This window comes from Nocardioides palaemonis, from assembly GCF_018275325.1.
GTDB lineage: Bacteria > Actinomycetota > Actinomycetes > Propionibacteriales > Nocardioidaceae > Nocardioides > Nocardioides palaemonis.
Genome location: NZ_JAGVQR010000004.1, coordinates 1 through 227,638, shown reverse-complemented (window position 1 = coordinate 227,638; position 227,638 = coordinate 1). Strand labels below are relative to the sequence as shown.

The window sequence follows — 227,638 nt, the reverse complement described above, 5'->3', positions numbered from 1 at the left end:
ACCGCGGCGCTGGCAGTGTCCGTGCTGGCCCAGCGCCGGTGGTCGCTGCCGCTCGGGGGCGCGGCCTGCGTGCTGGCGACCCTCGGCACGGCCCGGCGGCTCGAGCGCAGCGAGCGGCCGCTGCGGGCGGCCGCGGTGCTGACCCTCGAGGGGGCCGTCGCCACCGCCTGGCAGACCGCGTCCGCGCTCGAGCGGCACTACTGGCCGCTCGCGCTCGCCGCTGCCGCGGTGTCGCGACGGGCCCGGCGCGCGGTCGTCGTCGCGGCCGTCGCCGAGGGGCTGGCCGACCGCCGCCGGGTGACGACCGACCTCGGCCCGGTGGCGTACGTCCTGGTGCACCGCGCCGACGACCTCGCCTACGGGGCCGGGCTGTGGTGGGGGGCGTGGACCGGACGGTCGGTCGCCGCGCTGGTGCCGCAGCTGCGCGGCCACGAGGCTCTGGTGCGGCTGCTGCGTCGCCCGTGGACGCGACGGGCGGCGCCCACCCGCCGCTGACGGTCGGTCCGGCTGGTCCACTGGTCCGGATTCCCTGTTGCGAGCGTCACAGTCGAGTTAGGTTGGCCGCGACCACAGGGGAGCCGCCATGCCGAGCGAGGAGCTGCACGCACGCCGCGTCGACGCGGTGCGCGCCTGGACGAGGTTCGTCTCCGACGGCGACGAGGGCGCGCAGCCGGTCCGCCCGGAGATCCTGCGCAGCTGGCAGCTCTCGGGGGTGGTGTCGCCGGCTGTGACCGAGGCGCCGCTCGCCGACGAGGGCGACACCGCGGAGTACTGGAACGCCTCGCCGCTGCAGGCGGCGGTGTCGCGGGTCCAGGACGAGCTGCGCCGGACCGCGGAGGACGGCGACCTGGTCATCGCGGTCACCGACGAGCAGACCCGCATCCTGTGGACCTACGGCGGCCGGGTGATGCGTCGCAAGGCCGAGACGGTGAACTTCGTGCCGGGCGGTCGGTGGGACGAGCGCAGCGTCGGCACCAACGCGCTCGCCATCGCCGGACGCACCGCGAAGCCCTCCATGGTCTTCAGCGCCGAGCACTACGCCGAGGTCGTCCACAACTGGGTGTGCTGGGCGGCTCCGGTCTTCGACCCGGTCACCGGCCGCAGCCTCGGGGTGATCGACCTGTCGACCACCTGGGACCGCACCCACCCGATCGGGCTGGCGACCGCGCGCGTGATGGCCCGCCTGATCGAGGGTGCGCTGCCCGACGACCGGCGCGCCTGGAGCGACGGGGCGACGGCGCCCGCCGAGCCCGGCCTGACGCTCAGCCTGCTCGGGACCGCGGAGGTCTGGCTCGACGGCCAGCGGCTGCTGCTCAACCGTCGCCAGACCGAGATCCTCGCGCTGCTCGCCCTGCACCCGGGCGGCCTGTCGGTCGAGCACCTCCACGCCCTCCTCTACGGCGACGCGGCGGTGACCACCTCGACGTTGAAGGCGGAGGTGTCCCACCTGCGCTCGGCCCTCGCCGGCCAGCTGTCCTCGCGCCCCTACCGGCTGACCCTCCCGGTCACCACCGACGTCGAGGAGGTGCAGCGGCTGCTGCGCCGTGGCGAGGTACGCGCGGCGGTCCGGGCGTACGGCGGCGACCTGCTGCCGGGGACGGACTCGCCGGCCCTCGTGCAGATGGGCGACTACCTCGCGGTCAGCGTGCGCGAGGCGCTGCTGGCCGACCCCGACCCGGACGCGGTGCTGCGCTACAGCGACCTCGCCCCCTACGACACGGCGGTGGTCGAGGCCTGCCTCGCCGCGATCCCCGTGCACCACCCCGTGCGGCCCCTGCTCAAGGGCAAGCTCGCCAGCGCCCGCTGAGGCCCGGGGCACAAACGGGGTAAATCCGTGGCGATCCCGGTCCGGTCTGGCGCGACCGGCCGCGCGGGAGGACTCTCGGTAGGAGCGCGCTGCGCCGGGGAGGAGGCGCGGCCACGTCCGAGGAGCACGCATGACCAGGACACGTACCGGGGTGGCCGCAGCGGTCGCCTCCGTGATCGCGGGGGGACTGCTCGTCGCCCCCGCCCCGTCCGGCGCCGCACCGGCGACGGACCCCACGACGGTGGCGAGGAAGCTGGTCTCGCCGCTCAGCATGGCGGTGGCGCGCGACGGCACCGCCTACGTCAGCCAGAACTTCGCCGGCCTGCTCACCGCCGTGCCGCCCGGGGGCCGCCCGGAGGTCGTCTTCGCGGCGCCGAAGAAGACCGAGCTCGGCGCCGTGTCGGTGGGTGGCGGCCTGGTCCGCTTCGCCACGACCGCGAAGAAGCACGCCGCCCTCTGGTCGATGCAGCCCGGCGGCAGCCCGACCGAGGTGGCCGACCTCTACCGCTACGAGAAGACGCAGAACCCCGACGCCGACCAGGCCTACGGCTTCACCGACCTCGACCCGGCCTGCCTGGCGCAGGTCCCGGCGGAGGTCCCGGCGGCCTACACCGGGCTCGTGGACTCGCACCCCTACGGCACGGCCGTCCGGCGGGGGACGACCTACGTCGCCGACGCCGCCGCCAACGCGATCCTGGCGGTCAGCCCGCGCGGCAAGGTCTCCACCGTCGCGGTGCTGCCCGCCGTCCCGGTGGTGATCACCGCAGACGCCGCCACGGCCAACGGTCTCCCGGCCTGCACGGTCGGGCACGCGTACGCCTTCGAGCCGGTGCCGACCGACGTCGAGGTCAGGGGCGGCTGGCTCTACGTCAGCCTGCTCCCGGGCGGCCCCGAGGACGGCAGCGCGGGCGCCAACGGCATGGTCGTCAAGGTCAGGGCCAGCAGCGGGAAGGTCCGCACCGTCGCCTCCGGGTTCGCCGGGGCCACCGGCGTCGCGGTCGCGCGCAACGGCGACGTCTACGTCGCCCAGCTGTTCGGCGGCCAGGTCTCGCGGGTCCGCCGCGGGAGCGACACCGCGAAGCCGTTCGCCACGGTGAAGATGCCGGCCGCGGTCGAGTGGGTCGACGGCCAGGTGCTGGTGTCGGCCAACGTCCTCGCCGACGGGCCGAGGGGCAGGGTGCTCGCCTACTGATCCGGGGAGGCGGCGCGGTGGTGCGCGGCGGGCAGGGCCGTGCGCACCACCGCTCCGCTGCCCCCAACCATCGACCAACCAGCGCGACCTACCGTCCGGGTAGGAGTGACACACCTCACACACGCCCGGAGGCGCTAGATGACGAAGATCCACCTGACTGTCGACGGGGCCTCGGTCTCCGACGACGTCGAGCCGCGCATGCTGCTGGTCCAGTACCTGCGCGAGAAGCTCGGCAAGACCGGGACCGTGATCGGCTGCGACACCTCCAACTGCGGGGCGTGCACGGTCCACCTCGACGGCACGAGCGTGAAGTCGTGCAACGTGCTCGCGGTGCAGGCGAACGGCCGCACGGTGACCACGATCGAGGGGCTGGCCGACACCGTCGACTCCGACCTCCACCCGGTGCAGGAGGCGTTCCGCGAGTGCCACGGCCTGCAGTGCGGCTTCTGCACGCCCGGGATGATCATGCAGGCCGTCGACCTGCTCGCGGAGAACCCCGACCCGACCGAGGAGGAGGTGCGGCTCGGCATGGAGGGCAACCTCTGCCGCTGCACCGGCTACCACAACATCGTCAAGAGCGTGCTGCACGCCGCCGGAGGTGCGAAGTGACCGCCACCCAGGAACGTCCGGCCGCCGAGATCGGCCGCGACCGCCGTCGCAAGGAGGACCAGCGGCTGATCACCGGTCGCACCCGCTGGACCGACAACATCACCCTGCCCGGGATGCTGCACCTCGCGATGGTGCGCAGCCCGTTCGCCCACGCCACCATCACGTCGATCGACGTCGAGGCGGCGAAGGCCGCGCCCAACGTCGTCGCCGTGCTCAGCGGCAAGGACTTCGGCGAGGAGCTCGGCGCGTGCATCAACGCGTGGCCGATCACGCCCGACCAGAAGACGCCGGGCCACTCGCCCATGCCGGCCGACCGGGTCGCCTTCGCCGGCGAGATCGTGGCCGTCGTCGTCGCCCGCAGCGCGGCCGAGGCGCGCGACGCCGCCGAGCTCGTCGACGTGGAGTACGAGGAGCAGCCGGCCGTCATCGGCATCAAGAAGGCGCTCGAGGACCAGGTCCTCGCCCACCCCGACCTCGGCACCAACAAGTCCGCCCTGTGGGTGTTCGACTCCGCCGAGGCCGGCACCGGCAGCGACGTGGAGGCGGCCATCGAGGCGGCCCGCTCCGACGGGATCGTGATCGAGCGCGAGTTCCGCCAGCAGCGGCTGATCCCGGCGTTCATGGAGCCGCGCAGCGTCGTCGTCGACCCGACCGGCGAGCAGATGACGATGTGGTCGGCGACCCAGATCCCGCACATCCTGCGCTTCGCGCTGGCCGCGACCACCGGGGTGCCCGAGTCGAAGATCCGGGTGATCGCCCCCGACGTGGGTGGCGGGTTCGGCGGCAAGCTGCAGACCACGCCCGAGGAGTGGATCGCGTGGGCGGTGGCGCGCCGGCTGATGAAGCCGGTGAAGTACACCGAGACCCGCAGCGAGAGCCTGATGGCGGCCCACCACGGCCGTGACCAGGTCCAGACGCTCACGCTCAGCGCCGACAAGGACGGCAAGGTCACGGGCTTCAAGGTGCACCTCGACGCCGACCTCGGCGCCTACATCGCCATCGTCGGCGGCGGCGTCCCGGTGCTCGGTGCGTTCATGTTCAACGCGATCTACAAGTTCCCGGCCTACCGCTTCGAGTGCCAGACGGTGCTCACCAACACCACCTTCACCGACGCCTACCGCGGCGCCGGGCGGCCCGAGGCGACCTACGCCATCGAGCGGATGATGGACGAGCTCGCCGCCGAGGTCGGCGTGGACCCGCTCGAGATCCGTGAGCGGAACTGGATCACCCACGAGGAGTTCCCGTTCACGACCGTCGCCGGCCTGGAGTACGACACCGGCAACTACGAGGCGGCGACCGCCAAGGCGAAGGAGTCCTTCGGCTACGACGCGCTGCGGGCCGAGCAGAAGGAGCGCCGCGAGCGCGGTGACCGGGTCCAGCTCGGGATCGGCGTCTCGACCTTCACCGAGATGTGCGGCCTCGCGCCGAGCCGGGTGCTCGGCAGCCTCGACTACGGCGCCGGTGGCTGGGAGCACGCGAGCGTGCGCCTCACGCCGCTCGGCAAGGTCGAGGTGGTGACCGGGGCCAGCGCCCACGGACAGGGCCACGAGACGGCGTTCAGCCAGATCGTCGCCGACCGGCTCGGCGTCCCGTTCGAGGACGTCGAGGTGCTGCACGGCGACACCCAGACCGCACCCAAGGGGCTCGACACCTACGGCTCGCGCTCCCTGGTCGTCGGTGGTGAGGCGCTGGTGCGAGCGGTCGACAAGGTGATCGACAAGGCCAAGGTCCTCGCCGCCCACCTGCTGGAGGCCAGCGAGGACGACCTGGAGTACTCCGGCGGCCGCTTCACCGTCCGCGGCACCGACCAGGGCACCGCGATCCAGGAGCTCGCGACGGCGGCGTTCGCCGGGCACAACTACCCGGAGGGGATGGAGCTCAACCTCGACGCCGACGCGACCTACGACCCGGTGAACTTCAACTACCCGCACGGCACCCACCTGTGCGCGATGGAGGTCGACACCGAGACCGGTCAGGTGAAGATGCGCAAGTACACCTGCTGCGACGACATCGGCACGATCATCAACCCGCTGATCGTCGCCGGGCAGGTCCACGGCGGGCTCGTGCAGGGCATCGCGCAGGCGCTGTGGGAGGAGGCGGTGCACGACGAGTCGGGCACGCTCGTCAGCGGCTCGTTCGTCGACTACCTCCTGCCGACGGCGGCCGACACGATCTCCTTCGACGTGGTCCACACCGACGACCCGAGCATCTGCACGACCAACTCGCTCGGCACCAAGGGCGTCGGCGAGGCGGGCACCATCGCCTCGACCCCGGCCGTGGTCAACGCGGTGGTCGACGCGGTGCGCCACCTCGGCGTCTCCGACATCCAGATGCCGTGCACGCCCGAGCGGGTCTGGCGCGCCATCCACGCCGGCGACGAGGCCGCACCGACTCCCGAGGCGGCGATGCCTCACTTCGACGAGTCCGAACCCGGACCCGACAGCACGGAAGGGGCCCAGGCATGATCCCGGCGCAGTTCGACTACGTCGCACCCAGCTCGGTCGAGGAGGCGCTCGCCGCCCTCGGCGAGCACGGCGACGACGCGAAGATCCTGGCCGGTGGCCAGAGCCTGCTGCCCGTGCTGCGGATGCGGCTCAACGCACCCGAGGTGGTGATCGACCTCGGCGGCATCTCCTCCCTGCGCGGCATCCGCGACGACGGCGACGCGATCGTGATCGGCGCGATGACCACCCACACCGAGGTCCGCGACGACGCCCTGGTCAAGGAGCACGCCCTGCTGCTGTCGAAGGCCGCAGCCGAGGTGGCCGACTCCCAGATCCGCCACCGCGGCACCTTCGGCGGGGCCCTCGCCCACGCCGACCCGGCCGGTGACCTCGGCGCGCCGGCGCTGGCGCTGGGTGCGCAGTTCGTCGTCGCCGGAGCCGGCGGCACCCGCACGGTGGAGGCCGACGACTTCTTCGTCGACCTCTTCGAGACCGCGATCGGCGACGACGAGATCCTCACCGAGGTCCGCATCCCCAAGCACACCGGCTGGGGCGCTCACTACGAGAAGTTCGTGCGAGTGGCCCACCAGTGGCCGATCGTCGCGGTCGCGGCGACGGTCAAGGGATCGATCGACGAGGCGCGCGTGGGCCTGACCAACATGGGGTCGACGCCCCTGCGGGCCCGCGCCACCGAGGCGGCGCTGGCGGGCGCCAGCGCGACCGAGGACGGCGTACGGGAGGCCGCGCAGCTCGCGGCCGAGGGCACGAACCCGCCGTCGGACCTCAACGGCGCCGCCGACTACCGCCAGCACCTCGCCCGGGTCCTGACCGGCCGCGCGGTGCTGAAGGCTGCGGGGGCGTAGGCGTGGAGCTGTCCCACCGCTTCACCGTCCCCGTCGGCGTCGAGGAGACCTGGGCGCACTTCAACGACATCGCGTCTGTCGCGGAGTGCTTCCCGGGCGCCCAGGTGTCCGAGGCCGACGAGGAGTCGTTCTCGGGGTCGGTCAAGGTCAAGCTCGGGCCGATCGCCCTGCAGTACAACGGCAGCGGCACCTTCGTCGAGAAGGACGCCGCGGCGCACCGGTTCGTGGTCGACGCCAAGGGCAAGGACAAGCGCGGCAACGGCACGGCCGGTGCGAAGGTGACCGTGTCGATGACCGGGTCGGACACCTCGACCGACGTGGCGGTCGAGACCGACCTCGCGATCACCGGCAAGCCGGCGCAGTTCGGGCGCGGTGTCATGCAGGACGTGTCCGACAAGCTGCTCGGGCAGTTCGTCACCTGCCTCGAGCAGCGCCTGGCCGCGCCGGCGCCGCCGCCCGACCCCGAGCCGGCGGCGGTCGCCGACGCCGGTCCGGCAGCAGTCCGGGAGGACGCCCCGCCTCCCTCGAAGCCGGCGGCACCGCCACCCCCGCCGCCCCCACCCCCACGGAGGCGCTCGACCTCGGGAGTGCGGTGCTGCCGGTGCTGCTCAAGTCCTACTGGAAGCAGGCGCTGGCCGCGGTCGTCGGCCTCGCCGTGGTCCGCCGGCTGCTGCGGAGGTAGCGACGCGCGGGCCGCGTGTCAGAACACGTGGAGCGGGCGGAACTGGACCGAGATCCGCGGCCCGGCGTGCGCGACCTTCGGGACCGCGTGCTCCCAGGTGCGCTGGCACGACCCGCCCATCACCACGAGGTCGCCGTGGCCCATCGTGAACGCCATGGAGGCGCCCCCGCCGCGTGGACGCAGCAGCAGCCGGCGGGGGTCGCCGACGCTCACGATCGCGACCATCGTGTCCTGGTGACGCCCGCGCCCGATCGTGTCGCCGTGCCAGGCCACCGAGTCACGGCCGTCGCGGTAGTAGCAGCAGCCGGCGCTCACGAACGGCTCGCCGAGCTCGGGGAGGTAGTGGTCGCTCAGCGCGTCACGCGCCCGTCCGAGCACCGGGTGGGGGAGCGGGTCACCGCCCAGGTAGGTGTGCACCAGGCGCGGGACGTCGACGACGGCGTCGTACATCTCGCGGCGCTCGGCGCGCCACGGCACCTCGGCGACCAGCGCGGCCAGGACCGCGTCGGGGTCGGGCAGCCAGCTGCGCTGCACGTCGACCCACGCGCCGTCGGTGAGGACGTGGCGCTGCGGCGCGAGGGTCGCGGGCGCGGAGTCGTCGGCGGCGAAGAGCGAGCCCTGGAAGTCCACCCGGAGGTCCACAGGTCCAGAGTACCCGATGAGTCGAACGCACGTTCGAAGATCAAGGTACGCTCAAGGCTTCCCCACAGGCTTGGTCAATTGGGTGACGCGGATCGACATGCGTACCTAGCCTGTCTGGCATGGAGCCGGTGGACCTCGTCGTACCGCGTCAGCGGGCGCTCAAGCACGTGCAGGTGCGCGAGCACGTGCGCGGTCTCATCGAGAGCCAGCCGCCCGGGTCGGCCGCCCCGTCCGAGCGCGAGCTCGTCGCCCGTTTCGGCGTCGCCCGGATGACGGTGCGCCAGGCCCTCGACGCGCTCGTCGCCGAGGGCCTGCTGGAGCGGATCCCGGGCCGCGGCACCTTCGTCGCCCAGCCGCCGAAGACCTCCGGCCGGCTGACCTCCTACACCGAGGAGATGCGCCGCCGCGGGATGCTGCCCGAGTCGCAGACCCTCCTCGCGCGGGTCGAGCAGGCAGGGCCGGGCGTGGCCCGTGCCCTCGACATCTCGCCGGGCGACCCGGTCCTGCACTGGCGTCGGCTCCGGCGCGCCGACCAGGAGGTCGTGTGCGTCGAGGACGCCTACCTCAACGAGGTGCTGCTGCCCGGCTTCCTGCAGCACGGCACCCCGACCAGCCTCTACGACGCCCTCGAGGCGCGCGGGCTGCGCCCGACCGACGTCGAGGACGCGATCAGCGCCGACCGCGCGAGCGCGGAGGAGGCGACCATCCTCGGGATCGCCGAGGGCGACCCGGTGCTGCGGCACGCGCGTCGGGCCGTCGCCGACGGGCGCATCGTGGAGGTCTCGCGCACCTGCTACCGCCACGACCGGTTCACCTTCTACCTCCAGCTCGCCGACCGCTGACGCCTCACCCGCGCAGCCCGGCCAGCTCCCGCTCGAGGTTGGTGCGCGCCCGCGCGTCCCACAGGTCGTGCGCCTGACGGGTGCGGAACAGGCGCGGCCGCGCCGCGAGGTCCTCGAGGACCTCGCGCCTGCCGGCGCGGAAGTCGGCGTCGCCCACGTGGGCGAAGTCGGCGCGCACGCCCGCGACGTAGGCGTCGTAGCGCTCCTGCGGTGCGGCGAGGATGCCGAGGTCGGCGTCGCTGAGCGCGCAGCCCTCCGCGTCGTCGTCGTCCGGGCGGTGCTCGGCCGTCATCCGCACCAGGCGGGCGGCCTCCGCCGCGAGAGGCAGGTCCAGGGCGCGCTCGGCCCATCGCGCGGAGCGCTCCTCGTCGTCCGGCGCGCCGTCGTAGACCGCGTCGTGGAACCACGCGGCGAGCGCGACCGGCACGGCCTCGAAGCGCGCGCCGGCGTGGGCGAGGTCCTCGAGCCGGTCGAGGACCTCGGTGAGGTGGACCAGGTCGTGGTAGCCCGGGCGGTCCCACGCCAACAGCAGCTCGTCGCGCAGGTCGTGCCGGTCGGGCAGCGGCCAGCGTGACGTCAGGCTCACGTCTGCTGCGCCTGGAGCTCGCGCGCGTGGGCGTGGCCGGAGGCCATCGCCCAGCGGATGGTGCGGGTGGCGGCCGCGCCCAGCACCCGGTTGGTCACCGGCGGGACCGGCGGCAGCCGCAGCTCGCGCCGGGCCTCGGCGGGCAGCAGGCCGATCGCCGCCGTCGCCAGCGAGAGGTAGCCCGGACGCGCGACGAGCGGCAGGTCGGGGTGGAGCAGCAGGAACCGGATCGCCTCCTGGGCGGCCGGCGTCCCGCGCAGCTCGGGGCCGTACGCCGTGAGCACCGTCCGCAGCTCCTCCTCGGACCGTGGCGCACCGATGACGCCGAGGTGCTCGGCGGCGACGGCGGTCTGGGCGACGTACTCGTCGCGCTCGCGGGCCACCAGCGGGCGGTGGCCGTAGCGGTCGTGGGCGAGCAGGAAGCTCTCGATCTCGGCGGCGTGGACCCAGCCGAGCAGGTGCGGGTCGCTCGCGGCATAGGGCGTCCCGTCCGGCATCGTGCCGGTCACCGACTCGTGCGCCCGCTGGACCGCTCGGATCACCTGCAGGGCGTCCTTCTCGGTGCCGAAGGTCGTCATCGCGATGTAGGTCGAGACCTGCGCGAGCCGGCCCCACATGTCGCCGCGGTAGCCGGAGTGGTCGGCGACGCCCTGCATCGCCGCCGGGTGCAGCGACTGCAACATGATCGCGCGGATGCCGCCGACGAACATCGAGGCGTCGCCGTGGACGCGGGCGATGGGGGAGTCGGGGGCGAACCAGCGGGGGCCCGGAGTGCCGTGGACACGCTCGCGGGCACGGTCGCCGTCGGGCCCGGCCACCTTGCGGAACAGCTCGGCGCCGAGGCGTTCGCGGAGGGTCACGACCTCGAGCGTAGCGAGGCGCCACAACGCGTCACGCCGGCTTTGACTTCGAGTACTCGAAGTTCCTAGCGTCGTACGACGTGACCACGCACGCCGAGCCCCGCAGCTACACGATCCGCGAGACGGCCGCCCTCACCGGGCTGCCGGCGAGCACGCTGCGCTACTACGAGCAGGTCGGGGTGATCCCCCCGATCGGCCGCGGAGCGAGCAGCGGGCACCGCGTCTACGGCGAGGCCGACCTCGACCAGCTGATGTCGGTGTCCTGCCTCGCCGCCACCGGGATGGGGCTCGACGACATGCGCCACTACATGGCCAACGCCCGGCGGGGCGCCGAGGCCGCCGCCGAGCAGCGCGAGCTGCTCGAGCAGCAGCAGCGGCACCTGACGGTCGAGGCGCAGCGGCTCGCCCTGCGGCAGCGCTACGTCGACCTCAAGATCGCCTACTGGCAGGCCGTGGAGGACGGTGACGCCGCTCGCAGCGAGGAGATCTCCGCGCAGGCGCGGGCGCTCGCCGAGGAGCTGCGCGCGGTCACCGACCACTAGCCGGACCACCGTCCGACCCCCGTCCGGGCCACCCGCCCGGACGACCCCGTAGAGAGCAAGGAGAGATCCCCCATGCGCGTGAACGCCTACGCCGCCCCGTCCGCCGGTGCGCCGCTCGAGCCGATCACCATCGAGCGCCGCGAGGTCGGCGCGAACGACGTGCTGATCGACATCGAGTTCGCCGGCATCTGCCACTCCGACATCCACACCGTCAACGGCGACTGGGGCCCGCAGCCCTTCCCCGTCGTGCCCGGCCACGAGATCGTGGGCACCGTCGCCGAGGTCGGCTCCGACGTCACCCGCCACCGGGTGGGCGACCGCGTCGGCGTCGGCTGCATGGTGGGCTCGTGCGGCGAGTGCGACAACTGCCGCGCCGGCGACGAGCAGTACTGCCGCCAGGGCATGGTCGGCACCTACGCCGCCACCGACCGCGACGGCACCACCACCCAGGGCGGCTACTCGCAGAAGGTCGTCGTCGACGCCGACTACGTCCTCTCCGTCCCCGAGGGCCTCGACCCCGCGGCTGCCACCCCGCTGCTGTGCGCCGGCATCACGACGTACTCCCCGCTCAAGCACTGGAACGCCGGCCCCGGCACGAAGGTCGCCGTCGTCGGCCTCGGCGGCCTCGGCCACATGGCGGTCAAGATCGCCCACGCGATGGGCGCGGAGGTCACCGTGCTGTCGCAGTCGCTGAAGAAGCAGGAGGACGGCCTGCGCCTCGGCGCCGACCACTACCACGCGACCTCCGACGAGGGGACCTTCGAGACCCTCGCGAGCTCCTTCGACCTGATCATCAACACGGTCAGCGCGAAGATCGACGTCAGCGCCTACCTCGGCCTGCTCGCCGTCAACGGCGCGATGGTCAACGTCGGCGCTCCCGCCGAGCCGCTCGACGTCAACGTCTTCTCGCTGCTCAGCAACCGGCGCACGTTCGCCGGCTCCATGATCGGCGGCATCGCCGAGACCCAGGAGATGCTCGACTTCTGCGCCGAGCACGGCATCGTCAGCGAGATCGAGCTGATCCGCGCCGAGCAGGTCAACGAGGCCTACGAGCGGGTGCTCGCCTCCGACGTGCGCTACCGCTTCGTGATCGACAGCAGCACCCTCGCCTGATCCGGTCCGTCGTCACGCCGGGGACTGCAGGTCCCCGGCGTCGACGATCCGGTAGGCGTAGCCCTGCTCGGCGAGGAAGCGCTGGCGGTTCTGCGCGAAGTCGGCGTCGACGGTGTCACGCGAGACGATCGTGTAGAAGTGGGCGCTGCGGCCCTCGGTCTTCGGGCGCAGCAGCCGGCCCAGCCGCTGGGCCTCCTCCTGGCGCGACCCGAAGGACCCGCTGACCTGGATGGCCACCTCGGCCGAGGGCAGGTCGATCGAGAAGTTGGCCACCTTGCTGACGACGAGCAGCCCGATCTCGCCGGAGCGGAACGCGTCGAAGAGCCGCTGGCGCTCCTTGACCGTCGTCTCGCCCTTGATCACCGGTGCGTCGAGCATCGCGCCGATCTCGTCGAGCTGGTCGATGTACTGCCCGATCACCAGCGTCGGCTGGCCGGCGTGCTGCTGGACCAGGTCGCGCACCACGTCGATCTTGGCGTGCGTGCACGACGCGAGCCGGTAGCGGGTGTCGGGATCGCTGGTGGCGTAGGCCAGCCGCTCGCCCTCGGGCAGCGTCACCCGGACCTCCACGCAGTCGGCGGGCGCGATGTAGCCCTGCGCCTCGATGTCCTTCCACGGTGCGTCGTAGCGCTTCGGCCCGATCAGCGAGAACACCTCGCCCTCGCGGCCGTCCTCGCGCACCAGGGTCGCGGTGAGGCCGAGCCGGCGGCGCGCCTGCAGGTCGGCGGTCATTCGGAAGATCGGGGCCGGCAGCAGGTGCACCTCGTCGTAGACGATGAGGCCCCAGTCGCGGGCGTCGAGCAGCTCGAGGTGCGGGTAGACGCCCTTCCGCTTCAGCGTCAGCACCTGGTAGGTCGCGATGGTGACCGGCCGGATCTCCTTGACGGCCCCGGAGTACTCGCCGATCTCGTCGGGCGTGAGGGACGTGCGCCGGACCAGCTCGTCCTTCCACTGCCGGGCGCTGACCGTGTTGGTCACCAGGATCAGCGTGGTCGCGCGGGCGTGCGCCATCGACGCGGCGCCGACGATCGTCTTGCCCGCGCCGCACGGCAGCACCACGACGCCCGACCCGCCGTCGAAGAAGGACTGGGCGGCGTCGCGCTGGTAGGGGCGGAGGGCCCAGCCGTCCTCGGCGAGGTCGATCGCGTGCGCCTCGCCGTCGACGTAGCCGGCGAAGTCCTCGGCCGGCCAGCCGAGCTTGAGCAGCGCCTGCTTGAGGTTGCCGCGCTCGCTGGGGTGCACCGCGACGGTGTCGTCGTCGAGGCGGGCGCCGACCATGCCGGCGACCTTCTTGGCGCGCAGCACCTCCTCGAGCACCGGGCGGTCTACCGACGACAGGACCAGGCCGTGGACGGGGTGCTTCTCCAGGCGCAGCCGGCCGTAGCGGCCCATGGTCTCGGCGACGTCGACCAGCAGCGCGTGCGGGACGGCGTACCGGCTCCACGTCAGCAGCGCGTCGACGACCTGCTCGGCGTCGTGCCCGGCGGCGCGGGCGTTCCAGAGGCCGAGCGGGGTCAGGCGGTAGGTGTGGATGTGCTCCGGGGAGCGCTCGAGCTCGGCGAAGGGCGCGATCGCCTTGCGAGCCTCGGCGGCCGACGGGTGGTCGACCTCGAGCAGGAGCGTCTTGTCGGACTGGACGATCAGGGGGCCGTCGTTCACTGCGCCGCCGCCGCGGGGGTGTCGTCCTCGGGCTGCTCGCGCACGGCCTTCTGCCGCGCCCGGAACGCCGCCACGTTGGCGCGCGAGGAGCAGCGGTCGGAGCAGTAGCGGCGCGACTGGTTGGGCGAGGTGTCGACGAAGACGTGGTCGCACCGCGGCTCCGAGCAGGTGCCGAGCCGGGTCGCGCCGAGGTCGCACACCAGCGTGGCGAGCCCCATCAGCGCCTCGCCGATGAGCAGCTCGGCGACCGAGGCGGCGCGGTTGGCGACGTGCATGTGGAGGTTGGCCGGGTCGTGGTCGGAGATCATCGGCGTCACCGGGTGCCGGGCCAGCAGGTCGTTGAGCTGGCTCACGACCCGTCGTACGTCGTCGGCCTGGGAGGCCTCGAACACCGGCCGGAGCTCGGCCCGGAACGACTCCAGCGCGGCCACGTCGGTCGCCACGACCGAGCGGTGCAGCCACGAGCGGTCCGCGAGGTGCTCACGCAGGGCGGCCTCGTCGGCCAGCTCGGCGTTGACGAGCGCGGCGGAGCGCTCGGCGTAGCGGAGGAAGTCCATCTGACCATTCTACGAACCGGGTCCGCACCGGCTCGGCTCACGCCCGGCGCACGCCGGTGATGCGGTGGACCGCGAACTCGCGCAGGTCGTCGGAGCGGTGGTCGAAGGCGGAGAGCCGACCACCGTCGAGGCGCCGCGGCTCGACGACCCGCTCGCCCGTGGCGCCGTGGTTGTCGACGTAGCCGATCACCACGGTCGTCCCCGACTCGATCGCCTCCCGCAGCGCGGCGAGCGCTCCCGACGGTGTGGTCGTGGCGGCGGTGGGAGGTCGCGACGACTCGGCGCGGTCGCCCGCCCGGATCGCCGTCGCCACGGCCTGCACCTGGGCGACCTGACGGGCCTCGACCGCACCGGCGGGCCGGCGGCCGCGCCGCGAGCGGGCCCGCTGGAGGTCGGGACGGCTGACCCGGACCGTCCCGTCGGCGGCCTCCACCACCGGCGCCGCACCCAGCTCGCGCAGGCGCGGCAGCAGCACGTCGAGGGGCGACGTCGCGATGGCGACGGTGGGGGCGAGCAGGCGCAGCCCGAGCGTGCGGGCCCGCGGGTCGTGCACCAGGGCGGCGAGCGCCGCCTCGTCGTCGGCGCGCAGGAACGCCTCGGCGTGGCCGACACGGACGCTGCCGAAGGTCCGCGACACGTCGTCGACGAGGAAGTCGAGCGGCTGGGGCACCGGCGTCCGGGAGACCGAGCCGAGGAACTCCCGCACCTCGGCGGCCGACCAGCCGGCGTCGAAGGCACGCCGCAGCGAGCCGGCGCTGAAGCGGTAGACGGTCGCACCGCCGCGCGACTCGACGTCGGCGAGGAGGTGCAGCCGGCGGGCGACCTCGGTCTCCAGTGGGCCGGGCGCGACGGCGGTCAGGTCGGCCTGGAGGAGCACGTGGTCGACGGGCTGGGGGAGGTGGTCGTCGATCGCCGCCGCGGCGCCGGGGAGGTCGCCCGCCGCGACCAGCCGTCCGCTCGGCGGCAGGCCGCCCGCGCCTCCGACGCCGAGCACCGCCGCCTCGGCCAGGGCGGCCGCGACCAGGTCGGTGAAGGCCGTCGGCCGGCGCGGACGCAGCCACTCCACCCGCCGCACCAGCGACGCCGTCCCGGTCCCTGCAGCGAGCACCTCGCCGTCGGCCGTCTCGGCCCACACCCGCAGCGCGAGCCGCCGGGCCTCCTCGGCGAGGCCGCTGGAGAGCTCGGGGGACAGCGCGTTCCACGTCTTCCCGGCGGCGTCGCGGCTGCCGACGAGCGACGGCACCCGGCTGCTCGAGAGCCAGCCGCCCACGAGCCGCGCCCAGCGCTCGGACATCGGCTTGCCGGACCACACGTCGTACTCGTCGGTCGGGAGCCAGGCCGGCGAGCCGTCGGGCTGGGTGCCCTCCGCGACGAGGCCGGACGCCAGCGCCACCTCGACGAGCAGCGCGGCCTCGCCCTCGTCGACGTGCAGGTCGCGCGCCACCTCCTTGAGGTCGCGCACTGCGAGCCCGCCGCTGCGCAGCACGCCCGGCGGGTGCACCCCCCACTGGTCGAGCAGCAGCTCGACGCGTCGTACGACGTCGAACGCCGCGCCCGCGGCGGTCCGCGCCACCAGGTCGGGGTCGCGGCTCGACGTGGCCAGCCCGGGCACGTCGTCGACCGGCTCGGTCGTCGTGCGGCCGCCGCGCAGCGCCAGGCCGACCTCGCCGGGCAGGACGACCGTCGAGCCCTCGCGCGGCACCAGCAGCCGGCGGGCGAGGAGCTCCTCGGCGGGGGACGACGCGTCGGCCGGGGTGACGGTCCGGCGGGCGGCACCGGTCGTCCCCTCGCCGCCGTGGGCGTCGACGTGGCGCAGCAGCGCCTGGGCGGCCGGGCTCAGCTCGTCGACGAGGGTGGCGACGACCTCCGGGGACGCGGGCTCCGGGCTGCTCGGGCGCAGGCCGCTGAGGGGTCCGGGGGCGCCCCGCATCGCGTCCGCGACGCCGGTCAGCGCGCGTACGCCCCCGGGCGCCTCCCAGGCGAGCGCGAGGTCGAGCAGGTGCTGCAGCGCGGCGGCGGTCCGGTCGGGGTCGGCGTGCACGACCTCGACAAGTCGCTCCGGGGTGGTTTGACCCACGACGACGAGGGCATCAAGCACGGAGAGCTCGAGGCGGTCGAGTCCGTCGAGGGCGCGATGAATCGACGAGCGCGTGGCGGCCCGCGAGGCCAGCTGCGCCGAATCCTGAGGGGCGGGAGTGGCGAGATCCGGACGGGCCCCGAGCAGGGCGACGAGACGCTCGTCCGGCCAGCCGCGGAGCTGGTCGGCGAGGGTGCGTGCGGGTGTCGCCCGTCGTTGGCTGGACATCCCTCTTACGCTACTCGCCTGGTCGGCACCCCCGCCGACCAACTGGGCACGGGGCAGCGAAGAGGGCCGGGCATGAAGAACGTCGACCTGCACCACGGGGCGTCGAGCGACGTCGGACTGGTGCGCACGGTCAACGAGGACTCCTACCTGGTCGCCCCGCCCGTCTTCGTCGTTGCCGACGGCATGGGCGGTCACTCCGGTGGCGACGTCGCCAGCCAGATGGTGGTGGAGGAGTTCCAGCGGCTCGCGGGTGACTACGACCCGGCGCGCGGCGCCGAGCAGGTGGCCGACACGTTCGCCCGCGCGCAGGCGCGCATCGTCGACTTCGGCGACGCCCACCGGGCCCATTCGCCGGGGTGGCACGCCGGCACGACGGCCGTCGTCGCGGTGCTGGTCGACGACCATGGCGTCACCAAGTGGCTGCTGGCCAACCTCGGCGACTCGCGGATCTACCGCATCACCGAGGGACGCCTCGAGCAGGTCAGCGTCGACCACTCGGTCGTGCAGGAGCTGATCGACGCCGGCGAGATCACCGTCGAGGAGGCCGCGGTCCACCCCGAGCGCCACGTCATCACCCGGGCGCTCGGCAGCCCGGAGGGCATCCAGCCCGACTTCTTCCTGCTCCCGCTCGGCTCGGTCGAGCGCCTCCTGCTGTGCAGCGACGGCGTCACCGGGATGATCGAGGACAAGGAGATCGAGGAGATCCTCGAGAGCGTCCCCGACCCGCGCGACGCGGCCGACCGGCTGGTCCGGGCGGCCGTGGCCGCCGGGGGTCGCGACAACGCCACGGCGATCGTCGTCGATGTGGTGGGATTGGTGAAGGACGCCACCTACGACTCGCAGCGCCAGCTGCAGAGTCTCGAATCCAAGCTGGGGGGACGACAGTGAGCGCAGAGGCCAGCGCAGCGGCCAGGTTCGCGACGGGGGACTGGTACGCCGTGGTCGGCGAGCAGGTCGCCGTCCTGCTGCCGAGCAGCCAGCGCGGCCGGGTGGCCGCGCTCTGGGAGCTCGCCGACGGTGGCGCCGACGCCGTCGCGCTCCTCGACGCGCTGCTCGCCGGCGGTCTCTCCTCCCTCGACCACTTCGCGCTCGTCGCCCACGGCGGCCAGGCCACGCGGGTCATCCTGCGCGGCGCCCCGACCGCCAGCGTGGCGTCGGCCGCCGGCCGGGCGGAGCTCCGGGCCGAGCCCGGCACCACCTGGCACGAGCAGGTCCTCACCGGCGAGGTGTCGGTGCACGTCGCGCTGGCCGGCGAGGGACCCGTCGAGCACACCCTGACGCCCGGCATCGCCCGGGTGTCGGCCGTCGAGCTCGGTCCGGCGTCCGCGGACGTGGACGACGTACGCCCCGAAGCGGCGGCCGAGCCGACGCCCGAGCCCGCCGCCGCGCCTGTTCCCGTTCCCGAGCCCGCCGCCGCGCCCGTTCCCGAGCCGGAGCCTGCCCCGGAGCCCGCCCCCGAGCCCGCGCCGGAGCCCGCGCCGGAGCCCGTCGCGCAGCCGATGTCCTTCGGCCAGCCCGAGGAGGACCCGACCCCCACCGGCGAGACCCCGGCCGTCGCCGACGACTGGGACCGCGACGGCCAGACGGTGGCCGGAGCGCCGACGCCCGACTTCGCGCGCCCCCCGATCCCCGGCCAGGAGATCGGGCCCGACGTCGTGTCCGCACCGGTCGCCTCGCTGGTCTTCTCGACCGGTGACGTCGTCGCGGTCGACCGGACCGTGCTGGTCGGCCGTGCGCCCGAGGCCCGCCGGTTCGCCTCCCACGACCAGCCCCACGTCGTGACCGTCGCGAGCCCGCACCAGGAGATCTCCTCCACCCACCTCGAGATCCGCCCCGGCGCCGGTGCCGACCACGGCTCCGCGATCGCGACCGACCTCGGCTCCACCAACGGCACCGTGCTCGCCCAGCCGGGCCTCGAGCCCGAGGAGCTGACCGCCGGGATCGCCGTCAGCCTGATCCCCGGCGCCGTCCTCGACCTGGGCGACGGCGTCACCATCCAGGTGACCAACCCCTGAGCGCCACCGTGACCCAGCACCAGCAGCAGCACCAGCCACCGCGCCCCGAGCCCACCGTCACCTACCCGGTCGCCGCGCTCGAGCGCCGCTTCACGGCGTTCGCCCTCGACCGCATCCTCGCGTGGGGGCTCCTGGTCGTCGTCGGCGTCGTCACCGTGATGGTCGTGGACGACGACCCGTGGGTCGTCGCCGGTGTCGTCGCGGGGGCCACCGTCCTGCTCTGGCTGGTCCTCGCGGTCGTGCTGGGCGTGGGCGGCACCTCGCCGGGCAAGGCGATGGCCGGCCTGCGGGTGGTCCACCACGGCACCGGCACCCCGATCGGCGTGGGGCCGGCCCTGGTCCGCTCGCTGGTCCTGGGCGCGGCGGGCCTGCCGACGTTCGGCCTCGGGGTGGCCACCCTGGCGTGGACGGCCGTGGAGGACAGGGGTCGGCAGCGCCGCGGGTGGCACGACCACCTGACCCACACCGTCGTGGTCGACGTGCGACCCGTCGTGGAGGCCGCCGCCGACGCGGTCGACGACGCGCCGCGCCACATCGTCAACCTCACCGCCATGCGCCTGATCCCCGCCCCGCCCGTCGAGGCGGTGCGCACCCCCGAGCGCTCCGAGCACTCGATGCGTCGCCAGCCGCTCCCGCCGGAGGTCACCGCGCCACCCGCGCCGGCGGCCGTCCCCGTCGCCCCGGGGCCGCCGGTCCAGCCGCCGGTCCAGCCGCCCGCCCAGCCGCCGATGCGGCAACCGGTCCAGCAGCCCGTCCAGCAGGCGCCCGCACCGCCGTCGGCCGCGGTCACCCAGCAGCGCCAGCCGATGGCGCCGCGCCACGCCGCCCCGCCGCCCGGGCATCCGGCCCGGTGGCGGGTCCACTTCGACAACGGCGAGAGCTTCGTGATCGCCGGGCTCGCGCTGGTCGGGCGCCGTCCGGAGGCCCGTACCGGCGAGCAGGTCGCCCACCTGGTGCCGCTCGCGTCGGCCGACATGTCGGTGTCGAAGACCCACGCCCAGTTCGGCCCGGCACCCGACGGCACGATCGTGGTGATGGACCGCGGGTCGACCAACGGGACGGTCCTGGTGCGCCAGGGCGTCTCGCGCCAGCTCGCGCCGGGCAAGCCCGCGACGCTCCTCGAGGGCGACACCGTCGTCTACGGCGACCGCGAGATGACGATCTCCCGCGAGGCCTGACCGGCGCGTGCGGTCCGGCGGCGCGGGCGGCAGGATGGGCCGCGTGCCGACCTTCCTCGACCTGCTCTACGACGAGGCGCCGCTGAGCGACTTCGACGCGCACCTCGCCCGGGTCGAGCGGGGACTCGGCGGCGACGCCGCGGCGGAGGTGCGTGCGGAGTACGACGTCGCGCTGCGGCTGCGGGACCTGATCGCGCGGATGCGGTCGCGGGAGGCCGAGCTGTCCGCGCTCTACGAGACCGCGTCCGACCTCACCGCCATCCGCGACGTCGACACCATCCTGGCCGCGATCGTGCGCCGGGCGCGCCAGCTCCTGCACTGCGACATGACCTACCTCTCGCTCAACGACGAGGGCGACGGCGCGTCCTACATGAAGGTCACCGACGGTGCCCTCACCCAGGAGTTCCGGACGCTGCGCCTGCCGCTCGGCACCGGGCTGCTCGGCCTGGTCGCCCAGACCGGTGCGGCGTACTTCACCGAGGACTACGCCCGCGACGAGCGGTTCCTCCACCAGGGCTACATCGACGACGCGGTGGCCGGCGAGCAGATCCGCGCGATCCTCGGGGTGCCGCTGGTGCTCGACGGCGTCGTGATCGGTGCGTTGCTGGCGGTGCACCGGTCGGTCCGCCGGTTCCCGCAGTCCGAGGTCAGCCTGCTGACGTCGTTCGCCGCGCACGCGGTGGTGGCGCTCGAGAACGCCCGGCTCTTCGCCGAGCTCGACGAGGCCAACCGCTCCCTGACCCGGCACACCGAGGCCGTCGACGCCGCCGCGCTGGCCCACGACCGGCTCACCGACCTGCTGGTCGGCGGGGGAGGCGTCGCGGAGGTCGCCGACGTGCTGTCCGGCGTGCTGGGCGGTGCGGTGTCGATCTGGACCCCGTCGGGGGAGCTGCAGGCGGGCGAGGACGGCGGGGTCGACTGGGCGGGGGCGGTTCCCACCGCCCTGGCGTCGGGCCGCAGCGTGGTCGTCGGGTCGGGGCTGGTGGCCGCCGCCCAGGCCGGCAGCGAGCACGTCGCGACGCTCGTCCTGCGGCGCGACGAGCCGCTCGACCTCGCTGGCCGGCGCACCCTCGAGCGCGGGGCGCTGGTCACGGCGCTGGTGCTGCTGTTCGCCCGATCGGTGTCCGACGCCGAGGAGCGCCTCGGCGGCCAGCTGCTGGTCGACCTGCTCGAGGGCGACGCCGCCGACCGGAGCCGGCTGCGCGACCGGGTGCGGCGCCACGGCGCCAGCGTCGACGGTCCGGTCGTCGTGGCGGCGGCCGCGGTCGACGGGGTCGACCGGCACCGCGCCAGCCGGGCGGTGCTCGGCCTCGCCCGGCGGCTGTCGGGCCTGGCCGGCGAGCACCGCGGCGCGGTCGTCCTGGTCGTGCCGGGCGACGACCCGCAGCGCGTCGGAGCCGAGCTCCAGTCGGTCGTCGCGGCGAGCGGCGGCTCCGCGACCGTCGGCGTCGCGACCACCACCGACGCACTGCAGGACGACCGCCTGGCCCGTGCGCACGGCGAGGCGCTGCGCTGCCTGGACACCCTCGTCCGCCTCGGTCGCCGCGGCGAGGTCAGCGACCCGGCCGGGCTGGGCGTGGCCCGCCTGCTCCTCGGCGACAACGACCCCGAGCACGTCGCGTCGTTCATCGACGCCGCCGTCGGGCCGGTCCGCGACTGGGACGAGCGCCGCGGCACCGCCCTGCTCGCCACCCTCGAGGCGTGGTTCGCCGCGGGCGGCCGGCTCAAGGAGACCGCCGCGGCGCTGCACCTGCACCCCAACACCGTCACGCAGCGCCTCGAGCGGGTGGGGGAGCTGCTCGGGCCGGGCTGGCGCGAGCCCGCCCGGGCGCTCGACGTCCAGCTCGCGCTGCGGCTGGCCCGACTCCAGCGCCCCTGACGCCACCGCACTGACCCCACCGCCCTGACACCCCACCGCCCTGACACCCCACCGCCCCTGACACCCCGCCCCCCGGCCCGCCCGGGGGTAGTCCAGTGCCGAACGGTCGTCAGACAGCCCGTCCAGCAGCGGTTCGCCACTGGACTACCCCGGCGGGGCGGACGTGAAGTGGGCCCATGACACACGTCTGGCCGTCAAGTGTGTGGTGTGAGCCCATGTGCCGTGCGTCACGTCCGTCCCTACGGTGAACCCATGACCACCGTCACCCCCTCCGTCCGTCCCACGCTCGAGGGACGCCGCGCGCTCGTGACCGGCGCCGCCAGCGGCATCGGCGCGGCCGTGGCGGCCCGACTGGCCGCCGACGGCGCCGAGGTCCACCTGCTCGACCGCGACGAGGAGGGGGTGGCCAAGGTCGCCGCCCAGGTCCACGGCACGCCCCACGTCGTCGACCTCACCGACCCGGCCGCGATCGCGGGCCTCGACCTCGACGTCGACGTCCTCGTCAACAACGCCGGCGTCCAGCACGTCGCACCGGTCGAGGAGTTCGACCCCGAGCGCTTCCGCACCATCCACGCGCTGATGCTGCACGCGCCGTTCCTGCTCGCCCAGCGCGTGCTGCCCGGCATGTACGACCGCGGCTGGGGTCGGCTGGTCCACGTCTCGAGCGTCCACGGCCACCGCGCCTCGGCCTTCAAGTCCGCCTACGTGAGCGCCAAGCACGGCCTCGAGGGGCTGTCCAAGGTGATCGCCCTCGAGGGCGCGGACAGGGGCGTCACCAGCAACACCGTGTGCCCCGGCTACGTCCGCACCCCGCTCGTCGAGGGGCAGATCGCCGACCAGGCGCGCGCCCACGGCGTGCCCGACGACGAGGTGGTCGACACCGTCCTGCTCGCCCGCACCCCGGTCAAGCGGCTCGTGGAGCCCGAGGAGGTCGCCGACGCGGTCGCCTTCCTCTGCGGCCCCGCCGCCACCTCGGTGACCGGCACCTCGCTCCTCCTCGACGGCGGCTGGACCGCCGCCTGACGGCACCCGGCCGTCCACCAGACCCCGTCACCCGACCCGAGAAACCCGACGCCCCGGCGTCACCGATGAAAGGCACGCCATGACCACCGAGACCTCGACCCCGACCGGGGAGACGTCCCCCGGAGCAGATCCCGGCCGGACCAGCATCGTGAAGGTGGTGTTCGCCTCCCTCATCGGCACGGCCGTCGAGTGGTACGACTTCTTCCTCTACGGCTCCGCCGCGGCGCTGGTGTTCGGCACCCTCTTCTTCCCCGAGAGCGAGCCCGCCACCGCGACGCTGCTGGCCTTCGGCACCTACGCGCTGGGCTTCGTGGCCCGCCCCCTCGGCGGCGTGGTCTTCGGCCACTTCGGCGACAGGGTCGGCCGCAAGAAGATGCTGGTCTTCTCGCTCTTCCTGATGGGGCTGTCCACCTTCGCGATCGGCCTGCTCCCCACCTACGCCTCGATCGGCGTCGCGGCCCCGCTGCTCCTGCTGACCTGCCGGCTGCTCCAAGGCTTCGCCGTCGGCGGCGAGTGGGGCGGCGCGGTCCTGATGGCCGCCGAGCACGGCGACGACTCCCAGCGCGGCTTCTGGTCCTCGTGGCCGCAGGCGGGCGTCGCGCTCGGCAACCTGCTCGCGACCGGCGTGCTGTGGGTCCTGGCCGCCGTGCAGCCGGACGACGCGTTCAACGCGTGGGGCTGGCGCATCCCGTTCCTGCTGAGCGCTGTCCTCGTCGCGGTCGGCCTCTGGGTCCGCCTCTCGGTCGAGGAGTCGCCGGTCTTCGCCGAGGCGAAGTCGGAGCTCGCGACCAAGGAGCAGCCGCACCTGCCGATCCTCGAGGTCTTCCGCAAGTACCCCCGCGAGGTGCTCGTCGCGATGGGCATGCGGATGGCGGAGAACATCTCCTACTACATCTTCACGATCATCTCGATCTCGTTCCTCACCCTCTACGCCGGCACCGCCGACGACAAGCCGCTCATCCTCAAGGCCCTGCTCATCGGCTCGGTGGTCCACTTCGTGACCATCCCGCTCGTCGGGGCGCTCAGCGACCGGATCGGCCGCCGGCCGCTCTACCTCGCCGGCGCCGTCGGCGTCGCCGCGTGGACCTGGGTCTTCTTCGACCTCATCGCGTCGCGCTCGGAGGGCAAGATCATCCTCGCGATCTGCGTCGGCCTGGTCCTGCACGCGCTCATGTACTCCCCGCAGGCGGCGTTCTTCTCCGAGCTGTTCGGCACCTCGGTGCGCTACACCGGTGCGTCGGTCGGCTACCAGCTCGCGTCGATCTTCGCCGGGGCGCTCGCCCCGATCATCGCCATCGACCTGCTCGGCGACGCCAGCGAGGGCAGCGACAACGTCTCGAAGGTCGCGATCTACATGACCATCGCGTCGGTGCTGACGGTCGTCTCGGTGCTGTTCGCCAAGGAGACCCGTGCGACGTCGCTGCGCCACGACCGGGTGCTCGACAGCTGAGTCCCACCGCTCCGCCGCGGGCCGTCGTCCCTCCCGGGACGGCGGCCCGTCGTCGTACGCGGCCGCGACCGCGCGGGGTCAGCGGGTGATGGCGACCGGGACCCGGGTCACGCCCCCGCGCGCACCGAGCCAGACGAGCTCGCCGTCGTCGAGGCGCCCCGGGGTGCTCGGGCCGGTCGCGGTGATGGTGAACGTCGCGGACTCGCCCGGCGCGAGGCGCACGGCGAGCGGCTGGACGCGGACCCGGTGGCTGGTGAAGCCGCGGGCGGTGACGGAGAAGTACTCCGCGCGGCCGGAGATGTTGGTGACGGTGCGACGGGCGACCGAGCGGCGGGCCTGCAGCAGCACCGAGCTGGTGTTGAGGTCGGTCAGGTCGTGGCGGCGCAGGGCGCGGCGCCAGGCGCCGACGGGGACGTCGAGGGCGAGGTGGGCGGTGGGGGCGCGCTGCGGCAGCGCGCCGGAGCCCTGCTCGAGCACGGTCGCCCCGCGCACCGGCTGGGCGGAGGTGGTGAGGAGCGAGCGCACCACGGCCGCGGGGAGGTCGCGGTCGCCGAGGAGGAGGGCGGCCAGGCCGGCGGCGTGGGCGGTCGCGGCGGAGCTGCCGGTGAAGACGCCCCACGAGCGGCCGCTCGTGGCCGGCAGCGCGCCGAGGACGGCGTCACCGTCGGCGATCACGTCCGGCTTCAGCACCGGACCGCGCGGGTCGCCGGAGGCGCTCCAGCGAGCGGCCCGTCGCGGCGCAGGCGACGCGGCCACCCGGCTCAGCCGGATGCGGGAGCCCGGGTGCCGGGCGACCCAGCGGACGAGCCGACGACCCTCGCGGGCGGCGAGGTGGACGGTCGGGACGGCGTGGAAGTCGGCGGTCACGGACCCGGCGCGCGGGTTGACGAGCACCATCGCGCGGCCGCCGGCGCGCGCCACGGCCTCCGACTTGTCGATGCGGCCGATCCCGCCGCGCACGCACACGACGACGCGGTCGGCGACCCGTCGGGTGTCGAGGGCGCCCGGGCGGCACTGGGCCGCCGCCCGGCGCCGGGCACCGGGCGCGGCGGCGTCGCGGGCGAGCACGGCACGTCCCCGCACGGCGACCGGCCGGCCGCCGCCGGTCAGCGTGGGACCGCCCGAAATGGACACGCGCCCGCGCGCCATCCGCCCCACGGAGGCGCCGACCGTGGTGACCCACGGCGACACGTGGGCGGCGAAGTCGGAGCGTGAGGAGTTGCCGGCGGCGCCGAGGACGACGACGTCCGCCTCAGCGGCGCCGAGCAGCGCGCGCTGGAGGGTGTCGATCCCTTCCCCGCCGGCGAGGGCGAGGTCGAGCACGTCGACGCCGTCGGCCACTGCTGCGTCCACGGCGCTGACGACGTCCGCCGTCGAGCAGCCGTCGTCGGACGGGTCGGGCGCACCCCAGCAGGCCTTGTAGGCCGCGACCCGCGCCTGCGGGGCGACGCCGCCGAAGGTGCCGGCGTCGCGGTCGTCGACGCGCACGCTCACCCCGGCGTTGCCGGCGGCCACCGAGGCCACCTGGGTCCCGTGGCCGAGGTCGTCGCGCGCCGACAGGGTCTCCGAGGAGCGGATCCGGTCGCGGCCGAAGCCGTCGACGAACCAGCGGGCGCCGACGACCTTACGGGTGCACTCGTCCTGCGACCAGCCCTCGCCGGCCATGCAGACGCCGGTGAAGTCGCCGGGCGAGGCGCCGAGGCCCGGCACGGCGGCGAAGGCGGGGGAGTCGGGTGCGATGCCGGAGTCGACGACGCCGATGACCACGCCCGCCCCGCCGCGCAGGCGGGGGCTGCCCCCGACGGGTCGCCGGACCGACGCGAGCGACGTACGCCCGGCGAGCGGGCGGACCTCGTCGGCCTCGATGACCGCGACCCCGGGCTGCCGGTCGAGCGCCTCGAGCTGCGCGTCGGTGAGGGGAGCGGCGAAGCCGTTGAGGGCCGTCGTCCACCGGTAGGTCGGCTCTCCGCCGCCGATCGCCGCGAGCACCGCGTCCTGACGGGCGAGCAGCTCCTCGACGCTGCGCTCGCCGGCGGCGGTGCCCGGGCCGTTGAGGGTGACCAGGGTCAGCGACCCGTCGGCCGGGATGGCGGAGGCGTCGTCGGTCACGGCCACCAGGGAGGCGGTGACCGCCGTCGCCAGCGCGGCCAATCCGCAGCCGAGCACCCGTCCCACCGATCGTGCCCGTGCCCGCACCGTGCCTCACCCTGCCCTGCTCGTCGTGGTCCTGCGTCGTGGACGCGGCCCTCCGACGTCCCAGGAGTGTTCCATGGTCCCAGCAGCACCGTCACCCCCCCAAACCCGCGCCCGGGACAACCCGTTGGTGGGCCGTCGGTGGCGCCGCCTATCCTGTGCGCGCGCCCGCGACTCCGCGGTCGCGTGACGGCCGACGTGAGTGGAGTGGACCGTGCCCAGTGGCAAGGTGAAGTGGTTCGACGCGGAGAAGGGCTTCGGCTTCCTCTCCCAGGACGGCGGGCCGGACGTCTACGTCCACGCCGACGCGCTCCCGGAGGGCACCGGCGTGCTCAAGGCCGGCACCAAGGTCGAGTTCGGCATCGCGCAGGGCCGCCGCGGCGACCAGGCGCTCCAGGTCCGCGTGCTCGACGCACCGGCCTCCGTCGCCCGCAACCAGCGCAACGCGCAGCGCAAGCAGCCGGAGGCGATGGTGACCATCGTCGAGGACCTGATCCGGATGCTCGACGGCGTCGAGGAGACCTACCGGCGCGGCCGCCACCCCGAGCGGGCCGCCGCGCGCGGCACGGCCAAGGTGCTGCGCGCGCTCGCCGACGAGCTCGAGCTCTGACCCCTCGGCCGGGAGCCCGCCCGCTCAGGCGGCGGGTGCCGGGCGGCCGTCGCGCGGCACCCGGCTGACCAGCACGAAGGTCGCCCAGGCGCCGAGGACGGCGGCCGCGACGCCCAGGCCGAGCTGCGGCATCAGCGGCATCGCGATGCCGACGAACCCGCCGATCACCCAGGCCAGCTGGAGCGTGGTGTCGGAGCGGGCGAAGGCGCTGGCCTGCACCCGGCTGGGGATGTCGCGCTGGATGGTGGAGTCGAGGGAGAGCTTGGCGAGCGCCTGCGCCAGCCCGGCCGTGAGCCCGAGCAGCACCAGCGGCACGAGGCCGTAGAACAGCGCCGCCACGACGGCGATCGCGCAGTCGGCGAGCAGCGCGAGGACCACGGTGACCGACGGGCTGAGCCGGCGCAGCAGCGACCCGATGGTGATGCCGAGCGTGTTGCCGAGTCCGGCCGCACCGATCACCAGCCCGAGCAGGACCTCGGGGCGCAAGTCGCCGATCGGGTTCTCGCGCAGCAGGAACGCCATGAACATGGTGAGGAAGCCCGAGAGCCACCGCGGGCCGCAGTTGGCCCGCAGCGCGAACGCGACCGCCGAGGGGATGCGGGTGCGCGTACGCCGTCCCGGGCGGGCACCGGTGGCCTCGCCGGCCAGCACCATGTCGCCCTCGCCCTGGCTGGCGTCGACCTGCTCGGGCAGCCGGATCGCCCAGATGGTGGCGAGCACGAAGACGACGAAGGCGTAGCGCAGCGACCACTCCGGCCCGAACGTGGAGGCGAGGACCGCGAGCGGCGCCGAGACGCCGGCGCCGACCACTCCTGCCAGCGAGACCCGGGCGTTGGCCTTGACGAGGGTGAGGTCGGGCGGCAGCAGGCGCGGGACGGCCGCTGCGCGGGTCACGCCGTAGGCCTTGGACGCGACCAGCACGCCGAGCGCGGCGGGGAACAGCCACGCCGACTCGGTGACGACCGCCGTGGCCAGCACCCAGCACAGGAAGCTCCGGATCGCCATCGTCGCGCCGACCGCCCAGCGCCGGCCATGGCTGAACCGGTCGAGGAAGGGTCCGATCAGCGGCGCGACGATCGCGAAGGGCAGCATCGTCAGGCCCAGGAACAGCGCGACCTGCCCGCGCGCCTCGCCGGTCGGGACCTGGAAGAAGAGGGTGCCGGCGAGCGAGATGGCGACCGCCGCGTCGCCGGCGGCGTTGAAGGCGTGCAGCTCGATCAGGCGGGAGAGCCCGGAGTCGCCCGCACCCTCGGCGCGGGCGGCGCGTCGCGCCTGGGCGACCGCGTAGTGACCGGCCGTCCCCGCACCCCGTCCCGCGACGCGCGCACCGCGCCCGGCGGCCCTCGCCCCGCGTGCGGCACCGGCCAGTGAGCGCCGCACGGCGCCGGGCCGTGCGGCACCGGCACCTCCCGCGGCGCGTCCCTGCCCGTCGGAGGGCGGCTGCTCGGCCTCGTCCACCCCGGGGCCCGGGGTGGGGTCGGGGCGGTCGGAGGTCACGGCACCATCTTGTCCTACGTGCCCGACAGTGCCGGGCCGGACGCCCCGCAGGCCCTCCCGACGGGACAGCAGGCGGACCCGTTTGCGATGATGCGCGGGTGATCGCTCTCCCGACCCGCGCCGGCAAGCCGGACGCCGCCCTCGCCAAGGCCGTCGACCTGGCCCGTGGCATCGTGCTGGAGGTGGCCGAGCCCGCCGAGGTGGGCGACCACCTCGGAGCGCGCGCCGAGGGCGAGCGCGTGGTCACCCACCACTTCGCGTGCGCCCGCCCCGGCTACCCCGGCTGGTACTGGTCGGTGACGCTGACCCGCGCCAAGCGCGGCAAGGACGTGACCGTCAACGAGGTGGTCCTGCTGCCCGGCGACGAGGCGATCGTCGCGCCCGCCTGGGTGCCCTACAAGGAGCGGATCAAGCCCGGCGACCTCTCGCCCGGCGACCTGCTCCCGGTCGAGGACGAGGACCCGCGCCTGGTCCCGACCTACCTCGTCGGCGACGACCCGCTCGACCCCCCGATGGACGGCGACGCCCGCGCCCAGGTGCGCCGGGTCGCCGAGGACCTCGGACTCGGACGCGTCCGCACGCTCAGCCGCGAGGGCATCGACATGGCCGCCGAGCGCTGGTACGCCGGCGACGGCGGCCCCGACGCGCCCGTGGCGCGGAGCGCTCCGCAGAGCTGCACGTCGTGCGGCTTCCTCCTGCGGCTCAACGGCTCGCTGTCCGAGTCGTTCGGCGTCTGCGCCAACGGCAACGCCAACGACGACGGCCGCGTGGTCTCCCTCGACCACGGGTGCGGTGCCCACTCGGAGGTCAAGCTGGCCCGCAAGCAGCAGCCGCTGCCGCTGCCGGACCACGTCCACGACACGCTGACCGAGGACGATCTCGAGACTCTCTGAGGTCCCGGCACGTTCCTCGGGCCGGGCTCAGGCCCGCGCGAGCACCCACACGGCGTAGTCGTCGACCGGCTCGTGCAGCTCGTAGCTGCCGAAGCGGTGCACGACGCGCAGCCCGGAGGCCTCCGCGTCGGCCACGAGCTCGTCGGCAGGGTAGGTCCGGCTGCCGGCCTTGACCGCCGTGAGGTGGAAGCCGAGGACCGCGCGACCGTCCGGGCGGAGCAGGTCGCGGACCCGCTCGAGGACCCGGCGCTCGGTGCCCTCGCCGAGGAAGATCATCACGTTGCCCACCAGCGTCACGACGTCGAAGGTGCCGACCTCGTCCGGGTCGAGGGCGAGCGCCTGGTGGGGCAGGACCGGGAGGTCGGGGTAGGTCGCGAGCGACTGCGCGCGCAGGTCGGCGTCCGGCTCGGTGGCGACCACGTCGTGGCCTCGTGCCCGGAGCGCGGCCGACACGCGGCCCATGCCGGACCCGACGTCGAGGATGCGCGAGCCCCGCGCGGCCATCGCGTCGACGAAACGGGCCTCGCCGTCGACGTCGACGCCGCGCGCGACGCTGTCGGCGAAGTGCACGCCGTAGCCGCGGTTGTCCTCGCCCGCGAGCTCCCAGCGGGTCGGGGGGAGCGTCATCCCGCGGCCCGCTGCGCCGCGCGCTCCTTGCGCCGCCGGCGGCAGTACTCCAGGCCGCAGAGGCCGAGACCGAAGCCGGCGAGGCAGGTCCACAGCCACCAGGTGCGCCCGTTCTCCTCCAGCGTGCCCCAGAACGGCAGCAGCGCGACGAACGCGACCAGCCACAGCGCGGTGCCGACCTCGGTGGTGCGGACGCCGTCCACGTCGAGCGGCTCGACCTGGGCCACGATGTAGGTGCGGTTGCCGATCTCGTGCGTCGTCGGCTGCTCGTCGCCCAGGTCCACGGGACCACGCTACACAAGGCGCGGACGGCGAAACACGGCCGTCACACGGGTCTGCGAGAATGACGTCCCGTGACCGACCAGAAGCAGACCGCCCAGCCTTCGGCGAGGGCCACCGGCATCGACGGGTTCTTCGAGATCAGCGCCCGCGGCTCCACGATCGGCCAGGAGCTCCGCGGCGGCGTCGTCACCTTCCTGACGATGGCCTACATCATCGTGCTCAACCCTCTGATCCTCGGCTACGTGCCGGACTCGACCGGGGCGTACCTCGGGGGCGGCGCCGAGCCGGGTTCGGGCATCCCGGCGATCGCCGCCGGCACCGCGCTGGTGGCCGGCGTGCTGACCATCTTCATGGGCGCCTACGCCAAGTTCCCGCTCGCGCTCGCGACCGGCCTGGGCCTCAACGCCTTCGTCGCCAACTCCATCGCCCGCGAGACGACCTGGGGCGCGGCGATGGGGCTGGTCGTCCTCGAGGGCGTCCTGATCCTCGTCCTCGTGCTGACCGGCTTCCGCCGCGCGGTGTTCCACGCGGTGCCCCAGCAGCTCAAGGTGGCGATCTCGGTCGGGATCGGCCTGTTCATCGCGCTGATCGGCTTCGTCGACGCCCGCGTGGTGACCCGCATCCCGGACGCGTTCTCCACCACCGTCCCGGTCCAGCTCGGCAGCGACGGCCACCTCGCCGGGTGGCCGGTCCTTGTCTTCTGCATCGGCCTGGCCCTCGTCGTCGCCCTGTGGGTGCGCAAGGTGCACGGCGCGATCCTCATCTCGATCGTCGCCACGACGGTCGTCGCCGTGGTGGTCGAGGCGATCGGTGGCCTGGGTCGCTCGGGCGCCGACAACCCGACCGGCTGGTCGCTCAGCGTGCCGAGCCTCGGCGACGGCTTCGTCGGGCTGCCCTCCTTCGACACCCTCGGCGAGGTCGACCTGTTCGGCGCCTTCGGCAGCGCCGGCACCGGCGTGCTCGCCGCGCTGCTGCTCGTCTTCTCGCTGCTGCTCGCCGACTTCTTCGACACGATGGGCACGATGACCGCGATCGGCGCCGAGGCCGGGCTCAACGACGACGAGGGCGTCCCGCCCCACTCCCAGCGGATCCTGGTCGTCGACTCGGTGGCCGCGATCGCCGGTGGCGCCGCCGGCGTCTCGTCCAACACCTCCTACATCGAGAGCGCCTCGGGCGTGGGGGAGGGCGCTCGCACCGGCCTCGCCTCCGTGGTGACCGGCCTGCTCTTCCTGCTGGCGACGTTCTTCACGCCGCTGGTGTCCGCGATCCCGTCCGAGGCCGCCGTCCCGGCCCTCGTGCTGGTCGGCTTCCTGATGATGCAGCAGGTCACCGAGATCGACTGGCGCGACGTCGAGATCGCGATCCCCGCGTTCCTGGCGATCGTCCTGATGCCCTACACGTACTCGATCTCCGTCGGCATCGGCGCGGGCTTCGTGGCGTACGCCTTCATCAAGGTCGTCGTCGGCAAGGCCCGCGAGGTCCACCCGCTGATGTGGGTCGTCGCCGCCCTCTTCGTCGTCTACTTCGCCTACACCCCGATCAGCGCCTGGCTCACCTGAGCGCGGCGCCTCCGCCGCGGGCGGAGGAAGAGCCTGACCAGTTCAGCGATCCCCGGTCAGCCGGCTGTCACTGAACTTGTCGGCCCGTGCAACGCCTGACAAGTTCAGCGATCCCCGGTCAGCCGGGGATCGCTGAACTGCGTCCGGGCACGCCGGAATAGTTAGCACAGGTAATGAGTTATGCTAACGACATGCCGACCGCCGACCTCCGCACCCAGGCCGGGCTCGCCTCCGAGCTCCGGGCCGGTGTCATGCGCCTGCGCCGACGCCTCGCCAGCGAGCGACACCCCGACAACGACCTGAGCATCGGGCAGATGGTGGTGCTCGGACTGCTCGTACGCCTCGGCGACCAGACCGTCGGCGAGCTCGCGCGCGCCGAGCGCGTGCAGCCGCCGTCGATGACCCGCACGGTCAACTGCCTGCAGGAGGACGGCTACGTCGTGCGCCGGCCGCACGAGACCGACGGGCGCCAGGTGGTCGTCTCGATCACCGAGTCCGGCCGCGCTGCCGTGCTCGCCGACCGGCAGCGCCGCGACGCCTGGCTGTCGCAGCAGCTCGCCGGGCTCACGGCCGCCGAGCGCGCCACCCTCCGTGAGGCAGCGCCGATCCTCGTCCGCCTCGCCCTGACCGACTGACCGCTTCCCCGACCGAGGAGTCACCACGAGCCCCACCTTCCGCTCGCTCGCCAACCCGAACTACCGCCGCTACGCCGCCGGCGGCGTCGTGTCGAACACCGGCACCTGGATGCAGCGCGTCGCCCAGGACTGGCTGGTCCTGCAGCTGGCCGCCGGCTCCGGCGCCACCGCGCTCGGCATCACCACGGGCCTGCAGTTCCTGCCGGTCCTCCTGCTCACCCCGATCGCCGGCCTGGTCGCCGACCGGATGCCCAAGCAGCGCCTGCTCCAGCTGACCAACGTGGGCATGGCCCTGCCAGCAGCCGTCCTGGGCCTGCTCGCCGTCACCGGCACCGCCGAGGTCTGGCACGTCTGGGTCCTCGCCTCGCTGCTCGGCGCCGCGTCCGCCTTCGACGGCCCCGCGCGCCAGTCCTTCGTCTCCGAGCTCGTCGAGCCCGCCGACCTCACCAACGCCGTCGGCCTCAACTCGGCCAGCTTCAACGCCGCTCGCCTGGTCGGCCCCGGCCTGGCCGGGCTGCTGATCGCCGCGTTCGGTGGGGGAGCGGTCGCGACCGGCTGGGTGATCCTGCTCAACGCGGTGTCGTACGCCGCGCCGATCTGGTCGCTGCGCCACCTCGACGCCAGCCGGATCGACGCCGCGGCCCCGGCCGACCGTGGCCCCGGTGCGATCCGCGAGGGCGTCGCCTACGTCCGCGCGCGTCCCGACCTGATGCTGGTGCTCGGCATGGTGTTCTTCGCCGGCACCTTCGGCCTCAACTTCCAGATCACCTCCGCGCTGATGGCCACCGAGGTGTTCGGCAAGGGTCCCGAGGAGTTCGGCCTGCTCGGCACGTTCCTCGCCGTCGGCTCGCTGACCGGCTCGCTGCTCGCCGCCCGTCGCGCGCGGGTGCGCCACCGGCTCGTCGTCGGCTCGGCCCTGGCCTTCGGCACCAGCGTGGTGCTCGCCGGCCTGATGCCGACCTACCTCGCCTTCGCGCTCCTGGCCCCGGTCACCGGGCTGACCGCGCTCACCTTCATCACCAGCGCCAACACCTACATGCAGCTCCACGTCGACGCCGGCGTCCGCGGCCGGGTGATGGCGCTCTACCTGATGATCTTCATGGGCGGGACGCCCGTCGGCGCCCCGATCATCGGGTGGATCGGCCAGGAGTACGGCGCCCGCTGGACGCTGCTCGGCGGCGGGCTCATCACCATCGCCGGCGTAGGCTTGTCGGCGCTGCTCTACCTCAGGCTCGAGAAGGTCCGTCGCGAGCGGGTCGAGGGGCCGTCCGAAGCGGCCCTGGAAGCCGCTCCTGCGGCATTTTGACCCTGTCGGAGCGCCCGAGTAGCCTCAATCCCTGTGTCTGGCATGTCCAGACCCGTGTGCATGCTCCGATGTCGCGGCCGTTCCCCGGCCCGCGCCGCACCTGCACGAGGCACGTCGCAACAACGCACGACCACCGAGTCCGGCACCGCGCCGGACCGTGACGAGAAGACAGAGAGAGGGAACCACCCGGTGCCCACCATCAACCAGCTGGTCCGCAAGGGCCGCCAGGACAAGGTGTCGAAGAACAAGACGCCTGCCCTGAAGGGATCCCCGCAGCGCCGCGGCGTCTGCACCCGCGTCTACACGACCACCCCGAAGAAGCCGAACTCCGCCCTCCGCAAGGTCGCCCGTGTGCGCCTGAGCAGCGGCGTCGAGGTCACCGCCTACATCCCGGGTGTCGGTCACAACCTGCAGGAGCACTCGATCGTGCTCGTGCGCGGCGGCCGTGTGAAGGACCTTCCCGGTGTCCGCTACAAGATCATCCGCGGCTCGCTCGACACCCAGGGTGTCAAGAACCGCAAGCAGGCCCGCAGCCGCTACGGCGCGAAGAAGGAGAAGTAATGCCTCGCAAGGGTCCCGCTCCCAAGCGCCCCCTCGTCGTCGACCCGGTCTACGGCTCGCAGCTGGTCACCCAGCTCGTCAGCAAGGTCCTCCAGGACGGCAAGAAGGCCGTGGCGCAGCGCATCGTCTACACCGCCCTCGAGGGCTGCCGCGAGAAGACCGGCACCGACCCGGTCGTCACGCTCAAGCGCGCGATGGACAACGTCAAGCCGGCCATCGAGGTCAAGTCCCGCCGCGTCGGTGGCGCGACCTACCAGGTCCCGGTCGAGGTCAAGGCCAACCGCTCCACCACGCTGGCCCTGCGCTGGCTCGTGGGCTACGCCCAGGACCGCCGTGAGAAGACCATGTCCGAGCGCCTGATGAACGAGATCCTCGACGCCAGCAACGGCCTCGGTGCCGCTGTGAAGAAGCGCGAGGACACCCACAAGATGGCCGAGTCCAACAAGGCCTTCGCCCACTACCGCTGGTGACGGCGAGGGGCCGCACCCGCGACGAGCGGCGTGCGGCCCCTCCCACCACGAGCCCCCACCAACTTCCGAGGGACTGAGACACAACAGTGGCTGTCGACATCACCACCGACCTCAACAAGGTCCGCAACATCGGCATCATGGCGCACATCGACGCCGGCAAGACCACCACCACCGAGCGCATCCTCTTCTACACCGGCATCACCTACAAGATCGGTGAGGTCCACGAGGGTGGCGCCACGATGGACTGGATGGAGCAGGAGCAGGAGCGCGGCATCACCATCACGTCCGCCGCGACGACCTGCTGGTGGAAGAACCACCAGATCAACATCATCGACACCCCCGGCCACGTGGACTTCACCGCCGAGGTCGAGCGCTCGCTGCGCGTCCTCGACGGCGCGGTCGCGGTGTTCGACGGTGTCGCCGGTGTCGAGCCCCAGACGATGACCGTCTGGCGCCAGGCCAACAAGTACTCGGTCCCCCGCATGTGCTTCGTCAACAAGCTGGACCGCACCGGCGCGGACTTCTTCCGCTGCGTCGACATGATGGTCGAGCGCCTCAACTCCACCCCGCTCGTGCTCCAGCTGCCGATCGGCGCGGAGTCCGACTTCCTCGGTGTCGTCGACCTGGTCGGCATGCGTGCCCTGACCTGGCGCGGCGAGACCAAGATGGGTGAGGACTACGACGTCGAGGAGATCCCGGCCGAGCTCGCCGAGCAGGCCGCGGAGTACCGCGAGAAGTTCATCGAGACGCTCGCCGAGGCCGACGACGACATCATGGAGAAGTACCTCGAGGAGGGTGACGAGAACTTCACCGTCGAGGAGCTCGAGGCCGCGATCCGTCGCGCCACCCTGGCCGACAAGCTCAACCCGGTCCTGTGCGGCACCGCGTTCAAGAACAAGGGCGTGCAGCCCCTGCTCGACGCCGTCGTCAAGTACCTCCCGTCCCCGCTCGACATCGACGCGATCGTCGGTCACTCGGTGAAGGACGAGGAGGAGAAGATCTCCCGCAAGCCGTCCGATGACGAGCCGTTCTCGGGCCTGGCCTACAAGATCGCCAGCGACCCGCACCTCGGCAAGCTGATCTACGTCCGCGTCTACTCGGGCAAGCTCGAGGCCGGCTCCACCGTGGTCAACTCGGTGAACGGCAAGAAGGAGCGGATCGGCAAGGTCTACCAGATGCACGCCAACAAGCGTGAGGAGATCGCGTCGGTCGGCGCCGGCCAGATCGTGGCCGTGATGGGTCTGAAGGACACCAAGACCGGTCACACCCTCTGCGACCCGAACAACCAGGTCGTGCTCGAGTCGATGACGTTCCCGGCCCCGGTGATCGAGGTCGCGATCGAGCCCAAGACCAAGGGCGACCAGGAGAAGCTCGGCACGGCGATCCAGCGTCTCTCCGACGAGGACCCGACCTTCACGGTCAAGACCGACGAGGAGACCGGCCAGACGATCATCGCCGGCATGGGCGAGCTCCACCTCGAGATCCTCGTCGACCGCATGAAGCGCGAGTTCCGCGTCGAGGCGACCGTCGGCAAGCCGCAGGTGGCCTACCGCGAGACCATCCGCAACAAGGTCGAGGGCCACAGCTACACCCACAAGAAGCAGACGGGTGGTTCGGGCCAGTTCGCGAAGGTCGTCATCTCCCTCGAGCCGAACATCGACCCCGAGACCGGCACCGGTGCGGGCTACGAGTTCGCCAACAACGTGACCGGTGGTCGCGTGCCGAAGGAGTACATCCCCTCGGTGGACCAGGGCGGCCAGGAGGCCATGGAGTTCGGCGTCCTCGCCGGCTACCCGATGGTCGACGTGAAGTTCTCCCTCGAGGACGGCGCGTACCACGACGTCGACTCCTCCGAGCTCGCGTTCAAGATCGCCGGCAACCAGGCGTTCAAGGAGGCGGCCCGCAAGGCCAAGCCGGTCCTGCTCGAGCCGATGTTCGCCGTCGAGGTGACCACCCCCGAGGGCTTCCTCGGCACGGTCATCGGTGACATCAACTCGCGCCGCGGCCAGATCCAGGCGCAGGAGGAGCGTCACGGCGACATGGTCGTGAGTGCCCTCGTGCCCCTGTCCGAGATGTTCGGGTACGTTGGCGACCTGAGGTCCAAGACCTCCGGGCAGGCGTCGTACTCGATGGAGTTCGACTCGTACGCCGAGGTTCCGACGAACATCGCCGACGAGATCGTGAAGAAGGTCCGCGGCGAGTGATTCGCCGCCGGATCCTCGGCACCCAGCACCACCCCACACCCACGAGTCCCAAGCTCTCAACGCAGAGAACAACAATCAGGAGGAGCCCCAGTGGCTAAGGCGAAGTTCGAGCGGACCAAGCCGCACGTCAACATCGGCACCATCGGTCACATCGACCACGGCAAGACGACGCTGACCGCGGCGATCACCAAGGTGCTGCACGACAAGCACCCGGACCTCAACGAGGCTTCGGCGTTCGACCAGATCGACAAGGCTCCCGAGGAGCGCCAGCGCGGTATCACGATCTCGATCGCGCACGTCGAGTACCAGACCGAGACGCGCCACTACGCGCACGTCGACTGCCCCGGTCACGCCGACTACATCAAGAACATGATCACCGGTGCGGCGCAGATGGACGGCGCCATCCTGGTGGTCGCCGCCACCGACGGCCCCATGCCGCAGACCCGCGAGCACGTGCTGCTCGCCCGCCAGGTCGGCGTGCCCGCCCTGGTCGTCGCGCTCAACAAGTGCGACATGGTCGACGACGAGGAGCTCATCGAGCTCGTCGAGATGGAGGTGCGCGAGCTCCTCTCCGAGTACGAGTTCCCGGGCGACGACATCCCCGTCGTGCGCGTGGCGGCCTTCCCGGCCCTCCAGGGCGACGCCAAGTGGGGCGACTCGGTCGCCGAGCTCATGCAGGCCGTGGACGACTACATCCCGACCCCCGAGCGCGACACCGACAAGCCGTTCCTCATGCCCGTCGAGGACGTCTTCACGATCACCGGTCGTGGCACCGTCATCACCGGTCGCATCGAGCGCGGCATCGTCAAGGTGAACGAGGAGGTCGAGATCATCGGCATCCGCGAGGGCTCGCAGAAGTCCACCGTCACCGGTGTCGAGATGTTCCGCAAGCTCCTCGACGAGGGCCAGGCCGGTGAGAACGTCGGTCTGCTCCTCCGCGGCACCAAGCGCGAGGACGTCGAGCGCGGCATGGTCGTGATCAAGCCCGGCACCACCACCCCGCACACCAACTTCGACGCCTCGGTCTACATCCTGTCGAAGGACGAGGGTGGCCGTCACACGCCGTTCTTCAACAACTACCGTCCGCAGTTCTACTTCCGGACCACGGACGTGACCGGTGTCGTGACCCTGCCCGAGGGCACCGAGATGGTCATGCCGGGTGACAACACCGAGATGTCGGTCGAGCTCATCCAGCCCATCGCCATGGACGAGGGCCTCCGGTTCGCGATCCGTGAGGGTGGCCGCACCGTCGGCGCCGGCCGCGTCACCAAGATCACCAAGTGAGCTGAGCCGCCGGCCCGACGCAGTCGGGCCGGCGGACCTCAGCCAGGTCGAGCAGCCCCGCGACTGAGCATGCGAAGTCGCGACCGGGGCGTGTCGAGACCAGGTTGATCCACCTCGAGACCCCGTCTCCCTCCTGGGAGGCGGGGTCTCGTGCGTCTAGGGTGGCGGCCGTGGACGAGGGGGAGCGCGCCGCGCGGCGCGAGGAGCTGCGGCGCGAGCGCTTGCGCCACTACGAGCAGCTCGGCACGCGCGCCGTGCTGGTGACCAGCCCGCGGCGCCCGGTCGCGGCGGACGCGGACTCGGTCGCGCCCGGCCTCCACGACGACCGCCGTCCGCTCGTCGGCTGCGTGACGTCCGCGCTCGCGGTCGCCTACGTCGGCCGGCTGATCGACGAGGCGCTGCTCGCGCGCACCGAGCTCGTCGTGCCGCTGCGGATCGTGTTCGTGGCCGCGATCCTCGGCGTGGTCGGCTCCGTGTGGGCGATGGTGCGCCTGGGGCGGGGCAAGGCAGCGGCGGCCGAGGAGGTCGCGGTGCCGTGGCAGGACGTGGTCGAGGGCCTGCGGCTCGGGTCGGTGGAGCCCGCCAACCCGGCGTGGCCGCTCGCCGCGTCCCTCGTCGAGGACGTACGCCCGCTGGTGCGGTCGGCCCTGTCGGACGCACGCACCAAGGACCGGATGACCCGCATCCGGGCGGCCGGCGCGCTGGTGCACGCGACGAGCGAGGAGTGGCGCGAGTGGCGGGCACGGCACGTGGAGGACGGCGCGTCACCGCTCGACCGGCTGCCCCCTCTGGTCGGGCCGAGCATCGCCGAGGCGTCGGCGGCGAGCGACGCGGCCTCGGACGAGGCGGTCGCCCGGCTCGGCTCGGTCGACCACGACGTCGACTTCGAGCACTTCGCGCGACGACGCGCCGGCATGTACGCCCGTCGCACGGGTGCGGACGAGCAGGTGCAGGACCCTCGGGCGCCTCTGTCCGACGCCACCTTCCGGGTCGAGGCCGGGCGTCGTCGGGTGCGCCGGGCGGGGCGTGCGTTCGCCGCCGCGGTGGTCGTCACCGCGGCCGTGCTGCTGGGCGGCCACCCGTGGCTGTCCCTGGTCCCCGCGGCGGTGTGCCTGGTGCTGGCCGGCGTCCTGGGGCGCCTCGTGCCCCGCGACCCCGCGGTCCTCACCACGACGCTGCCGCCGGGGGTGGCGCTGGCCTGGCGCGACTACCTCGACGCCGTGGCCCACGCCGACACCGGCGCCGCGAGCGTCACCACGGTGGAGGCGATCCGCGGCTGCGAGCAGCGGGTCCGCGCGCTCGTCGTCGAGCTGTCGGCGCCGAGCCTGTCGGCGGCGGACGCCCCGGTCCTCACCACGGAGCTGCACCGGCTGTGCAGCGGCGTGTGGACCCTCGTCGGGCAGGAGCGCGCCGAGGTGCGACTGCTGGACGAGCTCGACGACCCCGACGGCTCCCGAGCCTGACGTCCCGGGCACGATGGGCGCATGGGGTTCACCAGGGCGGAGCTCGAGACCTACCGCGACACCGAGGTGCCCGACCTGCTGCCGGCGCCCGGGGAGCCGCTGCGACTGCTCTTCGTCGGCATCAACCCCGGGCTGTGGACCGCGGCCACCCAGACCCACTTCGCCCGCCCCGGCAACCGGTTCTACCCCGCCCTGCTGGCCGCCGGCATCATCGAGCACCCCGTCGACCCGTCCGCGGGGATGACCGACGAGGACCGTGCGGCCCTGCGCGGTCGGGGCATCGGGATCACCAACGTGGTCGCGCGCGCGACCGCCCGTGCCGACGAGCTCACCACCGACGAGCTGCGGGCGGGCGGCGAGCGGCTGCGCCGGCTGGTGGCCGAGCGTGAGCCGCTGGTGGTCGCCGTCGCCGGCGTCACGGCCTACCGCACGGCGTTCGGTGACCGGCGCGCGAGGACGGGCGAGCAGCCGGAGCGCTGGGGCCGCTCGCGCGTCTTCGTGGTGCCGAACCCGTCGGGCCTCAACGCCCACGACACGGTCGCCACGCTGGCGGACGCGTACGCCGAGGCGGCGCGCGCGGCCGGTGTCGTCGGAGGCTGACGCACCACCGGGTCAGGCGACCAGCGGGGGCAGCATCCCGTGGTGCCGCAGGGCGAGCTCGACCCGCTCGCGCTCGCGGTCGAGCTCGGGGCCGGGTCCCAGCAGGCCGAGCAGGTGGGTCACCCCCGCCATGTCGGCCGCCTCGGCGAGCACCCGGTCGTAGGCCAGGCGGCACCCCTCGTACTTCGCGAAGCGCATGTCACCGCGGTGGAACGCTGCGTGCAGGCGGTGGAGGTCGGCGCCGACCTGCTCGATCGGGCGTCGCAGCACCACCACCTCGGCGACCGGGCGGCGGCGCAGGCGTCGCGCGAGCCGGGCCACGAGGCGCCAGCTGCGCCACGAGGTGAGCTCGCCGGCGCACGCCGCGATCGCGACCGGCATCACCGCGGTCGCGAGCACCGCCAGCACGACGACCTGGAGCCAGTCCCGCATCGCTCCACGGTACGCCCGGACGTCGGTCGTGTCAGCGGCCCTGGAGGCCCTCAGCCGAGGTCGACGCCCTCGAAGTCCTCGGGCGTGTAGTCCCGTGGCTCCACGAGCACCATCCAGTTGCCCGAGTTGTCGCGCATGAGGGCCTCCACGCCGTAGGGCCGCTCCTGCGGCTCCTGGAGGAACTCCACGCCCTTCGCCCGCAGGTCCTCGTAGGTCGCGCGGCAGTCGTCCACGGTGAGGCCGACGCCGGGCAGCCCACCTTCGTCCTGCGCGCGGCGCAGGGCCTCGATCAGGTGGTCGGGCAACGGGCCGCTCGGGGTGGTCAGGTGGAGGTGCACCTCGGGCTGCTTCGGGTGGACGACGGTGCACCAGCGGAAGTCCGGGCCGAGCTGGAGGTCGTCGCCGGCCTCGAAGCCGAGGACGTCGGTGTAGAAGGCGAGGGACTCGTCGATGTCCTTGACCCAGACGGACACGAGGGAGATGTGGGTGATCATGCGACGACCCTAGGAAGGGTCGCGGTCGTCGCGCTTCTCCTGCGTTGCGGTGCCCGGGTCCCGCTCGACGAGGCCGGCCATGAAGACGTGGCAGCCGGGGATGCGCGGCGCGCCCCGGGCGGCGTACCGCTTCTGGAAGTCGCTGGGGGTCTCGCCGACGATCTCGCGGAACCTCGAGCTGAACGACCCCAGGCTGCTGTAGCCGACCGCGTGGCAGACCTCGGTCACCGTCAGGTTGGCACCGCGGAGGAGGTCCTGGGCGCGCTCGACCCGTCGCGCCGCGAGGTAGGCCGCCGGGGTGGACCGGTAGGTCAGCGAGAACGACCGCAGGAAGTGGTACCGGCTCATCCCGGCCAGGGAGGCGAGGTGGTCGAGGTCGAACGGTTCGGCGAAGTGCCGGTCGAGGTGGTCGCGCGCACGTCGCAGGTGGACCAGCACGTCGCCGGGGACCCGGCGTCCGGTGCTCATCCGACGAGCGCCTCCACGGCGCCGCGGAACGCGGAGGTGTGGGCGTCGACGTCGGCCTGGGTGTGCGACGGCGCGAAGAGCGACATGTTGTGGAACGGCGCGAGCAGCACCCCGCGGTTGACGGTCCAGAGGTGGAAGAACGCGTCGAGCTCCTCGTCGACGGCCGCCGCAGCCTCGGCACCGGCGCGCGGGGGAGGGCAGAACCAGTACTCCGCCCGGCACCCGAGCCGCTGCACGTGCCACGGCAGGCCGTGGGCGTCGATGACGTCCTGGATGCCGGTGGTGAAGGACTCGGCGAGCGGGATCGCGACGTCGAAGTCCTCCTGGCGCAGCGCCGTCGACAGCGTCGCGCGGACCGCGGCCATCGCCAGCGCCGAGCCGGAGAGGGTGCCGCCGACGCCGGCGACGTCGATGTCGTGCCCGAGCATCGGGCCCTCGAGGCGGGACGCCACCTCCTCGGTCATGCCGTAGGCGGCGACCGGGATGCCACCGCCGATCGGCTTGCCGATGACCACGAGGTCGGGGTCGAGCCCCCACGCAGCGGTGGCACCGCCGGGCCCGGCGCAGATGGTGTGGGTCTCGTCGTTGACCAGCAGCACGCCGTGGCGCCGGGTGACCTCCCGGACGCCGGCGAGGTAGCCCTCGTCGGGCAGGACGATGCCGATGTTGGTGAGCGCGGGCTCCATCAGCAGGCACGCGACGTCACCCTCGGCGAGGCGGCGGTCGAGCGCGTCGAGGTCGTTGAACGGGACGACCGCGGTCGTGACGGACACGTCGACCTGGGGTCCGAGCGCCCCGGGCCGCGGGACGACGCGGTCGCCGGCCCGGCCGTGCTCGAGCACGCCGAGCGTCTCGTCGACCGTGCCGTGGTAGCACCAGTCCATCACCGCGATCCGCGGCCGGCCGGTGAGGTGGCGCGCGAAGCGGAGCACGAAGCGGTTGGCGTCGGTGGCGGTCATCGCCATCTGCCAGCGGGGCAGGCCGAAGCGGCGGCTGAGCTCGCCGGCCACCCACGCCGCGTCCGTGGAGGGGAGCATCGTGGTGATGCCGCGCTCGGTGCGCTCGCGGACGGCGTCGGCCACCGCGGGCAGGCAGTGCCCGGTCATCGAGCCGGTGTCGCCGAGGCAGAGGTCGACGTAGTCGATGCCGTCCACGTCGGTGAAGCGACCGCCGCCGGCGGCCTCGACGAAGAGCGGGAACGACCCGGGCCACCGGGTCATCCACGGCATCGGCACCCCGGCGAGCAGGTGCTGGCCCGCCTCGCCGGCGAGCCGGGCCGACGTGGGGTGCAGGTCGACGAAGCGCTGCTCCTCCTCGGCGTGGAGGGCCGCCAGCCGGGAGCGGTCGACCGCCGGAGCGCCGTCGGTCACAGCGCGCTCCCGACGTACTTGGTCTCGAGGTACTCCTCGATGCCCTCGAAGCCGCCCTCGCGCCCGAAGCCGGACTGCTTCACGCCGCCGAACGGGGCAGCAGGGTTGGAGACGATGCCGGTGTTGACCCCGACCATCCCGAACTCCAGCGCCTCGCTGACCCGGATGACGCGGGCGTGGTCCCGGGAGAAGAGGTAGGCGACCAGGCCGTACTCGGTGTCGTTGGCCCGCGCGACCGCCTCGTCCTCGTCGTCGAACGTCGTGACCGGGGCGACCGGACCGAAGATCTCCTCGCGGAGCACCCGCGCCGAGGCCGGTACGTCGACGAGCACCGTCGGCGGGTAGAAGAAGCCGGGCCCGTCCGGCACCGCGCCGCCGACCACCGCACGCGCCCCGGCGGAGACCGCGTCGCTGACCAGCTCGTGGACGCCGGCGCGTGCCTTCTCGGTGATGAGCGGGCCGACGTCGACGCCGTCCTGCGTGCCGTCGCCGACGGTCAGCGCACCCATCCGCTCGGCGAGCCGGCGGGAGAACTCGTCGGCGACCGACGTGTGCACGAGGAACCGGTTGGCCGACGTGCAGGCCTCGCCGATGTTGCGCATCTTGGCGAGCATCGCGCCGTCGACGGCGGCGTCGAGGTCGGCGTCGTCGAACACGATGAACGGGGCGTTGCCGCCGAGCTCCATCGAGACCCGCAGCAGCTGGTCGGACGCCTGCGCGACGAGCTTCCTGCCCACCGCCGTCGAGCCGGTGAAGGTCAGCTTGCGCAGGCGCGGGTCGGTGATGATCGGCTCGCAGACGCCGCCCGAGTCCGTCGTGGTGACGACGTTGAGCACGCCCTTCGGCAGGCCGACCTCCTCCAGGAGGGCGGCGAGCGCCAGCATCGTCAGCGGCGTCTCGGCGGCGGGCTTCACGACCATCGTGCACCCGGCCGCGATGGCGGGGCCGATCTTGCGGGTGCCCATGGCGAGCGGGAAGTTCCAGGGCGTGATCATCAGCGTCGGGCCGACCGGGCCCTTCATCGTGATCAGGCGCGTGCTGCCGGCCGGGGCCTGGGCGTAGCGGCCGTGGATGCGGACGGCCTCCTCGGAGAACCACCGGAAGAACTCGGCGCCGTAGGCGACCTCGCCCCGTGCCTCCCCGAGCGCCTTGCCCATCTCGAGCGTCATCAGGCGGGCGAAGTCGTCGACCCGCTCGGTGAGCAGCTCGAAGGCGCTGCGCAGGATCTCGCCGCGGGCGCGCGGCTCGGTCGCCCGCCACTCCCGCTGCGCCTCGGTGGCGGCGGCCAGCGCGCGCTGGCCGTCGTCGGGGGTGGCGTCGGCGATCCGGGTGAGGACGTCACCGGTGGCGGGGTTGACCACGTCGAAGGTGGCGCCGCCGCTGGCGTCGACCCACTCGCCGCCGATCAGCAGCCGGGTCGGGACGGACTCGATCAGGGTCGTGTGGTCGCTCATCACTCCACCTTGCCAGCAGCCTCGTCGAAGGCCTGCTCGAAGATGTCGAGGCCCTCGGCCAGCAGGTCGTCACCGATGGCGAGCGGCGGCAGGAAGCGGAAGACGTTGCCGAAGGTGCCGCAGGTCAGGGTGACCAGGCCCTGGGCCGAGCAGGCGCGGTGGACCGCGCCGGCCAGCGCGGCGTCGGGCGTCCGGCCCGCACCGTCGGAGACCAGCTCCACCGCCAGCATCGCGCCGCGGCCGCGGATGTCGCCGACCCGGTCGGGATGCCGGGCGGCGAGTGCCTCGAGGCGGGGCACGAACGCCTTCTCGATCTCGCGGGCCCGGGCCGGGAGGTCCTCGGCCTCCATCGTCTCGATGGCCGCCAGCGCGGCGACACAGGCCACCGGGTTGCCGCCGTAGGTGCCGCCGAGACCACCGACGTGGACGGAGTCCATCACCTCGGCCCGCCCGGTCACCGCGGCGAGCGGGAGGCCGCCGGCCATGCCCTTCGCGGTCGTCATCAGGTCGGGCACCACGCCCTCGTGGTCGCTGGCGAACCAGTCGCCGGTGCGCGCGAAGCCGGTCTGCACCTCGTCGGCGATCAGCAGGATCCCGTGCTCGCGGCACCAGTCCGACACGCGGCGCAGCCAGCCCGGGGGCGGCACGATGAAGCCGCCCTCGCCCTGGATCGGCTCGATCAGCACGGCCGCGGTGTTGTCCTCGCCGACCTGGGCGTGCACGGTCGCGACGAAGGCGTCGAACGCCTCCTCGGCGCAGGCCTCGGGGCCGCCGGGCCAGCGGTAGGGGTAGGCCATCGGGGCGCGGTAGACCTCGCCGGCGAACGGCCCGAAGCGGTGCTTGTAGGGCATGTTCTTCGCGGTCAGCGCCATCGTGAGGTTGGTGCGACCGTGGTAGGCGTGGTCGAAGACGACGATCGCGTCGCGGCCGGTGTGGTGGCGCGCCACCTTGACCGCGTTCTCGACCGCCTCGGCGCCGGAGTTGAACAGGGCCGAGCGCTTCTCGTGGCTCCCGGGAGTGAGCTCGGCGAGCTTCTCGCAGACCTGCACGTACTCCTCGTAGGGCGTCACCATGAAGCAGGTGTGGGTGAAGTCGGCGACCTGGCGCTGCACCGCCTCGACGACCCGCGGCGCCGCGTTGCCGACGGTGGTCACCGCGATGCCCGAGCCGAAGTCGATGAGCTGGTTGCCGTCGACGTCGCGGAGCACGCCGCCGCCGGCCTGCTCGACGTAGACCGGGAGCGTCGTGCCGACGCCGGCGGAGACGGCGGCGACCTTGCGGGCCTGGAGCTCGCGCGAGCGCGGGCCGGGGATCTCGGTGGCGAGGATCCGTTCCTGCGAGAGCGTCATGACTGGTCCTTTCCGGAGGGGCGGTCCTCCATCCCCCAGGGGGATCCGTACCCCTCGGGCTTGGGTGCGGCGAGCAGGTCGAGGAACGGCTTCGGGGGCAGCGCCTCGGGGCCGAGCACGCCGGTGCCCGACCAGGTGCCGTCGGCGAGCAGCTCGAGCGCGACGACGGGGTTGATCGCGGTCTGCCAGACCACGCACTGCGCGCCGTAGTCGCGCATCGAGTCGGCGTTGTCGACCACGTGGTAGAGGTACGTCGCGCGCGGCGCGCCGTCCTTGCCGGTGCCGGTCACCCAGAGCCCGGCGCAGGTCTTGCCCTCCATCCGCGGGCCGATGGTCGCGGGGTCGGGGAGGCAGGCCGCGACCACGTCGCGCGGCGACACCTCGACGCCCTTGACGGTGACCGGCTCCGTCGAGTCGAGGCCGAGGGTGTGCAGCGTGCGCAGGATGCCGATCATCTCCTCGCCCAGGCCGTACTTGAACGTCACCCGGTCGGCCTCGACCCAGCGCGGCATGAGGAGCACCTCCTCGTGCTCGACGTGCACGCACTCGACGGGGCCGATGCCCTCGGGGAAGTCGAAGACCTCGGGCTCGGAGAACGGCGGCAGCGTGAAGAAGCCCCGCTCGACGTCGCCGCCGGCCCGCGCGCGCTCCCACACCACCGGCGGGTTGAGGCACTCCTCGATGATCGTCCACATCGAGAAGCCCGGAGCGAACACCTCGTTGCCGTCGTCGTCGCGGATCACCAGGTTGGCGCCGTCCCGGGTGCCGAGCTCGTCGATGTGGTCGAACAGCTCGTCGGCGGCGTAGCGGGCGAAGACGTCGGAGAGGCCAGGCTCGACACCGATGCCGAGCAGCGCCAGCCGGCCGGCGGACTCCCACTGGTCGGCCATCGCCAGCTGTTCGTCGCCGAGCTTGACCCCGACCTCCTCGTAGGGCCGCTCGGGGTGCCGCACCGACAGGCTCATCGCCATGTCGAGGTAGTCGGCGTCCGCCGCCAGCGCGCCGGTGAAGATCGGCATCACGAAGCGCGGGTCGACGGCGTTGAAGACGTGGGTCGCGCGCACCTCGCGGGCGAGCGCGGCGACCGCGTCGGCGTCGGAGGCGTCGACCTGCGCGGCGCTGAACCGCTCGTCGCCCGGACGTCGCCCGACGGCCGCGGCCACGGTGCGGTCGGCACGGGCGAGGTCGTAGTCGGCGACCACCCACGCCTCGAAGTAGTCACGTTCGACGGCGATCCGCGCGGCGGCGTCGCCGACGCCGCCCGCACCCACCATGAGCACGCGCACCGGTCGGTCCATCAGGGGTTCACTCCTTGGTCTGGGAGGCGCGCAGCGAGCTGACGACCTGCGCGCCGACGACGAGCAGCACCGCGATCACGAACATCGAGAAGCCGATGACGTTGGCCTCGGCCGGGATGCCACGCCGCGACGCGACGTAGACGAACTTGGGGAAGGTGTTCTCGTTGCCGGAGACGAAGTTGGTGATGATGAAGTCGTCGAAGGACAGGGAGAACGCCAGCATCGCCGCGCCGAGGATGCCGGGCAGGATCAGCGGGAAGGTGACCTTCCAGAAGGTCTCCATCGGGCCCGCGTAGAGGTCCTGGGCCGCCTCCTCGATGCGCGGGTCGAGCGACTGGATCCTGGCCTTCACCGTGACGACGACGAAGCTCAGGCAGAACATGATGTGGGCGAAGACGATCGTCCAGAAGCCCAGGCTGAGGCCGATGTTGGTGAAGCCCTGGACGAAGATCGTCAGCAGCGCGGCGCCCATGACGATCTCGGGGGTCGCCATCGGCACGAAGATCAGCACGTTGCTGGCGGCCTTGCCGCGGAAGCGGTAGCGCACCATCGCGAGCGCCATCAGGGTGCCGAGCACGGTGGCGACGAAGGTGGCGATCGCGCCGACCTGCAGCGAGACGACGAGCGACTCGCACGCGCCGGCCACGCGGCACGGGTCCTGCCAGTGCTTCCAGGTGAACCCCTGCCACACGATGTTGGTCTTGCCGTGGTCGTTGAAGGAGAACGCGAAGGTGTAGGCGACCGGCAGGAACAGGTAGAGCAGCACGAGGATCGCCGACAGCATCGCGAAGTGGTTGGCCAGCCACAGCTGGACCCGCTTCGCCGCGGAGGGCCGGTAGGCCGGGCTGCCGCCCGAGGGGGCCGGCGCCGTGGTGCGGGGGGTCGTGGTCGCGGTCATCTCACACCAGCTCCTCGGTGCCGAAGCGGCGGACGTAGAGGAAGACCATCACCAAGATCGCGGCCATCAGGGTGAACGACAGCGCTGCCGCCACCGGGTAGCCGCCCGGGATCGCGAGGAACTGGTCGTTGATGACGTTGCCGACCATCTTCCCGCGCTGGGGGCCGAGCAGCTCCATGTTGACGAAGTCGCCGGCCGCCGGGATGAAGGTCAGCAGCGTGCCGGCGAGGACGCCCGGCATCGACATCGGCAGCGTCACGGTGCGGAAGGTCGTGAAGCCGTTGGCGTAGAGGTCACCGCCGGCCTCGATGACCCGCGGGTCGGCCCGCTCCAGCGACGCGTAGATCGGCAGCACCATGAAGGGCAGGAAGTTGTAGGTCAGGCCCGCGACGACCGCCACCGGGGTGTTGATGATGTGGCCGCCGGGCAGCAGGTGCAGGAAGTCGAGGCTGCGCACCACCCACCCCTCGTCGGCGAGGATCTGCGACCACGCGAAGGTGCGCAGGATGAAGGAGGTGAAGAACGGCGCGACGACGCAGATCATCATCAGGTTGCGCCACTTGCCGGCCTTGAACGCCATCGCGTAGGCCAGCGGGTAGGCGACCACGAACGCGAGGAACGTGGCCAGGCCGGCGTAGACGAACGAGCGCGCGAAGTGCGGGGCGTAGTCGGTGAGGGCGCTGACGTAGTTCTGGAAGTTGAGGTCGCGGTAGTAGTAGCCGGGGAAGCCGGGGAAGCGGCTCTGCAGGCTGACCGAGGCGAGCTGGACCAGCGGCAGGATGAAGAAGACGCCGAGCCACAGGACACCGGGGAGCAGCAGGAGGTAGGCGGTCCAGCTGCGCTTCTCGGTCTCCGGTGCGGGCGCCGTCGGGTGGACGGCCGGGTCGCCGGCGACCTGCGAGACCTGGGCGAGGGAGCTCATGAGGCGTCCGGCACGCCGAAGGCGTGTCCCGGGTTCCAGGTCAGCCAGACCTCGTCGCCGGGCCTGAGGTCGAGCGGCTCCACGTCGAGGTTCTGCTCGTAGCAGCTCCACGTGGCGCCGCTGGGCATGTCGACGAGGTAGCTGGTCGCGACGCCGAGGAAGGACACGTCGCGCACGACGCCCTTGACGTCGTTGCCGACCCCGTCGGGCTGCGTGCGCGAGACGGTCACCTTCTCGGGGCGTACGCCGAACAGCAGCTTGCCCTCGTGGACCTGCGAGCGGGACTTGAGGATCTGCACCTTGGTGCCGAGCACGTCGGCGACGACCTTGTCGCCGTCGGAGCCCTCGACGGTGGCCTCGCCGATGTTGGCCTGGCCGAGGAAGTTGGCCACGAAGCGCGTGCGGGGCAGGTCGTAGAGCGCGGCGGGCGGACCCATCTGCTCGATCTTGCCCTTGTTCATCACCGCGACCGTGTCGGCCATGGTCATGGCCTCCTCCTGGTCGTGGGTGACGTGGATGAAGGTGAGTCCCACCTCGGTCTGGATCCGCTTGAGCTCGACCTGCATCTCGCGGCGCAGCTTGAGGTCGAGCGCGCCGAGCGGCTCGTCGAGCAGCAGCACCTCGGGGTGGTTGACCAGCGCCCGAGCCAGGGCCACGCGCTGCTGCTGGCCACCGGAGAGCTGGGCCGGCTTGCGGCTGGCGAACTGCGTCATCTGCACCAGCTCGAGCGCGTCGTCGGCGCGCTTGTTGGCGTCCTTGTCCTTGCGCCGCTTCGGGCCGAACGCGACGTTGTCGCGGATGGTGAGGTGCGGGAAGAGCGCGTAGGACTGGAAGACCGTGTTGACCGGCCGCTCGTAGGGGCGCGACCCGGTGAGGTCGGTGTCGCCGATCCGCACCCGGCCGACGGTGGGCTGCTCGAGCCCGGCGACCATGCGCAGCGTCGTCGTCTTGCCGCAGCCGGAGGGGCCGAGCAGGGCGAAGAACGAGCCACGCGGGACGGTCAGGTCGATGTCGTCGACGGCGGTGAAGTCGCCGAACGACTTGGTCACGCCCTCGAGCAGGAGGTCGCCGCGCGCCTCGCGGAATCCAGCCATGTCAGTTCCCCATCACCTTGGTGGACCACAGGTCGGCGTACTCGATCTCCTCGTCGGCGTCGAGCGCACGGAACTGCTGGATGTTGGACTCGGAGATGAAGTCGGCGGTGGGGAAGATCCACGGGCTCTCGGCGAGGTCCGGGTCGATCTTCTCCATCTCCGCCTGCGCCCCGTCGACGGGGCAGACGTAGTTCACCCAGGCGGCGACCTGCGCCGCGACCGCCGGCTCGTAGTAGTAGTCCATGAGCTTCTGGGCGTTGCTGCGGTGCGTCGCGGTGATCGGCACCATCAGGTTGTCCGACCACAGCGTCCCGCCGGACTCGGGGATGGTGAAGGTCCAGGCCGGGTCCTTGGTGTCGGCGGCCAGGACGAAGATGTCGCCGCTCCACGTGATCCCGGCGACGGCGTTGCCGCTGGTGAGGTCCTCCATGTAGGAGTTGCCCTTGACCTTGCGGATGTAGCCCTCCTCGATCTTCTGCTCGATGAAGTCCAGCGCCTTCTCGAACTCCGCCTTGCCCCAGTCGCTGCTGATGTCGACGCCCTGCGACTGCATGACGAGGCCGGCGGTGTCGCGGAACTCCGAGAGCACCACGATCCGGCCCTTGAGGTCGTCGGCCCACAGGTCGTCGAGCGACTTGAGCTCGCGCCCGACCTTGTCGCGGTTGTAGCCGATGCCGGCGAAGCCGCTCTGCCAGGTGATGGAGTAGTTGCGACCGGGGTCGAAGCTGACCTCCTTCAGCGGCTGGAGGAGGTGCGACACGACGTTCGGCATCTCGATCAGCTGCAGCGGCTGGCACAGCTGGTCACGGATCACGCGACCGGCCATCCAGTCGGTGAAGGTGAAGATGTCGCGGTCGATGCTCTGGTCCGCGCGGAGCTGGGGCGCGACCTTGGCGTAGTAGGAGTCGTTGTCGTCGACGTCCTCGCTGTAGCTGACCTTGATGCCGGTCTGCTTCTCGAACGCGGTGAGCGTCGGGGAGCTGGTCTCCTTGCCGTTGAGGTCGAGGTAGGCCGTCCAGTTGGCCCACTTGAGGATCTTCTCGCTGTCCGACACGTCGGTCGGCAGGTCGAGGCTGGCCAGGCCGCCGGAGCCCGACGGGGGCTCGGGCGGGGCGCAGGCACTCAGCGCCACGCCGGCGCCGGTGGCGAGGCCGGTGCCGAGGAGCGCGCGCCGGCTCAGGCCGCCCGACGCGGCCCGGGTCAGCGCGGCGGCCGGCTCCGAGAGGTGGCGCCGTGACCGGCGGGGGATCGGTGTCATGTCCTCGTCCGTCCTGTCAGCTCTCGATGTTCGCCATCACGTGCTTGACGCGCGTGTAGTCCTCGAAGCCGTACATCGACAGGTCCTTGCCGTAGCCGGACTTCTTGTAGCCGCCGTGCGGCATCTCGGCGACGAGCGGAATGTGGGTGTTGATCCACACGCACCCGAAGTCGAGCGCCTTCGACATCCGCATCGCGCGCCCGAAGTCCCTGGTCCACACCGAGGACGCGAGGCCGTAGTCGACGCCGTTGGCCCAGCGGACCGCCTCGGCCTCGTCGGCGAACTGCTGCACCGTGATGACGGGGCCGAAGATCTCGTTCTGGATCGCCTCGTCGTCCTGGCGCAGGCCGGAGAGGACGGTGGGCTCGAGGTAGTAGCCGTCACCGAGGTCGGTGCGGCGGTTGCCGCCGGCCGCCACGCGGGCGTGGGACGGGAGGTTCTCGATGAACCCGCTGACACGCGCCAGCTGGGTGGCGTTGTTCACCGGTCCGAACAGGGCGTCCTCGTCGTCGGGGAGGCCGACGGGCGCCTGGGTGCGGGCGTAGTCGGCGAGCGCCGCGACGAACTCGTCGTGGATCCCCGGGGCCACGAGCACGCGGGTGGCGGCCGTGCAGTCCTGGCCGGCGTTGAAGTAGCCGGCGATCGCGATGCCCTCGACGGCGGCCTCGATGTCGGCGTCGTCGAAGACCACCACCGGCGCCTTGCCGCCGAGCTCGAGGTGCACCCGCTTGAGGTTCGGGGCCGCGCTCGCGGCCACCTCCGCGCCGGCGCGTACGGACCCGGTGATGGCGACGAGCCCGGGCGTGCGGTGCTCGACGAGCAGCCGACCGGTCTCGCGGTCGCCGGTGACGACGTTGAGGGTGCCGGCCGGCAGGTGCTCCGAGGCCAGCTCGGCGAGGCGGAGGGTGCTCTCCGGGGTGGTGTCCGACGGCTTGAGGACGACCGTGTTGCCGGCCGCGAGCGCCGGGCCGATCTTCCACACCGCCATCAGCAGCGGGTAGTTCCACGGCGTGACCTGCCCGACCACACCGATCGGCTCGCGCCGGATCCAGGACGTGTGGCCGGCCATGTACTCGCCCGCGGCCTTGCCCTCCAGCACCCGCGCGGCGCCGGCGAAGAACCGCAGCTGGTCGACCATCGGCGGGATCTCCTCGCTCGCGGTGAGCGCCTTGATCTTGCCGGTGTTGCGTGACTCGAGGTCGATCAGCTCCTCGGCGTGCGACTCGATCGCGTCGGCGATTTTGAGCAGCGCCTGCTGCCGCTCGCTCGGCGTGGTGGAGCCCCACTCGCCGAACGCGCGGTCGGCGGCCTCGTAGGCGGCGTCGACGTCCTCCGCGCCGCTGACGGGCGCCTGCGCGACCACCTGCCCCGTGGACGGATCGACCACGTCCGTCGTGCCCGCTCCCCGGGCGTCGACGTAGGTGCCTCCGATGAAGTTGCGCAGCGTGCGTGGGCTGGTCACGACGAGTCCTCCCGGTCGGGTGCGGTGAAGGGAGACTAGGACGACGCGCGGGCAATCTCCATAGATCGTCCGAAAGAAACTGCGGGAATCGCGGATTCGTTGATGCCAAATTGCGGAATCCGCGCTGCGGTACTTGCGATGAGACGCTGGGCACAGCACGATGTGGCGCATGACCGAGCGCAGCGAGCGAGTCGCCCGACACCTGGGGCAGGTGCGGCGATGAGCGACGGGGGAGTGCGACTCGATGCCACCGCCAAGCGGATCATCGAGCTGCTGCAGGAGGACGGACGTATCTCCTACGCCGCCATCGCCAAGGCCGTGGGCCTCTCGGAGGCGGCTGCCCGGGCACGGGTGCAGAAGCTGCTCGAGTCCGACGTCATGCAGGTCGTCGCCGTCACCGACCCCACGCAGGTGGGGTTCACCCGGCAGGCGATGATCGGCATCCGCACGCAGGGCGACCCGGGGCAGGTCGGCGACCTGCTCGCCGAGATCGACGAGGTCGACTACGTCGTCACCACGGCCGGCAGCTTCGACCTCCTCGTGGAGGTCGTCTGCGAGGACGACCCGCACCTCCTCGAGGTCATGCGACAGGTCCGGGAGCTCGAGGGGGTGGTCTCCTCCGAGACCTTCGTCTACCTCAAGCTCAACAAGCAGCACTACAACTGGGGTACGCGATGAGCAACCAACCCTCCCTCGACGAGTCCTTCGACTACCAAGCCTCGGGCCGCGACCACCTGTGGTTGCACTTCACCCGCCACTCGACCTACGAGAAGGGCGGCGAGATGCCGCTCATCGTCCGCGGCGAGGGGCACAAGATCTGGGACAGCCACGGCCGCGAGTACATCGACGGCCTCGCCGGCCTGTTCGTGGTCCAGGTCGGGCACGGCCGCGAGGAGCTCGCCGAGGCCGCGGCGCGACAGGCCAAGGAGCTGGCGTTCTTCCCGCTGTGGTCGTTCGCCCACCCGCGCGCGGTCGAGCTCGCCGACCGGATCGCCGCGATGGCGCCCGGCGACCTCAACCGCGTCTTCTTCACCACCGGCGGCGGCGAGGCCGTCGAGTCGGCGTGGAAGCTGGCCAAGCAGTACTACAAGCTCACCGGCAAGCCCAACAAGCACAAGGTCATCTCCCGCGCCGTCGCCTACCACGGCACCCCGCAGGGCGCGCTCTCGATCACCGGTATCCCGCCGCTGAAGGAGATGTTCGAGCCGCTCGTCCCCGGCGCCCACAAGGTGCCGAACACCAACTTCTACCGCCGCCCCGACTACGTCGGCGACGACGAGAAGGCCTTCGGCCGCTGGGCCGCGGACCGGATCGCCGAGGCCATCGAGTTCGAGGGCCCCGACACCGTCGCCGCGGTCTTCCTCGAGCCGGTGCAGAACGCCGGCGGCTGCTTCCCGCCGCCGCCCGGCTACTTCGAGCGGGTCCGCGAGATCTGCGACGAGTACGACGTGCTGCTCGTCTCCGACGAGGTCATCTGCGCCTTCGGACGCGTCGGCGAGATGTTCGGGGCGGCCGAGTTCGGCTACCAGCCCGACATCATCACCTGCGCCAAGGGCATGACCTCCGGCTACTCGCCGATCGGCGCGATGATCGCCAGCGACCGGCTCTTCGAGCCCTTCAAGTCCGGGACCACGCTCTACGCCCACGGCTACACGTTCGGCGGGCACCCCGTGTCGTCGGCCGTCGCGATGGCCAACCTCGACATCTTCGAGCGCGAGGGCCTCGTCGACCACGTCCAGCAGAACGCCCCGAAGTTCCGGGCCACCCTCGAGAAGCTCCTCGACATCCCGATCGTCGGCGACGTCCGCGGCCACGGCTACTTCTACGGCATCGAGCTGGTGAAGGACCGCGAGACCAAGGAGACCTTCAACGAGGAGGAGTCCGAGCGGCTGCTGCGCGGCTACCTCTCCGGGGCGCTCTTCGACGCCGGCCTCTACTGCCGCGCCGACGACCGCGGCGACCCGGTCATCCAGCTCGCGCCGCCGCTGATCATCGGGCAGACCGAGTTCGACGACATCGAGCAGCGCCTGCGCGGTGTGCTGACCGGGGCCCTCGAGCGCATGTAGCACCGAGCGGGCGCGACGGTCCGCCGCATCAACGCCGAGTCGGCGCGAATGTGTGCCGTATCGACGCCGAGTCGGCGTGAATGTCCTGGACCTCAAGACATTCGCGCCGACTCGGCGCTTTCCGGAGTGACATTGGCGCCGAGTCGGCGATGTGCGCCGAGCGGGGTGGGCCGGGGATCATGGGCGGCGTGAACGACGTCGTACGCCCCGCCCGACCGCACCTCAAGCTCACCGAGGACGGTCGGCGCATGCGCGAGGTGCTGACCTACTCGCGCCGGGGCAGCCGGTTCACGCCGCGCCAGGCCGAGGCGTGGGCGGCCCACCAGGCCGACTGGGTGATCCCCGACGAGGCGGTCGACCGACCCGACTTCGACCTCGCCGAGCGGTTCGGCCGGCAGGCGCCGCTGATCGTCGAGATCGGGCCGGGCATCGGTGAGGCGACGGCCGTGCTGGCCGCGGCGCGCCCCGACCACAACGTGCTGGCGCTCGAGGTGTGGCGTCCCGGCGTGGCCGACTCGCTGTGGCGGGTCGCCGAGGCCGGTGCGGACAACGTGCGGTTCTGCTCCGTCGACGCGGTGTGGTCGCTCGAGCACCTGCTCGCCCCGGGCAGCCTGGCCGAGCTGTGGACCTTCTTCCCCGACCCGTGGCCCAAGACCAAGCACCACAAGCGTCGGCTGGTGAACCCGGCCAACGCCGCGCTGGCCTCGTCGCGCCTGGTGCCCGGGGGCGCGTGGCGGCTGGCCACCGACTGGGCCGACTACGCCGAGCAGATGCGCGAGGTGCTCGACGCAGAGCCGACGCTCGAGGGCGGGCCGGTCGAGCGGTGGGCCGAGCGCCCGGTGACGCGCTTCGAGCGCAAGGGCGTCGACGTCGGCCGCGACATCGTCGACTTCTGCTACCGCCGCACGACCTGACGCTCCCGCTCAGTCACCGAGCAGCGCGAGCTCCTCGTCGACGTACGGGTCGACCTCGTCGACCGACTCGAGCTCTGCCTTGAGCGCGCGCTGCACCGCGCGTGCCTCGTCGGTGCGCCCGAGGTGGCGCAGCGACCACGCCACCATCCAGCGCGCGACCCGCGTCCGCGCGGGGTCGCCGATCCGCTCGCGTGCCGCGAGCGCCTGCTCGAACGCGACGAGGGCCGTGGCGTGGTCGCCGGCGTCGGCGTGGACCATGCCGATGTTGTTGAGCAGCGAGGCGTCCCAGTCGCGGGCGACGGGGTCGGACGCCTGCCGGGCGCGGCGCAGGGCCCGCTCGGTGGCAGCCAGCGCGTGGTCGGCCGGCACGACCAGCGCCACCATGTGCAGGGCGTCGACCTCGAGCTCCTCCAGGCCCGCACCGCCCGCGCGTCGCGCGGCGTCCTCGAAGCAGGGGAGCGCAGCCTCCGTGTCCCCGGCCGAGCGCAGCAGCCGGCCGCGCTCGAGGGTGACGCGGACCGTCCCCTCGTCGTCGGCCGTGGTGAGGGCGGCGAGCACCGCGTGCCCGTCGGCGTAGCGCTCCTGCAGGCCGAGCGCCCGCGCGACCTGGGTGCGGGCGTACGTCGCCAGTGGCTCGTCGGCGCTCGCCGCGAGCTCGCGGAAGCGCTGCTCGCTGGCAGCCGGGTCGTCGAAGTCCCAGAGGTCGCGGAGCGTCGCCATGGGCGCAGCGTAGGCCTCGACCCGGACCGCGCGCCTGCCTATCCTCGGGGCGTGCGGGGACACGGGGGCCGACGAGCGCGGGGCGCGGCGACGCTCGCCGCGCTCGTGCTGCTCGCCGGCTGCTCGTCCGGCTCCACCACCCGCCCCGACGCCCCGCCGACCGGCGCGACGACCGGCGCGGCACCCGACCCGACCACCGCGCTGCGCGAGCGCTGCCTGTCCGCGATCCCGGAGTCCGCCGACCTCGAGGCGCTCACCCTCGACGGGAGGACCGGGGGAGAGGTCGAGGTCGCGCGCGTCGGACCGGGATCCAGCACGACCGTCGCGGTGCTGCTGCCCCAGATCGGGGGCCTCTGCGGCTGGGGCAGGTGGGCGGCGGCGGCCGCGGACGAGGCGGGCGTGACCTCCCTGCTGGTGAACCCGTGCGGCTACGGCGAGTCGACCTGCCCCGACGACGCCGACGCCGACCCGCTCAACGAGGTCGCGCCGGCCGTGGCGCTCGCCCGCGAGGACCTCGGCGCGACGCGCGTCGTGCTGCTCGGCACGTCCATGGGTGGCTCGCTCACGGTGATGGCGGTCGCCGCGGGGGCGGACGTGGACGCGTGGGCCGACGTCTCCGGCCCGCCGGCGTGGGAGGGCACCGACCTCGCCGACCTGGCCCCGGACCTCGCGTCGGACGGCGTGCCCGACGGGCTCGTGGTGATGGCGCCCAGCGACGGCCGCGCCATCTTCGCGGCGGCCCGCGAGCTCGCGGGTCGCGCCGGGGTACCCTTCGTGGCCGGACGGTCGGGGCACGGCTGGGAGCTCCTCGTCGACCCCGTCGAGGGCACGCCGACCCGCATCGGCAGGCGGTTGTTCGCGCTCGCGGCGGACACCGGGCGAGAGTGACGCACCCCTCACCGGACGCCCCCGGACCTCGATTTGGCGTGGGCTCTCCGAGTCTGCCAAGATGTTCCGGTTGCTCCGGCGGGTCGCCGGGGCGCGGCACACCTTGACTTCTGAATCGCGTCTCCTTGATCGAAGCAGTCGTCTGCGTGCGCCGCACCAGGTCACGACAGTGATCGGAGACCCGACCAGATCCGCCAGCCGGCGGGTGCCACCCAGAGAAACATCGCTTCCCGCAGGGGACGTGTCACGAGCAAGATGCGCGACACGCCCGACCGCGGGGGTCGGAGGGTGGAGGAGAGACAGGCGGCGCCGGCCCACCGGGGCAGGGCGCTGAGACCAGACCAGGCGTACGAGATCGAAGAGGACAGGGACCTATGGCGGGACAGAAGATCCGCATCAGGCTCAAGGCCTATGACCACGAGGTGATCGACACCTCGGCGCGGAAGATCGTGGACACCGTCACCCGTACGGGTGCGAAGGTCGCCGGCCCTGTGCCGCTGCCGACCGAGAAGAACGTGTACTGCGTCATCCGTTCGCCCCACAAGTACAAGGACTCCCGCGAGCACTTCGAGATGCGCACCCACAAGCGCCTGATCGACATCATCGACCCGACGCCGAAGACCGTCGACTCGCTGATGCGTCTCGACCTGCCCGCCGGTGTCGACATCGAGATCAAGCTCTGAGGCGCGACATGGCTAAGACTTTCGAACGCAACGTGAAGGGCCTGCTGGGCACCAAGCTCGGCATGACCCAGCTCTGGGACGAGGACAACAAGGTCGTCCCCGTGACCGTCATCGCGGCGAGCACCAACGTCGTGACCCAGGTCCGCCAGCCCGAGGTGGACGGCTACAACGCCATCCAGGTCGGCTTCGGCGAGATCGAGGCGCGCAAGGTGAACTCCCCGGAGGCCGGTCACTTCACCAAGGCCGGGGTCACCCCCCGTCGCCACGTCGTGGAGATCCGCACCGCCGACGCCGCTGCCTACACCGTGGGCCAGGAGCTCGGGGTCGACACCTTCGCCGCCGGCGAGGAGATCGACGTCACCGGCACCAGCAAGGGCAAGGGCTTCGCCGGAACCATGAAGCGTCACGGCTTCTCCGGTGTCTCCGCCTCGCACGGTGCCCACCGCAACCACCGCAAGCCCGGTTCGATCGGCGCCTGCGCCACGCCGGGTCGCGTGTTCAAGGGCACCCGGATGTCGGGCCGCATGGGCAACGACACCGTGACCACCCAGAACCTGACGGTGCACGCCGTCGACGCCGAGAAGGGCCTCATCCTCGTGAAGGGCGCCGTTCCCGGCCCCAAGAACGGCCTCGTGGTCCTCCGCTCGGCCGCCAAGAAGACGCAGGAGGCCTGAGCATGGCTGTCAAGACCGTCAAGGTCGACCTCCCCGCCGAGATCTTCGACGTCGAGGTCAACATCCCCCTGATCCACCAGGTCGTCGTGGCCCAGCAGGCCGCTGCGCGCCAGGGCACCCACGCCACCAAGACCCGCGGCGAGGTCCGCGGTGGTGGCAAGAAGCCCTACAAGCAGAAGGGCACCGGCCGCGCCCGCCAGGGCTCGACCCGCGCCCCGCAGTTCGCCGGCGGTGGCACCGTCCACGGCCCGCAGCCGCGCGACTACTCCCAGCGCACCCCCAAGAAGATGAAGGCCGCCGCCCTGCGCGGTGCCCTCTCCGACCGGGCCCGCAACGACCGCGTCCACGTGGTCGACTCGCTGGTGTCGGGCGACAAGCCCTCCACCAAGGGTGCGCTCGCCGCGCTGACCTCGCTGACCGACCGCGTGGGCTACCTCGTGGTGCTCGAGCGCTCCGACGCGATCACCTGGCTCTCGCTGCGCAACGCGCCCGAGGTCCACATCGTCGCCGTCGACCAGCTCAACACCTACGACGTGCTGGCCGCTGACGACGTGGTCTTCACCAAGGGTGCCTACGACGTCTTCGTGGGTGGCTCGTCCGCCCCGGCCGCTGCGGCCGAGAAGCCGGCTGCTGCCACCGAGACCACCGAGGCCGCGGAGCTCCCGGCGGGCGCCAAGGCCCCGCTGAAGAGCGGCAAGAACCCGAAGGGCTTCGAGGTCCTCGGCAAGACGTCGGGCGTCTACCTCGTCGAGGGCGACGCCGACTACGACGCCGCCGGCGGCGACTTCTGGTTCAAGTCCGTCGAGGACGCCGAGGCTGCCGGCCTCACCCGTGCCGAGAAGGAGAGCGACAAGTGAGCACCCTGCACAAGGACCACCGCGACGTCCTGATCGCGCCGGTCGTGTCGGAGAAGAGCTACGGCCTGCTCGACGCCAACAAGTACACCTTCATCGTCCACCCGGACGCCAACAAGACCGAGATCAAGATCGCGGTCGAGAAGGTCTTCGACGTCAAGGTCACCTCGGTCAACACGATCAACCGCCAGGGCAAGACGCGTCGCACCCGCTACGGCATGGGCAAGCGCCCGAACACCAAGCGCGCGATCGTCAGCCTCGCCGAGGGTCACCGCATCGACATCTTCGGAGGTCCGGTCTCCTGACCGGGCTCGCTGAATAGGAACTGATATGGCTATCCGCAAGTACAAGCCGACCACGCCGGGCCGCCGCGGCTCGTCGGTGGCCGACTTCGTCGAGATCACCAGGTCGACGCCCGAGAAGTCGCTGACGCGTCCGCTGCCCAAGAACGGCGGCCGCAACAACCAGGGCCGCATCACCACCCGTCACAAGGGTGGCGGTCACAAGCGCGCCTACCGCATCATCGACTTCCGTCGCTACGACAAGGACGGCGTGCCGGCCAAGGTCGCTCACATCGAGTACGACCCCAACCGCACCGCCCGCATCGCGCTGCTGCACTACGCCGACGGCGAGAAGCGCTACATCATCGCGCCCAAGGGTCTGACCCAGGGCACCGCGGTGGAGTCGGGTCCCAACGCCGACATCAAGCCCGGCAACAACCTGCCGCTGCGCAACATCCCGGTCGGCTCGACCATCCACTGCGTGGAGCTGCGTCCGGGCGGCGGCGCCAAGATCGCCCGCTCGGCCGGCATGTCCGCCCAGCTGGTCGCCCGTGAGGGCAGCCGCGCGACGCTGCGCATGCCCTCGGGCGAGATGCGCTACGTCGACGTGCGCTGCCGCGCGACGATCGGCGAGGTCGGCAACGCCGAGCAGTCGAACATCAACTGGGGCAAGGCCGGCCGCATGCGGTGGAAGGGCGTCCGCCCGACCGTCCGCGGTGTCGTCATGAACCCGGTCGACCACCCGCACGGTGGTGGTGAGGGCAAGACCAGCGGTGGTCGCCACCCGGTCTCCCCCTGGGGCAAGCCCGAGGGCCGCACTCGCAAGAGCAAGGCCAGCGACTCCCAGATCATCCGTCGTCGCAAGTCCGGCAAGGGTAGGAAGTAACCGACATGCCTCGTAGCCTCAAGAAGGGCCCCTTCGTGGACGGCCACCTCCAGAAGAAGGTGGACGCCGAGAACGAGAAGGGCTCGCACAACGTCATCAAGACCTGGTCGCGCCGGTCGATGATCGTGCCCGACATGATCGGTCACACCATCGCCGTGCACGACGGTCGCAAGCACGTCCCCGTCTTCGTGACCGACTCGATGGTCGGCCACAAGCTCGGGGAGTTCGCACCGACCCGCACCTACCGCGGGCACGTCAAGGAAGACCGGAAGGGACGCCGTCGATGAGCACCACCGAGCGCAGCCGCACCAGTGCGCGCCGCGAGTCGCTGCTCGGCGACCAGCCGGGCGCGTTCGCCAGCGCACGCTACGTGCGGATCACCCCGATGAAGGCCCGCCGTGTCGTCGACATGGTCCGCGGCCTCCCCGTCGACGAGGCCCTCACCCTGCTGCAGTTCGCGCCGCAGGCCGCCTCCGAGACCGTCTACAAGGTGCTGGAGAGCGCCGTCGCCAACGCCGAGACCACCGAGGGCCTCAACCGGGCCGACCTGGTGCTCTCCGTCGCGATGGTCGACGAGGGCCCGACGATGAAGCGTTGGCGTCCGCGTGCCCAGGGCCGTGCGACCCGCATCAACAAGCGCACCAGCCACATCACCCTCGCGGTGCAGCCGGCTGACGCGCTGACCACGCAGGCCAAGAAGAACGGAAAGGGTGCCTGATGGGCCAGAAGATCAACCCGAACGGCTTCCGCCTGGGCATCTCCACCGACCACAAGAGCCGTTGGTACGCCGACAAGCTCTACAAGTCGTACGTCGGTGAGGACGTCGCGATCCGCAAGCTGCTCTCCAAGGGCATGGAGCGGGCCGGCATCGCCAAGGTCGAGATCGAGCGCACCCGTGACCGCGTCCGGGTGGACATCCACACCGCGCGTCCCGGCATCGTCATCGGTCGCCGCGGCGCCGAGGCGGACCGCATCCGCGGCGAGCTCGAGAAGCTCACCGGCAAGCAGGTCCAGCTCAACATCCTCGAGGTGAAGCAGCCCGAGGTCGACGCGCAGCTGGTCGCCCAGGGCGTCGCCGAGCAGCTCGCCGGCCGCGTGCAGTTCCGTCGTGCGATGCGCAAGGCCATGCAGACCTCGATGCGCTCGGGTGCCAAGGGCATCCGGATCCAGTGCTCGGGCCGCCTCAACGGCGCCGAGATGTCGCGCACCGAGTTCTACCGCGAGGGCCGCGTGCCCCTGCACACCCTGCGTGCCGACATCGACTACGGCTTCTACGAGGCCAAGACCACCTTCGGTCGCATCGGCGTGAAGGTCTGGATCTACAAGGGCGAGGTCGCCGGCACCCGTGCCGAGCGCCAGGCCCAGCAGGCCGCCCGCGCCGGTGCCCCCGGCCGCGGTGGTCGTCCCAACACCCGTGGCGGCGACCGTCCGAGCCGTGGCTCGCGCGGCGACCGCGCTCCTCGCGCCGAGGCCACCGCTGAGACCTCAGCTGCTCCGGCCGAGGCTGCTCCGAGCACCGGACAGGAGGCCTGACCTCATGTTGATGCCCCGTCGCGTCAAGCACCGCAAGCAGCACCACCCCAAGCGCCGTGGCGTTGCCAAGGGTGGCACCTCGCTGGCCTTCGGTGACTTCGGCATCCAGGCGGTCGAGGGTCACTACGTGACCAACCGGCAGATCGAGTCGGCCCGTATCGCCATGACCCGTCACATCAAGCGTGGCGGCAAGGTCTGGATCAACATCTACCCGGACCGCCCGCTGACCAAGAAGCCTGCCGAGACCCGCATGGGTTCCGGTAAGGGTTCCCCCGAGTGGTGGGTTGCCAACGTCAAGCCCGGCCGCGTCATGTTCGAACTCTCCGGCGTCGACGAGACCGTTGCCCGCGAGGCCATGCGCCGCGCGATGCACAAGCTCCCGATGAAGTGCCGGTTCATCTCCCGTGAGGCCGGTGAATTCTGATGGCTACCAAGCTGAACGCCCACGAGCTCGACGAGCTCAACGCCACCGACCTGGAGGCGAAGCTGCGCGAGGCCAAGGAGGAGCTGTTCAACCTCCGCTTCCAGGCGGCCACCGGCCAGCTGGAGAGCAACAGCCGGCTCCGCACGGTCAAGAAGGACATCGCCCGGATCTACACCGTGGTCCGTGAGCGCGAGCTCGGGATCCGCACCACCCCGGGCACGAACGAAGAGGCGAAGGCATGAGCGAGAACACTGCGACCCAGACTGGCGAGCGCAACCAGCGCAAGGTCCGCGAGGGCCTCGTCGTGAGCGACAAGATGGACAAGACCATCGTCGTCGCCGTCGAGGACCGCGTGAAGCACGCCCTCTACGGCAAGGTCCTGCGCAAGACGTCGCGCCTCAAGGCCCACGACGAGACCAACCAGTGCGGCATCGGCGACCGGGTCCTCATCATGGAGACCCGCCCGCTGTCCGCCACCAAGCGCTGGCGCCTCGTCGAGGTCCTCGAGAAGGCCAAGTGAGCACCCGGTGGGTCGGGCCCAGCCCGGCTCACCGGACCAGCACCACCCAGAACCCCACCAGTTCGGCCAGGCTCCAGCCCCGTGAGGGCGAGAGAACCAGCTCGACAACCAGGAGAAATCAATGATCCAGCAGGAGTCGCGACTCAAGGTCGCCGACAACACCGGTGCGAAGGAGATCCTCTGCATCCGTGTTCTCGGTGGCTCTGGGCGTCGCTACGCCGGCATCGGTGACGTCATCGTCGCCACCGTCAAGGACGCGATCCCCGGTGGCAACGTCAAGAAGGGCGACGTCGTCAAGGCCGTGGTCGTGCGCACCGTCAAGGAGCGTCGCCGCGCCGACGGTTCCTACATCCGCTTCGACGAGAACGCCGCCGTCATCCTCAAGAACGACGGCGAGCCCCGTGGCACGCGCATCTTCGGCCCCGTGGGCCGTGAGCTGCGCGAGAAGCGTTTCATGAAGATCATCTCGCTCGCCCCGGAGGTGCTGTGAGAGATGGGTAAGAACATGAACATCAAGAAGGGCGACACCGTCAAGGTGATCGCTGGCAAGGACAAGGGTGCCCAGGGCAAGGTCATCTCGGTCCTCCGCGAGGAGGAGCGCGTGATCGTCGAGGGCGTGAACCTCGTCAAGCGCCACACCAAGTCCGTGCAGCAGACCGGCACCACCGGCGGCATCATCACCCGCGAGGCCCCCATCCACGTCTCGAACGTGATGCTGGTCGAGGGTGACGGCGTCACCCGCGTCGGGTTCCGTCGCGACGAGGTCACCAAGCGCCGTCCCGACGGCTCGACCTACACCGCCAGCCGCTCGGTCCGCGTGTCCCGCAAGACCGGCAAGGAGATCTGAGATGGCCGAGACCACCTCCACGGAGATTCCGCGTCTCAAGGCGCGCTACCGCGAGGAGATCGTCCCCGCGCTGCGCTCCGAGTTCGAGATCGCCAACATCATGCAGGTCCCCGGCCTGACCAAGATCGTGGTCAACATGGGTGTCGGCGAGGCTGCTCGTGACTCCAAGCTGATCGAGGGCGCGATCCGCGACCTCACCGCGATCACCGGCCAGAAGCCGGCCGTGACCAAGGCCCGCAAGTCGATCGCGCAGTTCAAGCTGCGCGAGGGCATGCCGATCGGTGCGCACGTCACGCTGCGCGGCGACCGCATGTGGGAGTTCCTGGACCGCCTGCTGTCCCTGGCGCTGCCCCGCATCCGCGACTTCCGCGGCCTCTCGCCGAAGCAGTTCGACGGCCGTGGCAACTACACCTTCGGTCTCACCGAGCAGGTCATGTTCCACGAGATCAACCAGGACAAGATCGACCGGTCGCGCGGCATGGACATCACCGTCGTGACCACCGCCACCAACGACGACGAGGGCCGCGCGCTGCTCAAGCAGCTCGGCTTCCCGTTCAAGGAGAACTGACATGGCGAAGACTGCTCTGAAGGTCAAGGCCGCCCGCAAGCCGAAGTTCGCCGTCCGCGGCTACACCCGCTGCCAGCGCTGCGGCCGGCCGAAGGCCGTGTACCGCAAGTTCGGCCTGTGCCGCATCTGCCTGCGGGAGATGGCCCACCGCGGCGAGCTGCCCGGCGTCACCAAGTCTTCTTGGTAAGCACTTCTCCTGGTAATCACCTCTCTCAACACGTTGCAGGTCCGCAGGCCGTCGAGCCTGGGGAAACCACGACGAGAAAGAAACCCACATCATGACGATGACTGACCCGATCGCAGACATGCTCACGCGTCTGCGCAACGCCAACCAGGCGTACCACGACGTGGTGTCGATGCCTTACAGCAAGATGAAGGCCGGCCTCGCGGAGATCCTCAAGCAGGAGGGCTACATCACCTCCTACGACGTCACGGACAACACGTCCGCCGAGGGCGAGCCCGCCGTCGGCAAGACGCTGACCGTCACGCTGAAGTACGGCCGCAACCGGGAGCGCTCGATCGCCGGTGTCCGCCGCATCAGCAAGCCCGGCCTGCGCGTGTACGCCAAGCACACCAACCTGCCCAAGGTCCTCGGTGGCCTCGGCGTCGCGATCATCTCGACGTCGCAGGGCCTGCTGACCGACCGCCAGGCGAACCAGAAGGGCGTGGGCGGCGAAGTCCTCGCCTACGTCTGGTGACCCGGACCAACTGAGACCAGGAAGAGAGAGAAGCATGTCGCGCATTGGCAAGCTCCCCATCGCGGTCCCGTCCGGTGTCGACGTCGCGATCGACGAGTCGCTGGTGACCGTCAAGGGCCCCAAGGGCACCCTGTCGCACACCATCGCGGCGCCGATCACGGTCGCCAAGGGCGAGGACGGCGTCCTCGAGGTGCAGCGCCCGAACGACGAGCGCGAGAGCCGCTCGCTGCACGGCCTCACCCGCACGCTCATCAACAACATGGTGGTGGGTGTCACCGAGGGCTACGAGAAGAAGCTCGAGATCGTCGGCGTGGGCTACCGCGTCCTGCCGAAGGGCCCGACCCAGCTGGAGTTCCAGCTCGGGTACTCCCACCCGATCGTCTTCGACGCCCCCGAGGGCATCACCTTCACCGTCGAGGGCCCGACCAAGCTCGGCGTCGTCGGCATCGACAAGCAGCTCGTCGGCGAGGTCGCGGCCAAGATCCGCAAGCTGCGCAAGCCGGAGCCCTACAAGGGCAAGGGCGTCCGTTACGCCGGCGAGCACATCCGCCGCAAGGTCGGAAAGGCCGGTAAGTGACATGGCGATCTCGCTGAGCAACAACAAGCACACCGCGAACCGCGTCCGTGCCCGTCTGCGCCGCCAGGCGCGCGGTCGCAAGCGCATCAACGGCACCGCCGAGCGTCCGCGCCTGGTCGTCACCAAGTCGGCCAAGCACCTCTCGGTGCAGGTCGTCGACGACCTCGCCGGTGCGACGCTCGCCTACGCCTCCACCATGGAGGCCGACGTGCGCGGGACCGAGGGTGACAAGACCGCCAAGGCCAAGAAGGTCGGCGAGCTGGTGGCGTCGCGTGCCAAGGCCGCGGGGATCGAGGACGTCGTCTTCGACCGCGCCGGCAACAAGTACCACGGCCGCATCGCGGCCCTGGCCGACGCCGCCCGTGAGGGCGGCCTCCAGTTCTGATCGCCCACGCGAAGAATTCTGAAAGAGGAGAAAGTCTCATGAGCGGAGCCCAGCGCGGACAGCGCGGTGGCGAGCGCCAGGGTGGTGACCGTCGCGGACGCGACAACGGTCGCAACCAGGCTGACAAGACCGCCTACATCGAGCGCGTCGTGGCGATCAACCGGGTCGCCAAGGTCGTGAAGGGTGGTCGTCGCTTCAGCTTCACCGCCCTCGTGATCGTCGGCGACGGTGAGGGTCTGGTCGGCGTCGGCTACGGCAAGGCGAAGGAAGTTCCCGCGGCGATCGCCAAGGGTGTCGAGGAGGCCAAGAAGCACTTCTTCAAGGTCCCGCGCATCCAGGGCACCATCCCGCACCCGGTGCAGGGCGAGAAGGCCGCGGGCGTCGTCCTGCTGCGTCCCGCCGCCCCCGGTACCGGTGTGATCGCCGGTGGCCCGGTGCGTGCGGTGCTCGAGTGCGCCGGCATCCACGACGTGCTGAGCAAGTCGCTCGGCTCGTCCAACCAGATCAACATCGTCCACGCGACCGTCGAGGCGCTGCGGATGCTCGAGGAGCCCGAGGCCGTGGCTGCTCGCCGTGGCATGCGCGTCGAGGACGTCACCCCGGCCGCGCTGCTCAAGGCGCGCGCCGAGGGCCAGGTCGAGGCGACGGCGGGGGTGCAGCAGTAATGGCACAGCTCAAGGTCCAGCAGAAGCGCGGAACGGTCGGCCTCAAGGCCAACCAGCGCGAGACGCTGCGCTCGCTCGGTCTCAAGCGGATCGGCGACGTGGTCGTGAAGGAAGACCGCCCGGAGATCCGGGGCATGATCAACACCGTCCGTCACCTGGTGACGTTCGAGGAGGTGGAGTGACATGACGCTCAAGCTGCACCACTTGCGTCCCGCTCCGGGCGCCAAGACCGCCAAGACCCGCGTGGGTCGCGGTGAGGCGTCCAAGGGCAAGACGGCCGGCCGCGGTACCAAGGGCACCAAGGCGCGCTACCAGGTCCCGGTCGCCTTCGAGGGTGGCCAGATGCCGATCCACATGCGCCTGCCCAAGCTGAAGGGCTTCAAGAACCCCTTCCGCGTGGAGTTCCAGGTCGTCAACCTCGACCGTCTCGGCGAGCTGTTCCCCGACGGTGGCCAGGTCACCGTGGCGGACCTCGTCGCGAAGGGCGCGGTCCGCAAGGGCCAGCCCGTCAAGGTGCTCGGCCAGGGCGACATCTCGGTCGCCGTCCAGGTCAGCGTCGACGCGTTCTCGGCCTCCGCCAAGGAGAAGATCGAGGCTGCCGGCGGCACCGCGACCGTGGCCTGAGGCCACACATCAGCACCATCCGGTGAAGGCCTGGCCGCACAGTGGGAACTGTCGGCCGGGCCTTCGTCGTTCTCTACCTGTTTGATGGGGGGGAGCGGGCGCGGTCCGCGACTTGTTAGGCTTCCCCGGGCCCTTCGCCGCACACCGGTGGGGGTCTCTCGTCCGCCCGCCTGAACCAGGCAGGCACCCTTACGAAAGAGGAACCAGTGCTAGGCGCCTTCGCCAACGCTTTCCGGACGCCGGACCTGCGGAAGAAGCTTCTGTTCGTCCTGCTGATCGTCACGATCTTCCGGCTCGGCTCCCAGGTTCCCACCCCGGGCGTCCACGTCGCCAACGTCCAGGCCTGCATCAGCGACCTGGAGCAGGGCGGCCTCTACAGCCTGATCAACCTCTTCTCCGGAGGTGCGCTGCTCCAGCTCACCATCTTCGCGCTCGGGATCATGCCGTACATCACGGCCTCGATCATCCTGCAGCTGCTCGTCGTGGTGATCCCACGGCTCGAGGCGCTGAAGAAGGAGGGCCAGGCCGGCCAGACGAAGATCACGCAGTACACCCGGTACCTCACGCTCGGCCTCGCCGTGCTCCAGGCGACCGGCATCGTGGCGCTGGCCCGCAACAAGGCCCTCCTCCAGGGCTGCGACCGCGACCTGCTGCACGACGACGGCACCGGCACGTTCCTCGTCATGGTGGTCACCATGACCGCGGGCACCGCCGTCATCATGTGGCTCGGTGAGCTCATCACCGACCGCGGCATCGGCAACGGCATGTCGATCCTCATCTTCACCCAGGTCGTCGCGACCTTCCCCGCGTCGCTGTGGAGCGTGCAGACCTCCCAGGGCTGGATCACCTTCTCCATCGTGATGGTCGTCGGCCTGATCCTGGTCGCAGCCGTCATCTTCATCGAGCAGGCCCAGCGCCGCATCCCGGTGCAGTACGCCCGGCGGATGGTCGGGCGCAAGATGTTCGGCGGCAACTCGACCTACATCCCGCTGAAGGTCAACCAGGCCGGCATCATCCCGGTCATCTTCGCCTCCTCGCTGCTCTACCTGCCGGCGATGGCGGTGCAGTTCAACCCCGACAGCAAGAACCCCGTGCTCGACTTCATCGGCACCTACCTGGTCGGCGGCGACCACCCGCTCTACATGGCGGCGTACTTCCTGCTGATCATCTTCTTCACGTACTTCTACGTCTCGATCACCTTCAACCCTGTCGAGGTGGCGGACAACATGAAGAAGTACGGCGGCTTCATCCCCGGGATCCGGGCGGGCAAGCCGACCGAGGACTACCTGTCCTACGTCCTGTCCCGCATCACGTTCCCTGGAGCGCTCTACCTCGGCCTGATCTCGCTGGTCCCGCTCGTCGCGTTCGCGATGATCCAGGCCAACCAGAACTTCCCGTTCGGCGGCACCTCGATCCTGATCATGGTCGGCGTGGCCCTCGACACCGTGAAGCAGATCGAGAGCCAGCTCCAGCAGCGCAACTACGAAGGATTCCTCCGCTAATGCGTCTCATCCTCATGGGCCCGCCGGGAGCCGGCAAGGGCACCCAGGCCTCGTTCATCGCCCAGCACTTCGAGATCCCGGCGATCTCGACCGGCGACATCTTCCGGGCCAACGTCTCGCAAGGCACGCCGCTGGGCGTCGAGGCCAAGCGCTACATGGACGCCGGCGAGTACGTCCCCGACGAGGTCACCAACAAGATGGTGCGCAACCGCATCGACGAGGAGGACGCGAAGCCGGGCTTCCTGCTCGACGGCTACCCCCGCACCCTGGCGCAGGTGACCGAGCTCGACGGCATGATCGGCTTCACCGGTCACCGCCTCGACGCGGTCGTGGTGCTCACGGTCGACCCCGAGGAGCTCGTCCAGCGCCTGCTGCAGCGCGCGGTGACCGACGGGCGTGCCGACGACACCGAGGACGTCATCCGGCGCCGCCAGGAGGTCTACGCCGAGCAGACCGAGCCGCTGATCGAGGTCTACCGCGAGCGCGGGATCCTCGTCGAGGTCGACGGGATGGGCGAGGTCGACGACGTCACCAAGCGCATCTTCGCCGCTCTCGACGTCGTCCCGCAGAGCTGACCGGGGCAGGACACGCACGCATGGGCTTCCGCGACCGCGGCCTGGAGATCAAGACCCCCGAGCAGGTCGAGAAGATGCGGGTGGCCGGACGGCTCGTGGGGGAGACCCTCGAGCTGCTGCGGGCGGCGGTGCGCCCGGGCGTGACCACGCTCGAGCTCGACACGCTCGCGGAGACCCACATCCGCGACCACGGCGGCATCCCCTCGTTCAAGGGCTACAGCACCCCGCCGTTCCCGGCGACCATCTGTGCGTCGGTCAACGACGAGGTCGTCCACGGGATCCCCGGCCCGCGCGAGCTGGCCGAGGGTGACGTCATCTCCATCGACTGCGGCGCGATCGTCGAGGGGTGGCACGGCGACGCGGCCACGACCGTCCCGGTCGGCGAGGTCGCGGCGGACGTGCTCGAGCTGCTGCGGGTGACCGAGGAGTCGCTGTGGCGCGGCATGGCCGCCGCGCGGCTGGGCGGCCGGGTGACCGACATCAGCCACGCGATCGAGACCTATGTCCGCGCGCAGGGTCGCTACGGCATCCTCGAGGACTACACCGGCCACGGCATCGGCACCGAGATGCACATGGCCCCCAACGTGCCCAACTACGGTCGCAAGGGGCGCGGTCCGGTGATCGTGGAGGGCCTCGCGCTGGCGGTCGAGCCGATGGTCACCCTCGGCAGCAAGCACACGGACCTGCTCGAGGACGAGTGGACCGTCGCGACGGTCGACGGGTCGATGTCGGCCCACTTCGAGCACACGTTCACCGTCACGCCACAGGGCGCCTGGGTGCTGACCGCCGTCGACGGCGGTGCGGCGCGCCTCGCCGAGCTCGGCGTCCCATTCGGCGGACGCTGACCTCCGGTTTCGCTCCCGCCCTCCGGGGCGTGGAAGACTGGCCCGGTTGGAGGGGAGTATTCCCCAGGTGGTGGTGTCGTCAGCACGGCGCCCGCGCGAGCGGGGCCCGGTGCCACCGGCTCGCGTGACGCGGGTGGAAGAGACCTCCGGCGTCCGTGCCGTGCGCGGACACCGCCCCACCCTCACCCCTAGGAGCAGTACGTGGACGTCCCCACCTGGGTCTGGATCGTCACCGCCGTCGTGACGATCGCCGTGTTCACCTTCGACCTCGTCGTGATCGGCCGCAAGCCGCACGAGCCGAGCATGAAGGAGTGCGCGACCTACCTGTCGATCTACGTCGGGCTCGCGGTCCTCTTCGGGCTGGGTGTCTGGTGGACCTCCGGCGGCACGCCCGCGCTGGAGTTCTTCTCGGGCTGGCTGGTGGAGTACTCGCTCTCCATCGACAACCTGTTCATCTTCATCATCATCATGGCGAAGTTCGCGGTGCCCAAGGAGCTCCAGCAGTTCGCGCTGATGGTCGGCATCGTGATGGCGCTGGTCATGCGCGCGATCTTCATCGGCGTCGGCGCCACCGCGATCAACAACTTCAGCTGGGTCTTCTACCTCTTCGGCCTGTTCCTGGTCTACACCGCGGTCAAGCTCGCCAAGGAGGGCGCGGAGGACGAGGACGAGGAGTTCGAGGAGAACCGGGTCGTCGCGTTCATCGAGAAGCGGTTCCCGGCCACGTCGGAGTGGCACGGCGAGAAGTTCTTCGTGAAGGAGGGCGCCCAGCGGATGATCACCCCGATGTTCATCGTGATCATCACCCTCGGCACCACCGACCTGCTGTTCGCGCTCGACTCGATCCCGGCGATCTTCGGCATCACCAAGGAGCCCTACCTGGTCCTGACGGCGAACATCTTCGCCCTGATGGGCCTGCGCCAGCTCTACTTCCTCATCGGCGGCCTGCTCCAGCGCCTGATCTACCTGTCCTACGGCCTGGCGTTCCTGCTGGCCTTCATCGGCGTCAAGCTCATCCTCCACGCGATGCACGAGAACGAGCTGCCGTTCGTCAACGGCGGCGAGCACATCACCTGGGCGCCCGAGATCCCGATCTGGCTCTCGCTGGTCGTGATCCTCGCGACGCTGGCCGTCACCGCCGTGCTGTCGCTCTGGGCCTCGAGCCGGATGGACGCCCAGCAGCAGGACGCCGCCACCGGTCCCCGCCGGGACTGGGACGACGACTGACCGGTCCACCCCGCGACGCCACGACGCCTCCCTCGCAGCCGCGGGGGAGGCGTCGTCGTGCGTGGTGCCGGGGCGATCGAGTGGGTCAGGTGACGCACTGGCTGGCGCTGGGCGAGGAGTCCGAGCCCCGGGTCATCCGCAGGTCCAGGCAGATCGGGTCCGGGGTGCGGACCAGGAGCTGCTCCTTGGTGGTGGTGCCGTAGTCGTCGGTGTCGTCGCGGTGGTAGCTGAAGGCGTCGCCGTCCTGCATCTCGACGGGGGCGTTCCAGGTGAAGAGCACGCCCCGGGCCGTACGCCGCCCGGTGAGGGTGGGTGCCTTGGTCAGCTCGTCGGCCACCGGGTCGGACGGGGTGATCGAGGACGTCGGCACCTGCACGCCCGGGTCCTCGTCGCGCCCGCCGAGCACCAGGACGCCGACCACGACGGCGAGGACGGCTGCGCCGACGCCCGCCCAGACCAGCCCGGCAGGTCCGCGGGTCGCGTCCTCGTCGCCGGCCGGGGCCGGTGCGGGGTCCTGGGCTGCGATCCGGCGTGGTCCGCTCGCGGAGATCACGGTGACCGGCTTCATCGCGGTGGCGTCCTCGAGCGACTCGAGGACACCGGCGGCGTCCGGGGGCGCGACCGCGGCGTCGGGCCGGTCGCCCTCGACGGCGACCGCCGTGCGGGCCCAGCCGGCGGCGGACTCGATGCGCTGGAGGGCGCGGGCGAGCTCGAGCGCGCTGGCGGGCCGGTGCTCGGGCCGCTTGGCCAGGCACTGCTGGAGCAGCCGGTCGAGCGCGGGCGGCACGTCGGGGCGCTGCGTGGCCGGGGGCGCTGCGTGCAGGATGCGGGCGCTCAGCGCGCGGGTGGAGTTGTCGCCGGACGGGATGGAGAACGGCGAGCGCCCTACGAGCAGGTGCCAGATGGTGGCGCCGAGGGAGTAGACGTCGGAGGCGACCGACCCGTTGGAGCGGCCGTCGAGGAGCTCCGGGGGCGACCAGGGGTAGGAGATCCGGACGTCGTCGTCGCCCTCGACCTCGGCCATGTGGCCGGCGATGCCGAAGTCGGTCAGCGCCGGCTCGTGGTAGCTCGTGACGAGCACGTTGCTCGGCTTGATGTCGCGGTGCAGGATGCCAGAGCGGTGGGCGGTCTCGATCGCGCTCGCGAGCTTGATGCCCGTCGACACCGCGTCCATCGGTGACATCGGGTTGGAGCGCACCCGCACGCCGAGGTCCGGGGGCGGGCAGTAGCGCATCACCAGGAACGGGCGACCGCCCTCGGCGGTGACCCCCGCGGTGATCACCGAGACGATGTAGGGGTGGTCGGCGAGGCGGGCCATCGCGTTGGCCTCGGCCGTGAAGAGGTACTTCTCGCGGTCGGTGAGGGGCACATCGGGCCGCACGACCTTCACCGCGACGCGCTGGCGCGGCCACTGCTGCTCGTAGAGGAAGACGTCGGCGAACCCGCCGCTTCCCAGGTGCTCGACGAACGTGAACCCGGGGATGACCGGCGCGCTCACCGGGCGGCTGCTCCCGTCTCGAACCGGACGGCGTAGACGTGGGCCATGTCCAGGACCGTACCGGGGTCGAGCACGTACGCATCGCCCGGACGCATCCGCTGCGGCTCGCGACCCGGCGGCGCGATGGTGGTGCCACCCCGGCTGTCGAGGTCGCGCGCCACCACGTCCCACCCGTCGAGCTCGATCGACAGGTGGCGCCGGGAGACGAACGAGTGGTCCGCCGGCAGGTGCACGAGGTGCGGCCAGTCGGTGCTGCCCTCCGTCGGCGCCGGCTTGCGACCCAGCACGACGCCGCGGTCGAGCGGGACCACCTCGCCGGTCGGCAGACGCAGCCCGCCGAGCGAGGGGCGGTCGACGCGTCGGGGCTCCTGCGGCGCCACGCGCTGGTGGCACACCCGGCACTGCGGGGCGATCGGCGGGGTGAGGTGGCCCAGCGGGCAGCTCACGGCCAGCACGGTCGGCGCGGTGCTGTGGGTGAGGTGGGCGGGCCGCAGCGTGGTCGAGCCGTCGTGGTCGTCGAGAGCGTCGGCCGAGGCGTCGCCGGGGACGTCGTGGGGTGCCGACGGCGGCCGGATCGTGGTGTGGCTGCCCTCCTCGATCCGCTGCACCATGAGCGGGTCGGGCTCGGAGGTGTCGGTCAGCGAGCCGGTGTCCTCGACCGGTCGGCGCACGCGGGTGCGCGGCGGCGGGCCGTCCGGCCCGCGTGCGGCGAGGATCGCCGCCGGGATGCCGTCGATCAGCGCGGCCGCGGCGGGCGGAGCGGGGGTGGCCCGTGGCGTCGGCGGGGGAGCGGTCCGGGTGGACACGGGCTCGAGCTCGACCCGTGACGCCGCGACCACGCCGCCGACGAGGCGACGCAGCGGCGCGAGGTGGTCCGGGTCCGCGCCGTGGTCCAGGCTGAGCACCCGGCTGGCGCCCGCGAGCCGGACGTGGCCGGACCCGCGCGACATCGAGGTCGAGGCGCCCGAGGTGAAGTCGACCAGGGCCAGGCCGGGAGGCTCGCCGTCGAAGGCCTTCTCGACGATCGCGAGGACGCGCTCGGCCACTCCGGCGCCCGACGGGACGGCCAGGCTGAGGGCCTCCCAGAGCTCCTGGACGACCTGCTCGTCGCCGGGGTCGGTGAGCAGCACCCAGTGCGCACCGCTGCCCACCAGCACGCCGCCCCCGCTGGCGTACCGCGCTTCCACGATCAACGTCGGCTCCCCTCGTACACGCCCACGGACCCATCATCACCCATGGTCCGGTGTCCGCGCACGCGGTGGTGACTTGTCTGATCCTTGACCGTCTACATACCCTCCATGCGGGATGCCTGCGGCGGGCGTGGGGTCATCCAGGGGTGTAGGGGGATACACGTGGCGCGAGGCTCCTTCGTGCGTCGACACCGGGCGGGCATCGCCTCCGGTGCTGCCCTCGCGCTCGCCCTGAGCGGCATCCTGGTCTACGTCGTGACCGCCGAGGGCTACAAGTCCCACGAGGCGGAGCTCAACGACGGGGGCGTCTGGGTCGTCAACGGCAAGAAGGGCTGGTCGGGACGTCTGAACAAGCCGATCGACCAGCTCGACGGCGTGGTGCCCACCCAGGACGGCAAGACCCGGCTCGACGTGGTCCAGGACGGGGCCGCCGTGGTGACGGTCAACCTCGACGCGAGCCGCGGCCAGGCCATCGAGACGACCCGCCTCGAGGCGCAGGACGGAGGGTCCGCGGCCATCCCCACCGGCGGCCAGGTCGCCATGGGCGGCGGGACGCTGGCCAGCGCGGACCCCGACAGCGGGAAGGTCTGGGCGGTCCGCTACGACAGCCAGGTCGGCGCGCCGCTGATGAGCGTGGTCGACCGCCAGGCCGACGCGCTCGCCGAGGCCGGGAAGGGAGCGGTCCTCGCGGTCAGCCTGGACGGCACCATCACGACTGCGTCGGCGGCCGACGACACCCTCACCACGATCGAGCCTGCCGGGGCGGCGTTCGGCAAGCCCGCGACCACCGACCTGCCGTCGGAGGCGGGCGAGGTCTCGCAGGTGACGACCGTGGGCGAGCGCGTCGTCACCCTCGACGCGGAGTCCGGCCGGCTGACGGTCGTCGGCGGCGCGTCCGCGAGCGTGACCGCCGGGAGCGTGCTCCAGCAGCCCGGGCCGGACGCCGGATCGGTGCTCGTCGGCACGCCCGAGGCCCTGCTGTCGGTCGACCTCGCCAGCGGCGACACCACGACGGTCGCCTCCGCCGGCGGCATCCCGGTCGCGCCGGTCCGCCTCGGGGCCTGCGTGTTCGGCGCCTGGTCCGGCGGGGTGGGCTCGTTCGCCCGCCAGTGCGGGTCCTCGGAGGTCCGGGCCGACACGCTCGGCGGCGACGCGAGCAGCCTCGCCTACCGGGTCAACCGCGGCGAGATCGTGCTCAACGACGCCCTCACCGGCACGGTCTGGGACGTCGACCGCGAGGACGCGCGGCGCATCGACAACTGGGAGGCCTTCACCTCCAAGAAGAAGAACGACGACGACGAGGACGAGAACGACAACCAGACGGACGCCGACCGTCGCCCGCCGCAGGCGAAGCCCGACTCCTACGGTGTCCGTGCCGGACGCACGACCGTCCTGCACCCGCTGGACAACGACTCCGCGCCCGAGGGCCGCCTGCTCAGCATCGTCGACGTCGAGCAGCCCAGCGGCGACGCGCGCGTCGAGATCAGCCCGGACGGCCAGACCCTGGTGCTGCAGATGCCCGAGGAGGGCCGCGACGCCTCGTTCGAGTACTTCATCGACGACGGCCGCGACGGGGTGTCGGCCCACGCCCGGGTGGACGTGGCGGTCCGCGGGGACGGCGAGAACGAGGCGCCGACGCAGCGGGCGGGCTACGAGAAGCCCACCTACAAGGTGCCCGACGGCGGCTCCCTCGCCGTGCCCGTGCTGGCGGACTGGCGCGACGACAGCGACGGCGACACGCTGCTGCTCGACTCCGCCGTCGCCGTCGGCGGGGAGGAGTCCGGCGCGCAGGCGCGCACCACCCCGGACGGCCGGATCCGCTTCACCGCCCCGATCTCGGCCGAGGGCGGCGGCTCCCTCGTCCGCGTCGACTACGCCGTCACCGACGGACGCTCCGCCCCGGTCAAGAAGTCGATCAGCTTCCAGGTGCAGGCACGCGACGACCAGAGCTCGTTCGCCCCGAAGGCGGAGCCCGACGTGGTGCGCGGCGAGGTCGGCAAGCCGATCAAGATCCGCCCGCTGCTCAACGACCTGCCCGGCTCGGACCCCACCAGCCCGGACGCCGACCTCGCCCTCGCGGCCAAGGTGCCGCCGCAGGAGGGGCTCAAGATCGTCTCCGACGTCGACGCCGGCGTGGTCACGGTCACCGGGGAGCGGGCCGGGACCTACTTCCTGTCCTACGACGCGGGCTACGGCAACGCGGACCTCGACCAGGGCGCCATCCGGGTCGACGTGAAGCCGAGGCCGCGACGCACGGCCGAGCCGATCGCGATGCCGGACACCCTGACGATCTACGGGCAGGCACCCGGCATCGTCGACGTGCTGGCCAACGACCTCGACCCGGCCGGTGGCTTGCTGGCGGTGCAGAACGCGACGGCGGACCGTCCCGGCCAGCTCGACGTGGCGATCGTCGACGGACGCTGGCTGCGCCTGTCCGCGGTGCAGCCCGAGCTGCTGCCCGCGACGCAGACCGTGTCCTACACGATCAGCAACGGCGCCGACTCCGGCGTGCGTGGCGAGGTCGTGGTCACCCAGCGGGCCGCACCGGCGGACAACACCCCCGTGACGGTCGCCGACAAGGCGATCGTCCGCGCGGGCTCGTCGGTCTCGGTGCCGGTGCTCGACAACGACGTGTCCCCGTCCGGTGACCGGCTCACGCTGCTCCAGGACCTCGCCACCGGCGGGCCCAGCGGCCAGCTCGACGTCGTCGCACCCGTCGACTTCACCGGCGACAAGGGCCAGGCGTTCACCTCCGGCCGTCTGGTTCGCTTCGTCGCGCCCGACACGATCACCGAGCGTGAGTCGTTCAGCGTCACCTACGTCGCGCAGAACCTCGACGGCAAGCGGGCGCCGGGCACCGTGCGGGTCACCGTCGTCCCGAAGGACGAGGGCAACGACCCGCCCGAGCCCCCCACCCTGGAGTCGCGGGTGATCGGTGGCGACGAGGTCAAGATCCGCGTCCCGGGCGCCGGGGTCGACCGCAACGGCGACCCGGTCACCGTCACTGGCATCACCTCGGCCCCGCGGCTCGGCCGGATCGTGTCCTACGGCGGCAACTTCCTGCAGTACCAGGCCTACCCCCGCGCCACCGGCACCGACGAGTTCAGCTATTCCGTCGTCGACTCCCGGGGGGCGTTCGCGACCGGGACCGCGCGGGTCGTGGTGGTCGACGCCGGCGAGCCGCAGCGGCCCCTCGCGGTGGAGGACCGGCTCACCGTCGAGCCCGGGCGCACGGCGACGTTCGACCCGCTCGCCAACGACTTCGTCGCGGCCGGCGACACCCCGGTGGTCAAGCTCGTCGACGCGCCGGAGGGCGTGCAGCTCGACCCGAGGACGAACCTCGTCACGGTGCCGGCTCCCGACGACCTCACCGAGCCGCCGGTGACGGTCGTCTACACCGTCGGCAACGGGATCACCGAGTCGCGCAGCACCATGACGCTCTCGACCGCGAAGGACTTCAACAACCCGCCGGTCGTCTACGACGCGTTCGGCAGCGCGCGGGAGAGCGGCAGCGTCGTCGTCGACGTGCTCGAGGGTGCCTACGACCCCGACGGCCCGGTCGACGGGCTCGAGGTCAGCGACGTGCTGGGCGACCAGTCGGCCCGCGTCGTCGACGAAGTCCAGGTCCGGGCGAACCGGGGAGCCGAGCCCAAGGTGCTCCCGTTCGTCGTGCGCGACTCCGACGGCGGCACCGCGTCCGCCTCGGTCTACGTGCCCCCCACGGGCAACGGGCTGCCCTTCGTCGTCGACGGCGCGCTCGTCGAGCTCGACGAGGGCGGCGACGTCACGGGCTCGCTCGGCGACTACGTGTCCGCCCCGGGCGACGCCGAGGTCCGGCTCGCGTCCGGGCGCGGGTCCTGGTCGGCGTCCCCGTCGCCGCTGTCGGTCGACCCGCAGGGCGACAGCGGCTTCCGCCTGTCGGCGGCACCCGGCTTCCGCGGCCCCGGTGCCCTGCTGGTCGAGGTCACCTCGGCGACCGACAGCAGCGGCAACGAGGACTCGACCACCACCTCCGACGGCGCCACCGTCCTGCTGTCGATCCCGGTGCAGGTGGGCGACGACCGCCCCGAGCTCACCTGCCCGAGCTCCCCGATCCCGATCTCGGCCGGCGGTCAGGTCGACCTCGACATCGCGAGCTACTGCACGGTGTTCACGCTCGACCCGCGCGACGCCGCGGGACTGGACTACTCCGCGGAGTGGGACCAGTCGCTCGACGGGCTCGGCCTGGGCGCGCCCGACGGATCGGTGGTCCGGGTCAGCGCCGACGAGACCGCGACGGAGGGCGGGGAGGCCGTCCTCACCGTGCGCGCGGGCGACAGCAACACCCAGCAGGTGCGCTTCCAGCTCGACCAGGCCCCGCCACCCCGGCTCTCGCCGATCAAGGTGGAGACGATGGAGGCCGGCACCTCCCGCACCATCGACGTGTCCACCTTCCTGACCTCGGGCGTGTCCGACCCGTCGCCGACCATCGTGTCGGTGGAGAACGTCGGCAACCCGGCGGTCCGGGCCAGCAGCGACGGCAGCCGGCTCACGCTCACCGCGGCGGAGGACGCGCGGGGCGCGCAGGCACGGTTCCGGCTGGTCGTCAGCGACGTGGACCGGTCCTCGCCGCCGGCCTCGCGACGGGCCGAGGGCCTCATCCAGTTCCAGGTGATCGGCACCCCGTCGGCGCCCGGCGCACCCCTCACGTTCCCGCTGTCCGACGAGGCGGGCACGGTCAAGATGGGCTGGCGGGCGCCGGACGACGACGGAGGCGCGCCGATCCTCTACTACCAGGTGCGCGAGGACAGGTCGGGCGACGTCCAGCGGTGCGCGACCAACAACCAGTGCGTCTTCCGCGGGGTGAAGATCGGCGCCCGCTACAGCTTCCAGGTCCGTGCGGCGAACCGCGTCGGCGAGGGCGAGTGGAGCGAGCTGTCGAAGTCCGCGAAGGCCGACACCAAGCCCGGACGCGTGCGTGACATCACGATGGTCGAGCGCGGCGACGGCACCATCACGATCGGCTGGAAGCCACCGGACACCGACACCTCGAAGATCGAGAAGTACGAGATCACCGGCGGCGGCGGGACCGTCGAGGTGCCGGGCAACGTGCTGAGCGCACCGATCGGTGGCCTCGACAACAACAAGCAGTACCTGTTCACCGTCCGGGCGAAGAACGACGTCGGGTGGTCCGACGGACGACAGTCCGCTGCGATGCAGCCCCTCGGCACCCCGCCGCAGCCGGCTGCGCCGGCCGTGACCGACCTGATCAGCGGCGCCAACCAGACCTCGGTGCGGATCAGCTGGGGCGAGGTGTCGCCCGAGGGACCCGGGCCGACCGTCTACACCGTGACCTACTCCACGGGCGGCGCCGAGGTCGCGGTGCCGGGGTGCCAGAAGACGCCCAACCTGACCTGCACCCACTCGGGACTGTCCTACGACGGGGCGACCTACACCTACCGGGTCACCGCCGCCAACGTCGGCAACCGCTCGCCCGCCAGCCAGGGCACGTCGGTGTCCCTGGTCGGCCGACCGGCACCGTGGAGCGACTGGTCGGTGGTGCCGACAGGGACCAGCCAGGAGCTGCGGCTGACCTACACCGTGCCGGACGCCCGCGGCAGCGTGAGCAACGTCGACGTCCTCGTCAACGGCGTGGCCCGGTCGTTCCCCAACCAGACGGGGCAGAACACGGTGACCGTGTCCACGCCGGGCAACGACACCCCCTCCAATGTCGAGCTCCGTGTCTGCAACGAGAAGGCGCCCGCCGGCTGCACGCTGAGCGGCGTCAAGCAGGCCCAGAGCTACGGCCCGCTCGGTGACGCGATCAGCGAGATCCGGCCCGTGGTCAACGGCAAGAACATCTACTGGGTGATCTCCGGAACCGCGAACGGCGCACCGGTCTCGGTGCGCTACGACCTCGACGGCGATGGCGAGCAGCCGATCACGACCCAGCCCGGCGTCAGCGGCCGGTTCAGCGTCCAGACCAAGACGTACACCACGCAGAACTACAACCAGGACGTCCGCCTCAGCGTGGCGGTCTTCGACCCGGTGCGTGCGGGCCGGGGCGAGGACTCGGGCGACAACCGGACCAAGTCCGGCCTGCCGCCGGCCCCCGCGGTCAGCATCGCGCGCGGCCAGCTCTGCGGTGACGGGCCGGACACCACGCGCCCCTGCAAGACCTCGGCGCTGTCGCCGGCGTGCAACCTCAACAGCTGCAGCACGATCAGGCTGGCCACCGAGGGCTTCCTGGAGAACTACGACTGCACGGTGAGCGGCGCAGTGCTGAACCCTCAGAGCGGCAATCCGGGCCGGCAGACCTCCAACCACCCGGGAGGCGGCTTCGAGACCGCGTGGTATGCACCGGGCGGCACCGTGACGGTCACGTGCACCGACACGACGGGGCTGCAGACGGGCACCTCCACGGTCACGTGGCAGCCCAGCGAGCAATGACCACGACACCAGCCCAGCGAGGAGCAGCATGACCATCAGCCAGGAACAGGCCGAGTGGTTCCAGTCCACCTTCGACCAGCTCACCGAGAACATGGAGAAGGCCGTCCTCGGCAAGCGGCACGTCGTGCGGCTGGCGCTCACCTGCCTGCTCTCCGAGGGCCACATCCTGCTCGAGGACTTCCCCGGCACCGGCAAGACGATGCTCGCCCGCGCGCTCGCCAACACGGTGCAGGGCAGCCACGCCCGGATCCAGTTCACGCCCGACCTGCTGCCCTCGGACGTCACCGGCGTGACGGTCTACGACCAGCACAAGGGCACCTTCGAGTTCCACCCCGGGCCGATCTTCCACACCATCGTGCTCGCCGACGAGATCAACCGCGCGTCGCCGAAGACGCAGTCGGCGCTGCTCGAGGTGATGGAGGAGGGGCGCGTCACCGTCGACGGCGTCGCGCACCCCGTGGGCAAGCCGTTCCTCGTCATCGCCACCCAGAACCCGATCGAGCAGGCCGGCACCTACCGGCTGCCCGAGGCGCAGCTCGACCGCTTCCTGATGAAGACCTCCGTCGGCTACCCCGACCGCCAGGCGACCGTCGAGCTGCTCAACAACGCCGCGGTCCGCGACCGCGCCGCGCTGGTGACCCCGGTGATCACGGCGGCGACGATCGCCCAGATGAGCGGCCTGGCCGACGACGTCTACGTCGACCCGGCGGTCATCGGCTACGTCGCGGAGCTGGCCGAGGAGTCCCGCCGCCAGCCGCACGTCAAGCTCGGCCTCTCCGCCCGCGGCTGCCTGGCCTTCGTCCGCGTCGCCAAGACGTGGGCAGCTGCGGACGGCCGTGACCACGTGGTCCCCGACGACATCAAGGACCTCGCCGAGCCGGTGCTCGCGCACCGCCTGCTGCTCGACGCCGAGGCGCAGTTCAGCGGCGTCGACGTGCAGACCGTCATCGCCCGGCTGCTCGACGCCGTCGCGCCCCCGACCGACCGCGTGGGGATCTGACGACGTCCATGCGCCAGCGGTTGAACGACGCGCTCGAGGTCATCAAGCCGATCGGCTGGCTGGTCCTCGGGCTCGGCCTCGGAGCGGGGGTGGTGGCCAGCCTCATGCAGTGGCGTGAGCTGGCCGTCCTCGGCGCGGCGTGCGTGCTGCTGCTCGTCGTCGCGCTGCCGTTCCTGCTCGGCAGCACGGCCGTCAGCGTCGACCTCCGGCTGCAGCCCGAGCGGGTGGCCGCGGGGGAGTCCGTCGCCGCCGGCGTGCTCGTGGTCAACCGGGCGTCCTCGCGCCTGGTCCCGACGACTCTCGAGGTCCCCGTCGGCTCGGCGATCCACCGCTACGGCATCAGCTCGCTGGCGCCCGGTGGCGTCCACGAGGAGTCGTTCACGATCCGCACCGAGCGCCGCGGGGTGATCCCGGTCGGTCCGGCGATGACGCGCCGCGGCGACCCGGTGGGGCTGTTCTCCCGCGACATGGTGTGGACGCCGGTCCGCGAGGTCCTGGTGCGCCCGCACCTCGTGCCGATGGAGTCCCTCGGCGCGGGCCTGCTCCGCGACCTCGAGGGCGTGTCGACCGACGCCGTGAGCCAGAGCGACCTCGCCTTCCACGCACTGCGCGAGTACGTCCCCGGTGACGACCTGCGCCACATCCACTGGCGCTCGTCGGCGAAGGTGATGGCGTCGACCGGCGAGTCGGCGCTGCTGGTGCGCCAGTACCTCGACACCCGGCGCAGCCACGCGACGATCGTGGTGGACGACCGGGTCGGGTCCTGGGCCGACCCCGAGGATTTCGAGACCGCGATGGCGGTCGCCGCCTCGATCGCGGTCCGTGCGGTCCTCGACGAGTTCGACGTGTCGTACGTCTGCGGTGCGCACGCCTCGACCGGGTCGGACGGGCACCTCGCGCTCGACGCGGTGTGCCGCTCGGAGACGGGCGACCGGGGCATCGTCGAGTCCGGCCGGCAGGCCACCACGATGGCACCCGACACGAGCGTGGTGTTCCTCGTCGGCGGCAGCGCCACCGACTTCACCGACCTGCTGCGCGCCGCGGCCGCGTTCCCGCCGGAGGTGCGCCGCTTCGGCATCGTCGTGGACCCCAGCGGCAACAGCCGAGTCACCGAGACCGGCGGCCTGCCGGTGCTCCACCTCGCCGTCAAGGAGGACCTCGGCGGCCTCCTGCGCTGGAGCGTGCGATGAGCGCCGCCGGACCCGCGCCCCGCTCCCGCGGCCGCCGCCGCAACGTCGCCGCCACCGGGACCCGCACGCGCGTCCGGTCGCACGCGCTGCTGCCCGACGCGGCCACGTGGACCGACCTCGGCTTCGCGCTCGCGCTGAGCACCGTCGCCCTCACCGCGTTCGGCTCCTCCTTCACCGGGTCGGCCTACCTCGTCGTCGGCGTCCTCGGCACGGTCGTGGCGGTGCTGGTCACCCACCTCACCCGCGCCGCGGGCTGGCCGTTCGTGTCGGCCGTGGTGATCTCGCTCGTGCTGTTCCTGCTGCTGGGCGGCCCGCTGTGCCTGCGCTCGCTCGGCGACACCAGCCTGCTGCCCGGCCCGTCGACGCTGGCCGAGGTCGTCGACCAGGCGGTCTTCGGCTGGAAGGACCTGCTCACCACGCTGCCGCCGGTGGACGGGGACGGACCGCTGCTGGTCCTGCCGTGGCTCGCCGGCATGCTCGCCGGCCTGGTCGGCACCGGCCTGGCGAACGTACGGGTCCGCCGTCCGTGGCTGAGCGCCCTGCTGCCGGTCCTCGGCATGACGCTGGTGCTGTCCGGCGCGATCCTCCTGGGCGTGCGTCACCCGCAGTCGCTGCTGCTCCAGGGGACGCTCTTCGCCGGCCTCGCGCTGAGCTGGCTGGCCGTGCGCGCCCGCCGCGCGAGCGCGGCGGTCCAGGGCGGCAGCCGGTCGTGGGTCCGGGGCGCCGGAGCGGTCGCGATGCTCGCCCTCGCGGCCGGGCTCGCGGTCCCGGCCAGCGCCTGGCTCACCGAGGACCGGGACCGCGCGGTCGCCCGGGACTGGGTCGAGCCGCCGTTCGACATCGGCCGCTACCCCTCGCCGCTCGCGGGCTTCCGCAAGTACATCGACCTCCGAGGCCGCACCAACAACTCCAACGTCTACGACAAGGCGCTGTTCGACGTCGACGGGGTCGCGCCCGGCACCCGCGTGCGGATCGCCACCATGGACCGCTACGACGGCATGGTGTGGGGGCCACCGACGACGCGCTCGCCGGTCCGGGCGACGACTCCTTCCAGCGGGTCTCCTCGACCATCGACAACCCGGTCGACGGCAGGGAGGTCGAGGTGACCATCACCCTCGACGAGGGCTACGACGGCGTCTGGCTGCCGACCGTCGGCGCGCTCACCTCGCTGCACTTCGACACCGCCGACGCCCGGGCCAAGGCCGAGGTCTTCCGCTACAACCTCGCCACCTCCACCGGCGTGGTGCCGAGCGGCCTGCAGGCGGGCGACCGCTACTCCTTCACCGCCATCGAGCCGGACGACGAGCTCACCGACGAGACCGTCGCCTCGGCCGAGCCGACCTACCTCCCGCGGAGCGCGGCGTTCATCCAGGCGCCCACCGAGAAGTGGACCGAGAAGGCCGGGTCCGACCCGATGGCGCGGGTGCTGGCCGCTGCCGACCACCTGCGCACGGAGGGCAAGTACTCCGACGGCGTGGGGCGTACCCAGCGCATCTACGTGGCCGGGCACAACGTGTGGCGGCTGTCCGACCAGTTCGTCAACGCGCCGCAGATCGTCGGCAACGACGAGCAGTACGCGGCGACGATGGCCCTCATCGCCAACGACATTGGCGTCCCGGCCCGCGTCGTCCTCGGGGCGGAGGTCCCGGAGGGCGGGCAGGTCACCGGCAAGGACGTGCAGGCGTGGGTGGAGCTGCGCGCGGCGGACGGCTCGTGGAAGACGCTGCCGACCGACCGCTTCATGTCGGACACGCCGCCGGCCGACCAGGTGCCCCAGACCAACACGCCGATGTCCGGCACGGTCATCCCGCCGCCCAACCCGATCCCGCCGCCCTCGGACGCCGGCGAGCAGAGCGACGCCGACCTCAAGGAGCGCAAGACCGCCCGCAAGAAGGCCGACGAGGAGGAGGGCCTCATCCCGGGTCTCCCCGGGTGGGTCGGCGCGGTGCTGACCTACGTCGGGCTGCCGATCCTCGTGGTCGCCCTCCTGCTCGGCGCGGTCGTGGGCCTCAAGGCGCTGCGCCGGCGCCGGCGCCGGACCGCCGAGGTCGTCTCCGCCCGGTTCGTGGGCGCGTGGCGCGAGCTCGTCGACCACGCCCGCGACCTCGGCCAGGTCGTCCCGCTGGGACCGACGGTGACCCGCCGCGAGCAGTCAGCCCAGATCGCCTCCGGCGAGGCCGGCCGGCTCGCCCGCCGCGCGGACGGCTACGTCTTCGGGCCGAACGCCCCCGAGGCCGCCTCCGCGTCCGCCTACTGGGAGCAGGTCGACGCCGAGCGGCGTGCCATGTCGCACGGGGTGGGGCGCTGGCAACGGTGGCGCGCGGCGATCAGCCTGCGCTCGTTCCTGCGCTCGGACCCGTCCGGACGGTTCGCAGCGGCAGGGGAGCGGCTGCGCGGCCTCGCAGATTGGCGTTCTCGCAGGACGCCTGACTAGACTGGCGCGTCGGCCCAACGTGGGCTGTGCTTCGTGGTGCCTCGCGGCTGCCCGGACCTCGCGATCGTCCCAGACGTTCGCGCGTGCCGGGGATGAGGACCCCGGGCCGTCCACGAGGTCCACCGGTCACCTGATCCAGGCGGCCGGGCGGTTCCCGGGCCACGGTAGACAAGCATCTTGTTCCAGCACTGCAACAGATTGTGGAGGACATGCCGAAGAAAGAAGGCGTGATCGAGATCGAGGGCACCGTCGTGGAGGCCCTTCCCAACGCCATGTTCCGCGTGGAGCTGGCCAACGGGCACAAGGTGCTCGCGCACATCAGCGGCAAGATGCGACAGCACTACATCCGGATCCTCCCCGAGGACCGGGTCGTGGTGGAGCTCTCGCCGTACGACCTCACCCGGGGTCGGATCGTCTACCGCTACAAGTAACCAGCCAGCCGAGTAGCAAGGATCGTTGACATGAAGGTCAACCCCAGCGTCAAGCCCATCTGTGACAAGTGCAAGGTCATCCGCCGTCACGGCCGGGTCATGGTCATCTGTGAGAACCCCCGCCACAAGCAGCGGCAGGGCTGAGTGTGAGCGTCCAGATCCGGCGCAGCCGGAGCTGAGCGCTCATCGCGAGCCGCGCAGCCGCTTGCGGCAAGCGGGCCTGAAGCTCGACCACCACTGAAACACCACAACGTGATCGCTAGGCCAGGGACTCCCTGACCGAACCACCTCCGGAGCACCGGCCGGAGCCCACCCGAGGCGGGATGGGATGCGACACGAACCGAAACCGATGCGAGAACAGACAAGGAAACCGCCACATGGCACGCCTCGTTGGTGTTGACCTCCCGCGCGACAAGCGCATCGAGGTCGCTCTCACCTACATCTACGGCATCGGCCGTACCCGCGCCCAGCAGCTCCTGGCCGCCACCGGCGTCGACCCGAACGCCCGGGTCCACACGCTCGGTGACGAGGAGCTGGTCAAGCTTCGCGACGAGATCGAAGCCAACTTCAAGATCGAGGGTGACCTCCGCCGTGAGGTCCAGGCGGACATCCGCCGCAAGATCGAGATCGGCAGCTACCAGGGTCGCCGCCACCGCATGGGCCTCCCGGTCCGCGGCCAGCGCACCAAGACCAACGCGCGTACCCGCAAGGGCCCCAAGCGCACCGTCGCCGGCAAGAAGAAGGCGAAGTGACCTGCGCCTGAGCGCAGTGATCCACGCCTGCTTCCCAGAAGCTTCCAGACCAGACCTCATCAGGAGTTAGTGAATGCCTCCCAAGAGCCGCGCGACCAAGGTCCGCCGCAAGGAGAAGAAGAACATCGCTCAGGGCGAAGCCCACATCAAGAGCACGTTCAACAACACCATCGTCACGATCACCGACCCGACCGGTGCGGTGATCTCGTGGGCCTCTGCCGGCACCGTCGGCTTCAAGGGCTCGCGCAAGTCCACCCCCTTCGCCGCCCAGATGGCTGCCGAGGCCGCCGGCCGTCGCGCCATGGACCACGGCATGAAGAAGATCGACGTCTTCGTCAAGGGTCCGGGCTCGGGTCGTGAGACCGCCATCCGTTCGCTGGGTGCCATCGGCCTCGAGGTCGGCACCATCCAGGACGTCACGCCCACCCCGCACAACGGATGCCGGCCGCCCAAGCGTCGCCGCGTCTGACCCGAGACTGAGAAAGAGAGACTGAACCATGGCCCGCTACACCGGTCCCATGACCCGCAAGTCGCGCCGTCTCGGTGTCGACCTCGTTGGCGGCGACGCCGCCTTCGAGAAGCGTCCCTACGCCCCCGGCCAGCACGGCCGCGGCCGCATCAAGGAGTCGGAGTACCTGCTCCAGCTCCGGGAGAAGCAGAAGGCGCGCTTCACCTACGGCGTGATGGAGAAGCAGTTCGTCCGCTACTACAAGGAGGCCAGCCGTCGCCAGGGCAAGACCGGCGACAACCTCCTGCAGCTGCTCGAGTGCCGCCTCGACAACGTGGTCTACCGCGCCGGGTTCGCCCGTACGCGCCGCCAGGCCCGCCAGCTCGTCGTGCACGGCCACTTCCTGGTCAACGGCAAGAAGGTCGACATCCCGTCCTTCCAGGTCACCGACCACGACATCATCGACGTGCGCGAGAAGTCGCTGGAGATGACCCCGATGATCGTCGCCCGTGAGACCCACGGCGAGCGCGTCACCCCCGCGTGGATGGAGGTCATCCCCTCGCGGATGCGCGTCCTGGTCCACCAGGTCCCCACCCGGGCGCAGATCGACGTCCCGGTCCAGGAGCAGCTCATCGTGGAGTACTACTCCAAGAAGTGATCTCTGTCGGTGGCCGTCCTCCGGGGCGGCCACCGACGCCCCTCTTCCACACCACTCCTCACCATGTTCGGATCCGTCAAATAGCGGGTGGATCCGGAAAGGACACACTCCGTGCTTATCGCTCAGCGCCCGACCCTCACGGAAGAGACCGTCGACGAGTTCCGCTCGCGGTTCGTCATCGAGCCCCTCGAGCCGGGCTTCGGCTACACGCTCGGCAACTCGCTGCGCCGCACGCTCCTCAGCTCCATCCCGGGCGCGTCGGTCACCAGCATCAAGGTGGACTCCGTCCTCCACGAGTTCTCGACCATCGAGGGCGTCACCGAGGACATGACCGAGATCATCCTCAACCTCAAGGGCCTCGTCGTCTCCTCCGAGCACGACGAGCCGGTCGTGATGTACCTGCGCAAGTCGGGTGCCGGTGACGTCACCGCCGCCGACATCACCCCGCCCGCCGGTGTCGAGGTGCACAACCCCGACCTGAAGATCGCCACCCTGTCCGACAAGGGCAAGCTGGAGATGGAGCTCGTCGTCGAGCGTGGCCGCGGCTACGTCTCGTCGGTGCAGAACAAGGGTGCCGACAACGAGATCGGCCGGATGCCGGTCGACTCGATCTACAGCCCCGTGCTGAAGGTGACCTACAAGGTCGAGGCCACCCGAGTCGAGCAGCGCACCGACTTCGACAAGCTGGTCATCGACGTCGAGACCAAGCCGTCGATCCGTCCCCGCGACGCGATCGCCTCGGCCGGCAAGACCCTCGTCGAGCTCTTCGGCCTGGCCCGTGAGCTCAACGTCGAGGCCGAGGGCATCGACATCGGCCCGTCGCCGGTCGACGAGCAGCTCGCCGCCGACCTGGCCCTGCCGGTCGAGGACCTGCAGCTCACGGTCCGCTCGTACAACTGCCTCAAGCGCGAGGGCATCCACACCGTGGGTGAGCTCATCTCGCGCTCGGAGCAGGACCTGCTCGACATCCGCAACTTCGGCGCGAAGTCCATCGACGAGGTCAAGGCCAAGCTCGTCGAGATGGGCCTCTCGCTCAAGGACAGCGCGCCCGGCTTCGACCCGCACGCCGCCCTCGCCGCCTACGGCGACGACGACGACGACGCGTTCATCGAGGACGAGCAGCTCTGACAAACCGACCGGCGCCCGCCGGTCGTCTACCCGGGTACCTGACACGGCCCGAGAGAAGGAAAAGACATGCCCAAGCCCAAGAAGGGTCCCCGCCTCGGCGGTAGCCCGGCCCACCAGCGCCTCATGCTCTCGAACCTGGCGACCGCCCTGTTCGAGCACGGCCGGATCACCACCACCGAGACCCGTGCGCGCCTGCTGCGCCCGGTCGCGGAGAAGCTGATCACCAAGGCCAAGCGGGGCGACCTGCACAACCGTCGCGAGGTCCTCAAGACCGTCCGCGACAAGTCGGTCGTGCACACCCTGTTCACCGAGATCGCGCCGGTCATGGCCGAGCGTCCCGGTGGCTACACCCGCATCACCAAGATCGGCCCCCGCAAGGGCGACAACGCCCCCATGGCGGTCATCGAGCTGGTGACCGAGGCCTACAGCCCGAAGGCCCCGTCGACCAAGAAGACCGAGGCTGCCGCCGCCCCCGCGCCGGCCGCTGAGGAGACCGAGGTCGAGGAGACCACGGCTGCCGAGGAGCACGAGGCCGCCGCCGAGGCCCACGAGGCAGCTGCTGAGGAGCACGAGGCTGCCGCCGAGGAGCACGAGGCTGCCGCCGCCGAGCACGAGGCCGCCGCCGAGGCTGCCGAGGAGGGCACCGAGGACGAGGCCAAGGCCTGATCCACGGCTCCTGCCTGATCACGACGGAGGCCCGTCACCCCGCTGGGGTGGCGGGCCTCCGCGCGTACCCGGCCCCGGTGGGGCGGTGCGTGAGCCACACTCCCGGGCGCAGGAGGGTGGGTGGCGCACCGCCTGCGGGAGTGTCGTACCCCGACGCGCCAGCTGGCGGTGCGTGAGCCACACTCCCGGGCGCAGGAAGGTGGGTGGCGCACCGCTCAGCGGGGGAGGGTGGCGAGGACCGCGGCGGGGTCGAGGCTGCGCGGGGCGCCGGCGGCGTACGCGAGGGAGCGGGTCGCCGCGACGACGGCGTCGTTGACGGGTGTCGGCAGCCCGAGCAGGCGGCCCTGGAGCACCACCTCGCCGGCGAGGTAGTCGATCTCGCTGTCGCCCGTGCCGCGCTGGAGGCTCTGCCAGGTCGACCCGCCGCGTCGCTCGAGGTCGGGGCGCCGCCGCAGGAGGTCGCCGCGCCGGGCGGTGTCGTCCTCGGCGGTGACCACGCTCAGGCCGGTGGCGGCGAGGACGCGCTCGCCCTCGGCCTGCGCGAGCGAGGCGAGCTCGTCGGCGGCCGGGCCGGGCGCGAACGCGGCGTCGACCCCGTTGCCGAGGTTGAGCACCAGCTTGCGGCGCTTCCACGCCATGATGTCGTCGCGCTCCTCCGACGCGATGCCCGCCGTGCGGAGGTCGGCCGCGACGGCGGCCGTCGTCGCGTCGGTGCCGCCGGGGACGCGTCCGACGTCGAGGATCGCCGGTGTGGGGTGGCAGGCCGCGACGACCACGCCCGGCTCGAGGTGCGAGGACGGGAGCATCACGCACACGGCGTAGGTCCTGGCGAAGTGCCGCAGCGCCGCGACCTCGGTGGCGACACCGTTGGTGGCGCAGACGACGGCGACGTCGGCCGGCGCGTGGCGGCGCAGGTCGTCGAGCGCGGCCGCGGCCTGGTGGGACTTCACGGCGAGCAGGACGACCGTGTCGTCGGTCCACGCCACCCCCGCCGCGGTGTCGGTCGCGGGGGCGTCGACCCGGTGGCGGCCGCTGCCGGCGTCGAGGACCAGGCCGTGCTCGCGAATCGCCGCGAGGTGGGCGCCGCGGGCGACGAGGGTGACGGGCAGTCCGGCCAGGTGGAGGTGGCCGCCGACGACCCCGCCGACGGCACCGGCCCCGAGGACGACGTAGCGCATGCAGCGACCCTACGGGGAGGGTCGCCGCCGGCCGCGTCAGCGGCGCACGCGGAACCGCAGGTGCAGGACCCGGTCGCCCGGGATCACGACGTGCGGGTCGTCGTCCATGGCGACCTCGTCGACGAGCCCGAGGGTGAGCGCCTGGCCCCCGACGTCGCCGGCCGCGACCGCGACCGTCCGTTGCCCGCGAGCTCGCGGGCGGTGGCGACCGCGGAGGTCACGTCGTCGACGAAGTGGTACGACGCCTCCGGGTGCCAGCCCCCGGGCTTCGGACGGTGCGAGACCACGACCACGTGGTCGCCGGCCGGCGGACGTCCCTCCCACCCGTGGGTGATGTCGAACAGCGGGCCCGGGTCGTCGTCCGGGCGGGCGACGTAGCCGTCGAGGGAGACCACGTTGTGCAGCACGACCGTGCTCATGACGCCCTCCCGACCGCGGGCCGCCAGGCGGGATCGCGGCCGATGAAGCCCATCAGCCGGTCGACGACCGGCGCGTCGTCGGCGACGGTGACGGCCGGGCCGTACTGCCCCGACTCGCGGAGCATCCCCTCGATCAGCTGCATGCCCTCGAGCACCTGGGCGGCGAAGTCCTCGTCGAGACCGTGGTCCTGGCCCGTGGCGCGCGCGAGGTCCCACGAGTGCATGAACACGTCGGCGGTGTAGAACCGGTCGACGGCGTCGGCGAGGCGGTGGGTGCCGGCGAACGGGTGGGTGAACGACGCCTCGCCGCGCTCCACGAGGAGCTCCTGCACCGCGGCGGCCTGGTGGCGCCAGGCGCCGTCGGGGTCGTCGGCGACGGACGGGCCGGGCGGCAGGTCGACGCCGCCGGCGGCGAGGAAGGCGCGGAACCACCCGACGAGGTGGCCGACGACGTCACGGGCGGTCCACCCGGGGACGGGAGAGGGGGCCGACCAGTCGCTGGCGTGCTCGACGAGCCGCCCGAAGCCACCGGCGACCGCCGCGTGGCGATCGGCCGGGGTGTCGGGGAGGGCCATCAGAGAGCGCCCTCGGCGAGCAGCCGGTCGATGGCGGCGTAGCCGTCGTTGACGCCGACCTCCATGCCGCTGCTGAGCCAGGCGTCGCGGTCCTCGAAGGAGTCGCACAGGCTGACGGCGTGCAGGCGGGTGCGGCCGTCGCCGAGGTCCTCGAAGGTCATCGTCTCGAGGGCGACGCCGTCAGGCATCCCGTCCCAGGTGAAGGTCTGCACGATCCGGTCCTCGCGCACGGTGTGGAAGCAGCCGTGGAACGAGGTCTCGAAGCCCTCGCGGTCGTGCTCGCCGTGGGCGGTGTAGCGCCAGCTGCCGCCCTCGCGCGCGTCCCAGTGGGTGATGTCGGCGCCGACCCCGACCGGTCCCACCCACTGCGCGAAGAGCTCGCGGTCGGTGTGGGCGCGGAAGAGCTGCGCCGGCGTGGCGGCGAAGTCGCGCCAGATGTGGATCGCCGGGACCGTGGGGTCCGCCTCGATCGCGGCCTCGGGGTAGCGGGTGGTGGTGTCGGGGCTCTGCGTGCTGGTCATGATGCGGTCCCTTCCTGGGCGCTGGGTCGGTCGGTGGGGTTCTCGTCGTCCTGCATCCGCGCGAGCACGGCGTCGAGGCGGGAGAACCGCTCCTCGGCCTGCCGGCGGTAGCGCTCGATCCACTTCGTCATGAGGTCGAACACCTCGGCTTCCAGGTGCACCGGGCGTCGCTGCGCCTCCCGTGTCCGCGTCACCAGGCCGGCGTCCTCGAGCACCTTGAGGTGCTTGGAGACGGCCTGGAGGCTGACGTCGTACGGCTCGGCCAGGTCGCCCACGGTGTGGTCGGCCTCGGCGAGGCGGGCCACCATGTCCCGGCGGGTCGGATCGGCGAGCGCGGCGAAGACGCGGGAGAGCTGGTCGGTCACGGAGCACCTTCTTCAACCGATTGGTTGAATAAAGGTAGGTCGCTCTCCGGTCGTTGTCAACCGTCTGGTTGAACTAGCTGCGACGCGGGGCGCGCACCTTCCGCGAGACCGCCTTGTCGCACTCGGCGAGGCCGGAGGCGTAGGACGGTGAGACGGTCACGTAGTAGCGGGCTCCCCGGGGCACGCGGAACCGGTGCCGGCCGCTGGACGACGCGTTCTCGGACGCGACCTTGGTGTCGCCGCCCGCGCGCACCCGCCAGAGCTTGATCCGCGCCCGGGAGGCACACGCCTGGACCGGGGAGGTGATCCGCGCCTCGAGCCGGCCCTTCGTGTCGAGCCACCGGAGCCTGGCGCGCCGGTCCGCCGACGGGCACCCGGTGGGGTTGCCCGACGCCACCGTGGGGCAGCCGTCGACGAGGTCGTCGAGGCCGTCGCCGTCGGTGTCGGTGCCGGCCCGGCAGGCGGCGCCCGCCGAGCAGCCGGCCGGGGTCGCGGGCCGCGGATCCCCTCCGCGCGATCCGGCGGCGAGCGCCGGTGGCGCGGCGAGCGCCAGGGCGAGGCCGAGGGCGGCGAGCAGCGGACCGGTGCGCGGCGGGCGGGTCACCCCGCCAGACTACGCGGCACCTAGGATCGGAGGGTGCGCCTGCGGATCGACTGTGCCTACGACGGCACGGACTTCTCCGGCTGGGCGGTCCAGCCCACGCGCCGGACCGTGCAGGGCACCCTCGAGGCCGCCCTCGCGACCGCCCTGCGGCAGCCGGACGTCCGCGTCACGGTCGCCGGTCGCACCGACGCAGGCGTGCACGCCCGGGGACAGGTGGCCCACCTCGACGTCGGGCGTGACGTCGTCGAGGCGTCCGCCGGCCGGTCGACCGACCCACCGCTGGAGGTTCTCGCGCGCCGCGTCGACGGCATCCTGCCGCCCGACCTCCGCGTACGCCGGGTGACCGAGGCGCCGACCGGGTTCGACGCCCGGTTCTCCGCGGTGTGGCGCCGCTACGCGTACCGGATCGCCGACGACCGCGCCGTGGTGGACCCGCTGACCCGCGGCCACGTCCTGGCGTGGGGACGACCCCTCGACCTCGACGCGATGAACGAGGCGTCCGCGGCCCTGGTCGGGCTGCGCGACTTCGCCGCGTTCTGCAAGCAGCGCGAGGGCGCCACCACCGTCCGCACGCTCCTCGACCTCGTCTGGCACCGCGACGCGGCAGGTGTCGCGGTCGGCACGGTGCGCGCCGACGCGTTCTGCCACAACATGGTCCGCGCGCTGGTCGGCGGCCTGATCGCGGTCGGCGAGGGCCGCAGGCCCACGACCTGGCCCGCCGAGGTGATGGCCGGGCGGCGGCGCGACGCCGGCGTCCGGGTCGTCCACGCCCACGGCCTCACGCTCGAGGAGGTCGGCTACCCCGATGACGCGGAGCTGGCGGCGCAGGCCGACCGGGCCCGCGCCCGACGAGAGGCGATCGATGCCTGAGCACTACTTCTCCGCAGACCCGACGAGCCCGTTCGAGCGCGAGTCGTTCACCGCCGACCTGTGGGGCCACGAGCTGTCCTTCGAGACCGGCGCCGGGGTCTTCAGCCGGGGCCACCTCGACCACGCGACGGCGGTGCTGTTCCGCGAGCTCGAGGCGCCGCCGCAGGGGCAGTTCCTCGACCTCGGCTGCGGCTACGGCGTCATCGGGCTCGCCCTGGCGAAGGCGGTGCCGCTGGCCAACGTCACGGGGGTCGACGTCAACGAGCGAGCCCTCCTCCTCGCCAACGACAACGCCCGCGCGGCCGGCCTGTCCTCCCGCTTCGTGGCCTGCCTGCCCGAGCAGGTGCCGGGCAACCAGGTGTTCGACGAGATCTGGTCCAACCCCCCGATCCGCATCGGCAAGGAGGCGCTCCACGAGCTGTTGCTGACCTGGCTGCCGCGGCTCGCGCCCGGCGGGCGGATGGTGATGGTGGTCGGCAAGAACCTCGGCGGCGACTCCCTCCAGCGCTGGCTGACCGAGCAGGGCTGGCCGACCGAGCGGCTCGCGAGCAGCAAGGGCTTCCGGGTGCTGGAGACGCGTCGCGCCTGACCGGTCATGCCCGCCGGGTGGCGACGAGGACGCCGATCTTGTCGATGCGGTGCTCGGGGTTGGAGAACTCGTCGGACCAGTAGTTGCCGGCGGCGTGGTCCTCGAGGGTCGCGCAGGTCGACAGCGTGATCATCGGGCGGGTCGCGGTCCGGCCCGGTCGACCGGGCACCTCGGCTCGCTGCGCGCGCAGCGACGCGGGCTCGCGGAACGAGGTCCAGCGGGTGCGGCGCACCTCGTAGACGAAGACCGTGTCGCCGCTGCGCACCCGGATCCGGTCGCCGCGGGCCAGGCTGGGGGAGTACCGCAGGGGAGCGGCCCCGGTGAGCCGGTGGCCGGTGACGATGAAGTTGCCGACCTCGCCCGGTCCGGTGCCACCGCGCGGCCCGCGGGGCGAGGCCATCTCGCCGGCGTCCTGCAACGCGGTGCCCGGGGCGTCGTCGGGCGACCCGCGGTAGCGCACGACCGGGAAGTCGCGCAGGCCGATCGCGTCGATGGTGACGAACGAGCGCCTCGGCTCCGGTGCGGGCTCGGCGGTCGGCTCGGCGGTCGGATCGGCGGTCGGATCGGCGGTCGGATCGGCGGTGGGGGTCGCGGTCGGGGACGCCGGGGCTCCGTCCGGGCCCGACGGGCTGGAGGAGCCGGAGGTCGTACGCCCCGCGCCGGGCGCCCGCTCGCGCCGCGGGTCGTCGGTGGCGCACGCCGTGGTCACCGCGGCGAGCACCGCGGCCAGCGCGAGCACGGCGCGTCCTGCCACCCGCCCCACGGTACGTCGGGCGTGGTGGTCAGCCGAGGCGTACGGGCAGGCGCTCCACCCCGTGCACGATCGCGAGCTCGGTGAAGCGCAGGTCGGTCGGGTCGCAGGCCAGCGACAGGTCGGGGAAGCGACGGGCGAGGGCGACCAGCGCCGTGCGCAGCTCCATCCGCGCCAGCTCGGCGCCGACGCAGCGGTGCAGGCCGTGACCGAAGGCGAGGGTGGCGACCGGCTCGCGGGTCGGGTCGAACGCCTCCGGGTCGACGTGGCGGGCCGGGTCGCGACCGGCGCCGGTGAGCGAGACCAGCACGATGTCGCCGGCGCGGACCACCTGGTCGCCGACGGCCACCTCGTGCCGGGCGATGCGGGGGAACGCCATCTGGACCGGGCAGACGAACCGCAGCAGCTCGTCGACGATCCGCTCCACCCGCGCCGGGTCCCCGTCCTGCAGGGCCCGCCACGACGCGGGGTGCTGCAGGAGCACCCAGGTGCCCAGGGACAACATGCTGGCGCTGGTCTCGTAGCCCCCGAGGAAGACGCCGTCGGCGAGGCCCCCGAGCTCGACGTCGTCGAGGTCGGCGCCGTGCTCGGCCACCATCCGGGCGACCAGCCCGTCGGGCAGGTGCGGGTCGCGGCGCTCGGAGGCCACGAGGTCGATGAGGAACCGGCGGGTGCCGGCCGCGGTGTCGAAGATGCCGGCGCCCGCGTCGCGCAGGTCGAACCGGGCAGCGCCGTGGCGGCGGAACTCCGCGCGGTCCACGTCGGGCATGCCGAGCAGGTCGCAGATCACCCCGAACGGCACCTGGAAGCCGAACCGCTCGACCAGGTCGACCTCGGGCCCGTGGGACTCCATGTCGTCGAGCGCGGCGGCGACCACGCGGTCGACGTCGCCCTGGAGGTCGGTGAGGCGCCGTCGGGTGAAGTAGGGCGTGAGCACGCCGCGCAGCCGGCCGTGGTCGGGCTGGTCGGTCATGCCCAGCCCGCCGATCCGCTCCGCGGGCGCGCGGTCCTGGCGGCCGATGAGGTCGCGCACGTCGTTGGCGAACGAGGTCGAGTCGGCCAGGACCGTGCGCGCCACGTCGTGGCCGGTGACCAGCCACACGCGGGTGCCGAGCAGGCTGGCGAAGCGCACCACGTCGCCGCGCTCGCGGGTCTGCGCCAGCCGCGCCACGGGGCGGACGCCGTCGCGCTGGAGCGGGTACCGGATGCCGGCGGGCACCCGCCGCACGTAGGGCACCCGCCGCACGCCCGACAGCGCCAGGCGCAGCGCCGTGCCGCGCAGGGTGGACGCCGTCGAGGAAGCCATGTCACCAGTCAATCCCACGCACGCGAACGGAGTCGATCGGGATCGACCCCGGCGTGTCCCCGAGACGCCCGCCCGCCCGCGCACCGGGCAGGATGGGGTCATGGCCCACGACGCAGCCCCCGACAGGTACGACGACGCGACCGGCATGCACTACCGCCGCACCGGTCGCAGCGGGCTCAAGCTGCCCGCGCTGTCGCTCGGCCTCTGGCAGAACTTCGGCACCGACCGGCCCGAGGAGACCCAGCGCGCGATCCTGCGGCGCGCCTTCGACCGGGGCGTGACCCACTTCGACCTCGCCAACAACTACGGCCCGCCCTACGGTCGCGCCGAGGAGAACTTCGGGCGCTACCTCGCCGACGACTTCGCGCCCTACCGAGACGAGCTGGTGATCTCCACGAAGGCCGGCTACGACATGTGGCCCGGCCCGTACGGCCAGGGCGGGGGCTCGCGCAAGTACGTCCTCGCCTCGCTCGACCAGTCGCTGCGCCGGATGGGCCTCGACTACGTCGACATCTTCTACAGCCACCGCTTCGACGCCGAGACGCCCGTCGAGGAGACGATGATGGCGCTCGACACGGCGGTGCGGTCGGGGCGGGCGCTCTATGCGGGCATCTCGTCCTACTCGGCGGCGCGGACCCGCGAGGCCGCGACGATCGCCCGCGAGCTGGGCACGCCGCTGCTCATCCACCAGCCGTCGTACTCGATGCTCAACCGCTGGATCGAGGGGCCGGACGGTGACGGCCCCAGCCTGCTGGAGGAGCTCGACGCGCAGGGGATGGGCTGCATCGTCTTCACCGCGCTGGCGCAGGGGCTGCTCACCGACCGCTACCTCGAGGGCGTCCCCGCCGACTCGCGGGCGGCGCGGGAGGACTCGACCGTCGCCGGGCTGGACGAGGCGGTGCTCGACCGGGTGCGGGCACTCAACGCGGTCGCCGAGCAGCGCGGCCAGAAGCTGGCGCAGCTCGCCCTGCAGTGGGTGCTGCGCGACGAGCGGGTCACCAGCGCGGTGATCGGCGCCTCGAGCGTCGAGCAGCTCGACACCAACCTGGACGCGCTGTCGGGTCCACCGTTGACCGACGAGGAGCTCGCCGAGATCGACCGGCACGCGGTCGAGTCGGGCGTGAACCTCTGGGCGAAGCAGACCGAGGAGTGAGCGCGGCGGCCGACCCGACGCGGGTCGTCGTCGTGGGGGCCGACGCCGCGGGGATGTCGGCCGCCCACCAGGCCCTGCGCACCGCGCGGAGGACCGGTCGCGAGCTCGCGGTCACGGTGCTCGAGCGCGGGCACCACACGTCGTACTCCGCGTGCGGCATCCCCTACTGGATGGCCGGCGACGTCGACGACCCCGGCGACCTGGTGGCCCGCAGCGCCCACGAGCACCTCGCCAGCGGGCTCGACCTGCGGATGGGCACCGAGGTGGTCGCCGTCGACACCACGGAGCGCACGGTGACCACCGGTCACGGCGAGGTGGTGCCCTACGACGAGCTCGTCGTCGCGACCGGCGCGCCCGCGGTCGTGCCCGACTGGGCGCTGCGCGCCGACGGCAGGCCGTACGACGGCGTCGGGTCGGTGAAGACCCTCGACGACGGGGGCGCGTGGGTGCGTCGCTTCGAGGAGGCAGGTCCGGGTGCGCACGTCGTCGTGGTCGGGGCCGGCTACGTCGGCGTCGAGGTCGCCGAGGCCGCGCTGCGCCAGGGGCTCGGCGTCACGGTGCTGACCCGCACCCGCGGGATGGGGATGCTCGAGGACGAGATGTCCGACCGGGTCAACCAGGCGCTGGTGCGCGCGGACGTCGAGCTGGTGCTCGGCGCGGACGTCACCGGGCTCGACACCGACGGCGACCGGGTGACCGGAGTCCGCTGGGACGGCGGCACCCGCGCGGCCGACCTCGTCGTCGTGGCGATCGGCGTGAGCCCCGCGACCGACTTCCTGCGCGGCACCGACGTGCCGCTGACCGACGACGGGGCGCTGCGGCCCGACCCGCACGGGCGCGTGGCCGACCACGTCTGGGCCGCGGGGGACTGCTGCGAGGTCCGCCGCCGCATCGACGACGCGTGGGTCTTCCGGCCGCTCGGCACCCACGCCAACAAGCACGGCCGCGCGCTCGGCGACACCCTGGCCGGCGGGTCGCTCGCCTTCGAGGGGATGACCGACACGTCGATCACCCGCTTCGCCGCCGGCGGGCAGTACCTCGAGATCGCGCGCACCGGACTGTCGCTGGCGGACGCGGAGTCCGCCGGGCTCGACCCCGTCGTCCTGGTGACCGAGGGCTCGACCGCCAGCGGCTACATGCCCGAGGCCGACCCGGTCGCGATCTGGGTGATGGCCGACCGGGGCACGCGGCGCCTGCTCGGCGTGCAGCTGGTCGGCGGGCGCGGGGCGGGCAAGCGGGTGGACGCTGCGGCCGCGGTGCTCTGGCACGGCGGCACCGTCGACGACCTGGCGTGGATGGACCTGGCGTACGCACCGCCGTTCGCCACCGCCTGGGACGTGCTGCAGGTGGCTGCCCGGCGGGTGGCGGAGCGGTTGTGACGGCCCTTTCAGCGATCCCCGGCTGACCGAGGGCCCCTTCAGCGATCCCCGGTCAGCCGGGGATCGCTGAACTTGTCAGGCCGTGCACGCCCTGACAACTTCAGCGAGAGCCTGACAAGTCGGTGGCGGCGACGGCTGATCAGGCGCCGCCGACCGCCTTGCGCACCTCGTTGACGCAGAGCGCGACGAACGCCAGCGCGATCACCACCATCAGCAGGTTGGAGTGGAGCTTGTTGCGCCACTCGGCCGGGGTGCGGTCGGTGTTGAGCAGCCACAGCAGCGTGATCGCCAGGAACGGCATGAAGAACGCGCCGAGCACGCCGTAGGCGAGGATCAGCCAGACCGGCTTGCCGAGGAACATCATCACCATCGGCGGGAAGGTCAGCCACAGGATGTACGCGCGGTACCACTTCCCGCCGGCGCGGGCGTCCTCCGCGGGGCCGCCGCTGATGTTGGTCGCGAAGTCGGCGAACATCAGGCTCACGCCGTTCCAGACGCCGACCAGGGACGACATCGCAGCCGCCCAGAAGCCGAGCAGGAACAGCTTGCCCGCCCACGGGCCGTAGCGGTCCTGGAGCACCACGCCGAGGTCGAGCAGGCCGGCGTCGCCGCTCTCGATCGCCACGCTGGTGGAGTAGAGCAGCTCGGCGCCCACGACGAGGGTGGCCAGCACGAAGATCCCGGTGACGACGTAGGCGACCGTGTTGTCGATGCGCATGACCCGCATGTAGGTCGGCGTGCTCCAGCCCTTCTCGCGCAGCCAGTAGCCGTAGGCCGCGAGGGTGATGGTGCCGCCCACCCCACCGGCGAGCGCGAGGGTGTTGACGAGCCCGTTCTCGGGGATGCGCGGCGCCAGGCCGGTGAGCAGCTCGCCGAGGTTGGGCAGCGTCAGCAGCGCGGCGCCGACCATGGTCACGAACATGATGCCGACGAGCGCGGCCAGGACCTTCTCGAAGACCGAGTAGCGCCCGGTCCACACGAGCAGCAGCCCGAGGAGGCCCGACAGGATGCCCCACCACGTCGTGGAGAGCCCGCCGAGCAGGCCCTGGAGGGCCAGCCCGGTGCCGGCCATCGCGGCGGCGCCGTAGACGAAGCCCCAGACGACGATGTAGGGCGCGAAGTACCACGTCGTCCACGCGCCGAGCGAGCGCCAGCCCTCGAAGATGGTGCGCCCGGTGGCGAGCGAGTACCGGCCGGCACCCTCGACCAGCACGATCTTCATCACGCACCCGACGACCACGCACCACAGCAGCGTGTAGCCGAACTTCTGGCCCGCGATGAGGGTCGCGACGAGGTCCGCGGCGCCGACTCCGGTCGCCGCGACGACCAGGCCGGGCCCGATCACCCGCCATCGGGGGACGGTCGTCTGCTGGTCTCCTGTGGTGGTCGCCATGCCCTGCACCCTAACCGCGGTCTAGACCGGCGGTCTCGTGACACGACTCCGTCGTTCCTCGACCAGCGGTGGACGTACGCCCCCGGATAACCCCGCGACGCCGGGCGCGTGGGCTTGCGACACTTCTCCCGTGGGACACGTCGACGTCGCTGGAGTGCGCTACGAGCTGCCGGACGGGCGGGTGCTGCTCGACGACGTCAGCTTCCGCGTCGGTGACGGCCAGAAGGTCGCCCTGGTCGGTGCGAACGGCGCGGGCAAGACCACCCTGCTGCGGATCGTCACCGGCGACCTCACGCCGCACGCGGGCGTGGTCACCCGCTCCGGCGGGCTCGGCGTGATGCGCCAGTTCGTCGGCCACGGTGGCGGCGACGAGACCGTCCACGACCTGCTGCTCAGCGTGGCGCCGGCGCGCGTACGCACCGCGGCCGCGGCCGTCGACGCGGCCGAGCTCGCGCTGATGGACACCGACGACGAGAAGACCCAGATGGCCTACGCCGAGGCGCTGGGGGAGTACGCCGACGCCGGCGGCTACGACACCGAGGTGACGTGGGACGTCTGCACCACGTCGGCCATGGCGCTGCCCTTCGACCGCGCCCGCAACCGGCTGCTCAGCACGCTCTCGGGCGGCGAGCAGAAGCGGCTCGTGCTGGAGTACCTGCTGCGCGGCCCCGACCAGGTGCTGCTGCTCGACGAGCCGGACAACTACCTCGACGTGCCGGGCAAGATCTGGCTCGAGGACCGGATCCGCGAGTCGGCCAAGACGATCCTCTTCATCAGCCACGACCGTGAGCTGCTCGACAACACCGCGACCCGCATCGTCACCGTCGAGCTCGGCAGCGCGGGCAACCTGGTGTGGACCCACCCGGGAGGCTTCGCGAGCTACCACGAGGCGCGCAGCGACCGCTTCGAGCGGCTGGAGGAGATGCGTCGGCGCTGGGACGAGGAGCACGAGAAGATCAAGGCGCTGGTGCTCCGGCTCAAGATCAAGTCCGAGTACAACGACGGGATGTCCTCGCAGTACCGCGCGGCCCAGACGCGGCTGAAGAAGTTCGAGGACGCCGGCCCGCCGACCGAGCAACCGCGCGAGCAGCAGGTGAAGATGCGGCTCAAGGGCGGCCGGACCGGCAAGCGCGCGGTGGTGTGCACCGACCTCGAGCTGACCGGGCTGATGAAGCCGTTCGATCTCGAGGTCTGGTACGGCGAGCGGGTCGCCGTGCTCGGCTCCAACGGCTCGGGGAAGTCGCACTTCCTGCGGCTCCTCGCCGCAGGCGGCAGCGACCCCGACGTCGAGCACCAGCCCGTGGGGGAGCCGCCCGCGCCGGTGGTGCACTCGGGCAAGGCCAAGCTCGGCGCGCGCGTGCGGCCGGGGTGGTTCGTGCAGACCCACGAGCACCCCGAGCTGGTGGGACGCACGCTGCTGGAGATCCTGCACCGCGGGGACGACCACCGCGACGGCATGGGCCGCGAGGCCGCCAGCCGGGTGCTCGACCGCTACGAGCTCGCGCACGCCGGCGAGCAGCGCTTCGAGCTGCTCAGCGGCGGCCAGCAGGCCCGCTTCCAGATCCTGCTGCTCGAGCTGTCCGGGGCGACGCTGCTGCTGCTCGACGAGCCCACCGACAACCTCGACGTGCAGTCCGCCGAGGCGCTCGAGGCCGGGCTCGAGGCCTTCGAGGGCACCGTGCTCGCGGTGACCCACGACCGCTGGTTCGCCCGCGGCTTCGACCGGTTCCTCGTCTACGGCGCCGACGGTGAGGTCTACGAGTCCGACGGCCCGGTCTGGGACGAGGGGCGGGTGGCGCGCTCGCGATGAGCACCTCGCTGCCGGGCCTGGAGGTCCGCGAGCTCGACGTCCACGACGATGCTGCCTTCGACGCCTGGCACGCGGTCTACGCGGCTGCCGAGCGCCACGACCTGGGCGACTTCGCGACCGTGTGGCAGGTCGAGGAGCTGCGCGTCGCGATGCAGGCAACGGCGTCGCACAGCTGGTCCGGGGGATGGGCGGGCCACCTGGACGGTGAGGTCGTGGCGGCCGGCTGGATGCGGGTGCCGCTGCTCGACAACGTCGAGCTCGCCGAGGTGGCTGTCCACGTCCTGCCGCACGTCCGGCGGCGAGGCGTGGGCTCCGCGGTGATCGACGTGCTGGAGTCGGCGGCGGCCGACCGCGGTCGCCGGGTGCTCAACGGGCTCTGTGGCTGGGCGGCGTCGGCCGGCCCCTCGGGTGACGGTGCGTCTGGTCCGGCCTTCGCCCGGTCGCGAGGCTACGACCTCGCGCTCACCGAGGTGCAGCGCGAGCTGTGGCTCCCGGTCGACGACGCGCGGCTGCAGGAGCTGGCCGACGCGGCCGCGCCCGCGCACGCGGCGTACGCCCTCCGCTCGTGGGTGGGCCCGGTCCCGGACGACCTGCTCGAGGGGTGGGCCGAGCTGACCTCGAGCCTGGCCACCGAGGCGCCGACCGGCGACCTCGACCTGGAGCCCGAGGCCGTCAGCACCGAGGCGGTACGCGAGCGCGAGGCCACCCTCGCGGCGCAGGGGCGGACCAAGCTGAACACGGTCGCGGTCACGGACGCGGGTGAGGTGGTCGCCTACTCCGACCTCGCCACGACCGTCCACGAGCCCGGCCGCGCCTACCAGTGGGGCACGCTCGTCCACGCCGCGCACCGCGGTCACCGTCTCGGCATCGCGGTCAAGGTCGCGAACCTGCGGCTGCTGCAGCGCGAGCGACCCGACATCGTGCGCCTGACCACCTACAACGCGGAGGTCAACGCGCACATGGTCGCGGTCAACGAGGCGCTGGGCTTCCGGCCGGTCGCCTGGCTCGGGGACTTCCAGAAGCGCCTGCGCTGATCGCGCGTGCTGCAATGGCGCCATGACCCGACGCGGACTCTTCGTGGCCCCCTTCGACGCCCTCGCCGACCCGAGGGTGGTCGGCGACCTCGCCGAGGCGGCGGAGGCTGCGGGGTGGGACGGGTTCTTCCTGTGGGACCACCTGCAGTACGGCGAGCGGGTCGGGGCGATCGCCGACGTCTGGACCTGCTGCGCGGTGGTCGCGGACCGCACCGAGCGGATGCTGCTCGGCCCGATGGTGACGCCGCTGCCGCGCCGGCGGCCCCAGGTGCTGGCCCAGCAGGCGGCGAGCCTGGCCGTGCTGTCGCGTGGCCGCTTCGTGCTGGGCCTCGGCATCGGCGACGACTGGGTCGGCGAGCTCGGTGGCTACGGCGACGAGACCGACCCGAAGGTCCGCGGGCGGATGCTCGACGAAGGGCTGGCCGTCCTCGCCGGCCTCCTCGGCGACGGGGTGGTCGACCACGAGGGCGAGCACTACGTCGCGCGCGGCGTGCGCGGGCGGTCGGCGCCGGACGTCCCGGTGTGGCTGGCCGGCCGGTTCGGCAACCGCGCGCCGCTGCGCCGCGCCGCCCGGCACGACGGCTTCTTCGTGATCGGGCTGGGCGGTCCGGACGACCTGGACCGGGTCGCGTCCGACCTCGCGGCGTACGACCCCGCGCCGGGGTTCGACCTGGTGGTGGACCTGCAGCCCGACCAGGACCCGGCGCCCTGGCTGGACCGTGGTGCCTCGTGGGTGCTGACCCGGGTCGGCCCCTACGACCTCGACCTCGAGGCCGTACGACGGCTCGTCGACGCCGGGCCCTGACCAGCCAGAACTTCGCGCCGACTCGGCGCGCTGCGACGTGACATTGGCGCCGACTCGGCTCAGAACGCGCTGATCCCCGTCTCCGCACGCCCGACCAGCAGCTTCTGGATCTGCGAGGTGCCCTCGTAGAGCGTCATCACCCGGGCGTCGCGGAGGTACTTCGCGACGGGGAAGTCGTCGACGTAGCCGGCTCCGCCGTGGACCTGGACGGCGAGGTTGGCCGCCCGCACGGCCGCCTCCGAGGCGAACAGCTTCGCCTTCGAGGCCGCGGTGCCGTAGGGCTCGCCGCGGTCGACGAGGTCGGCGCACAGCCAGCACAGCAGGCGGGCGGCGTCGGCGTCGACCGACATGTCGGCGATCATGTCCTGCACCAGCTGGAACGACGCGATCGGGCGGCCGAACTGGGTGCGCTCGGTGGCGTAGGCGACGGAGGCCTCGAGGCAGCCCTGCACGATGCCGACGCAGCCCGACGCGACGGCCAGCCGGCCCTTGTCGAGGGTGCCCATCGCGATCTTGAAGCCCTGGCCGACCTCCCCGAGGCGTGCGGTGTCCGGCACGCGCACGCCGTCGAGGAAGAGCTCGGCGGTCGCCTGGCCGCGGAGCCCCAGCTTGCCCGTGATCTCGCGGGCGGTGAAGCCGGGGGCGTCGGTCGGCACGAGGAACGCCGTGACGCCGCGCGGTCCGTCGTCGCTGGTCCGGGCGAAGACCAGGGCGACGTCGGCCCAGGTGCCGTTGGTGATGAACAGCTTCTGGCCGTCGAGCACCCAGTCCGACCCGTCACGCGCGGCGCGCGAGGTGAGGTTGCCGGCGTCCGAGCCGGTGCCGGGCTCGGTGAGCCCGAAGCAGCCGAGCTTCGTCGCCGAGGCCAGCTGCGGGAGCCACTCCTGCTTCTGCTCGTCGGTGCCGTGGAAGAGGATCGACTTGCCGACCAAGCCGCTGCTGACCGACACGATGCCGCGCAGCGCGGAGTCGGCCCGGCCGAGCTCCTCCATGGCGAGGGAGTACGTCACGTAGTCGCCGCCGACGCCGCCGTGCTCCTCGGGGATGGTGAGCCCGAAGAACCCGAGCTCGGCCATCTTCGGCACGATCGAGAGGTCGACGGACTCGTCGTGGTCCCAGCGCATCCGGTGCGGGACGGCCTCGCGCTCGAGGAAGTCGCGGGCGAGCGCCCGGAAGGCCTGCTGCTCCTCGGTCAGCGAGAGGTCCATCAGACGGCCTCGACCATCTCGTGGTCGGCGACGCGGGCGGCGAGACGGCCGAGGTGGTGACCGCCGTTGCCCAGCCACTGGCCGAGCACCTCGACGTGGGCGGTGCCGACGCCCACGGCGTACTCGGCCGTCATCGCGATCCCGCCGTGCAGCTGGATGGCCTCCTGCCCGACGTGGCGGCCGGTGCGCGCGATCGTGAGGCCGACGCGGTCGGCGGCGTCGGCGACCACGGCGGGGTCGCCGCCGGCGATGGTCATCGTCGCCCAGTCGACCATGCTCTGCGCCATCTCCAGCGAGACGTACATGTCCGCGGCGCGGAAGGTGAGCGCCTGGAAGGTGTTGAGGGTGACGCCGAACTGCTTGCGGCTCCTCAGGTAGTCCGTGGTGGCGCGGACCTGCGACTGCATCACGCCGAGCGCCTGGTTGGCGCCCATGATCCGGGTGAGGTCGCTGATGGTGGCGATGCTCGCGGAGAGGTCGCGACCCGGCTCGCCCAGCGGGGTGGCGGCGCTCGCGTCGAACCGCACGGTGGCCGCGCGGGTCAGGTCGGCGGCGGCGTAGCCGGTGCACTCGACGGCGTCCGGCGACACCAGGAACAGCCCGGTGCCGCCGTCGGGCAGCGCGGCGGCCACGACCAGGACGTCGGCGCGGTCGCCCGCGACGACCGGGTTGGCGACGCCGGTGAGCGTCCACGCGCCCCCCTCGACGGCCGCGCGCACGCCCTCGTTGGCGGAGGACCACCGCGCGCCCGGCGAGGTGTCGGCGGCGGCGAGCACGATCTCGCCCGCGGCGAGCCGGCCGAGCAGGTCGGTCTTCTGCTCCGGGGTGCCGCAGGCGGCGACCAGGCCGCCGGCGTGCACGACGGAGGCGAGGTAGGGCTCGGGTGCGAGCACCCGGCCGAGCTCCTGGCACACGATGCCGATCTCGACCGGTCCCGCGCCGACACCGCCGTCGGCCTCGCTGAAGGGCAGCCCCAGCACCCCCATCTCGGCGAGCCGGCCCCACAGCGACTCGCTGAACCCGGGATCCTCGGCCACCGTGCGGCGCCGCGCGTCGTGGTCGGCGTACGTCGTGGCGAGCAGGCCGCGGACGGCCTCGCGCAGGGCCTGCTGCTCGTCGTCAGGTGTGAAGTCCATGTCAGTCCCCTCAGAGTCCCAGGATGGTGCGGCTGATGATCTGGCGCTGCACCTCGTTGGAGCCGCCGTAGATCGAGGCCTTGCGCAGGTTGAGGTAGGTCGGCGCCGCGCGGCGTGCCCAGTCCTCCTGCGGTGAGTCGTCGTCGGCGCGGGCCGCGAGCGAGGCGGGACCGGCGAGGTCGAGCGCGAGCTCGCTGACGGCCTGCTGCAGCTCCGAGCCGCGGAGCTTGAGGACCGACGAGGCCGGGTGGGGCGCGCCGTCGGAGGAGTGCGCCACGACCCGCAGCGCGGTGAGCTCGAGCGCGAGCAGGTCGTTCTCCAGCTCGGCGACACGGGCGCGGACGAGCGGGTCGTCCAGCTGGTCGCCGGCCTCCGACTTCAGCCGGGCGAGCGCCCGCTTGGTGGCGCCGACGGGTGCCACCCCGACCCGCTCGTTGCCGAGGAGGAACTTCGCGATCGTCCAGCCCTGGCCCGGCTCGCCGACCATCAGGTCGCCGGGGACCCGGACGTCGGAGAACCAGACCTCGTTGACCTCGTGACCGCCATCGATCAGCTCGATCGGCCGCACCTCGACGCCGGGCGTCGTCATGTCGATGAGCAGCATCGAGATGCCGGCCTGCTTCTTGACCTCGGGGTCGGTGCGCACGAGCGTGAAGATCCAGTCGCCGTACTGGCCGAGCGTGGTCCAGGTCTTCTGCCCGTTGACCACCCAGTCGTCGCCGTCGCGCACCGCGGAGGTGCGCAGGCTCGCCAGGTCGGATCCGGCGTCGGGCTCGGAGAAGCCCTGGGACCACCAGATGTCGAGGTTGGCGGTGGCCGGCAGGAACCGCTCCTTCTGCTCCTCGGTGCCGAACTGCGCGATCACCGGACCGATCATCGAGGCGTTGAAGGCCAGCGGCAGAGGGACGCCGGCGCGCTGCATCTCCTCGTGCCACAGGTGGCGCTGGAGGTCGGTCCAGTCCTGCCCGCCCCACTCGGTGGGCCAGTGCGGGACCGCGAGGCCCTCGGCGTTGAGGATGCGCTGGCTCTCCACGATCTGGTCGTGGCCCAGGTGGCGTCCGGCCAGGACGGTGTCCCGGATCTCCTGCGGCACCTTCGTGGTGAAGAACTCGCGCATCCGAGCGCGGAAGTCGGTGTCGGTGGCGCTCAACTCGAGCTGCATGTGGCTCCTTCCCAGTGGCGGGCCGTCTCCCGTGACGCACACAGGCCGGCCGCACCATCATGGCGCGGCCGGCCTGAGGCGGGCGACGGGTGGGCGTGTCGGGTCAGCTGGTGCTGGAGGTGGCGTCGCTGTCGAGCGTCACCGTCGCCTCCTGGGAGTCGCCGCCGCGGGTCCAGGTGATGCTCACCTTGTCGCCGGGGCGGTAGGAGCGGATCGTCGCGACGAGCGAGTCGGCGCCGGTGATCTTCTTCCCGTCCACCGACGTGATCACGTCGCCGGCCTGGATGCCCGCGTCGGCGGCGGTCGAGCCGGCCGTGACGTCGGAGATCTTCGCGCCGGACGCGTCGTCGCCGACCCGGATCCCGAGGCGGGCGTGGGTGGGCGTCTCGCCCTGCGCCATCTGGTCCACGATCGGCATCACCTCGTCGATCGGGATCGCGAAGCCCAGGCCGATCGAGCCGGACTGCTCGGAGGAGCCGAACGCCGACTGCGAGGCCGCGGTGCGGATGGAGGAGTTGATGCCGATCACGGCACCGGACATGTCGACCAGCGGGCCGCCGGAGTTGCCGGGGTTGATCGCCGCGTCGGTCTGGATCGCGGGGTACGTCGTGGAGTTGCCCTGGTCGTCGGAGCCGACGTTGACCGGGCGGTCGAGGGCGCTGACGATGCCGGAGGTGACGGTGGCGTCGAGCCCGAAGGGCGACCCGATCGCCACGACGCCCTCGCCGACCCCGAGGTTGGCGGACTTGCCGATGGTCGCCGGCGTGAGGTCCGAGACGCCGGACGCCTTGATGACGGCCGTGTCGGTCAGCGGGTCCGTGCCGAGGATCTCCGCGTCGGCGCTGGTGCCGTCGTTGAAGTCGACCTTGAGCGTCCCGCCGTTCTCGGCCAGCTCGACGACGTGGTTGTTGGTGAGGATGGTGCCGTCGGCGGTGAGGATGATGCCCGACCCCGACGCCTCGCCCTGCTGGCCGCTGACGTTGATCTTCACCACGCTCGGCAGCACCTTCTGCGCGACCGACTCGACCGACCCGTCGGCGGCCGGGGACCGGGTCTGGCTCGACACCGTCGAGGTGGAGACCGGGCTGGCGCTGGAGGAACCGGCCGGGTCGTCGTGGGTGGCGTCCCAGAACGCGGCACCGCCGATGCCGGCGCCACCACCGACGAGCAGCGAGGTCGCGACCACCGCGGCGGCCAGGCCGGCGCGACGTCGGCGTGGCGGGCGCTGCTGGGTGAGGGTGCCGCCCGGGGCGGGCCAGCCGGGGGAGTGCTGCCACCCGCCCGCGGGCTGCTGCTGCGGGGTGGGAACGGACTGGTCGGCCGGCTCACCGGCGCCGTTCTGGGGAGGGAATCCGTCGCTCATGCCTCCACCGTGCGCCGCCTCCCTGTGGAAGCCCTGAGAGCGCGCTGGGAAGGTGCGCAGACTCTCGGAGCCCGGCTTCGCTGCAAAATCTTGCAGGGATTGCAACCACTGCCACCTCGGCCCTAGTGTGACGGACGCCACGCTGACCGCTCACTCGGGAGTCCCTGTGCGTCGACCCACCCCCGCCCTCGTCGCTGCCCTCACGGCCCTCACCACCGGCTTCACCGTCGTCCCCGCGACGACGGCGCTCGCCGCCCGCGACGAGGGGACGCCGCCCGCGACCGTCACCCTCGCCGGCTCGCTCCAGGACGAGCTCGGGTGCGCCGCCGACTGGACGCCCGACTGTCCGGCCTCCGGGCTGTCGCTCCAGGGGGACGGGACGTGGGCGCTGGAGGCCGACCTGCCCGCGGGCACCTACTCCTACAAGGTCGCGATCGACGGCTCGTGGGAGGAGAACTACGGGGCCGGTGGCGCGGCCGGAGGCGCCGACATCCCCCTGGTGCTGCAGCACGACGCGCAGCTGCGGTTCAGCTACGACGACACCACCCACCGGATCGCCGTGGCTCCCGCCGCGGCGCCGGCGGCGCGCCCGACCGCGGCCGACCGCCGGCTGGCGACCACCTCGCTCCGCGCCCCGCTCACGCGGGAGAACTTCTACTTCGTGATGGCCGACAGGTTCGCCAACGGCGACACCTCCAACGACACGGGCGGCCTCACCGGCGACCGGATGGCCACCGGCCTCGACCCGTCCGACAAGGGCTTCTTCCACGGCGGCGACGTCAAGGGCCTCTCCGACCGGCTCGACTACATCGCCGGCCTCGGCACCACGGCCATCTGGCTGACGCCGAGCTTCGAGAACCGGCCGGTGCAGGGCACGGGCGCCGACGCCAGCGCCGGCTACCACGGCTACTGGGTCACCGACTTCACCCGCATCGACCCGCACTTCGGCACGAACGCCGAGCTGAAGGCGTTCATCGACAAGGCCCACGCCCGCGGGATCAAGGTCTTCTTCGACATCATCACCAACCACACCGCCGACGTCATCGACTACCAGGAGCAGCAGTACGGCTACGTCGGCAAGGACGCCGAGCCCTACCGTGACGCGTCGGGCCAGCCGTTCGACGACCGCGACTACGCCGGCGGCGACACCTTCCCCGCGCTCGACGCCGCCACGTCCTTCCCCTACACGCCGGTCTTCCGCGACGACGCCGACCGGACGGTCAAGGTGCCGGCGTGGCTCAACGACCCGACGAACTACCACAACCGCGGCGACTCGACGTTCGCCGGCGAGTCCTCGACCTACGGCGACTTCGTCGGCCTCGACGACCTGTTCACCGAGAAGCCCGAGGTCGTCGACGGGATGACCGACGTCTACCAGACCTGGGTGGACTTCGGCATCGACGGCTTCCGCATCGACACCGTCAAGCACGTCAACATGGAGTTCTGGCAGCAGTTCGCCCCGGCGATCCGCCAGCACGCCGCCGACATCGGCAACACGGACTTCTTCGCGTTCGGCGAGGTCTACGACGCCGACCCCGCCTACCTCTCGCGCTTCAGCACCGAGGGCCGCCTCGACGCCACGCTCGACTTCGGCTTCCAGGCCGCCGGCACCGGCTTCGCGAAGGGCGCCGCCACGACCCGGCTGCGTGACTTCTACGCCGGTGACGACTGGTACACCGACACCGACTCCAACGCCTACGCGTCGCCGACGTTCCTCGGCAACCACGACATGGGCCGGATCGGCACCTTCCTGCAGGGCACCGACGCCGTGCTCGAGCGCGACGAGCTCGCCCACGCGCTGATGTACCTGACGCGCGGCCAGCCGGTCGTCTACTACGGCGACGAGCAGGGTTTCGTCGGGGACGGCGGTGACAAGGACGCCCGCGAGGACATGTTCCCCAGCCAGGTGGCGTCCTACAACGACAACGACCTGATCGGCACCGACGCCACGACCGCGGACGCCAACTACGACACCTCCCACCCGCTCTACCGCACGATCCGCGACCTCGCCCGGCTGCGGAGGACCTACCCCGCGCTGGCCGACGGAGCACAGCTGCACCGGTACGCCTCCAACGACGCGGGCATCTACGCCTTCAGCCGGATCGACGCGGGGGAGAAGCGCGAGCTCCTCGTCGCGCTGAACAACGCGACGACCGCGAAGACCGTCACGGTCGGCACCGAGATGCAGCGGGCGTCGTTCTCGCAGGTGTGGCCCGCCGGTCGCGGCCGGCTGCGCACCGACGCGGAGGGCCGCACCGAGATCACCGTGCCGCCGCTGTCCGCGGTCGTGTGGCGCGCCGACCGCCGGCTCGCCCCGCGCAAGGACGCGCCCGCGATCCACCTCGAGAAGCCGTCGGCCGGCGGCGTCGTCGGCGGGCGTTCGCCGATCACCGTGGGCGTGCCCGACGGCGGCTTCAACCAGGTCACGGTCGCGTGGCGGCCCGTCGGCGCGACCGACTGGACCGCGCTCGGCACGGACGACAACGCGCCCTACCGGGTCTTCCACGACGTCTCGTCGCTGGCCATGGGCACGCTCCTCGAGTACCGCGCGGTCCTGCGCGACTCCAGCGGCAACCTGTCGGTGGCGTCGTCCTACGCCACCGTCGGCGACCCCGAGGAGGAGCCGACCCCCGGCGGAGGAGGTGACGGCGGCCCGGTCACCCAGCCGTCGGCCGTCTCCGTGCCGGGCAGCCTCAACAGCGAGATGGGCTGCCCTGGCGACTGGCAGCCCGACTGCGCCCAGGCGCAGATGTCCCTCGACGCCGACGACCTGGTCTGGAAGCGCACCGTCGACCTGCCTGCCGGCGGCTACGAGTACAAGGCCGCGATCGACGGCTCGTGGGAGGAGAACTACGGGGCGGGGGGCGTGCCGGGCGGTGCGAACATCCCGCTCGACGTCGCCGCCCCCGGTCCGGTGACCTTCTACTACGACCACGCCACGCACTGGATCACCAGCGACGCCCAGGACCCGATCGTCACGCTCGCCGGCAGCTTCCAGTCCGAGCTGGGCTGCCCGGCCGACTGGTCCCCGGACTGCATGCGCGGCTGGCTCCAGGACCCGGACGGCGACGGCACCTACACCGCGTCGTTGACGCTGCCCGCCGGGAGCTACGAGACCAAGGTCGCCCACGGGCTGTCCTGGACGGAGAACTACGGCCAGGACGGGGCGCGCGACGGCGCCAACATCGGCTTCGACGTCCCCGCGGGAGGCGTGCAGGTGGTATTCACCTACGACGTGGGCACCCACCGGTTGACGATCTCCTCGCGCCAGGGCGGCGCGTCCCCGGACCTGACGAAGGCGAAGGCCCAGTGGGTGCGTCGCGGGATCATCGCCTGGGACGTGCCGGACGCCGCCTCCCGCCGCTACCGCCTGCACTTCTCGCGCGCCGGTGACCTCGCGGTCGACGCCGAGGCCGTCACTGGTGGCTCGTCGGTCCCGTTGACCCTCGACCCCGCCGGGCTGCCGGCCGACGTGCTGGCGGACTTCCCGCAGCTCGAGGGCTACGAGGCGTTCCGCCTCGACCGGAGCGCGCAGCGGCGGGTCCCCGAGATCCTCACCGGCCAGCTCGCGGTCGCGTCGTACGACCCGGGCGGCGCGCTGCGCGACGCGACCGGCGTCCAGGTGCCCGGCGTCCTCGACGACGTCTACGCCGACGCCGCGCGCGCCGACCTCGGCGTGACGTGGCGCGGCGCTCGCCCGACCCTCGTGGTGTGGGCGCCGACGGCGCAGTCGGTGTCGGCCCGGGTGGCCGGTCGGACGGTGCCGATGCGGCGCCGCGACGACGGCACCTGGCAGGTCACCGGCCCCGCCTCGTGGCGCGGTGCGGCCTACACCTACGACGTCACGGTGTTCGCCCCGGCGGCAGGCGCGGTGGTCACCAACCGTGTCACCGACCCGTACTCCGTCGCGCTGACGGCGAACTCGCAGGCCTCGCTCGTCGTCGACCTCGACGACCCGCGCCTGGCTCCGTCCGGCTGGTCGCGCGACCGCGCGCCGGTCGTCGCGCAGCCCGAGGACCGCAACGTCTACGAGCTGCACGTCCGCGACTTCTCCATCGGCGACGAGACGGTGCCGGCCGCGGAGCGCGGGACCTACGCCGCCTTCACCCGACGTGACTCCGCCGGCATGCGGCACCTGCGGAGGCTCGCTGCCGCCGGGCTCAACACGGTCCACCTGCTGCCGGCCTTCGACATCGCGACGATCGAGGAGCGGCGCGCCGACCAGGCGACGCCCGACTGCGACCTGCGCGCGCTGCCCGCCGACTCGCCGCAGCAGCAGGAGTGCGTCGGCGCGGTCGCGGGCAGGGACGGCTTCAACTGGGGCTACGACCCGCTGCACTACACCGCGCCCGAGGGCTCCTACAGCACCGACCCGGACGGCACCCGCCGCACGGTGGAGTTCCGCCAGATGGTCCAGGGGCTGCACGGCGCCGGGCTCCAGGTCGTGATGGACGTCGTCTACAACCACACGGCCGCCTCCGGGCAGGACCCGAAGTCGGTGCTCGACCGGGTCGTCCCGGGCTACTACCACCGTCTCTCCGCCACCGGTGCGGTCGAGAACAGCACCTGCTGCTCGAACACCGCGACCGAGCACCGGATGATGGAGAAGCTGATGATCGACTCCGTGCTCACCTGGGCGCGGGAGTACAAGGTCGACGGCTTCCGGTTCGACCTGATGGGCCACCACTCGCTCGCGAACATGACCCGGCTGCGCGCCGCGCTCGACCGGCTCACCGTGCGGCGCGACGGCGTCGACGGGAAGGGCATCTACCTCTACGGCGAGGGCTGGAACTTCGGCGAGGTCGCCGACGACGCCCGCTTCGTGCAGGCCACCCAGGCCAACCTCGCCGGGACCGGTATCGGCTCCTTCAGCGACCGGCTGCGCGACGCCGTGCGCGGCGGCGGTCCGTTCGACGAGGACCCGCGGGTGCAGGGCTTCGGCTCGGGGCTCTACACCGACCCCAACGGCGCTGCGGCCAACGGCACCCCCGACGAGCAACTCACGGCGCTGCGGCACGACGAGGACCTGGTCCGCCTCGGCATGGCCGGCAACCTCGCCGACTTCCGCTTCCGCAGCTCGACGGGCGAGGACGTGGTCGGCTCGGAGGTCGACTACAACGGACAGCCCGCCGGCTACGCCGCCGACCCGTCGGAGACGGTGACCTACGTCGACGCCCACGACAACGAGACGCTCTACGACTCGCTCGCCCTCAAGCTGCCCGCGGGCACCTCGATGGCCGACCGGGTGCGGATGAACACCGTCTCGCTCTCGACCGTCGCGCTCTCGCAGGGCGTGGTGTTCTGGCACGCCGGCACCGACCTGCTGCGCAGCAAGAGCCTCGACCGCAACTCCTACGACTCGGGCGACTGGTTCAACCGGGTCGACTGGCAGCGTCGCGACAACACGTTCGGGTCGGGGCTGCCGCCGAAGGCGGACAACGAGGCCAAGTGGCCCTTCATGGCGCCCCTGCTGGCCGACCCTGCGCTGAAGCCCGGGCCGGCGGCGATGGACGCGGCGCACGCGGCCGCCCAGGACCTGCTGCGGATCCGTACGTCGTCGCGGCTGTTCCGGCTCGGCTCGCTAGAGGCGATCCAGGCGAAGGTGTCGTTCCTCGACACCGACCCCGGGGTCGTCGCGATGCTCGTCGACGACACCCGCGGCACCGACGCGGACCCGGGTCGCGACGGCGTGCTCGTGGTGGTGAACGCCTCGCCCGAGACGACCACGGTCGCCGGCACCGGATCCGGCTGGCACCTCCACCGGGTCCAGGCGTCGGGTGCCGACCCGGTCGTCAAGGGCAGCACCGTCGCGGCCGACGCGGTGACGGTGCCGGGACGGACCACGGCCGTCTTCGAGCGCTGACCCCAAGGATTTCCCAACAGCCCCCTCCCACGATGGGCCGATCTGGCCCAGGGAGGGGACGACATGAGGATCCAGCGAGCAGGGACACGGCGGACGCCCCGGCGGCGCAGGCTCGGAATCGCGCTGGTGGGGCTGCTCGCGCTGCTGACCGCCCAGCTCGGACTGGTGCCCACCGCGGGTGCGGCGACGGTCGGGGTGGGGCCGGTCGACCCGGCGACGGGCTTCCCGACCTGGATCACGGCCGGCAGCGACCGGCTCGACCTCTGCCTCGACGGCCCGAACTGCCTCGGCGCCCGCGCCACGCTCGTGGCCCCGGACGGCGAGGCATTCTGGTTCCAGGCGGGCGCCACCCTGACCGGCGCGGTGGACGGGATCGTGGAGATGGCCACCGAGGCCGCCTTCGCCGCCGACGGCCCGGGCCAGGAGATCGGCTTCAACCGGATCCGGATCCGGCTGACGGTGCCCGCGGCAGGCCGCTACCGCGTCGACTACCCCTACGGCTCGAAGACCTACACCGTCACGCCGGACGCCAAGGGGGAGCTCCGGATCAACGACACCCAGGACGTCGGCTGCCTCACGCCTGCGTGCGGTGACTTCGCCGGGCTGGCCGACTCCGGCGACGGAGGCGTCGGCGACGCCTTCCTGCGCTGGGACCCCGCCGTCGCGCCCGCGGCGCCGGCCGGTTTCCTCGGCGACGCGGTCACCGCGCACCGCGTCGTCGGCAGCCCGCTGGGCCGCAACCACGTCTCGGTCGTCCAGCTGACCGACGAGCCCGACGGCACCGTGGTCGAGACGGAGGTGGCGCGCACCGACCTCTTCTCCGTCCAGGGCAAGATCGCCCGGCCGCGCGTGCTGGCGTCCCCCGTCGCGGGCTCGTACGCCGCCGGGTTCGACGCCACGCTCACCGGGACCGAGCCGGGCGGGGAGATCTGGTACACCACCGACGGCTCGCAGCCCGCCACGGCGACCGGCACGATGGGCGCGACCGCGTCGGTCCTCGCCGGCCCGCTGCCCGTGACCGCCGACGTCACGATCCGGGCGGTCAACGCCGTCGCCGGGCTCGCGGTGACCGACCCGGTCACCGGGGCGCCCGCCGCGGCCACCGAGATCGCCTACGTCGTCGACACCGGCGCCCCGAGCCTGAGCGCGACGCCGTCGAGCGGCACGTACGCCTCGGCGCAGCTGGTGACGCTCACCGCCACCGACGCCAAGGCAGCCTCGCCGCGCATCTTCTACACCATCGCGAACGTGCCCCCGGGCGGGGCCGACCCGGCCGACCCGACCGACGCGAGCACCCGCTACACCGGCCGCATCCCGGTCAACGGCAACCTCGACGAGGCGACCACCGTCGTCAAGGCGATCGCCTACGACGACGCCGGCAACCCCTCGCCGGTGGTGCGGCGCGAGTACACGATCGACGCCCCCGACGTGAAGGCCAGCCCGCACGGCGGCTCGTTCGGCGCGGCCGTCGACGTCGAGCTGACCGCCACCGACCCCGCCGCCCGGATCTTCTACTCCCTCGACGGCGTGGACCCCGAGATCGTGCAGGACCCGGTGACCATGGAGGTGACCGGCGTCGTGCACGGCGTGGAGTACATCAACGACCCGATCCACCTGACCGACCTCACGACCCTGAAGTTCCTGGCCGCGAGCACGGCCGGGCAGTCCACGGTGATGACCGAGACCTACAACATCGACATCCCGGCCAACCGCCACGGCGGCAACCTCCGCGACGTCGGTCCGGTGGACGGCGCCAACGGCTACCCGTTCTGGTTCGGTGACGACGGCACCTCCAGCGGCTCCGGCCCGGGCCAGCCCCCGGTCCGCCTCGAGCTGTGCCTGCAGGACCCGCTGTGCCCCGTGGTCGGCGACCTGCCCGACCCGAGCCGGCCGCTGTCGTTCCCGGACAACTTCCCCGACGAGAGCTTCTGGTGGTCCGGCGAGGCCGCGATGGACCTGCCCGGTGGTGGCACGGCGCTGCTCGTGCTCGCCCAGGAGGCGGCCTTCGCCGCGGACGTCGTGCCGGGTGGGCAGATCGCCTTCGCTCGCCTGCGGATCCGCCTCGACGACGTCACGCCCGGCGCCGACTACACGATCACCACGCCCTACGGCGTCGACGTGGTCCGGGCCGACGACCGAGGGCGGGCCCGGATGACCGAGGACGTCGGGTGCCTGACCACGCCGTGCACCAGCTTCGACGCGGCGCTCGACGGTCGCGTCGGACCCTTCCTCCGGTGGGACCCCGCCGTCGCGCCCGCCGCGCCGGAGGGCTACGTCGGCAACCCGCTCGTCGAGCACCAGGTCGTCGGCAGCCCGCGCGGCACGAACTACTTCCGGGTCGAGGGCCCGGGGGTGGGCACCGCCGAGACCGACATGTTCACCGTCCAGGGCAGGATCGCGCAGCTGCGCGCCACCGCCTCGCCCGGCGGCGGCCTCTACGCCGCCGCTCAGGACGTCCACCTCACGTCGTCCTTCCCGGGCGAGGCCACGGTCGTCTGGACGACCGACGGCAGCGCCCCGCAGGTCGACTCCGACGGCGACCCGCTCCCCGGCACGCAGGAGTCCGACGTCGCCCACGTCGGTGCGGGCCTGACGACCCTGAAGTACATGGCCGTCGACCTCGACGACCCGTCGGTCACCTCGGAGGTCTACACCGAGGACTACCGGGTCGAGGGCGCGCTGCCGACGGTGTCGGCCACCCCCGACCCGACCGGGACGACGTTCGAGGGCGCGCAGCAGGTGACCCTCAGCAGCTCGGTGCCCGACATCTTCTACACGACCGACAACACCACCCCGGCCGTCGACGGCACGGGAGCGCCGGCCGGTTCCACCCGGGCCTACACGGGACCGATCACGGTGGGCCGCCCGACCACGGTCCGTGCCCTCGCGGTGAGCGGTCTCGGGACCCCCGGACCGGTGGCGGTGTTTGCCTACGACATCAAGAACCTGCGTGCCGTGGGTCCGGTGTCCGCCGCGAACGGCTACCCGGCGTGGTACCAGGACCTCGGGTCCGCGACGCTCCAGCCGGCCAAGCTCGAGCTGTGCCTCGACGACCCGTTGTGCCCGATCGTCGGGGACCTGCCCGACCCGGCCGCGCCCCTGGCCTTCCCGGGCAACTTCCCCGACGAGTCGTTCTGGTGGGCCGGTGACGCCACCTTCACCGCCGGTGCCACGCGCGCCCGGCTCGTCCTCGGTGCCGAGGCGGCGTTCGGCGGCGGGGTGCCCAAGGCCAACGACCAGATCGCCTTCGCACGGATCCGTGTGCGGGCCGACAACCTGGTGCCCGGGGCGACCTACCGGGTCACCCACCCGTACGGCGTCGTCGACCTCGTGGCCGACAGCGCGGGCTCGATCTTCATGACCGACGACACCGGGTGCCTCAGCGCACCGTGCGACTTCGGGCAGATGCTGCGGGGCCCGGTCGGACCGTTCCTGCGGTGGGACGCCGGCGCTCCCGCAGGCTACGTCGGCGACGGCGCCACGCCCCACGCGGTCGTCGGCAGCCCCTACGGCACCAACGTGTTCCGGATGGAGCGGACCACGACCGGCGCCGGCGTCCCGCTGGCCGCACCCGTGCCGCTGGGTCAGACCGACCAGTTCGTGGTCCAGGGCAAGCTCGCCGAGCTGCGAGTCACCGCGACGCCGAAGGGCGGCACCTACACCAGCGCCCGGCAGGTGACGCTGTCGGCCAACGAGCCGTCGGCCGACATCCGCTACACCACCGACGGGACCGACCCGACCGCGACCAGCACGCTCTACACCGGCCCGGTGACCATCGGTGCCGAGGGGACGACCCAGCTCAGGTTCCGGGCCTTCGGCGCCGACGGCAGCACGTCGGCGATCGCCAGCGAGACGTACCTGATCGACACCGTCGCACCGACGGTGTCCGCGACCCCGGCGGGCGGCACGTTCTCGGCGGCGCAGCAGGTGACGCTCAGCACCGACGACCCCACGGCCCAGGTCCGCTACACGACCAACGGGTCGACGCCCACCGCCACGAGCACCCTCTACACGGGTCCCGTGACGGTCGGCCAGACCCTCACCCTGAGGGCCGTCGCCATCGACCCGGCGGGCAACGTCAGCCCGGTGCGGTCGTGGGCCTTCACCATCGGCCTCGCGGCGTCGAGCACCACCCTGGGCACGCCGACGCCGGCGACGACCACCATCGGGCAGTCCACGGCGCTCTCGGGCAGGGTGACCAGCGGCGGCACCGGGATCGCCGGCGCCACGGTGGCCCTCCAGTCCCAGGCCGTCGGCAGCACGACCTGGCAGGCGACCGGGCTGAGCGCGGTCACCGACGCGACCGGAAGGTACGCCTTCGCCGCCGTCTCGCCCACGGCGACCACCCGTTACCGGGCCGTCTTCGCCGGCGGGACCACGGCACAGGGGTCGACCAGCGCGGCGCAGACGGTCGGGGTGCGCGCGGTCGTGGCGATCAACGCGATGCCGTCGGTCGGCAGGGGTCGCACCATGACCGTCTCGGGCACCCTCAGCCCGGCGCACCAGGGCAGTCGGATCACGATCACCTTCACCCTGGCCGGTCAGAAGTCGCCCAAGGCGGTCACCGCGACCGTCGCGGCCAACGGGACGTGGTCGGTGGCCACGAAGGCTCCCGGGACCGCCGGCACCTGGACGGTCACCGCCAGCTGGGGCGGGGACGCCGACCACCTCGCCGCGACCGGGACGAGGACGGTGGTCGTCACCCGCTGAGCACCACCCGCACCGACGACGAACGCCCCCGGCCGGATGGCCGGGGGCGTTCGACGGTGCGTGGGTCTGGTCGGGCCTAGCTCACTTCCAGCGCTCGGACGCCGCGACGAACTCGAGCTGGCGGTCGCCGGTGTAGATCTGCTTCGGGCGGGCGATCTTCTGGTCCTTGTCCTGCACCAGCTCCGACCACTGCGCCAGCCAGCCGGGCGTACGGCCGATGGCGAACAGCACGGTGAACATCTCCGGCGGGAACTGGAAGGCCTCGTAGATCAGGCCCGAGTAGAAGTCCACGTTGGGGTAGAGCTTGCGCTTGACGAAGTACTCGTCCTCGAGCGCGATCTTCTCCAGCTCCTTGGCGATCTCGAGGAGCGGGTTGACCCCGGTGACCTCGAAGACGTCGTCGCAGGCCTTCTTGATGATCGTGGCGCGCGGGTCGAAGTTCTTGTAGACCCGGTGGCCGAAGCCCATCAGCCGCTCGTTGCCGTTCTTCACGCCCTCGATGAAGGCGGGGATGTTCTCCTTCGAGCCGATCCGGCGCAGCATCCGCAGCACGGCCTCGTTGGCGCCACCGTGCAGCGGGCCGTAGAGGGCGCCGACGCCCGCGGCGACGGCCGAGTACGGGTCGACCTGCGAGGAGCCGACCGAGCGGACCGCGTTGGTCGAGCAGTTCTGCTCGTGGTCGGCGTGCAGGATGAAGAGCACGTCGAGGGCCTTGACCAGGCGCGGGTCGGCCTCGAACTTGGACTCGCTCATCTTGAAGAGCATCGAGAGGAAGTTCGCGGTGTAGCCGAGCTCGTTGTCGGGGTAGACGTAGGGCTTGCCCTGCGCGTGGCGGAACGACCAGGCGCCGAGGGTCGGCATCTTGGCGATCATGCGCACGATCTGCATGTGGCGGTTGTCCGCGTCGCTGATGTTGCGGGCGTCGGGGTAGAACGTCGACAGCGCGCCGACCGAGGCCATCAGCATGCCCATCGGGTGGGCGTCGTAGCGGAAGCCCTGCATGAACGTCTTGACGTTCTCGTGCACGAACGTGTGGTAGGTGATCTCGTGCACCCACGACTCGTACTGCTCCTGGGTGGGCAGCTCGCCGTTGATGAGGAGGTAGGCCACCTCGAGGAAGTTGGACTTCTCCGCCAGCTGCTCGATCGGGTAGCCGCGGTACTCGAGGATGCCCTTGTCACCGTCGATGTAGGTGACGGCCGAGCGGCACGAGGCGGTGTTGACGAAGCCGGGGTCGTAGGTGGCCAGACCGGGCTCGTCGTCGGTGAGGCGGATCTGCCCCAGGTCCTTCGCGGCGATCGTGTTGTCGGTGATCGCGATGTCGTACGTCTGACCGGTCCGGTTGTCGGTGACAGTCAGGGAATCCTTGGCCGCAACGTCGGTCACGTCGGCTCCTGTTCATACGTCTTTGTACGTTCGTGGGTGTCCGACCAACTTAGACCGGGCCCCACCACCACCGCGAATCAGGTGTCCAGCACCCGGTGCGGCCTGCGTCGCGCGTCACGCTCAGCGACCGGCCACCCGGTTCGCGACGCGGGCGACGCGGCTGGTGCGCGCGAGGCCGGCGTCCTCGCGGCGGTCGGCGGCGCGGAAGAGGCGGTAGAGGGCGTGCACGCCGGCCCAGCGCAGCGGCTCGGGCTCCCACCTCCGCACCCGGTGACCGGTCCAGGGCAGGTGGGTCAGGTCGGTGTCGCGGCCCAGCACCAGGTCGCGCAGCGTGCGGCCCGCGAGGTTGGTCGCGGTCAGCCCGGAGCCGACGTAGCCGCCGGCGTGGCCGAGGCCGGTCACCGGGTCGTAGGACACGCTCGCGCTCCAGTCGCGGGGGACGCCGAGCACCCCGCACCACGCGTGGTCGAGGCCGATCCCCGCGAGCGACGGGAAGAGGGAGGCCAGCGTCGTGCGGAGCGACTCCACCGTCCACTCCTGGGTGCGGCCGTCGACGTCGGTGCGTGACCCGAAGCGGTAGGGCACGCCGCGTCCGCCGAGCGCGATGCGCCCGTCGGCGGTGCGCTGGGCGTAGCAGTAGGCGTGCGCCTCGTCGCCGAGCAGCTCCTCGCCGGCCCAGCCGATCGCGTCCCACTGCGCGTCGGTCAACGGCTCGGTGACGACGATCGCGGAGTTCATCGGCAGCCAGTCGCGTCGGTGGCCGGACAGGCCGGCGGTGAAGCCCTCGAGGCAGCGCAGCACCACCGGCGCCCTGACGGTGCCGCGCTCGGTGACCGCCGCACCCGGCTCGACCGACCGCACGCGGGTGTCCTCGTGGACGCGTACGCCCTGCGCGCGCACCAGGTCGGCCACGCCGGCCACCAGCCGGGCCGGCTGCACCCGGGCGCAGTCCGGGTCGAGGTGGCCGGAGACGGCCCCGGCGACCCGGATCCGCGCGGCCACCTGGGCGGCGTCGAGCTCGCCGCCGAGGCGCTCGGCCTGTGCCGCGGAGCGGGCGACGTGCAGGACGCCGTGGCGCACGACGTCGGCGTCGATGCCCGCCCGCTCGGTGACGCCGATGACCTCGTCGACGGTGGCGCGCACCGCGGCCCGCATCCGGGCCACCCCGTCCGCGCCGCCTGCGCGGGCGTACGCGCGGGGGCTGCCGGGGAGCTCGCTCGAGAGCCAGCCGCCGTTGCGTCCCGACGCCCCGAACCCGGCGAACTCGGCCTCGAGGACGCGGACGTCGAGGGAGGGGTCGGCCTCGCGCAGGTAGTGTGCGGCCCACAGTCCGGTGAGCCCGCCGCCGACGATCGCGACGTCGCACGTCACGTCACCCTCGAGCCGGTCGGTGGGGACGGGCAGCCCGACCTGCTGCCACCAGAAGGACACGCCGCCGTTGCGCACCCGCCCATCATGGCCCTGCGGCGTTTTGACCCCCTCGCCCGGCGCGCCGTAACCTTGCTGGTCGCGACTCCTGCCGCGTCCGCTCCCTCGGGGCGGGGCGCAGATCCGGACGTCATCCCTCCTTCGTCGGGGGAGCGATCCGGGCCGTGTTCGTCAGAAGCCGCAGCAGCACCAGCCGGCCCTCGTCCGGGGGCCGGGACCAACGAACCAGAACGGGATACCGCCGTGCGCACGTACAGCCCCAAGCCCGCTGACATCCAGCGCGAGTGGCTCGTCATCGACGCCACCGACGTGGTCCTCGGACGCCTCGCCGTCCAGACCGCCAACCTCCTCCGCGGCAAGCACAAGCCGACCTTCGCCCCTCACATGGACATGGGTGACTTCGTCATCATCGTGAACGCCTCCCAGGTGGCGCTGTCGGGGACCAAGAAGACCACCAAGATGGCCTACCGCCACTCCGGCTACCCGGGCGGCCTCTCCGCCACGCCGTTCGGCGAGCTGCTCGAGAAGGACGCCCGCAAGGCCATCGAGAAGGCCGTGTGGGGCATGCTCCCGAAGAACAAGCTCGGTCGCCAGATGCTGAAGAAGCTCAAGGTCTACGCCGGCCCCGACCACCCGCACGCGGCCCAGAAGGCCGTTCCGTTCGAGATCTCGCAGATCTCCCAGTGACTGAGGACTCACAGATGACTGAGAACACCACCGAGGTCGAGGAGACCTTCGAGACCGACGCCGACGGCGTGGCATACACGTCCGAGAGCTCCGCCTCGGCCGACACCCCGGCCCGTCCGGCCACCATCGCGCCCGCCGGCGCGACCGGCCGCCGCAAGGAGGCCGTCGCCCGCGTCCGGATCGTCCCGGGCACCGGCGAGTGGCGCATCAACGGCCGCACGATGGACAGCTACTTCCCCAACAAGCTGCACCAGCAGATCGCCAACGAGCCGTTCGTCGAGCTGCAGCTCGAGGGCCGCTTCGACGTGATCGCCCGCATCCACGGCGGCGGCATCGCCGGCCAGGCCGGCGCCCTGCGCCTCGGCGTGGCCCGCGCGCTCAACGCCGTCGACGTCGAGGCCAACCGCCCGGCGCTGAAGAAGGCCGGTCTGCTGACCCGCGACGCCCGCGTCGTGGAGCGCAAGAAGGCCGGTCTCAAGAAGGCCCGCAAGGCCTCGCAGTTCAGCAAGCGCTGACCCGCACCTGCACCGCACGAGGCCCGCACCGTCGACGACGGTGCGGGCCTCGTCGCACGTCCGGCCTCGGTTCCACGCCGGGGCCGTCCGCGTCGTAGGCTCCCGGGCCATGACACGACTCTTCGGCACCGACGGCGTCCGGGGCCTGGCCAACGCGGACCTCACGGCGGAGCTCGCGCTCGAGCTGTCCGTCTGCGCCGCCCACGTGCTCGCCGACCGCGGCGAGTTCGAGGGGCACCGGCCGCTCGCGGTGGTCGGGCGCGACACCCGCATCTCCGGGCAGTTCCTCGAGGCCGCGGTGGTCGCGGGGCTGGCCTCCGCCGGCGTCGACGTGCTGCTGCTCGGCGTCCTGCCGACGCCCGGCGTGGCCTACATGACCGACCGGCTCGGCGCCGACCTCGGCGTGATGCTGTCGGCCTCGCACAACCCGATGCCCGACAACGGCATCAAGTTCCTCGCCCGCGGCGGCCACAAGCTCGACGACGCGATCGAGATCGCCATCGAGAAGCGGATGGGCGAGCCGTGGGAGCGCCCCCGCGGCGGCGACGTCGGCCGGGTGACGGTCTACGACACGGCCGTCGAGGAGTACGCCGCCCACCTCGAGAGCACGATCACCCACCCGCTCGTCGGGCTCAAGGTCGTCCTCGACTGCGCCGAGGGCGCGGCCCACGCGGCCGGCCCGCGTGCGCTGGAGGACGCCGGCGCGACCGTCATCGCGATCCACGCCGACCCCGACGGGCTCAACATCAACGACGACTGCGGCTCGACCCACCTCGCCTCGCTCCAGGCGGCGGTGCGCGAGCACGGCGCCCACGCCGGCTTCGCGCTCGACGGCGACGCCGACCGATGCCTGGCCGTGGACGCCGCGGGGGAGGTCGTCGACGGCGACCAGATCCTCGCCATCCTCGCGCTGTCGCTGCAGGAGCAGGGGCGCCTCGCCAAGGACACGGTCGTCGCGACCGTGATGAGCAACCTCGGCTTCGTCCAGGCGCTGCGCGCCAACGGTGTCGGCGTGCGCCAGACCAAGGTGGGCGACCGCTACGTCCTCGAGGCGATGAAGGTGTCCGGCTACAACCTCGGCGGCGAGCAGTCCGGCCACGTCATCCTCAGCGACCACGCCACCACCGGCGACGGCATCCTCACCACGCTCCACGTGATGGAGCGGATGGCCACCACCGGGCGTTCCCTCGCCGACCTCGCGTCGGTGATGACCCGCCTGCCCCAGGTGCTGCTCAACGTCTCCGGCGTCGACAAGACCCGCGCCGACGAGGACGCCGTGCTGGCCGCGGCCCTCGCCGAGGAGGAGGCCGCCCTCGGTGACCGCGGGCGGATCCTGCTCCGGCCGTCGGGCACCGAGCCGATCGTGCGGGTAATGGTCGAGGCGCCGTCGCACGACGAGGCGCACGGCGTGGCGTCGCGCCTCGCCGAGGTCGTGCAGCGCCAGCTCGCGCTGTCGTGACGACCGACCCGCGCCCCGGCCCCGACGGGGGCGCGCCCGACATCCCCGGCTGGCTCTCGCTGCGCGACGTGGTGCTGGCGCTCGGTGTCGGGCTGGTGCTGGCCGCGGGGCTGGCCGTCCTGAGGCCCGGCTCGCTCACCCACCTGCGCGGCGGCACCGACGCGCGCGAGACGACCGTCGTCGCCGTGCGCGAGGGCGCGGTGCCCGGCGACCGGGGCGTGGAGGGCAAGGTGCGCACGACCTACGACCTCGCCTGGCGCGACGGGGGCGAGGACCGCACCGCGACCTTCCACCGCGCCGGACGCCCCGACCACGAGGTCGGCGACACCTGGGTTCTGTGGGTCTCGCCGGACGGCTCCGTGGTGGAGACGACGTCGCCGCGGACCACGTGGCTGTGGCTCGGGATCGGCGTCCCTGCCTTCGTGCTCGTGATCGGCCTCCTCGTGCGCTGGCGCGGGCGCGTGGTCTCGCGGGCCCCGCTGCGCGAGGCCGACCGGATCGAGAGGGCGCGCGCCCGCCAGCGGCGTACGCAGGGCGGCTAGGCCCCGCCCTCCGGGGGGGTATCTGGGGACGAAATGGTGGGCCGGTGGGCCGTTTTCACCCCCATTTCGTCCCCAGATACCCCGGTGCGGGCGGGGGTCGGGCGCGGCTACGGTCGCTCCGTGGTCGACATCGAGCAGCTCAACCCGCGCAACGAGGCCGCGCTGCGGGCGTGGTGGGAGGTGGGCCGAGCCGCCACTGCCCACCGACCGGGGAACCCGTGGCCGGCGTGGGAGCAGACCCGCGTCTCGCTGCCGGCGGACAACCCGGAGGGCGGCCTCACCGTGCTCGCCGCCATCGACGGCCGCGAGATGGTCGGCGCCGGTCTGCTGGTGCGGCCCCTGAAGGACAACCTGCACACCGCGTCGGTCGACGCCTACGTCCGTCCCGACCGCACCCGCGAGGGGACGGGCCGCCGGCTGGTGCAGGAGATGGAGGTCGTCGCTGCGGGGGACGGGCGTACGACGCTGCACGGCGAGGTCTACGTCGCGCCGGGGGAGTCCGGCACGCCGCCCGAGGCGTTCGCGGCCGCGCTGGGCTACGAGGTGGCGAGCCGCGAGGCGTTCCGCGAGCTCGCCCTGGCCGACTACCTCGCGCGGCGCGACGGACTCCTCGACGACGTGGCCCGCGCGTCGGCCTACCGGGTCGTCACCTTCGACACCGTCTGCCCGGACGAGCACCTCGCGTCGTTCGGTCGGCTGCTCGGCCTGCTGCTCGACGAGATCCCGCTCGGCGACCTCGACCTCAGCGCCTCGGAGTGGAGCCCGGAGCGGATCCGCGCCGCCGAGCAGCGCCAGGCCGGCATCGGCCGCCACGTCCTGACCGCCCTCGCGATCGCCCCGGACGGTTCCGTCGCGGGCTCGTCGGACGTGCGGGTCAACGACACCGACACCACGCACGGCCAGGTCGGGATCACCCTGGTCGACCCGTCCCACCGCGGCCACCGGCTCGGCCTCGCGCTGAAGGTCGCGACCCACGACCTCGCGCTGGCGACGTACCCGGGCCTGGTCGCGGTCGACACCTCCAACGCCGAGGTCAACACCCACATGAACGCGGTCAACGACGCGCTGGGCTACCGCACGCTCGAGACGCTGCTCGAGCTGCAGAAGCGGCTGTGATCAGCGCGCCTCGGCGGCCGCGTCGTAGGTCTCGCGGGACCCGAGGATCTGCGGGAGGTGGGTCTCGGCCCAGTCGGTGAGGGTCGCGATCGGCGCGGTGAGGGAGGCGCCGAGCGCGGTGAGCTCGTAGTCGACGCGCGGCGGCACCTGGGCGTGCACGGTGCGCGTCAGCAGGCCGTCGCGCTCCATCGCCCGCAGCGTCTGGGTCAGCACCTTGGGCGCGACGCCGCCGATGCGCGCGCGCAGCTCGGTGAAGCGCAGGCTGCCGGGCTCGAGCGCCCCGATCACCAGGACGGTCCACTTGTCGCCGATGCGGTCGAGGACGACCCGGGTGGGGCAGTCGGGGTCGAAGGCGTCGCCGCGGTCCATGGTCACCATGAGGTACTCATAGCACGTTGAAGTGCTTGGTTACCAGTGGTTACCGTCGGTGGTCCACCCACTCACGAAGGACACCACATGAAGATCGCCCTGTTCGGCGCCACCGGCATGGTCGGCTCCCGCATCGCCTCCGAGGCCACCGCCCGCGGCCACGACGTCACCGCCCTGAGCCGCTCGACCGGGGCCGACATGGGCTCCGCCGACGCCGTGCGCGCTGCCGCCGCCGACCACGACGTCGTCGTCTCGGCCACCGGCCCGAGCCGGACCGGTGAGTCGCACGAGCCGTGGCTCGCCTCGGTCTCCACCCTCATCGACCACGCCGGCGACGCGCGCGTGCTGTTCGTCGGCGGTGCCGGCTCGCTGCTCACCCCCGACGGCACCCGCCTGCTCGACTCCGACGGCTTCCCGGAGGAGTACCAGGCGGAGGCCACCTCCGGAGCGAAGGCGCTCGACCTGTTCCGCGCCGCGCCGGAGTCGCTCGACTGGACCTTCCTCAGCCCGGCGCCCGTGATCGCCCCCGGCGAGCGCACCGGGTCGTACGCCACCTCGCTCGACACCCCGGCCGGCGACTTCGTCAGCGCCGAGGACTACGCCCTCGCGCTCGTCGACGAGATCGAGCGGCCCCAGCACCGCCGCCAGCGCTTCACCGTCGCGTCCTCCTGAGGGGACCCCGCCTGCGGACGTCATGGCGGGTGGTCGCCTGGGGGTCCACCGGCCATGACGTACGCGCCGGCGTTGCGCGTCGGAGTCGCGAGGAGCCGCCGACGTCATGGCGGCCGGTCACTCCGGCGACCGGCGGCCATGACGTACGCGCCGGGGGTGCGCGTCGGCATCGCAGCTGCGGCGGGGCGCGGTCCGCACGACGTCCACAGCTGGCCCGCCGACGTGCTCGTCCACAGGGCGGCCGTCGGGCCAGCCCCTTCTGTCGTACCCGAGCCGGAGCCTCGCTCCATGGACGAACGACGCAGACGCAGCCGCGACGAGCGCGAACGGACCCTGGAGGGGGTCGCGGCCCTCGCAGCGAAGCAAGGCGGGGTGGTGTCACGCGCCCAGGCCTACGCCGCGGGCATGACGCGCGGCGAGGTCCGCGCCCAGCTTCGAGCACGGCGGTGGCAGCGGGTGTGGTCGAGGGCCCTGTGCCTGCACACCGGGCCGGTGTCGGAGCTCGGCAGGCACTGGGCAGCCGTGTTCGAGGGCGGCGACCGCGCCATGCTGGACGGGGAGTCGTCGCTGGTGGCCTCCGGGCTCACTGGCTACGACACGACCGTCCACCGAGTGTCGGTGCCGCGTGGTGTGAAGCCGTTGCGCGGGGCCGGCCTCGACGTGCGACGCACCCGCCGCTGGTCAGCCGACGATCGCGCACCGTCCGGCGTCCCTCGCACCCGCGTGCCAGTGGCGGCGGTGCGCGCGGCGATGTGGGCGTGCACCGACAGGCAGGCCGCACTCCTCCTGACGATGCCGGTCCAGCAGGGCCTCACGACGGCGGATCACCTGGGGTGTGCGCTGCTGGCGGTCAGGCGTGACCGGCGCCGTGGGTTGATGCACGACGTGGTCAACGACCTGCTCGGCGGGGTGCGCTCCCTGGGCGAGTTCGACGTCGCGCGGGAGTGCCGGCGCCGGGGCCTGCCGGAGCCCGACCGACAGGTGGTCCGACGGGGCAGGGGCGGCCGGTACTACCTCGACGTCTGCTGGGACGCGTTCCACCTGGTGGTCGAGATCGACGGCATCCACCACTCGTGGGCGACCTCGGTCGTGCCTGATGCGCTGCGCCAGAACGAGGTGGTCCTGCGCGACGCCCGTGTCCTGCGCCTGCCGCTGCTGGGGCTTCGGGTGGCCGCTGACGACTTCTTCGACCAGGTCGAGCGCGGCCTGCGCGCCGGCGGCTGGGTCGACGCGGCGTGACGAGGTCATGGCGACCGGCGACGCGAACGACCGACGGCCATGACGTCCCGCGGGCGGACGTCCCACCGACGCGCGACTCAGAGCTTGCGCAGCCGCACGTAGCGCACGGAGTGGTCGGCGTCCTTGCGCAGCACGAGGTTGGCGCGCGAGCGGGTGGGGGCGACGTTCTGGACGAGGTTGGGCTCGTTGATCGAGTCCCAGATCCGGGTCGCCTGGTCGACGGCCTCGTCGTGGGAGAGCGCGGCGTACTTGCGGAAGTACGACGCGGGGTCGCGGAAGGCGGTCTCGCGCAGGCGCAGGAACCGGTCGACGTACCAGCGCTTGATGTCGGTGAGCGCGGCGTCGACGTAGACGGAGAAGTCGAAGAAGTCGCTCACGGCGAGCCCGGTGCGGCCGTCGTCGCGCACCCGCGCCGGCTGCAGGACGTTGAGGCCCTCGACGATGACGATGTCGGGGCGCTTGACCACGACCTTCTCGTCGGGCAGCACGTCGTAGACGAGGTGGGAGTAGATCGGCGCCTCGACCTCGTCCTTGCCGGACTTGATGTCGATGACGAACTTCAGCAGCGCCTTGCGGTCGTAGGACTCCGGGAAGCCCTTGCGGTGCAGGATGCCCCGCCGCTCGAGCTCGGCGTTGGGGAGCAGGAAGCCGTCGGTGGTCACGAGGGCGACGTTGGGGTGCTCGGGCCAGTGCGCCAGCATCTGCTGCAGCACGCGGGCGGTGGTGGACTTGCCGACCGCGACCGACCCGGCGAGCCCGATCACGAAGGGCGTACGCGGCGGGGTGACGCGGTGGAGGAACTCCTCCTGCTCGAGGTGCAGCCGGGAGTTGGCCGCGACGTAGAGGCTGAGCAGCCGCGACAGCGGGAGGTAGACCTGCTCGATCTCGCGCAGGTCGAGCTGGTCGCCCAGTCCCCGCAGGCGGACGACCTCGTCGGGCGTGAGGCTCGTCTCGGCGGTGCCGGCGAGCTCCGCCCACGCGGCGCGCTCGAGCTCGACGTACGGCGAGGCCTCGCTCCCGTTGGGGGCGCCGTGCGGCGGCGCCGGGGCCTCGGACATGGCCGCGATTCTTGCACCGCCGCGGCACCGGGCGATGCAGCACCCTGCCGAGGGGCGCCGATAGACTGCGCCACCATGTGCGGAATCGTCGGATACGTGGGTGGCAAGGCCGCCGAGGGTGTGGTCATCGAGGGCCTGCGTCGCCTGGAGTACCGGGGCTACGACTCCGCCGGGATCGCGCTCGTCGACGACGGGTCGATCGTCAGCGACAAGCGCGCCGGCAAGCTCGCCAACCTCGAGAAGGCCATCGCGGAGACGCCGCTGCCGCCGGTCACCACCGGCATCGGCCACACCCGCTGGGCCACCCACGGTGCGCCGACCGACCGCAACGCCCACCCGCACGTCGGGCGCGAGCGCCGCGTCGCCGTGGTCCACAACGGCATCATCGAGAACTTCGCCGCGCTGCGGCACCGGCTCGAGGCCGCCGGCACCGAGATGGCCTCCGACACCGACACCGAGGTCGCCGCCCACCTGCTCGAGGAGCAGCTGGCGACCGGCGTCGACCTCACCGTGGCGATGCAGAACGTCTGCCGTGGCCTCGAGGGTGCCTTCACCCTCGTCGCGGTCGACGCGCAGGACCCCGACCGCGTCGTCGCCGCGCGGCGCAACTCGCCGCTCGTGGTCGGCATCGGCGAGGGGGAGAACTTCCTCGGCTCCGACGTCGCGGCCTTCATCGAGCACACCCGCGAGGCGATGGAGCTCGGCCAGGACCAGGTCGTCACCATCACCCGCGACGGCGTGAGCGTCTCCGGCTTCGACGGCACGCCCGCAGAGGGCACCCGCTACCACGTCGACTGGGACCTGTCGGCCGCCGAGAAGGACGGCCACGACTGGTTCATGCGCAAGGAGATCTTCGAGCAGCCGCGCGCCGTGGCCGACTCGCTGCTCGGCCGCCGCGGCGAGGACGGGCTGCTCCAGCTCGACGAGATGCGGCTCTCCGACCAGGACCTGCGCGACATCGACAAGATCATCATCATCGCGGCCGGCACCTCGTTCTACGCCGGCATGGTCGCCAAGTACGCCATCGAGCACTGGTGCCGGATCCCCGTCGAGGTGGAGCTCGCCAGCGAGTTCCGCTACCGCGACCCGATCCTCACCAGCGACACCCTCGTGGTGGCGATCAGCCAGTCCGGCGAGACCGCCGACACCCTGCAGGCGATCCGCCACGCCCGGGTCCAGCGCTCGAAGGTGCTCGCGATCTGCAACACCAACGGCTCGACCATCCCGCGCGAGTCCGACGGCGTGATCTACACCCACGCCGGGCCGGAGATCGGCGTCGCGTCGACCAAGGGCTTCCTGACCCAGCTCGTCGCCTGCTACCTCCTCGCCCTCTACCTCGCCCAGGTCAAGGGCACCCGCTTCGGCGACGAGATCTCCCAGGTCATGGACCAGCTCGAGCAGATGCCCGGTCACGTCCAGGCCGTCCTCGACAAGGCCGACGAGGTCTACGCCCTCGCGCGCGACCACGTCGGCAGCCGCTCGGTGCTCTTCCTCGGTCGCCACGCCGGCTACCCGGTCGCGCTCGAGGGGGCGCTCAAGCTCAAGGAGATCGCCTACCTCCACGCCGAGGGCTTCGCGGCCGGCGAGCTCAAGCACGGCCCGATCGCGCTGGTCGAGGAGGGCCTGCCGATCCTGTGCGTCGTCCCGCCGCGCGGTCGCGACCAGCTCCACGACAAGATGCTCAGCGGCATCCAGGAGGTCCGCGCCCGTGGCGCCCGCACCCTCTGCCTCGCCGAGGAGGGCGACACCACGATCGAGCCCTACGCCGACGTGCTGATCACGCTCCCGCAGGTGCCGGTGCTGCTGCAGCCGCTCGTCGCGGTGGTGCCGCTCCAGCTCTTCGCCTGCGAGCTCGCCTCCCAGCTCGGCCACGACGTGGACCAGCCGCGCAACCTCGCCAAGTCCGTCACGGTCGAGTAGGGACGGACGCCGTGCCAGTGATCGGGGTGGGCATCGACGTGGTCGACATCGACCGCTTCGTGCAGTCCCTCGAGCGCACGCCCGCCCTGCGCGGGCGACTGTTCACCACGGCCGAGGCGAGCCGTCCGGCGGCCTCGCTGGCGGCGCGCTTCGCGGCCAAGGAGGCGATGGCCAAGGCGCTCGGCGCCCCGGTCGGGATGGCCTGGCTCGACGCGGAGATCGTCTCGGAGGAGACCGGCCGGCCGCGCTTCGAGATCCGCGGCACGGTGGCCGCCCGCGCCGCCGAGCTGGGCGTCGCCCACGTCCACGTCTCCCTCTCGCACGACGCCGGCATCGCGTCGGCAGTCGTGGTGCTGGAGGGCTGATCGCGTGCTGCGCGCGCACACCGTCGAGGACGTACGCCGGGCGGAGCAGGCCGCGATGGCCCGGCTCCCGGACGGGGCGCTGATGCAGCGCGCGGCCGCCGGGCTGGCCGCGGCCGTCGTCGACCTGCTCGGTGGCGCCTACGGGCGTCGCGTGCTGCTGCTGGTCGGGCCCGGTGACAATGGCGGCGACGCCCTGTGGGCCGGCGCCCGGCTGGCCGCCCGCGGTGCGTCGGTCGAGGCGCTGCTGCTGGCCGAGCGCACCCACGCAGACGGCCTCGCAGCGCTGCGCCGGGCCGGTGGGCGCGCGGCCCGCGACCTCGCCGACCTCCACCCGTCGCCCGACGTGGTCCTCGACGGGATCCTCGGCATCGGCGGCCGGCCCGGCCTGCGCGACGACGCCGCGCGTGCGGTCGAACGGCTGGCCGGCGTCCCCGTCGTCGCGGTCGACGTCCCGTCCGGGCTCGGCGTCGACACCGGCGAGGTCGACGGCCCCCACGTCCGCGCCGACCTCACCGTCACCTTCGGCACCCACAAGGTCGCCCACCTCGTGGACCCGTCCGCCACGGCCTGCGGGGCGCTCCACCTCGTCGACCTCGGCCTCGACCTCGGGCCGGCCGCCGTCGAGGCGCTCCAGCCCGCGGACGTCCGCGACCTGCTGCCGCGCCCCGGGCCCGACGCCCAGAAGTACTCCCGAGGCGTGGTGGGCGTCCGCGCCGGCTCCGCGACCTATCCCGGTGCCGCGCTGCTCGCCGTGGCCGGCGCCAACACCGGGCTCGTCGGGATGGTCCGCTACGTCGGCGCGTCCTCGGTCGCCGACCGGGTCAGGGTCGCCCACCCCGAGGTCGTCGGGGACGGCCGGGTCCAGGCGTGGGTGGTCGGTCCGGGGGGTGGTGACGACGCCGCGGGCATGCTCGCCGAGGCGCTCGCCGACGACGTCCCGGTCGTGGTCGACGCCGACGCGCTGCGCCACGTCGACGCGCCGCTGCCGGGTGCCGTGCTGACGCCGCACGCCGGCGAGCTGGCCGCGATGACCGACGCGGAGCGCGCCGACGTCGAGGCGCGCCCCCTGGCCCACGTGCGCGAGGCCGCCCGGCGCTGGGGGTGCGTCGTGCTGCTCAAGGGCCACCACACCCTCGTCGCCGACCCGGACGGCCGGGTGCGGGCGACCACCACGGGTGTCCCGTGGCTGGCGACGGCCGGTGCCGGCGACGTCCTCGCCGGGCTGGTCGGGGCGCTGCTGGCGGCCGGCCTGACGCCCTACGACGCCGCGTCGGTCGGCTCGTGGCTGCACGGCGCCGCGGCGACGGAGGCGGCGGCCGGCGGTCCGCTGACCGCGAGCCGGGTCGCCGTCCAGATCCCGCAGGTCGTGCGCGACACCCTGGCGGAACTGGGATGATCGGTGCCATGACCGGTCCCGTGCCTCGTGCCGAGATCGTGGTCGACGTCGCGGCGATCCGCCACAACGTACGGGTCCTCAAGGAGCTCGTCTCGGCCGACGCCCCGGTCGGGCTGATGGCGGTCGTGAAGGCCGACGGCTACGGCCACGGCATGGTCGAGGCCGCCGCGGCAGCCCGCGAGGCCGGCGCCGACTGGCTCGGCGTCGCCACGATCGAGGAGGCGCTCACCCTCCGCGCGGCGGGCGACCACGGCCCGCTGCTGTGCTGGCTGAGCGCGCCCGGCGACGACTTCGCCGCCGCGGTCGCGGCGGGCGTGGAGGTCACCGCCTACACCGTCGACGAGCTCGACGAGGTCGCCGCGGTCGGGAGCGGCGCGGGGGAGGGCGGAGCACGGGTCCAGCTCAAGGTCGACACCGGCCTGTCCCGTGGCGGCGCGTCGCGGGACCGGTGGCGCGACCTCTTCGCCGCGGCCGCCGGCCACGAGCGCGCCGGCCGGATCCGGGTCACCGGCCTCTGGTCCCACCTCGCGGCGAGCGACGAGCCGGCACACCCGGCCAACGACGCGCAGGAGGCCGCCTTCCGCGAGGCGGTCGCGCTCGCGGCGGCCGCCGGTCTCGACCCCGACGTCACCCACCTCGCCAACTCCGCCGCCGCGCTGCTGCGCCCCTCGGCCCACTTCGACCTCGTCCGCTGCGGCATCGCGACCTACGGCCTCGACCCGGCGCCCGGCGTCGCGCCGCGCGTCGGCCTGCGGCCGGCGATGACCGTGCGCGCGCGGCTGGTGATGAGCAAGCCGGTCGCGGCCGGCGACGGCGTCTCCTACGGCCACACCTGGGTGGCCGACCACGACACGACGGTGGGCGTCGTGCCGGTCGGCTACGGCGAGGGCATCCTGCGCGCGGCGAGCAACCGCGCGTCGGTGTGGGTGGGCGACGACCTGAGACCGGTCCGTGGCCGGGTCTGCATGGACCAGCTCGTCGTCGACCTGCACGGCGAGCTCCCGCCGCCCGGCACCGAGGTGGTCCTGTTCGGGCCCGGTGATCGGGGTGAGCCGACTGCTCAGGACTGGGCCGCGGCTGCCGACACGATCAGCTATGAGGTCGTGACGCGGGTCGGTGGCCGCCTGGTGCGCCGCCACGTCGACTCGGACGTCGACCCGGACGAGGAAGGGACCGCACCATGAGCGTCAAGGGCCGCATCTTCGGCACCGTCGTGGGTGCCGCCGGTCTCGCCGCTGCGGCGGGAGCCGTCGGCATCGCCCGGCAGTCCCGCGTCATCGGCAACCGGCAGGCCGGCGACGAGGTCGCCCTCGGCTCGCTGCGCAGCGCACCCCGTGTCGTCGTCGCCGACGACGCGGTCGACCTCCACGTCGAGATCGACGAGCCGGCCGACGTCGGCGGGCCCGCCTCGACCGACGACGACATCACCGTCGTGTTCGTGCACGGCTACTCCCTCACCCTCGACAGCTGGCACTACCAGCGCGCGGCCTACCGCGGCCAGGTGCGCACGGTGTTCTACGACCAGCGCAGCCACGGACGCTCCGCGCGCTCCCCGGAGGACCACTGCACCATCGAGCAGCTCGGCTCCGACCTGCGCCGCGTCATCGAGGACACCGTGCCCGGGCGCTGCGTGGTCGTCGGTCACTCGATGGGCGGGATGACGGTGATCTCGCTCGCCGAGCAGTTCCCCGAGATGTTCGGCGACACCGTCCTCGGCGCCGCACTGGTGTCCACGACCGCGGGCGGCCTCGACCCGGGCCGGATCCTCTTCCCGATGCTGCCGCTCGGCCTCGGCGGACGATTCGTGGGCCGGGCCGTGCGCACCCTCGACCGCGGCCACAAGGTGGTCGACCTCGCTCGCTCCTGGGGGCACGCCGTGGCCGACGTGTTCACCGACCGCTACGCCTTCGGCGACGACGTACCGGCGGCGCTCGTCGAGTTCGTCTACGGCATGCTCAACGCGACGCCCTTCGCCGTGGTCGCGGACTTCTACCCGGCCTTCGCCTCGCTCGACAAGTTCGACCACCTCGGCGCGCTCGGCACGGTCCCCACCTCGATCATCTGCGGCACCGACGACAAGATCACCTCGGTCGGCCACAGCCGCAAGCTGCACAGCCGGATCCCGGGGTCCAGCCTGCTCGAGTGCGAGGGCGCGGGACACATGGTGCTCCTCGAGCGCCACCAGGACGTCACGGCGGAGATCGACGACCTGATCGCGCTGGCCCTGAAGGAAGAACGGGCCCAGGCGGAGGAGGAGCGCCGATGAGCGTCGACGTGTCTCGGGTGGGACCCGAGGCGGCCGCCGAGGTGCTCGCGGTGGTCCGCGAGGCGTTCGGCGCGCGTCCGCCCCTGGACCCGCCGGCGGACGCGATGGCCGAGGACCAGGTGTCGATCGCGCGGATGCTGCGCCGGCGCGGCGGGCTCGTGGCCAGGCTCGACGGTGAGCCGGTCGGCTGCGTCGTGCTCGACCCCGGGCCCGACGGCATGGTGCTGCGCCGCTTCGGCGTCACGCCCTCGGCCCAGGGCAGGGGCGTGGCCACCGCGCTGGTCGAGGCGGCCGTCGACGCCTCGCTCGGCCACTCCGCGGTGCGGGTCCTGGCCCGCGAGGAGCTCCCCGACACCGTCGCGTTCTGGGAGGCGCTCGGCTTCGTCGAGACCGGGCGCCACAGCCCCTACGTCGAGCTCGCGCGCTGGCTCGGCACGTCGTTCGACGCGCGCGAGCCCGAGACCATGCGTGCGCTGGGCGAGCGGCTCGGCCACACCCTGGTCGCCGGCGACCTCGTGGTGCTCACCGGCGAGCTCGGCGCCGGCAAGACCACCTTCACCCAGGGCCTGGGGGAGGGGCTGCAGGTGCGGGGCGGGGTCACCTCACCGACGTTCGTCATCTCGCGGGTCCACCCGTCCCTGGTCGAGGGACCCGACCTGGTGCACGTCGACGCCTACCGCCTCGGCGGCCTCGCCGAGCTCGACGACCTCGACCTCGACACGCCGCTGGAGTCCTCGGTCACCGTCGTCGAGTGGGGTGCGGGCCTCGCGGAGGGCCTCGCCGACGCCCGGCTGGAGGTCCTCATCGAGCGCACCGTGGGCGAGACCGCCCCCGACGACGAGGTCGACCCGCGTCGCGTTTCCCTCCGCTGGGTCGTCGGCCAGTAACCTCGACGCCGTGCTGCTCGCCTTCGACACCGCCACCTCGCTGGTGACCGTCGCGCTCCACGACGGCGACCGCGTCGTGGTGGAGCACTCGTCCACCGCACCGATGAAGCACGGCGAGCACCTCGCGCCGCTCATCGCGCGCGCGATGGACGACGCCGGCATCGTCCGCCAGGACCTCACCGCGATCGCCGTCGGCGTCGGGCCGGGACCGTTCACCGGCCTGCGGGTCGGGCTGGTCACCGCCCGTACGCTCGGCTTCGTGCTCGACGTCCCCGTCTACGGTGTCTGCTCCCTCGACGCCGTCGCGGTCGAGGTCGTCGGCACGGGCGCCGCCACCGGCGGCTTCCTCGTCGCCACCGACGCGCGGCGCAAGGAGGTCTACCTCGCCTCCTACGACGCCGACGGACGCCGCCTCGAGGGACCCGTGGTCACGCGGCCCGCCGACGTCGCCACCACGGCGCCCGTCGCCGGAGCCGGCCCCGAGCTCTACCCCGACGCCTTCCCGACCGCCCTCGCGGTGACCCGCCCGAGCGCCGCGTGGATGGCGGCGGCGGTGAGCGCCGAGGACGTCGAGCTGCTCGACCCCGAACCCCTCTACCTCCGGCGACCCGACGCGGTCGCCGGCGCACCCAGAAAGCCCGTGTCGTGATCCGACCCGCCACCCTGGCCGATCTCCCTGCCCTCGTCGAGCTCGAGCAGGAGCTCTTCGGCCCCGACGCGTGGAGCGAGGCGCTGCTGCGCCAGGAGATCGAGGGACCGGGCCGCCGCTTCGTGGTGACCGACGACCTCTCCGGCTACGCCGTGACGATGAGCGCCGGCGACATCATCGACCTGCTGCGCATCGGGGTGCGGCCCGATGCCCGCCGACGTGGGCTGGCCTCCCGGCTGCTCGACGAGATGCTCGTCGGCACCGACGACGCGTCGCGGATGCTGCTCGAGGTCAGCGTCGCCAACGCCGAGGCACTCGGCTTCTACGTCGCGCGCCAGTTCAGCGTGATCGACGTGCGGCCGCACTACTACCGCGACGGCTCGGAGGCCCTGGTGATGTGCCGGTGGCTGCCGGGTGCCGCCCGCACGAGGACGGCGACCGCCAATGACTGACGAGCCCCTGGTCCTCGGCATCGAGACGTCCTGCGACGAGACCGGCGTCGGCATCGTGCGCGGGCGCACGCTGCTGGCCGACACGGTCGCGAGCAGCGTGGAGGAGCACGCGCGGTTCGGCGGGGTGGTCCCGGAGGTCGCCAGCCGGGCCCACCTCGAGGCGATGGTCCCGACCATCGAGCGCGCGGCGGAGACCGCCGGCATCGCGCTCAGCGACATCGACGCCGTTGCCGTCACCAGCGGGCCCGGGCTCGCGGGCGCGCTGCTGGTCGGGGTGGCCAGCGCCAAGGCGCTCGCCCTCGGCCTCGGCAAGCCGATCTACGGCGTCAACCACCTCGCGGCGCACGTCGCGGTCGACCAGCTCGAGCACGGGCCGCTGCCCGAGCCGTGCCTGGCGATGCTGGTCTCCGGCGGCCACTCCAGCCTGCTCGAGGTCACCGACGTCACCGTCGGCGTGGAGCCGATGGGCGCGACGATCGACGACGCCGCGGGCGAGGCCTTCGACAAGGTGGCCCGGCTGCTCGGGCTGCCGTTCCCGGGCGGCCCGCACATCGACAAGGCGGCGCGCAGCGGCAACAGCGTCGCGATCGACTTCCCGCGCGGCCTGACCAGCCGCCGCGACCTCGAGCGGCACCGTTTCGACTTCTCCTTCTCCGGCCTCAAGACGGCCGTGGCGCGCTGGGTGGAGACCCAGCAGCGCGAGGGTGCCTCGATCGACGTCAACGACGTCGCGGCGTCCTTCCAGGAGGCGGTGTGCGACGTGCTGACCCGCAAGGCGATCGACGCGGCGTCGAGCCGCGGGATCGAGGACATCCTGATCGGTGGGGGCGTGGCGGCCAACAGCCGGCTGCGCGCGATGGCCGAGGAGCGTGCCAGCGCGAAGGGCATCCGGGTCCGCGTGCCGCGCCCCGGGCTGTGCACCGACAACGGCGCCATGGTGGCCGCGCTCGGCTCCGAGCTGGTGCTGCGCGGGCGTACGCCGTCCCTGCTGGACCTGCCGGCCGACTCCTCGCAGCCGATCACGACCGTCGTGGCCTGAGCCGTGTCCTCCTCGACTCGGGAATGACGAAGATCCCCGCCCGGGAGCGGGGACCTGCATCACGATCACCCCGGTCGCGCCTCATGTCGCGGCCGGGGACACCTCAGTCGAGGACGCCGGGGGCGACGTCGTCGTCGCCCAGCCAGTCCTGGTCGTAGACCAGGGCGTCGCGTCCCTGCGCCTTCTCGTCCTCGGAGCGACGTCCGCCGCGACCACCGGCGGAGCCGGTGCCGCGGGCCCCGCTGCCGCGACCGCCCGCGGTCGAGCCCGCCTTCGAGCCCGCCGAGCCGGACCGGGAGCCGGAGCCGCCGGCGGCGCCGCGCGCGCCGGCGCTGCCGGCGCTCCCGCGACTGCCGGCCGAGCCTGCCGAGCCGCGCCCGGCCGTGCTGCCGGAGGCGGCGCCCCGGGCGGTGGACCCGGTGGTGCCGGCCGAGCGGGCGGCCGACGTGCTGGAGGAGGTGGCGCCGCGCGAGAGGGCGCTGGCGCTGCCGGTGCGGCCGGTCGAGCCGATCGGGCGCGTGGCCGAGCCGCCGCTGGCCGCCGTGGGGACACCACCGGAGCGGACCGCGCCGCCCGCGAGGGCGCCGGCCCCGCCGGCACCGCCGAGGGCGGCGGCCGAGCTGGCGCCGCCCGACCCGCCGGTCACCCCGGCCGAGCCCGGCGCGGTCGATGAGCCGCCGTGGTAGGCGATGCCGTCCTGCGACGACCCGATCACCGACGTCGTCGGCACGTGGGTCGGGGTCGTCGTCGGCGTGGTGGTCGGTGTCGTGGTCGGGGTCGTCGTCGGCGTGGAGGTCGGGGTCGTGGTCGGCGTCGTCGTCGGCGGGTGCTTGGTGTTGTTGTTGTTGCCGTTGTTGTTGCCGTTGTCGACGATGCCGGTCTCGGGGTCGCGCTTGATGCCGGTCTCGCCGTTGCCGCCGCCGGTGACCGGGGGCGCCTGCGTGCCGGGGAGGTACGTGCCGCCGGGGCCACCGGGGACCGTCGGCGGCGGCTCCGTCGGATCGGGCTGGCCGTGGATCTCCTTCATCGGCGGGATGGCGCCGAGGAACGCCGCGTCCATCTGCTTGGTCAGGGCGAGCGCCTTGGCCTCCTGCTTGTCGTACTGCGACTGCCAAGCGGTGCGCTCGTTCGCGCGGGCCTGCGAGGCGTCCGCCTGCGCCTGGATCTCCTCGGGCGTGGGCTGGGTGCCGCCGGAGGGCGGGGCCTGGTAGGGCGCGGGCTTCTCGCCGAGGTCTGCGAGGGAGTCGCGCTGGTCACGGGCGTCGGCGATGAGCTCGCCGACCTGGCGCAGCGCCTCGCCGGCCGCGGTCAGCTGCTCGGACCGGGTGATCAGGGAGGCGGACGACTTCTCCATCGCCGCGCGGATCGCGGGGCCGGACATGGTCTGCTCGCCGATGCGGAGCTCGGCCTGCGCCGCGGCCTGCTTGAGGGCGTCGCCGAGCTCGCGGAGGTCGGTGGCCTTCTTCTTCCAGTCACGCCCGGCGTTCTCGACGAGTCCACCGGAGGCGGAGGTGAGGTACTCGTCGAGGCGGAGGCGGTTGGGTCCCTTGGTCACGCCTCAGCCCTCCTCGGTGGTCGGGGCGGTGCAGGAGGCGGCCGGCGCGAACGTCGGCGGAGCGACGCAGTCGGTGGCCTGCTGGAACCGGATCATCGTGGCGGTCGTCTGCTCGGTCGTGTTCTCGACGTCCTTGACGAGCTCGTCCATGGACGAGCTCATGCCACGCAGGCCGTTGGCGAGGCCCAGCAGGGCGTCGTGCACCGCCTGGGTCGCCATCTCGACGTTGGTGCCGAGCCGGTAGCCACCCGTGTAGGAGTCGCCGAACGACGCGCTCTGGACCGGAGCGACGGGGTTGGCCTCGACACCGGTGGCGGCCTTGTCGAAGGAGGCCATCAACGACGCGGTGGTCTCGGGATCGATGTTCAACCCGAGCATCGTCTGGTTGAGCAGTTCCCTGTCTTCGAGCGGCAGCATGGTCTGTCCTTTCCCCCGGGGCACGCGGCCGAAACCACTTTATGTCGCGGATCTCGCGCCGGCAGCATCCTGCCCTCCGACTAGGCTCCAGCGCATGCGATCTCGGGTGTGGTCCCTGCGTACGTGCGGCGTCCTCGCCGCGACCGCCGTGCTGGCGCTGGCCGCCGGGTGCGGCTCGTCGGCCGACGAGAAGGGGTCCGCGGGCTCCGGCGACGGCTCGACGGACTCCTCGACGAGCGCGTCCCCGTCGCCGGTGCCGGTGCCCACCCCGACCTCGTACCCGCCCGCCGACGGTGGCCGGATCAAGGTCCCGGGCGCGAGCATGCACGCCCTCTCGACCTACAAGCACCTCACCGACTACGGCATCGCCCAGGGCTGGAACGACGGGCAGAGCGCCGTCACGTTCGCCCCCAGCCTCACCGCGAAGACGTCGCTCGACGCCTTCGCCAAGGAGTGGATCAACGAGCACGGCGGCCCGAAGGTGCAGGTGCGCCAGGACGACGCCGTCGCCGGTGGGAAGTACAGCGCCTGGCACGTCGTCGACACCACGACCGACCCGTCGGAGATCGCGCACCAGTTCGGGATCATGTTCCTCGACTCCGCGTGGGTGATCAACGTGCGGATCTACGTCCCGGGCTACCCCGAGACGCTGACCGAGGAGGAGCAGCAGGAGGTCATCGGCCGCCTGCTCGCCAGCTTCAAGACCGACCTGGACTGAGCCGCCCAGGAGTCAGCCGCAGGCCCACGGTGCCGAGCTCGACCGTCACCGGTCCGGCCACCCGCTCCACGCTGCCGTCGACCCCGAGGCGCACGACGAACTGCTGGTCGCCGTCGGTGTAGGTCGCCAGCAGGTGCTCGTCGTCCTCCCAGACGACCTGGTCTGCGATCCCGACGACCCGGTTGCGCACCGGCGTCACCTCGAAGTCGACGAGCGAGCGGCCGGTGGTGGCGTCGAGCAGCGACACCCCGGACTCGTCGCCGGCCGCGTTCGGGTCCCCTGCGCCGAACGCCGCGACCAGGCTGCCGTCCGGGCTGAACTGGCTGAGCTCGCGGTCGCAGTCGGTCCACAGCGGCTCGGCGGACCGGGAGGCCCCGTCGAACGTGGCGGCGCAGGAGCGGCCGTCGGCGAGCGTGGTCCGACCGGCGACCATCCCGGTCGCGGGGGAGGCGCTCGCGGCCTCCTCGATGCCGTCGTACGGCGTCACCTCCTCGCCCTCGGCGACGAAGTAGGAGGAGGTCCCGGTCTGCGCGTCGAGCTGGTAGCCCAGCACCTGGTCCTCGGAGACGAACCCGACGATGCCGACCGTGGATCCCGGGGACGCCTGCTCGACGGAGGCCCAGGGGCGTTCGGGCTCCTGGCGCGCGGTGTCGTAGCTCATCACGGCCCAGGTGCCGACCCTGTCGAACGACGCCACCGCGTAGCGCGAGCCGTCGGGGGCGAGGACCGGCTCGCTGGTGCCGTCGGTGAAGTCCTCCACCTCGAGGTCCGGGGTCAGCCAGTTGACCGTCCAGGCGCCGTCGTCCTGTCGCAGGGCGGCGAACCAGCCGTCCCCGAACGGCGTGGCCAGCTCGTAGGCTTTCGGGAGCTCGACGACCTCGTCGCCCAGGGTCACCGTCTGGGCGGCGACGTCGACCAGCGGTGCGCCGGGTCCGGAACCGACGCTCGCGCTGCGCGGGTCGACCCGGACCGTGCCGACGACGCCGGGGGTGCGGTCGACCGGGGGCTGCTCGGTGCGCCGAGCCGGCCCGTCGAGCGCGAGCCCGACGGGGACCGCGACCGCGAGCGCGGCGGCGACCGCGACGCCGGCGGCGACGCGACGGCGGACCTGGATCCGGCGCGCACGCCGGCGGACGTCGCCGAGGGCGAGCGGAGGGTGCTGGAGCGGCTTGGCCCGACGCGCGAGCGCGTCGTGCACCTGGTCCTCGAGGGGCGTGTGGTTCATCGGACGTCGTCTCCGGACTGGTGGGGGTTCAGTGACTGGGGAGCGCGGTCGCGCAGGGCCGCGAGGGCCCGGCTCGCCTGGGACTTGACCGTGCCGGTCGAGATGCCCATCACGTCGGCGATCTCGGCCTCGCTGAGCTGCTCGTAGTAGCGCAGGACGACCACCGAGCGCTGCTTGGGCGGGAGGGTCTGGACGAACGCCCACAGCTCACCGCCGAGGCCGTCGTCGTACGTGTCGTCGGCGCCCGCCTCCGGGAGCCGGTCGGTGGAGTGCTCGCGACGCTTCCAGGCCCGACGCCACAGCGAGTTGTGCTCGTTGACCATCACCCGGCGGACGTAGCCGTCGAGGGCCGCGTGGTCACGGACCTTGTCCCACGACAGGTAGAGCTTCGCGAAGGCGTTCTGCAGCAGGTCCTCGGCGCCGGCGTGGTCACCGCTGAGGAGGTACGCCGTGCGGTAGAGCGCCGCCTGGCGGGCAGCCATGTACGCCGAGAAGTCGGCGTCCTTGTCCGACCCCCGTGGCACCTCCGCCTCGGTCTTCGTCGTCACTGCTCCATCCATCCTGCTGACCCCTCGATCATCGTCGTTCGGGGTGAGGACGCGGTCGGGGCGCGCGGGGTTGCACGGGCTTGGACGACGTTGCGAGGCTCTGCGGTGACACCCCCCGTGCCGACACCCCCCGTGTGTCGACATCCCCGTGCAAGGAGGCACAGATGCAGCAGGTCAAGGCAGTGGTCGCGCTCGCGAAGGGCGAGCCGGTCCAGCTCACCACGATCAACGTCCCCGACCCCGGTCCGGGGGAGGCCGTGGTGAAGGTGCAGGCCTGCGGGGTCTGCCACACCGACCTGCACTACCGCGAGGGCGGCATCAACGACGACTTCCCCTTCCTCCTCGGCCACGAGGCGGCCGGCGTCGTCGAGGCCGTCGGACCGGACGTCACCTCGGTGGCGCCGGGTGACTTCGTGGTCCTCAACTGGCGCGCGGTGTGCGGTGATTGCCGGGCCTGCAACCGGGGCGAGCCGCAGTACTGCTTCGCCACCCACAACGCCTCCCAGAAGATGACGCTCGCCGAGGGCGACCTGGCTGGGACCGAGCTCTCGCCCGCGCTCGGCATCGGTGCGTTCGCGGAGAAGACGCTCGTCGCGGCCGGCCAGTGCACCAAGGTGGACCCGTCCGCCCGCGCGGCCGCCGTCGGGCTCCTGGGGTGCGGCGTGATGGCCGGCCTCGGAGCCGCGATCAACACCGGCAACGTCGGGCGCGGGTCGACCGTCGCCGTGATCGGCTGCGGCGGCGTGGGTGCGGCCGCGATCGCCGGCGCCGCGCTCGCCGGCGCGGCGAGGATCATCGCCGTCGACATCGATGACCGCAAGCTCGAGACCGCGAAGAAGCTGGGCGCGACCCACACGGTGAACTCCAAGGAGACCGACGCGGTCGAGGCGATCCGCGCGCTCACCCCGCCGCCGGACGGCACCGGCCACGAGGGCGGTGCCGACGTGGTCATCGACGCGGTCGGGCGGCCCGAGACGTGGAAGCAGGCGTTCTACGCCCGTGACCTCGCCGGCACCGTGGTCCTGGTCGGCGTCCCGACCCCGGACATGAAGGTCCCCGACATCCCGCTGATCGACGTCTTCGGGCGCGGTGGCTCGCTGAAGTCGTCGTGGTACGGCGACTGCCTGCCCTCGCGCGACTTCCCGATGCTGGTCGACCTCTACCAGCAGGGCCGCCTCGACCTCGACGCGTTCGTGACCGAGGAGATCGGCATCGACGACGTCGAGGCCGCCTTCGAGAAGATGCACCACGGCGACGTCCTGCGGTCCGTGGTGGTGCTCTGATGACGGCGCGGGTCGACCACGCGGTCGTCTCCGGGACCTTCTCCCTCGATGGGGAGACCCACCAGGTCGACAACAACGTCTGGGTCATCGGCGACGACGAGCAGTGCCTCGTCATCGACGCACCCCACGACGTCGACGCCATCCTGCGCCTCGTGGGGGATCGGTCGGTGAAGGCGATCGTGTGCACCCACGCCCACGACGACCACGTCGGCGTGGCGCCGGCGCTGCGCGTCGCCACGGGTGCGCCGATCCTGCTCCACCCCGACGACCGACCGCTGTGGGAGCTCACCCACGGCGGCGACGAGCCGGGTGCCGAGCTCTGGGACGTCGACCTGTCCGACGGGATGACCCTCACGATCGGGGGCGCGGCGGTCACGGTGATCCACACGCCCGGCCACGCGCCCGGCGCCGTGTGCCTCTACGTCCACGACCTCGGGTGCGTCTTCACCGGCGACACCCTGTTCGAGGGCGGCCCGGGTGCCACCGGGCGCTCCTTCTCCGACGGCGACCTGATCAAGGACTCCATCCGCCAGCGCCTCTTCGAGCTGCCCGACGAGACGGTCGTGCACACCGGCCACGGCCCCGACACCACCATCGCTGCCGAGAAGGCCAACGTCTGAGGCGAGTGCCAGGGCTCCGGGGTCAGTCCTCGGACCAGTCGCCGCCCGGTCCGAGGTCGGGCGGCGGCGGCGTCGCACGTGCCGGACGGAGCGCCACCGCGCGTCGGTGGCGCTCCTCCCGCACGTCGTCGAGGTGGAAGGCCTCCGCGACCAGCTGGTGGAGCCCCGGGTGGTCGACGGGAGTCCCGTGAACCCAGCGCATCACCCGGCGCCACGGCGTGAGGTGGTAGCGCACCCGCGGCACCTGCCGGCGCCGCGATCGGACCCGCCACCGCGCGCCCTGGCCCGTGGACATCGCGTCGCGCGGTGCCCACCATCCGGTGACCTCCAGGTCGACGTGCGCGGGGTAGCGGCGGCGGGCCCGGTCGCGGCCGCCGTCGTCGCGCATCGGCTCCACCTCCTCACCGGTCTCCGCGTCGGTCAGCGTGACCCGCAGCCGCGCGAGGCGCAGGAGCTCCACGACCGTGTCCGCCCGCGGGCTCGTGCGGCCGGTCTCCCACCGCGCGACCTGCGACTGCGAGATGCCGAGGATCGCCGCCAGCCCGCGCTGCGACACGTCGAGGACCCGCCGCACGCGCCGTACGACTCCCGGGACCCCGCCGTCGAAGGGCCCGAGCAGGTAGACGTCGACCTCGGCGTCGGTCCACTCGCTCATCTCCTCCGGATCGACCCGCTGCACGCTGATGGTCATCTCGTTCCCTCCCCGTCGGGTGCGTCGTGTCGATCCCACTCCGGGCCACCGACACCGGACGGCCCTCTCTCCACAAGCCCGACTCATCCCCAGCCCACGGGGGCGAGGGGGCACCACGGTCTCTGGCACCGCGGCTCGCGGGCCGCATCCCACGACCACACAGGCGCCTTCCGCCGATGCTGGCGCCTGAGTCGCAGGCCGACTCAGGTCCCACGGTCGAGCGGGCACCCCGGGGAGTGGCGGCGAAAACGGCGCGCGCGGGCGGGCGCCCGGCCGTTACGGTCGGGGGATGAGCGAGCCGTTCGTCCCATCCGGCTTCGATCCGCCGCGATCCCTGGTGGCCGACGAGTTCCGCCTCGAGCCGCTCGGGCCCCAGCACAACGAGTCCGACCTCGCGGCGTGGTCCTCCAGCATCGAGCACGTCCGGGCGACGCCGGGCTATCCCGACGGGCAGTGGCCACCGCCAGGGGGGATGACCGCGGAGGAGAACCTCGCCGACCTCACCCGGCACGCGGCCGACTTCGAGGCACGGCGTGGCTTCACCTTCACCGTCCTCTCCACCGTCTCGGGCGAGGTGATCGGGTGCGTCTACCTCTACCCGTCATCCGCGCCGGAGCACGATGTCGAGGTGCAGTCGTGGGTGCGCGCCGACCACGCGCACCTCGACGACGTGCTGGCCGACGCGGTGCGGGACTGGCTGGAGAACGCCTGGCCGTGGGGGCGCCCCGACCGGCACGGTCGCTGAGGCCCGGCACGTGTCACGATGAGTGGGTGGTGTCGAGGACTGGTGGCGCAGCGTCCTGGCGGGTCCGAGGGACCGCGGGAGCACTCGTGCTGGCGCTCGCCGCGTCCCTCGCCGGGTGCGACGGTGACGGCGCCGGCAACGGCGCGACCGGCGAGGGGCGCCCCGCCGGAGCAGCCGCGGCGGACGCCGCGGACGCCGCGGACGAGGTCCCGCCCAGCCCGTCGGAGGAGCTGGGCCTCGACGAGGGCTGGGGTCCCGACCGCGCCGAGCTCGACCGCGCCGCCGAGCAGGTCGCGCGGCTGAGGCTGCCCGACCTCGCGGGCCAGCTGATCGTCGCCTCGTGGTCGGGGACCCGCGCGCCCGTGCGGATGGTCCACGACCTGCACCTCGGCGGGGTGATCGCCTTCGACGCCAACGTCGCCTCGGCCGACCAGGTCAGGGCCGTGAACCGCAGGCTCACGCGGTCCGAGCGCAGGCGGGGATGGCCGCTGTTCCTCGGGGTCGACCAGGAGGGCGGCGTGGTCGAGCGGCTCCGCGGCGTGGCCACCCGGTTCCCCTCCTTCATGAGTGCGGGGGCTGCCGGCGACACCGACCTCACGCGACGCGCGTACGCCGCGAGCGGGGCGGAGCTGCGCGGGCTCGGGTTCACCGTCGACTTCGCGCCCGACGCGGACGTGACCTCCGGGCCGGGGGACCCCACCATCGGGTCGCGCGCCGCGTCGTCGGACCCGGCGCGCGCGGCCGAGCAGGTCGTCGCGGCCGCCGACGGCTTCTCGGCGGCGGGGGTGCTGCCCGTCGTCAAGCACTTCCCCGGGCACGGCTCGGTGCCCGCCGACAGCCACGTCACGCTCCCGGTCCAGACGAAGACCCGCGAGCAGCTCGAGCGCACGGACCTGGTGCCGTTCCGCGAGGCGGTCGGCGCCGGCCTCCCGGCCGTGATGGTGGGCCACCTCGACGTGCGCGTGCTCGACCGCGGGGTCCCGTCGTCGTTGTCCCGCCCGGTGGTGACCGGGTTGCTCCGCGACGACCTCGGCTTCGGTGGGCTCGTGGTGACCGACGCCCTCGACATGGCAGGAGTCACCCGCGGGCGCGACGGCGGCCGCGTGGCGGTGCAGGCGGTCCGGGCCGGCGTCGACGTGCTGCTGATGCCGCCGTCGCCCGCGCTCGCCCGGACCGCGCTCGTGCGCGCGGTCCGCACCGGTGCGCTGCCGCGCCGCCGCCTCGAGCAGGCGGCCGCCCGGCAGGTCGCCCTGCTCAGCCACCTGCGCGACGCGACGGCGGAAGGCGCCGGGAACGCGGGCGCCGTGACCCGGGAGGCGCAGCGCGCCTCGCGGGCGCTGTCCGCCGCGGCGATCACGGTGACCGACGGCGCCTGCTCGGGCCCGCTGGTCGGGGCGAGCGTCCACGCCCACGGCGACCCGGGAGCGGTCGCGGCCTTCGCGGCCGCAGCCGGACGCGCGGGACTGGAGGTGCTGCTGCGCCGGTCGCCGCCCGCCGGTCTGACCCGTGCGCGTCCCCGGCCGGAGCGACGCCGTCACGAAGGACGCCGGCACTACCGCGAGCGTCGTCGCGAGTGGAAGCGCGCCGAGGCGCGGCGCGAGCGGCGCCTCGCGCGCTGGACCGCGCGGGAGGACGCGCGGCTCGCGACGGGGACGTCGGTCGGCTTCACCGGCTTCCACGACGCGCCCGTCGACGGCGAGGTGGCGGTGGCCACCGACAGCCCGTGGGCGCTGGGACGGGTGAGCGCCCCGACCCGGATCGCCACCTACGGGGACACCCCCGCGGCCATGGACGTCCTGGTCGAGGTGCTGCGCGGCCAGGCCGTGGCGCCCGGGCGGCTGCCCGTGACGGTGGCGGGGATCAGCAGGCGGGGCTGCTGACGGTCCGCGCCGGAGGTGTCCGGCGCGTCAGAACGGCTCGACGAGCAGCGCGGTGCCCTGGCCGGCGACGCGCGTCAGGACGATCGTCGCCTCCTGGTCGCCCGACAGCGCCAGCCGCCGGCGCAGCTCCTCGGGCACGACCTGCACGCCGCGCTTCTTGATCGTGAGGCGGCCGACGCCGCGCTCGTGCAGCGCCGCGCGCAGCTGCTTCTCGCGGTAGGGGAGCTCCTCGAGGACGCGGTAGCCGCGGGCGAACGGGGTGCGGAACGAGTCGTCGGAGGTGACGTAGGCGATGTGCTCGTCCACCAGCCCGCCGCCGACGCCCGCGGCCACGGCGGTGACCAGACCCGCTCGGATCACGGCGCCGTCGGGCTCGTAGAGGAACGCGCCGACGGCGCGGACGTGGGTGCCGTCCTCGCCGGGAGCGGGGGCGTCCTCGTCGGTCAGCGTCGCCAGCCCGGCGGTGGCGATGACGGTGGCCCGCCGGTCGGTGGTGGACAGGTCGGGGGACCAGAGGACGGCCTCCTTGACCTCGCCGCCGTCACTGACCCACTCGGCCTCCACCCCGGGCGGCACCAGGTCGTGGCCGATGCCGGGGGCGACCTTGACGAGGGAGCGGCGGTCGAGCAGGTCGAGGACCCACGGCCACGGCGGGGTCCAGCCGTCGACGTCGAACACCCGACCGCGGCCGGTGCGGCGGGCCGGGTCGGCGAAGGCCGCGTCGAACCCGCGCGGGTCGAGCGCGGTCGCGTCGCCGGTCTGGACCGCTCCGGGCAGGCCGAGGGCGTCCAGGTTGGCCTGCGCCATCGCGGCACGGACCGGGTCGAGCTCGACGCCCGCGGCGATCAGCCCGGCCCTCGCGAAGGCGACCAGGTCGCCTCCGACGCCGCACCCGAGGTCGATCACGCTGCCGCCCGGGATCGCCGCGGCCAGGCGCGCAGCGCGGTGCGCCGAGACCCGGGCGCGGGTCGACTGCTCGAGCGCGTCGGGCGTGAAGAACATCAGGCGCGCCGCCTCGCCGAGCTTGACCACGCCGCGCTCGCGGAGCTGGGCCTGCGTGGTCGCCGCCGCGGCCCGCTCGGGGTCGGGCTCGACGCGACGGACGGCTCCGGCGACTCGTACGGGATCGCCCGCGTGCTCGGTCCACGCCTGCGCCGCGACCTCCATCAGCCGCGCGCCGTCGGGGGTCCGCAGCCACGCCAGCGTCTCGAGCTCCACGCCCGCATCCTGTCAGGCCGCCCGGGCGTCGGTCCCGCCGGGAACGGCCTGTGCTAGCACTCGGTTGGGGAGAGTGCTAGCGTCAGCCTTGGCACTCTCACCCCGAGAATGCCAATACCCGTGGCTCCGGCTCGATCCCCGCGACGGCGTGCCGATCACTCCACGGGACCACGTCCTGAAGAAACACGCGCCAGAGAAAGTGGAGGTTGATCCGAAGTGTCGGTCAACATCAAGCCCCTCGAGGACCGCATCGTCGTCCGCCCGCTCGACGCCGAGCAGACCACCGCCTCCGGCCTGGTCATCCCGGACACCGCGAAGGAGAAGCCCCAGGAGGGCGAGGTCCTCGCGATCGGCCCCGGTCGTGTCGACGACAAGGGCAACCGCGTCCCGGTCGACGTCGCGGTGGGTGACAAGGTCATCTACAGCAAGTACGGCGGCACCGAGGTCAAGTACGCCGGCGAGGAGTTCCTCATCCTCTCCGCCCGCGACGTCCTCGCCGTCGTCTCCTGACGCACCCTCGTGTCCCGGCCGGCCCCGTGCCGGCCGGGACCGGTGCACGTCAGGCCCTGATCAACCCTTCCTAGGAGCACACAGATGCCCAAGATCCTGGAGTTCGACGAGAACGCCCGCCGCGCCCTCGAGCGCGGCGTCGACGCGCTCGCCAACGCCGTCAAGGTCACGCTCGGCCCCAAGGGCCGCTACGTCGTCCTCGACAAGAAGTGGGGCGCCCCCACGATCACGAACGACGGCGTGACCGTCGCGCGTGAGGTCGAGCTCGACGACCCGTTCGAGAACCTCGGTGCCCAGCTCACCAAGGAGGTCGCGACCAAGACCAACGACATCGCCGGTGACGGCACCACCACCGCCACGGTGCTCGCCCAGGCGATGGTCCACGAGGGCCTGCGCGCCGTCGCTGCCGGCGCCAACCCGATGGGCCTCAAGCGCGGCATGGACGCGGCGGCCGAGGCCGTCGGCGACGCGCTGCGCGAGGCCGCCCGCGAGGTGGAGTCCCGCGAGGACATGGCGTCCGTCGCGACCATCTCGAGCCGCGACAGCCACATCGGCGACCTGCTCGCCGAGGCCTTCGACAAGGTCGGCAAGGACGGCGTGATCACGGTCGAGGAGTCCAACACCATGGGCACCGAGCTCGAGTTCACCGAGGGCATGCAGTTCGACAAGGGCTACATCTCGGCCTACTTCGTCACCGACCCGGAGTCGATGGAGGCCGTCCTCGACGACCCCTACATCCTCCTGCACCAGGGCAAGATCTCCTCGATCCAGGAGCTGCTCCCGGTCCTGGAGAAGGTCATCGCCACCGGCAAGCCGCTCTTCATCCTCGCCGAGGACGTCGAGGGCGAGGCGCTGTCGACCCTCGTGGTCAACAAGATCCGCGGCACCTTCAACGTCGCCGCGGTCAAGAGCCCCGCGTTCGGTGACCGCCGCAAGGCGATGATGCAGGACATCGCCGTCCTCACCGGCGGCCAGGTCGTCGCCCCCGAGGTCGGCCTCAAGCTCGACCAGGTCGGCCTCGAGGTCCTCGGCCAGGCGCGTCGCGTCGTCATCACCAAGGACAACACGACCATCGTCGACGGCGCGGGCGACCGCGACGCCGTCGAGGGCCGGGTCAACCAGATCAAGGCCGAGATCGAGAACACCGACTCCGACTGGGACCGCGAGAAGCTCCAGGAGCGCCTCGCCAAGCTCGCCGGCGGTGTCTGCGTGATCAAGGTCGGCGCCGCCACCGAGGTGGAGCTGAAGGAGAAGAAGCACCGCATCGAGGACGCCGTCTCCGCGACGCGCGCCGCGATCGAGGAGGGCATCGTCCCCGGCGGTGGCTCCGCGATCATCCACGCCGTCTCGGTGCTCGACGACAACCTCGGCCTGACCGGCGACGAGGCCGCGGGTGTCCGCGTGGTCCGCAAGGCCGCCGACGAGCCGCTGCGCTGGATCGCCGAGAACGGTGGCGAGAACGGCTACGTCGTGACCGCCAAGGTGCGCGAGCTCGGCGTCGGCAACGGCTACAACGCCGCGACCGGCGAGTACGGCGACCTGGTCGCCCAGGGCGTCCTCGACCCGGTCAAGGTCACCCGCTCGGCGCTGGTCAACGCGACCTCCATCGCCGCCATGCTGCTCACGACCGAGACCCTGGTCGTGGACAAGCCCGAGGAGGAGGAGCCGGCGGCCGCCGCCGGCCACGGTCACGGCCACGGCCACTGACCGACCCAGCTCCACCCGACAGGCCCGCACCGGACTCCGGTGCGGGCCTGTCGCGCGTCCGTGACGTGGGCGAAGCGCCGCGCACCACCTCTCGAAACATCCGTCGGGCACCCTCGACCCATGCTGTGGAGAGTGCGGACGACCCTGGAGGACCGACCCGGTGCGCTGGCCGGCCTGGCCGCGCACTGCGGCGAGGCCGGCGTGAACATCCTCGGCCTGCAGGTGTTCCCCGGCGTGGACCGGGTCACCGACGAGCTGGTGCTGCGCACCCCGGACGACTGGGAGCTCGCCGACCTCGCGGCGCTGGTGGAGGCGGCCGGCGGCAGCCGGGTCAGCGTGCTGCCCTGCACGGAGGCGTCGCTGGGCGACCAGCCGACCCGCTACGTCCTCGCCGCCCGCGCCATCCTCGCCCACCCGGCGGGCTTCCCCGACGTGGTCGCCCGGCTCTTCGACGCCGAGACCGACCCCGCCGAGCTCGACGAGCTGATGGACGGCATGGACCTCGAGATCGGCGACGTCCAGGTCCAGCTGCGCCGCACCGCGCCCTTCACCGCGGCGGAGCACGCCCGCGGCACGGCGCTCGCCGAGCTCGTGACCGACGTCCTCGCCGCGGCCGCCCACGACGGCGCACCCGTGCCGGGCACGACGAGCGCCGGTGAGCCCAGGATCGAGGCGACGGTGGGCGGCGTGCGCGCGATGGTGGGCGCCTCGGCGGTCGGATCGGCGACCTGGCTGGTCGACCCCGACGGCTCGTGGCACCTCGACCTGGTCGTCGACCCGGCGTGGCGACGTCGCGGGCTCGGCTCCCGCCTGCTGCTGGAGACCTCGCGCGCGGCGCGGGCGGGCGGCGCGGTCGACCTGGTCGTCCGCACCTCCGCCGACAACCCCGCGGTGCTGCCGCTGGTGCTCGGCAGCGGCCTGCGCGGCCGGATCCGGATGGGCACCGACGACCTCACGGTGCGGATCCCGCTCCGCCAGCCCGCGCCCGACCGGGTCTAGCGGACCACCTCGCTGAGGTGGGCGGTGGCGCCCGTCGCGCCGAGCACCTCGACCGCGCGACCCACGGGCTCCGACCACAACAGCTCGTCGCCGGGGGTCGGGCCTTGGGCCACGCTCCACGACGAGGGCGCGTCGCTGAGCCGCACGAGCTCTGCCGAGCCGAAGTCGTAGAGGTAGGTGCCGCCGGTCGCCCGGTCCCAGCCCGTCAGCGCGAGGTAGTCGCCGCCGCCCACGAGGGCGCCGGACTCCACGCCGCTCTCCTGGAACGTGACGACCTGCTCACCCCCGGTGGTGACGACCTGCACGCGGTCGTCGCGCACGCCGCCGGCGTAGGTCCCGCAGTACTGCGACATCGCGATCCGGCCGCCGGCGACGTCGAAGCCGAGCAGGTTGCACCGCGCGCCCGCCTGCGGGTCGAACGACGTCTCCTCACCGGTGGTGAGGTCGCGGACATGGACCCTGCCCGCGTCGCCGTTGGTGGAGTCGGTCCACACCAGGGTGTCGCCGTCGAAGGCGAAGTCGCCGACGCCACGCTGTTCGAGCCGGACGTCGTCGGGATCGGTCAGCGACATCGACCACAGCGCCCGCACCTCGCCCGGGGCGTCGGCGTCGTCTGCCTCGCCGTCCGGCCCGGCGGGCCAGCCGCCGGGCGGGACGTCGCCCGCGTCCGTGACGACCGCGACGTAGGCGCGTCCGTCGGGGCCGACGGTGGCGAACGAGGGGTTCTCGTCACCTGGCAGGGCGGGCCACGAGACGGTCCGCCAGGTCTCGGACGCCCGCTCGTAGACGTCGACGACCGGACGCGTGAGACCACGCTGCCCGACCTGCTCGAAGCGCCCCAGGACCAGCTCGTCCTCCGACAGTTGCACGGCGAACGCCTGCTCGCCCCCGCCCGGCCAGGCTGGCAGCCACTGCTTCTCGCCGGTCGCCGGGTCCATCAGGGCATAGCGCACGTCGGGGCGTGTCATCGTCTGCCCCTCGCGGAACAGCACCAGGCCGTCGTCCGTTACGCCGTCGAAGTACTCGCCGTTGTCGGACTCGAGGTCCTCGTTGGTCCACGACGCGAGGTCGCGGTAGTCCTGGTCCTCGACGGCCGGCCGTGCACCGGCCAGGCGCACGGTCGGGGCGTCGGGGCGCGGCACGCCGGCGGCAGCCAGGTCGGCGGGGGCGGGGTTCAGCCACGCGTTCGCGCCGAGCGCGATCGCGCCCGCGGCCAGCGCCGTGCCGCCGACGGTGACCGCACGGCGCACCCGCACCCGGCGACGGCCGGCGCTCAGTACGGCGCGCAGGTCGCCGGGGTCGTGGGGCGGCCGTTCGGTCGCGTCCCGCATCAGCTCGCGCAGCTCGTTCACCATGACACCGCTCCCTCGACCAGCTCGCCGTACGGCGAGTCCTCGAACATGGACCTGAGCGAGAAGAGGCCTCGGGAGGTCTGGCTCTTGACCGTGCCCTCGGTGCACCCGAGGACGGCCGCGGTCTGCTCGACCGACAGGTCCTCGAAGTAGCGCAGCACCACGCACGCCCGCTGGCGTGGCGGCAGCTGCTCCAGCGCGGCGACCAGGGCCCGCCGGGTCGCCACCGTGGTCGCGACGTCCTCGTCGCTGGCCACCGTGTGGTCGTCCTCGCGCGGGCGCTCGGTGCTGGACCGGCGACGCACCTGGTCGAGGTACGCGCTGACCACCGCCTTGCGGGCGTAGGACAGCTCGCCGCCGCGCCGCACCAGGCGCGGCCACCGGACGTAGACCCGGATCAGCCCCTCCTGCACGAGGTCGGAGGCCCGGTCCCAGTCGCCGCACAGCAGGTACGCCGTGCGCCGCAGCCGGTCACGGACCGACTCGGCGAACTCGACGAACGCCGCCTCGTCACGCATCACTTCTGCTCCATGTCCTCCCCAACGCACCCATGTGGCGGGGAGGTTGCACGCCGGCGCGGATCATCGGTCGAAGATCGTGCGGAACGGCGTGGAGCAGTCGACGTCGACGTCGACGGGGTCGACGGAGTTGAGGTGGTAGATCCGGTAGCGGTCGCAGGCGCTGCGCACGAACTGGTACTTGCGGATCAGGTTGTCCTCGATCTCGGGGGTGCCGAGCTCGCTCCACGTGTTGATGAAGGTCGCCTCGACGAACCAGGTCGGCGAGTCCGGGCCCGTGAGCACCCCCTCGAGGTCGGTGAGGCCCGGGTCGAGGGTCCGCATCGGCAGCGACCAGAGGTAGGGGTAGGGCGAGGACTTCCCGGTGGCCCACTGGATGTCGGCCCGCCCGCCGTAGACCAGCACGCGGTCCCCGGGTGTCGCCACGGCGGCGATCGCCTCGCCGGTGCGGACCTCGACGGGGACCCGACCGTGCACCCAGGTGACCGTCCAGGTCGTCAGTGACACCACGCTGGAGCCGACCAGCAGCACCAGCGCGACGCGCGCCACCCGCAGGCGCACCGGGTGCAGCCGCTCGTGGGTGACGAGCAGCGCGACGGCGAGGGCCATCGGCGGGATCGGCACGAAGAGGTACGGCGTCCAGTAGCTCCCGCTGACCGCGACCCCGGCGAGGTCGGCGGCCAGCATGGTGAGCACGGCGACCGTGGCCACCGCGTCGAGGCGCAGCAGGCTGCGCAGCCGGAGCAGCAGCCAGAGCACCACGCCGAGCATCCCGACGCCCACGAACACCGCGACGAGCGTGCCGATCCGGCTCTGCGCGCCGGAGCTGTCCTGGGTGGCGATGATCCGGCTGGCGTCGGAGCGGAAGGAGACCGATGCGTACCAGAGGGTGCGCAGCCGGACGCCGGCCACGAGCGCCCAGCCGACCACGACGGCGACCGGCACCAGCCCGCCGAGCACCGCGGCGCCGGCGCAGCGTGCGACCGTCCGCCACGGGTGGTGCCGCGCGACCGCGGTGCCGACCAGGAGGACCGCGCCGAAGACGAGCCCGCCGACGATGCTCTGCTTGAAGCCCATCGCGAGCACCGCGAGGCCTCCGGCCCACGCCGCGTCGGCGGCTGAGGAGCGACGGACAGCGCGCAGCGAGAGCCAGCACGAGGCGAGCACCAGCGGGATGCCGAACAGCTCGCCCTTCGCGGCGACCGGGTCGATCTCCGCGTTCGAGACCAGGGCCGCGGTCGCGATCGCGACCCAGCCGCGCAGCCGGCGCACGGCCACCGGGTCCGCGACGCCGGCCCGGACGGCGAGCTCACGGGTCGCGGCAGCGGCGGCGAGCACCAGCAGCGAGCAGCACAGCGCGCCGACGACGCGGTGCGCGTACGGTCCGCCCACCCAGTCGCTGGCCTGCATCAGCCAGATGACGGGCGGCGGCCGGTCCACGAAGTAGGGGCCGTAGAGCGAGTCGGGCTCGGGGTCCCAGCTCTGCGCGACCAGCAGGAAGCCGGCCTCGTCCGGGCGCAGCGGCCACAGCAGCCCCGGGAAGCGCGCCAGGAACGCCATCAGGGCAGCCAGCCAGACCGCCCGTCCCTGCCCCATGCCGACACCCTCTCATCCGGCCGCACCCCACGCGGTTTGCCTCAGGTCCGGGGCGCGCCAGCCGAACGGAACGGTGACCTCCCCCCGACCACCCCGGCGGCGCCCATGACCAGGAACATCTTCGTCTTCTCCGGGGGAGGCTCGCGCGGTGCGGCGCAGATCGGGATGCTGCGCGCCCTCCTCGGCGCCGGGATCCGGCCCGACGTCGTCATCGGCTCCTCCGTCGGCGCCATCAACGCGTGCTCCCTGGCCTACGACCCCACGCCCGAGCGGGTCGAGCAGATCGCCGACCGGTGGATGGCGATGCGCGCGCGGGACATCACCGGGTCACGCGCCACCGTCCCGGGCAACCTCGTGCGCCTGCGGCCGTACCTGTTCTCCTCCGAGCGCCTGCGGGACCTGGTCGCCTCCTGGATCCCCGCGACCCGGCTCGAGGACCTCCCGGTCACCGCGGTCGTGGCGACCACCAACCTCAACACCGGGCAGGCCCACCACCACACGACGGGGTCGCTCGGTGACCTGCTGGCGGCGTCGGCGGCGATCCCGGCGGTGTTCCCGCCGGTCCTGCTGGACTCCGGCGACGGGCGCGCGCCCCACGTCGACGCGGGGATCTCGGAGAACATGCCGATGTCGGCGGCCGCCGCGATCGCCGAGCCGGGCGACCGGGTCTTCGCGCTCGACGTCACCAAGCCGCCGGCGGAGCGGTCGCTGCGCTCGCCGCTCGACGTGCTCATCGGGTCGCTGGCCATCTCCATCCACCACCGGTCGTCCGCCGTGCTCGATCCGGGCGTCCAGGTCGTCAGCTGCGTGCTCGACCGCAGCTTCTACTGCGGCACGATGCTCGACTTCACCCACACCGGGACGCTGTTCCGCCTCGGCGAGCAGGCCGTCGTCGACGCCCTCGTCCACGCCGACGTGGCCGCCTGAGCCGACGGCCGTAGGATTGGGGTCGTGGAGATCCCCGAGAAGTTCGCCGCCCTGGGCCTCACCTACGACGACGTGCTGCTGCTGCCGGGGGAGTCGGAAATGGCTCCCAGCGACATCGACACCACGACCCGCCTGACCCGCGAGATCTCGATCAAGGTGCCGCTGGTCAGCGCCGCGATGGACACCGTCACCGAGGCGCGGATGGCGATCGCGATGGCGCGCGAGGGCGGCATCGGCGTGCTGCACCGCAACCTGTCGATCGAGGACCAGGCGCGCCAGGTCGACCTGGTCAAGCGCACCCAGACCGGCATCATCTCCAACCCGGTCACCATCGGCCCGGACGCGACCCTCGAGGAGCTCGACCGGATCTGCGGCGAGTACCGCGTCTCGGGCCTCCCGGTCGTCGACGTCGACGACCGGCTGCTCGGCATCATCACCAACCGCGACCTGCGCTTCACGCCGGTCGCCGAGTGGGCGAGCACCAAGGTCACCGAGGTGATGACCAGCGAGGGCCTGATCACCGGGCACCCGGGGATCTCGCGTGACGAGGCGACCGCCCTGCTGCGCGCCCACAAGCGCGAGCGGCTCCCGCTCGTCGACGACCAGGGCCGGCTGAGCGGCCTGATCACGGTCAAGGACTTCGTCAAGGGCGAGCAGTTCCCGCACGCGTCCTACGACGCCGACGGCCGGCTGCTGGTCGGCGCGGCGATCGGCTACTTCGGCGACGCCTGGGAGCGCGCCACCACGCTGGTCGAGGCGGGGGTCGACGTGCTCGTCGCCGACACCGCCCACGGCCACGTCCACCTCCTGCTCGACATGGTCAAGCGGCTCAAGACCGACCCGGCCACCCGCCACGTCCAGGTCATCGGCGGCAACGTCGCCACCCGTGAGGGCGCGCAGGCGTTCGTCGACGCCGGTGCCGACGCGGTCAAGGTCGGCGTCGGTCCGGGATCGATCTGCACCACCCGTGTCGTGACCGGCGTCGGCGTCCCGCAGGTGACCGCGGTCTACGAGGCCTCGCTCGCCACGAAGCCGGCCGGCGTCCCGCTGATCGCCGACGGCGGCATGAAGTACTCCGGCGAGATCGCCAAGGCGCTCGTCGCCGGCGCCGACGCCGTCATGGTCGGCTCGATGCTCGCCGGCTGCGAGGAGTCGCCCGGCGAGGTGGTCTTCGTCAACGGCAAGCAGTTCAAGTCCTACCGCGGGATGGGCTCGCTGGGTGCGATGAGCAGCCGCGGCAAGAAGTCGTACTCCAAGGACCGCTACTTCCAGGCCGAGGTCGCCAGCGACGACAAGATCGTCCCCGAGGGCATCGAGGGCCAGGTGGCCTACCGCGGCCCGCTGTCGGCCGTGGCCCACCAGCTCGTCGGCGGCCTCAACCAGTCGATGTTCTACGTCGGGGCGCGCACCATCCCCGAGCTGCAGGACAAGGGACGCTTCGTCCGGATCACCAGCGCGTCGCTCAAGGAGAGCCACCCGCACGGCGTCCAGATGACCGTGGAGGCCCCGAACTACTCCGGGATCTAGCCGAAAGAACCCTTCCCCTCGGCGTCGAGAGCGCCTAGGTTCTCGTCTCGTCAGGGGATCGGGCCCCAGGCCGACGCGGGAGCAGCAGCACGGGGACTCGATCCCGGGAATCATCTCGGGAGGAACACACGTGCGCGCACGCATCTGGGCAGCGACCGGCACCGCCGGTCTCGTCGCCCTCGCCATACCGGCCCTGTCCATCGCGGCACCGGCGGGGCAGGACACCGTCACGCCGCAGCAGCAGGAAGCCCTCGACCTGGGACTCCAGGTCGCACCCAAGGAGACCGACGCCGCCGCGCTGACGGCGAAGGCCAACCCCAACCCCTACCTCGCCAACCTGCCCGACCTGGGCGACGCCAACTACTTCGCCTGGAACAAGCTCATGCACGCCCAGGCCGAGAAGCGGGCCGACTCGGCGAAGCTGGCCGCGAACCGGCGCCAGGCCTTCGGTGCCGGCAAGGGCGGGTCGGCGAAGGCGAAGGCCGTGCCGACGCCGTTCGTCCACGACGAGGAGGAGCCCGCCGGCACCGCCGGCTCCAACGACACCCACGCCAACGCCGAGCCGATCCCGGAGTTCGGCACCGCCGCCTCGCGGCTGCCGGCCGTGCGGATCCTCGGTGACCTCGCCGCCCCGGCGGGCAGCACCCCGCGCACGATCACCACGGCCGAGGACCAGGGAGCGATCCCGATCGCCACCGACACCGGCATCGCCGGCTCGGGCAAGGCCACGGTGACGTCCGTCCTCGGCGACGGACCGCACGGCACGACGGGTGACGGCACCAACGACTTCGACTTCTACGCCGTCGAGGTCGGCGCGGGCCAGACGCTGACCGCCGACACCGAGGGCAGCGCCAGCACCACCGACACGATCCTCGTGGTCTACGCCGCCGACGGCACGCCGCTCGTGGCCGACGACGACAGCGGCACCGGCGTGCTGAGCAGCCTCAGCTATGCCCCGGAGACGCCCGGCACCTACTACGTGATGGTCGGCGGCTACGCCCTCGACCCGCTGCCGGCCGACCCGTTCGACTCCGGCAGCGGCGCCGGCGGCGCCGACGTGGGCGACTACAAGCTCACCGTGGCCAGCCAGCAGCTCGACGCCGACTACTACTCGGTGCGGCTCCGCCCGGGCGACGTCATCGGGTCCACCGCCGAGGGTGCGGCGACCGGGCTGACGGTCCGGACGCCGTCGGGCGAGCAGCGCGTGGGCGGCATCGGCACCGACGCCTCCTCGCTCTACCCGCCGACCTCGCCGCTCCCGGGCGGTGGCAACACCACCATCGCCTACGTCGCGGAGGAGGCCGGCTGGTACTCCGTCCAGGTCACCGGCGGCACCGGCGCGTACGACATCACCGTCGAGGGCTACCGGCCCGGTACCCAGGGTGACCGCGGCCGCACGCAGACCGTCCTGCTCGACTTCGCTCCCGGCCGGGTCAACACCGGCACCTGGGGCGGACCGGGCGTGCGCAGCGTCTCTCCGTTCGCGGCGTTCGTCCCGCAGTGGGGCATCGCCCGGACCGACGCCCGCAAGCTCGAGAACCGGATCACCAACGTGGTGCGCCGCAACCTGCAGGCCGAGCTCGAGGCCGGAGGGCTCAACCCCGACGTCAACGTCGAGGTGCTCAACGCCCGCACCAACCCCGAGCTGATCGGCCAGGAGAACGTCTCGCGGATCTACGTCGCCGGCTCCATCGCCGAGTCCGGCATCTCCACGATCGGCATCGCGCAGTACATCGACCCGGGCAACTACGGCCACCAGGACGAGGCGATCGTGCTGCTCGACGTGCTGAGCGCGCCGGCCGGCCCGGCGTCGTCGCTCAACACGTTCATGGACGCGTCGAGCGACCGGGTGAAGTTCGTGTCCGAGGCCGTGGGCAACGTGGTCGCCCACGAGGTCGGCCACACGATCGGCAACTACCACACCGACAACGCCGACGAGGTCGGCAACATGATGGACAGCGGTGGCGCGAACTTCGCCACCAACCTCTACGGCGTGGGACCGGACGGCATCGGCGGCACCGCCGACGACGACAACGTCCGGTTCGTGACCGACTCCTACTCGCCGGTGGAGGGCTTCACCGGCCTGGAGGACACCCTCAACGTCAGCGCCTGGGCCTACTCCGGCCGCTGACCGCGACCGACCCGGGTCAGGGCGTGAAGCCCGCCCGGGTCGGTGAGGAGTCGCGCACGAGGGCCGCGGCCGGCCGGGTCAGCAACCCGGCCCGGCCGGTCCGCGGACCGTCGCCCGACACCACGAACACGCCCGCGTTGGCGCGGGTGACGAAGGCGGGGGACCGGGTCGGGTCGCCACCGGGGAGCGGCCCGACCCGCACCCGGACGCGCTGCCCGGGGAGCGCAGGACGGACCCGTACCGTGCCGCGCGCGTCGGCGACCGCCACGACCAGGTCGCTGCCGGCGAGGCCCGTCGCGGGCGAGGCGTAGACCGACCACGACCCCTCGAGGGCCCGCGGGCGGCTCCAGCGGCCCGCCCGCAGCGAGCGCACCGTGAGCCGCCCGTCGGCGGTCACCTGGTGGAGGTGCGCCGCCCCGTCGGCCGTGAGGCTCAGGGCCGGGGTCGAGGTGATCGAGGCGCGGGGGCCGGCGAGGCGGTGCAGCCGGCCACGCTCGAGGCCCTCGGCGTACGTGGCGCCGCGCGCCGTCACCGCCACCAGCCAGGTGCGGCCGGAGCGGTCGTGGCCGAGGACCGGCGCGACGTGGGTGGCCCACGAGCCGGCGCGGCCGATGCGGTCGGGCCGGCTCCAGCGGCCGCGCTGGGTGAGCCGGCGGGTGCTGAGGGTGCCGTCGCCGGACGTCGCGGCGAGCACCGGGCGTCCGGTGCGCGACAGCGCCAGCGCCGGGCTGGACGTGGTGGCCGCCGCGCCCACGTCGCGCAGCGCGAAGCGCGGGCCGCGCAGCGCGCCGGCCAGGACCCGGCCGCCGGACGTCGTGGCCGCCAGCCACGGGCGCGACCGGCCGTCGAGGACGAGCGCCGGTGCGGCGAGGGCCGAGAAGGAGCCCGGGCGACCGACGACCCGCGCCGGGCGGCCGGGGCGGGCGACGCGCAGCGTGCCGCCGGCGTCGACACGGGCGGTCCACGACTCGCCGAGGCCGTCCGCGACCGCGACCACGGGCCGGTCGGAGCCGACGAGCGGCGAGGGCGCGACGTCGCGCAGGTGGAGGTAGCGGAAGTCGCCGACGGGGACGGTGCGCGAGCCGTAGCCGCCGGGGAGCGCGTGGTTGTACTCCTCGACCGTCACGGTTCCCGGACCGATCGCGGTGACCCAGGCGACGTGGCCGACCCGGCCGGCGTCGGTCTGCGCCACGGCCCCGATGGCCGGGACCCCGTCGACGCGGAAGCCGAGCGCCCGCGCAGCGTCGTCCCAGTTCGCGGCGTTGCCCCAGTGCCGGCCGCCGAAGTGGTTGCCGAAGCCGTCGAGCCGGTTGCGCTCCTGCAGCCGCCACGCGACGAAGCTGGTGCAGTTGCGCAGCACGAAGCCCCACGGGTCGCCGATCGAGCCGTCGATGGCCCACACGCGGCGCGCGCAGGTCGGTCGCGGGCCGCGCGGGTCGTAGAGGTGACCGGTCACCGGGTCGAGGACCGGCGGCGGGGGAGGCGGCTCGGTGGCCTCCGGCTCCGGTGCCGCCGTCGTCCCCGGCTTGCTGCCCGGGACGCCGGGACCCGGAGCGGGCGTCGGTGTCGGCGTCGGCGGCGGCGTCGGCTCGACCACCGGCTCCTGCGGGACGATCGGGCACTGGCCCTGGTTCGCCCACGGATAGTCGTCGTCGGCACGCGCGTGTGGCGTCGTCAGCGCCAGCAGGCTGCCCGTCACGCAGACGGTCGCGAGCGCGCGTGCCGTCGTCCGCACGAGCGCGTGGCGCGTCGCCCCATCGTTGATCCCCACCGCTTCACGGTAGGAACGACCGCCCTCGCGTGTGGCCGGTTTGGGAAAACTGGTGACCGACGTTGGTCACACGGTGGTGCGCCAGCGGCGCACGACCGGTGCGGACGAGCGCGGCAGGGCGCCCGACCGGTTGCCGCGCACCTCGGTGGTCAGCCCGGGATCGAGCCGGTAGGGCCCGGACTGCAGCAGGCTGCCGGCGAGGCGCCGCAGCCGCGACAGCTCGGCGCGGACCGTCACGGTGCGGCCGGGGTCGTCGAAGAGGTCCTCCGACAGCTGCACCCCGGTGCGCCCGGCCGGCCCGGCGTCCACCAGGGCGAGCAGGATCTCCGCGTGCCGCGGGGAGAGCGTGCGCGACCACGACCCGCTGGGACCGGCGACCAGCAGACGGGGGTCGCCGTCGAGGTCGAGCACGAGCGAGGTGCCGGTCGCGCCGGCGGCCTCCCCGGCCTCGAGGCGCAGCAGCCAGCCGCCGTCGAGCGGCTCGGCCGTCGCGCCACCGAGGGTCGGCAGCCACACGCGTCCGGCGGACAGGCCGTCGGGCAGCGCCACCCGCTCCGGGCTGCGGCTGCCGATGGACGCCGCGAGGTGACCGGCGTGGTCGATCGCCAGGGCGTCGCCGGTGAGCCCGGCCAGCAGCGGAGCAGCACGCGCCCGCAGCCGGTCGAGCGCCGCCCGGTGCCGGGCGACGAGCTCGGCGGAGGTCAGGCGGGCTGCCAGCTCGACGAGCGCGAGCTCGGCGGGGTGGAGGCTGCGGCTGGGCCCGCTGACGTCGACGACGCCGAGCGTGCGCCCGGTCCACGGGTCGACCAGCGGCGCGGCGGCGCACCCCCACCGGGTGTGCGACTCGACGAAGTGCTCGGCCCCGCGGACCTGGACGGGCGTCCCGAGCACCAGCGCCGTGCCGATGGCGTTGGTGCCGACGTTGGCCTCGGTCCAGGCGGAGCCGCCGACGAAGCCGAGGTGGTCGGCGAGACGGCGTACGCCGCTGCTGCCCAGGCGCCACAGCACGCGACCCTCGGCGTCGGCGACGACGACCAGCTGGCCGGCGTCGACGACCGGCGCCAGCGACTCGGCCAGGCGCGGCACCAGGTCGGCCAGGCCGCTCGCGGCCCGCCGCCGCTCGAGCTCGGCGCCGCCGACGGGCGGGATGTCGGCCCCGGCGCCGGGATCGAGGCCGGTGGCCGCGACCCGTCGCCACGACGCCGCGATCTCGCTGCGGGGCAGGCCCGCGCGCGCAGCACCGGCGAGCGCGGCCTCGCGGACGCGGTGCTGGTCGCGGTCGGTCATCGGGGTCCCTCCGGGCGAGCCGGTGCAACGTCGCGCAACCCTGTCGTGCGGCCTCGCGGGCGGTGTGTGCTCGGTCACACCAGCGTAGTTGAAGGAGGGACGATGACCCAGACCCTGGACCCCGCCGTCGGGAGCGGCCAGGCCGACCCGCAGGCACGCGTCGACGCGTGGCTGTCGCGCTTCGAGACCGCCGTGGCCGCCGGCGACGCGGAGGCCTCCGCGGCGCTCTTCGCCACCGAGTGCTACTGGCGCGACCTGGTCGCGTTCACCTGGAACATCACGACCGTCGAGGGGCGCGACGGCGTCGCCGACCTGGTGGGCTCGGTCGGAGCGCGCGTCGCCGCGTCCGGCTTCGCGACCACCGAGCCGCCGGACGCGGTCGACGGCGTCGTCACCGCGTGGATCGGCTTCGACACCGCTGTCGGTCGCGGCAACGGCCTGCTGCGCCTGGTGAGCGAGGACGGCGAGGACCGCGCGTGGACGCTGCTCACCGCGCTCTACGAGCTCAAGGGCCACGAGGAGCCGCGCGGCACGCACCGGCCGATGGGCGCCCAGCACGGCGCGGACAAGCACCGGGTGACGTGGAAGGAGCAGCGGCAGGCCGAGGCCGAGAGCCTCGGCAGCACCACCCAGCCCTACGTGCTGGTCGTCGGCGGCGGCCAGGGCGGGATCGCGCTCGGCGCCCGGCTGCGCCAGCTCGGGGTCCCGAGCCTGGTCATCGACAAGCACCCGCGCCCCGGGGACCAGTGGCGCAACCGCTACAAGTCGCTCTGCCTGCACGACCCGGTCTGGTACGACCACCTGCCCTACCTGAAGTTCCCCGACAACTGGCCGGTGTTCGCCCCCAAGGACAAGATCGGCGACTGGCTCGAGTCCTACGTGACGATCATGGAGGTGCCCTACTGGTCGAGCACGGTCGCGACCAGCGCCTCCTGGTCCGACGAGACGGGGGAGTGGACGGTGCAGGTCGAGCGCGAGGGCCAGCCCCTCACGCTGCGGCCCACCCACCTGGTCTTCGCCACCGGGATGAGCGGCAAGCCCCGGGTGCCGGACGTGGAGGGGGTCGACGTCTTCCGCGGCGACGTGCACCACTCGTCCGCGCACCCCGGCCCCGACGCGTACGCCGGGAAGAAGGCCGTGGTGATCGGGAGCAACAACTCCTCCTTCGACATCTGCGGCGCGCTGTGGGAGAACGACGTCGACGTGACCATGGTGCAGCGCTCCTCGACCCACATCGTGAAGAGCGACAGCCTGATGGACATCGGCCTCGGCGACCTCTACTCCGAGCGGGCGCTCGCGGCGGGGGTGACGACCGAGAAGGCGGACCTGATCTTCGCCTCGCTGCCCTACCGGATCCTGCACACCTTCCAGATCCCGGCCTACGAGGCGATGGCCGAGCGGGACAAGGACTTCTACGAGCGCCTCGAGCAGGCCGGCTTCCGCCACGACTGGGGCGACGACGGGTCGGGGCTGTTCATGAAGTACCTGCGCCGCGGGTCGGGCTACTACATCGACGTCGGTGCGGCCGACCTCGTCGCCAACGGCGACGTGAAGCTCGTCCAGGGCCAGATCGACCACCTCACCGAGGACGCGGTCGTCCTCGAGGACGGCACCACCCTGCCGGCCGACCTGGTGGTCTTCGCGACGGGCTACAACTCCATGAACGGCTGGGTCGCCGACCTCGTCGACCAGGAGACCGCCGACCGGCTGGGCAAGTGCTGGGGACTCGGGTCCGACACCACCAAGGACCCCGGCCCCTGGGAGGGCGAGCAGCGCAACATGTGGAAGCCGACCCAGGTGGAGAACCTCTGGATGCACGGCGGCAACCTGCACCAGTCGCGGCACTACTCGCTCTACCTCGCGCTGCAGCTCAAGGCGCGTTTCGAGGGCATCGAGACGCCGGTCCACCGGCTGCAGGAGGTGCACCACCTGGGTTGAGGCTGGGCCGAGGCCTGTCCGGGCCGCGGCGCCGGTGCGACGATGAGGTCCGTGACCTCCGCGAAGATCGCCATCGTCGGTGCCGGCGCCGTCGGCTCGACCCTCGCCTACGCCTGCCTGGTGCGGGGCGTGGCCACCACCGTCGCGCTGCACGACGTGGACGGGCCGAAGGTGCGGGCCGAGGAGCTCGACCTGCGCCAGGGGCTCCAGTTCCTGCCGACCGCCCACGTCGAGGCGTCCACCCACGTCGCGGTCTGCGCCGGCGCGAGCGTCGTCGCGGTGACGGCCGGCGCGAAGCAGCAGCCGGGCCAGTCGCGGCTCGACCTGGCCGCCTCGACGACCGGCATGCTCCGGTCCCTGATGCCCGCCCTGGTCGAGGTGGCGCCCGACGCGACCATCGTCATGGTCACCAACCCGGTCGACGTGGTCACCTACGCCGCCCAGCGCATCACCGGCCTCGGCACCGAGCAGCTCTTCGGCTCCGGCACCGTCCTCGACTCGGCCCGCCTGCGGGGGCTGCTCGCCGCCCGGTGCGGGGTCGCGGTGCAGAACGTCCACGCCTACGTCGTCGGCGAGCACGGCGACAGCGAGATCCCGCTCTGGAGCAGCGCGAGCATCGGCGGCGTGCCGATCGCCGACCTCGTCCCGGCCGCCGAGCGCGACGCGATGGCCGCCGAGGTGGTCGGTGCGGCCTACGAGATCATCCGCGGCAAGGGCGCCACCAACTACGCGATCGGCGTGTCCGCCAGCCGGATCATCGAGGCGGTGCTGCGCGACGAGAAGCGGGTGCTCCCGGTGTCGACGCTGCTCGAGGACTTCCACGGCATCGGCGACGTCTGCCTGTCGGTCCCGACCGTCGTCGGTGCCGGGGGCGCCGAGCGGCGCCTCGAGGTGCCGATGAGCGCGGACGAGCTCGACGGCCTGCGCCGCAGCGCCGACAGCATCCGCTCGACCGCCCGCGGGCTCGGGTTCTGACCCCGGTGGCGGAGCGACGCGCGTACGACGCGAGCGGACGCCGGGCGGCCGCCGAGCGGCGGCTGCGGGTCGCCGAGGTGACGGCCGGGCTGTTCGCCGAGCACGGCTGGAACGGCACCACCCTCGCCCTCGTCGCCGCCGAGTCGGACGTGTCCGTCGAGTGGCTGACCAAGACCTTCGGCGGCAAGGCGGGGCTCTTCATGGCGGCCTTCGCGTCGGCCGGGCTCGGCCAGCGCGGCGGGCTGCTCCACGCGTTCCGCCAGCTCCGGCTCGAGGACGAGCCCGACCCGCAGGTGCGGCTCGACCGGTTCGTCGAGTTCGCCTGCGGGATCGTCGAGCCGATGGGCCCGCTGGTCGGGACGCTCCTCAGCGGCGCCGAGCAGGACCCGACGCTCCGCGACCTGGTCCGGACCGCCCACCTCTCGCACACCGCGATGTGCCAGGAGCTGGTGGCGCTGCTCGCCGACGGCCAGCCCGCCCCCGACGCCGTCGACGAGGTCTACCTGCTGACCCGCGCCGAGTCCTACGTCATCCTCGCCCAGCACCGCGGATGGAGCATCGAGCGCTACGCCGCGTGGCTGCGCCGGTCGGTGCGGGCGGCGGTGGACGGGAGCTCGTCAAGGACGGTCTGACGAAATGGTGTGCGTTTCACCGATCATTGAGTACGATGTGATCGGATCCAATGTATGGGGGATGGATCCCGGGCTCAGAGGGTCCGGTCGGGTGGGGGCCCGGCCGGACCCGCCCGCCCGTCCTGGCTCGCTCCGTCGGGCGTCAGCGCTGGCGGAACGACACCTCGGGCAGGTCGGCCCGCGCGATCGCGGCGTGGCCGCAGCGCACGTCGAGCACGTGGTGCTCCGTGTCGTGGAGCAGGTGCCGCAGGAGCCACTCGACCGGGACGTCCTGGCGGTACTCGCCGACGAGGAGCCGGCCGCGCTGCTCGTCGGTCAGGCCGGGGACGACCTCGCGCACCGCGGCACGCAGCGCGGCGAGGTCGGTCAGCGTGCCGGTCGGCGTGGTCCCGGGAGCGTCGCCGCGTGCGAGGTCGGCCACCCAGCCGAGCATGACGTCGCCGACCTCGACGCAGTGGTCGACGTACTCGCGGGCCGACCAGGTCTCCGGCGCGGGCCTGCGGGCGGCGTCGGGGTGGTCGAGCGAACGCTCGAGGGCGGCGTACGCGGCGTCGAGCCGGGCGGCCTCGTCGGCGTTGCCACGGATCTCGCGTGCGTCGAACCCGCACTGGTCGCAGATCTCGGCCATCCGGCCGTCGACGTCGTGCCAGGTGTAGGTCATCGCGTCACCCTAGGTCGCCGATAGGCTGGCGCCCGTGACCGACATCGAGATCGGCCGCGCCAAGCGCGGCCGCCGCGCCTACTCCTTCGACGACATCGCGATCGTGCCCTCGCGGCGCACCCGCGACCCGGAGGAGGTCAGCACCGCCTGGCAGATCGACGCCTACCGCTTCGACATCCCCGTCGTCGCGGCGCCGATGGACTCGGTGATGTCGCCGGCCACCGCGATCGCGCTCGGCCGGATGGGCGGGCTCGGCGTGCTCGACCTCGAGGGCCTCTGGACCCGCTACGACGACCCGACCGGCCTGCTCGAGGAGGTCGCCGGGCTCCAGGGCACCGAGGCGACCCGCCGGCTGCAGGACATCTACACCGAGCCGATCAAGCCCGAGCTGATCACCGCGCGCCTCAAGGAGGTGCGCGAGGCCGGTGTCACCGTCGCCGGGTCGCTGTCGCCGCAGCGCACCAAGGAGCACGTGAAGGCGGTCGTCGACGCCGGCGTCGACATGTTCGTCATCCGCGGCACGACGGTCAGCGCCGAGCACGTCAGCAGCCGCGCCGAGCCGCTCAACCTCAAGGAGTTCATCTACGAGCTCGACGTCCCGGTCATCGTCGGCGGCTGCGCGACCTACCAGGCCGCGCTCCACCTGATGCGCACCGGGGCGGCCGGCGTGCTCGTCGGCTTCGGCGGCGGCGCCGCCCACACCACCCGCACCGTGCTCGGCGTCGCGGTGCCGATGGCGAGCGCGGTGGCCGACGTGGCCGCGGCGCGGCGCGACTACCTCGACGAGTCGGGCGGCCGCTACGTCCACGTGATCGCCGACGGCTCGATCGGCAGCTCGGGCGACATCGCCAAGGCGATCGCCTGCGGCGCCGACGCGGTGATGATCGGGTCGCCGCTGGCGCGGGCCACCGAGGCGCCCGGCCACGGCTTCCACTGGGGGAGCGAGGCCACCCACGCCGACCTGCCCCGCGGGCAGCGGGTGGAGTTCGCACCGGTGGGGTCGCTGGAGGAGATCATGTTCGGCCCGTCCCGGACCGCCGACGGCACCATGAACCTGGTGGGCGCGCTGCGGCGCGCGATGGCCACGACCGGCTACACCGAGCTCAAGGAGTTCCAGCGCATCGAGGTCGTCGTCCAGCACTGAGCGACGCCTCGCGCCGTTGGACAAATGGCGCAGATATGTCGAATGCTGGGACGAAGGTGACCAACCGGTAGCCCCGGGCCCGGGCGCGACCTACGCTGCGAGGATGAGCGACCACAGCCCTGCCGGCAGCGAGCCCACCGGTCCCGTCGTCGAGGGGCCCGCCGACCCGGAGCACGACAGCACCGCGGCCTACGCCCTCGACCGGACCTACGTCGCGCGGCTGACCGACCGCGTCGTCAGCACCTCCGGCAGCACCCACGCGGTGGCCTCGCCGATCGGCGGGGCGCCGCTCGCGCACGTCCCGGTGTCGTCCGCGGACGACGTCGCCGAGGCCTTCGAGCGCGCCCGGCGCGCCCAGGCTGCGTGGGCCGGCACGTCCCTCGACGAGCGCGCCGCCGCGCTGCTGCGCCTGCACGACCTGCTCCTCGACCGGCAGGAGGAGCTCATCGACCTGGTGGTGTGGGAGTCGGGCAAGGCCCGCAAGGACGCGTACCTCGAGGTCGCCCACCTCGCGCTGACCGCGCGCTACTACGCCCGGACCGCCCACGAGCACCTCGACAGCCGCCGCGTGGGCGGCATGTTCCCGGTCCTCACCCGCGCCGAGGTGCACCGCGTGCCCAAGGGCGTCGTCGGCATCATCTCGCCCTGGAACTACCCGCTGACCATGGCGCTGTGCGACGGCATCCCGGCGCTGCTCGCCGGCAACGCCGTCGTCGCCAAGCCCGACCTGCAGACCATGCTCACCGCGCTGCTGGCCGCGCAGCTGCTCGACGAGGCCGGCTTCCCGCCCGAGCTGTGGCAGGTCGTCGCCGGCACCGGCCCGGAGGTGGGCGGGGCGGTCGTCGCGGCCGCCGACTACGTCTGCTTCACCGGCTCGACGGCGACCGGGCGGCTGATCGCGCGGCAGTGCGCCGACCGGCTGGTCGGCTGCTCGCTGGAGCTCGGCGGCAAGAACCCGATGCTGGTGCTGCGCGACGCCGACGTCCACCGGGCGGCCGAGGGCGCGGTGCGCGCGGTGTTCTCCAACGCCGGCCAGCTGTGCGTCTCGATGGAGCGGCTCTACGTCGCCGACCAGGTCTACGACCGCTTCGTCGACGCGTTCGTCTCCCGCACGCAGGCGATGACGCTGGGCGCCAGCCACGACTGGAACGTCGACATGGGCTCGCTCATCTCCCAGGCCCAGCTCGACACCGTGACCGCCCACGTCGAGGACGCCGTCGCGAAGGGCGCCACGGTGCTCACCGGCGGCCGCGCCCGCCCGGACCTGGGCCCCTTCGTCTTCGAGCCGACCATCCTCGAGGGCGTGTCGGTCGACATGGAGTGCTTCGGCAAGGAGACGTTCGGCCCGGTCGTCTCGCTCTACCGCTTCCACAGCGAGGACGAGGCGATCGCCCGCGCCAACGACGGGCACTACGGCCTCAACGCCTCGGTCTACACCCGCGACGCCGCGCGCGGCCGCGCGGTGGCGCGCCGGATCCGGTGCGGCACCGTCAACGTCAACGAGGCCTACGGTGCGACGTTCGGCTCGCTCGGCGCCCCGATGGGCGGCATGCGCGAGTCGGGGATGGGCCGGCGCCAGGGCGCCGAGGGCGTGCACCGCTACACCGAGGCGCAGTCGGTCGCGACCCAGCGGCTGGTGCCGATCGCCCCGATGCTCGGGATGTCGGAGGAGACCAACGCCAAGGTCATGACCGGCGCGCTGCGCCTGCTCAACAAGCTGGGCCGGGCCTGACGTGGGCAGCCCGACGCACTACGACGTCCTCGTCGTCGGCTCCGGCTTCGGCGGCTCGGTCACCGCGCTACGGCTGACCGAGAAGGGCTACTCGGTGGGCGTCCTCGAGGCGGGCGCCCGCTTCGAGGACGACGACTTCCCGGCCACGTCCTTCGACGCGAAGCGGTTCCTCTTCGCGCCGTCGCTCGGGATGTACGGCATCCAGCGCATCGACATGGTCAAGGACTGCATGATCCTCGCCGGCGCGGGCGTCGGCGGCGGGTCGCTGGTCTACGCCAACACGCTCTACGAACCGCTCGACGCGTTCTACCGCGACCCGTCGTGGGCCCACATCACCGACTGGAAGAGCGAGCTCGCGCCCTACTACGACCAGGCCAAGCGGATGCTCGGCGTGGTGCAGAACCCGCTCCACACGCCGGCCGACGAGGTGATGAAGCAGGTCGCCGACGACATGGGCGTGGGCGACACGTTCCACCCGACGCCCGTCGGGGTGTTCTTCGGCGGCCCCGACGCGCAGGCCGGCGAGGAGGTGGCCGACCCGTTCTTCGGCGGGGTGGGCCCGGCCCGCAACGCGTGCCGCAACTGCGGCGAGTGCATGACGGGCTGTCGCCACAACGCCAAGAACACCCTCGTCAAGAACTACCTCCACCTCGCCGAGCAGGCGGGCGCCGTGGTGCACCCGCTGACCACGGTCACCCGCGTACGCCCGCGGGCCGGCGGTGGCTACGAGGTCACCGCCCGCTGGACCAAGGCCAAGCTGTCGCGCCGCACCGCGACGAAGACGTTCACCGCCGACCAGGTCGTGTTCTCCGCGGCGGCCCTCGGCACCCAGAAGCTGCTCCACCAGCTCAAGGGCGAGGGCGACCTGCCCGGCATCAGCGACCGCCTCGGCGTGCTGACCCGCACCAACTCCGAGTCGATCCTGGGTGCGCTGGCCCCGTCCGGCAGCACCACCGACTACACCGAGGGCGTCGCGATCACCTCGTCGTGGCACCCCGACGACGTCACCCACGTCGAGCCGGTGCGCTACGGCAAGGGCTCCAACGCGATGGCGCTGCTGCAGACGGTGCTCGCCGACGAGGTGCCGGGGACCTCGCGGGTCCGCACCTGGCTGCGCGAGCTGTGGGCCCAGCGGCGTACCGCGCTCGACCTCTACGACTTCCGGCACTGGTCGGAGCGGACGGTCGTCGCGCTGGTGATGCAGACCCTCGACAACTCGATCACCACCAAGGGCGTCAAGGGCCGCTTCGGCTGGCGGATGACCAGCGAGCAGGGCCACGGCCTGCCCAACCCGACCTACATCCCGGTCGCCTACGACGCCGTGCGCCGGATGGCGGAGAAGATGGGCGGCACGCCGGGTGGCAACGTCGGCGAGCCGTTCAACCGCCCGCTGACCGCCCACTTCATCGGCGGCTGCACGATCGGCGACTCCCCGCAGACCGGGGTCGTCGACCCGTGGCAGCGGCTCTTCGGCCACGACGGCCTGCACGTCGTGGACGGCTCGGCGGTCTCGGCCAACCTGGGGGTCAACCCGTCGCTGACGATCACCGCCCAGGCCGAGCGCGCGATGGCGTTCTGGCCCAACAAGGGCGAGCCCGACCCGCGCCCCGCGCTCGGGTCGACGTACCGCCGCCTCGCGCCGGTCGAGCCGAAGAACCCGGTGGTGCCGGAGGCCGCGCCGGGGGCGCTGCGGCTCCCGATCGTCGGCGTCAGCTGAGCGCGTCGCCTCTCGCCTGAGCGGTGTCCCACCCACCTTCCGCGCGCGCGGAAGGTGGCTGCGGCACCGCCGCTCCGGCGCGCCGCGTCGGACACGCCGTCGGGCGGTGGCCGACCGACATTCCGGGGCCGTGGAACGTGGCTGGGGCACCGCTGCCCCGGGGCGGGCGGGGCGGTGTGACGGGGCGTCGAATTGGGCGAGCCACGGCCGTAACCGGGCCTGCGAGGCGTCGTTGGGTCGGGTGAGGGGTCCGGCAGCAACGCTCCCTCCCAAGGGCCGGGCTCCTCGTTCTCGGCGCTGTCCTGCAGACGTCGGGAGGCAAGCATCAGGGCCCGGCCATCCTCCCTCCCCGGCCGGGCCCTGGTGCGTTTCGCAGGCGTACGCGGCGCAGCCGCGGACGCCGCGGCGAAACGGATTGAGCAGGGCCGGCACCCGCGAGCGCAGCGAGCGGGAGCCGACGCCCGTGTCGAAATCCAACCGCTCGACCGGATGCCGGAGGACGTACCCGCGTCGATAGACTCCGCCCGTGACGCAGCCTGCAGAGCACGACCTGGTCCTCGTCGTCGACTTCGGAGCGCAGTACGCCCAGCTGATCGCGCGGCGCGTGCGCGAGGCGCGGGTCTACTCCGAGATCGTCCCGCACACCATGCCGGTGGCCGAGATGCTCGCGCGTGGGCCGAAGGCGATCATCCTGTCCGGCGGACCCTCCAGCGTCTACGCCGAGGGCGCGCCCGGCATCGACACCGACGTCTTCACGTCGGGAGTCCCGGTCTTCGGCATGTGCTACGGCTTCCAGCTGATGGCCAAGGGCCTCGGCGGCGAGGTCGCCCACACCGGCGCGCGCGAGTACGGCCGTACGCCGGTCACGGTCAGCGAGCCGGGCACCCTCCTCGAGGGGCTGCCGGTCGAGCACAAGGTCTGGATGTCGCACGGCGACTCGGTCGCGCAGGCGCCCGAGGGGTTCACGGTCCTCGCGTCGACCGACGTCACGCCCGTCGCCGCGTTCGAGGACGTCGACCGCGGACTCGCCGGCGTGCAGTGGCACCCCGAGGTGCTCCACTCCGAGCACGGCCAGAAGGTGCTCGAGCACTTCCTGCACCACATCGCCGGCTGCCGGCAGACCTGGACGATGCTCAACATCGCCGAGGAGCAGATCGAGCGGGTCCGCGACCAGATCGGCGCCTCGGGCATCGCCATTTGCGGCCTCTCCGGCGGCGTCGACTCCGCGGTCGCTGCGGCCATCGTGCAGCGTGCCATCGGCGACCGGCTGCACTGCGTCTTCGTCGACCACGGGCTGCTCCGCGAGGGGGAGGCCGAGCAGGTGGAGCGCGACTTCGTCGCCGCCACCGGTGTGAACCTCCACGTCTACGACGCCCGGGAGACCTTCCTGACCGCGCTCGCCGGCGTCACCGACCCCGAGGAGAAGCGCAAGATCATCGGCCGCGAGTTCATCCGGGCCTTCGAGGCGGCCGAGGTCGAGGTGCTCGGCGAGGCGGCCGAGCAGGGCGAGAAGGTCGGCTTCCTCGTGCAGGGCACGCTCTACCCCGACGTCGTGGAGTCGGGTGGCGGCGCCGGCACGTCCAACATCAAGTCCCACCACAACGTCGGCGGCCTGCCCGAGGACCTCGAGTTCGCCCTCGTCGAGCCGCTGCGCACCCTCTTCAAGGACGAGGTACGCCTCGTCGGCGAGCAGCTCGGCCTGCCCGCCGAGATGGTGTGGCGCCAGCCGTTCCCGGGCCCCGGCCTCGGCATCCGCATCATCGGCGAGGTCACCGCCGACCGCCTCGACATCCTGCGCCGCGCCGACGCCATCGCCCGCCAGGAGCTCACCCGCGCCGGCCTCGACCGCGACATCTGGCAGATGCCGGTCGTGCTGCTCGCCGACGTCCGCTCCGTCGGCGTCCAGGGCGACGGCCGCACCTACGGCCACCCCGTCGTGATCCGCCCGGTGACCTCCGAGGACGCCATGACCGCCGACTGGGCGCGCCTGCCCTACGAGGTGATGGAGCGGATCTCCACGCGCATCACCAACGAGGTCGCCGAGATCAACCGCGTCACCGTCGACATCACCTCGAAGCCGCCGGGCACCATCGAGTGGGAGTGAGCGGGGACTGACCACGCTCGGGGCCGGAGCCTGCCGTGAGTGCGGCCCGCGTGGTCCGTCTGGTGGACCAGGGAGGCCGCGCAAGCCCTAGGGTCGGGCCATGCCACGCGCGCTGCACCACCTGGACCTGTGGGTCGACGACGTCGCCACCGCGGAGGGGGAGTGGGGGTGGCTGCTCGCGGCGTGCGGGTGGCAGCGCGAGGAGGGGGTGCTGTCGTGGGTGCACGACGACGGGACGTACGTCTTCATGGAGCACTCGCGCGACCAGCACGGCACGCATGACCGGCTGCGGCCCGGGATCAACCACCTCGCGCTGACGGTCGGCGACCGTGAGCAGCTCGACCGGGTGCGGGCGGAGTCGACCGAGCACGGCTGGCACGAGCTCTACGCCGACCGCTACCCGCACGCCGGGGGCGAGCAGCACGTGGCGCTCTACGTCGAGAGCTCCGAGGGCTTCGAGGTGGAGATCGTCGCGGACGACCGCGACGCGTGACGCGCATCATGTGCCCACAGGGGTGGTCCCGAGGTCACGGGGAGCGGGTCTAGGTTGGCGGGTGGTCCACACGCACCTCGGAGGTGACTCTTGTCGTCAGACACCTTGTTCGACGCAACCTGGCTCGACTACCTGCTGGTCGCCATCTACTTCGGCTTCGTCCTCGGCATCGGCGTCATGGCGCGCCGCTCCGTGTCGGACTCGATCGACTTCTTCCTGTCGGGGCGCTCGCTGCCCGCGTGGGTGACCGGCCTGGCGTTCATCTCCGCCAACCTCGGTGCGGTCGAGATCATGGGCATGTCGGCCAACGGTGCCGAGATCGGCCTGCCTACGGTGCACTACTTCTGGGTCGGTGCCGTCCCCGCCATGCTGTTCCTGGGCGTGGTGATGATGCCGTTCTACTACGGCTCGAAGGTGCGCTCGGTCCCGGAGTTCATGTTCCGGCGGTTCGGCACCGGCGCCCACCTGGTCAACGCGATCAGCTTCGCGGTCGCCCAGCTGCTGATCGCCGGCGTCAACCTCGCGCTGCTCGCGAGCATCATCCACGCCCTGCTCGGCTGGCCGATCTGGGTGGCGCTGGTCGTCGCCGGCGCCATCGTGCTGTCCTACATCACCCTCGGCGGGCTGAGCGCCGCGATCTACAACGAGGTGCTGCAGTTCTTCGTGATCGTGGCGTCGCTGCTGCCGCTCACCCTGATCGGCCTGCACCGCGTCGGCGGGTGGGACGGCCTGACCGACAAGATCACCGCGGCCGCGTCCAACGCCCCCGCGGACGCGGGCGTGGCCCCCGCGTCGCAGCAGCTCGAGTCGTGGCCGGGGCAGGCCCTGTCGGGCTTCGATTCCCCGCTGCTGTCGGTGATCGGCATCGTGTTCGGCCTCGGCTTCGTGCTGTCCTTCGGCTACTGGACCACCAACTTCGTCGAGGTCCAGCGCGCGATGGCGTCGAACTCGATCTCGGCCGCCCGCAAGACGCCGATCATCGGCGCCTTCCCGAAGATGCTCATCCCCTTCATCGTGATTGTCCCCGGCATGATCTCCGCGGTCCTGGTCCAGGACATGATCGACCTGAAGAACGGTGGGTCGCCGGCGGGCGGCGCGTCGGGCGACGGGGTGGCCTACAACGACGCCCTGCTGCTGCTGATGCGCGAGGTCCTGCCGAACGGGCTGCTCGGCCTGGCCATCGCCGGCCTCCTCGCCGCCTTCATGGCCGGCATGGCGGCCAACATCTCCGCCTTCAACACGGTCTTCTCCTACGACCTGTGGCAGCGCTACATCCGCAAGGACCACAGCGACGACTACTACCTGCGCATCGGCCGCCTCGCGACCGTCGCGGCGACCGTCATCGCGATCTTCACCGCCCGGATCGCGATGGGCTACGACAACGTCATGGACTACCTCCAGACGCTGTTCGGGTTCTTCAACGCGCCGCTCTTCGCGACCTTCATCCTCGGCATGTTCTGGAAGCGGATGACCCCGACCGCCGGGTGGGTCGGCCTGGTCTTCGGCACCCTGTCGGCCGTCGCGGTCGACCGGCTCGCCGCCGCCGGTGTCATCGACCTGCCCGGTCAGGGCGCGGCGTTCCTCGCCGCCTCCACCGCCTTCGTGGTCGACATCGTGCTGAGCGTGGTCGTCTCGCTGGTGACGAAGCCCAAGCCGGCCTCGGAGCTCAAGGGCCTGGTCTACTCCGAGACGCCCAAGGAGGACCTCGTCGACCCGGACGAGGCCGCCCTGCCGTGGTACCGGCGCACGGTGCCGCTCGCGGGCGTCGCCCTGGCCATGGTCATCGTCCTCAACGTCGCCTTCTGAGAGAGGGGCCCTCCCATGTCCGACGAGAACCAGACCGGCGCCCCGCACAAGGCGGGCGCCTTCGACATCCGCAACATCATCGGTGCGTTGATGGGCGTGTACGGCGTGATCCTCGCGCTGGCCGGCCTCTTCGGCGACGCCGAGACCGAGAAGACGGGCGGGGTCAACGCGAACCTGTGGACCGGCATCGCCCTGCTGGTCGTGGCAGGCGCGTTCCTCGGCTGGGCAAGGCTCAAGCCGATCGTCGTCCCGGCCGACGTCGAGCGTCCCGACGACGACCCGACGCGCCCGGCGCCGTCGCGGCGCCGCCCGTCGCACTGACCCGGAGCCGGTAACCTCGACGCGATGCTTCGCGCCCGATCCCCCCGTCGTCTTGCCCGCACCCTCCTCCCGGCCGTGCTGCTGGCCACTGCGCCCGCGCTGTCGGGCTGCCTCGGCGACGAGCCGACCGTCGCGCTGCTCGTGGCCGACGGCAGCTCCGGCGGGGGCGTCGACGTCGAGGAGTTCACCGACCGGGTCGAGGCGACGTGCGACGAGTGCCGCGTGCGGGTCTACGACGCGGAGGGCGACGCCGAGGCCCAGCGCAGCCAGGTCCGGCAGGCGGAGGCCGACTCCGCGGACGTCGTGGTGGTGGTCCCGGTCGACGCCGACGCGATCGGCGACCTGTCCGGCCGCGACGTCCCCGTGGTCTCGCTGGGGGACCTCGTCCCCGGGTCGGACCGGTTCGTCGGGCTGGAGGGCGGGGGACTGTCCGACATCGGGGGGTCCGACCTCGACGCGGCGCGCGACGTCCTGCTCGGCGAGGAGGAGTCGATGACCTACGTCCCGGTGCGGGCGATGAGCGAGCAGGCGGCCGACGTCGCCGTGGCCCTGCTCGCCGGCAACCCGGTCCCCGGTGGCGAGCGGGTCGAGGGGGTCGAGTCGTGGCTCTACGCCGCGCAGGACGTCACCGTCGACACCCTGACCACGGTGCTCGTCGGGCAGGGCGTCGTGACGCTCGACGACCTCTGCTCCGGCGCCACCGAGAAGCGGTGTGAGAGGTTCGGGCTGCGATGATCGAGATCCTCACCCCCGCCCAGGTCGACAAGGCCCGCCGCACCGGCGCGCTCGTCGGCGACATCCTCCAGAGCCTGCGCGAGCGGGCCGAGGTCGGCACCAACCTGCTCGACCTCGACCGCTGGACCTCGGAGATGATCCGCGACGCCGGCGCCGAGTCCTGCTACGTCGACTACGCCCCGTCGTTCGGCCGCGGACCCTTCGGCCACTACGTCTGCACGTCGGTCAACGACGCGGTCCTGCACGGCCGTCCGCGCGACCAGCGCCTCGCCGACGGCGACCTCCTCACCCTCGACCTCGCGGTGCGCCTCGACGGCATCGCCGCGGACTCGGCGATCAGCTTCGTCGTGGGGGAGAGCCGCCCCGAGGAGAGCGTGCGGCTGATCGAGACCACCGAGCGCGCCCTCGCCGCCGCGATCGACACCGCGGGACCGGGCGCGCGGATCGGCGACATCTCCAGCGCGATCGGTGCGGTGCTGACCGAGGCCGGCTACCCGATCAACATGCAGTTCGGCGGCCACGGCATCGGCACCACGATGCACCAGGACCCGCACGTGTCGAACGACGGTCGCGCGGGACGCGGCTACCAGCTCCGACCCGGCCTGCTGCTCGCGCTCGAGCCCTGGGTCATGACCGACACCCCGGTGCTCGTCACCGACGAGGACGGCTGGACGCTGCGCAGCGTCACCGGCTGCCGTACCGCCCACAGCGAGCACACCGTCGCCATCACCGAGGACGGCGCCGAAATCCTGACCCTCCCCACCCGCTGACCGGTCCCCTGCACGGGTCAGCGCGCGGTCGGCGGGTCAGTGCACGGTCTCGAGCGGCTGCTCGGCCTCGGCCGCGGTGAGGTGCCGGTCGTCCGCGTCGAGCCGGCTCGGCCACCAGATCTTCGCGCCCAGGTCGAGGTTGAGGGCAGTGACGAGCACGGACCGGACGATCATGGTGTCGAGCAGGACGCCCAGCGCGACGGCGGTGCCCATCTGCGCCAGGAAGACCAGCGGCAGGGTGCCGAGCACGGTGAACGTCGCGGCGAGGACCAGCCCGGCCGAGGTGATCACGCCTCCGGTCGCCGCCAAGGCGACCAGCGACCCGCGCCGGGTGCCGTGGTTGACGGTCTCCTCCCGCACCCGTGTCATCAGGAAGATGTTGTAGTCGATGCCGAGCGCGACCAGGAAGACGAACACGAAGAGCGGGAACGACGCGTCCGCGTGGTCGAAGCCGAAGACGTACTGGAAGATCAGCGCGGACAGGCCGAGCGCGGCACCGAACGACAGCACCACCGTGGCCATCAGCAGCAGCGGGGCCACGAGTGCTCGCAGCAGCAGCATGAGGATCAGCATCACCACGACGAGGACCATCGGGATGATCACGGTGTTGTCGCGCTGGGAGGCCTGCTCGATGTCGTAGAACATCGCCGACGTGCCGCCGACGAGCGCGCCGGCGCCGTCGACCTCACCCACCGCGTCGCGCACCCGCTGGACGGTGTCGAACGATGCCTGCGCCGCGACGTCGGTGGTGAGGGCGCCGGTCACGAGCGCCACCCCGTCGACCGGCGGCACGTCGCCGACCACGTCGCCGATGCCGTCGACCCCGCGCAGCGCCTCCGCCACTGCGGGGGCCTGCTCCGCGTCGGTGACGACCATGACCGGGTTGGAGGTGTCGACCATCCCGGCGGCGGCCAGCACCCGCTGGCCGACCAGGGAGTCGAAGTCCTTGGTGTACTGCTCCTCCGACGACAGCCCGGTCGCGTCGAGCTGGAAGATGCCCAGGCACGCCACCAGCAGGGCAGCGGTCGTGCCGACCCAGACCATCCGCGCGCGGGGGGCGATCCAGCGCCCGACGCGTGCCCAGAGCCCTGCAGCCGTGGGCTCCTGCGAGCCGAAGCCCGGGCGGCGCGGCCAGAAGATCCAGCGGCCGCAGATCACCAGCAGCGCCGGCAGCAGGGTCACCATCGCGAGGAACGTGATGGCGATGCCGACGGCGTTGACGGGGCCCAGCCCGGCCGTGGAGTTCATCTCCGCGAAGGTCAGGCAGAGCATGCCGATCACCACGGTCGCCGCGCTGGCGAGGATCGCGGGCGCCGCGCGGTGCAGCGCGAACGCCATCGCTTCGTGCCGGTCGGCGTGGCGACGCAGCTCCTCGCGGTAGCGGGCGACGAGGAGCAGCGCGTAGTCGGTGCCGGCGCCGATCACCAGCACCGTGAGGATGCCCTGGCTCTGCCCGTTGACCGTCAGGCCGGCGTCCTTGGCGAGGAAGTAGACCACCGCCTCGGTCGTGAAGAGCCCGACCAGGGCGGTGAAGATCGGGAGGATCCACAGCAGCGGGCTGCGGTAGGTGAAGAGCAGGATGACGATCACCACGAGCAGGGTCGCGCCGAGCAGGGTGCTGTCGATCCCGCCGAAGGCCTCGGCGGAGTCGGCCGCCTGGCCACCCGCACCGGCGATGTGCACGTCGACGCCGTCGATGCGGGCGATGTCGCGGATCTCGTCGGCCGCGGCAGGCAGCTCGTTCCACCCCTCGGCGCCGAAGTTGAACGTCACGACGGTCTGGGCCACGGTGCCGTCCGCCGAGACGCCGGTCGCGGGCTGACCGGTCGCCTCGGCGACCTGCGCCGCGACGGCCGGGCTCACCACCGGCGGTGACCCGTTGGTCAGGGTGTCCGGCACCCCGTCGAGGCCCGCGAGCTCACCGGCCTGCTCCTCGATCGCGGCGAGGTCGTCGTCGGTGAGTCCCGAGGAGCGGTGGTAGACCACGGTGGTGGGGATGTCGTCGGCGTCCTGGAAGGGCGCCAGCTTCTCGAACGCGCGCGTGGACTCGGCATTGGCGGGCAGCCACGAGGCCATCTCGTTGTTCTGCACGTCGGCCAGCTTGGAGGCGAACATGGCCGAGCCGCCGGCGATCACCAGCCACACGACGAGGACGCCCCACTTGGTGACGCGCCCCGTGAGGACGCCGGCGATCTGGCGGTTCATGCCCTCCAGCACAACAGCCGCCACCGACATCGCGCATCGGTGATTCCCCGGAGGTCTAGACCGGGTCCTCCCCGGCAGGTGGTGGGCGTCGGCGGGCGAAGGACCGTGGCAGCGGGCGTCCCGATCCGGCCAGCACCTCCCGCAACAGGTCGGGCCGGTTGGTGATCAACCCGTCGACGCCGAGCGCGAGCAGGTGGCGCATCGTCGGCGGGTCGTCGACGACGTACGGGACGACCCCGAGCCCGGCCGCGTGGGCCTCGGCCACGAGGTCGGCGGTGGTGAACGGGCGGTACGCCGGGTCGTCGACCCCGGACCGGTAGGGCGCGCCGTGCACCGGCGAGATCGCGGTGAGCCCCATCGACGCCGCGGTGACGACGAAGTCGGGGTCGACCGGCAGGCCGTCGAACCACGGGGACGGCGTGGTGCCGTGCGGTCGCAGGTAGGCCGGGGAGACGAGGAGGTTCCGGTCCAGCACCGGCTCGGCGTCGTGCACGAGCGCCAGCACGCCCCAGTCGAAGCACTGCACGGCGGTCCGTCCGACGAGGCCGTCGATGCGCAGCGCCTCGACGACGAGGGCGACGAAGTGCTCGCGGCTGGTGAGCCCGGACGCGTCGAGCGCGTCGTACTTGATCTCCAGGTTGAGCCGCACGGGGTCGGCCCCGCGCTCCTCGAGCAGGGCCGCGACCTGTCTCAGCAGCGGCATCGTGGGCGGCAGGTCGGCGCGGGCCAGCGTCCGGATCACCCGGGCGTCAGCGAGCGTCGCGTCGTGGGCGACCACGACGTCGTCCCCGGCCGTGAGGTGGACGTCGAGCTCGAGCGTGGAGACGCCGAGCGCGAGGGCGCGCCCGAACGCCTCGAGGGTGTTCTCCGGCCAGAGCCCGGCACCCCCGCGGTGGGCCTGCAGGTCGAACGCCGGCTTCGAGGCTCGCTCCGCTCGCACCTCAGCCGGCGTAGAGGGAGTCGACCACGTCGGAGTACTTCGCGTTGACCACCCGTCGCTTGAGCTTGAGCGTCGGGGTCAGCTCCTCGGACTCCGCGGTCCACTCGTGGGGCAGCAGCTCCCACGCCTTCACCTGCTCGGGACGCGAGAGCCGCTCGTTGGCCGCGTCGACGGCGGCCTGCGCCATCGCGCGGATCTGCGGCTTGGTGGAGAGGTCCGCGAGGTCGGTGAACTCGATGCCCATCTTGGCCGCGACCATCGGGGCGATCTCACCGTCGAGGGTGAGGATCGCGACGACGTAGGGCTGGTTGTCGCCCAGCGCCATCGCGTGGCCGACGATCGGCGACTCCTTGAGGTAGTTCTCGATGTTGGACGGCGCGATGTTCTTGCCCGCCGAGGTGATGATCAGCTCCTTCTTGCGGTCGACCACCGACCAGAACCCGTCCTCGTCGACGCGGCCGATGTCACCGGTGTGGATCCAGCCGTCCTCGTCGATGAGCGCCCGGGTCGCCGACTCCTGCCGGTGGTAGCCGGGGGTGTTGACCGGGCCGCGGCACAGGATCTCGTCGTCCTCCCCGAGCCGCACCTCGATGCCCGGGTTGGCCCGCCCGACCGTGCCGAGCTTGAAGTGGCCGGGGCCGTTGGAGGTGAACGCCCCGGTCGTCTCGGTCATCCCGTAGACGTCGTAGACGTGCAGCCCCAGCCCGCCCATGAACTTCGCGACCTCGAGCGGCATCGGCGCCGCGGCGCTGGCCGCCCACTGCACCTGGTCGAGCCCGAGCAGCAGGCGCAGGAAGCCGAGGATCGCGGTGTCCGCCTCGGCGTAGGCCGCCTCGACCTCCGGCGTCATCTCGTGGCCGACCTCGTGGGCCTGCGTCCACGCCAGGCCGGCCGCCATCGCGTTGCGCACGAGCTCCTGGTTGGCCGGGTCGGGGTCCTCGGCGAGCTTGGCGGAGATGCCGGTCTTGATCTTCTCCCAGACCCGCGGGACGCCGAAGAACGCCGTGGGGTGGACCTCGCCGAGCGCGCCGAGCAGCGCGGCGGGGTCGGGGATGGCGTGCACGTGGCTGCCCAGGAGCGGGGGACCGCACGTCGCGAGCACCCGCTCCGCGATGTGGGCCAGCGGGAGGTAGCTGATCGTGCGCTGCTGGCCGTGCAGGCCGGCGGCGTCGAGCGTCGAGACCGCCTCGTACATCACGTTGTGGTGGGTCAGCACGACGCCCTTGGGGTTGCCGGTCGTGCCGGAGGTGTAGAGGTAGGTGGCCGGGAGGTCCGGGGTGATCCGGTCCATCCGCTCCTCGACGCCCGACGTGTCGGCACCGCGCGCGAGGAAGTCGGCCCAGGCGATCGCTCGGGGGTCGTCCACGCGCTCGGCGTCGGCGAGCATCACGACGTGGCGGACCGAGTCGACCTCGGCCAGGGCACGCTCCCAGCGGCGGTAGCGGTCGTGGTCCTCCAGCACGACGACGACCGGCTGCGACTCGCCGGCGATGAAGGCGACCTGGTCCTGGGCGAGGGTGTTGTAGATCGACATCGGGACCGCCGCGGCCGTCATCGCGCCGTAGTCGGCGAGCGTGTGCGCGGTGCGGTTGGTGGCCATGATCGCGACCGCGTCGCCCCGCTCGACGCCGAGCGCGACCAGCGCCGCCGCCACCTGCTGGGTGAGCTCCCAGGTCTCGCGCCAGGAGATGGTCGACCACGTCTCGCCCTCGGGGACGTCGAAGCGGTCGGAGAAGGCGGGGTCGTCGCCGAAGCGCTCGGCGGCCCGCCGCACGAGGGCCGGCATGTGGAGGCCGAGGATCCGGGCCTCGTAGTCCTCGCGGACGGCTGCGACATCGGCGGGGACCTCGGTGGCCATGGGTGTCTCCTCGGGGCGACGGATGTGGCGGGGGTCACATCATGGCCGGACGGTGGGCGAGATTCCAGAGCCCGCCCGGCGCGTGCGGGAGACTGGGCACGCACGACACGGACCCGAGGAGACGACATGGTGGCGACCCGCTCCGCCCGTGAGCGCAGGGCGGCCGCCCAGGCAGGTCCGCTCGCCCGCGTGAGGATCGACCTCGACGGTGACCAGCAGTTCCTCTACCGGATCGGCTGCACCTCCTGCGTGGCCCGCAACGACAAGCCGTGGTCGACCCATCGCGCCGGCGCCGACAACGGCTTCATGGCCGCGATGGACCGCTGGACCTTCCACCTCGTGGAGAAGCACCCGGGTGAGGACGCACCGTGCCTGGCCTTCCTCGCCGACGCCCAGCAGCGGCTGCAGGAGCGCCGCGACGGCGTCGGCTGAGCGGCTCTCGCCGACACCACAGCAGGCAGTTCGTCGATCGTGCCGCGTCGCTTGAGCGTGAGTCGAGGGCCGTCTGGCGTGAACTGCCTTCTCGGGTGGGGGGCTCAGCGGCGTCCGGTCGCGGGCACCCGTGGCGGGAGCCGGTGCAGGGTGACGTCCAGCGCTCCGGAGTCGGCGACCGCGGTCATGTAGGTGCAGTGCGGCTGTCGGCGCCGGTCGGTCGGCGATCCCGGGTTGAGCAGACGGAGTCCGCCGGCGGCGGTGGTGTCCCACGGGATGTGGCTGTGCCCGAACACCAGCACGTCGAGGTCGGCGTACGTCGCGGCCATCCGTTCCTCACGGCCCTTCGTCTGACCGGTCTCGTGGACCACGCCGATCCGGATGCCCTCGACCTCGGTCCGGGCGACCTCCGGCAGCCGCTCGCGCAGGGCCCCGTGGTCGTTGTTGCCCCAGCACGCCACCAGCCGGGCCGCGCGCTCCTCGAGCTCGTCGAGCAGGGCGACGTCGACCCAGTCGCCGGCGTGGAGCACGACGTCGGCCTCGTCGACCGCTTCCCACACCTGTGCGGGGAGGTCCTTGGCTCGCTTCGGCAGGTGGGTGTCGGCGAGCAGCAGCAGTCGGGTCGGCACGGGACCAGTGAACCCGACCTCGACGACCGCACATGCAGGCAGTTCGCCGGTCGACGACGAGCGCTGAGCGTGGCACCCACCCGGACGGGCGTGAACTGCCTTCATGGTGCGCGCGCTGCGTTGGCGTGCTGCCCTAGATTCGCGGCATGCGAGTCGACAGGGACGCCGACGTGGTGGTCGTGGGTGCCGGGTTGGCCGGACTGCGGTGCGCGCAGGCGCTCGTCGCCGCCGGCCGCGACGTGGTCGTGCTGGAGGCGGGCGACGCGGTCGGCGGGCGGATCCGCACCGAGCGGGTCGACGGGTTCCTCGTCGACCGCGGCTTCCAGCTGCTCAACCCCGCCTACCCGGCCGTGCGCCGCTGGGTCGACGTGGACGCGCTGGGGCTGCAGCCGTTCGGGGCCGGTGTCGCCGTCCGGACCGAGGCCGGGCTGACCGTGCTGGGTCATCCGGCGCGCGAGCCGCGACTGCTGCCGCGGACCGTGCGCACCGTCGCCGGGCGCTCCGCCGAGGTCGCGGCGCTCGCCCGCTGGGCCGCTCCGCTGCTGCGTCCGCGGCGCGGCCCGCTGTCCGAGGTGGTGGCGGGGCGCGCGGACGTCGACCGGCGCACCGCGCTCGACCGAGCCGGCGTCGACGGGCTGCTGCGCCGTGTGGTCGACCGCTTCTTCGCCGGCGTGCTGCTCGAGGACGACGGCAGCACGGCCGACCGGTTCGCGCTGCTGCTGACGTGGATGTTCGTACGGGGCGTGCCGGCGCTCCCGGCCGGCGGCATGCAGGCGCTGCCGGAGCAGCTGGCGGCGAGCCTGGGGGAGCGGGTACGCCTCGGGCAGCCGGTCCGTCGCGTCACCGCCACCTCGGTCGAGACCGACGACGGCACGTGGTCGGCCCGGCAGGTGGTCGTAGCCGCGGGTGCCGCGCAGGCGACCGCACTGGTGGGCGTCCCGGAGGTCGCCACGAAGGGCGTCGTCACCACGTGGTGGGCGGCGCCTGGCGCCCCGGACACGGACCTGCTCCACGTCGACGCCCGACGCACCGCGACCGGGCCGCTCGTCAACGCCGCGATCGTCTCGCGGGCCGCCCCGTCGTACGCACCACCGGGCCGGCATCTCGTGCAGGGGTCCGCGCTCCTCGGCGCAGGCCGCAACCCGGAGGAGGCCGAGATGCGTCGCCACGCCGGCGACCTGCTGGGGGTGGACCCGTCGCGCTGGGAGGTCGTGGCCCGGCACGAGGTGCCGGACGCGCTGCCGGTCCAGCCAGTGCCCTACCGCGATGCCCGACCGGTCGTCGTCGACGGCGTGGTGGTGTGCGGCGACCACCGCGACACCGGCTCGATCCAGGGTGCGCTGGTCAGCGGCCAGCGCGCGGCCGACGCCGTCCTGGGGGCACGATGAGCAACGTCACGGTGGTCGGTGCCGGGCTGGCGGGGGTCGCCTGCGCCCGCGCCTTGCAGGACGCGGGCCTCGACGTCCGGGTGGTCGACCGGGGCCGCGTCCCGGGCGGACGGATGGCCTCGCGGACGCTGTGGGACCGCCGGACCGACCTCGGCGCCTCCTACCTCACGGTGTCCGACGCCGCCTTCGCCGCGGTGGTCGACGACTGGGCGGCACGCGGCCTCGCGCGGGAGTGGACCGACACCTTCTGCGCGCTCGGCGACGGCGAGCCGGAGGTGAAGACCGGCCCGGTCCGCTGGGGCGCGACCCACGGCCTGCGGACCCTCGTCGAGGACCTCGCGACCAGCCTGGACGTCGAGCGTGCGGACCTCACGGACCTCGACGGGCTCGGCGAGGTCGTCGTGCTCGCGATGCCCGACCCGCAGGCCCGGCGGCTGGTCGGCGACCACCCGGTGGCGGCTGCGCTGACCCGTGAGTGGGAGCCGGTGCTCGCGCTCGCCGCCCGCTGGCCGTCGCGCACGTGGGACGGCGTGAGCCCGACCAGCCGCTTCGACGGCGCGTTCGTCAACGGCGACGACACGCTCGCGTGGGTCGCCGACGACGGGCGCCGGCGCGGCGACGACGCCCCGGTGCTGGTGGCCCACTCCACGCCCGGCTTCGCGTCCGGGCACCTCGACGACCCGCCCCCTGCCGCGCCCGCGATGGTGGCCGCGCTGCGCCGGGTGCTCGACGTCCCCGAGCCCGAGGACGTCCACGTCCACCGCTGGACCTTCGCGCGCCCGACGGGCGAGCGTGACGAGCCGTACGCACTGGTCGAGGGCGACCGGCTCGTCGGCGTGTGCGGCGACGGCTGGGGCGCCACGCCGAAGGTGGAGACGGCCTGGCTGTCGGGCACGTACCTGGGGCGCGTGCTGGCCGAGCGGCTCAGCGCGGGCGGAAGCCCGAGCACATGACGCGCAGGTGCTCGATGGCGTCGCCGCCCCGGTAGTAGGCCTGCTGCTCGGCGACGAAGTCGCCGTCGGGGTTGCGCAGGTCGAAGCGATAGGACACGTGGGCGGTGTCGGCCACGGTGTCGCCGTCGGAGACCTCGACGACCCGCTCGATGCTGTCGGAGTCCTCGAACCACGACCCGAGCACCACCTCGAGCACCTCGTCGGGACCGGTCGCCTCCCAGAGGCGCCCGGGGGTCAGGCCCTTGAAGTCGACGTCGTCGGCGAGCAGCGCGCGCAGCGCGTCGCGGTCCTTGACGGCGAGCGCGTGGGCGAATCGGGATCCCAGGGTGTCGGCCATGGGGTCAGTGTGCGCCCGCCGCGGCGGGTGACGGAAGGACCCCAGGCGTGCTCAGCGATGCTGCGGGCTGGTCCGGTCGCGCAGCCAGGTCGTCGTGCCTGGCGCCATGCCGCGAGACTTCGGGGTGTGGTCGACCGGTGCCACGATGAGGGCAGCATCGTCGGGAAGTGACCACTTGAGCGCGTGGTAGACCGGCGACAGCGGCTCGGTGCTCTCGAGCAGCAGCAGGCCGGGCGCGACCTCGCGCACCTCCGTCCAGGGACCGTCGAGGGACTCGGGCGCAGCGGCGGTCCAGGCGAGGTAGACAGTCATGCCCTCGAGTGTGACGGGTGCTCAGAGCTGCGCGAGGTCGCGCTCGGCGTAGAGCCGGTGCTCCCACTCCTCGTTGAGCACCACGCGCAGGCACTGGGCGACGTCGAGGCCCTCGGCCCCGGTCATGAAGGGCGTCGCCGACGAGACGGGCCGCGCCAGTCCGGCGTCGTCGAGGTCGGCGAGCGCCGATGCCACGAGGGCGCGCCGCTCGACGCGCACCGCGAGCACCTCGTCGAGCGAGGGGCGTACGTCTCGGTCCCACGGCACGCCGTCGACCGCGGGCGCCTCGTCCCACGGCAGGTCGAGCGGGTGCCACGGGGAGGGGTCGGCCAGGACGACGCCGCCCACCCAGCACGCGTGCGCGAAGCCGAGGTGGCGCAGGGTCTCCACGAACGACCACTCGCCGTCGACGCGCTCGTGCAGCCGCTCGGGCGGCAGCGCGCGGGCGCGGTCGAGCGTCCCGGCCCAGAGCCGGTCGACCACGTCGAACGCCTCGCGGAACCCGTCGGCGGTGGTGGGGCGCATCAGCGCCCGCTCGGGCATCCGGCGGTCGAGCTCGGCTTCCACGAGGTCGGCGACGTCGACCCCGTTGACGACCAGGCGACCGATCTCTCCGTGGATCTCGAGGTCGGGCACCTCGACGCCGGTCATCCGCACGCCGTCGAGGTACGCCGCGCGCACCCGCACGCCGCTGAGGTCGACGTCGTGCAGCACAGCTCCGCTCAGGCGGGCCTGCTCGAAGGTCGTCGACGACAGGTCGACGCGCCGGAAGGTGGAGCCGGTGAGGTCCTGCTCGGTGAAGTCGGTCATGGGCCGACCGTAGGACTCGTTCCGGTCGAGGCGCGTCCGGATCGGACTACCAGGTGAGCTCGATCTCCACCTCGTTGTCCTCGCCGAGCTCGACCTCGACCTTGAGGCGCACCTCGTCGGGGACGGCGACGGTGATCCGTCCGCCGTCGCGCGCGAACTCCACGGAGTTGTGCTTGGCCAGCGAGTCGGCGAGGGCACGCAGCCGGGCCGCGGCCTCCTCGCGCGTCATCGTGCGGGTCTCGTCCATCTCGAAGAGGTCCATGGGGCCGAACCTAGCCAGAGGGTGGGCAACCGAAACCTCCACGTCCCATGCGGCGCGGGGGGTCTAGGCTCGGGCCATGGCGGACCTCGAGGCGGTGGAGGCCAGGCTCTGGCAGGCGCTCGACCGGCACCGGCCCGAGCTGGTGGACGGCGCCATCTACGGCGTGCCCGCGCTGGTGTGGCCGGGTGCGACCGGGCACGACTACTTCGCCGCGGTGAAGCGCGCGAGCCGGCACGTCGGGCTCTACCTGATCATCGCCGACCGGTACCCCGACGACGTCGCGGCCGCCTCACCCACCCTGCAGGCCTGCCGCACCGGCCGGGCGACCTGGTCGTTCCGCTCGCTCGAGGACGACCTCGCCGCCGAGCTGGAGGCGCTGCTCGACCGGCTGCTCGAGCGCTACCGCGCCGAGCACGCCTGAGCCAACCTCACAGCCCCAGCATCCGCCCGATGATCTCCTTCTGGATCTCGGTGGTGCCGCCGTAGATGGTCTGGATCCGGGAGTCGGTGTAGGCCTTGGAGATCGGGTACTCGTCCATGTAGCCGTAGCCGCCGTGCAGCTGGACCCCCGCGTCGACGACGCGCTTCTGCAGCTCGGTGGTCCACCACTTCGCCATCGAGGCCAGCGCGGTGTCGACCTCGCCGGCGTTGAGGCGCAGCACGCAGTCGTTGATGAAGACGCGGGCGATGTGGGCCTCGGTCGCCATCTCGGCGAGCACGAAGCGGTTGTGCTGGAACTTCCCGATCGGCTTCCCGAAGGCCTCACGCTCCTTGGCGTAGGCCAGGCACAGGTCGAGGACGTGCTCGACGGCCGCGACCGCGATGCAGCCGATGGAGACGCGTTCCTGCGGCAGGTTCTCCATCAGGTAGACGAAGCCCCTGCCCTCCTCGCCGAGCAGGTTCTCCTTCGGCACCCGCACGTCGGTGAACGACAGCTCGGCGGTGTCCTGGGCGTGCAGGCCCATCTTCGCCAGGTTGCGGCCGCGCTCGAAGCCCTCCATGCCGCGCTCGACCACCAGCAGCGAGATGCCCTGGTGGCCGGCGTCGGGGTCGGTGCGGCACACCACGACGACGAGGTCGGACAGGATGCCGTTGGAGATGAAGGTCTTGGAGCCGTTGAGGACGTAGTGGTCGCCCGCGTCGACGGCGCTCGTGCGGATGCCCTGCAGGTCGGAGCCGGCGCCGGGCTCGGTCATCGCGATCGCGGTGATGATGTCGCCCGACACGCAGCCGGGCAGCCACCGCTGCTTCTGCTCCTCGGTCCCGAGGGCCGAGATGTAGGGGACGATGATGTCGGTGTGCACCGCGAAGCCGGGACCGGAGGCGCCCGCGCGGGCGGCCTCCTCGGCGAGCACCATGTTGTAGCGGAAGTCCTTGATGCCCGCGCCGCCGTAGGCCTCGTCGACGTCGAAGCACAGCAGGCCCCGCTCGCCCGCCTTGCGCCACACCTCGCGGTCGACGACGCCGGCCTCCTCCCACGCGGCGTGGTGGGGTGCGACCTCCTTGTCGAGGAAGGCGCGCGCGATCGCGCGGAAGTCCTCGTGCTCCTGCTCGAGGATGCTGGGGCGCTCAGGCATGGTGAGGGGTTCCGTTCAGGTCGTCGAGCATGGACAGCGGACCGAGGTCGGCCAGGGTGTGGCCGCCGGGATAGGTCGTGGGGCGGTGGACGTACGCCGTGCGGCGCGGCGGCGCGAACCGCAGCAGCCGGCCGCGCAGCCGCAGCCCGCCGCGGACCGCCCGCACGAACCAGCGCGGCTGGCGCGGCAGGCCGAGCACCTCGCGCAGCGGCTCGTCCATCACAGCGATCGTCACCCGCCGCAGCAGCGGGCGCAGCGGTGCGGGCGACGTCTGCCTCGCGATCCGGATCGACGCCTCGGCGAGGCGGGTGGCCTCAGGGGTGGGGGCGAAGTGCCGGCGCTCGTAGTCGAGCAGCAGCGCGAGGTAGCCGTCGTAGGTGTCGGGCAGGTCCTTGAGCCCCATCAGCTCGCCGAACCGGGTGGTCACCTTCGTGATCGCGGCGAGCTCGTGGGGGTCGAGCCGGCGCCAGCCGTACGCCTCGATCCACCGCACCGGACCGACGATGGTGGTGGCCAGGACGTAGGCCTTCTCGTGGTCAAAGATGTCGTAGTGGCCGTGGATCCGGTTGAGCCGTCGCAGCGCGGCGTGCGACCGCGGCGAGTCGATGCCGTCGAGCGTCGCCTCCTGGCCGATCAGGATCGTGTCGTCGTAGCGCTTGACGCCGTGGTCCTCGAACTCGCGGGTCCGGTCGAGCAGCCGCGCGATCGACGGGATGCCGTAGTCGCGCATGAACGCGATGCCGGTGCCCTGCGAGTAGTCCCACGGGAACTCGAAGCGCGCGGTGAGCCGCAGGATCTCGTCGTGGTCGACCGCCGGGTCGAGCGTGCGGATCCGGCGGAGGTGGTCGAGGCGGCCGGGCGCGCGCGGGGTCAGGACACCCATTCCTTCACCTGGGCCACCGTTGCGGCCGGGTCGTCGCTGACCGGCGTGATGTTGAGGTCGGTGACGCCGGCCTCGCGGAAGGCGGCGATCCGCTCCTTGACGTACGACTCGGGGCCGACGAGGTTGGCGGCCTCGAGCCACTCGGTCGGCACCAGCGCCTCGGCCTCCTTCTTCTTCCCCGAGAGGTAGAGGTCCTGGATCTTCTCCGCCTCCTCCTCGTAGCCGTAGGCGCGGGCGACGTCGTTGTAGAAGTTCTTGCCCTTCGCGCCCATGCCGCCGACGTAGAGCGCGAAGATCGGACGGGCGAAGTCGAGCAGGGCCTTGGTCTCCGGTCCCTCGCCGATCGCGAGCATGCCGCCGGCCATCACCTGGAGCGGGGCGAGGCCGTCGAGCCGCTTGGCGTTGCCGGCGGCGAGGGCGTCGCCCCAGACCAGGTGGGCCTTCTCGGGGTGGAAGAGGTGGGGGATCCAGCCGTCGGCGATCTCGGCGGTCTGCTGGACGTTCTTCGGGCCGAGCGAGGCGATCCAGATCGGGACGGTGTCGCGCTCGACCTTCGTGAGGATCTTGAGCGGCTTGCCGAGCCCTGTGACGGCGCCGTGCTCCTTCGTGAGCGGGAGGTGGAACTCGCCGTCGGAGGTGAGCGGCTCCCGCTTGAGGCCGCGGCGGATGATCTCGACGACCTCGGCGGTGCGGGCCAGCGGCTTGCGGTAGGGCACGCCGTGGAAGCCCTCGATCACCTGCGGGCCGCTGACCCCGAGCCCGAGGATCGCGCGGCCCTGGCTGACGTTGTCGAGACCCGCGACGGTCTGCAGCAGGGCACCCGGCGTGCGCGAGTAGATGTTGAGGATGCCGGACCCGATCTGCACGGTCTCCGTCTTCGCGGCGAGGTAGCCCATCAGCGTGGGGGAGTCGAAGCCGTACGCCTCCGCGACCCACACGCTGTCGAGCCCGGCCCGCTCGAGGGCGACCACGTCGTCGGCCGCCTTGCGCGGGTTGCCGTCGTACATCAGGAGGGTGGCGAGGCGCATGCGGCAATCGTGACAGTTTCACTGTCACAATGGAAGGGCGCCTGCTCGCGGAGCGGTGTCCCACCCACATTCTCGGCGCCGCGAATGTGGGTCAGCCACCCCTCTCTGGCATGTCCCTGCGCGACGCGCGGCTGAGCGGTGTCCCACCCACCCTTTCCGCGCCAGGACTGTGGCTCAGGCACCGCTGGTCGGGGTGGCTCAACGGCGGAGGCCGTCGAGGATGCGCTGCGAGGTCGGGGAGGGGTGCCAGGCAACCGCCTCGTCGACGGGGTGGAGCCGGGGCGCGGGCACGAAGAACTCGTGGCACTGCCCGTACATCCCGATCAGGTCGCCCCAGGCGGTCCGGCCGACGAGGACCTGGAAATAGAGCGTCCTGCGGCCACCGGGGCAACCGAGGTCGGCAAAGGTCGTGCCGGGCTTTCCGATGCCGGTCTCGATGTCGTGCACGAGCGTTCCGAGGTCCTTCGGCCGGATCTTCGCCGGTCCGGTCCACGGCGGCACATCCTTCCCGCGACCGGTCCGCCAGCAGGACACAGCGACCACGATGTCGGTGACGTCGCCCGTCAGGGAGTACGCCGGCCCGAGCTCGCCGTCCACCGGACAGTCGGGCGCTCTCGGCAGGGCCGAGTGCGCCGGGGTGCGCTCGCGCTGCTCCTCGACCAATGCGAGCGCTGCGTCGAGCACCTCGTCGGCCCCGAAGTAGTCGCCCGTGGACGTCGAAACCTTCCCGCAGCCGCCGGTGTCCCCGTGGACCCGGGCGTACCGGTCGCGCGAGAAGCGCAGCAGGAGGTCGTAGCCCGGGCCGCCCTGGAAGGTGCAGTCGTACGGCTCGGCCGGCGTCTCCTCGAGCCCGTCCAGCACGTCGACGAGCCGGGACAGGTCGCCCTCGACCAGGTCCGTCGGCGCCGTCCACGGCATCGAGCTGTCGGGATCGGCGCACACCAGCATCGCCAGCGGCTCGGCCTCGAGCGGCAGCACCGGCACCTGGGTCACCTCGGTGTCGCAGGTGAGCTCCCCGCTGATCGCGTACGCGCGGTCGACGTCCGAGCGCGGGGGCGCCGGTCGGTCGGCGCCGAGCGCCGAGATCAGCGCCATGACCGGCAGCACCAGCGCGAGCAGCGCGAGCGCACCGAGCAACCCAATGCCGTACGTGCGTCGGTTCATCGACGGAGCCCGTCGAGGATCCGCTGGGCCGAGGGAGACGGGTGCCAGAACCGCGACTGCGAGCCGTCGGAGTACTCCCAGGAACGGACCGGAGAGGCCAGGAACTCCCGACACACCCCGCGCACCGCGACCACGTCGCCCCAGCGCGTCTGCCCGACCAGGTCCTGCCAGTAGTAGCCCGCGTCGCCGCCGGGGCAGTCCGGCTCACCGAACCCCTCCTGCGCTTCGCTGCGAACGGACAGGTCGTCGACGAGCTTGGCCAGCAGTCGCGGCGGCACCGGGCGCTGGTCACGCCACGGCCCGACCTCGACGGCGTTCGGGCGCCAGCAGGTGACCGCCCGGACCAGCTCGTTGGGATCGCCGAGGACGGACAGCCTGTGGTCCCGGTCCGGACGTTCCTGGCCGCACTGGAGCGGCAGGTCGACGAGGTCAGCGGGCGGCTCCGTGGTGAGCCGCTGCTCGGCCAGCGCGTCCATGAAGGTCGCGACGACCTCGTCGGAACCACCGACCTCCTCGCCACCGATGGTCACGGTGCTGCACCCGCCGGTGTCACCGGCGACCGAGACGACCTCGCCGGAGGCGAGCGCGAGCCGGAGGTCGAAGGCGTTGCCTCCGTCGTTGGTGCAGATGACCGGCGACTCGTCGGTCGACTCCGGCAGCGGCTCCAGCGAGGCCAGCAGGTCGACCAGGGACGTGAGGTTCGAGTGCAGCCCGTCCTGCGGCCCGAACCACGACGTGTTGCGGTTGTCGATCGCGCACAACCGCGCAGCCACGACGCCGGTCGGAGCGGAGGGAGCCGGTGTGGCTGCGTCGTCACAGGACATGGACGCGGCGACCCCGGGGTCGCCGGCCACCCGCTGCTGGACCGGCGAGGCGGTGGAGCGGTCTCCACCCGACACCGGGTCGAGGACGTACGGCACCAGGCCGAGCGGCACCACCAGCAGCACGAGCCCGCCCAGCGCTCCCGCGACGTACCCCCGTTTCGTCATGCGCCAGAGCATGGTGCCGCGGACCCCCTCGCGGAAGGCGCGTCACCGAACCGTGATGCGGAGTGGGGACGATCCTCGTGACATAGCGGGTGCGATCCTCCCCGCTGTTCAGCCCTTTCCGTGCCACGACTCCCAGAGCGAGGCATACGAGCCGCCCGCCTCGACCAGCTCGTCGTGCGAGCCGAGCTCGGCAATCACGCCGTCCTCCACCACGGCGACGCGGTCGGCGTCGTGGGCGGAGAACAGGCGGTGGGCGATCGCGATGACCGTACGTCCCTCCAGCACCCGCGCGAGTGAGCGCTCGAGGTGGCGGGCGGCGCGCGGGTCGATCAGCGAGGTGGCCTCGTCGAGGACCAGCGTGTGCGGGTCGGCCAGCACGAGCCGGGCCAGCGCGACCTGCTGGGCCTGGGCCGCGCTGAGCGCGCGACCGCCGGACCCGACGAGCGTGTCCAGCCCGTCGGGCAGGGCGAGCGCCCACTCGCGGGCGTCCACCGCGGCCAGCGCGTCGAGCACCTGCGCGTCGTCGGCCTCGGGCCGGGCGAGCACGAGGTTCTCGCGCAGCGTCCCGACGAAGACGTGGTGCTCCTGGGTCACCAGCGCGACGTGGCCGCGCAGGTCGTCGAGCGGGAGCTCGACCAGCTCGACGTCACCGACGGTGACGCTGCCCGTGCGCGGCGGGTGGATGCCGGCGAGCAGCCGGCCGAGGGTCGACTTGCCGGCCCCCGACGGGCCGACCATCGCGATCCGCTCGCCGACGCCCACGTCGAGGTCGACGCCGTGCAGCACGTCGCGGCCCTCGACGTAGGCGAAGCGCACGTCCTCGGCGTCGAGCTTCTCCGAGGCGGGCTCGCGTCCCGAGACGCTGCGGTCGTCCGGCACCTGGGCGACGCCGAGCAGCCGCGACAGGGCCGCCGCACCGAGCTGGAGCTCGTCGAGGATCGAGACCAGCCGGTCGACCGGGTCGATGAGCATCTGGACGTAGAGCGTCGCCGTCGTGACCTCGCCGAGCGTCACCTCGCCGCGCGCGTAGAGCCAGCCGCCGAACAGCAGCGTGCCGACGACCGGCAGCAGGTAGCTCAGCTCCATGCTCGGGAAGAAGCGGGTGCGCAGGTGCAGCGTGTAGCGCTCGGCGGCGAACGACGCACGGCAGTCGTCGTCGCCCTGCTGGACGCGCTTGGCGCCGAGCCCGAGCGCCTCGACGGTGCGCGAGCCCTCGACGGTCTCCGAGAGCGTGGTGGTGATCTGGGAGTACGAGGCGGTCTCGGCGAGGTAGCCGTCCTTGGCCCGCGCGAGGTACCACCGCAGGCCGACCACCAGCGGCGGCATCGCGAGCAGGCAGGGCAGGAACACCCACCAGCCCACCGACAGGGCGGCGGCGAAGGTGAGCACCGCGGTGACGACCGCGATGGTCCACTCCGGCAGCGCCCACCTCACCGACCAGCCGAGTCGGTCGATGTCGGAGCCGGTGCGGGTGAGCAGGTCGCCGGACCCGGCCGCCTCGACCGTCCCGACCGGGAGCGCGAGGGTGTTGGCGACGAAGTCCTCGCGGAGCTCGGCCAGCACCAGCTCGCCCATCACCTGCGAGCGGTAGCGGGCGTAGCGGGTCAGCACCGACTGCGCGACGAGGAAGACCGCCAGCAGCACGACGATCCGGTCGACGTACGCACGGGTCGTGCCCTCCTCGACCGCCTGCACGAGGTCGCCGAGCAGGCGCGGCGCGGCGAGCGCGGTCACCGCGGCCAGCACGTGGAGGCCGAGGGCCGACCACAGCAGGAACGGGTGGCGGTGCGCGACCTGACCGACGTAGCGGCGCACGGCCGCCCCGTCGGCGATCGGCAAGCGGGTCGTCACGCTCATGCGCGTACTCGCTTCGCTCCGTGCGCGCACGAGGCACGTGACGCACTGTGTGGGATGACTCGCTCGCTGCGCTCGCTCATGCCGGCACCTCCACGTCGCGGACGACGACGGCGCGGTAGGCCGCGTCGGAGGCGAGCAGCTCGGCGTGCGTGCCGGTCGCGACGACCCGGCCGTCGACGAGGAACGCGACCTCGTCGACCGCGTCGAGCAGCAGCGGGCTGGCGGTCGTGACGACCGTGGTCCGGCCGGCGCGGTGGGCGCGCAGCCGCGCCGCGATGCGGGCCTCGGTGTGGGCGTCGACGGCGCTGGTCGGCTCGACCAGGACGAGCACCTCGGGGTCGGCGGTGAGCGCCCGGGCCAGGACCAGCCGCTGGCGCTGGCCGCCCGAGAACGAGCGGCCCTTCTCGGTGACGACGGTGTCGAGGCCGTCGGGCAGCGCCTCCAGCACGTCCTCGGCCGAGGCGGTCGCGATCGCGGCCTCCACGCCCCCGCGACCGTGCTCGTCGAGCCGGTCGCCGAGGCGTCCGGCGAAGAGCGTGGCGCCGGTGTCGGAGACCATCACGCGCTCGCGCACCACGGCGTGCGGCAGCGAGGTCAGCGGGGTGCCGCCCAGCGACACCTCGTCGTCCTGCTCGGCGGCGCAGAGCCCGAGCCGGTCGGCGAGGAGCGCCGAGTCGTCGGGGCGCTCGGAGACGACCGCGGTGAGCGAGCCGGGGCGTACGCGCAGGCCGGAGCGGGCGTCGACGAGCTCGGCGAGCGGGGGCGGGGCGGCGGCGGGGGAGGCGGGCTCGACCACGTCGGGGTCGAGCGCCAGGACGCGGCACACCCGCGACGCAGCCACCCGGCCGCGGATCAGCTTGTTGGCGAACTCGGTGGCGGTGCGCAGCGGCAGCATGAGGAAGGCGGAGTAGCCGTAGAAGGCGACCAGCTCGCCGGCGCTGATGTCGCCGGACACGGCCGAGCGCGCGCCGAGCCAGACCACGAGCACCACGAAGATGCCCGGCAGGAACACCTGGAGCGCGTCGAGCACCGACTGCAGGCGGGCCACCTCGACCGCCGCGGTGCGGGTCGCCTGCGAGTCGCGGCGGTAGCGACCGAGGAACACGCCCTCGCCACCGATGCCGCGGAGCACCCGCAGGCCGCCGACGATGTCGGTGCCGGTGTTGGACAGGTCGGAGCGCATCTGCCGCTCGGTGGCGCTGCGCGCCTGCAGCGGCTTGAGCAGCGGGCCCATCACGAGCAGCAGCAGGGGGACGCCGACGAGCACGACCAGGCCGAGCTGCACGGAGGTGGTGAGCAGGATGGTGGAGACGAGGAGGAAGGAGACGATCGCGCCGGAGAAGCGGGCGGTCACGTCCATCACGTTGCCGATGTGGTCGAGGTCGGTGGTGCCGATCGCGATCACCTCCCCGGTGCTGACCTTGCGCGGCAGCGAGCCGCCGAGCCGCACCGACTGGCGGGTGGTGAGCTGCACGACGCGGTAGGACGCGGTCAGCCAGTTGGTGACCGCGAAGCGGTGGCGCATGATCCCGGTGACCGCCTGCAGCAGGCCGATCCCGAGCATCAGGCCTGCCCACACCAGCAGCTGCTGCTGGTCGCGCGCGGCGACGCCGCGGTCGATAGCCCGCCCGAGCACCGCCGGCATCACCGCCTGGCACGACATCCACACGATGCCGAAGGACATCCCGCCGAGCAGGGTCTGCCACTGGCCGCGGGCCAGCCACCACAGGAAGCGGCCGGGAGTGCGGTGGTCCGCCACTCCGGGATCGGGGACGGGGAGGCTGCGCACCGACAGATCCTAGGTTGCGCCGGGTGCGCGGCTCGACCGGTTTTCGCGGGCGGACCGCCTCACCGGGAGCGCGCGGGTCGACCGTGGGGTGCGCACGTGCGGCGGGTGTCGCCCCGATTCGGCTCCTGGACGGGCCAGGACCGCCACACGTGCGCACGCACCCGCTGTCGACGCTCTCGCGTGGTGCTACGCGACCGGACGTGGCGACTGCTCGGGCCGCGACGGGTGCGGGGTTGTCGGTGCGGGTCATGCCGACCGCGCTTGCGTACACGTGTCCGAGATCATGCCCTCGAGCTGCTCGGAACAGGGCGACAAGTCGGACACATGTCCCCGAGTGCCGAGCGCGGGCCGCGGGTCTCAGACCTCCACTGACCGCTCACCTGCGAGCACCGCCGCCACCGCCTCCGAGCGGGGGCCCGACCCGAGCAGGACGGCGGTGACGAAGTCGGCCGTGAGCGACTCGTACGTGCGGGCTCGCCGCAGCATCGCGTGCCTGCCGCCGCCGACAGCGATCCGGCCGATCCGCAGCGCGTCCGGGGCACGCCGCACCAGGTCCTCCGACAGCCCCGGGCGGGCGATGCGGTCGTCGGTCCCGTGGACCACCAGCACCCGGGCGTTGGTCCCGTGCACCTGGTCGGTGGGGTGCAGCCACGGGTTCAGGGCGACTGCCGCACGGACCGCGAGGTCGCCGCCGGACGCCAGCAGCGCCGCGCGCCCGCCCAGCGAGTGGCCGACCAGCGCCACCGGCAGGTCGCCGTGGAGGTCCTGCATGCGCTCGAGCGCCCGCGCCACGTCCATCACCGGGGTGGTCCGCGAGTCCCAGCCGCGGTGCGAGTTGAGCAGCCGGTGGACGGCGAGGCGCCTTCGGCCGGCACGGGCGATGCGCCGGGCGACCGGCACCATCCGCAGCACCGACAGCTGGGCCGGGCTCACCGTCGTCCGCCCCTCGCGGGCGGCCCCACCGTGCAGGACCAGGACGACGCCGTCGGGGCTCGACGGCGCGCGGACAGGGACGAGCCGGGCGGTGCTCATCGCGCCCCGTACCCCCGGTCGCCCGGTCTGATGCCCGGCCTCAGCGCCCGAGCCCCGCCACCACCTCGGCGCCCGGCAGGTCGGCGAGCAGGCGGCCGGGCACCAGCAGCTTGGAGCGGCGCACCCCGCTGCCGAGCACCACGAGCGGCTCGTCGAGCAGCGCGTCGTGGACCAGCACCCGCCAGCCCGTGGGCAGTCCGAGCGGGGTGATGCCGCCGTGCTCCATCCCCGACTCGGCCACCGCGCGGTCCATCGGCAGGAAGGAGCACTTGCGCACGTCGAGGAGCTTGCGGACCAGCGTGTTGACGTCGGCGCGGGTGTCGGCGCGGACCACGCAGGCCGCGACCCGCTCCTCGCCGCCCCGGGAGCCGGAGACGACGACGCAGTTGCCACCCGCCGTCATCGGGACGTCGTACGCCTCGCTCATCGCCGCCGTGTCCGCCAGGTCGGGGTCGATCGCCACGACCGCGACCTCGCCCGCGCCCGACCAGCCCGCGAGCGCCGCCGCCACCGGCGGGGCGACCAGCTCGGGGCGCTCGACGGCGGGCAGGGACTGCAGGGTGGGCAGGCTCGGGAGCGTCACGCGGTCATCATCCGGCATTCACCCGGACGTCACCGCCCGGTCCCGCTCGCCGGTCAGGCTGCTGCCATGACGGTGACCCGCGAGCGGCTCCAGATGGCCCCGTCGTTGGTCCTCACGCCGGCCGTGGTCGCGCACCGCGGCGCCAGCGGGCACCGTCCCGAGCACACCCTCGACGCCTACCGGACCGCGATCCGGATGGGCGTCGACGACATCGAGCTCGACCTCGTCTCGACCCGGGACGGGGTGCTCGTCGCCCGGCACGACCTCGAGCTCAGCACGACGACCGACGTGGCGTCGCGTGCCGACCTCGCCCACCTGCGCCGCACCCGCACCGTCGACGGGGTCGCGCAGCGGGGGTGGTTCGCCCAGGACCTGACGCTCGCGGAGCTGAAGACCCTCGCGACGCGCGAGCGGATGCCGCGCACCCGCCCGGCCAACACGGCGTACGACGGTGCCGAGGGGGTGTCGACGCTGACCGAGGTGCTCGCCATGGTGGCCGCCGAGTCGGTACGCCGTGGCCGGGGAGTCGGCGTGCTGCTCGAGCTCAAGCACGCCGACCACCACGACCGGGCGGGCCTGCCGCTCGACGAGCCGCTGCTGCGCGAGCTCGCCCGCCACGGCCTCGACCACCCGTGGGCGCGGGTCACGCTGATGTCCTTCGAGGCGGGGATCCTGCGCCGCCTCGCCGGGCGCACCCGCCTGCCGATCATCCAGCTGCTCGAGCCCGGTGACGACGTGACTCCCGAGGCCCTCGACCGGATCGACGACTACGCCGACGGCATCGGCCCGCACACCTCGATGGTGCTGCCGCGCGACGCGACGGACGCCACCGGCCCACCCTCCTCGCTCGTCCGCGACGCCCACCGGCGTGGCCTCACCGTCCACGTGTGGACCCTGCGCGGGGAGAACCGGTTCCTGCCCCGCCACCTGCGCCACGGCGACGCCCCCGACGGGCTCGGCGACCTAACTGCAGCCGTGCGGGCGATGCTCGACGCCGGCGTCGACGGGATCATCACCGACCACCCCGAGCAGGCGCTCCGGGCGCGCCGCGAGGTCAGCCAGGCCGAGCCTGCGGGATGACAGGTACGCCCTGCCACCGGCGTACGCTCGCCTCGTGACGCACGTCTGCACTGATTCGTCGAAGGCCCTCCTGCAGCGCATCCGCGCGTCCGTGATCGGCGACGACCAGGTGATGGAGGGCCCCTACGGCCCGCGCCGGGTGACCTACGCCGACTACACCGCGTCGGGTCGCAGCCTCACCTTCATCGAGGACTTCATCCGCGACCAGGTGCTCCCGGCCTACGCCAACACCCACACCGAGGCCAGCGGCACCGGCCTGCAGACCACGCGCCTGCGCGAGGACGCGCGCCGGATCATCCGCGACGCGGTCGGCGGCGACGACGACACCGTCGTGGTGTTCTGCGGCTCGGGCAGCACCGCCGCGATCGACAAGCTGATCGGCATCCTCGGCCTGCGGGTGCCGGCCGGGCTCGACGACCGCTACCACCTGAGCGACGCGATCCCCGCCGACCAGCGCCCCGTCGTCTTCATCGGGCCGTTCGAGCACCACTCCAACGAGGTCAGCTGGCGCGAGACGATCGCCGACGTCGTGACGATCCGCGAGGACGCCGACGGCCACGTCTCCCTCGACCACCTGCGCGAGCAGCTCGAGCTGCACGCCGACCGGCCGCTGAAGATCGGCTCGTTCTCCGCCGCCTCCAACGTCACCGGCATCGTCACCGACACCGCCGGCGTCGCCGACCTGCTCCACGAGCACGGGGCGCTGAGCTTCTGGGACTTCGCGGCGTGCGCGCCCTACGTCGACATCGAGATGAACGGGCCCGGCACGTCGCACAAGGACGCGATCTTCATCAGCCCGCACAAGTTCATCGGCGGCCCCGGGACGCCCGGCGTGCTCGTGGTGCGGCGCGAGCTGATGACCAACCGGGTGCCGGTGGTGCCCGGCGGCGGGACCGTCATGTACGTCAACCCCACCGAGCACCGCTACCTCGACGACCCCGCCCACCGGGAGGAGGGCGGCACCCCGGCGATCGTGGAGTCCATCCGCGCCGGCCTGGTCTTCCAGCTCAAGCAGGCCGTCGGGGTCGAGACGATCCAGGCCCACGAGGAGCAGCTGCTGCGCCGGGCGGTGGAGGCGTGGCGGGCCGAGCCGACCCTGCAGATCCTCGGCAACCTCGACTCCCAGCGGCTGTCGATCGTCTCGTTCGTGGTGAAGGCGCCCGACGGGGCCTACCTCCACCACAACTTCGTGGTGGCCCTGCTCAACGACCTCTTCGGCATCCAGACCCGCGGCGGCTGCTCGTGCGCCGGCCCCTACGGCCACCGGCTGCTCGACATCGACCTCGACCGCAGCCATGCCTTCGAGGCGCAGATCGCCACCGGCTGCGAGGGCATCAAGCCCGGCTGGGTGCGGGTCAACTTCAACTACTTCGTCGACGAGGAGGTCTTCTCCTACGTCGTCGAGGCGGTCCGGCTCGTCGCCCGCGACGGCTGGCGGCTGCTGGGCGACTACCGCTTCGACCCGCTGACCGGTCTCTGGCACCACCGCACCGGGCCGGTCGAGCCGCCGCTGCGCCTCGCCGACGTCTCCTACGCGGCGGACGGGTCGATGACCTACCCGAGGCACGCGACGACGGCCCCCGTCGAGGTGCTCCGTGAGCACCTCGACGAGGGCCGCGCGATCATGGCGGCCGCCGTCCCGCCGGACTGGTCGGATCCCGCCCACCTCGGCGAGGACTTCGACGCGCTGCGGTGGTTCGCGCTCCCCGCCGGCTCAGTGGGGTGAGCGCGTCCGCGATGGCCACACCGTCGCGGCGAGGCCGGCAGCACCGGCCGCGATCCACGGGATCGGCATCAGCCAGCGCAGGTCGTGGCCCTGGACCACGTCGGCCTGGAAGAGCGCCCAGACCGTGACCAGGCCGGCGAAGGCGATCCCCATCACGAGCTGGCCGACGTTGACCGGGTGGAAGCCGGTGGGCTCGTCCGGTGCGTCGAGGGGACCGACCATCGGCTCGTCGTAGCCGTAGACATCGGTGTCGTAGGTGTCGTGCTCGCTCATCGTCGTGCTCCTCAGGCTGCCTCGCGGACGACGATCTCGCCCACGAACAAGTCGATCGTGATGGACATCTCGGGTGCGCCCGGGCCGCCGTCGCGGAAGCCGTCGAGGTTGACGTCGAGCCCGTCGCGCCGCTCGCCGAAGACCCGGCTGTCGCCTCCGGCGGCCTGCGTGCGCACCGTGACGTCGACGTCGTCCGGGACGACCACCTCGACGCGGCCACCGACGCCGTCGATGGAGACGTCACGGCCGTCGAGGGCCTCGACGTCGGCCACGTCGGACAGGTCCAGGGTCAGCTCGCCGCCGCCGAGGTCGTACGAGTCACGCACCTCGCTCGCGCTGGTGGGGACGTGGGAGACCCGCTCCTCCGGGTAGGCGCTGGCGAGCGTGACCACCGCGCTCACGAGCGCCGTGACGAGGCCGAGCGCGATCAGGCCGCCGGCGCGGCCCCAGACGGAGCCGAGGAGCAGCATCGCGGCCGTGACGCCGAGCGCCAGCACCGGGTACGCGCTGGGGGTGACGGCCACGCCGGCCAGGTCGACCACGCCGAGCACGCCCTCGCCGAGCGCGATCAGCGCAAGGGTGAAGAGGAACAGGATCGGGCCGCGCCGGCGCGGGTTGCGCGGCCGGGTGCGGACGTACGCCGCTGCCTGCTCGCGCCGTCGTGGTCCCCAGTCGTCGGGCGCCCAGCCGACGGCCGGGGTGTCGTAGGTCGCGCCGGGCGGCGCCTCGGCCGGGTCGTGCTCGACAGTGGGGCCGGTCGCCGGACCGGTCGCAACGGGCGCCTCGTAGCCGTAGCCCGAGGTCGGCCCGCGGCGCTCCTTGCGGTGGAGGTAGAGCACCACCAGCGCGGCAAGGACGGCGAGGGGCCAGGGGAACCAGGAGGCGCCGGCCCAGTCGCCGACCGCGCACAGCAGCGCGACGACGCCGACGACGGCCAGGGCGATCGAGCGGTTGCGCCGGTCGAGGCCCAGCGGCTCGTCGTCGGTGCCCTCCTCGGGCACGAGGATCCACGCGCCGACGTAGGCCAGCAGGCCGGCGCCGCCGAAGAAGACACCGACCACCAGCACGACCCGCACGATGATCGGGTCGATGTCGAGGTGCCGGGCCAGGCCGCCGGCGACGCCGGCGATGTGCCGGTCGGTCACGCTGCGGCGCAGCCGGCCGAGGTCCTTGACGTCGTCGCGGGTGACGCGGGGACCGGAGTCGGGTGGCGGCTGGGTCCCGGTGGAGGTGGTGCCGGTGGTCTCGTCCATGGCACCCACTCTCGTCGCCCCCGGCGCCCGCCACCATCGGGGACAGCCCTGATCCGCCCCGCGCCGGTCCGGGGCCGGCTCAGGGGCGCCTCGGGGTCAGTCCTCATGGTCCGGGCTGCTCGCGCCTGCGACGATGGAGCCACGATGAGCCACACGACCACGAGCGCTGCCGGGCCGCGCCCCGCGCAGCCGCGCCGCGCCCACCGCGACACCACCTCGCCGATCGCGGGCGGGGTCGCGGCGGGCCTGGCCGCGCACCTCGCGGTGCCGGTGCTGTGGGTGCGCGTGTTCTTCGTCGCCACCGCGTTCCTCGGTGGCTTCGGGCTGCTGCTCTACGCGGGCCTGTGGATCTTCCTGCCGTCCGGGCAGGCGTTCGAGGTGAGCACGCCCGGCCTGGAGAGCGCCACCCGCACCGGCAAGCGCCCGGGCCGTCGCTCGCGGCTGCGCGACGCCGGCCCGGCGATCGCGCTCGGCGCGCTGTTCTTCGGCGTGGTGCTGGGCTTCGAGGGGATCTTCGGCCAGGGCGTGCTGTTCTGGCCGGTGGTGCTCGGGGTCGCCGGCATCGGGCTGCTGTGGCGCCAGGCCGACGAGGCGCAGCGCGAGCGCTGGGTCGACTCGTCGGGGCGCATCGACCCGTTCCGCGCGGTGTTCGGCAACGGCGGCTGGGCGGCGTACACCCGCATCGCCGCCGGGCTCGGCCTGGTGCTGACCGCGCTCCTCGTCTTCGCCGTCGCCGCCGGCCAGGCGAGCTTCGCGGTGCCGGTGCTGGTCGCGGGCCTGCTCGGCCTCCTCGGCCTCGCGCTGGTCGTCGGCCCGTGGGTGGTCCGCCTCGTCGACGACCTCGGCGCCGAGCGCGCCGAGCGGGTCCGCACCCAGGAGCGCGCCGACATGGCCGCCCACCTGCACGACTCGGTGCTGCAGACCCTCGCGCTGATCCAGAAGAACTCGCACGACGCCACGACCGTGGCCCGGCTCGCGCGCTCGCAGGAGCGCGACCTGCGCCAGTGGCTCTTCGAGGCCGACACCGCCGACGCCACCACGCTCGCCGGCGCGCTCAAGGAGATGGCCGCCGACGTGGAGTCCCAGCACCCCGTCGTGGTCGACGTCGTGACCGTCGGCGACTGCGACCTCGACGAGGCGCTGCGCCCGATCGTGCTGGCCACCCGCGAGGCGGTCGTCAACGTCGCCAAGCACGCCGGCACCCAGCGCGCGGACGTCTTCGCCGAGACCAGCGACGCCGCGGTCGACGTCTTCGTCCGCGACCGCGGCGCGGGCTTCGACCTCGACGAGGTCGCCGCCGACCGGCAGGGCGTGCGCAGCAGCATCGTCGACCGGATGGTGCGCCACGGCGGTCGGGCGGACGTACGCTCGGCGCCCGGCGAGGGCACCGAGGTCCGCCTGCACATGCCCCGCACGTCCCACCCCACCGACCAGGAGCACCGATGACCGAGACCGTCCCGTCCGCCCCCGCAGGACCCGTGCGCGTCGTCCTGGTCGACGACCACGCGATGTTCCGCGCCGGGGTGCGCGCCGAGCTGGCCGCGAGCGGGGCCGGGGTGGTCGAGGTGGTCGGCGAGGCCGCCGACGCCGACGCCGCTGTCGAGGTGGTCCACCGGCTGCGCCCGCAGGTCGTGCTGCTCGACGTGCACCTGCCCGGCGGGGGAGGCGTCGAGGTGATGCGGCGCCAGCCCTCGCCCGAGACGCTCTACCTCGCGCTGTCGGTCTCCGACGCCGCCGAGGACGTCATCGGCACCATCCGTGGCGGCGCCCGGGGCTACGTCACCAAGACCATCACCGGTCCCGAGCTGGTCGACGCGATCACCCGGGTCTCGGGCGGCGACGCGGTCTTCTCGCCCCGCCTCGCAGGGTTCGTGCTCGACGCCTTCGCCGGCTCCATCGACGTCGCGGCGGTGGACGAGGACCTCGACCGGCTGACCGAGCGCGAGCGGGAGGTGATGCGCCTGATCGCCCGCGGCTACGCCTACAAGGAGGTCGCCAAGGAGCTCTTCATCTCGGTGAAGACCGTCGAGACCCACATGTCGTCGGTGCTGCGCAAGCTCCAGCTCTCCAGCCGCCACGAGCTGACGAAGTGGGCCTCGGACCGCCGTCTGCTCTGATCCGGCGGACCATTCCCGCGGGTGAAGGACGTTTGACAACCACCGCCCGACGCGATTCGGTCGTCGGATGGCAGACACGGCGACCACGCCCGACCTGGACGACGACAGCGAGCTCAAGCGGTCCATCACCGGCCGCCTGCTCTTCTTCTACACCCTCGGCGACGTGCTCGGATCGGGCATCTACGTGCTCATCGGCCTGGTCGCCGCGGCCGTCGGCGGGGCGTTCTGGATCGCCTTCGCGCTCGGCGTCACCGTCGCCGCGATCACCGGTGCGGCCTACGCCGAGCTGGTCACCAAGTACCCCCGCGCAGCGGGCGCGTCGCTCTACGTCAACAAGGCGTTCGGCAACCGGGCGCTGACCTTCCTCATCACGGTCTCCTTCCTCGCCGCCAGCATGGCGGCCTCGGGCTCCCTCGCGACCGGCTTCGCGTCCTACTTCGCCGAGCTCTGGGCCGGACCGCCGGCCCTGCTGGTCTCGCTCGTCTTCGTCGCGATCCTGGTGGTGGTCAACTACATCGGCATCACCGAGTCGGTCGTCATCAACATGCTGATGACCTTCGTCGAGGCCGCCGGCCTGGTCATCGTGATGGTCATCGGCATCGTCTACGTCGCACAGGGCAACGCCGACTTCGGCGTGCTGACCCACATCGACACCGGCGGCGACTACAGCAGCCCCGCGCTGGCCGTGCTCGCCGGCATCTCGTTCTCCTTCTTCGCCATGACCGGCTTCGAGAACACCGTCAACGTCGCCGAGGAGACCATCGAGCCCTACAAGGCGTTCCCGCGCTCGCTCGTCGGCGGCATGCTCGTGGCCGGCCTGGTCTACGTCCTGGTCTCGATGGCCGCGGCGCTGACCGTGCCGACCGACACGCTGGCCAGCTCCGACGCCGCGCTCCTCGAGGTGGTCAAGGCGGGCATCCTGCCGTTGTCCACCGACCTGATGGCCACGCTGTTCTCGATCATCGCGCTGGTGGCCATCACCAACACGACCCTGGTCACGATCGTCACGCAGCCGCGCATCCTCTACGGCATGGCCCGCGAGGACGTCGTCCCCGGCATCTTCGCCAAGATCCACCCGGTGCGGCGCAGCCCCTGGGTCGGCCTCATCTTCAGCGGCGCGGTCGTCGGGCTGCTGCTCGTCATCGGCACCCTGGTGACCGAGGCCGGTGGCGGGATCGACCTGGTCGGCCGCCTCGCGACCGTGACGGTCGTGCTGCTCCTCGCGATCTACGCCCTGGTCATCCGTGTCGTGCCTGCGGCTGCGCGGGCAGGACGAGCACGACGAGATCTTCCGCGCCAACACCGCGCTGCTCGTGGTGGGGCTGGTCGGCAACCTGGCGATCCTGGGCTTCACCGTCTACGACGACCCGCACTCGCTGCTGTGGTGCGCCGGCCTGCTGGCCATCGGCGGCGTGCTGTTCGTTGCCGAGAAGCTCTTCGGGAGCACGGGCACCGGCTCCCGCACCCCGGATCTCGACGACGCCGGGACGGGGGCCTGACATGCACGTCGTCGTCGCCACCGACGGCTCGAAGCAGTCGCTCGCAGCCGCCAAGCAGCTCAAGTCCTTCGCCGATCCCACCAAGGTCACCGACATCTCGGTGGTCGCGGTGATCCGCCCGCTCGCCTCCGTGGCGTTCGCCGACGACCTCTCCGAGCAGAAGCTCGACGGCTCGTTCCGCGACGCGGCCCAGGGCGCGGTCGACGCGATCGCCGCCGTCTTCGACGGATGGGGCCCGAAGGTGCACAAGCGGATCCGCAGCGGCTCGGCGGCCAACGAGATCATCAAGGCGGCCAAGCAGTACGACGCCGGGCTGGTCGTGGTGGCCGCCGGTGGCCGTGGGTTGAGCGACAGCGTGCTGGTCGGCAGCACCGCGCAGCGGGTGCAGCACTACGCGCCCTGCCCCGTGCTGGTCGTCCGGCCCGCGCCGCGGAGGCGCAAGCGCTGACGAGGAGCCGCGGCGCGGTCGCTAGGGTGTCCGCCATGGAGACCCTGCGGCTGGTGCTGCTCTTCGTCCACATCCTCGGCTTCGCGGCCCTCCTGGGCGGCCTGCTGGTGCAGCTGCGCACCGAGCCGAAGGTGGTCAACTCGCTGATGCGTGACGGCGCGGGCACGGCGTTCCTCGCCGGACTGCTGCTCGTCGGCGTGCTCGAGTCGCTGGGCAGCCCCGACCACGCGAAGATCGGCGTGAAGTTCGCGATCGGCCTGGTCATCCTGGTCCTGGTGATGGCCAACCTGCGCAAGCCGAGCATCCCGCAGGGGCTCTACTACGGCATCCTCGCGCTGACCGTCGCGAACATCGCGATCGCGGTGTTCTGGTCGCCCGCGCACGCCTGAGCGAGGCCACGTACCGCCCGGTCCACAGGGCCACCGGCGAGGCGGTGGATGTCGTCGTCGCCGCATAGGCTGGGGGCGACATGAGCCCCACTGACGCACCGGCCGACCAGGCCCTCTTCGAGCACCGCGACCACCCCCTCCTCGACGGCCTCAACGACCCCCAGCGCGCCGCCGTGACCCACTCGGGTGCGCCGCTGCTCGTCGTGGCCGGAGCCGGCTCGGGCAAGACCCGCGTGCTCACCCGTCGCATCGCGTGGCTGATCCAGGAGCGCAAGGCCCACCCGGGGTCGATCCTCGCGATCACCTTCACCAACAAGGCCGCCGCCGAGATGAAGGAGCGCGTCGAGGACCTCGTCGGCAAGCGCGCCCGGATCATGTGGGTCTCCACCTTCCACTCCGCGTGCGTGCGGATCCTGCGCAAGGAGATCGACCGGCTCGGCTTCAAGTCCAACTTCTCGATCTACGACGCCGCCGACTCCAAGCGGCTGATGACGCTCGTCCTGCGCGACCTCGAGCTCGACCCCAAGCGCTACCAGCCCAACGCCGTCCTCCACTGGGTCTCCGACCAGAAGAACGAGCTGCGCGACGCCGAGGACGCCGCCAAGGACGCGCGCAACTCCTTCGAGGAGGCCTACGCCAAGGCGTTCGCCGCCTACCAGCGCCGCCTGCGCGAGGCCAACGCCCTCGACTTCGACGACCTGATCATGACCACGGTCCACCTGCTCCAGGCGTTCCCCGACGTGCGGGAGAACTACCGCCGCCGGTTCCGCCACGTCCTCGTCGACGAGTACCAGGACACCAACCACGCCCAGTACAGCCTCATCCAGCAGCTGTGCGGCGCCTCGATGGAGGAGCCGGAGACCGAGGTGATGGGCGAGCAGGTCGCGCCCAGCGAGCTGATGGTGGTCGGCGACGCCGACCAGTCGATCTACGCCTTCCGCGGAGCCGACATCCGCAACATCCTCGACTTCGAACAGGACTTCCCCGACGCGACCACGATCCTGCTCGAGCAGAACTACCGCTCCACCCAGACCATCCTCACCGCCGCCAACTCGGTGATCGGCAACAACCGCAGTCGCAAGCCCAAGCGGCTGTGGAGCGAGGCCGGCGACGGCGCGCGGATCGTCGGCTACGTCTCCGACGACGAGCACGACGAGGCGCGCTTCGTCAGCGAGGAGATCGACACGCTCGTCGACGAGCACGGCGTACGCCCCGCCGACGTCGCGGTGTTCTACCGGACCAACGCCCAGTCGCGGGTGTTCGAGGAGGTGTTCATCCGCACCGGCCAGCCCTACAAGGTCGTGGGCGGCGTCCGCTTCTACGAGCGCAAGGAGGTCCGCGACGCGCTGGCCTACCTGCGGATGCTGGTCAACACGGCCGACGAGATCTCGCTGCGCCGGGTGCTCAACACCCCCAAGCGCGGCATCGGCGAGCGGGCCGAGGCGTGCATCGCCGCCCTGGCCGACCGCGACCGCATCACGTTCTGGGAGGCCCTCGTCCGGGCCGAGGAGGCCCCCGGACTCGCGACCCGCAGCCTGAAGAACATCCAGGGCTTCGTCGCGATGGTCCAGGAGCTCCAGTCGATGGTCGCGGCCGACGAGCGGCCCGACGTGATCCTGGAGTCGGTCCTCGAGCGCTCGGGCTACGTCACCGAGCTCGAGGCCAGCGACGACCCGCAGGACGGCACCCGGGTGGAGAACCTCGCCGAGCTCGTCGCGGTCGCGCGCGAGTTCGCCGAGGACCCGCAGCCCGGGCCGAGCGCCGACCCCGCCGACGTCGAGGCAGGCACGATCGCGGTCGGCCTGGGCGACTTCCTGGAGCGGGTCGCGCTGGTCGCCGACGCCGACCAGATCCCCGACGCCCCCGACGGCGACGACTCGGGCGTGGTCACGCTGATGACCCTCCACACGGCCAAGGGGCTCGAGTTCCCGGTCGTGTTCCTCACCGGCCTCGAGGACGGCATCTTCCCGCACCAGCGCTCCCTCGGCGACCAGCCCGAGCTCGAGGAGGAGCGCCGCCTCGCCTACGTCGGCCTCACCCGTGCCGAGCAGCGGCTCTACGTCTCGCGGGCCCTGGTCCGCTCCGCCTGGGGCGCCCCGGCCCACAACCCGGCGAGCCGTTTCCTCGACGAGCTGCCGGTCGACCTCGTCGACTGGCGCCGCACCGCCGCCGAGCAGACCCGCTGGGGCCGCGCCGACCACGCGTCGGGCGGCCCGGTCCGGATGGGCAGCCCGACCGCCGCCGGTCGCCGCAACTTCACCTCGGCCGCGATGCGCGCCGACGCCGCCGCGAAGGCCAAGCCCGCCCGCGAGATCCCGAGCCTGGCCCCGGGCGACCGCGTCGTCCACGACTCCTTCGGGATGGGCACCGTCGTCGCCGTCGACGGCGTGGCCGAGAAGTCCGTCGCCTCGATCGACTTCGGCTCCGAGGGCGTCAAGCGCCTGCTGCTGCGCTACGCGCCGGTCGAGAAGCTCTGACGCCGGCCCCCTCGAGCGGTGCGTGAGGGGGATTCGGGGGCGCTGGACTGCCCCTCACGCACCGCTCGCGGGTGTGGTGGCGTACGCCGCGCCGGTGGGCGGTGCGTGAGGAGGATTCGGGCGGCTGGAAATCCTCGTCACTCACCGCTCTCGCGGGGGGAGCGGTGGCTGAGCCACAGTCTGCGCGCGGAAAGTGTGGGTGAGCCACCGCTGGCGGGTGTGTCGGCGTACGCCGCGCGGGCGGGAGCGGTGCGTGAGCCACAGTCTGCGCGCGGAAAGTGTGGGTGAGCCACCGCTGGCGGGTGTGTCGGCGTACGCCGCGCCGGTGGGAGGTGGCTGAGCCACAGTCCGCGCGCGGAAAGTGTGGCTGGGGCACCGCTCGCGGGTGTGTCGGCGTACGCCGCGCGGGCGGGAGCGGTGCGTGAGCCACAGTCTGCCCGCGGAGAGTGTGGGTGGGGCACCGCTGGCGGGTGTGTCGGCGTACGCCGCGCCGGTGGGAGGTTGCTGAACCACAGTCCGCGCGCGGAGAGTGTGGGTGGGCCACCGCTCACGGGGGAGCGGAGGTCAGGGCCAGGTCAGGGGACGATGCCGTGCTCGACGAAGGCCTGGAACGGGTCGACCGGACCCCCGCCGCCGGGGCGGACCTCGAGGTGGAGGTGGGAGCCGGTGACGTTGCCGGTGGCGCCGACGGTGCCGATGACCTCGCCGCCGTTGACCCGGTCGCCGACCGAGACGTAGATCGAGGTCTGGTGGCAGAACCAGATCTCGGTGCCGTCGTCGAGGGTGACGACCGTCTTGTTGCCGTACGCCCCGTCGTAGCCGGTGGAGGTCACGGTGCCGTTGGCGATCGCCATGATCGGGTCACCGGAGTCGCCGTTGAAGTCGAGGCCGGTGTGGTAGCTGGCCCAGAGGCCGTACTGACCGAAGGTGGCGGTGATCTGGTAGCTCGCAAGCGGGAGGACCCACTTGTTCTCCTTGATCTTCGCCGCCTGCTTCTCCGCCGCCTTGCGCATCTCGTCGAGCTTCTCGGCGCGCTCGGCCAGCTGCTTCTCGGCGAGGGCGACGAGCTCGGGGTCGGTCTCCTCGGCGCTGACGTCGGCGTCGCGGGTGTAGTCGCGGCTCGCGACCTCGCCGCGGCGGGCGAGGGCGGTGCCGGAGGCGCCGATGGCGCTCGCGGCGTCGATCGAGGAGCCGGAGGCGGTCAGGCGGGTCGCTCCCGCGCCCCCGGCCGCCACGGCGCCGCCGGCGGAGATCGCGAGGACCGCGACCCCTGCGACGAGGGGGAGGGACGGCAGGCTGGACAGCGGGGACCGGCGCTGGGGCGTGGCTGCCCGTCGCTTTCCGGTCACGGGTGCAGCCGGTGCCGAGGTGGCGCGACGCTTGGGAGCGCGCTCCGCTCGGTGGTTGCCCATGGAGGAGTCACCAATCTGCCGGGTCAGGGGGTCGGGTCGGCAAGACCGCGCACGACTGTAACGGAAAGATCACGGGAAAGCGCAACCCTCGCACCGATTCGTGGTGCAACTGTGGATTACGTCCGGAACCCGGACGTCAGCGTCGGGCCGCCTGGTAGCGGTCCAGCGCCTCCTGGCGCTCCTCCGCGTGGTCGACGATCCGCCGCGGGTAGTCCTGCTCGTAGCCCGTGTCGGACTTCCAGGGCTCGTGCGCCGCCTTGCCGGGGAGGTGGTCGAGCTCGGGCACCCAGCGGCGGACGTAGTCGCCCTGCGGGTCGAAGCGGATGCCCTGCGTCACCGGGTTGAACACCCGGAAGTAGGGCGAGGCGTCGGTGCCGGTCCCGGCGACCCACTGCCAGCCGTGGTTGTTCGACGCGACGTCGCCGTCGATCAGCAGGTCGAGGAAGTGGCGCGCGCCGAGCGGCCACCACACGTGCAGGTCCTTGGTGAGGAACGAGGCGGTGATCATCCGGACCCGGTTGTGCATCCACCCGGTCTCGCGCAGCTGGCGCATGCCGGCGTCGACGATGGGGAAGCCGGTGGTGCCGGTGCGCCACGCCTCGATCGCGTCGCCGGGCTCGTCGTAGCGCATGCCCTCCAGGGCCGGCTTGAGGTCCGTCCACGCCGAGCGCGGCTGGTGCCACAGCACGTCGGCGTAGAACTCGCGCCAGGCCAGCTCGGTGGCGTAGGTCGAGGAGGGGTCGAGGTCGGCGAGCAGGGAGCGCGGGTGCAGGACGCCGAGGTGGAGGTAGGGCGACAGGCGGGAGGTGCCGTCGTGGTCGGGGCGGTCCCGCTCGGTGCTGTAGTCGGCGAGCCCGCCGTCGCGGAAGGTCCGCCAGCGCCGCCACGCCGCCTCCTCGCCCGCGCCCGGCAGGTCGAACGGCGCCTCCTCGACGGCCGTGTGCAGCAGGTCGAGCGCCCGCTGGTGGGAGTCGGCCGGCTCCATGTCGGGCGAGCGCGGGGTGTGGGCCGGCTCGGGCCAGCCGTGCTCGCGCCAGGCGCGCGCGAAGGCGGTGAAGACCTGGTAGGGGCCGCCGCTGCCGTTGACCACGCGCCCCGGCCCCACGGCGTACGGGGACCCGGTGGCGACCAGCTCCACCTCCTCGCCGATGGCGTCGTCGCGGCGCCGCCCGTACGGCGTGGTCTCGGCCGCGACGTGGACCCGCCGTCCGGCGGCCACCCGCGGCACGACCTCGCGCGGGTCGCCGTACTTCAGCGAGAGCGGGATCCGCTCGGCCAGCTCGAGGACGTTGGCGGCGAGCCACGCGCGCCGGGCCGCCCCGGCGCCCTTCCACAGCGCCGGGTCGACGACGAACAGGCCGGTCACCGGCCCCTCGTCGAGCGCCGCGAGCAGCGCCGGGTTGTCGCGCACCCGCAGGTCGCGGCGGAACCACATCACCGAGGAGTCGTGCTCAGCCATGCGTTCAACGTAGCCGGGGGGTGACCACCACCACGCTCACCCGACCTGTGCGGCCCGCGCCGGGAGGTCTAGGGTGCCGAAGTACCCCTGCTCGCAGACGAAAAGGACTGGTCACCTCGTGGACCTGATGGAATTCCAGGCGAAGGAGCTCTTCGCCAAGCACGGAGTCGCAACCACCATCGGCGTCGTCGCCGAGACCCCGGAGGCCGCTCGTGCCGCCGCGGAGGAGATGGGCGGCGTCACCGTCATCAAGGCGCAGGTCAAGGCCGGCGGGCGCGGCAAGGCGGGTGGCGTGAAGATCGCCAAGACCGCCGACGAGGCCGAGTCCTACGCCAACGACATCATCGGCATGGAGATCAAGGGCCTGCGCGTCAACCGCGTCCTGGTCACCCCGGCCACCCCGCCGGTGGAGGAGTACTACTTCTCCTTCCTGCTCGACCGCTCCAACCGCTCGCACCTGTGCATCGCCTCGGTCGAGGGCGGCGTGGAGATCGAGGAGGTCGCCAAGACCAACCCCGAGGCCGTGCGCCAGACCCGGATCGACGCGATCGAGGGCGTCACCGCGGAGAAGGCCGCCGAGATCGTCGACGACGCCAAGTTCCCCGCCGAGCTGCGCGACCAGGCCATCGAGATGGTCCAGAAGCTCTGGAAGGTCTACGTCGAGGAGGACGCCACCCTCGTCGAGGTCAACCCGCTGGCCCGCCTCGAGGGCGACAAGCTCGAGGCGCTCGACGGCAAGGTGTCGCTCGACGACAACGCCTCCGAGGTCCGCCACCCCGACCACGAGCAGTTCGAGATCCGCGAGGAGGCCGACCCGCTCGAGGCGAAGGCCAAGGACAAGGGCCTCAACTACGTCAAGCTCGACGGCCAGGTCGGCATCATCGGCAACGGCGCGGGCCTCGTGATGAGCACCCTCGACGTCGTCGCGTACGCCGGTGAGGCGCACGGCGGCGTGAAGCCCGCCAACTTCCTCGACATCGGTGGCGGCGCCAACGCCCAGGTGATGGCCGACGGCCTCGACGTGATCCTCAACGACGCGCAGGTCAAGAGCGTGTTCGTCAACGTCTTCGGCGGCATCACCGCCTGCGACGAGGTCGCCAACGGCATCAAGGGCGCGCTGGAGATCCTCGGCGACGAGGCCACCAAGCCGCTGGTCGTGCGCCTCGACGGCAACAACGTCGAGCAGGGTCGCGCGATCCTCGACGAGCTCAACCACCCGCTGGTCACCCAGGTCGACACGATGGACGGCGCGGCCGACAAGGCCGCCGAGCTCGCCCACCAGGCCTGAGAGAGAGAACTGAAGAGATGAGCATCTACCTCAACAAGGACAGCAAGGTCATCGTCCAGGGCATGACGGGCGGCATGGGTGCCAAGCACACCACCCTCATGGTCGAGTCCGGCGCGAACATCGTCGGCGGCGTCAACGCCCGCAAGGCCGGCACCACCGTCGAGCTCGGCGGCAAGGAGCTCCCCGTCTTCGGCACCGTCGAGGAGGCCATGAAGGAGACCGGCGCCGACGTGTCCGTCGCCTTCGTCCCGCCGGCCTTCACCAAGGACGCCTGCATCGAGGCGATCGACGCCGAGATCCCGCTGCTCGTGGTCATCACCGAGGGCGTCCCGGTCCTCGACACCGCCGAGGTCGTGGCCTACCTCGAGGGCAAGAAGACCCGCATGATCGGCCCGAACTGCCCCGGCATCATCACGCCGGAGGAGTCGCTCGCCGGCATCACGCCGCACACCATCGCGGGCAAGGGCCCGATCGGCCTGGTCTCGAAGTCGGGCACGCTGACCTACCAGATGATGTACGAGCTGAAGGACTTCGGCTTCACCACCGCCATCGGCATCGGCGGCGACCCGATCATCGGCACCACCCACATCGACGCCCTCGAGGCCTTCGAGAACGACCCGGAGACCAAGGCGATCGTGATGATCGGCGAGATCGGCGGCGACGCCGAGGAGCGGGCCGCGGCCTACATCAAGGAGCACGTGACCAAGCCGGTCGTCGGCTACGTCGCCGGCTTCACCGCCCCGGAGGGCAAGACCATGGGCCACGCCGGCGCCATCGTGTCGGGCTCCTCGGGCACCGCGCAGGCCAAGAAGGAGGCCCTCGAGGCCGCCGGGGTCAAGGTCGGCAAGACGCCGTCCGAGACCGCCGCGCTGATGCGGGCCATCCTGAACGAGCTCTAGGCTGCAGAACCTCTGAGCCGACCCCGTCAGCTCACTCCAGACGGCCCCGCAGGTGCTCCTGCGGGGCCGTCCGGCGTTCCGGACGGGCCGTACGCGTCGGACGGGCCGGCGGGTGGGCCTCCCACAGCAGGCGCCACACGACGTGGGCGCCGAGCAGGCGGACCGGGGCGATCGCCGAGGCACGCCGCGGCGAGGGGAGGGTCGGGCACGCCGAGCTGGCGAGCGTCGAAGGTATGGACATCGTGAGTAACCCCGTTTTCATGTGCTGGCACGTCGGTGGGACGGTCTCTGCGGAGGTCTGCTCGACCCCGTGAGCCTGCGGCGTCCGACAACGCGTGCAAGCCCGTACCGTACGTCGGGAGCGGCTCCGGTGCCGCATCGGGCCGTCATCCGGACGACCCGCCGCTGCCGTCGTCCGGCTCGTCGAAGGCATCGAGCGCCGCGACCGTCTGGCGCAGCGGCCGCACCGTGCGGGCCACCACCGCGTCGACGTCGCCGCGCGTCCACTGCCCGTAGGTCGAGGTGACGAGCAGCGCGGCACCCACCGGCACGACGTGGACGACGGTGGCGCCGGTGCCGGGCTCGTCACGGAAGCTGTAGGTCTGCAGCAGCGTGGTGGCGGGTCGCGGCCCGAAGGCCGACGCGAGCACGCGGGTCTCGGTGCGGGTGCCGTCGCGCACGTCGGGCTGCTCGCAGTCGGTGGCGAGGTCGGTGAACATGCGCGCCACGGTGCTCGCGTCGTCGGGGCTGCCGAGCAGGACGAGCTCGCGGGTGTCGGCCGCCTCGCCGCCGCTGTTGTCGACGACCATCCGGTCGCGCGTGCTCAGCCCGCGCAGCGGCGCGGTGCCGCAGAGCTCCAGGTCGCGCAGCCCGGCCCCGCTGCGGGCGGTCGGGATGTCGTCGGTGGGCGCGCCCATGCCTGCCGCGAGCGGGAAGTCGTCGGGGATCGTCGTGAGGGCCGCGGCCTCGGCGCCGCCGTCCTCGTCGTCGGTGGGCGCCTCGGTGGGCGTCTCAGCGGGCGAGGTCGAGGACGCGCTCGTCGCACCGGAGGCGTCGGCGTCGTCCGTGGATCCGCCGGAGCACCCGGTGGCGAGGAGCAGGCTCGCCAGCAGGCACGCCGGGACGGCGGTCGGGAGCCGGGAGCGGTGCCTCATGCCAGATGAGACAGCCCGGACGGCGAAAAGGTTGCGTCAGGACCCGTCGAGGGTGGCGAGCCGCTCCTGCACCCGGCGGGCGAGGGCGACGAAGTCGGGCCGGGACATGGTCATGTTGCGGTCCGGGGTGAAGCCGAGCTGGGAGACCGCGCGGCCGTCGCGCACGATCGCCATCAGGAACGGGAAGGACTGCTGGTCGTTCAGCTCGATCGACAGCGCCCAGGCCTGCATCTCGGTGTCGCCGCGGGAGGCGGCCGCCAGTGGCGTGACGGACGTCCCGAGGTTGGCCTGGCCGCACTGCCGGATCCGGGAGCGGACCTGCTCCACGAACTTCTCGGCGGCGCCCGTGCGCATCGAGCCGACTGTCTGGGTGAGGCCCAGTTGCGCGGCGTTGCGGGTCTCGGGGAAGACGAAGGTGCGGGTGAGGGCCTTGCTGATGCCCTTGCCCTGGAAGCTGGTGCGGTCGCACCGGGTGGCGGCGTCGTTGGTGCGCGCCCGGATCGGGTCGGGGCCGACCCAGGGCCCCCGGACGGCGGTCACCGGCGGCAGGTCGACGACCGAGAGCATGCCGGACCCCGTGCCGAGGTCGAGCGGCGCGGCCGTCCGCGCGCGGGCCCGGCCGGCGCAGGCGCCGGCGCCGTCGGAGCCGCACAGCGCGTTGACGGCGGCGGCGAGGGACGTGGTGGCGTCCTTGTCGCTCACCGGCCGGCCGCGGCTGCTGACCACCGTGGTCACCAGCAGGTCGCCGGTGCGGGCCAGGCCCACCGACACGGTGGACGGTCGCTTGCCCCAGGTGCGCAGCCGGAACGCCCGCGCCACGTCGCCGACGCGCGTCACGTCGCGGGTGGCGACCAGCTGGGTCCGTGGGTCGGCGCAGCCGGCGAACCACAGCGAGGCGGTCTCGAAGGCGGCGCCGGCGGCGTCGGCGTCGCTCGAGCGCTCGACGACCTGCACGGCGTCGGACGTCACCTCGGTCACCCGCTTCGTGCGGACCCGCTTGGTCTCGGAGCCCTCCCACGTCCGGGACAGGGCCGCGACGGCCGCGGGGTCGGCGAGGGGCTCGCGCTGGCACGGCGCGAGCAGGGCCCCGTCGGGCCCGGTGGCCTCGGTGGCGGTCTCCTCCCAGTCCAGTCCCCGCCCGAAGCGGACCGTCTGGGCCGGCCCCAGCAGCGCCGCCTCGTCGATCACGGCCTGCCCGGCCGCCTCGTCCACCGGAGCGTGGACGGTGACGCCGGGGCCCGCCTTCTCCTCGGCCAGGCTGGTGGGCTCGGTGCCGGAGCCGGTGGCCACCAGCGAGCCGGACACCACGAGGGCGGCGGTGGCGAGGCCGGCGCCGATGACGGTGTGCGTACGCCGTCGCGCCGCGCCGGCGCGGCGTACGACGGTCGCGCGGGGCCAGCGGACAGACTCGAGCGGCTCGGCGAGGTCGTGCAGCAGGCGGCTGACCTCGGTGGTCGCGACGTCGCGGTGCAGCGCGAACTGGGAGGTGGCGGTCTGGAGCTCGCGCTCGGCGTCGCCGCGCGGCAGTCCGACCTGGCGGCCCAGGTCGGACAGGGAGAGCGCGGACAGGCCGTTGAGGACGAGGAGCTCGCGCTGGCGCGAGGGCAGCTTGGCCAGCGCGTCGAGGGTGAGCCGGATCTCCGGGGCGAGCGACTTGTCGCGGTGCCAGATGCGGGCGGTGTGGCGGCGGCGGGCGCGGCGCAGCGCGAGCGGGCGGACGTAGGCGTCGCGGTCGTCGAGCAGCGACACCTTGCGCCAGTGGTGCCAGGTGACGACGAAGGCGTCCCGCACGGCGGCCCGCGCCGCCGGGGCGTCGCCGGTGAGGGCGTAGGCCTCGTGCAGGAGTCGCGTGCGCGTCTCGACGTAGTAGGCGTCGAAGGTCTCGGGGCTCCTCATGACCGCTCCACGGTACGGGAGCGACACCAGCGCGCGCACATCTTCCCCGGAGCGGCCCGTGGGCGGCGTGGGAGCGCGAACCGTGACCGCGGCCGGGTGATGATGGCTCGGCCATGACGTCGCTGCTCACCCGTCCGGACGCCACCCGGACCACCCCTGCCCGGCCGCGCCCGCTGGTGCTCATCGCCACGCTCGGCGGGGTGGTGGCGGCAGCCGGACCGCTGGTCGTGCTGCTCGCGGCCGGCGTCATCGGGTGGTTCGCCACCGACGCGGGGGTGCACGGCGCACCGCGCGACGGGATGCGGATGGGCGCCCTCGCCTGGCTCGCCGGCCACGGCTCCGGCCTCACCGTGCTGGGCGCGCGGGTGACGATCGTGCCGCTCGGGATCACCGCGGTGGCCGCCTGGTCGATGTGGCGCATCGGCCACCGGGTCGGCGACTCCCTCTCCGGGCACGGCCCCGACGCCGACCGGATCTCCGACGGCGAGCGCGACCTGACCGTCCCGACGGCCATCGCCCTCTTCCTCGCCGGCTACGCCGTGGTGGCCGTGGTGGTCGCCAGCCTCGCGGCCGGTGCCACCGCCGACCCGTCCGTGCCGCGGGTGCTGGGCTGGACCGTCCTGCTCACCGCCACCGTCGCCGCGCCCGCCATCGCGACCGGGTCGGGCCGTGCGGCGATCTGGGCCGCACGCGTGCCGGTGGCGCTCCGCGCGGGCACCGCGGTCGCGGTCGCGCTGCTGGTCCGGCTCGTGGTGCTGGGTGGCCTGCTGGTGCTGGTGTCCCTCGCGCTCTCCTTCGACGACGCCGCGACGATGACCGCGCAGCTGCACCCCAGCCCGGGGGAGGCCGGCCTCTACGCACTGGTCAACGCCGCGTTCCTGCCCAACGCCTCCCTCTTCGCCGGCTCTTGGCTGCTGGGCCCCGGCTTCGCGGTGGGCGGTGCGACCGTCGTCTCGCCGGCCGCGGTGGTGCTCGGCCCGCTGCCGGACTTCCCGCTCCTGGCGGCCCTGCCCGCCGTCGGCACCCCGCCCGCCTGGGCGGGCCTGTCGATGCTGGTGGTGCCGCTCGTCGCGGCTGTGGTCGCCTATCGCACGCTCCGCACCCGCCTGCTGTCCTGGGACCGGATCGTCCTGGCCGGCTGCGGCGGCGGCCTGGCTGCGGGTCTGGCGCTGGCCGTGCTCGCCGCACTGTCCGGTGGGGCCGCCGGCCCCGGCCGGATGCGGTTCATCGGCCCGTTCGTGCCGGACGTGCTGGTCCACGCGGTCACGTCGTGCGGGGTCGGCGCCCTCGTCGGCGCCGGCGTGCTCGCCCTCCTGCGGCGTCGCGCCGAGGCAGCGGTCCGCGCCGACGAGGACTGAGGGTGGGAGCAGGCCACAGCCACGTCCCGGGTGAGTCCTCGCTCGGGCCGTCGCCGCGACACCTCAGGGTGCTGATGGCGGCGCTGGTCGGACCGCTCGTCCTCGCCACGCTGGTGGGGCTCTTCGTGCTCTGGCCCTCCGGCGACCTCGAGATCACCACCCCGGGCGCCGACGTGGAGCGCGGCACGGCGCGCGTCGAGTCGATCGGACCGTGCGCGCGCGACGCCGACGGCTGCCGTGCCGCGGTGGTCGAGCTGCTCAGCGGGCCCGGCGCCCCCGGCGAGGACCTCGCGATCCTGCCCTACGGCCCCGGCGCGCCCGAGGTGGAGGCCGGCGACCGGATCATCGTGTCCCACGCCGCGTCCGCGCCGGCGGGGGAGCAGTACGCCTTCCAGGACTTCGACCGCGGCCGGCCCCTTCTCACCCTGACGGTGCTGTTCGCGGCCGGCGTGCTGCTGCTCTCGCGCTGGCGGGGCATCGGGTCGCTGGTCAGCCTGGCGTTCTCGCTGGTGCTGATCGCGGTGTTCACGCTGCCCGCCATCATGGAGGGCTCGTCCCCGCTGGTGGTGGCGGTGGTCACCGCGGCGGCGAGCATGGTCGTCACGCTCTACCTCTCCCACGGCTTCACGGTGCGCACGACCGTCGCGATGCTCGGCACGCTGGTGTCGCTGGTGGTGATCGGTGGCCTCGGCTGGGCGTTCACGACGGTCGGGCACTTCACCGGCCTGGTCGACGAGGGCAGCCAGTACATCTCCACCATCGCCGCCCAGGTCGACCTCCGCGGCCTGCTGCTCGCCGGGCTGGTGATCGGCGCCCTCGGCGTGCTCGACGACGTCACCGTCACCCAGACCTGGGCGGTCTGGGAGCTCGCCGACGTCGACCCGCACGCCACCGCCCGCTCGCTCTTCGTGCGCGCGATGCGGATCGGCCGCTCCCACGTCGCGTCGACGGTCAACACCCTCGTCCTCGCCTACGTCGGCGCCACGCTGCCGCTGATGCTGGTGTTCTCGGCGCTCGAGCTGCCGTTCGGGGTCGCGGTGAGCCAGGAGGTGGTGGCCCAGGAGGTGGTCCGCGGCCTGGTCGGCGGGCTCGGGATCGTCGCCGCGGTGCCGGTGACGACCGCGATCGCGGCGCTGGTGGCCGGCCTGCTCGTCCGCGAGCGCAGCACCGCGACGACCGGCGGGTCCCACCGCGCCTAGAATCCGGGCCGTGGCACACGTCCCCGGTTCGCACCCCGCCCGCCTCGTCGTCCTCGTGTCGGGCTCGGGCACCAACCTCCAGGCGCTCCTCGACGCCTGCGCAGACCCCGCGTACGGCGCGCGGGTGGTGGCGGTCGGCGCGGACCGTGAGGACATCGAGGGCCTCGCCCGCGCCGAGCGGGCGGGCGTCCCGACGTTCGTGCGGCAGGTGTCGGACTTCGAGACCCGCGAGGGGTGGGACGCCTCGCTGGCGACGGTCGTCGAGCGGTTCGAGCCCGACCTGGTCGTCTCGGCCGGCTTCATGAAGCTGCTCGCGCAGGACTTCCTCGACCGGTTCCTGACCTTGAACACCCACCCGGCGCTGTGCCCCGCGTTCCCCGGGATGCACGGCCCGCGCGACGCCCTCGAGCACGGCGTCAAGGTGACCGGCGCGACCCTCTTCGTGGTCGACGCGGGCGTCGACACCGGCCCGATCGTCGCGCAGGTCCCGGTCGAGGTGCACGAGGACGACGACGTCGCGTCGCTGCACGAGCGGATCAAGACCGCCGAGCGCGGCATGCTCGTCGACGCGGTCGGGCGGATCGCCCGCGAGGGCGTCGCCGTCGAGGGCCGCCGGGTTCGCATCGGCGCCGCGGCTCGGTAGTCTGCGCCTCACACGACTGGCGCAGGTGGGCCACCACCGGGGAGTGACGCGCGAGGTGCATCGAACGCCTGGGTGCCCTCGACTCGACAACGATCCCGATCCGTCCGAGGAGTCCCGTGTCTTCCACTGCCGAGCACCGCATCCCGATCCGCCGAGCCCTCGTCTCGGTCTACGACAAGGCCGGTCTCGACGACCTGGTCCGCGGCCTGCACGAGGCGGGCGTCGAGCTCGTCTCCACCGGCGGGTCGGCCGCGCTGATCGAGTCGCTGGGGCTGCCGGTCACGAAGGTCGAGGACCTGACCGGGTTCCCCGAGTGCCTCGACGGCCGGGTCAAGACGCTGCACCCCCGCGTGCACGCCGGCATCCTCGCCGACCGCCGCCTCGACTCCCACGTCGCCCAGCTCGAGGAGCTCGGCGTCGAGCCGTTCGACCTGGTGGTGAGCAACCTCTACCCCTTCACCCAGACGGTGATGTCGGGCGCGAGCCCCGACGAGTGCGTCGAGCAGATCGACATCGGCGGCCCGTCGATGGTGCGCGCCGCCGCCAAGAACCACCCCAGCGTCGCGATCGTGACGTCTCCCGCGGCGTACGCCGACGTCCTCGCCGCGGTCGCCGCGGGCGGCTTCACGCTCGCCCAGCGCCAGCGCCTGGCCGCGGAGGCGTTCGTGCACACCGCGACCTACGACGTCCACGTCGCCTCGTGGATGGGCAACGCGCTCACCGACACCAGCGAGGGCACGGGCTTCCCGGCGTGGATGGGCGCGACCTGGGACAAGCTGGCGGTGCTGCGCTACGGCGAGAACCCGCACCAGTCGGCCGCGCTCTACGGCAACGGCTTCCTGCCCGGCGGCCCGGGCCTCGCCCAGGCCGTGCAGCACCACGGCAAGGAGATGTCCTACAACAACTACGTCGACGCCGACGCCGCCCGCCGCGCCGCGTACGACTTCGACCGGCCGGCCGTGGCGATCATCAAGCACGCCAACCCGTGCGGCATCGCCGTGGCCGACGACGTCGCCACCGCCCACCGCAAGGCCCACGAGTGCGACCCGGTGAGCGCCTTCGGCGGCGTGATCGCCACCAACGTCCCGGTCACGGTCGCGATGGCCGAGCAGGTCGCCGAGATCTTCACCGAGGTGGTCGTCGCCCCGGGCTACGAGGACGGCGCGATCGAGGCGCTGCAGGCGAAGAAGAACATCCGGGTCCTGGAGTGCCCGCCGCTCGCCGCCGGTGGCACCGAGACCCGCTCCATCTCCGGCGGCCTGCTGCTGCAGCAGCGCGACGTGATCTCGGCCGAGGGCGACGACGTGTCGGCGTGGACGCTCGCCACCGGCGAGCCCGCCTCCGACGAGGTGCTCGCCGACCTCGCCTTCGCGTGGCGTGCGTGCCGCGCGGTGAAGTCCAACGCGATCCTGCTCGCCGCCGACGGCGCGTCGGTCGGTGTCGGCATGGGCCAGGTCAACCGGGTCGACTCCTGCCGCCTCGCGGTCGAGCGGGCGGGGGAGCGGGCGTCGTCCGCCGTCGCCGCGTCCGACGCGTTCTTCCCCTTCGCCGACGGCCCGCAGATCCTCATCGACGCCGGCGTGAAGGCGATCGTCCAGCCCGGCGGCTCGGTGCGCGACGCCGAGGTCGTGGCGGCCTGCGAGGCGGCCGGCGTGACGATGTACCTCACCGGCGCGCGCCACTTCTTCCACTGATCCCTACTCCTAGGATGACCGACGTGACGGCACAGACCCTCGACGGCGCAGCCACGCTGCGGACCATCAAGGCAGAGCTCGCCCAGCGGGTCGCCGCGCTCAAGGAGCAGGGGGTGGTCCCCGGGCTCGGCACCGTGCTGGTGGGCGACGACCCGGGCTCGCACTGGTACGTCGGGGCGAAGCACAAGGACTGCGCGGAGATCGGCATCACCTCGATCCGGCGCGACCTGCCCGCCACCGCCACGCAGGCCGAGGTGGAGGCGGTGATCGACGAGCTCAACGCCGACGACGCCTGCACCGGCTTCATCGTCCAGCAGCCGACCGGGCTCGACGAGTTCGCGCTGCTCTCGCGCGTCGACCCCGACAAGGACGTCGACGGCCTGCACCCGACCAACCTCGGCAGGCTGGTCCTCGGTGAGCCCGGGCCGCTGCCCTGCACGCCGGTCGGCTCGATCGAGCTGCTGCGCCGCCACGGCGTGGAGATCGCCGGCGCCGAGGTCGTGGTCGTCGGACGCGGCATCACCGTCGGGCGCCCGCTCGGGCTGCTGCTCACCCGCCGCTCGGAGAATGCGACCGTCACGCTGTGCCACACCGGCACCCGCGACCTCGCCGCGCACGTCCGAGGGGCGGACATCGTGGTGGCCGCCGCCGGCGTGCCGGGGATCATCACCGCCGACATGGTCAAGCCCGGCGCCGCCGTCCTCGACGTCGGTGTCTCGCGCGTCGACGGCCAGGTGACCGGCGACGTCCACCCCGACGTCTGGGAGGTCGCGGGCTGGGTCTCGCCCAACCCCAAGGGGGTCGGCCCGATGACCCGCGCGATGCTGCTGTCCAACATCGTCGAGATCGCCGAGAAGTCCGCCCGGTCCTCCGGATGAGCGAGCGCGAGCCGACCGAGCCCGAGCCGCTGATCGAGCCGCCCGAGTCGGTGGAGCCGGTCTCGGCGGAGCCGGTCGACCCCGAGGACCCCCGCCGCTACCCCTCGACCATCGGTGGCGCGTTCTACCTGCTCGTCCTCGGCGTGGTCGGCGCCGCCCTGGTCGTCGTGGGACTCGGCGACTGGCGCGCCGGGATCCGGCTGATGGGCGGCGCGCTGCTCTTCGCCGCGCTGGTGCGGCTGGCGCTGCGCAGCCGCGACGCCGGCATGCTCGCCGTACGCCACAAGGTGCTCGACGCGGTCGTCCTCGCCGTCCTCGGTGGCGCGCTCGTCTTCCTCGCCGGCTCGATCCCGGACCAGCCGGCCGGGTTCTGAGCCGAGTCAGCAGACTCCCGAAATCGCGCGAGCGGTGCGTGAGGAGGATTTCCGGGTGACGGAATCCTCCTCACGCACCGCTCGGTGCGATTCGACTCGGCTCAGATGAGGCCGAGCTCGGTGACCGCCTGGCGCTCGTCGGCGAGCTCGGCGGTCGAGGCGTCGATGCGCGCGCGGGAGAAGTCGTCGATCTCGAGGCCCTCGACGATCGACCAGTCGCCACCGGAGGTGGTGACGGGGAACGAGGAGATCAGGCCCTCCGGGACGCCGTACTCGCCCTGGGAGACGACGGCCATCGAGACCCAGTCGTCGGCCGGCGAGCCGAACAGCCAGTCGCGGGCGGCGTCGATCGTGGCCGAGGCGGCCGAGGCGGCGGAGGACGAGCCGCGGGCGTCGATGATCGCGGCACCGCGCTTGGCGACGGTCGGGATGAAGTCGTTCTCCAGCCAGGCCTGGTCGCCCACGACCTCGGCGGCGTTGCGGCCGCCGACCTCGGCGTGGAACAGGTCGGGGTACTGGGTCGCGGAGTGGTTGCCCCAGATCGTCATCTTCTTGATGTCGGTCACCGCGGCGCCGGTCTTCGCGGCCAGCTGCGAGATCGCGCGGTTGTGGTCGAGGCGGGTCAGCGCCGAGAACCGCTCGCGCGGGATGTCGGGGGCGTTGCTCATCGCGATGAGGGCGTTGGTGTTGGCCGGGTTGCCCGTGACACCGATGCGCACGTCGTCGGCGGCGACCGCGTTGAGGGCCTTGCCCTGAGCGGTGAAGATCGCGCCGTTGGCCGACAGCAGGTCGCCGCGCTCCATGCCCGGGCCGCGCGGCCGCGCGCCGACGAGGAGGGCGAGGTTGACACCGTCGAAGATCTTCTCGGCGTCCGCGCCGATCTCGACCCCGGCGAGGTTCGGGAAGGCGCAGTCGTCGAGCTCCATCACGACGCCCTCGAGCGCCTTGAGGGCCGGCTCGATCTCGAGCAGCCGCAGCTCGATCGGGCGGTCGGCGGCGAGGGCGCCGCTGGCGAGGCGGAAGAGCAGGCTGTAGCCGATCTGGCCGGCGGCGCCGGTGACGGCGACCTTGAGCGGTTCGGAGGTCACGGTGGTACTCCTCGTGAGGGATGGTCTCGGTTGTCCTGCTGACGCTAGCAGCGCCGGATCGCCCCGCCGTCGGCTGGTGTGCGGCTGGCATGCTGGCGCCCATGCCCCGCGTCGTACGCCCCCTGGTCGCGGGTGCGCTCGTGCTGGCCGTGTCCGGCTGCGGCGGGATCGGACAGCCGGCGCCCTACGACTCCCCGGGCATCAACGGCCTCGTCGTCCCGACGCCGTCCGCCGACCCCGCGGACTTCGTCGCCGCGGTCGACAACCCGTGGTTCCCGCTCGACCCGGGTGTCACCACGACGCTCGAGGTGACGCGCGACGGCGCCGACCTCGGCACGATCGCGACGACGGTGCTCGAGGAGACCGAGGACGTGGCCGGGCTGGAGGCGACGGGGGTCACCAC

214 protein-coding genes, 2 pseudogenes and 1 riboswitch (1 of these 217 cut by a window edge) are annotated in these 227,638 nt (G+C 72.7%); of the genes and pseudogenes, 137 read left to right on the top strand and 79 right to left on the bottom strand.

The window, feature by feature from the left end; all coding sequences use genetic code 11:
* From mftF to KDN32_RS22590, 7 genes and pseudogenes are all read left to right on the top strand, one after another.
* Positions 1-495: the 3' portion of a mycofactocin biosynthesis glycosyltransferase MftF gene (gene mftF, locus KDN32_RS16785; protein ID WP_211733409.1), read on the top strand. 987 nt of this gene lie to the left of the window's left edge; only the last 495 of its 1,482 coding nucleotides appear in the window; its start codon lies beyond the left edge, outside the window; it ends in the stop codon at positions 493-495.
* An 88-nt stretch (positions 496-583) separates the two neighbouring features.
* Positions 584-1,807 carry a sigma-54-dependent transcriptional regulator family protein gene (locus KDN32_RS16780; protein ID WP_211733408.1) on the top strand — a complete coding sequence of 408 codons (1,224 nt, stop codon included), beginning with the start codon at positions 584-586 and terminating at the stop codon, positions 1,805-1,807.
* A 130-nt stretch (positions 1,808-1,937) separates the two neighbouring features.
* Complete coding sequence (locus KDN32_RS16775; protein ID WP_211733407.1) at positions 1,938-2,999, top strand: ScyD/ScyE family protein; 1,062 nt, start codon at positions 1,938-1,940, stop codon at positions 2,997-2,999.
* Between the two features lie 138 nt (positions 3,000-3,137).
* Positions 3,138-3,608, top strand: a complete 471-nt coding sequence (locus tag KDN32_RS16770) for a (2Fe-2S)-binding protein (RefSeq protein WP_211733406.1) — start codon at positions 3,138-3,140, stop codon at positions 3,606-3,608.
* Complete coding sequence (locus tag KDN32_RS16765) at positions 3,605-6,073, top strand: xanthine dehydrogenase family protein molybdopterin-binding subunit (protein ID WP_211733405.1); 2,469 nt, start codon at positions 3,605-3,607, stop codon at positions 6,071-6,073. Before KDN32_RS16770 ends, KDN32_RS16765 begins: the two co-directional genes overlap by 4 nt.
* Positions 6,070-6,915 carry an FAD binding domain-containing protein gene (locus KDN32_RS16760; protein ID WP_211733404.1) on the top strand — a complete coding sequence of 282 codons (846 nt, stop codon included), beginning with the start codon at positions 6,070-6,072 and terminating at the stop codon, positions 6,913-6,915. The genes KDN32_RS16765 and KDN32_RS16760 overlap by 4 nt, the downstream gene beginning before the upstream one ends.
* A gap of 2 nt (positions 6,916-6,917) precedes the next feature.
* Positions 6,918-7,292: pseudogene (locus KDN32_RS22590) on the top strand (SRPBCC family protein); the annotation flags it as partial.
* Between the two features lie 323 nt (positions 7,293-7,615).
* Here KDN32_RS22590 and KDN32_RS16750 read toward each other — a convergent pair.
* Positions 7,616-8,239 (bottom strand): alpha-ketoglutarate-dependent dioxygenase AlkB, encoded by a 624-nt coding sequence (locus KDN32_RS16750; protein ID WP_307854174.1) that lies wholly within the window; start codon positions 8,237-8,239, stop codon positions 7,616-7,618.
* Between the two features lie 119 nt (positions 8,240-8,358).
* Between KDN32_RS16750 and KDN32_RS16745 the strand changes: the two genes are divergently transcribed.
* A complete protein-coding gene (locus KDN32_RS16745) occupies positions 8,359-9,081 on the top strand; it encodes a GntR family transcriptional regulator (RefSeq protein ID WP_211733403.1) in 723 nt (240 codons plus the stop codon).
* Between the two features lie 4 nt (positions 9,082-9,085).
* On the opposite strand, the gene KDN32_RS16740 is transcribed toward KDN32_RS16745, so the two are convergent.
* Together KDN32_RS16740 and KDN32_RS16735 are read right to left on the bottom strand one after the other, a co-directional pair.
* Positions 9,086-9,667: an HD domain-containing protein gene (locus KDN32_RS16740; RefSeq protein WP_307854173.1), complete on the bottom strand. Its 582-nt coding sequence runs from the start codon at positions 9,665-9,667 to the stop codon at positions 9,086-9,088.
* On the bottom strand, positions 9,664-10,527 hold the full coding sequence (locus KDN32_RS16735) for an oxygenase MpaB family protein (RefSeq protein WP_211733402.1): 864 nt from the start codon (positions 10,525-10,527) through the stop codon (positions 9,664-9,666). Before KDN32_RS16735 ends, KDN32_RS16740 begins: the two co-directional genes overlap by 4 nt.
* 80 nt (positions 10,528-10,607) lie before the next feature.
* Between KDN32_RS16735 and KDN32_RS16730 the strand changes: the two genes are divergently transcribed.
* Both KDN32_RS16730 and KDN32_RS16725 read left to right on the top strand, forming a co-directional pair.
* Complete coding sequence (locus KDN32_RS16730; protein WP_211733401.1) at positions 10,608-11,069, top strand: MerR family transcriptional regulator; 462 nt, start codon at positions 10,608-10,610, stop codon at positions 11,067-11,069.
* Positions 11,070-11,141: 72 nt separating this feature from the next.
* Positions 11,142-12,182 carry an NAD(P)-dependent alcohol dehydrogenase gene (locus tag KDN32_RS16725; protein WP_211733400.1) on the top strand — a complete coding sequence of 347 codons (1,041 nt, stop codon included), beginning with the start codon at positions 11,142-11,144 and terminating at the stop codon, positions 12,180-12,182.
* Between the two features lie 12 nt (positions 12,183-12,194).
* Here the strand turns inward: KDN32_RS16725 and KDN32_RS16720 are convergent, their stop codons facing one another.
* Genes KDN32_RS16720 through KDN32_RS16710 form a run of 3 tightly spaced genes read right to left on the bottom strand, consistent with a single transcriptional unit; the run spans position 12,195 to position 16,703 of the window.
* Positions 12,195-13,841, bottom strand: a complete 1,647-nt coding sequence (locus tag KDN32_RS16720) for a DNA repair helicase XPB (protein ID WP_211733399.1) — start codon at positions 13,839-13,841, stop codon at positions 12,195-12,197.
* Positions 13,838-14,398 carry a CGNR zinc finger domain-containing protein gene (locus tag KDN32_RS16715; protein ID WP_211733398.1) on the bottom strand — a complete coding sequence of 187 codons (561 nt, stop codon included), beginning with the start codon at positions 14,396-14,398 and terminating at the stop codon, positions 13,838-13,840. The genes KDN32_RS16720 and KDN32_RS16715 overlap by 4 nt, the downstream gene beginning before the upstream one ends.
* A gap of 37 nt (positions 14,399-14,435) precedes the next feature.
* Positions 14,436-16,703, bottom strand: coding sequence for a helicase C-terminal domain-containing protein (locus tag KDN32_RS16710; RefSeq protein ID WP_211733397.1), 2,268 nt, complete (start codon positions 16,701-16,703; stop codon positions 14,436-14,438).
* Between the two features lie 72 nt (positions 16,704-16,775).
* Here KDN32_RS16710 and KDN32_RS16705 point away from each other — a divergent pair, with 72 nt between their 5' ends.
* From KDN32_RS16705 to KDN32_RS16680, 6 genes are all read left to right on the top strand, one after another.
* Positions 16,776-17,591 carry a PP2C family protein-serine/threonine phosphatase gene (locus tag KDN32_RS16705; protein WP_211733396.1) on the top strand — a complete coding sequence of 272 codons (816 nt, stop codon included), beginning with the start codon at positions 16,776-16,778 and terminating at the stop codon, positions 17,589-17,591.
* Positions 17,588-18,718, top strand: coding sequence for an FHA domain-containing protein (locus tag KDN32_RS16700; protein WP_211733395.1), 1,131 nt, complete (start codon positions 17,588-17,590; stop codon positions 18,716-18,718). Before KDN32_RS16705 ends, KDN32_RS16700 begins: the two co-directional genes overlap by 4 nt.
* 8 nt (positions 18,719-18,726) lie before the next feature.
* Positions 18,727-19,896: an RDD family protein gene (locus tag KDN32_RS23005; protein ID WP_211733394.1), complete on the top strand. Its 1,170-nt coding sequence runs from the start codon at positions 18,727-18,729 to the stop codon at positions 19,894-19,896.
* 34 nt (positions 19,897-19,930) lie between these two features.
* Entirely contained in the window at positions 19,931-21,775 is a 1,845-nt protein-coding gene (locus tag KDN32_RS16690; protein WP_211733393.1) for a helix-turn-helix domain-containing protein, read from the top strand.
* Positions 21,776-22,027: 252 nt separating this feature from the next.
* On the top strand, positions 22,028-22,798 hold the full coding sequence (locus KDN32_RS16685) for a 3-hydroxybutyrate dehydrogenase (protein WP_211733392.1): 771 nt from the start codon (positions 22,028-22,030) through the stop codon (positions 22,796-22,798).
* A gap of 79 nt (positions 22,799-22,877) precedes the next feature.
* A complete protein-coding gene (locus KDN32_RS16680; RefSeq protein WP_211733391.1) occupies positions 22,878-24,248 on the top strand; it encodes an MFS transporter in 1,371 nt (456 codons plus the stop codon).
* 78 nt (positions 24,249-24,326) lie between these two features.
* Here KDN32_RS16680 and KDN32_RS16675 read toward each other — a convergent pair whose 3' ends face one another.
* Complete coding sequence (locus tag KDN32_RS16675; RefSeq protein WP_211733390.1) at positions 24,327-26,423, bottom strand: S8 family serine peptidase; 2,097 nt, start codon at positions 26,421-26,423, stop codon at positions 24,327-24,329.
* Positions 26,424-26,655: 232 nt separating this feature from the next.
* Between KDN32_RS16675 and KDN32_RS23000 the strand changes: the two genes are divergently transcribed.
* The gene (locus KDN32_RS23000; RefSeq protein WP_211733389.1) at positions 26,656-27,051 is read left to right on the top strand and encodes a cold-shock protein; all 396 of its coding nucleotides are present in this window, start codon (positions 26,656-26,658) and stop codon (positions 27,049-27,051) included.
* A gap of 24 nt (positions 27,052-27,075) precedes the next feature.
* On the opposite strand, the gene KDN32_RS16665 is transcribed toward KDN32_RS23000, so the two are convergent.
* Positions 27,076-28,548, bottom strand: a complete 1,473-nt coding sequence (locus KDN32_RS16665) for an MFS transporter (protein ID WP_307854168.1) — start codon at positions 28,546-28,548, stop codon at positions 27,076-27,078.
* A gap of 98 nt (positions 28,549-28,646) precedes the next feature.
* Here KDN32_RS16665 and KDN32_RS16660 point away from each other — a divergent pair, with 98 nt between their 5' ends.
* Positions 28,647-29,441: a DUF3027 domain-containing protein gene (locus tag KDN32_RS16660; protein WP_211733388.1), complete on the top strand. Its 795-nt coding sequence runs from the start codon at positions 28,647-28,649 to the stop codon at positions 29,439-29,441.
* 27 nt (positions 29,442-29,468) lie between these two features.
* Here KDN32_RS16660 and KDN32_RS16655 read toward each other — a convergent pair whose 3' ends face one another.
* Both KDN32_RS16655 and KDN32_RS16650 read right to left on the bottom strand, forming a co-directional pair.
* Complete coding sequence (locus KDN32_RS16655) at positions 29,469-30,068, bottom strand: class I SAM-dependent methyltransferase (RefSeq protein ID WP_211733387.1); 600 nt, start codon at positions 30,066-30,068, stop codon at positions 29,469-29,471.
* Positions 30,065-30,352, bottom strand: a complete 288-nt coding sequence (locus KDN32_RS16650) for a DUF2530 domain-containing protein (protein ID WP_307854167.1) — start codon at positions 30,350-30,352, stop codon at positions 30,065-30,067. The genes KDN32_RS16655 and KDN32_RS16650 overlap by 4 nt, the downstream gene beginning before the upstream one ends.
* Before the next feature lie 69 nt (positions 30,353-30,421).
* Here KDN32_RS16650 and KDN32_RS16645 point away from each other — a divergent pair, with 69 nt between their 5' ends.
* The 9 genes and pseudogenes from KDN32_RS16645 (at position 30,422) to KDN32_RS16605 (ending at position 40,432) form a co-directional block, all read left to right on the top strand.
* Positions 30,422-31,909, top strand: coding sequence for an NCS2 family permease (locus KDN32_RS16645; protein WP_211733386.1), 1,488 nt, complete (start codon positions 30,422-30,424; stop codon positions 31,907-31,909).
* Between the two features lie 191 nt (positions 31,910-32,100).
* Entirely contained in the window at positions 32,101-32,544 is a 444-nt protein-coding gene (locus KDN32_RS16640) for a MarR family winged helix-turn-helix transcriptional regulator (RefSeq protein WP_249217244.1), read from the top strand.
* Between the two features lie 49 nt (positions 32,545-32,593).
* Positions 32,594-33,850 (top strand): annotated as a pseudogene (locus KDN32_RS16635) (MFS transporter); the annotation flags it as partial.
* A gap of 189 nt (positions 33,851-34,039) precedes the next feature.
* Positions 34,040-34,411 carry a 30S ribosomal protein S12 gene (rpsL, locus tag KDN32_RS16630; protein WP_056906817.1) on the top strand — a complete coding sequence of 124 codons (372 nt, stop codon included), beginning with the start codon at positions 34,040-34,042 and terminating at the stop codon, positions 34,409-34,411.
* Positions 34,411-34,881 carry a 30S ribosomal protein S7 gene (gene rpsG, locus KDN32_RS16625; RefSeq protein WP_090969237.1) on the top strand — a complete coding sequence of 157 codons (471 nt, stop codon included), beginning with the start codon at positions 34,411-34,413 and terminating at the stop codon, positions 34,879-34,881. Before rpsL ends, rpsG begins: the two co-directional genes overlap by 1 nt.
* A gap of 86 nt (positions 34,882-34,967) precedes the next feature.
* Positions 34,968-37,085: an elongation factor G gene (fusA, locus tag KDN32_RS16620; protein WP_211733384.1), complete on the top strand. Its 2,118-nt coding sequence runs from the start codon at positions 34,968-34,970 to the stop codon at positions 37,083-37,085.
* Positions 37,086-37,175: 90 nt separating this feature from the next.
* A complete protein-coding gene (gene tuf / locus KDN32_RS16615) occupies positions 37,176-38,369 on the top strand; it encodes an elongation factor Tu (RefSeq protein WP_211733383.1) in 1,194 nt (397 codons plus the stop codon).
* A 170-nt stretch (positions 38,370-38,539) separates the two neighbouring features.
* Positions 38,540-39,832: a hypothetical protein gene (locus KDN32_RS16610; protein ID WP_211733382.1), complete on the top strand. Its 1,293-nt coding sequence runs from the start codon at positions 38,540-38,542 to the stop codon at positions 39,830-39,832.
* 21 nt (positions 39,833-39,853) lie between these two features.
* Entirely contained in the window at positions 39,854-40,432 is a 579-nt protein-coding gene (locus KDN32_RS16605; protein ID WP_211733381.1) for a mismatch-specific DNA-glycosylase, read from the top strand.
* 12 nt (positions 40,433-40,444) lie between these two features.
* Here KDN32_RS16605 and KDN32_RS16600 read toward each other — a convergent pair whose 3' ends face one another.
* From KDN32_RS16600 to KDN32_RS16545, 12 genes are read right to left on the bottom strand one after another with little or no spacing between them, the layout of a single operon-like run.
* Complete coding sequence (locus KDN32_RS16600) at positions 40,445-40,864, bottom strand: hypothetical protein (protein ID WP_211733380.1); 420 nt, start codon at positions 40,862-40,864, stop codon at positions 40,445-40,447.
* Between the two features lie 50 nt (positions 40,865-40,914).
* Entirely contained in the window at positions 40,915-41,358 is a 444-nt protein-coding gene (locus KDN32_RS16595) for a VOC family protein (protein WP_211733379.1), read from the bottom strand.
* Positions 41,359-41,367: 9 nt separating this feature from the next.
* Positions 41,368-41,826: a helix-turn-helix domain-containing protein gene (locus tag KDN32_RS16590; RefSeq protein ID WP_211733378.1), complete on the bottom strand. Its 459-nt coding sequence runs from the start codon at positions 41,824-41,826 to the stop codon at positions 41,368-41,370.
* Positions 41,823-43,196, bottom strand: a complete 1,374-nt coding sequence (locus KDN32_RS16585; RefSeq protein ID WP_211733377.1) for a transaminase — start codon at positions 43,194-43,196, stop codon at positions 41,823-41,825. The genes KDN32_RS16590 and KDN32_RS16585 overlap by 4 nt, the downstream gene beginning before the upstream one ends.
* Positions 43,193-44,650, bottom strand: a complete 1,458-nt coding sequence (locus tag KDN32_RS16580; protein ID WP_211733376.1) for an NAD-dependent succinate-semialdehyde dehydrogenase — start codon at positions 44,648-44,650, stop codon at positions 43,193-43,195. The genes KDN32_RS16585 and KDN32_RS16580 overlap by 4 nt, the downstream gene beginning before the upstream one ends.
* Positions 44,650-45,999: a 4-aminobutyrate--2-oxoglutarate transaminase gene (gene gabT, locus KDN32_RS16575; protein ID WP_211733375.1), complete on the bottom strand. Its 1,350-nt coding sequence runs from the start codon at positions 45,997-45,999 to the stop codon at positions 44,650-44,652. The genes KDN32_RS16580 and gabT overlap by 1 nt, the downstream gene beginning before the upstream one ends.
* Entirely contained in the window at positions 45,996-47,297 is a 1,302-nt protein-coding gene (locus KDN32_RS16570; protein WP_249217243.1) for a saccharopine dehydrogenase family protein, read from the bottom strand. The genes gabT and KDN32_RS16570 overlap by 4 nt, the downstream gene beginning before the upstream one ends.
* A 7-nt stretch (positions 47,298-47,304) precedes the next feature.
* Positions 47,305-48,195, bottom strand: a complete 891-nt coding sequence (locus tag KDN32_RS16565) for an ABC transporter permease (protein ID WP_249217242.1) — start codon at positions 48,193-48,195, stop codon at positions 47,305-47,307.
* Position 48,196: 1 nt separating this feature from the next.
* A complete protein-coding gene (locus tag KDN32_RS16560; RefSeq protein WP_211733374.1) occupies positions 48,197-49,117 on the bottom strand; it encodes an ABC transporter permease in 921 nt (306 codons plus the stop codon).
* Entirely contained in the window at positions 49,114-50,211 is a 1,098-nt protein-coding gene (locus KDN32_RS16555; protein ID WP_211733373.1) for an ABC transporter ATP-binding protein, read from the bottom strand. Before KDN32_RS16555 ends, KDN32_RS16560 begins: the two co-directional genes overlap by 4 nt.
* 1 nt (position 50,212) lies before the next feature.
* Positions 50,213-51,469 carry an ABC transporter substrate-binding protein gene (locus tag KDN32_RS16550; RefSeq protein WP_211733372.1) on the bottom strand — a complete coding sequence of 419 codons (1,257 nt, stop codon included), beginning with the start codon at positions 51,467-51,469 and terminating at the stop codon, positions 50,213-50,215.
* Between the two features lie 16 nt (positions 51,470-51,485).
* Complete coding sequence (locus tag KDN32_RS16545; protein WP_307854166.1) at positions 51,486-52,931, bottom strand: gamma-aminobutyraldehyde dehydrogenase; 1,446 nt, start codon at positions 52,929-52,931, stop codon at positions 51,486-51,488.
* A 219-nt stretch (positions 52,932-53,150) separates the two neighbouring features.
* Here KDN32_RS16545 and KDN32_RS16540 point away from each other — a divergent pair, with 219 nt between their 5' ends.
* The 3 genes from KDN32_RS16540 to trmB all read left to right on the top strand — a co-directional run bounded on the left by KDN32_RS16540 (position 53,151) and on the right by trmB (position 55,911).
* A complete protein-coding gene (locus KDN32_RS16540; RefSeq protein WP_211733370.1) occupies positions 53,151-53,609 on the top strand; it encodes an Lrp/AsnC family transcriptional regulator in 459 nt (152 codons plus the stop codon).
* Positions 53,606-54,997, top strand: a complete 1,392-nt coding sequence (locus KDN32_RS16535; protein WP_211733369.1) for an aspartate aminotransferase family protein — start codon at positions 53,606-53,608, stop codon at positions 54,995-54,997. Before KDN32_RS16540 ends, KDN32_RS16535 begins: the two co-directional genes overlap by 4 nt.
* A gap of 188 nt (positions 54,998-55,185) precedes the next feature.
* The gene (gene trmB, locus KDN32_RS16530) at positions 55,186-55,911 is read left to right on the top strand and encodes a tRNA (guanosine(46)-N7)-methyltransferase TrmB (RefSeq protein ID WP_307854165.1); all 726 of its coding nucleotides are present in this window, start codon (positions 55,186-55,188) and stop codon (positions 55,909-55,911) included.
* A gap of 9 nt (positions 55,912-55,920) precedes the next feature.
* Here trmB and KDN32_RS16525 read toward each other — a convergent pair whose 3' ends face one another.
* Positions 55,921-56,631, bottom strand: coding sequence for a tetratricopeptide repeat protein (locus KDN32_RS16525; RefSeq protein WP_211733367.1), 711 nt, complete (start codon positions 56,629-56,631; stop codon positions 55,921-55,923).
* 51 nt (positions 56,632-56,682) lie between these two features.
* Between KDN32_RS16525 and KDN32_RS16520 the strand changes: the two genes are divergently transcribed.
* The 26 genes from KDN32_RS16520 (at position 56,683) to KDN32_RS16395 (ending at position 71,887) form a co-directional block, all read left to right on the top strand.
* A complete protein-coding gene (locus KDN32_RS16520) occupies positions 56,683-57,519 on the top strand; it encodes an alpha/beta hydrolase family protein (RefSeq protein ID WP_211733366.1) in 837 nt (278 codons plus the stop codon).
* Positions 57,520-57,893: 374 nt separating this feature from the next.
* Positions 57,894-58,202: a 30S ribosomal protein S10 gene (gene rpsJ / locus KDN32_RS16515; protein WP_008360994.1), complete on the top strand. Its 309-nt coding sequence runs from the start codon at positions 57,894-57,896 to the stop codon at positions 58,200-58,202.
* A gap of 8 nt (positions 58,203-58,210) precedes the next feature.
* Positions 58,211-58,876, top strand: a complete 666-nt coding sequence (rplC, locus tag KDN32_RS16510) for a 50S ribosomal protein L3 (RefSeq protein ID WP_211733365.1) — start codon at positions 58,211-58,213, stop codon at positions 58,874-58,876.
* A gap of 2 nt (positions 58,877-58,878) precedes the next feature.
* Positions 58,879-59,733, top strand: a complete 855-nt coding sequence (gene rplD, locus KDN32_RS16505) for a 50S ribosomal protein L4, sunset domain variant (protein ID WP_211733364.1) — start codon at positions 58,879-58,881, stop codon at positions 59,731-59,733.
* The gene (gene rplW / locus KDN32_RS16500; protein ID WP_056599661.1) at positions 59,730-60,035 is read left to right on the top strand and encodes a 50S ribosomal protein L23; all 306 of its coding nucleotides are present in this window, start codon (positions 59,730-59,732) and stop codon (positions 60,033-60,035) included. The genes rplD and rplW overlap by 4 nt, the downstream gene beginning before the upstream one ends.
* Before the next feature lie 25 nt (positions 60,036-60,060).
* Positions 60,061-60,897 (top strand): 50S ribosomal protein L2, encoded by an 837-nt coding sequence (rplB, locus tag KDN32_RS16495; protein WP_211733363.1) that lies wholly within the window; start codon positions 60,061-60,063, stop codon positions 60,895-60,897.
* Between the two features lie 5 nt (positions 60,898-60,902).
* Entirely contained in the window at positions 60,903-61,184 is a 282-nt protein-coding gene (rpsS, locus tag KDN32_RS16490) for a 30S ribosomal protein S19 (RefSeq protein WP_056906592.1), read from the top strand.
* Entirely contained in the window at positions 61,181-61,615 is a 435-nt protein-coding gene (gene rplV / locus KDN32_RS16485) for a 50S ribosomal protein L22 (protein ID WP_211733362.1), read from the top strand. The genes rpsS and rplV overlap by 4 nt, the downstream gene beginning before the upstream one ends.
* Positions 61,615-62,430, top strand: a complete 816-nt coding sequence (gene rpsC / locus KDN32_RS16480) for a 30S ribosomal protein S3 (RefSeq protein WP_211733361.1) — start codon at positions 61,615-61,617, stop codon at positions 62,428-62,430. The genes rplV and rpsC overlap by 1 nt, the downstream gene beginning before the upstream one ends.
* 4 nt (positions 62,431-62,434) lie before the next feature.
* Positions 62,435-62,854, top strand: coding sequence for a 50S ribosomal protein L16 (gene rplP / locus KDN32_RS16475; RefSeq protein WP_179619738.1), 420 nt, complete (start codon positions 62,435-62,437; stop codon positions 62,852-62,854).
* Positions 62,854-63,096 carry a 50S ribosomal protein L29 gene (gene rpmC / locus KDN32_RS16470; protein WP_211733360.1) on the top strand — a complete coding sequence of 81 codons (243 nt, stop codon included), beginning with the start codon at positions 62,854-62,856 and terminating at the stop codon, positions 63,094-63,096. The genes rplP and rpmC overlap by 1 nt, the downstream gene beginning before the upstream one ends.
* Complete coding sequence (gene rpsQ, locus KDN32_RS16465; RefSeq protein WP_211733359.1) at positions 63,093-63,374, top strand: 30S ribosomal protein S17; 282 nt, start codon at positions 63,093-63,095, stop codon at positions 63,372-63,374. Before rpmC ends, rpsQ begins: the two co-directional genes overlap by 4 nt.
* Positions 63,375-63,495: 121 nt before the next feature.
* Positions 63,496-63,864, top strand: a complete 369-nt coding sequence (rplN, locus tag KDN32_RS16460) for a 50S ribosomal protein L14 (RefSeq protein ID WP_056599693.1) — start codon at positions 63,496-63,498, stop codon at positions 63,862-63,864.
* 3 nt (positions 63,865-63,867) lie between these two features.
* Entirely contained in the window at positions 63,868-64,221 is a 354-nt protein-coding gene (gene rplX, locus KDN32_RS16455) for a 50S ribosomal protein L24 (protein ID WP_211733358.1), read from the top strand.
* Between the two features lies 1 nt (position 64,222).
* Positions 64,223-64,789: a 50S ribosomal protein L5 gene (gene rplE, locus KDN32_RS16450; RefSeq protein WP_211733357.1), complete on the top strand. Its 567-nt coding sequence runs from the start codon at positions 64,223-64,225 to the stop codon at positions 64,787-64,789.
* A 1-nt stretch (position 64,790) separates the two neighbouring features.
* A complete protein-coding gene (locus KDN32_RS16445; protein ID WP_011757321.1) occupies positions 64,791-64,976 on the top strand; it encodes a type Z 30S ribosomal protein S14 in 186 nt (61 codons plus the stop codon).
* Between the two features lie 91 nt (positions 64,977-65,067).
* Positions 65,068-65,487, top strand: coding sequence for a 30S ribosomal protein S8 (rpsH, locus tag KDN32_RS16440; protein ID WP_211733356.1), 420 nt, complete (start codon positions 65,068-65,070; stop codon positions 65,485-65,487).
* Positions 65,488-65,521: 34 nt separating this feature from the next.
* Entirely contained in the window at positions 65,522-66,064 is a 543-nt protein-coding gene (gene rplF, locus KDN32_RS16435) for a 50S ribosomal protein L6 (protein WP_211733355.1), read from the top strand.
* Between the two features lies 1 nt (position 66,065).
* Positions 66,066-66,449 (top strand): 50S ribosomal protein L18, encoded by a 384-nt coding sequence (gene rplR / locus KDN32_RS16430; RefSeq protein WP_211733354.1) that lies wholly within the window; start codon positions 66,066-66,068, stop codon positions 66,447-66,449.
* A 38-nt stretch (positions 66,450-66,487) separates the two neighbouring features.
* Positions 66,488-67,114 carry a 30S ribosomal protein S5 gene (gene rpsE / locus KDN32_RS16425; RefSeq protein ID WP_211733353.1) on the top strand — a complete coding sequence of 209 codons (627 nt, stop codon included), beginning with the start codon at positions 66,488-66,490 and terminating at the stop codon, positions 67,112-67,114.
* On the top strand, positions 67,114-67,296 hold the full coding sequence (gene rpmD / locus KDN32_RS16420; protein WP_090969275.1) for a 50S ribosomal protein L30: 183 nt from the start codon (positions 67,114-67,116) through the stop codon (positions 67,294-67,296). Before rpsE ends, rpmD begins: the two co-directional genes overlap by 1 nt.
* Before the next feature lies 1 nt (position 67,297).
* A complete protein-coding gene (gene rplO, locus KDN32_RS16415) occupies positions 67,298-67,738 on the top strand; it encodes a 50S ribosomal protein L15 (protein WP_211733352.1) in 441 nt (146 codons plus the stop codon).
* A 206-nt stretch (positions 67,739-67,944) separates the two neighbouring features.
* Complete coding sequence (gene secY / locus KDN32_RS16410; protein ID WP_211733351.1) at positions 67,945-69,240, top strand: preprotein translocase subunit SecY; 1,296 nt, start codon at positions 67,945-67,947, stop codon at positions 69,238-69,240.
* A complete protein-coding gene (locus KDN32_RS16405) occupies positions 69,240-69,815 on the top strand; it encodes an adenylate kinase (protein WP_211733350.1) in 576 nt (191 codons plus the stop codon). Before secY ends, KDN32_RS16405 begins: the two co-directional genes overlap by 1 nt.
* 20 nt (positions 69,816-69,835) lie before the next feature.
* Positions 69,836-70,660 (top strand): type I methionyl aminopeptidase, encoded by an 825-nt coding sequence (gene map / locus KDN32_RS16400; RefSeq protein WP_211733349.1) that lies wholly within the window; start codon positions 69,836-69,838, stop codon positions 70,658-70,660.
* 201 nt (positions 70,661-70,861) lie between these two features.
* Positions 70,862-71,887 (top strand): TerC family protein, encoded by a 1,026-nt coding sequence (locus tag KDN32_RS16395; protein WP_211733348.1) that lies wholly within the window; start codon positions 70,862-70,864, stop codon positions 71,885-71,887.
* A gap of 85 nt (positions 71,888-71,972) precedes the next feature.
* Here KDN32_RS16395 and KDN32_RS16390 read toward each other — a convergent pair whose 3' ends face one another.
* On the bottom strand, positions 71,973-73,385 hold the full coding sequence (locus KDN32_RS16390) for a serine/threonine-protein kinase (protein WP_211733347.1): 1,413 nt from the start codon (positions 73,383-73,385) through the stop codon (positions 71,973-71,975).
* Positions 73,382-74,572, bottom strand: a complete 1,191-nt coding sequence (locus KDN32_RS23405; protein WP_211733346.1) for an FHA domain-containing protein — start codon at positions 74,570-74,572, stop codon at positions 73,382-73,384. The genes KDN32_RS16390 and KDN32_RS23405 overlap by 4 nt, the downstream gene beginning before the upstream one ends.
* A 183-nt stretch (positions 74,573-74,755) precedes the next feature.
* Between KDN32_RS23405 and KDN32_RS16380 the strand changes: the two genes are divergently transcribed.
* The 12 genes from KDN32_RS16380 to rplQ all read left to right on the top strand — a co-directional run bounded on the left by KDN32_RS16380 (position 74,756) and on the right by rplQ (position 89,711).
* Complete coding sequence (locus KDN32_RS16380) at positions 74,756-81,004, top strand: Ig-like domain-containing protein (RefSeq protein WP_211733345.1); 6,249 nt, start codon at positions 74,756-74,758, stop codon at positions 81,002-81,004.
* Positions 81,005-81,032: 28 nt separating this feature from the next.
* The gene (locus KDN32_RS16375; RefSeq protein ID WP_211733344.1) at positions 81,033-82,004 is read left to right on the top strand and encodes an AAA family ATPase; all 972 of its coding nucleotides are present in this window, start codon (positions 81,033-81,035) and stop codon (positions 82,002-82,004) included.
* Between the two features lie 8 nt (positions 82,005-82,012).
* The gene (locus KDN32_RS16370) at positions 82,013-83,194 is read left to right on the top strand and encodes a DUF58 domain-containing protein (RefSeq protein WP_211733343.1); all 1,182 of its coding nucleotides are present in this window, start codon (positions 82,013-82,015) and stop codon (positions 83,192-83,194) included.
* Entirely contained in the window at positions 83,191-84,300 is a 1,110-nt protein-coding gene (locus KDN32_RS16365) for a transglutaminaseTgpA domain-containing protein (protein WP_211733342.1), read from the top strand. Before KDN32_RS16370 ends, KDN32_RS16365 begins: the two co-directional genes overlap by 4 nt.
* Positions 84,198-85,628 (top strand): transglutaminase-like domain-containing protein, encoded by a 1,431-nt coding sequence (locus tag KDN32_RS16360; RefSeq protein ID WP_211733341.1) that lies wholly within the window; start codon positions 84,198-84,200, stop codon positions 85,626-85,628. The genes KDN32_RS16365 and KDN32_RS16360 overlap by 103 nt, the downstream gene beginning before the upstream one ends.
* A 209-nt stretch (positions 85,629-85,837) precedes the next feature.
* Positions 85,838-86,059, top strand: coding sequence for a translation initiation factor IF-1 (infA, locus tag KDN32_RS16355; protein WP_056599768.1), 222 nt, complete (start codon positions 85,838-85,840; stop codon positions 86,057-86,059).
* Positions 86,060-86,089: 30 nt separating this feature from the next.
* The gene (rpmJ, locus tag KDN32_RS16350; RefSeq protein ID WP_004008316.1) at positions 86,090-86,203 is read left to right on the top strand and encodes a 50S ribosomal protein L36; all 114 of its coding nucleotides are present in this window, start codon (positions 86,090-86,092) and stop codon (positions 86,201-86,203) included.
* A gap of 233 nt (positions 86,204-86,436) precedes the next feature.
* Positions 86,437-86,811: a 30S ribosomal protein S13 gene (rpsM, locus tag KDN32_RS16345; protein WP_116570804.1), complete on the top strand. Its 375-nt coding sequence runs from the start codon at positions 86,437-86,439 to the stop codon at positions 86,809-86,811.
* 73 nt (positions 86,812-86,884) lie between these two features.
* Positions 86,885-87,280: a 30S ribosomal protein S11 gene (rpsK, locus tag KDN32_RS16340; protein ID WP_010831742.1), complete on the top strand. Its 396-nt coding sequence runs from the start codon at positions 86,885-86,887 to the stop codon at positions 87,278-87,280.
* A 28-nt stretch (positions 87,281-87,308) separates the two neighbouring features.
* Entirely contained in the window at positions 87,309-87,917 is a 609-nt protein-coding gene (rpsD, locus tag KDN32_RS16335; protein WP_211733340.1) for a 30S ribosomal protein S4, read from the top strand.
* A gap of 111 nt (positions 87,918-88,028) precedes the next feature.
* Positions 88,029-89,045, top strand: a complete 1,017-nt coding sequence (locus KDN32_RS16330; protein WP_211733339.1) for a DNA-directed RNA polymerase subunit alpha — start codon at positions 88,029-88,031, stop codon at positions 89,043-89,045.
* Positions 89,046-89,111: 66 nt separating this feature from the next.
* The gene (gene rplQ / locus KDN32_RS16325) at positions 89,112-89,711 is read left to right on the top strand and encodes a 50S ribosomal protein L17 (RefSeq protein WP_211733338.1); all 600 of its coding nucleotides are present in this window, start codon (positions 89,112-89,114) and stop codon (positions 89,709-89,711) included.
* A gap of 215 nt (positions 89,712-89,926) precedes the next feature.
* Here the strand turns inward: rplQ and KDN32_RS16320 are convergent, their stop codons facing one another.
* The 6 genes from KDN32_RS16320 to KDN32_RS16295 form a co-directional block, all read right to left on the bottom strand.
* The gene (locus KDN32_RS16320; protein ID WP_211733337.1) at positions 89,927-90,889 is read right to left on the bottom strand and encodes a ketopantoate reductase family protein; all 963 of its coding nucleotides are present in this window, start codon (positions 90,887-90,889) and stop codon (positions 89,927-89,929) included.
* Positions 90,890-90,972: 83 nt separating this feature from the next.
* Positions 90,973-91,308: a dihydrofolate reductase family protein gene (locus tag KDN32_RS16315; protein WP_249217241.1), complete on the bottom strand. Its 336-nt coding sequence runs from the start codon at positions 91,306-91,308 to the stop codon at positions 90,973-90,975.
* Positions 91,305-91,883 (bottom strand): TIGR03086 family metal-binding protein, encoded by a 579-nt coding sequence (locus KDN32_RS16310; RefSeq protein WP_211733336.1) that lies wholly within the window; start codon positions 91,881-91,883, stop codon positions 91,305-91,307. Before KDN32_RS16310 ends, KDN32_RS16315 begins: the two co-directional genes overlap by 4 nt.
* Positions 91,883-92,404: an SRPBCC family protein gene (locus tag KDN32_RS16305; RefSeq protein WP_211733335.1), complete on the bottom strand. Its 522-nt coding sequence runs from the start codon at positions 92,402-92,404 to the stop codon at positions 91,883-91,885. Before KDN32_RS16305 ends, KDN32_RS16310 begins: the two co-directional genes overlap by 1 nt.
* Positions 92,401-92,769, bottom strand: coding sequence for an ArsR/SmtB family transcription factor (locus tag KDN32_RS16300; protein WP_211733334.1), 369 nt, complete (start codon positions 92,767-92,769; stop codon positions 92,401-92,403). Before KDN32_RS16300 ends, KDN32_RS16305 begins: the two co-directional genes overlap by 4 nt.
* Positions 92,770-92,842: 73 nt before the next feature.
* Positions 92,843-93,373 (bottom strand): hypothetical protein, encoded by a 531-nt coding sequence (locus KDN32_RS16295; protein WP_211733333.1) that lies wholly within the window; start codon positions 93,371-93,373, stop codon positions 92,843-92,845.
* Between the two features lie 33 nt (positions 93,374-93,406).
* On the opposite strand from KDN32_RS16295, the gene truA reads away from it, so the two are divergent.
* Together truA and KDN32_RS16285 are read left to right on the top strand one after the other, a co-directional pair.
* Positions 93,407-94,243, top strand: coding sequence for a tRNA pseudouridine(38-40) synthase TruA (gene truA, locus KDN32_RS16290; RefSeq protein ID WP_211733332.1), 837 nt, complete (start codon positions 93,407-93,409; stop codon positions 94,241-94,243).
* Complete coding sequence (locus KDN32_RS16285) at positions 94,236-94,832, top strand: class I SAM-dependent methyltransferase (protein ID WP_211733331.1); 597 nt, start codon at positions 94,236-94,238, stop codon at positions 94,830-94,832. Before truA ends, KDN32_RS16285 begins: the two co-directional genes overlap by 8 nt.
* Before the next feature lie 4 nt (positions 94,833-94,836).
* On the opposite strand, the gene KDN32_RS16280 is transcribed toward KDN32_RS16285, so the two are convergent.
* Together KDN32_RS16280 and KDN32_RS16275 are read right to left on the bottom strand one after the other, a co-directional pair.
* On the bottom strand, positions 94,837-95,586 hold the full coding sequence (locus KDN32_RS16280; RefSeq protein WP_307854164.1) for a sortase domain-containing protein: 750 nt from the start codon (positions 95,584-95,586) through the stop codon (positions 94,837-94,839).
* A gap of 28 nt (positions 95,587-95,614) precedes the next feature.
* Positions 95,615-96,889: a cytochrome P450 gene (locus KDN32_RS16275; RefSeq protein ID WP_211733330.1), complete on the bottom strand. Its 1,275-nt coding sequence runs from the start codon at positions 96,887-96,889 to the stop codon at positions 95,615-95,617.
* Between the two features lie 100 nt (positions 96,890-96,989).
* Between KDN32_RS16275 and mgrA the strand changes: the two genes are divergently transcribed.
* A complete protein-coding gene (mgrA, locus tag KDN32_RS16270) occupies positions 96,990-98,042 on the top strand; it encodes an L-glyceraldehyde 3-phosphate reductase (protein WP_211733329.1) in 1,053 nt (350 codons plus the stop codon).
* Complete coding sequence (locus KDN32_RS16265) at positions 98,039-99,421, top strand: FAD-dependent oxidoreductase (RefSeq protein ID WP_211733328.1); 1,383 nt, start codon at positions 98,039-98,041, stop codon at positions 99,419-99,421. Before mgrA ends, KDN32_RS16265 begins: the two co-directional genes overlap by 4 nt.
* 139 nt (positions 99,422-99,560) lie before the next feature.
* On the opposite strand, the gene KDN32_RS16260 is transcribed toward KDN32_RS16265, so the two are convergent.
* A complete protein-coding gene (locus KDN32_RS16260) occupies positions 99,561-100,814 on the bottom strand; it encodes an Nramp family divalent metal transporter (protein WP_211733327.1) in 1,254 nt (417 codons plus the stop codon).
* A 130-nt stretch (positions 100,815-100,944) separates the two neighbouring features.
* On the opposite strand from KDN32_RS16260, the gene KDN32_RS16255 reads away from it, so the two are divergent.
* The 3 genes from KDN32_RS16255 to KDN32_RS16245 are packed head-to-tail and all read left to right on the top strand — an operon-like array spanning position 100,945 to position 104,463.
* A complete protein-coding gene (locus tag KDN32_RS16255) occupies positions 100,945-102,624 on the top strand; it encodes an ABC-F family ATP-binding cassette domain-containing protein (protein ID WP_211733326.1) in 1,680 nt (559 codons plus the stop codon).
* Complete coding sequence (locus tag KDN32_RS16250; RefSeq protein ID WP_211733325.1) at positions 102,621-103,658, top strand: GNAT family N-acetyltransferase; 1,038 nt, start codon at positions 102,621-102,623, stop codon at positions 103,656-103,658. Before KDN32_RS16255 ends, KDN32_RS16250 begins: the two co-directional genes overlap by 4 nt.
* Before the next feature lie 22 nt (positions 103,659-103,680).
* On the top strand, positions 103,681-104,463 hold the full coding sequence (locus tag KDN32_RS16245) for an LLM class flavin-dependent oxidoreductase (RefSeq protein ID WP_211733324.1): 783 nt from the start codon (positions 103,681-103,683) through the stop codon (positions 104,461-104,463).
* A 59-nt stretch (positions 104,464-104,522) separates the two neighbouring features.
* Here the strand turns inward: KDN32_RS16245 and KDN32_RS16240 are convergent, their stop codons facing one another.
* From KDN32_RS16240 to KDN32_RS16225, 4 genes are all read right to left on the bottom strand, one after another.
* A complete protein-coding gene (locus KDN32_RS16240; protein ID WP_211733323.1) occupies positions 104,523-105,671 on the bottom strand; it encodes an acyl-CoA dehydrogenase family protein in 1,149 nt (382 codons plus the stop codon).
* Positions 105,671-106,807: an acyl-CoA dehydrogenase family protein gene (locus tag KDN32_RS16235; protein WP_211733322.1), complete on the bottom strand. Its 1,137-nt coding sequence runs from the start codon at positions 106,805-106,807 to the stop codon at positions 105,671-105,673. The genes KDN32_RS16240 and KDN32_RS16235 overlap by 1 nt, the downstream gene beginning before the upstream one ends.
* Positions 106,808-106,817: 10 nt before the next feature.
* On the bottom strand, positions 106,818-107,969 hold the full coding sequence (locus KDN32_RS16230; RefSeq protein WP_211733321.1) for an acyl-CoA dehydrogenase family protein: 1,152 nt from the start codon (positions 107,967-107,969) through the stop codon (positions 106,818-106,820).
* Positions 107,970-108,072: 103 nt separating this feature from the next.
* Positions 108,073-109,332, bottom strand: coding sequence for a S1C family serine protease (locus tag KDN32_RS16225; protein WP_211733320.1), 1,260 nt, complete (start codon positions 109,330-109,332; stop codon positions 108,073-108,075).
* Positions 109,333-109,498: 166 nt separating this feature from the next.
* Here KDN32_RS16225 and pulA point away from each other — a divergent pair, with 166 nt between their 5' ends.
* Entirely contained in the window at positions 109,499-115,195 is a 5,697-nt protein-coding gene (gene pulA / locus KDN32_RS16220) for a pullulanase-type alpha-1,6-glucosidase (RefSeq protein ID WP_211733319.1), read from the top strand.
* 63 nt (positions 115,196-115,258) lie between these two features.
* The gene (locus KDN32_RS16215; RefSeq protein ID WP_211733318.1) at positions 115,259-119,905 is read left to right on the top strand and encodes a chitobiase/beta-hexosaminidase C-terminal domain-containing protein; all 4,647 of its coding nucleotides are present in this window, start codon (positions 115,259-115,261) and stop codon (positions 119,903-119,905) included.
* An 81-nt stretch (positions 119,906-119,986) separates the two neighbouring features.
* Here the strand turns inward: KDN32_RS16215 and KDN32_RS16210 are convergent, their stop codons facing one another.
* On the bottom strand, positions 119,987-121,291 hold the full coding sequence (locus KDN32_RS16210) for a citrate synthase (RefSeq protein ID WP_211733317.1): 1,305 nt from the start codon (positions 121,289-121,291) through the stop codon (positions 119,987-119,989).
* Positions 121,292-121,411: 120 nt separating this feature from the next.
* Positions 121,412-122,737 carry an NAD(P)/FAD-dependent oxidoreductase gene (locus KDN32_RS16205; RefSeq protein WP_211733316.1) on the bottom strand — a complete coding sequence of 442 codons (1,326 nt, stop codon included), beginning with the start codon at positions 122,735-122,737 and terminating at the stop codon, positions 121,412-121,414.
* A 225-nt stretch (positions 122,738-122,962) separates the two neighbouring features.
* Here KDN32_RS16205 and rplM point away from each other — a divergent pair, with 225 nt between their 5' ends.
* The 5 genes from rplM (at position 122,963) to KDN32_RS16180 (ending at position 127,038) form a co-directional block, all read left to right on the top strand.
* A complete protein-coding gene (gene rplM, locus KDN32_RS16200) occupies positions 122,963-123,406 on the top strand; it encodes a 50S ribosomal protein L13 (RefSeq protein WP_211733315.1) in 444 nt (147 codons plus the stop codon).
* Between the two features lie 14 nt (positions 123,407-123,420).
* Positions 123,421-123,921, top strand: a complete 501-nt coding sequence (gene rpsI, locus KDN32_RS16195) for a 30S ribosomal protein S9 (RefSeq protein ID WP_211733314.1) — start codon at positions 123,421-123,423, stop codon at positions 123,919-123,921.
* A 109-nt stretch (positions 123,922-124,030) separates the two neighbouring features.
* Positions 124,031-125,380 carry a phosphoglucosamine mutase gene (gene glmM / locus KDN32_RS16190; RefSeq protein WP_211733313.1) on the top strand — a complete coding sequence of 450 codons (1,350 nt, stop codon included), beginning with the start codon at positions 124,031-124,033 and terminating at the stop codon, positions 125,378-125,380.
* Entirely contained in the window at positions 125,377-125,922 is a 546-nt protein-coding gene (locus tag KDN32_RS16185; RefSeq protein ID WP_211733312.1) for a hypothetical protein, read from the top strand. The genes glmM and KDN32_RS16185 overlap by 4 nt, the downstream gene beginning before the upstream one ends.
* Before the next feature lie 120 nt (positions 125,923-126,042).
* Positions 126,043-127,038, top strand: a complete 996-nt coding sequence (locus tag KDN32_RS16180; protein WP_211733311.1) for a GNAT family N-acetyltransferase — start codon at positions 126,043-126,045, stop codon at positions 127,036-127,038.
* Here KDN32_RS16180 and KDN32_RS16175 read toward each other — a convergent pair whose 3' ends face one another.
* Complete coding sequence (locus KDN32_RS16175) at positions 127,039-127,416, bottom strand: winged helix-turn-helix transcriptional regulator (protein ID WP_211733310.1); 378 nt, start codon at positions 127,414-127,416, stop codon at positions 127,039-127,041. It lies immediately after the preceding gene.
* Between the two features lie 78 nt (positions 127,417-127,494).
* Here KDN32_RS16175 and KDN32_RS16170 point away from each other — a divergent pair, with 78 nt between their 5' ends.
* On the top strand, positions 127,495-128,079 hold the full coding sequence (locus KDN32_RS16170) for an NAD(P)-dependent oxidoreductase (protein ID WP_211733309.1): 585 nt from the start codon (positions 127,495-127,497) through the stop codon (positions 128,077-128,079).
* Between the two features lie 288 nt (positions 128,080-128,367).
* Positions 128,368-129,318 carry a putative endonuclease domain-containing protein gene (locus KDN32_RS16165; protein ID WP_211733308.1) on the top strand — a complete coding sequence of 317 codons (951 nt, stop codon included), beginning with the start codon at positions 128,368-128,370 and terminating at the stop codon, positions 129,316-129,318.
* 77 nt (positions 129,319-129,395) lie between these two features.
* On the opposite strand, the gene coaA is transcribed toward KDN32_RS16165, so the two are convergent.
* Complete coding sequence (coaA, locus tag KDN32_RS16160) at positions 129,396-130,376, bottom strand: type I pantothenate kinase (protein WP_211733307.1); 981 nt, start codon at positions 130,374-130,376, stop codon at positions 129,396-129,398.
* A gap of 75 nt (positions 130,377-130,451) precedes the next feature.
* Between coaA and glmS the strand changes: the two genes are divergently transcribed.
* From glmS to tsaD, 9 genes are read left to right on the top strand one after another with little or no spacing between them, the layout of a single operon-like run.
* Entirely contained in the window at positions 130,452-132,296 is a 1,845-nt protein-coding gene (glmS, locus tag KDN32_RS16155; RefSeq protein ID WP_211733306.1) for a glutamine--fructose-6-phosphate transaminase (isomerizing), read from the top strand.
* 11 nt (positions 132,297-132,307) lie between these two features.
* Positions 132,308-132,661 (top strand): holo-ACP synthase, encoded by a 354-nt coding sequence (locus KDN32_RS16150; protein ID WP_211733305.1) that lies wholly within the window; start codon positions 132,308-132,310, stop codon positions 132,659-132,661.
* A gap of 4 nt (positions 132,662-132,665) precedes the next feature.
* Positions 132,666-134,057 carry an NAD(P)H-hydrate dehydratase gene (locus KDN32_RS16145; protein ID WP_211733304.1) on the top strand — a complete coding sequence of 464 codons (1,392 nt, stop codon included), beginning with the start codon at positions 132,666-132,668 and terminating at the stop codon, positions 134,055-134,057.
* A gap of 8 nt (positions 134,058-134,065) precedes the next feature.
* Positions 134,066-135,241, top strand: coding sequence for an alanine racemase (alr, locus tag KDN32_RS16140; protein WP_211733303.1), 1,176 nt, complete (start codon positions 134,066-134,068; stop codon positions 135,239-135,241).
* Positions 135,238-136,323, top strand: coding sequence for an alpha/beta fold hydrolase (locus KDN32_RS16135; RefSeq protein WP_211733302.1), 1,086 nt, complete (start codon positions 135,238-135,240; stop codon positions 136,321-136,323). The genes alr and KDN32_RS16135 overlap by 4 nt, the downstream gene beginning before the upstream one ends.
* Positions 136,320-137,210, top strand: a complete 891-nt coding sequence (gene tsaE / locus KDN32_RS16130; protein WP_211733301.1) for a tRNA (adenosine(37)-N6)-threonylcarbamoyltransferase complex ATPase subunit type 1 TsaE — start codon at positions 136,320-136,322, stop codon at positions 137,208-137,210. Before KDN32_RS16135 ends, tsaE begins: the two co-directional genes overlap by 4 nt.
* Before the next feature lie 10 nt (positions 137,211-137,220).
* Positions 137,221-137,859: a tRNA (adenosine(37)-N6)-threonylcarbamoyltransferase complex dimerization subunit type 1 TsaB gene (tsaB, locus tag KDN32_RS16125; RefSeq protein ID WP_211733300.1), complete on the top strand. Its 639-nt coding sequence runs from the start codon at positions 137,221-137,223 to the stop codon at positions 137,857-137,859.
* Positions 137,856-138,311: a GNAT family N-acetyltransferase gene (locus KDN32_RS16120; protein ID WP_211733299.1), complete on the top strand. Its 456-nt coding sequence runs from the start codon at positions 137,856-137,858 to the stop codon at positions 138,309-138,311. Before tsaB ends, KDN32_RS16120 begins: the two co-directional genes overlap by 4 nt.
* Positions 138,304-139,350 carry a tRNA (adenosine(37)-N6)-threonylcarbamoyltransferase complex transferase subunit TsaD gene (gene tsaD, locus KDN32_RS16115; protein WP_211733298.1) on the top strand — a complete coding sequence of 349 codons (1,047 nt, stop codon included), beginning with the start codon at positions 138,304-138,306 and terminating at the stop codon, positions 139,348-139,350. Before KDN32_RS16120 ends, tsaD begins: the two co-directional genes overlap by 8 nt.
* Positions 139,351-139,453: 103 nt before the next feature.
* On the opposite strand, the gene KDN32_RS16110 is transcribed toward tsaD, so the two are convergent.
* Positions 139,454-140,905, bottom strand: a complete 1,452-nt coding sequence (locus tag KDN32_RS16110; protein WP_211733297.1) for a hypothetical protein — start codon at positions 140,903-140,905, stop codon at positions 139,454-139,456.
* A 3-nt stretch (positions 140,906-140,908) separates the two neighbouring features.
* Positions 140,909-141,322 (bottom strand): hypothetical protein, encoded by a 414-nt coding sequence (locus tag KDN32_RS16105; protein WP_211733296.1) that lies wholly within the window; start codon positions 141,320-141,322, stop codon positions 140,909-140,911.
* A gap of 94 nt (positions 141,323-141,416) precedes the next feature.
* Between KDN32_RS16105 and KDN32_RS16100 the strand changes: the two genes are divergently transcribed.
* Positions 141,417-142,040 carry a hypothetical protein gene (locus tag KDN32_RS16100; RefSeq protein ID WP_211733295.1) on the top strand — a complete coding sequence of 208 codons (624 nt, stop codon included), beginning with the start codon at positions 141,417-141,419 and terminating at the stop codon, positions 142,038-142,040.
* On the opposite strand, the gene KDN32_RS16095 is transcribed toward KDN32_RS16100, so the two are convergent.
* Both KDN32_RS16095 and KDN32_RS16090 read right to left on the bottom strand, forming a co-directional pair.
* Entirely contained in the window at positions 142,021-143,265 is a 1,245-nt protein-coding gene (locus KDN32_RS16095; RefSeq protein ID WP_211733294.1) for a hypothetical protein, read from the bottom strand. The genes KDN32_RS16100 and KDN32_RS16095 overlap by 20 nt on opposite strands.
* Positions 143,262-143,813 (bottom strand): SigE family RNA polymerase sigma factor, encoded by a 552-nt coding sequence (locus KDN32_RS16090; RefSeq protein WP_307854161.1) that lies wholly within the window; start codon positions 143,811-143,813, stop codon positions 143,262-143,264. The genes KDN32_RS16095 and KDN32_RS16090 overlap by 4 nt, the downstream gene beginning before the upstream one ends.
* Positions 143,814-143,977: 164 nt before the next feature.
* Between KDN32_RS16090 and KDN32_RS16085 the strand changes: the two genes are divergently transcribed.
* Both KDN32_RS16085 and KDN32_RS16080 read left to right on the top strand, forming a co-directional pair.
* Positions 143,978-145,096 (top strand): S-(hydroxymethyl)mycothiol dehydrogenase, encoded by a 1,119-nt coding sequence (locus tag KDN32_RS16085; protein ID WP_211733292.1) that lies wholly within the window; start codon positions 143,978-143,980, stop codon positions 145,094-145,096.
* Positions 145,096-145,716 (top strand): MBL fold metallo-hydrolase, encoded by a 621-nt coding sequence (locus KDN32_RS16080; protein ID WP_211733291.1) that lies wholly within the window; start codon positions 145,096-145,098, stop codon positions 145,714-145,716. Before KDN32_RS16085 ends, KDN32_RS16080 begins: the two co-directional genes overlap by 1 nt.
* Positions 145,717-145,738: 22 nt before the next feature.
* Here the strand turns inward: KDN32_RS16080 and KDN32_RS16075 are convergent, their stop codons facing one another.
* Entirely contained in the window at positions 145,739-146,407 is a 669-nt protein-coding gene (locus KDN32_RS16075) for a helix-turn-helix domain-containing protein (RefSeq protein ID WP_211733290.1), read from the bottom strand.
* Positions 146,408-146,696: 289 nt separating this feature from the next.
* Between KDN32_RS16075 and KDN32_RS16070 the strand changes: the two genes are divergently transcribed.
* Both KDN32_RS16070 and KDN32_RS16065 read left to right on the top strand, forming a co-directional pair.
* Positions 146,697-147,152: a GNAT family N-acetyltransferase gene (locus KDN32_RS16070; protein WP_211733289.1), complete on the top strand. Its 456-nt coding sequence runs from the start codon at positions 146,697-146,699 to the stop codon at positions 147,150-147,152.
* A gap of 86 nt (positions 147,153-147,238) precedes the next feature.
* Positions 147,239-149,032, top strand: coding sequence for a glycoside hydrolase family 3 protein (locus tag KDN32_RS16065; protein WP_211733288.1), 1,794 nt, complete (start codon positions 147,239-147,241; stop codon positions 149,030-149,032).
* Between the two features lie 27 nt (positions 149,033-149,059).
* Here the strand turns inward: KDN32_RS16065 and KDN32_RS16060 are convergent, their stop codons facing one another.
* On the bottom strand, positions 149,060-150,250 hold the full coding sequence (locus tag KDN32_RS16060) for a class I SAM-dependent methyltransferase (protein WP_211733287.1): 1,191 nt from the start codon (positions 150,248-150,250) through the stop codon (positions 149,060-149,062).
* Between the two features lie 216 nt (positions 150,251-150,466).
* On the opposite strand from KDN32_RS16060, the gene groES reads away from it, so the two are divergent.
* The 3 genes from groES (at position 150,467) to KDN32_RS16045 (ending at position 153,466) form a co-directional block, all read left to right on the top strand.
* Complete coding sequence (gene groES, locus KDN32_RS16055; RefSeq protein WP_211733286.1) at positions 150,467-150,760, top strand: co-chaperone GroES; 294 nt, start codon at positions 150,467-150,469, stop codon at positions 150,758-150,760.
* An 84-nt stretch (positions 150,761-150,844) separates the two neighbouring features.
* Complete coding sequence (groL, locus tag KDN32_RS16050) at positions 150,845-152,467, top strand: chaperonin GroEL (protein WP_211733285.1); 1,623 nt, start codon at positions 150,845-150,847, stop codon at positions 152,465-152,467.
* A gap of 132 nt (positions 152,468-152,599) precedes the next feature.
* A complete protein-coding gene (locus KDN32_RS16045) occupies positions 152,600-153,466 on the top strand; it encodes a GNAT family N-acetyltransferase (protein WP_307854160.1) in 867 nt (288 codons plus the stop codon).
* Here KDN32_RS16045 and KDN32_RS16040 read toward each other — a convergent pair.
* From KDN32_RS16040 to KDN32_RS16030, 3 genes are all read right to left on the bottom strand, one after another.
* Positions 153,463-154,821: a hypothetical protein gene (locus tag KDN32_RS16040; protein ID WP_211733283.1), complete on the bottom strand. Its 1,359-nt coding sequence runs from the start codon at positions 154,819-154,821 to the stop codon at positions 153,463-153,465. The two genes, KDN32_RS16045 and KDN32_RS16040, sit on opposite strands and share 4 nt — an antisense overlap.
* Entirely contained in the window at positions 154,815-155,336 is a 522-nt protein-coding gene (locus KDN32_RS16035) for a SigE family RNA polymerase sigma factor (RefSeq protein WP_211733282.1), read from the bottom strand. Before KDN32_RS16035 ends, KDN32_RS16040 begins: the two co-directional genes overlap by 7 nt.
* A gap of 63 nt (positions 155,337-155,399) precedes the next feature.
* Entirely contained in the window at positions 155,400-156,932 is a 1,533-nt protein-coding gene (locus tag KDN32_RS16030; RefSeq protein ID WP_211733281.1) for an ArnT family glycosyltransferase, read from the bottom strand.
* Between the two features lie 105 nt (positions 156,933-157,037).
* Between KDN32_RS16030 and KDN32_RS16025 the strand changes: the two genes are divergently transcribed.
* From KDN32_RS16025 to KDN32_RS16015, 3 genes are all read left to right on the top strand, one after another.
* On the top strand, positions 157,038-157,859 hold the full coding sequence (locus KDN32_RS16025) for a patatin-like phospholipase family protein (RefSeq protein ID WP_211733280.1): 822 nt from the start codon (positions 157,038-157,040) through the stop codon (positions 157,857-157,859).
* Between the two features lie 24 nt (positions 157,860-157,883).
* Entirely contained in the window at positions 157,884-159,386 is a 1,503-nt protein-coding gene (gene guaB / locus KDN32_RS16020; protein WP_211733279.1) for an IMP dehydrogenase, read from the top strand.
* 130 nt (positions 159,387-159,516) lie between these two features.
* Entirely contained in the window at positions 159,517-161,517 is a 2,001-nt protein-coding gene (locus KDN32_RS16015) for a pre-peptidase C-terminal domain-containing protein (protein WP_211733278.1), read from the top strand.
* 16 nt (positions 161,518-161,533) lie between these two features.
* Here the strand turns inward: KDN32_RS16015 and KDN32_RS16010 are convergent, their stop codons facing one another.
* On the bottom strand, positions 161,534-163,288 hold the full coding sequence (locus tag KDN32_RS16010; protein ID WP_211733277.1) for a CHAP domain-containing protein: 1,755 nt from the start codon (positions 163,286-163,288) through the stop codon (positions 161,534-161,536).
* A gap of 66 nt (positions 163,289-163,354) precedes the next feature.
* Complete coding sequence (locus tag KDN32_RS16005; RefSeq protein WP_211733276.1) at positions 163,355-164,575, bottom strand: GAF domain-containing protein; 1,221 nt, start codon at positions 164,573-164,575, stop codon at positions 163,355-163,357.
* Positions 164,576-164,677: 102 nt separating this feature from the next.
* Here KDN32_RS16005 and KDN32_RS16000 point away from each other — a divergent pair, with 102 nt between their 5' ends.
* Genes KDN32_RS16000 through KDN32_RS15990 form a run of 3 tightly spaced genes read left to right on the top strand, consistent with a single transcriptional unit; the run spans position 164,678 to position 168,120 of the window.
* On the top strand, positions 164,678-166,513 hold the full coding sequence (locus tag KDN32_RS16000; RefSeq protein WP_211733275.1) for a flavin-containing monooxygenase: 1,836 nt from the start codon (positions 164,678-164,680) through the stop codon (positions 166,511-166,513).
* Between the two features lie 42 nt (positions 166,514-166,555).
* Positions 166,556-167,488, top strand: coding sequence for an L-lactate dehydrogenase (locus tag KDN32_RS15995; RefSeq protein ID WP_211733274.1), 933 nt, complete (start codon positions 166,556-166,558; stop codon positions 167,486-167,488).
* Positions 167,489-167,493: 5 nt separating this feature from the next.
* Positions 167,494-168,120 (top strand): TetR/AcrR family transcriptional regulator, encoded by a 627-nt coding sequence (locus tag KDN32_RS15990; protein ID WP_211733273.1) that lies wholly within the window; start codon positions 167,494-167,496, stop codon positions 168,118-168,120.
* Positions 168,121-168,262: 142 nt separating this feature from the next.
* Here KDN32_RS15990 and KDN32_RS15985 read toward each other — a convergent pair whose 3' ends face one another.
* Entirely contained in the window at positions 168,263-168,781 is a 519-nt protein-coding gene (locus KDN32_RS15985; RefSeq protein ID WP_211733272.1) for a DinB family protein, read from the bottom strand.
* A 34-nt stretch (positions 168,782-168,815) separates the two neighbouring features.
* On the opposite strand from KDN32_RS15985, the gene KDN32_RS15980 reads away from it, so the two are divergent.
* From KDN32_RS15980 to map (KDN32_RS15940), 9 genes are all read left to right on the top strand, one after another.
* Positions 168,816-169,925, top strand: coding sequence for a GuaB3 family IMP dehydrogenase-related protein (locus KDN32_RS15980; protein ID WP_211733271.1), 1,110 nt, complete (start codon positions 168,816-168,818; stop codon positions 169,923-169,925).
* A 103-nt stretch (positions 169,926-170,028) separates the two neighbouring features.
* Entirely contained in the window at positions 170,029-171,657 is a 1,629-nt protein-coding gene (locus KDN32_RS15975; protein WP_211733270.1) for a succinic semialdehyde dehydrogenase, read from the top strand.
* A 1-nt stretch (position 171,658) separates the two neighbouring features.
* Positions 171,659-173,374 carry a GMC oxidoreductase gene (locus KDN32_RS15970; protein WP_211733269.1) on the top strand — a complete coding sequence of 572 codons (1,716 nt, stop codon included), beginning with the start codon at positions 171,659-171,661 and terminating at the stop codon, positions 173,372-173,374.
* Positions 173,375-173,900: 526 nt separating this feature from the next.
* On the top strand, positions 173,901-175,478 hold the full coding sequence (gene guaA, locus KDN32_RS15965) for a glutamine-hydrolyzing GMP synthase (protein ID WP_211733268.1): 1,578 nt from the start codon (positions 173,901-173,903) through the stop codon (positions 175,476-175,478).
* 100 nt (positions 175,479-175,578) lie between these two features.
* Complete coding sequence (locus tag KDN32_RS15960; RefSeq protein ID WP_211733267.1) at positions 175,579-175,971, top strand: VOC family protein; 393 nt, start codon at positions 175,579-175,581, stop codon at positions 175,969-175,971.
* 90 nt (positions 175,972-176,061) lie between these two features.
* Positions 176,062-177,777 carry a sodium:solute symporter family protein gene (locus KDN32_RS15955; RefSeq protein WP_211733266.1) on the top strand — a complete coding sequence of 572 codons (1,716 nt, stop codon included), beginning with the start codon at positions 176,062-176,064 and terminating at the stop codon, positions 177,775-177,777.
* Between the two features lie 15 nt (positions 177,778-177,792).
* On the top strand, positions 177,793-178,098 hold the full coding sequence (locus tag KDN32_RS15950) for a hypothetical protein (RefSeq protein WP_211733265.1): 306 nt from the start codon (positions 177,793-177,795) through the stop codon (positions 178,096-178,098).
* Between the two features lie 24 nt (positions 178,099-178,122).
* A complete protein-coding gene (locus KDN32_RS15945) occupies positions 178,123-178,833 on the top strand; it encodes a hypothetical protein (RefSeq protein ID WP_211733264.1) in 711 nt (236 codons plus the stop codon).
* The gene (gene map / locus KDN32_RS15940; protein WP_211733263.1) at positions 178,830-179,603 is read left to right on the top strand and encodes a type I methionyl aminopeptidase; all 774 of its coding nucleotides are present in this window, start codon (positions 178,830-178,832) and stop codon (positions 179,601-179,603) included. The genes KDN32_RS15945 and map (KDN32_RS15940) overlap by 4 nt, the downstream gene beginning before the upstream one ends.
* Positions 179,604-179,639: 36 nt before the next feature.
* On the opposite strand, the gene KDN32_RS15935 is transcribed toward map (KDN32_RS15940), so the two are convergent.
* From KDN32_RS15935 to KDN32_RS15925, 3 genes are read right to left on the bottom strand one after another with little or no spacing between them, the layout of a single operon-like run.
* Positions 179,640-181,808: an MMPL family transporter gene (locus KDN32_RS15935; RefSeq protein WP_211733262.1), complete on the bottom strand. Its 2,169-nt coding sequence runs from the start codon at positions 181,806-181,808 to the stop codon at positions 179,640-179,642.
* 55 nt (positions 181,809-181,863) lie between these two features.
* On the bottom strand, positions 181,864-182,748 hold the full coding sequence (locus KDN32_RS15930; protein WP_211733261.1) for a glycerophosphodiester phosphodiesterase: 885 nt from the start codon (positions 182,746-182,748) through the stop codon (positions 181,864-181,866).
* Position 182,749: 1 nt separating this feature from the next.
* Positions 182,750-184,606: an AMP-dependent synthetase/ligase gene (locus tag KDN32_RS15925; RefSeq protein ID WP_249217240.1), complete on the bottom strand. Its 1,857-nt coding sequence runs from the start codon at positions 184,604-184,606 to the stop codon at positions 182,750-182,752.
* A gap of 126 nt (positions 184,607-184,732) precedes the next feature.
* Here KDN32_RS15925 and KDN32_RS15920 point away from each other — a divergent pair, with 126 nt between their 5' ends.
* The gene (locus KDN32_RS15920; RefSeq protein ID WP_249217239.1) at positions 184,733-185,038 is read left to right on the top strand and encodes a hypothetical protein; all 306 of its coding nucleotides are present in this window, start codon (positions 184,733-184,735) and stop codon (positions 185,036-185,038) included.
* A 104-nt stretch (positions 185,039-185,142) separates the two neighbouring features.
* Here KDN32_RS15920 and KDN32_RS15915 read toward each other — a convergent pair whose 3' ends face one another.
* On the bottom strand, positions 185,143-185,667 hold the full coding sequence (locus tag KDN32_RS15915; protein ID WP_307854157.1) for a metallophosphoesterase family protein: 525 nt from the start codon (positions 185,665-185,667) through the stop codon (positions 185,143-185,145).
* A gap of 146 nt (positions 185,668-185,813) precedes the next feature.
* On the opposite strand from KDN32_RS15915, the gene KDN32_RS15910 reads away from it, so the two are divergent.
* Both KDN32_RS15910 and KDN32_RS15905 read left to right on the top strand, forming a co-directional pair.
* Positions 185,814-187,055 (top strand): flavin monoamine oxidase family protein, encoded by a 1,242-nt coding sequence (locus tag KDN32_RS15910; RefSeq protein WP_211733259.1) that lies wholly within the window; start codon positions 185,814-185,816, stop codon positions 187,053-187,055.
* The gene (locus KDN32_RS15905; RefSeq protein WP_211733258.1) at positions 187,052-188,008 is read left to right on the top strand and encodes an NAD(P)/FAD-dependent oxidoreductase; all 957 of its coding nucleotides are present in this window, start codon (positions 187,052-187,054) and stop codon (positions 188,006-188,008) included. Before KDN32_RS15910 ends, KDN32_RS15905 begins: the two co-directional genes overlap by 4 nt.
* On the opposite strand, the gene KDN32_RS15900 is transcribed toward KDN32_RS15905, so the two are convergent.
* From KDN32_RS15900 to KDN32_RS15885, 4 genes are read right to left on the bottom strand one after another with little or no spacing between them, the layout of a single operon-like run.
* Positions 187,980-188,345, bottom strand: coding sequence for a nuclear transport factor 2 family protein (locus KDN32_RS15900; protein WP_211733257.1), 366 nt, complete (start codon positions 188,343-188,345; stop codon positions 187,980-187,982). The two genes, KDN32_RS15905 and KDN32_RS15900, sit on opposite strands and share 29 nt — an antisense overlap.
* A 51-nt stretch (positions 188,346-188,396) precedes the next feature.
* Positions 188,397-188,657 (bottom strand): hypothetical protein, encoded by a 261-nt coding sequence (locus KDN32_RS15895; RefSeq protein WP_211733256.1) that lies wholly within the window; start codon positions 188,655-188,657, stop codon positions 188,397-188,399.
* 21 nt (positions 188,658-188,678) lie between these two features.
* A complete protein-coding gene (locus KDN32_RS15890; RefSeq protein ID WP_211733255.1) occupies positions 188,679-189,467 on the bottom strand; it encodes a DinB family protein in 789 nt (262 codons plus the stop codon).
* A 46-nt stretch (positions 189,468-189,513) separates the two neighbouring features.
* Positions 189,514-189,729 (bottom strand): amphi-Trp domain-containing protein, encoded by a 216-nt coding sequence (locus KDN32_RS15885; RefSeq protein WP_211733254.1) that lies wholly within the window; start codon positions 189,727-189,729, stop codon positions 189,514-189,516.
* A 76-nt stretch (positions 189,730-189,805) separates the two neighbouring features.
* Here KDN32_RS15885 and KDN32_RS15880 point away from each other — a divergent pair, with 76 nt between their 5' ends.
* Complete coding sequence (locus KDN32_RS15880) at positions 189,806-190,150, top strand: hypothetical protein (protein ID WP_211733253.1); 345 nt, start codon at positions 189,806-189,808, stop codon at positions 190,148-190,150.
* A gap of 7 nt (positions 190,151-190,157) precedes the next feature.
* Here the strand turns inward: KDN32_RS15880 and KDN32_RS15875 are convergent, their stop codons facing one another.
* The 9 genes from KDN32_RS15875 to KDN32_RS15835 all read right to left on the bottom strand — a co-directional run bounded on the left by KDN32_RS15875 (position 190,158) and on the right by KDN32_RS15835 (position 200,631).
* Complete coding sequence (locus KDN32_RS15875) at positions 190,158-191,306, bottom strand: acyl-CoA dehydrogenase family protein (RefSeq protein ID WP_211733252.1); 1,149 nt, start codon at positions 191,304-191,306, stop codon at positions 190,158-190,160.
* Positions 191,299-192,189, bottom strand: a complete 891-nt coding sequence (locus KDN32_RS15870; protein WP_211733251.1) for an oxygenase MpaB family protein — start codon at positions 192,187-192,189, stop codon at positions 191,299-191,301. Before KDN32_RS15870 ends, KDN32_RS15875 begins: the two co-directional genes overlap by 8 nt.
* Complete coding sequence (locus KDN32_RS15865; protein ID WP_211733250.1) at positions 192,177-193,217, bottom strand: LLM class F420-dependent oxidoreductase; 1,041 nt, start codon at positions 193,215-193,217, stop codon at positions 192,177-192,179. Before KDN32_RS15865 ends, KDN32_RS15870 begins: the two co-directional genes overlap by 13 nt.
* Positions 193,218-193,415: 198 nt before the next feature.
* On the bottom strand, positions 193,416-194,381 hold the full coding sequence (locus tag KDN32_RS15860) for a hypothetical protein (RefSeq protein WP_211733249.1): 966 nt from the start codon (positions 194,379-194,381) through the stop codon (positions 193,416-193,418).
* The gene (locus KDN32_RS15855; protein ID WP_211733248.1) at positions 194,378-195,370 is read right to left on the bottom strand and encodes a hypothetical protein; all 993 of its coding nucleotides are present in this window, start codon (positions 195,368-195,370) and stop codon (positions 194,378-194,380) included. Before KDN32_RS15855 ends, KDN32_RS15860 begins: the two co-directional genes overlap by 4 nt.
* 108 nt (positions 195,371-195,478) lie before the next feature.
* Positions 195,479-197,227 carry an ABC transporter ATP-binding protein gene (locus KDN32_RS15850; RefSeq protein ID WP_249217238.1) on the bottom strand — a complete coding sequence of 583 codons (1,749 nt, stop codon included), beginning with the start codon at positions 197,225-197,227 and terminating at the stop codon, positions 195,479-195,481.
* A gap of 76 nt (positions 197,228-197,303) precedes the next feature.
* Positions 197,304-199,016, bottom strand: coding sequence for an ABC transporter ATP-binding protein (locus tag KDN32_RS15845; RefSeq protein ID WP_211733247.1), 1,713 nt, complete (start codon positions 199,014-199,016; stop codon positions 197,304-197,306).
* Between the two features lie 357 nt (positions 199,017-199,373).
* The gene (locus KDN32_RS15840) at positions 199,374-200,048 is read right to left on the bottom strand and encodes an alpha/beta hydrolase (protein ID WP_211733246.1); all 675 of its coding nucleotides are present in this window, start codon (positions 200,046-200,048) and stop codon (positions 199,374-199,376) included.
* A gap of 40 nt (positions 200,049-200,088) precedes the next feature.
* Complete coding sequence (locus tag KDN32_RS15835; protein ID WP_372446554.1) at positions 200,089-200,631, bottom strand: YbaK/EbsC family protein; 543 nt, start codon at positions 200,629-200,631, stop codon at positions 200,089-200,091.
* Between the two features lie 66 nt (positions 200,632-200,697).
* Between KDN32_RS15835 and KDN32_RS15830 the strand changes: the two genes are divergently transcribed.
* Both KDN32_RS15830 and KDN32_RS15825 read left to right on the top strand, forming a co-directional pair.
* Entirely contained in the window at positions 200,698-201,711 is a 1,014-nt protein-coding gene (locus tag KDN32_RS15830) for a glycerophosphodiester phosphodiesterase family protein (RefSeq protein ID WP_249217237.1), read from the top strand.
* A 34-nt stretch (positions 201,712-201,745) separates the two neighbouring features.
* Positions 201,746-203,437 (top strand): aminotransferase class V-fold PLP-dependent enzyme, encoded by a 1,692-nt coding sequence (locus KDN32_RS15825; protein ID WP_307854155.1) that lies wholly within the window; start codon positions 201,746-201,748, stop codon positions 203,435-203,437.
* On the opposite strand, the gene KDN32_RS15820 is transcribed toward KDN32_RS15825, so the two are convergent.
* Both KDN32_RS15820 and KDN32_RS15815 read right to left on the bottom strand, forming a co-directional pair.
* Complete coding sequence (locus KDN32_RS15820) at positions 203,426-203,710, bottom strand: hypothetical protein (RefSeq protein ID WP_211733244.1); 285 nt, start codon at positions 203,708-203,710, stop codon at positions 203,426-203,428. The two genes, KDN32_RS15825 and KDN32_RS15820, sit on opposite strands and share 12 nt — an antisense overlap.
* Positions 203,711-203,721: 11 nt before the next feature.
* The gene (locus KDN32_RS15815; RefSeq protein WP_211733243.1) at positions 203,722-204,963 is read right to left on the bottom strand and encodes a PspC domain-containing protein; all 1,242 of its coding nucleotides are present in this window, start codon (positions 204,961-204,963) and stop codon (positions 203,722-203,724) included.
* 144 nt (positions 204,964-205,107) lie between these two features.
* On the opposite strand from KDN32_RS15815, the gene KDN32_RS15810 reads away from it, so the two are divergent.
* The 6 genes from KDN32_RS15810 to pcrA all read left to right on the top strand — a co-directional run bounded on the left by KDN32_RS15810 (position 205,108) and on the right by pcrA (position 211,893).
* Positions 205,108-206,409, top strand: coding sequence for an ATP-binding protein (locus tag KDN32_RS15810; protein WP_211733242.1), 1,302 nt, complete (start codon positions 205,108-205,110; stop codon positions 206,407-206,409).
* Positions 206,406-207,080: a LuxR C-terminal-related transcriptional regulator gene (locus KDN32_RS15805; protein WP_211733241.1), complete on the top strand. Its 675-nt coding sequence runs from the start codon at positions 206,406-206,408 to the stop codon at positions 207,078-207,080. Before KDN32_RS15810 ends, KDN32_RS15805 begins: the two co-directional genes overlap by 4 nt.
* 67 nt (positions 207,081-207,147) lie before the next feature.
* A complete protein-coding gene (locus KDN32_RS15800) occupies positions 207,148-208,692 on the top strand; it encodes an APC family permease (protein ID WP_211733240.1) in 1,545 nt (514 codons plus the stop codon).
* Positions 208,581-209,027: a universal stress protein gene (locus KDN32_RS15795; protein WP_211733239.1), complete on the top strand. Its 447-nt coding sequence runs from the start codon at positions 208,581-208,583 to the stop codon at positions 209,025-209,027. Before KDN32_RS15800 ends, KDN32_RS15795 begins: the two co-directional genes overlap by 112 nt.
* 35 nt (positions 209,028-209,062) lie before the next feature.
* Positions 209,063-209,416: a hypothetical protein gene (locus KDN32_RS15790; protein ID WP_211733238.1), complete on the top strand. Its 354-nt coding sequence runs from the start codon at positions 209,063-209,065 to the stop codon at positions 209,414-209,416.
* Between the two features lie 80 nt (positions 209,417-209,496).
* The gene (pcrA, locus tag KDN32_RS15785) at positions 209,497-211,893 is read left to right on the top strand and encodes a DNA helicase PcrA (RefSeq protein WP_211733237.1); all 2,397 of its coding nucleotides are present in this window, start codon (positions 209,497-209,499) and stop codon (positions 211,891-211,893) included.
* Positions 211,894-212,468: 575 nt separating this feature from the next.
* Here the strand turns inward: pcrA and KDN32_RS23400 are convergent.
* Positions 212,469-213,242, bottom strand: a complete 774-nt coding sequence (locus tag KDN32_RS23400; protein WP_211733236.1) for a M23 family metallopeptidase — start codon at positions 213,240-213,242, stop codon at positions 212,469-212,471.
* 199 nt (positions 213,243-213,441) lie between these two features.
* Entirely contained in the window at positions 213,442-214,764 is a 1,323-nt protein-coding gene (locus tag KDN32_RS15775; RefSeq protein WP_211733235.1) for a cryptochrome/photolyase family protein, read from the bottom strand.
* A gap of 118 nt (positions 214,765-214,882) precedes the next feature.
* Here KDN32_RS15775 and sucC point away from each other — a divergent pair, with 118 nt between their 5' ends.
* Together sucC and sucD are read left to right on the top strand one after the other, a co-directional pair.
* Entirely contained in the window at positions 214,883-216,052 is a 1,170-nt protein-coding gene (gene sucC, locus KDN32_RS15770) for an ADP-forming succinate--CoA ligase subunit beta (RefSeq protein WP_211733234.1), read from the top strand.
* Positions 216,053-216,069: 17 nt separating this feature from the next.
* Positions 216,070-216,951 (top strand): succinate--CoA ligase subunit alpha, encoded by an 882-nt coding sequence (gene sucD / locus KDN32_RS15765; RefSeq protein ID WP_211733233.1) that lies wholly within the window; start codon positions 216,070-216,072, stop codon positions 216,949-216,951.
* A 31-nt stretch (positions 216,952-216,982) separates the two neighbouring features.
* Here sucD and KDN32_RS15760 read toward each other — a convergent pair whose 3' ends face one another.
* From KDN32_RS15760 to KDN32_RS15750, 3 genes are all read right to left on the bottom strand, one after another.
* A complete protein-coding gene (locus KDN32_RS15760; protein WP_211733232.1) occupies positions 216,983-217,192 on the bottom strand; it encodes a hypothetical protein in 210 nt (69 codons plus the stop codon).
* A 145-nt stretch (positions 217,193-217,337) separates the two neighbouring features.
* Positions 217,338-218,105 carry a hypothetical protein gene (locus KDN32_RS15755; protein ID WP_211733231.1) on the bottom strand — a complete coding sequence of 256 codons (768 nt, stop codon included), beginning with the start codon at positions 218,103-218,105 and terminating at the stop codon, positions 217,338-217,340.
* A gap of 36 nt (positions 218,106-218,141) precedes the next feature.
* Positions 218,142-220,001 carry a SigE family RNA polymerase sigma factor gene (locus tag KDN32_RS15750; protein WP_211733230.1) on the bottom strand — a complete coding sequence of 620 codons (1,860 nt, stop codon included), beginning with the start codon at positions 219,999-220,001 and terminating at the stop codon, positions 218,142-218,144.
* 113 nt (positions 220,002-220,114) lie between these two features.
* Here KDN32_RS15750 and KDN32_RS15745 point away from each other — a divergent pair, with 113 nt between their 5' ends.
* The 6 genes from KDN32_RS15745 (at position 220,115) to KDN32_RS15720 (ending at position 226,147) form a co-directional block, all read left to right on the top strand.
* Complete coding sequence (locus tag KDN32_RS15745) at positions 220,115-221,359, top strand: cell division protein PerM (RefSeq protein WP_211733229.1); 1,245 nt, start codon at positions 220,115-220,117, stop codon at positions 221,357-221,359.
* 2 nt (positions 221,360-221,361) lie between these two features.
* Positions 221,362-222,558 (top strand): YibE/F family protein, encoded by a 1,197-nt coding sequence (locus tag KDN32_RS15740; RefSeq protein ID WP_211733228.1) that lies wholly within the window; start codon positions 221,362-221,364, stop codon positions 222,556-222,558.
* Between the two features lie 10 nt (positions 222,559-222,568).
* Positions 222,569-223,201 (top strand): phosphoribosylglycinamide formyltransferase, encoded by a 633-nt coding sequence (gene purN / locus KDN32_RS15735; RefSeq protein ID WP_211733227.1) that lies wholly within the window; start codon positions 222,569-222,571, stop codon positions 223,199-223,201.
* Positions 223,202-223,203: 2 nt separating this feature from the next.
* Positions 223,204-223,282, top strand: a riboswitch (ZMP/ZTP riboswitch).
* Positions 223,283-223,317: 35 nt separating this feature from the next.
* A complete protein-coding gene (gene purH / locus KDN32_RS15730; RefSeq protein ID WP_211733226.1) occupies positions 223,318-224,895 on the top strand; it encodes a bifunctional phosphoribosylaminoimidazolecarboxamide formyltransferase/IMP cyclohydrolase in 1,578 nt (525 codons plus the stop codon).
* 23 nt (positions 224,896-224,918) lie between these two features.
* Positions 224,919-225,773 carry a bifunctional methylenetetrahydrofolate dehydrogenase/methenyltetrahydrofolate cyclohydrolase gene (locus KDN32_RS15725; protein WP_211733225.1) on the top strand — a complete coding sequence of 285 codons (855 nt, stop codon included), beginning with the start codon at positions 224,919-224,921 and terminating at the stop codon, positions 225,771-225,773.
* Positions 225,770-226,147 carry a DUF3017 domain-containing protein gene (locus KDN32_RS15720; protein ID WP_211733224.1) on the top strand — a complete coding sequence of 126 codons (378 nt, stop codon included), beginning with the start codon at positions 225,770-225,772 and terminating at the stop codon, positions 226,145-226,147. The genes KDN32_RS15725 and KDN32_RS15720 overlap by 4 nt, the downstream gene beginning before the upstream one ends.
* Before the next feature lie 101 nt (positions 226,148-226,248).
* Here the strand turns inward: KDN32_RS15720 and KDN32_RS15715 are convergent, their stop codons facing one another.
* Complete coding sequence (locus KDN32_RS15715; RefSeq protein ID WP_211733223.1) at positions 226,249-227,235, bottom strand: malate dehydrogenase; 987 nt, start codon at positions 227,233-227,235, stop codon at positions 226,249-226,251.
* A 101-nt stretch (positions 227,236-227,336) separates the two neighbouring features.
* Here KDN32_RS15715 and KDN32_RS15710 point away from each other — a divergent pair.
* The coding region (locus KDN32_RS15710) for a hypothetical protein (protein ID WP_211733222.1) at positions 227,337-227,638 on the top strand (302 nt) is incomplete at its 3' end.

Bases quoted from the DNA above. Each gene is read 5' to 3' on its own strand.
- KDN32_RS16780 (WP_211733408.1), top strand. From the start codon at position 584: ATGCCGAGCGAGGAGCTGCACGCACGCCGCGTCGACGCGGTGCGCGCC.
- KDN32_RS16775 (WP_211733407.1), top strand. From the start codon at position 1,938: ATGACCAGGACACGTACCGGGGTGGCCGCAGCGGTCGCCTCCGTGATC.
- KDN32_RS16770 (WP_211733406.1), top strand. From the start codon at position 3,138: ATGACGAAGATCCACCTGACTGTCGACGGGGCCTCGGTCTCCGACGAC.
- KDN32_RS16760 (WP_211733404.1), top strand. From the start codon at position 6,070: ATGATCCCGGCGCAGTTCGACTACGTCGCACCCAGCTCGGTCGAGGAG.
- KDN32_RS16745 (WP_211733403.1), top strand. From the start codon at position 8,359: ATGGAGCCGGTGGACCTCGTCGTACCGCGTCAGCGGGCGCTCAAGCAC.
- KDN32_RS16725 (WP_211733400.1), top strand. From the start codon at position 11,142: ATGCGCGTGAACGCCTACGCCGCCCCGTCCGCCGGTGCGCCGCTCGAG.
- KDN32_RS16715 (WP_211733398.1), bottom strand. From the start codon at position 14,398: ATGGACTTCCTCCGCTACGCCGAGCGCTCCGCCGCGCTCGTCAACGCC.
- KDN32_RS16710 (WP_211733397.1), bottom strand. From the start codon at position 16,703: ATGTCCAGCCAACGACGGGCGACACCCGCACGCACCCTCGCCGACCAG.
- KDN32_RS16705 (WP_211733396.1), top strand. From the start codon at position 16,776: ATGAAGAACGTCGACCTGCACCACGGGGCGTCGAGCGACGTCGGACTG.
- KDN32_RS16690 (WP_211733393.1), top strand. From the start codon at position 19,931: ATGGGCCGCGTGCCGACCTTCCTCGACCTGCTCTACGACGAGGCGCCG.
- KDN32_RS16685 (WP_211733392.1), top strand. From the start codon at position 22,028: ATGACCACCGTCACCCCCTCCGTCCGTCCCACGCTCGAGGGACGCCGC.
- KDN32_RS16680 (WP_211733391.1), top strand. From the start codon at position 22,878: ATGACCACCGAGACCTCGACCCCGACCGGGGAGACGTCCCCCGGAGCA.
- KDN32_RS16655 (WP_211733387.1), bottom strand. From the start codon at position 30,068: ATGACGCTCCCCCCGACCCGCTGGGAGCTCGCGGGCGAGGACAACCGC.
- KDN32_RS16640 (WP_249217244.1), top strand. From the start codon at position 32,101: ATGCCGACCGCCGACCTCCGCACCCAGGCCGGGCTCGCCTCCGAGCTC.
- rpsG (WP_090969237.1), top strand. From the start codon at position 34,411: ATGCCTCGCAAGGGTCCCGCTCCCAAGCGCCCCCTCGTCGTCGACCCG.
- KDN32_RS16605 (WP_211733381.1), top strand. From the start codon at position 39,854: ATGGGGTTCACCAGGGCGGAGCTCGAGACCTACCGCGACACCGAGGTG.
- KDN32_RS16600 (WP_211733380.1), bottom strand. From the start codon at position 40,864: ATGCGGGACTGGCTCCAGGTCGTCGTGCTGGCGGTGCTCGCGACCGCG.
- KDN32_RS16595 (WP_211733379.1), bottom strand. From the start codon at position 41,358: ATGATCACCCACATCTCCCTCGTGTCCGTCTGGGTCAAGGACATCGAC.
- KDN32_RS16590 (WP_211733378.1), bottom strand. From the start codon at position 41,826: ATGAGCACCGGACGCCGGGTCCCCGGCGACGTGCTGGTCCACCTGCGA.
- KDN32_RS16580 (WP_211733376.1), bottom strand. From the start codon at position 44,650: ATGAGCGACCACACGACCCTGATCGAGTCCGTCCCGACCCGGCTGCTG.
- gabT (WP_211733375.1), bottom strand. From the start codon at position 45,999: ATGACGCTCTCGCAGGAACGGATCCTCGCCACCGAGATCCCCGGCCCG.
- KDN32_RS16570 (WP_249217243.1), bottom strand. From the start codon at position 47,297: ATGGACCGACCGGTGCGCGTGCTCATGGTGGGTGCGGGCGGCGTCGGC.
- KDN32_RS16565 (WP_249217242.1), bottom strand. From the start codon at position 48,195: ATGACCGCGACCACGACCCCCCGCACCACGGCGCCGGCCCCCTCGGGC.
- KDN32_RS16560 (WP_211733374.1), bottom strand. From the start codon at position 49,117: ATGAGCTCCCTCGCCCAGGTCTCGCAGGTCGCCGGCGACCCGGCCGTC.
- KDN32_RS16555 (WP_211733373.1), bottom strand. From the start codon at position 50,211: ATGGCTGGATTCCGCGAGGCGCGCGGCGACCTCCTGCTCGAGGGCGTG.
- KDN32_RS16550 (WP_211733372.1), bottom strand. From the start codon at position 51,469: ATGACACCGATCCCCCGCCGGTCACGGCGCCACCTCTCGGAGCCGGCC.
- KDN32_RS16540 (WP_211733370.1), top strand. From the start codon at position 53,151: ATGAGCGACGGGGGAGTGCGACTCGATGCCACCGCCAAGCGGATCATC.
- KDN32_RS16535 (WP_211733369.1), top strand. From the start codon at position 53,606: ATGAGCAACCAACCCTCCCTCGACGAGTCCTTCGACTACCAAGCCTCG.
- KDN32_RS16525 (WP_211733367.1), bottom strand. From the start codon at position 56,631: ATGGCGACGCTCCGCGACCTCTGGGACTTCGACGACCCGGCTGCCAGC.
- rpsJ (WP_008360994.1), top strand. From the start codon at position 57,894: ATGGCGGGACAGAAGATCCGCATCAGGCTCAAGGCCTATGACCACGAG.
- rplC (WP_211733365.1), top strand. From the start codon at position 58,211: ATGGCTAAGACTTTCGAACGCAACGTGAAGGGCCTGCTGGGCACCAAG.
- rplD (WP_211733364.1), top strand. From the start codon at position 58,879: ATGGCTGTCAAGACCGTCAAGGTCGACCTCCCCGCCGAGATCTTCGAC.
- rplB (WP_211733363.1), top strand. From the start codon at position 60,061: ATGGCTATCCGCAAGTACAAGCCGACCACGCCGGGCCGCCGCGGCTCG.
- rpsS (WP_056906592.1), top strand. From the start codon at position 60,903: ATGCCTCGTAGCCTCAAGAAGGGCCCCTTCGTGGACGGCCACCTCCAG.
- rplV (WP_211733362.1), top strand. From the start codon at position 61,181: ATGAGCACCACCGAGCGCAGCCGCACCAGTGCGCGCCGCGAGTCGCTG.
- rpsC (WP_211733361.1), top strand. From the start codon at position 61,615: ATGGGCCAGAAGATCAACCCGAACGGCTTCCGCCTGGGCATCTCCACC.
- rplP (WP_179619738.1), top strand. From the start codon at position 62,435: ATGTTGATGCCCCGTCGCGTCAAGCACCGCAAGCAGCACCACCCCAAG.
- rpmC (WP_211733360.1), top strand. From the start codon at position 62,854: ATGGCTACCAAGCTGAACGCCCACGAGCTCGACGAGCTCAACGCCACC.
- rpsQ (WP_211733359.1), top strand. From the start codon at position 63,093: ATGAGCGAGAACACTGCGACCCAGACTGGCGAGCGCAACCAGCGCAAG.
- rplN (WP_056599693.1), top strand. From the start codon at position 63,496: ATGATCCAGCAGGAGTCGCGACTCAAGGTCGCCGACAACACCGGTGCG.
- rplX (WP_211733358.1), top strand. From the start codon at position 63,868: ATGGGTAAGAACATGAACATCAAGAAGGGCGACACCGTCAAGGTGATC.
- rplE (WP_211733357.1), top strand. From the start codon at position 64,223: ATGGCCGAGACCACCTCCACGGAGATTCCGCGTCTCAAGGCGCGCTAC.
- KDN32_RS16445 (WP_011757321.1), top strand. From the start codon at position 64,791: ATGGCGAAGACTGCTCTGAAGGTCAAGGCCGCCCGCAAGCCGAAGTTC.
- rpsH (WP_211733356.1), top strand. From the start codon at position 65,068: ATGACGATGACTGACCCGATCGCAGACATGCTCACGCGTCTGCGCAAC.
- rplF (WP_211733355.1), top strand. From the start codon at position 65,522: ATGTCGCGCATTGGCAAGCTCCCCATCGCGGTCCCGTCCGGTGTCGAC.
- rplR (WP_211733354.1), top strand. From the start codon at position 66,066: ATGGCGATCTCGCTGAGCAACAACAAGCACACCGCGAACCGCGTCCGT.
- rpsE (WP_211733353.1), top strand. From the start codon at position 66,488: ATGAGCGGAGCCCAGCGCGGACAGCGCGGTGGCGAGCGCCAGGGTGGT.
- rpmD (WP_090969275.1), top strand. From the start codon at position 67,114: ATGGCACAGCTCAAGGTCCAGCAGAAGCGCGGAACGGTCGGCCTCAAG.
- rplO (WP_211733352.1), top strand. From the start codon at position 67,298: ATGACGCTCAAGCTGCACCACTTGCGTCCCGCTCCGGGCGCCAAGACC.
- KDN32_RS16405 (WP_211733350.1), top strand. From the start codon at position 69,240: ATGCGTCTCATCCTCATGGGCCCGCCGGGAGCCGGCAAGGGCACCCAG.
- map (WP_211733349.1), top strand. From the start codon at position 69,836: ATGGGCTTCCGCGACCGCGGCCTGGAGATCAAGACCCCCGAGCAGGTC.
- KDN32_RS16375 (WP_211733344.1), top strand. From the start codon at position 81,033: ATGACCATCAGCCAGGAACAGGCCGAGTGGTTCCAGTCCACCTTCGAC.
- KDN32_RS16370 (WP_211733343.1), top strand. From the start codon at position 82,013: ATGCGCCAGCGGTTGAACGACGCGCTCGAGGTCATCAAGCCGATCGGC.
- KDN32_RS16365 (WP_211733342.1), top strand. From the start codon at position 83,191: ATGAGCGCCGCCGGACCCGCGCCCCGCTCCCGCGGCCGCCGCCGCAAC.
- infA (WP_056599768.1), top strand. From the start codon at position 85,838: ATGCCGAAGAAAGAAGGCGTGATCGAGATCGAGGGCACCGTCGTGGAG.
- rpmJ (WP_004008316.1), top strand. From the start codon at position 86,090: ATGAAGGTCAACCCCAGCGTCAAGCCCATCTGTGACAAGTGCAAGGTC.
- rpsM (WP_116570804.1), top strand. From the start codon at position 86,437: ATGGCACGCCTCGTTGGTGTTGACCTCCCGCGCGACAAGCGCATCGAG.
- rpsK (WP_010831742.1), top strand. From the start codon at position 86,885: ATGCCTCCCAAGAGCCGCGCGACCAAGGTCCGCCGCAAGGAGAAGAAG.
- rpsD (WP_211733340.1), top strand. From the start codon at position 87,309: ATGGCCCGCTACACCGGTCCCATGACCCGCAAGTCGCGCCGTCTCGGT.
- rplQ (WP_211733338.1), top strand. From the start codon at position 89,112: ATGCCCAAGCCCAAGAAGGGTCCCCGCCTCGGCGGTAGCCCGGCCCAC.
- KDN32_RS16320 (WP_211733337.1), bottom strand. From the start codon at position 90,889: ATGCGCTACGTCGTCCTCGGGGCCGGTGCCGTCGGCGGGGTCGTCGGC.
- KDN32_RS16315 (WP_249217241.1), bottom strand. From the start codon at position 91,308: ATGAGCACGGTCGTGCTGCACAACGTGGTCTCCCTCGACGGCTACGTC.
- KDN32_RS16310 (WP_211733336.1), bottom strand. From the start codon at position 91,883: ATGGCCCTCCCCGACACCCCGGCCGATCGCCACGCGGCGGTCGCCGGT.
- KDN32_RS16305 (WP_211733335.1), bottom strand. From the start codon at position 92,404: ATGACCAGCACGCAGAGCCCCGACACCACCACCCGCTACCCCGAGGCC.
- KDN32_RS16285 (WP_211733331.1), top strand. From the start codon at position 94,236: ATGCCTGAGCACTACTTCTCCGCAGACCCGACGAGCCCGTTCGAGCGC.
- KDN32_RS16275 (WP_211733330.1), bottom strand. From the start codon at position 96,889: ATGGCTTCCTCGACGGCGTCCACCCTGCGCGGCACGGCGCTGCGCCTG.
- mgrA (WP_211733329.1), top strand. From the start codon at position 96,990: ATGGCCCACGACGCAGCCCCCGACAGGTACGACGACGCGACCGGCATG.
- KDN32_RS16260 (WP_211733327.1), bottom strand. From the start codon at position 100,814: ATGGCGACCACCACAGGAGACCAGCAGACGACCGTCCCCCGATGGCGG.
- KDN32_RS16250 (WP_211733325.1), top strand. From the start codon at position 102,621: ATGAGCACCTCGCTGCCGGGCCTGGAGGTCCGCGAGCTCGACGTCCAC.
- KDN32_RS16245 (WP_211733324.1), top strand. From the start codon at position 103,681: ATGACCCGACGCGGACTCTTCGTGGCCCCCTTCGACGCCCTCGCCGAC.
- KDN32_RS16240 (WP_211733323.1), bottom strand. From the start codon at position 105,671: ATGGACCTCTCGCTGACCGAGGAGCAGCAGGCCTTCCGGGCGCTCGCC.
- KDN32_RS16235 (WP_211733322.1), bottom strand. From the start codon at position 106,807: ATGGACTTCACACCTGACGACGAGCAGCAGGCCCTGCGCGAGGCCGTC.
- KDN32_RS16230 (WP_211733321.1), bottom strand. From the start codon at position 107,969: ATGCAGCTCGAGTTGAGCGCCACCGACACCGACTTCCGCGCTCGGATG.
- KDN32_RS16225 (WP_211733320.1), bottom strand. From the start codon at position 109,332: ATGAGCGACGGATTCCCTCCCCAGAACGGCGCCGGTGAGCCGGCCGAC.
- KDN32_RS16215 (WP_211733318.1), top strand. From the start codon at position 115,259: ATGAGGATCCAGCGAGCAGGGACACGGCGGACGCCCCGGCGGCGCAGG.
- rpsI (WP_211733314.1), top strand. From the start codon at position 123,421: ATGACTGAGAACACCACCGAGGTCGAGGAGACCTTCGAGACCGACGCC.
- glmM (WP_211733313.1), top strand. From the start codon at position 124,031: ATGACACGACTCTTCGGCACCGACGGCGTCCGGGGCCTGGCCAACGCG.
- KDN32_RS16175 (WP_211733310.1), bottom strand. From the start codon at position 127,416: ATGGTGACCATGGACCGCGGCGACGCCTTCGACCCCGACTGCCCCACC.
- KDN32_RS16170 (WP_211733309.1), top strand. From the start codon at position 127,495: ATGAAGATCGCCCTGTTCGGCGCCACCGGCATGGTCGGCTCCCGCATC.
- KDN32_RS16165 (WP_211733308.1), top strand. From the start codon at position 128,368: ATGGACGAACGACGCAGACGCAGCCGCGACGAGCGCGAACGGACCCTG.
- coaA (WP_211733307.1), bottom strand. From the start codon at position 130,376: ATGTCCGAGGCCCCGGCGCCGCCGCACGGCGCCCCCAACGGGAGCGAG.
- glmS (WP_211733306.1), top strand. From the start codon at position 130,452: ATGTGCGGAATCGTCGGATACGTGGGTGGCAAGGCCGCCGAGGGTGTG.
- alr (WP_211733303.1), top strand. From the start codon at position 134,066: ATGACCGGTCCCGTGCCTCGTGCCGAGATCGTGGTCGACGTCGCGGCG.
- KDN32_RS16135 (WP_211733302.1), top strand. From the start codon at position 135,238: ATGAGCGTCAAGGGCCGCATCTTCGGCACCGTCGTGGGTGCCGCCGGT.
- tsaE (WP_211733301.1), top strand. From the start codon at position 136,320: ATGAGCGTCGACGTGTCTCGGGTGGGACCCGAGGCGGCCGCCGAGGTG.
- tsaD (WP_211733298.1), top strand. From the start codon at position 138,304: ATGACTGACGAGCCCCTGGTCCTCGGCATCGAGACGTCCTGCGACGAG.
- KDN32_RS16105 (WP_211733296.1), bottom strand. From the start codon at position 141,322: ATGCTGCCGCTCGAAGACAGGGAACTGCTCAACCAGACGATGCTCGGG.
- KDN32_RS16100 (WP_211733295.1), top strand. From the start codon at position 141,417: ATGCGATCTCGGGTGTGGTCCCTGCGTACGTGCGGCGTCCTCGCCGCG.
- KDN32_RS16095 (WP_211733294.1), bottom strand. From the start codon at position 143,265: ATGAACCACACGCCCCTCGAGGACCAGGTGCACGACGCGCTCGCGCGT.
- KDN32_RS16085 (WP_211733292.1), top strand. From the start codon at position 143,978: ATGCAGCAGGTCAAGGCAGTGGTCGCGCTCGCGAAGGGCGAGCCGGTC.
- KDN32_RS16080 (WP_211733291.1), top strand. From the start codon at position 145,096: ATGACGGCGCGGGTCGACCACGCGGTCGTCTCCGGGACCTTCTCCCTC.
- KDN32_RS16075 (WP_211733290.1), bottom strand. From the start codon at position 146,407: ATGACCATCAGCGTGCAGCGGGTCGATCCGGAGGAGATGAGCGAGTGG.
- KDN32_RS16070 (WP_211733289.1), top strand. From the start codon at position 146,697: ATGAGCGAGCCGTTCGTCCCATCCGGCTTCGATCCGCCGCGATCCCTG.
- groL (WP_211733285.1), top strand. From the start codon at position 150,845: ATGCCCAAGATCCTGGAGTTCGACGAGAACGCCCGCCGCGCCCTCGAG.
- KDN32_RS16040 (WP_211733283.1), bottom strand. From the start codon at position 154,821: ATGGTGAACGAGCTGCGCGAGCTGATGCGGGACGCGACCGAACGGCCG.
- KDN32_RS16035 (WP_211733282.1), bottom strand. From the start codon at position 155,336: ATGCGTGACGAGGCGGCGTTCGTCGAGTTCGCCGAGTCGGTCCGTGAC.
- KDN32_RS16030 (WP_211733281.1), bottom strand. From the start codon at position 156,932: ATGGGGCAGGGACGGGCGGTCTGGCTGGCTGCCCTGATGGCGTTCCTG.
- KDN32_RS16025 (WP_211733280.1), top strand. From the start codon at position 157,038: ATGACCAGGAACATCTTCGTCTTCTCCGGGGGAGGCTCGCGCGGTGCG.
- KDN32_RS16005 (WP_211733276.1), bottom strand. From the start codon at position 164,575: ATGACCGACCGCGACCAGCACCGCGTCCGCGAGGCCGCGCTCGCCGGT.
- KDN32_RS16000 (WP_211733275.1), top strand. From the start codon at position 164,678: ATGACCCAGACCCTGGACCCCGCCGTCGGGAGCGGCCAGGCCGACCCG.
- KDN32_RS15995 (WP_211733274.1), top strand. From the start codon at position 166,556: ATGAGGTCCGTGACCTCCGCGAAGATCGCCATCGTCGGTGCCGGCGCC.
- KDN32_RS15985 (WP_211733272.1), bottom strand. From the start codon at position 168,781: ATGACCTACACCTGGCACGACGTCGACGGCCGGATGGCCGAGATCTGC.
- KDN32_RS15975 (WP_211733270.1), top strand. From the start codon at position 170,029: ATGAGCGACCACAGCCCTGCCGGCAGCGAGCCCACCGGTCCCGTCGTC.
- KDN32_RS15960 (WP_211733267.1), top strand. From the start codon at position 175,579: ATGCCACGCGCGCTGCACCACCTGGACCTGTGGGTCGACGACGTCGCC.
- KDN32_RS15950 (WP_211733265.1), top strand. From the start codon at position 177,793: ATGTCCGACGAGAACCAGACCGGCGCCCCGCACAAGGCGGGCGCCTTC.
- KDN32_RS15945 (WP_211733264.1), top strand. From the start codon at position 178,123: ATGCTTCGCGCCCGATCCCCCCGTCGTCTTGCCCGCACCCTCCTCCCG.
- map (WP_211733263.1), top strand. From the start codon at position 178,830: ATGATCGAGATCCTCACCCCCGCCCAGGTCGACAAGGCCCGCCGCACC.
- KDN32_RS15935 (WP_211733262.1), bottom strand. From the start codon at position 181,808: ATGAACCGCCAGATCGCCGGCGTCCTCACGGGGCGCGTCACCAAGTGG.
- KDN32_RS15925 (WP_249217240.1), bottom strand. From the start codon at position 184,606: ATGGCCACCGAGGTCCCCGCCGATGTCGCAGCCGTCCGCGAGGACTAC.
- KDN32_RS15920 (WP_249217239.1), top strand. From the start codon at position 184,733: ATGGTGGCGACCCGCTCCGCCCGTGAGCGCAGGGCGGCCGCCCAGGCA.
- KDN32_RS15910 (WP_211733259.1), top strand. From the start codon at position 185,814: ATGCGAGTCGACAGGGACGCCGACGTGGTGGTCGTGGGTGCCGGGTTG.
- KDN32_RS15905 (WP_211733258.1), top strand. From the start codon at position 187,052: ATGAGCAACGTCACGGTGGTCGGTGCCGGGCTGGCGGGGGTCGCCTGC.
- KDN32_RS15900 (WP_211733257.1), bottom strand. From the start codon at position 188,345: ATGGCCGACACCCTGGGATCCCGATTCGCCCACGCGCTCGCCGTCAAG.
- KDN32_RS15895 (WP_211733256.1), bottom strand. From the start codon at position 188,657: ATGACTGTCTACCTCGCCTGGACCGCCGCTGCGCCCGAGTCCCTCGAC.
- KDN32_RS15890 (WP_211733255.1), bottom strand. From the start codon at position 189,467: ATGACCGACTTCACCGAGCAGGACCTCACCGGCTCCACCTTCCGGCGC.
- KDN32_RS15885 (WP_211733254.1), bottom strand. From the start codon at position 189,729: ATGGACCTCTTCGAGATGGACGAGACCCGCACGATGACGCGCGAGGAG.
- KDN32_RS15880 (WP_211733253.1), top strand. From the start codon at position 189,806: ATGGCGGACCTCGAGGCGGTGGAGGCCAGGCTCTGGCAGGCGCTCGAC.
- KDN32_RS15875 (WP_211733252.1), bottom strand. From the start codon at position 191,306: ATGCCTGAGCGCCCCAGCATCCTCGAGCAGGAGCACGAGGACTTCCGC.
- KDN32_RS15870 (WP_211733251.1), bottom strand. From the start codon at position 192,189: ATGGGTGTCCTGACCCCGCGCGCGCCCGGCCGCCTCGACCACCTCCGC.
- KDN32_RS15865 (WP_211733250.1), bottom strand. From the start codon at position 193,217: ATGCGCCTCGCCACCCTCCTGATGTACGACGGCAACCCGCGCAAGGCG.
- KDN32_RS15860 (WP_211733249.1), bottom strand. From the start codon at position 194,381: ATGAACCGACGCACGTACGGCATTGGGTTGCTCGGTGCGCTCGCGCTG.
- KDN32_RS15855 (WP_211733248.1), bottom strand. From the start codon at position 195,370: ATGACGAAACGGGGGTACGTCGCGGGAGCGCTGGGCGGGCTCGTGCTG.
- KDN32_RS15850 (WP_249217238.1), bottom strand. From the start codon at position 197,227: ATGAGCGTGACGACCCGCTTGCCGATCGCCGACGGGGCGGCCGTGCGC.
- KDN32_RS15840 (WP_211733246.1), bottom strand. From the start codon at position 200,048: ATGAGCACCGCCCGGCTCGTCCCTGTCCGCGCGCCGTCGAGCCCCGAC.
- KDN32_RS15830 (WP_249217237.1), top strand. From the start codon at position 200,698: ATGACGGTGACCCGCGAGCGGCTCCAGATGGCCCCGTCGTTGGTCCTC.
- KDN32_RS15820 (WP_211733244.1), bottom strand. From the start codon at position 203,710: ATGAGCGAGCACGACACCTACGACACCGATGTCTACGGCTACGACGAG.
- KDN32_RS15815 (WP_211733243.1), bottom strand. From the start codon at position 204,963: ATGGACGAGACCACCGGCACCACCTCCACCGGGACCCAGCCGCCACCC.
- KDN32_RS15810 (WP_211733242.1), top strand. From the start codon at position 205,108: ATGAGCCACACGACCACGAGCGCTGCCGGGCCGCGCCCCGCGCAGCCG.
- KDN32_RS15805 (WP_211733241.1), top strand. From the start codon at position 206,406: ATGACCGAGACCGTCCCGTCCGCCCCCGCAGGACCCGTGCGCGTCGTC.
- KDN32_RS15800 (WP_211733240.1), top strand. From the start codon at position 207,148: ATGGCAGACACGGCGACCACGCCCGACCTGGACGACGACAGCGAGCTC.
- KDN32_RS15795 (WP_211733239.1), top strand. From the start codon at position 208,581: ATGCACGTCGTCGTCGCCACCGACGGCTCGAAGCAGTCGCTCGCAGCC.
- KDN32_RS15790 (WP_211733238.1), top strand. From the start codon at position 209,063: ATGGAGACCCTGCGGCTGGTGCTGCTCTTCGTCCACATCCTCGGCTTC.
- pcrA (WP_211733237.1), top strand. From the start codon at position 209,497: ATGAGCCCCACTGACGCACCGGCCGACCAGGCCCTCTTCGAGCACCGC.
- KDN32_RS15775 (WP_211733235.1), bottom strand. From the start codon at position 214,764: ATGGCTGAGCACGACTCCTCGGTGATGTGGTTCCGCCGCGACCTGCGG.
- sucD (WP_211733233.1), top strand. From the start codon at position 216,070: ATGAGCATCTACCTCAACAAGGACAGCAAGGTCATCGTCCAGGGCATG.
- KDN32_RS15760 (WP_211733232.1), bottom strand. From the start codon at position 217,192: ATGTCCATACCTTCGACGCTCGCCAGCTCGGCGTGCCCGACCCTCCCC.
- KDN32_RS15755 (WP_211733231.1), bottom strand. From the start codon at position 218,105: ATGAGGCACCGCTCCCGGCTCCCGACCGCCGTCCCGGCGTGCCTGCTG.
- KDN32_RS15750 (WP_211733230.1), bottom strand. From the start codon at position 220,001: ATGAGGAGCCCCGAGACCTTCGACGCCTACTACGTCGAGACGCGCACG.
- KDN32_RS15745 (WP_211733229.1), top strand. From the start codon at position 220,115: ATGACGTCGCTGCTCACCCGTCCGGACGCCACCCGGACCACCCCTGCC.
- KDN32_RS15720 (WP_211733224.1), top strand. From the start codon at position 225,770: ATGAGCGAGCGCGAGCCGACCGAGCCCGAGCCGCTGATCGAGCCGCCC.